This window comes from Mesorhizobium sp. C120A, from assembly GCF_030323105.1.
Lineage (GTDB): Bacteria > Pseudomonadota > Alphaproteobacteria > Rhizobiales > Rhizobiaceae > Mesorhizobium.
On record NZ_CP100476.1, the window covers coordinates 4,814,404 to 5,033,771 of the forward strand.

Here is a 219,368-nt window from a genome sequence, read left to right on the forward strand (position 1 = left end):
GACGCAAGGATCCTGCCGGAAGTGGTGATCTACGATCCAGAGCTGACCGTCGGCCTGCCGATAGCGATGAGCGTCGCGTCAGGACTCAACGCCATGGCGCACTCGGCCGAAGCGCTTTACGCGCAGGATCGCAATCCGATTTCCACCCTGATGGCGAAAGAAGGATTGCGCGCCATGAAGACTGCGCTGCCGGTGTTGACCAAGGAGCCTGGAAACATCGATGCACGCGGCGATGCGCTTTACGGCGCCTGGCTGTGCGGTACGGTGCTCGGCGCCGTCGGCATGGCGCTGCATCACAAGATCTGTCATACGCTCGGCGGCTCTTTCGACATGCCGCATGCCGAGACGCATGCGGTGATGTTGCCGCACACGATCGGCTTCAACGCCGTCGCGGTGCCCGACTTGTTGAAGCCGGTCGCCGACTTGTTTGGCGGCAGCGCGGGCGGCGGTCTCCACGATTTCGCCAAGGCGGTCGGCGCGCCCCTTACATTGAAAGAACTCGGCCTCATGCAGGCCGATCTCGACCGCGCCGCTGAGATCGCGACCAGGAACCCATACTGGAATCCGCGGCCTTTCGACCGCGCCGCAATCCGCGCCCTGTTGCAGGACGCGTGGGAGGGAAGGCGTCCGCAAAACTGACGGCAACAAGCAAGGAACTTACCCGCCGCGAATTCATCAGGATACCGCCACGACGGTGTGCTCGCGGCGGCCTCGCGGTGCCGGCGATCGCCTGCCCTTTCGCATATAGCCGACACGCATGAGTGGCTCCGCCTGATCGGCGCAGGCCGCTCACGGTTTGTGCGCGTGAAAAACTGCGCGGCTCGAAAAGCCCATTGACATCAGCCGTATTTTCGACGCAAACGTTATATTGTTACTGTTATTCAGTTACACAGCCCGCCTCTCCGGCGACATACATTTCAGACTGCAAGGAGACCACGGATGCGTCGCATTCCCTTTCTCGCCGCGCTGCTCGTCGCGGTGCCGCTTTTGACCGGCACGGCTGCCCGCGCCGAAGACAAGCTGACCATCGTGGCGGCCGAGAATTTCTATGGCGACCTTGCCCGCCAGATCGGCGGCAGCAACGTCACCGTCACCAGCATCCTGGCCAATCCCGATGACGATCCGCATCTGTTCGAGACCAGCCCGTCGACGGCGCGCACCATCGCCGACGCCAAGATCGTCATCTATAACGGCGCCGACTACGATCCGTGGATGGACAAGCTGCTGTCGGCCTCGACAGCCAAGGATCGCACGACCATCGTCGCCGCCGACCTGATCGGCAAGAAGTCGGGCGACAACCCGCATCTGTGGTACGACCCGGCGACGCTGCCGGCCATCGCCAAGGCGCTGAGCGCCGACCTTGCCAAGCGCGATCCGGCCAATGCCGTGTATTATGAGACGAACCTGAAGGCATTCCAGACCTCGCTCGAGGCCATTGACAAGGAAATCACCGACGTCAAGAACACCTATGCCGGCACCGAGGTGACGGCTACCGAGCCGGTCTTCGGCTACATGGCGGAAGCGCTCGGTCTCAAGATGCTGAACTACGATTTCCAGGTGGCCTTGATGAACGATGCGGAGCCGAGCGCCACGCAGGTGGCGGCGTTCGAAAACAGCCTGAAGGACGGCTCGGCCAAGATCCTGTTCTACAATTCGCAGGTGACCGACGAGGCAACGACAAGGCTGCTCGACATCGCCAAGCAGAACAAGGTCACGGTCATCGGCGTCACCGAGACGGAACCGGCGGGCCAGACGATCCAGACCTGGTTCGGCGGCCAGATCGACGCGGTCCAGAAGGCGCTCGCCGCCCGCACACAATGAATGTGACTGCGAATGAATGTGACTAAATGAACGCAATCGAATTCGACAAGGTCACGCTGACCTATGGGGGACGCCGGGTTTTATCCGACGTCTCCTTTTCTCTACCGCAAGGCGCCTTTGTCGGCCTGCTCGGCGCCAATGGCGCCGGCAAGACGACGATGCTGCGCGCCATTCTCGGCCTGATCAAACCGGCCGGCGGCGCCATTTCGGTGCTTGGCAAATCGCCGACGCGCGGCGACGCCGACATCGGCTATATGCCGCAGGCGCGGCGCGCGCTTGGCGATGTCGGCGTCAGCGGCCTCGACTTCGTGCTGAGTGCCGCCGGCGGGCATCGCTGGGGCTGGCCCGTCGCATCGGCTGCCGAGAAGGAGGCGGCGTGGAAGGCTCTTGAAGAGGTGGGCGCCGGCGACCTTGCGCGGCGGCCGCTGGGCGAGCTTTCCGGTGGCGAGCGCCAGCGCATCCTGATCGCTCAATCGTTGATCGGCAATCCGCAACTGCTTTTGCTCGACGAGCCGCTGATCAGCCTCGATGCAGGCCATCAGCGCGCGATCATCGACCTGGTGCATCAGATCGGCGAGCGGCTCGGCATTGCCGTGCTGTTCTGCTCGCACGAGATCAACCCGCTGCTGCGCGCCGTCGACCGCGTGCTCTATCTCGGCAACCGCAAGGCGGCGATCGGCTCCGTCGACGAGGTCATCAGCGGTCCGGTGCTGTCGAAACTCTACGGCACGCATATCAATGTGGTGCGGGTTGCCGGCCGCATCTTCGTCATGGCCGACGATGTAGAACTGGAGAGCGGGGCGCATGTCCACGATCTTTGACTATGAATTCATGCGCAACGCCTTCTATGCCTGCACCATCGTCGGCATCGTTTCGGGCGCGGTCGGCTATTTCCTCGTGCTCCGGGGCCAGACCTTCGCCGGTCATGCGCTCTCCCATGTCGGCTTTCCCGGCGCCACGGGCGCCGGCCTGATCGGGCTGTCTCCGTTTCTCGGCCTCACCGTGTTTACCGTCGCCGCCGGCATCGGCATCGGCCTGCTGGGGGAGCGCGCGCATCGCGACGTCGCCATCGGCATCGTTTTGACGCTGTCGCTCGGCCTGGGCTTGTTGTTTCTGCATTTCTACACCGCCTTCGCCTCGCAGGCGACCAACGTGCTGTTCGGCAATGTGCTGGGCATCAGCCTGCGCACCGTTATCGTGCTTGCGGTGCTGGCGGTGGCGATCCTTGTCGCGCTTTTGCTGATCGCGCGGCCGCTGCTGTTCGCCAGCCTGCAGCCGGAACTCGCCGAAGCGCGCGGCGTGCCGCTCACTCTTGTCTCGACCCTGTTCATGGTGCTGGTCGCCGTCGCCACGTCCGAGGCGGTGCAGATCGTCGGCGTGCTGCTCGTCTTCGCGCTGATGGTGGCGCCTGCAGCCACCGCGCTCAGGCTTACCAGCGGCGTCGGAGCCGGCGTGCTGACGTCCATCGCGCTTGCCGTGATCATCGCCTGGATCAGCCTGACGCTCGCCTTCCTGACCGACTGGCCGACGAGCTTCTGGATCACGGCGCTGGGCGCGGCGGCCTATGTCGTCAGCGGCATGGTCCGGCGCCCGTCGGTCCGAGAGACTCAGAGCGCCGACGCCGGCCCCTGAGGCTTGCCCTCCGGCAGGTCGATCGGGCCGGCTGGGGTGCAAAACTGACGTGAGGGAAATACACCCAAAAAAAGTCAGGTCTACAATCCGGCTCCTGAAACGTTTCAGCCGCGAAAGACAAATTCATCCAATCGCCTAGATCGCGACCTCTGTCGCGCCAAAGGTCCCCTCCGGAGCGGCCGGAACACCCGGAAAACCGCCATTTCAAGCGCATTTTGCAGCGGCGAATGGCTTGCGCGAGGCCGGCTGGAAAGCTGGCCGGGAGGCGCAAAAGGGACCTCCCGCGGCCATTGCGGGCGGCGTTGACAGACCGCGGTGCTGCATGCGTATAGCAAGCCATGGGTCACGCCATGGCCGTGGCGGTTGAGACGGGGCTGGGGGGTTTCGTAACAACAGCATTGACGGCCCGGCGCCGGACGGGCGGCATGCACTCTCGAAGTGCGCCGCTCGCTCTTGGCTGACGCGCCGGCGACCCGGCAGCAGTCCTGGCCTGCGTTCTCTCGACCAGGCTCCGCAGAACGCCATCGTCTCAGCTTTTCGATCCGCATCGGTTCGAAGCGAACGAGGTGACGCCCTCTTAACCGATATTCGCTTCGCTACGTCCCCCTCCCCCTGCTGGGCGAGGGGGACGCTGGCGATGAACCGCGCCGGCCGACGTGTATCGGCACCGATCAGGAACTGCCGACGACGCGATCAAGCAAGCCTGACGACGAGCCGATCAGGCGACCCTGGCGACGTCGATCAAGCAAGCTTGACGACGAAGTGCTTGGTTACCGGCTCGAGAATATGCCAGGTGCCCTTGAAATCGGCTTCGACCACGAACGCATCGCCCGGACCGACCTCGACAGGCGTGCCGCCATCGGGCGTGATGATGATGCGGCCGGCGATCATGTGCACGAACTCATAGTCGGTGTAGGTGGCGTGATAAGTGCCGGGCGAGGCCCGCCAGGTGCCCGACAGCACCTTGCCGTCGGCGGTGGTGTGCTGCACGGCGGTCTGCATGGTCGGCCGGCCCGCGACAACGATCCAGCCCGGTAAGTCGCCGCCCTCGGCATGCTCGACAGCGCCGAATTTGAAAATGGTGGTGTTGGTCATGGGAGGCTCCGTTTGAATTGCATGGCTGCCGGTTGGATAGCCGATGCGTGTGACGGGAGCAACGCAAGGGCCGACCCCGGATGTCGGAGATTTGGCGAAGGAGGCGGTGGCCGCGCGTGGAGCGCCTGCCTGCATTGCCGTCAGCGCCGCGCAGCCGTCCACGGCGCGCGCGGCCGGCTGTATTCTCTCCTTTGAGACAGTGACGCCGAAGGCCTGCGTGTTCGGCAACAAGGACGCCCGGCGCTCGATTGCGCTTTTCGGCGATTCGCATGCCGACCACTGGTCGACGCCGCTGATCGAGGCGGCCGAAAAGAACGACACCAAGGTCGTCACCTGGCTCAAATCCGGCTGCCGCGCCTCGCGGGTGACGGTATGGGCGACCAAGCTGAAGCGGAACTACACCGAATGCGATCAATGGCGCGCGCAATCGATCCGGCAGATCATCGCCGCGCGGCCGAACCTGGTGGTGATCTCGGAGATCGCGCTGGTCAGCCTCGACAAGATGTCAGCCGGCATGCAGGCGCCCGAAAGCCAGGAGGCCGACGGGCGCGCCGGCCTGCATGCGACGCTCACCGCGTTCAGCCAGGCCGGGCTGAAGGTTGCCGTCATCCGCGACGTGCCGTTCAACGACGATCATGTCGACACCTGCGTGGCGCGCGCGCTGTGGCGCGGCGAAAGGCCGTCGCTGTGCGACCAGAAGCGGGCCGACGCCGCCAATGACGGGGCGCGGCGAAAGAGCGCGACATCGTGCGCGCCGTGCCCGGCGGCAGCTACATCGACATGACCAGCCAGTTCTGCGACGCCAAGACTGCCACGTCTTCATCAACGGCAAGATCGCCTACCGCGACCAGCATCATTTGGCGACGCCGTTCGCGGAGACGCTGGAGCCGGCGGTGGAGAAGGCGCTGTTTTAGGGTGTGGTGGCGAAGGAGGGAGCGATCTGCCAGCGTTCCTGTCAGCTACCGGCGTTGTATCCGCGCCAAATCGTCAACTAACATCACGAAGATGCGCGTAGACATCCTTCAATTCATCCTTCGATAGTCCACTCTGAAGAGCAACTGACCGTAGTCGCCGCACAAGCTGCTTCTGCGGGAGAGATAATTTTGCTTCTTCACTTATTTGCGCGGTAGCGTCCGCAGCTCTTTCCGAGGCGAAGGATACGGTGGGGGCGTCATCCACCCTGAACTCCGATGTTGAGGGGTAGTCACGATTGGTGCCTTTGGTTACCCGATGCCCGGCCGCATCTGCCAGAGCGGCGGCCGCGAGCTCTGCTCGACGCACATTGTTGCGGGCGATCGATGCCGCGCGCGCCCGTCGCGCAATCTGCCGTGCAAGTGGCTCGAGTTGGGCTGTGAGGTTTGAGTAGTGGACGTTCTGCTCAAAGTTGTCCCGCCGGGCGTTGGGCAAAATGCGTGGATCAAGGACGTGCACTTCGCCGACTGCCCAGCTGTTGAAGCGCGTTTCCGGAAATATCTCTTCAAGTAAGTTCTCGCTGCCGACCTGGACGTTGCCTACGCGGGCGCGGATGCCGCCGATCTGCGACCGCACGGTTATCGAACCGAGGTAGCTGTGGTGTAGGAGCCAGCCGAGCCCAGCCACTCCTCCGTCGAGATCGGTAAGAGTCAGCAGCTCAAGCTCGCCGAGAGTGTCGGTGAGGGTGTCTGAAACCTTAAATGCGTCTGTGATAGGTCGAGCCAGCGGCACGCCGTTTGGCTCTAGTCTGATTTCTAGATTGCCGAGTCTCACTGGGGCTAGATGCGCCTCGATCTCCCTCCCCCAGCTAAATGTGGCATCGAACGGGACGGGCGCGATTTGGCTGAGATAGTCGGCCACGATGCTCGGGCTGAGCAAGGCGTCGCGCTTTGTACGGATCACGTCGCTGAGTTCGACCTCGAAGAAGCTGGTTGGCCAGCCATCACCATCGAGATGGCTTATGGTGACAACGCGTTGGATGACGCTGCCGATATCATCGCTCAGACGGACGTCGCGGAGAGCAGCCTTCAGGCGTTGACAATCCCAGCGCAACTCGAGCACCCCCTTGTCGCCAGCCGCTCGCGTCCTGAATGTCAAGTTCCGCCCGTACGCCAGCCCCGCCAGCCTTCCTACTCCTCGAAAACCCCTCGCCCGCGTCCCCCGCTTCGTGCTAGCGCCAATCGCTAGCAACCGCCCTGTTGCCTGCGCGATCGGGATACCCGCGCCATTGTCCCTGATACCGATGAGCCGCTTGCCGGAGTCGATTGTGATGTCAACTTTACCAGGAGCTTCTCTGGCAAGCACGCCCGCGGCGCGGGCATCGTCGATCGCATCCGCCGCGTTCTGAACATACTCGCGATAGATGGTCAGCGGGTCGACATACATTGCACTACTAAGTAACTCGAGCACATCCTTGCCTACAATGATCATTGATGGTGAAGGCGGCTGGGAAACCTTCGTTGCGCCGGGGTCAAGCGCGGAGAAGAGGGCAGAAGAAGCGACCTGTGATTTTCTGGACATTGTTGTTCCTCAGGCTGCTTCAAAGATGGTTTCTGAACGCGCGATTCCGATATCGTCGTCTTCCAAGCCCGCATCCTCAACACGATCCTCAAGCGGCATGGAACAGCTATCCGCCTCGATAGAGCGCTGCGCTTGCCAGATCTCGACCTCCGCCTGCTTGCTGATCGGCACGTAGAAACGCAGTGCCTCACGCATTATGGGATCGTTCGTGTCGGCCACCAGCGCATGGAAATGACTGGGATCGCTCGAGGAAACGAGATCGAGCAGCTCGTGCCGTTGTGAACTACTCAGGCGACCAACGGCGGACCGGTAGTCATCGAACTCGCCGCGCCCGCCACGATCCTCATACCACGTGCGGTTGAAGATAAAATGGTGAGGCCGTGCGAGGATTTCCTCGAACGCATCGAACGTGTCGCCAAAAGCGCGCTTAAAAAATTCCGGCTCGCCGCTCACAACGCCATGCGTTGCTTGGAGAATGATCTGCATTGAGCGCAGCTGATATCGCGTCCACTTTTCGCCGACGAAATTGCGATCCGGCCGATCAGTGGGCTGATAGCGCATCGGAAATGACCAGATGCGCACGCCAAGTTCCTCGTTGAACAGTACGTTGAGGCGCATGCGCTCGAACAGGTCGGCCGGTGTGTCGTGGAAGTTGTAGAGCATGTAGTTTGAGAGCTCGTGTAGTCCATACTCGTGCGCGATCCGAACGGCCTTTTCGTACGGGCCCTTGAGGCCGAGATGATCGAAAGCGATTCTCAGCGGTCGCAGACAAATCGTCGCGAGTTCGCGCAGGTACATTGGGTCTTTGGCGAGGATGCGCGCATCGACGCCCTGATTGAAGTCGACCCGGCGCTGGGAGGCGACCCGCTCGCCAGGGCGTTTAAGCCTCGCGCCAGCAGCAAAGCCCAGGTCACGGATCTCAGCGACTAGCTCCTTGAATCGCGGCGAGGCGACGACATTGTTGTCCATGAGCAGAAGATCACGCTTCTCGCCATGGCGATCGGCAATCGCGGTTATGATCGCAGAGAGCGAGGTCACATCGCGCTGCGCGCCTTCAAGCTTGGGCACGCCGCAAAAGTGGCATTTGCGGATGCAGCCTCGCGACGCATAGGCGAAGTACGCGTCCCGCACTGGGTATTCGTAGTCTGTCTGGTCAAGAATCGAATAGTCTGGGACGAGATCTTCGATCGGGATACCCGTTCGATCGTCTGAATAGAGTTCTTCGGCAAATTCGTCCAGTTCGAGCGCGATGGCTGGCGCCTCGCTGAGTAACCCTTTGATGAAGCGGACACCCGACCATCTCGGCTCGTTGCGGAAGCGCTCTGTCATAAGTGAAGCAGCGATACCGCCGACAAAAACCCGGTCGGCCCGGCCACCAGCTACCTCGAGCGCAAAATCAATCGTTGCCGCTATCTTCTTATATTCGAACGAAAAAAGTGTTGTTACGTAAATGCGATCCCAAGCAGTGTCTTTCAGAGACACGTCAATGCCTTTGCAGAAACGGACCTCGTCGCGCTTCCCATAAGGCCCGTGATAGGCCGCGAGCTTCATTAGCCCTAGAGGCGGATATTTATTCTTATACCCCGGCTCCAACAATAGAATCCGCCGACCTGCCATGGGAATCTCCAACCCGCCTTGTAGCCAGCCTAGCGTATTCTCTGCAAGAATGCGATCGTCGCCCTCGTTTATTTAAAAAAACTCAACATTCGTAAACTGGGATATCGCCGCGCATGCTCTTCCCACTGGTCAGTCCTTCGCTAGAGGAGTGCACCACCGCTATTTCTGAGGCCTTGCAGGACGATCACGGGCGCATATATCTCGACGCCAATGTACTTATCCATTGTTATGAAATGAGTTCGCGGGCGAGCGAGACGTTACTGCGAACGCTAGAACGCTATGGCAATCGAGTCGGCGTGCCTATTTGGGCAGCGCGGGAAACCTGGGACTATATTACGAAGCGCACTAATAAGCGTCCGCTTTATGCGCTATCTGAACGCATGCGGACGGATTTCACCCGTTTCCGCACAGAGACGACGCGATACATCGACAATAGCGCGCTCGGCGGTAGCAGCAAGGAGAACTATCAGAAGGAAGTCGTCGAGGCGTTCGGCGAAGCACTGACGCTGATCCAACGCGTTGCCCAGCACGAACCCAAGATCGATGAAACCACGGGCCGCTTGCTCCCGTTCATAGACGAGCGCCGAGTGCCTTCGAGGCTTACCGCCATCATTGAAGAGGTCTCGAGAACAGCTGCGGCGCGAATCGCCCACCGTGTCCCGCCCGGTTTTGCGGATGCGCCCCCGCCAAGCGTTGAGGAAGAAAACCACACGATCAAATCGAAAGGCAAGATAGTCAATCCGCATGGGGACATCATCATCTGGTTCGAAATCCTGGAAGACTGTCTCCGACACCAAGCGGAACATTTGGTGATTGTTACCCGTGACACTCGGAAGGAGGATTGGGTCTACTCACCCAAGAAAGTCCGCGACGATAAGGGCCGGCTCCAAGACAACAGAACTGGGATTACACTGGCGCTGCCACTCCTCGTCTATGAAGCGCAGCAGGCCTGTCCCTCGCTCAAAAGCGTTCACATCATATCGGTCGAGATGTTGGCAGCAATCTGGACGATGCAACGGTTTGACGTGTCGGATTTGGCCGCGGCATTGCAGGCTGATGAGGAAGAGCCAGCGCCTGACGACAATGCGCAGGACAGCGGCAGTGCACGTGGCGATGAGAGTGATGCGGCCTATACGGCAGAGTTTGGATCGGCTGACATGACGTACGAGCCTGATCCTGACGACGATCTCGACCAATTGATCGTGGACCTCAGTATCGATGGGTGGAAGGCGCAAAACCAAGCAGTGCGACGCCTCGAACCACAGCTAGGTTCGCTCAACCGCGCGCAACGCATTCAGGTGGGTCGCGAGCTGGTGTCGGCGGCAAATACCGGAGCAGTCGAGCCGGCGGAGGTCCTTGACCGCGTCTTGAGCAATAAGGGTCTAGGACGGCCGCTGCGGTCGGATCTGTTGATAGGCGCGCTAGCCGAGACCTACATCGCGGAAACTGGAGAACCAAAGAAACCGATTGCAACACGCGGCATCGCAGCTTCGCTATATCAAAGCCAGGGCGATGAAGAAGTAGCCGATGCCTATGATGCGGTCCTCAGTCGCCTTCGCGCGCTTAGACGTGAGTATTTGGCGCTGCCGCATGAAGACCCGCGCGAAATCAAGCTCGACATTGCGCTCCAAATGGGAGAACTGGTCAATGTTTCTGTCGGCGAATTCTTTCTGCTCGAACAAGATGCGCCGCCGGCGCGGGCGCTGCAGCGGAGCGGTAATGATGTCACCATGAGCATTGCTGAACTCGTTGACTTGCTAGCGGAGGAGTTCGTGGTGCCGGCGAGCGCCTTAGTCACCGACCTGTCCGCCACGACGAGTATTTCCGTGCCCGAACATCTCGGCTTTGTCGCATGGGGTCCGCAAACGGGGATGTATCTGCGATGACGCCGCTAAATAAAGCTCACCCCGCCGTACCGGCCGACCCAATCCAGGTCGGCTCGTTCTTTCTAGAAACGCTGACCACGGGGATGTACGAGGACCCATTCCACTCTATCCGCGAATATATACAGAATGGCTTCGACGCGATCCAAGATGCTGTCCGTGCAGGGAATCTCCCGGCGGAGGATGGCCGCGTCCTGATTAGCGTCAGCGGCTCCCAGCGCACGCCATCACTTGCTGTGCGAGATAATGGCGCTGGCATTTCTTCTGCCCGCGCCTATACCACGCTCGTTTCCCTCGGTGCTAGTCGTAAGACGCCGACACTCCATGCCGGCTTTCGCGGTATTGGCCGCCTCGCCGGTATCGCATACTGCACGACGCTTCGTTTTACCACCTCGGCTAAGGGAGAGGCGACTGCGACGGTAGTCGAATACGACTGCGGCCACATTCGTGGCTATTTTTCTCCGGGTGCCGAACCTGTGGACGTACGGGAGGTGATGCGTTCCTCGGTGAAGACTAAGGTCATCGGCGCCAACGAGATGGACCACTTCACCGAAGTGGAGATGCTTGGGCTGGTCAATCTTGGCAAAGAGTTTGTCGATCTCGTCAAGCTTCAGCCATATCTACGCGAAGTATGCCCCGTCGAATATGGAGATAACTTCGACTTTGCCGACCGCATACGAAATTTGGCGAACGGGTTCGGTGACGCGCTGCCAACGATCCATGTCGAGACAAAGGTCAAGCGCGAGCGCAAGCCGATCGTTAAACCATACAAGAATACCTATCCCACCTCCCGAAAGAACATCTTTTCTAGGCTTCACAATATCGAGACATTCACCTCGCGAGAGCATGGCTGGTACGGTTGGGTCGGCGTATCCAACTTCCCTGGCGAAATCGTCGATAGCACAGCGGCTGGAATAAGATTTCGTATCAAGAACATTCAGGTCGGTGACGCAGAGATCATTGAGAGTCTGGCGGGAGAACTAACCCCTACTGGATCGGAACGGCGCCTCCAACCGTGGGCCGTCGGCGAGATATTTGTTACCAACGCACAGGTCGTCCCCAACGCCCGCCGCGATGGTTTCGAGGACAGTGCGGCATGGCGCCTCGTTCGAGGAGACATTAAGGATCAGGTCGTTAGGCGGGTGATCAAGCTTGTGCGTAGCGCATCGACGACACGATCGGCGATGAGATTCCTGACCGAAATGCTACGAATACTAACCAACCAGGCCCAAGCGGCAACCTTGGACCAGCCCGAAAAGGCCAGGATCGAGGCTCTGATCAAAAGGCAACTGCAAACGCTCGGTTCGCCCGAGAAGCTCATAGGTGCCGATCCGAAGGAAGTCAGTACGCTGACATCTAAATTCAAAGAACTGGCTGAGCAGATGGCCAAACGAACTATTCCGGTTCCGGGCCCCGTTGCAGAGGAAGCCGACGGCGATGAAGGAGTGGAAGGCGATGAAGATAGCGACAGTGATGACGAACCCGAGGACAGTTCCGAAGATGGCGATGAAGGTGAAAACGAGGGCGAGGCGCCACGCCACACACGCGCCGATGTGATTCTCGCCGCCTTGAGTACAGAGCTCGCCGAGGAACAGGCCGCGAGGCTCACGGCCAAGATTGTACATGATCTCGAAAAGCAAGGCCTTTGATGGCCTTGGCGCTGGCCGAGGGAAGTATCGCTCATTCACTGCCAGCATTGACAAATGGACGCAGGGACGCTAGATCAAAACGAGAACGGAGTTCCATCGATGCACCTGCACCATGATGAGATCACTACGTCTCGATCAACTTCGACCGGTGGCTGGCGAGTTGCCGTAGATCGTGCTTGGCGCTCAGAGTCGATGCGCCGGCGCTTCGAAAAAGAGAGCGGCCTATCTCCCGTTGACGAGACCTTAGAAGCACAGGTGAACTCGGGTGAGGTCGACGTCTACTACAAGCAATTTGTTGTTTGGGCGACTCGTACGCTTGATCTGAACGATCAATTGCCAGCCTTCATGCAGCGGGTGATCTCGGCGCAGCCCTAGGCTCGTTCAATTGCTGCCACATGTGCGTCAGCGAGCAGCGCCACTCCGTCCAATAGCTTCGATTTGTTGTTGACGCTCAGTGCCTCAATGAGCGTACGGATTTTTTCATTCCGTCGCTCATGCACCTTGGTAAGTGCACCTCTCGCATCATTCATGGCTGCGATCGCGCTGACCAAGTTTGCGGCACCACCCATCAAACCAACGCCTGAGACGACGTTACCTAAGAGGGGAACGGTGCCTGCGCCGTCAAGTGCAAGGTCTGTTGCGGCGCGGTAGAATTCGGATTTGGCCTCAGCCGCTTCCTTCGTCCAATATTTAGGTAGTTCTGCGAGGACCGCAGTCCGAAACGTTTTCGCCAAATCCGAGACGGTTGTGCCAATAGCCTCTGGATCAATCGACTCGAGAGCCTCTCGCTTGTCTATCTTCGACGCGGTATTCAAATAGGTCTCAATGACTTCGTCGTATTTTTGCTGAAAGCCCTGGTCACGAAGAGCCCCGCTGAGAAGGTGAGCGTGTTTGAAAGAGAGCGCATCGATGATCTGAGACGGAATTGCGGCGGATTGGATGGTGTCTAAAGCTGTGGCTAGGAAAAGCTTAAGAAAGATCGCCTCCTCAGTCAGTTCCGCCTGTTGCTGTCCCGCTTGAAGAACGTCCTCCATTTTGAAGTCGGAGAGTGGGTTAAGGTCAGTTCCGGTTTCGCAGCGAACTACGCTGGTACCAACCATGTGGTAGCAGGCTGTTGCGAAGCGCATGATGGGGTCGCCGGCACCGTTTTGCAATTTGGATGTATAGTCCCGCAGACTGCTGCTGGTCCCGAACTCTAAGTCTTGAATCGTTGACGCGATGGCATCTCTCTCATCATGGTTGAGACCATGGTCACGGTCGAGTTGCCGAGAGATAGTGGATGTGTCGCTGCGAAGCCCCGCCACGACCATGTCGCAGTAGCGCTGCCCCACATCAGCAAGTTCCCAAGGCAAAACTTGACGAGCAGCTGCATTCACCCGTGCGATATGCTCCTCAACCTGGGTTCGTCCGATACCAATCTTGGTAAAACGTTCCATGTCTTCGATATAATCGGCGAGGTCATTTTTATCCCTTCGAAAGGCTGGCACGATGGCCTCACCATCAAGCAGGTCGGGATGCTTATCGAAGAGCCGAATCGCCAAGGGCGAAACAAGATGGCCGCAGTTCAACGTCACAAGTCCCTTTGCGATGATCTTGATCTTAAGCGCACGCGCGGTAACGAGGACACTCCCCGATTCGTTGTTCGCGTCGTACAAAGACGGAGCCAAGTCCGTGGAATAAACTCGAGGACCGCGAAGATCCTCTACCTTGATTACCTTCCGCCGATCGAAGAAATTCGCCACGATTGCCCCCCTCGCTTGCTCGACGCAATTTGTTCAACGGTGAAGTCGATAGAATGATTATCAACTTTCATCGTCGTTGATGAATATCGTAAATAACACCACATCGAGGATATGCGAAGGGCGTGTCTAGGAGTCTTTCGATCTAGGGCTTCCCAACCCGAGTTTTTTCGGCGAGCTGCTTCAATTCTCACCTCCGCCTATGCCCAGCCGGACTATAGGCGCTGCGGCACCCCGCTTGCAAATCTCCCCCCAAATGCCATCTACATGACAGGCGCACCGCCGGTGCGCCTTAGCCACGGAGCTTTCCCTTGACGCAGCGAAGCGGCAGTGCGGACTTGCCGCTGCATGGCGGGCGGGTTCCGAAATGGCTGGGCGATCGCATGACGCGGCTGGGCGCTGTGTTGTGCGAGGCGATCATCCATCACTATGGCCGCGACGAGCTGTTGCGGCGGCTGGCGCATCCGTTCTGGTTCCAGTCTTTCGGCGCCGTCATGGGCATGGACTGGCACTCCTCGGGCATCACCACCTCGGTCGTCGGCGCGCTGAAGCGCGGGCTGAACCCGATGTCGCGCGAGCTCGGCATCCATGTCTGCGGCGGGCGCGGCGCGCATTCGCGCAAGACGCCGCAGGAGCTGACCGCGATCGGCGAGCGCGTCGGCATCGATGGTGCGGCGCTTGCCACCGCCAGCCGCCTGGTCGCCAAGGTGGACAGTGCGGCCGTGCAGGACGGTTTCGACCTCTATCTGCACGGCTTCATCGTCACCGACGACAGCCGCTGGGTGGTGGTGCAGCAAGGCATGAACGGCGACAGCCGCCAGGCGCGGCGCTATCACTGGCTGTCGGAAGGGCTGACAAGCTTCGTCGACCAGCCGCATGCGGCGATCGAGGGCGAGCGGCAGGGCGAGATCGTCAACCTCACCGACCATCGCGCCGAGCCGTCGCGGACCGGACAGCTCGATTTGTTGAAGACCATGAGCCCGGAGCGGATCCTTGACGAGCTTGCCCTGCTGGAGCCGCCGCCGAAAGCGGAGCCTGCGAAGCCCCCGGCGCAGCCGATGCTGCCCAATCTGGTGATGCCGGCACATCATGACGTGCGCGAGAGCGACATCGTCATGCACCGGCTGCACGGCAACATTTCCGCGGCAATAGAAAGCGGGCCGGCCGATTTTCCCGAACTGCTGCTGGTGCCCGGCGTCGGCGCGCGCACAGTGAGGGCGCTGGCCATGGTGGCGGAAGTGGTGCATGGCGCGCCTTGCCGCTTCTCCGATCCGGCGCGCTTTTCGCTTGCCCATGGCGGCAAGGACCGGCACCCCTTCCCGGTGCCGCTGAAAGTCTATGACGAGACGATCGCGGTGCTGAAATCGGCCGTCGGCAAGGCCAAGCTCGGCCGCGAGGAAGAGCTCGGCGCGCTGAAGCGGCTGGATGGCGAGTCGCGTCGGCTGGAGCGCTACGTCACCGGGCCGAGCCTGAAGGAAATCGTCGCCGGCGAGTTCGATCAGTCGCATCTGCTGGGAGGGCGCAGTGTGTTCGGGTGGGAGGGGGCGGCGGAAAGCGACGACGGTTCAGACAGGGGCCGCCAGTAGCGGCCTGTCCATCATGCAGAGATAGTGCGCGGCCCATAGAAACACGTGCTCGGCTTGTTTTGATAATGCTTGCAAAGACCCATTTCTCAAGTGATGCTCTGCCAGGGGAGGCTCGGCATGAAGACATTCGGATGGACGTTGGTTTTCGTGCTGCTGGCGATTGGCGGCGCGATCGCCCAAACGACGCCTGAGCCTGCCATACTGGCATATACACCGCCGATGCACTTCGTCGTTGTACGCAACAGCACGCCAGGATGCGAGCCGACATGCCCGGAATGGATTTCGGCGGAAGGTCACATCGTGGCCGGCACGCCAGCTTTGCTGAAGGCTTGCTGAAAAAACTCGGCCCCCGCAAATTGCCTTTGGCGTTGAATTCCCCGGGCGGCGAGACCGATGCGGCGATGACGCTTGGCCATATGATCCGCGCCAGCGGGCTCGACACGATGGTTGGCAAGACGGAGTTCTCCGAATGCGCGCCAGACACAAAAGCCTGCGGGCCGGGCGACCTCCGCTTCGGCGTCGCCAACCCCGTCGGCGCAGTCTGTTCGTCAGCTTGTACGATGGTTCTTGCGGGCGGCGTACGGCGCCTGGCAGACAGCCGCGCCTTTGTCGGCATTCACCGGATCATGCTGCCGACCGCCAAGAAAATCCACGGCAAGAAGACCATCGTCCTCGTTCCGATACCCAAATGGTATGAACGCAAGGTCGACAGCTATTTCACCGAGATGAAAGCAGGTTCGTGGATCGTATCGGCCATGCAAAAAATACCCGACGACAGCATACGATACCTCGTGACATACGAACTTTTGGACCTGAATCTGATAACCGAAACCGGTCACGGCGACACGCGCACCTCCATCGATATCTGCAAGACCACGCCGCCGGCGGGCAACTGCCGAACGGTCAGGCAATAGGAATAGCGGGCCACGTAGGTCGTCGAAGCGCCTGTTTCTCAACAGCAACCCTTCACTTTACGCGGCACCCTTCAACAAGTCTTCCGGCCGGCCCTCGACGAGCGCAGCAATATAGCTTTCCAGGCTGGTCGTGCCGCGCTCCGGGTTTTCCGGCTCCGCCGGCTTGTCCAGCGTGGCCCCGGTCATGCGGGTGTAGGACTCGGCCGCCGCTTTGGAGAAGCCGAGTTTTTCGTAGGTTTCTGTCCAGCGCTCGCGCGGCACCGTTACCACGCGCACGTTTTTGCGCAACGCCGCACTGAAGGCTGCGGCGACATCGGCGGCTGAGTAGCGCCGAGGACCCTCGATATAGTGCGTGCCGGTCTTGTCCGTCGGCTCCAGCAGACGTCTCGCCGCGGCCTCGCCGAGATCCTGCGGCGCCACCATCGGCAGCTCGAAATCCGCCGGGAAGAAGGAGGTGATGACGCCGTCGCGCCGCGCCGTCTCCAGGGCCTGATCCCAGTTGCTCATGTAATAGGCGGCGCGGTTGATGCTTGCCGGAATGGCCTGGGCCTTCAGCTTCTGCTCGAGGCCGTAAAGGACGGTGAGATCGCCGACACCCTCGCCGGCCTGCGCGCCGTAGGTCGATTCCGCCACCAGCTTTTCGAGGCCGGAGCCCTCCAGCGCCGCCGCAATGGCGCCAACCGTCTTGCGCTCCTCGGCGTCGGTGTCGGTCGATGGATCGGCCGGCGGGTTGAGCAGAAACGCCCGCTTGCCGCGCCGCAAGACTTCACGCAGCGCCTCGACATCGAGCACATCGGCAACCGCGGCCTCCGCGCCCTGTTCAACCAACCATGCGGCCTTCGACTCGTCGCGCGTCACCACCGTGACATCCTCGCCCTGCCGCAACAGCGCCATTGCCGCCGCCGAGCCGACATGGCCGGTACCTCCAAGAATGACATGCATGGTCTCGTCCTTCCCTTGCTGATTCATGCCGGATTAATGGCTGGGGCGGCGAAGGGTTCAAAAATCGGGGGACGATGCTGACAGGAGGTGACGCTGACTTTCCTCGCAATGCACGGCGCAGGGGTCGTTCGCATCTTGCAAAATTATGGAACGAGGTCGTGCCCAGCGAGTTATATTAGCGCAACCTTGAATAGGAGGCAGCTATGAGAAAGCTCCTGCTTGCTTCGGCTATCGCTATCACTGCGGCGGCGGCGATGATCGCCCCGGCGAATGCCGGCGGGCGCGTCGTGATCGGCATCGGCAACGGCTACTATGACGATGACTACAATGACAGCTATGGCGACTATTACGATCGCTACGCTCCTCGCCCCTACTACCAGTATGATGCCTACGACAACGGCTTCAGGTACCACAGGTATCACAGGCACCATCGCCATTGCCGTATAGAGTTGGTCAAGCATTGGCGCCATCATCACAGGATCGTCGAGGAAATTCGCGTTTGCGAACGGTGATCCGATAGGGTGAAACCGGTTCGGCCGGCATCTGCCGGCCGGCCGCTTCCTGCGCGGCTGCCGGCCTTATCGCGGCTTCCGCATCAGCATCATCCCGTAATCCACGGCCAAAAGGTCGAGCCCGACCTTCAACAGCTTCACCACCACATCTCGTCCCTCGCCGGTGCGTTCGGCGAGCGCCTTCACCGACTGGCCTTCGAGGCAGATTTTGCGAACCACCTCCGCCACTTCCCAGTGGGCCATGGCGGCGATGGCATGGGTGTGGGCGCGGCTGGCGTTGAGCACGCGGTCGGGGATGCCGCCATTGATGCGGCCGCCGTCAATGCGCTCTTCCCACGGCATCGGCCGCAGCCCGTCACGCGAGGCGCGCTCGAAATCGTCGCGAAACCGCTGGCCGGCCTCACGCTGCTGGCGGGTCAGCGAGGTGATGCCGACCAGCGGATCGACATTGCGCACCCGCACGATGCCGCCGGTCGCGGTGTAGCCGTCATTGGAGACCTCGTAGACGCGCCGCGCCTCTTCGGTGCCGACGCTCAACCGCTTGCGGCCGAAGCGATCGTCCTTCAGCGCGAAATCATGGCCGATCTCGCGGCGGATGCGCACCTGCTCGGCTTCGCCCGCAGGCAATTTCGGCGGTTTGGCTTTCTGCGCGGTTTTTTTGCTCATCGGGGGATCCTTGTGGGATTGGGTTGTTGAGCCGGAAGGTTGGCGTTCCTTCGCGCCCCCCTCTGCCCTGCCGGGCATCTCCCCCACGAGGGGGGAGATTGGCAGTTTCGGCGGCTGCGCCTCTGCAACGTTGGCAATTGGCGAAATCGGCGGCGATATCCGATCGCTCCCCTCGTGGGGGTTGAGGAGTGGTCCGCGAAGCGGACGGAAAGCCAATTGCTTGGCTTTCCGAGCGACGAACGTCCGGCAGGACAGAGGGGGCGCTGTCCCGCCGGCTTTCGATCATTGGTGGGGTCGTCCGGAGGCGAGGAACGGAGCCCAGCCGCTCACACCACCTCCGCCACAGGTCGGTGGAAACGCGTCTGATGATATTCGCAGTAGCTTTTCAGCGCCCTTGTGCGCAGGCCGCAGCACAGCATCTCGAGCCCCGGCCGACTGCCGGGAGCATCGTTGTCGGGGTCTTCCTCCAGCGTCAGGTCGAGCGGCGCGCGGCAGCGGTCGAACAGGCACTCGATGAAGCGCATGGCGGCGACATGCGGCTGACGCCCGAGCGAGGCAGGGCGCGGCGCCGGCACATTGAAGCGGTAGATTTCGCCGTCCACCACCAGCCGTCCTTCGCCCGGGATCGAGGGCGCCGGACGGGCTGGCAACAGAGGCCTGGCCGATGGCTGACGGCTCGGTTTGGCGGCCGGTTTGACCGGCGCGGCCTGCTTCGAAACTCCTACTTCCCTTACGAGCTTGCTTGGCTGCGCCGGCGGATTCCTCTTGGCGGTATTCTCGTTTGCCGCAGTCTTCCCCGTCGCATTCTTCCTCGGTCGGCCGCCGGACCTGCCGCCTCTTGGGTTGGCGAAGCCGATGGTCTTCAACGCGCTGTTGCGGTGGACGATGCCGATGATGGCATTGCGCGAGACCGGACTGCCGCGCAGCGCCGTGAAGCGGACGGCGATCCCTGTGGCCGACAGGCCATCCCCCAGCCAGACGGCGATCTCCTGCAATTCGGTCTCGGTATAGGCAGTCATGTCGGTATCCATTGATTGCGCGCGCAAAGGCGGAGCGCCGGCCCGAGGCCTACGGGAAAAAATCAGAGCGGATGGTCGGTGCGGTCAGCCGATACTGGCGGCCGGCAGCGCGCTGGCGAGATGCAGCAAGGCGGCTTCGGCGGCCGCTTTGGTGAGGGCGGAAACCGCCCTGCCCGTCAGCCGGTCGAACAGGATGACGGTGCCGTCTTCCGTGCGGATGCAGGAGATGCCCTGCCCGCCGGAGACAGCCCTTGGCGCACCGGCGGCGCCATGGGCCGAAGAGGTGGCCGGAGCCGGGAGAGGAGCGGCTCCGGCCGTTCCGGTCGATCGGGGGAACGACGGTTCGACCGGATCCGGGGCAAGAGCCCCGGTTTGCGTCCGGACCGGGGAGGAGGACAGCCCGGACGATGGGAGAAAGCTGAGGATGCCTGCGGAAACGCTTGCGGTTTGTTCGATCATGCGCTAAGCGTACGATATGTACGAAACGTACGCAAGCGAAATCGTACGTATTGGACGATAATTTTCAGGCAATTTGTACGATGCAGGAACCGAGGCACAGATTGCAGCAGGCACGGGCGGAGGCGGGTTATGCCTCGCCGAGCGACGCCGCGCGGGCATTGCGCGACATCAACAAGAACACGCTGATCAGTCACGAGAACGGCAACCGGCCGCTGTCGCGCAAGGCGGCGGAGAAATACGGCCGCCTGTTCGGCGTCGATCCCGGCTGGCTCTTGTTCAACGGCGACGGCGGCAGCCTTTCGGGTGGCCATTTCGGCTTTGACGAGTCGGGCCGGCAGATCCCGATGCCGTCGCTGGCCACCGTCGACGTGCCCATTGTCTCATGGATCAGCGCCGGCGAACTCGGCAGCCAGGACATGGTGGTCAATCTCAGCGACTATCCGACCATCCCCACCACCGATCTGGAGCAGGGCCAATGGATTGCGCTACGCGTCGACGGCCCGTCGATGAACAAGATCTCGCCACCGGATTCGATCATCTTCGTCAACCTCAGGGACAAGCGGCTGGTGACCAATGGCTGCTACGTCATTTCGGACGAATCCGGCCAGGCCACCTACAAGCGTTACCGCCCCAACGAGAACCCGCCCTTCCAGCCGGCCTCCTACATGGACATCCCGCCGCCGGCGCTGGAAGGCGCCATCACCATCATCGGCCGGGTGAAGCGCTCGATGATCGATATGTGAGGGAGAAGGCGGTGAGGCGTAATCTCCCCCCTCGAGGGGGAGATGGCCGGCAGGCCAGAGGGGGTCGCCGCGTGTAAGGCGCTGACGTCCTCTGTCCGCGATAGGAAGTCGCGTCAGGACGTACCGACCCCCTCTGTCGCCTTCGGCGACATCTCCCCCTCGAGGGGGGAGATTACGCGCCCAAAAACTCGTTCGTAAAATACCCCCCGAAATCCGGCTTCTCCTTCAGAACCTTGCCATCGCCATCGAGCAATATGCCGGCCCTGAAGAGGTAGGTTCCGATCGCCTCGATCTTGGCCTTGTCGATGGTGCCGATGACGCCGGCCTGGCTTCTGAGGAAGTGCCCGTCGACGAGCATCTTCAGCGAAGCGTGGATCAGCGCCGGGTCGGTCAGCGCGTCCTTGTTGGACGCGATCAGCAGGTCTCCAGCCTCCTGCGGGTGATCGCAGGCAAACTGGTAGCCGCGCCGCGTTGCCTCGACGAAGGCCGAGGCCGCCTTCGGGTTTGCCTGGAGATATGCATCACTGGAGGCGATCAAGGTGGTGTGCTCGTCGGGCACGCCGTAGTCGGCGTAGCGGAAGCTGCGCTGCCTCACGCCTTTCAGTTCGGCATCGACGCCTTCCCAGGTCGAGACCTCCAGCGTGAAGTCGACCGAGCCGTTGGCCAGCGCCTCATAGGCCGAGGTGCCGAGCGTCACGGTCTCGAAAACGCCCTTGCCACCATCGTGGCGGATGATGGTCGAGATCAGCGTGTTTTCCCAGGCGCTGCCGAAACCGCCATAGGTCAGGCCGTCAAGGTTTTTCGGGCCTTTGATCTCACTACGGTCCGCGTTGAAGACCAACTGTCCGGTCTCCTGCTGGACCACGGCGTAGACAGCCTTGAGATCGGCGCCGGCAGCCCGCTGGGTGAACAGGCCGACGCCGGCAATGCCGAAATCGGCGATGCGGTTGGCGACCAGCGTGCCGGCGCCGGTATCGCCATAGGGCAGGATCTCAACATCGAGCCCAGCCCCGCCGTAAAACCCTTTGTCGCGGGCAACGAACAGGCCGACATGGTTGGTGTTGACCGTCCAGTCGAGCGCGACGGTGATTTTTTGCGTAGCCGCATGAGCGCGAGAGGCAAGCGGCAGTCCGGCAGCCAGCGTCAGCAGCAAAGCCTGCCGGCGTGTGAATTCGGTCATGAAAAACTCCTTTGAGCGGTCTGCGGGAACGAGGGCCGGTCAGTCCCGGGATTGAGCAGCGTGTCGAGGATGTCGGCTTCGAGCGCGGCGGCCTGGCGCGCGGCATCGCTGCCGGTGGTGCGCGGGCGCGGCAGCGGCACGGCAATCTCGCCGATGATGCGGGCCGGCCGCGCCGACATCAGATAGATTCGATCGGAGAGGTAGACGGCTTCGCGCACGTCATGGGTGATCAGCAGCGCGGTCCAGCGGTGGCGCTGCCACATGCCTTCCAGCCAGCGCTGCATACCCGCGCGGGTCAGTGCATCCAGCGCGCCAAAGGGCTCGTCGAGCAGCAGCATGTCGCGCTGCTGCACCACGGTGCGCAAAAGGGCGGCGCGCTGGCGCATGCCGCCGGAAAGTTCCGCCGGCCAGGTGCGCTCAAAGCCGGCAAGGCCGAACTCGGCAAACAGCGGCGCGACGTGCTCGCGTGCCGCCTTGCGGCCAAGACCCTGAACTTCCAGCCCCAGCGTCACATTGTCGATGACGCGTCGCCACGGCATCAGCGCGTCGCGCTGCGGCATGAAGGCGAAGGGGCTGCCCTGCAATGGTGCGCCGTCGAAGCGCATGTCGCCCTCGCCTTTCAGCGCGCCGGTCAGCAACTGGAACAGCGTCGACTTGCCGGCGCCGGAAGGGCCGAGGATGGAGACGAACTCGCCGGCCGCGACATGAAGCGAAATGCCGGCGAGCACCTCAAGCGCGCCGAAGTTCTTCTTGATGTCCCGGAGTTCGAGCCGCGTCATTGACGGTTCTCTTCTGCAGCTTCAACCTTGCCGTCGCGGCTTTCGCTCCCTGCATTCTCCCAAGGCATGGCCAAGCGCTGGACGAGCACCGCAATGGCGAACAAGACAAGCGTGAGCGCGGCGCTGACGGCGACCGCGGCGAGCACCAGATCCGGGCGGAAATTATTTTTGGCATTCAGCATGTAGATGCCCAGCCCCTTCGCCGCCCCCGCATATTCGGCGAAGATCGCGCCGACCACGGCGTAGGTGATGGAGATGCGCAGCCCGGCGAAGAAATAGGGCAGCGCCGAAGGCAGGCGCGCCAGCCAGAAGATACGCCAGCGCCCTGCCCCCATGGCGGCGAGCATCTGCGAAATCTCCTTGCTGGTCGCAGCAAAACCTTCGACCAGCGCGACCATCATCGGGAAGAAGGTGACGAGCGCCACAAGCAGGATTTTTGGCATCAGCCCGAAGCCGAACCACAGCACGATGAGCGGCGCGATCGCGACCAGCGGCAAGGTCTGGCTGACGATCAGCAGCGGAAACAGCGCGCGGCGCAGCGGGGCCAAGAAATCGACCAGCGCCGAAAGCACGAAGGCAGCGACCAACGAGCAGGCGAAGCCGGCTGATGTGGCGCGGATGGTGGGCAGCGTGTTCTCGGCCAGGGCGGCGCGATGCTCCCAGGCCTGCTGCAGCACGCGCGACGGCGCCGGCAGCATGATGGGGGCAGCGCCGCCATAGCGGGCGTAGAGTTCCCAGGCCGCGAGGAGCAGGGCGAAGGCGCAGGCGGCGGGGATGGTCTTGGCGACGGCTGCGGCTAATCTCCCCCCTCGAGGGGGAGATGTCGCCGAAGGCGACAGAGGGGGTCGTCTCGCATAGAGCGCCCACGCCTTGCCTATGCGAAAAGGACGTCGGCGCTCCACGCGGTGGGACCCCCTCTGGCCTGCCGGCCATCTCCCGCTCAAGGGGGGAGATTCGTGGGCATCGCGGTCTTCGCCAATCGCCAATGGCTCCCCTCCTCTTTGTGCTGAGGGGTCAGAGGCATCTCCTCCACGCAATGGGTCAGATAAACCAGCCACGGCAACATCCTCGAGGAACGACGCTTGAGCCGCGGCTCAGACCCCGCTCGGGCTGTTCGCCGAAATCGTGATGTCGAGGGTGACGTGGCCGGCGCCGGGGCCGAAGCGGCAGAAGGCCTCGTTGAGCGTGGCAAACACCGCACCGGCATCGCCGCGCAGTTTGGTGCAGAAGTTCTTTGAGCGTTCAAAGACGCCGGACTGCTTCAGGAAATCGATGCAGCCATAGATCTCGTCCATATGGTCGCCTGTGCCCATCACATAGAGCGAGAACTGCGCCGCCACCGGCTGGCCGGTCGACGGCGTGGCCTGGACAGCGCGGATCGCGGCGATCTTGCGCTCGTCCAGCGGAATGGCGGGGCCGCCGGTCTCGTCGGAGCGGCAGATCGGATCGTCGGGCTCGCCCGGACAGCCGCGCGAGACCGCCGCCGAAAGCACGCAGTGCTTGCCGCTTCTGGCCGCCGCGACGAACAGGTCGCGCATGGCGGGAAACAGCACCTCGGGCGGCCCGACCATAAGCGTCGAGATGTCGTCGGTTTCGATCCGCAGCCGGTCGCGCCACGGATCGAGCGCGCCGAGCGCGCCAAGGATGACGCCGACGAAATCGTCGGTCATGGGATAAAGGGAAATCTGTGCGCCTGAAAACATCGCCCGCCTCGCTCCGCTGGTATTATCCAGATCAGCTTTAGGGTCCGAAGGCTTGCCGCCCTCATCTCAGCCCCGACCATACGGAGCACCCCTGTGGATGAGCGGGTTAAAGCATTGTTCGCGACATTGGGGAAGCCGTTTGTTGAAGGCACTGCGGCAAAGTGTTTTGGGCCAGACGGGCCGGGCGCCCGGGCGTTAACGGACGACTCGTCAGTTCGTTGCGTTATAAGGTTTCCACGAATTTCTTATAACTGCGTTGAAATTCAAGCTGATAAACGTAATTATAAGAAAACGGCAGAGACTCCGCGCAGCCCTTACGGTTTCTGGATCTCCTTATCCGCGACCCCATCCGGACTGCGCTCCTGCATCGCTCGGGCTTGCCTGTGCTGGTCCCCTCGCCCCAGCGCTACGCCATCCACAAGCTGATCGTCGCCTCGCGACTCGGGCCGAGCGCTGGGGCCAAGCGGGAGAAGGATCTCCATCAAGCGCGCCTGCTGACCCAAGCGCTCGAACCCACGCGTCGCCAGGACGACCTTGCCTTCGCCTTCATGGAAGCGTGGGACAAGGGCGAAAACTGGCGCGAGACGATCCGGCGCGGCCTGAACCTGTTCGACGCCGACACGAGGGAAACAGTCAACACCATCCTGGGAAAATCCCTCCGCGAAATTGGTGCGAGTCCTGAAGGATTCACGATGCGTGATTAGCTGAAGCGACCGCTGCTATATTCATTGTCATCGTCCCAACTGTACGAAATTGGCTTGACGCTCGTTCGTACATAAAGTACGATATCTCTTTTCGCAGAGAGGAATGTCCTTGAGCACAGCGAACCATGTTGCCTTCGCCGATCTCTCTCGTCCTTTGCTGTCACCCCCGTCATTGCCGCCGCCTTTGTTGCCGCCGCCTTTATTGCCGCCCCCTTTGTTGCCCTTGTCATTCGATCAGTGCGAACGCCTCGCCGGGGCCTGGCGAATGGCCAGCCAGGACATCGCCGACGACATCCGCTTCATCCGCCAATATCTGAAAGTCGTTGCCGAGAAGGACGAGAGGCTGTCGACCGGCACCCTTGTTCACAGCCGCGCCTATGTCGAGGCCTGCGCCGGCTGGCTGCCACAGACTGTAACGCGCTATCTGCGCCACCTGCGCCAGATCACTGAATGCGAACTGGCCATGACAGCTGCCGGGATTCGCTTTGCGCTGTCGAGTTATGCCTGGGAGGCATGAGGGCGGCTGTCGCCAAACACAAGGAATTGCGCTGCCCGTCGCAGGCGCAATTCGTCAGGTTGAGAGGCTCGGGCGCGCTGAACGGCGGGCGCCAAGGATGGCCCGGCCAGCGAATTCCGGCCTTGCTTTATTTCGACTGGCCTTATTTCTGGCCTTATTTCGATTTGGCTTTGCCGGACTTTGCGGCGGCAGGCTTCGCGGCCTTTGGCTTGGCGGCTGCCTTGGCGGGCTTGGCGTCAGCTTTCTTCGCCGCCTTTTTGGGCTTGGCGACCGCGCCATCGACTTCAGCCGTGGCCTGCTCCCAGTGTTCCTGATGCGCGCCTTCAGGCCGGCCGGCCTTTTCCCAGATCTCGTGCGCGCGCTGGCGAATGCGGTCCTGTTTGTCGTCCGTCACTTAAGCCTCCGTGGTTGGGTCCGATCGGTTGGTCCAGATTCCACGAAAACATTAGCCGAAAATTCGGCCGGCGTCTTGAGTGACGAGACATCTCAGCGCGGGTCGGAAATCACCGCAACGCCGAGCAGCGCCGCTTTCTTGACGATCAGCCCCGCGAGGTCGGCATCCGAACGATCGGTGCCGGTGCGCTCCCGCAGGAGCGCGATCGCTTCCTTCATCGATAACAGCGCCGTGTTGCGCTCGGCCAGCAACTTGTCGCAACACGCCGCAACATTGGCGGAGTTCGGGGTCTCGACATGCGGCAACATGGCAATTCTCCTTTCATCATGTTCGTCATTCGGCCCTGCCGCCCTTTTGGGAAGAACGACAGGGCCGTATCACCGATGAATGGTTAGGTTGTCGAGCGTTACTCGACCACCTCGACAATCCTGCGCGTGCTGGGGTCGACCAACACGGTATGGTTGTCGACGACGGCGTATCTGTACTGAACGTCGGGAACCTCCTGCAGCTCGACAGTGTCAGGCAAGGCAGTGCCGACATTCAATTCGACGCCGAGCAGATTGACCGAGGCAAGCGGATGTTTCTTTACGTACTGGTGCACGACCGTGCGCTGTTCCGGGGTGATGATCACCTGCTGCTGTGCCGGCTGCGTGACGATCACCTCGTCGGCGGCGGCAATGCCGATACCAGCGATCATGGCGAGCCCGGCGACGGCGGGAATAAGGATGGTTTTCATCTTCGTCTCCTGTCGTTGTTGGCGAGCTCCGCCGTGTTCCCGCATGAGGCGAAAACAGCGCAGATCGAGGTGGCGGGCTCCTGGAGGCAAACGCAGCCGGTACGGTCTTGTTCCGCAAGCGGAGACTAAATTGATCGGCTTCCCGGTCATGCCAGCAGAACCCGCACCCGCAAGATTCGCATTGAAGCACAATCCCTCAGGAGACCTTCGACATGGATGATGCACGGCTCCAATTCCGGTGGCGATTGCGGCCGGCGCCGGCATTGATCCGGTGACCGCGTCGCCCGGCCAAGACCGGAACCGACCGCCTTCGTGCCACGCCGTGAAGTTTCAAGCAAAGGTCATTGCTTCGGCGGCTGCGCAGGCACCTCGCCAGGCTTGATCACCGGCGTCTTGCCCTGATCCGGCGGCGGCTGCGTCATACCCTGGTCACCACTGGGCGGCGGCTGCAGCACGCCGCCGCAGGGACCGAGCGTGCTGGTCGATTCGCCGCCGCCATTGGCGACCGGCGGCTTCTGACCATCGTCCTGAGGCTGCGCCTGGCAAGGCGCGGCAGGGCCGTGCTGGTCGCTATTGTCCTGCGCGGCCGCCGGGTCGACCAGCGCCAAGAGCAGCACGCATGGGATGAGGGGGAAAGTCTTCATGGTCCAGCTCCTCTGGATTCATCTCCTTGGCAAAGCAGACTAGTCCTTGGCAAAGCAGACTGGCGGCAATTGGTTCCACTGAAGCTGGAGTGGTTGCTGGAACCTGGCAGCCGGAAGTGAGTTCCACCTTCTCGACGCTAAGCCGCCCAGAGGAGGCAATCATGGAACGAAACAGAAAACCCAATGACGAGGTCGAGGCGCCACCGAGCAAAAGCGATGCCCGCGACAGGATCGCCAATGATGAAGTGGAAGCGCCGACGCCGCGCCGGCAGGATTGGGATGCGCTGCGTGGCGCAACGGTCCTACCCGACGGAGCAGATGAGGAAAGCCTGCCGGACACCACCGGTGTCGAGAAGGAAGGCGAACTGCCCGAGGAGGATGACGACAACCCCTACCAGGACAGTGACGATGCCTTGCCCGACGACGCCGAGGAAGCCGCCATTGGTCACGACCTGGCGAGGCGCGGCGGCCCGTTCGACGACGTGTAAGGCAGCGACCGCGGACTTTCGAGAGGTTTCCCGGGACGTCCACGCCGTCACCAGTTGGACCAAGTATGAGCTGAAGGCGATGCCGGAGCATCGCGATATTTCGAAGGATCCGGCTGGCCGGATCCTTCGTTTAAGGCGCCTTGGCGGTTTGGCTTAGCCCTTGTGGTCAAGGGCTGGACGGCGACAATCTCGGCACCTTCGACAGCCGAGAAGCAGCCGAGAAGCACGAACGCGAAGCCCAATATTTCAAGCGCCGTCGAGGCCGCTCGCCTGAAATCTTCAAAGTGCGCAAGAAATCCCCGCCGCGGGCGGTGCAGACACGCTCCGGTATCGCGGCGCTGCGAACCGGGCCATCGACCGCCGGCACTTGAGTGCCGACGGGCTCTGACCTTCAATTCGACCCGGGATCGCCGAGCGCCTCGGTGACGAAGGACGCCGCGATCAGGTCGTCGGCGTCGAGGCGTAGGGAGCCTTCGACACCTCCCATGATGGCTGCGACCTTCTGGAAGGTCTGCATCTCGTGTTCAGTAACGCTGGCGTCTCGCATCCTGGCTTTCAGATCGGCGATGCGTCGGCCCAGTGAGGCCGACGTTCCGATTTCTCTTTTCGACATGGTGGCCTGCTCCTCCCCCAACCCATGCTGTGGACGTACTCAAGTCTGCCTATATATAAGGCAGCGCGAATACAGTCGCCGCAACGCGCGATATCTGGGAAGGTTCCGGCGCCAAATAGTCACGAAATAATACGTGGTGGGACTCGGGTATGTTAAACGCCGACGCGGCGATAGACACCGCAGCCAGCGGCTGCGGCCATCGGCCTGGCCAACCCGTGTCGCGGGTCGCGAATGCGGGTCGGACTTTGATCGCCGCGCGCGAACAGTCAGCGAGAGGCCGGAACCACGCCGGACACCGAGCGCGCCGTTTCGGGCGAAAACACCACGAAAGCAAAAACCAGAACGGCAGCGGCGATAATGAGCGAGCCGCCGGCGACGATCGGTTCAAGCGCCGGGTTTCCCTGCAGCATCACATACAGCGCCGGCAGCATGATCACCAAGCCGAGAGTGTAGAGCCCGTAGTGGATCATGGCGACGCGACGCGCCGCCTTTTGCGGATTGAGCGCGTAGTAGCCGCCGAAGATGGCGCTCGTCACCCAACCGAGCAGATTGATATGCGCGTGCGCCGGAAAAGCGGCGTGGTCGCCCGAGATCGCCATCTGCAGGCCGGCCGCAATCCCCAACATCAGGAACAAGATGGCAGTTTTGAAAAAGAGTTCTGAAACCCTCGGCATGTCATTTCTCCCCCTATGCGGTCTGCGACCGCTTGCGACCTGGAGAATACACCCACGCGCAGAAATTTTCCACGCCCCGGTTATGGGGCCATGCCTGCACAGCTTTTTGCACGCTGTTCGACTTTTCTGGCTGCCACAACCCGGCGCCGCCGCGCTACGGCGTCAGCAAGATGTCGGCGCCCGCTCGCTCGTCGAACACCACCGCGCAGCCGCGCCCCAGCGCCACTGCCGACAGCGCGTTGGCCACCGTCTCGTCCGGCGATACGAAATCACCGGTCAGCACTCGCAACTCCTCCACCGCCCTGGCCATTGACACGCAGTGCCCGGCAACGCGATCGCTCGTGCAGGCGTCAACGACGCTGACGAGGTCGATCATCTCGAACTGGCCCATACCGGCCTCCACAAAAACAGCGTCCCGTCGCGGATATGAACGCTGAGGCGAGAGACAATGTTCCGCAGGTCCGATGCCCAGGCGGAGCACTCGACGGCCCGACCTGGAACGGACCGGCCGGCGGCAACCGCTTCGCTTGACAATAGGCCCTGTTTGTTCTCTATTTGTTCGGAAAAACGCCTCTCACAACAGACGCGGCTAATGCTGCAACGCCGCAAAGGGAACGGTCGGGATGGAACCCACCATCCTGCATGCGGATCTCGACGCCTTCTACGCCTCGGTCGAGCAGCTGCTCGACCCGGCGCTCAGGGGCAAGCCGATCGCCGTCGGCGGCGGCGTCGTGCTTGCCGCCTCCTACGAAGCCAGGGTTTTCGGCGTGCGCGGCGGCATGCCCGGACGACGCGCGCGCGAGCTTTGCCCCGGACTGATTTTCGTCGGCGGCCATTTCGCCGACTATCAGCGGCTGGGCGATGCCGCCATCAAGGTGCTCGACGATTTCACGCCGCTGGTCGAGCGGATTTCCATCGATGAAGCCTTTGCCGACGTCGCCGGCTGCACGCATCTGTTCGGGCCGCCGGCCGAGATCGCCGCCACGGTGCGTCGGCGCGTCCGGGCAGAGCTTGGCCTGCCGATCTCGATCGGCGTGGCGCGCACCAAGCATCTGGCCAAGATCGCCTCGCAGGTGGCCAAGCCCGACGGGCTGGTGGTGGTCGATCCGGACACCGAACTTGCCTTCCTGCATGATCTGCCGGTCGGGCTGATGTGGGGCGTCGGCCCGGCGACCAAGGCGCGGCTGGCCGAGATCGGCATCGAGACCATCGGCCAGTTGGCAAAGACGCATAGTGGGGCGCTGCGAAGGTTGCTCGGGCCCGCCGCCGGCGAAAAGCTGGCGTCGCTGGCATGGAACCGCGACCCGCGAAAGCTCGAAACCCACAGGCGGTCGCATTCCGCCGGCGCGCAGTCGGCGCTTGGCAGACGGCCGGCCGAAGCGCGTATCTTCGGACCCGTGCTGCTGCATCTGGCAGACCGGGTCGCCAGCCGGCTCAGGGCGAAATCACGGCCCGGGCGCACGGTGACGGTGCGCGTGCGTTTCGCCGATCTGCACGCCGTCACACGCTCGCTGACGCTCGATCAGCCGATTTCGGCAACCGCGATGCTGGCCGAAATCGCCGGGGAGCTGGTGCGCGGCGTGCTGGCCGCCAACCCTCGGGAGAAGACCATCTCGCTGCTGGCGATCTCGGTGTCGCAGCTGGAAGAAAGTGCCGAGCTGCAGCTGGAGCTGCCGCTCGGGCTTGCCGATGAAAAGCAGCGGCCCGGCAGCAGGCAAGGCCTGGCGCGCTTTGGCGCCGACCGCGCCATCGACAAGATCCGCCAGCGCTTTGGCAGAGAGGCTGTCGGCTATGGCGCCGTGGCGCTGGAAGCCCGGCGCTCGGTTCCCGATGCCTTCCGCGAACTGGCGGAGAAGGAACTGTGAGTGCGGCGCGACGGCAAGGCCAATGTTTAGGCTGGGCCAGTCCGCGCTGCATTGCCGCTCTGTTTGAGCAGGCCGACCAACCAGGCCAGACCCGCCGCAGTTTCGGACATTTTTCGCACCGCAACCCGGCCACGCCATGCACGCCCAAGAACAACGCTTTGTCGATGAAGGTGGACTTGCAGTTAGCGCATCGGCGCCAAGAAAAACCGGGATGGGACAGCGTGGCCGCGAAGGTTGACAGTGCCGATCCGTCTGGCATTATCGCGTAAGCTCGGAGGATCACTATGAAGAAAACCTATTCGAAGCCTGTTCTGGTCAAAAAAGGCAAGCTTTCGCAGGTTACGGCGCTCGCCAATGGAGCGGGTTCCGGCCCGATCGAGTGAGGTCGTTGAGTCCGACTGTCGCCTGATCTGGCGGCCCGCCTGACACTGGAGATGCGGCATGAAGAAGACCTATTCGAAGCCGGTGCTGGTCAAGAAGGGCAAGCTCTCGCAGGTTACAGCCGATAATGGTAACGGCTCCGGGCCGGTCACCATCTAACAGCCGATCATCCGGACGCCTCGTGCCGTCTGGCCGGGAACAGGGCTTTGGGTGCCCGACGTGGAGAGTGGAAATGAAGAAAACCTATCTGAAACCGGTGCTGGTCAAAAAAGGCAAGCTCTCGCAGGTCACCGCGAACGGTGCTTCCAATCCGCGATAAACCCTTTCACCCCGATTGATCGCGACACGCTTCAGCGCACAACCACCAGATCGTCGAGCACGAGCTGCCAATAGTGGCTCGTTGAAAAACGCACGCGCGTCACCGCCGCCAGCATCGGCGCATAGTGGACGGGCGCCAGTGCCGACAGGACGATCGTGTCGCTGGCGATCAGCCGGTCGCCAAGCCAGCTCTCGACCAGTGCGGTTTCGCCTTCGGACTTCAACCATGCCGCTGTCAGCATCACGGAATGGAACCCGAACGGTTTGTCGCTCGACAATTCGGCCGGGTGTCCGCTGCTCGTATAGCAGACATGGTCTCCCGAGATATTGCCGTTGACGTAGCCTTCGCTGCCTTCGGTATGATCGCGCGCCAGTGCGTTCAGGTTGAACCAGGTCAACCCGGCATAACCGGACGGCACCTTGCGCAGGCCGCGCGTCGTGACATCGTCGAAACCGATGGCCTGCAAGGACGCGGCGCTGTCGACAGCCGCGTTCTCGGGCGACAGCAGGCCGAGTTCGGTCGGGTAGGCCGACAAGGCCAGTCGTCGTTCCATGCCACCGCCGGTGATTTCGATCGCGTCGGCGTCATCGGGCAGATCGAGACGGAAGCCAGCCCCAGCACTTAGCGGATGCACTGCCACCTCTTGCCCTTTCGCCATCACCGAGATGCTCGCCGAAGCACCGTCCGCTACGCGGCCGCTGAGCCGGCGTATCGCAAACAGGCCGACCGGCTGCAGCATTGCTTCCGATACCAGCCCGGTGGGCGAGCCCGGCAGCGGCCGGAGGTGCTGCGACTGGACCTCGTTGGCGCTGCTCGCGCGCCAGCCGGGCGGAACCGACACGGTGAAGCGGTAGCTGCCCGGCACATGGATGGGCGCGGCGCGACGTTTCGTCGACGCCAGGAAATTGGCAAAGCCGCCGCGATTGCTCCGCGCCGCGGCGACGAAGCGGCCGTCGCCATCATGCAGTCTGACCATGATGCCGGCCATCGGGCGGTCGCCGAGCCCGTAGCGGCCGTCGCGATCGGCATCGAAATAGACAAAGGACGAATGATTGAGCTTGCCGTGGTTGCCCGACCAGTCGCGGCGCACGGCGTAGTCGTTGGCCGGATCTTCACGAAGCCGGGCTCTGCGACGAGACCGCGCCAGCCGCCAGGCGAGAGCCGCAACGACAGCGGCGAACCCGACAAGGAGTATTGCCTTGATCACGGACGGCTCAAGCAATGCTGTCGGCCCTGCTCATCTGGATCTCCTGCGCATACATCGATCCATATATCGATGCTGCAGGCGCTTGAGCAACCGGACACGGGACCGGCGGACCACGGCATCGGCGTCACATATCCATTTCAGGCAACTATTCCGGCGACGGTACCGGCGGCTTCGTCGTCAGCGCCGCGCCGAAGGCGGCGACGACGACTGCGGCAATGCCCGCGCATTGCAGCGGGCTCAGGATTTCGTGCAGGAACAGGAAGCCGGCCAGCGCGCCCAGCGCCGGCTCCAGACAAGTCAGCGTGCCGTAGAGCCTGGCCGGCATCCGGGTCAGCGCCACCATCTCCAGCCAGAACGGCAAGGCGCTGGAGAACAGCCCGACCAGCAGCGCGCTGACCAGGATCGCGGGTGCGATCAGGCCGGTACCCGCCTCGGCGAGGCCGAACGGCAGGCCGACGGCAGCGGCAATGACCAGCCCGTAAGCCGTGGTCTGGCTGCCAAGCTCCGCGCCGGCCTTTTGTGCAAAGACGATGTAGAGCGCCCAGCAGCCGCCGGCGGCCAGCGCCAGCATCACGCCGACCGGGTCGAGTGAACTGCCGGAGTGGATGAAGGGCGACAACAGCAATATGCCGGCAACGGCCAGCACCACCCAGACGAAGTCGGTGGCGCGCCGCGACGACAGCGTCGCCACGAGCAGCGGGCCGGAGAATTCGAGCGCCACCGCGACGCCGAGCGGAATTCTGGCGAGCGCTGCGTAAAACAAAAGGTTCAGCGCCGCGAGGTTGACGCCATAGGCGATGAGCCAGGGCAGCACGGCGCGCGACGGCCGCACCCGCCACGGCCTCAGCACCGCCGCCAGCATCAGCGCGCCCACGACCAGCCGCAGCGCCGTGGTGCCGTTGGCGCCAATCAGTGGAAACACGCCCTTGGCGAAGGTGGCGCCGATCTGGATCGACACCATTGCGCCAAGCAACGCGCCGATCGGCAAGGCCTTCGCTTCAGCTACGGCAATCGGCGTCGACGTCAATTCCAGTCCCCCCCGCGGTGCGCCGCAGCGTTGGCCCGAGATATGGATAATAGGCCTGGCTGTCGTGTGGCACGGGCAGACTGTTGATGGGGCAAGACGTGGAAGGCGAACGCCGACGTGTCCAGCCGATAGATGGGTAACACTTTGAACCGGATACATAGGTGACACTTCTCTCCCCCTATGCGTCCGCCGCAGCGCCAAGCGGATTGGTTGGCGCGGCGCTGCGGCGGACAAGCTTCATGTGCCGTGTGTCGATGATGCCGAGCGGGTGGGCATGGAATGAGAGTGTCCATTGTCCGTCTTCGGTCTCCAACGCAGCGACCGGTTCGCCCGCCAGCGCTTGCGAGACATATATGAAGCCGCCATTCCATCGGATCTCGCCATTGTGGCGCACGCGGCGGACCGAGGCCTCGGCCGGATAGACGGGCTCGGGTGGTGTCCTGGGCATGGCGCGCTGTGAGGACCGGTAGTGCTGGGCGGGCGTATCCATGCCCAGCGCCTCATGGGGACGTTCCTCATTGTAGCTGTGGCGGAAGGTCTCGAAGGCCTGGCCCTGTGCCGTTCGGTCGGCTTCCGGTGCCTCGGCCATCGGCAGCATGGTCAGGTGAAAGCGCTCGTGACGTCCGTTCTGCTGTGGCCTGCCGGGTGCGATCCGCTCCAGCGTGATGCCAAGCTTGATGAAGCGCACGAGGAACTCGGGAGCCGTGCGCCTGAGCCGTGCCACGATCTTCTTTGGACCCCAAAGCGGATGCAGCTCCTTGGCCGCCACAATCCGCTCAACCAGATCCTGAGCTGTCGCCCGGCCATGATTGAGCGGGGCTCGCGGCAGGTCGTGCAAACCCTCAGGCCCAAACGTCCGATAGCGTCCTAGCCATTTGTAGCCGTTCTTGCGTGAGATCCCGTAGGCCGCACAAAGCGCAACCATCGTCTCATCCCCAGAAAGACACTCCACAACAAACCGTAGCCGCTCGTCCATGATGCCAGTCTCTCGCCAAACCATCGCCGGTCCTCCGGCGGACAAGAAAACTGTCACCCATGCTATCGGTCCATTCTGTTACCTATCTATCCGGTTCGGACAGACGCATTTCCTCTCCCCCGTCGATCGGGGGAGAGGTGTCGAGCGAAGCTCGACGAAGTGGGGGTCGACCGTTCATCCGCCTGATTGCCTGCCTGCAGGCGTTTCGCCTCGCTTCCGTCGCTCCTGTCTTGCGGCGACCGTGGGTTTCATGAGCGCCTTCCCCCACTCCGTCGCGGCTTCGCGGCGCCACCCCTCCCCCTCCGGAGGGAGAGGAAAATGCCAGCTCGCATAAGCTTGCGCCCTTCCTCGGGGAGAGGAAAAGAAGCTAGCTCGCCAGCCCATACACCAGGCTCACACGTCCATCCGAAAGCGCCTCGGCCTTGCGCAGTTCCAGTCTGTGCCGGGCGTGCACCATGCCGAACAGCGCCTTGCCGTCGCCGGCGAGCAGCGGGTAGACGATGAGCCGCATTTCGTCCACTAGCCCCGCCTGGATCAGGCTGGCGGTGATGCGGGCGCCGCCCATGAGATAGATGTTCTTGCCGGGCTCGCGCTTCAGCGCCGCGATGTCGTCGAGGCTGCGCAGGAAGCGCGTCGAGGCCCAGGCGGCCGAAGTCATGGTGTTCGACAGCACATAGTGCGGGGTTTTCGCGGCAAAGCGCGCCCATTCGAGTTCGGCCGGGTCGACCAGCCTGCCGGTCATCGGCAATGGCTGGTCCGGCTCGTTCTGTTGGATCGCGCTCCAGTAGCGCTCATAACCGGCATACATGACGCCGCCGAGCAGGCAGGCGTCGATCTCAGGCATCAGGCCGTATTCCTCCGACCAGTTGTCGACCCAGTCGGCAAAGCCTTCGGGGCCTTCGATCTTGCCGTCGATGGAGATCTTCATTCCGGTGATCAATTTACGCATGACTTCCTCCTTCGGGCTTGCGGGATGCAAGCACGTTGCCTGGTTTCATTTCCGCTGGCGCGCCGCGGTGTCTGGCGAAGGCGCGTGTTTCGCCGGCCCCTGCGCCGGCATCCGGCGCAAGGGATCGATGGTGCCCGGTTGGACCGGGCGATGCGTCAGGTCAGGTCAGGCCGGCAGGCGCCGGTCGTATTCCGCCACGATACGGCTAAAGCTGTCCCAGAACGGTTCGGGCTTCTCGGCCGCCACGCGGGCAACCAGGAGGTCGAGATGCACGTGCCAGCCTGCGGCATGCATCATCAGGCTCGAGCGGTCTGGCAGGCGGCGGTGGACCAGGGTGAGCAGAACGTCGTCGCCGCGCTGCGCCAATTCGAAGGTGACATTGCCGCTGCCGTTCCAGGTGATGGTGAGCTTGCGCGGCGGATCGCACTCGACAATCTGGTTGTGCATCCGCTGCTCGCCGCCACTGAAGCTGGCCGGCCTGTCGCCGGGCGGGTCGGTCAGTTCGTCATTGCGCCAGACCAGCTCGAAGGAAGAGCCTTCCTCCATCTCCATGTCGCCGGCCGCCAGCCATTTGCAGCGCAGATCGCTCTGCGTCAGATATTCCCAGACGCGCTCCCTGGTTCCGGGCAAAAGCCGTTCGATCCTCAAAGTGGCCGGCTGGATCAGCTGGGCGTAGCCGTCGAAGCTGTTCATCTGATTCATCGGTCGTCTCCCTTGGAAGGTGTTGGCCTGGGTGATTCCGGCTTGGATGGTTCTGGATTTGCCGGTGCCGGCATTGTCTGCGTTGTCGACGTTTTGCGCCCCGCCTCCTCGCGCAAAAGCTGTTCGAGGACATCGAGGCGGCTGTTCCAGAAACGCGCGTATTGGCCGAGCCACTGATAGGCGGTGGCCAGCGGGCGGGCCTCGAGGCGGCAGACATGGGTGCGGCCGCGCACTTCGCGCCGGATCAGCCCGGCATGCTCCAGCGCCTTGATGTGCTTGGAGGCGGCGGCCAGCGACATGGCAAAGGGTTGAGCCAACTCGCTCACCGTACGCTCGCCGCCGGCGAGGTGGTTAAGCATGTTCCGGCGCGTGGCGTCGCCAAGGGCGTGAAAAACCTGGTCCATCTGGGGCGCCTCTAATTCAACCATGTAGTTGAATATAGAGGCGAGATTTTAGATAGTCAACTAGTTGGTTGAATGTTTTGGGGAGAGGCGCTGGCCCCCTACCTCCCCCTTGTGGGGAGGTCGGACCGTAGGTCCGGGCGGGGGTGCTTGGCGCAGGCGAGCGCGAGGAGCGCAATCTCCCCCCTCGTGGGGGAGATGTCCGGCAGGACAGAGGGGGCGCGAAGGATCGCTACGTCTCAGCGAATCCAGATCTTCGGCAAAGCCGTTGCTACATGTAATTGACAGGCCAGCGGGACAGCGCCCCCCTCTGGCCTGCCGGCCATCTCCCCCACAAGGGGGAGATCAGCAGCTTCAATCTCACCCGGCCATGGCCAGCGGCACTGCGCTCTTGTTGGGGATCTGGATGTCGATCTCCAGCGTCGACATGGTCTCGCCGCGGTCCATCGAGACTTGCAGATAGTCCTGGTCGATCTGCACATGCTTGGCGATCACCGCCATGATCTCCTCGCGCAGGATGGAGACGAGATCGGGCTGGCTGCGGTTGCGGCGCTCATAGGCGAGAAGCACTTGCAGCCGTTCGCGCGCCACCGGCGCGCTGGTGCGCCGCTTGAAGATGTCGAGCAGGTTCATGCCGCCCTCCTTCCCAAAAGACGATCGAGGAAGCCCTTGCGCTCGAAGGGCACGATGACCGGCAGCTGTTCGCCCTCGAGGCGCTTGGCCGCGTCGATGTAAGCCTTGGCGGCGGCGTTCAGCGGCTCCGACAGCGTCACCGGCGAACCGAGGTTGGAGGCGCGCAGCACATCCTGGCTTTCCGGAATGATGCCCAGCAGCGGCACCGACAGGATTTCCAGCACATCGTCGATCGACAGCATTTCACCGCGCGCGGCGCGTCCCGCATCGTAGCGCGTGACCAGCACATGCTTGGCGATCTGCTCGCCCTCCTCGGCGCGCAAGGTGCGGGAATCGAGCAGGCCGATGATGCGGTCGGAATCGCGCACCGACGACACTTCCGGATTGGTGACGATGACCGCCTCGTCGGCAAAGCGCATGGCAAGCTGCGCGCCGCGCTCGATACCGGCCGGGCTGTCGCAGAAGACATAGTCGAACACCGAGCGCAGCTTGCCGATGACCTCGGCCACGCCCTCCTCGGTCAGCGCATCCTTGTCGCGCGTCTGCGAGGCCGGCAACAGGAACAAAGTCTCCACCCGCTTGTCGCGGATCAGCGCCTGCGACAGCTTTGCCGAGCCCTGGATGACGTTGACGAGGTCGAACACCACGCGGCGTTCGGCGCCCATGATCAAATCGAGGTTGCGCAGGCCGACATCGAAATCGACCAGCGCCACCTTCTTGCCGGTCTTGGCGACCGCCGCCCCCAGAGCCGCGGTAGAGGTCGTCTTGCCGACGCCCCCCTTGCCCGAGGTGACCACCACTACCTTGCCCATCAATAAAGCCTCCGTTGTTGTTCGTTATGTCGTTGTCGGGCGAGACGCACTAGCTGAAAGGGGCGATGCGCAGCATGCCGTTGTCGAGAAATGCCTGCACAGGCTTGCCCCGGACTGACGGGTCCATCTCCTCGGCCGTGCAATACCAGCCATCCACCGAGAGAAGTTCGGCTTCGTTCCTGCGGCAGAAGACACGCGCCGCCGTGTTGCCTTGAGCGCCTGCCGAAGCGCGGCCGCGCAGCGTGCCATAGACGTGGATCGAGCCGGTGGCGACGATCTCGGAGCCGGAGGCGACGGAGCCCAGCACGATGACGTCGCCATGCGGATGGAAGATCAGCTGGCCCGAACGGATCGGCGAGCGGATCATCAACGTGCCGGCGTCCGGGGCCTTGGTGTCTCGAGGCTGCGTCTTGGCATCGCTCGCCGGTTTCAGATCGCCCGTCTTCAAATCGCCGCCCTCTGCCTTGATGTCACCGGCCGCCTTCATGTCGCTTCCTGCAGTGGCGTCCTCCGCCCTGCCCGCCTTGCGGCTCGGCTGCAGCAGACCGTCGGTGGTCGCCTCCTTGGCGCCGACCAGCACCGGCGGCAGATGCGCGCCAAGCTCGGCGCCGCCGTCGAGTTCGATGGCATAGATGCGGATGCCGCGCTGGCCGAGCAGATCGACCAGCGCTTCGATGGCCACGACATCGGGCTTCAGCACGTTGAGATCGAGCACCACCGGGCGCCCGGCAAAATAGCCCGGCGAATTGCCGACCCAGCGATCGAGGCTCTCCAGCCAAACGTCCAAAGGCGCCTCCGGCGTCAGCGTGAAAGCCACGAAGGAGCGGGCGCGAAAGCGAAGGGACTTGGCCTCGAGGGGAGCGGCAAAGGTCACGGCGGGCGATTCCTTACTGAGAGGTAAACGCTAGGCCGGGCATGGTTAATGAAAGGTTAACGGAGGGGGTGGGATCCCTATTGGCCGCGGATGGATGTTGATGCGTCAGAAATAGCCATCTTTCAAACGCCTCTCTGTCGTAAATCAAAGACCGTCAAACAAAGCGCCATTCGGGTGAGCACAGACAGTTCAACCTCAAGGCGCACGTTGGCCGGCTTTTTCGAACTGCCACGAGCAGTTTAGAGAAGTCTTCAATAAGAGAGCTCTCGATGACTGCGTTTTGGAATTTTCTAACTTCGCTTCAAAGCCCGGCAACCACATTCCTTTTTGGATTGGTGGCGCTGATCATTGGTTCGCTTTTTAATTCGCAACTCAATCGGCGACGTGATGATCGCCTGCGAGCAGAAGAAGCCAAGGCAGTGGCTGCGGCGCTATACGGAGAGATTTTGCCATTAAGACAAGAAGTTGCCATTCTCGCGAAAGTAGTGGCAAAGACCTACTTTGCCGAGGGCACTCAACGTAACCCATCACTTAAGTTTGACGAGACGCTTCTGGAGCGGAATACACTTGCCGACCCTCTTCTCTATCGGTCCCTCGCCTCGAAGCTTGGCCTCCTTGAGCCGGAGCTTGTTCTAGCAATTACGAAGTTCCACGCAGAATATCAATCGGTCCGAAATTGGCTTCCAAAGCTCATCGAGAACGAAAAGCGGGGGTTCAGCTACAGCGTCCTATCGTTGTTGCATCCCGCCCACGAAGTGGTCTTAGGCATTAGTCCCGCACTACGACGCATTGAACAAATCGTTGGAATAACAACACCCGCTGCAGACCCCGAAATGAAGGATGCGATTGAGGCAATTGACATTGAGAGCGAAGCGTTTGCCGACGTAATTTCTTCTTAGTGCAACAACGGCAGCCTCTGCCCCCGAAACGGAACCCCGTAAGTAAAATTATTATTATTATCGCTCCAGCCCGGCCTATTATCGCTTGAACTGATATTATGCGCTATGCGAGTCGACCTCCCCTATCGGATTGTAGAGCCCGATGACTTCGCCCGCCGCTTTCAGATGCGCGCTGGCAGTCTCATGTGGCTTCTTGGTGCCGGAGCATCAGCATCCTCCGGAATCCCAACAGCAGGCGAAATGCTTTGGGAATTCAAACAAGCACTTTATGTGAGTCAGAGGAAAGTGTCGCCGAAGTTGGTTGAGGACCTGACAAATCCGGCTGTTCGGACATTAATTCAGAGCTACATAGCCTCATCCGGTAGATTCCCTACCGAAGGCGCGCCGGATGAATACGCTGCCGTATTTGAGGCCGCATGGCCCAGCGAAGCCGATCGACGCACATACATCGAGTCTAAAACTCGAGGCGCTAAGCCCTCTTACGGTCATCTCGCACTAGCAACGCTGCTTATGGCAGAACACTCCAAAATCGTCTGGACTACAAACTTCGACGACCTTGTTGATGACGCATGCGCGAAAGTCTTTGGTACCACATCGGCGCTCACCACAGTCGGATTGCATGCCCCCGACCTGGCACACGAAACTATCCAAGGGCAGCGATGGCCCGCTCAAATTAAATTGCATGGTGATTTTCGTTTTCGTCGTTTGAAGAACACCCCGGAGGAGCTTCGTCACCAAGACGCCCAACTCAGACGTGTTCTAATAGACGCCTGCAAATCATTTGGCTTGGTGGTGGCTGGTTATAGCGGGCGGGATGAATCAATCATGTCGGCGCTGACCGAAGCGTTGCACCAAGGCACGAGCTTCCCCGGAGGTTTGTTCTGGTTGCATCGTGGCGATTACCCACCTTTGCCAGCCGTAACGTCCCTGCTGGCGCAAGCTGGCGAAATAGGGATCGATGGCGGGCTGGTGAGCATCGAGAACTTTGACGAAACCACTCGCGATCTCGTGCGACTACTTAGAGGAATCGACACGACAACGCTCGATGCTGTTGCAGGCGAACGACGGCGGTGGACTGCCGCACAAGCGCCTGCCGGCAAGAAGGGTTGGCCCGTTATTCGACTTAATGCTCTCCCGATACCCGTTTTACCGTCTACGTGCCGTCGGATCGTATGCAACATTGAGGGCCATGCAGCCGTGCGAGCAGCAGTGGCGGCGGCAGAGGTGGATGTATTATGCACACGGACTAAAGCTGGTGTCCTGGCTTTCGGTGCAGATGCTGATCTGCGTGCCGCGTTCGCGCCTTTCGGAATCACTGATTTTGCTCTTCATACCATCGAACCGCAGCGTCTGCGGAATGAGACGGGCGAACGCGGACTTTTGCGCGATGCTCTCTCGCGTGCTCTTGCGAGAGAGGGTGGGCTTACGATTGACCATCGGCGAACAACCGATCTCTTGGCGCCCTCCGATCCCATGTCATCCACATGGGATGAGTTAAAATCCATCGTCGGCAAATTGTCGGGAGGAGTGGACAAGTTCCCCGGGCTCACTTGGCGGGAAGGTGTGGGCCTACGGATAGATTGGGCAGATGAACGGCCTTGGCTTCTGGTTGAACCGCGCATCGTGTTTTCCGGCCTTTCGGAGGACAACCGCTTTGGGGCGACGGATTTCGCCAGAGAGAGAACCGTGAAACGCTATAACGGCTCACTGAATGCGCTAGTCGGGTTCTGGGCTGCGCGGCTTGCTAAGGGCGGTACTCAACAGCGTGCATTGGGCATTGGCGCGGGTGTCGAAGCTATCTTCCAACTCTCAGATGCAACCGCCTTTTCGCGAAGGATAGGTCCATGAGCAGTGAGGTTGGTGCACATATCTGGCTGCCAGAACCCCTACTTCTGTTTCATCCTGACCGAGTTGGCGACACAGACATTCACCCGCTGCGTGGTTTGCTGCGGTTTGGCCCTTATTCTGCAGGTCTGGTACCCGATCCAATACGCGTAGCGACCATCGCACCTCATGGTGAGAGTCAGGCTGTTTACGATTTTATGAAGGAGCTAAACTCAGCATTCGATCCTCACGAGCGGAAGGATTACTTGCCGAGGTGGCCCGGGTTCAGCACCGTGTTCAACGTTCATATGCGCGGAGCTCTTGCTTCGTGCCATCTGCAACTCGATGCGAATGTCGACCACGATATGGAGAAATCGCCTAGGCCGCATCTTGTCATCGCCGACCGGCTTACTCGGGCGATCCAAGCATTGGACATGCGCCGCGCAGAGTTCGATGTACTTTTCATTTATATTCCAGCGCGTTGGCAAGCAGGCTATGTGGGCACAGCCGGAGATGATTTCGATCTGCACGACCATTTAAAGGCGATGACCGCGGCGCGTGGGTTGCCGATACAGCTTGTTCGCGAAGACAGGGCGCTTGCCTACCCTGACCGCGCGAGTGTGATGTGGCGTATCGGCTTGGCCCTATATGCGAAAGCAGGCGGCGTACCTTGGAAGCTAGCCGACACCGATTCCGAAACCGCGTTCATCGGCATATCGTATGCAGTGCGACCTGTCCTTTCCGACCGTCCTCGTTTCGTTACATGCTGTAGCCAGGTCTTTGATGCGGAAGGAGCCGGCCTTGAGTTCATCGCTTACGACGCCGACGAGGTAGAAATCCAGCGGGAGAATCCATTTATGTCGCGAACTGAAATGTTTCGCGTGATGACTCGCTCTCTCGACCTATATAGGCGCAGGCATGCTGGTCGAGTGCCGCGCCGGGTCATTGTCCACAAGTCGACAGAGTTCAAGTCCGATGAAATTGATGGATGCATGGAAGCACTCCATCTCTGCGAGTCAGTCGATCTGGTTCAAGTTGTTGAAGATATCGGTTGGCGTGGAATTCGTATTGATCCATCAGAAGGCAGTCCAAAAGGAAGGGCCGCTTCTTATCCCGTCGGGCGAGGTTCGCTCCTCAGCCTAGGTCCACGGGATGCACTCCTTTGGATGCGTGGTGCCGTCAGTGGAATTGCTCAGCGTCGGGATTATTTCCAAGGAGGCAAGAGCACGCCGCAGCCAATTAGGCTCGTTCGTCACGCTGGGCATGGACCTTGGGACGAAACCGCCCGCACCGCCTTGGCCCTCTCAAAAATGAACTGGAACAACGACGCTCTCTATGACCATTTGCCCGTTACAATGGGGTATGCGCAGGTTTTGGCGCGCGTTGTAAAACGCATGGATCGCTTGGGAAATGCTCCCTATCAATTCCGCTTCTTTATGTAGCTGAATCGGTTAGGAGAAGAATAGTCCAATCAAGAAACCAACTATCGTTGGCACCACAACCTTAAACCCCGCTCCAAGGGCGGAGCCGATAAGCAGGCGAATTGTCACACTGAAAATCTCCCTGACTCTTCCAGGTAGGACTGCTGGTTGAGGCTTGCCCTCATGGTATTTTGGTTGCGCGAGTCTTAACCATGATACCCGGAATCTCTCGCAGAACGTTGGATCGCCATCAATGCCAGAAACATAGGCGTAGGATACCCAATCCAAGAGATCGCGACGTAGCGTATTCTGCAATTCGAATGATGTGTAGTAACCAATCCGAAGTAAAATTGATGATTCTTCGGTACTACTTAGATCTCCCTTGGCAGGATACAGCATTACCGCGACAGCGCCGGTAGCCCCAAAGCTATAGACCAAAACCGATCCACTTTCCGAAGCGGTTTTTCCCTCATGGTTTAGCCGACCCAAGCCAAGAGGGCGATTCCCAAACTGGAATTGTAGTGTCGGAGGAGGAGCATTCCTTATTGGCTCACCATTGGAATTTTCGATATAGAACTTTTTATGAAATGCGGCGGTCCAATGCTTTAGTGATTGAAAGCGCGTGTTTTCCTGTACCATCGCTTGATAGATCGCTTCGTATTTCTCAAGAAAATCCTGGTATTCCAATCTGAAGTTTGTGTAACGATCCATCGAACGCTGAAAGGGATTTGCCGGCCCGTCTGCCATACGAAACCTCGAAACCGTAAATCTGGGAGCAACGCCGAAAAACAGGCGATCTCATTTTCCAAAACAATTAGCAGTTCAGCCACAAATATCCATAGAAATTAACCCTATTTAAAAATTTCAAAATACCCCCCGGTAAGAACGACTGCCCCTCATCTTCTCTTCAATGTCACTTGAAATACTGCACCTCCCGGTCATGCTTCTCCGCCGCTTCACGCGTATCGAACGTGTCGAGATTCCGCCTTTCTGGGCCTTCTCGTCCTTCTTGCGTAGATGGAGGCGAGTATCTCCCGTCCTTGAGTTTACGGAGGATTATCTCACTCTTCCCGATCAGGATGTCGCCCGCCGCTTCGCCTCAAGCCCCCGTGCGGCCTGCTCAACCGCCGCCCGGTCCGTGCCCAGCCTGTCGATCAGCTCCTGCGCCTCGTCGCCCGATATGCCGGTGCGCACGGCGAGTTCCTCGACGGTCAGGACGTCGGTGCTGGCGATCTCGCGCGGCAGGGCGTCGTCGGCGGTCAGCGGCAGCGCCGCCTCGCGGTCGATTTCGGCCTCGGCCCGGTGCCAGTGGTGTTCGGGGTCACCAGTGCCTTCGCGCTCCCAGATCTGGTAGGCGCGCTGCTGTATCTTGTGATGCCGGTCGTCTTCCATGGTGGTTCCTCCCCTGGGCTTTGAGGACGATCCGAACGACCCCAGAAATCGCGCGGTCGCAATCGTTCGCGGCGCCCTTCGCGCTGGCTACTCGCATTGCCGTCTCGGCCCGCCGGAATATGGCTGGTAGCTGTTGTCTTCCGGACGGTAGGAGCGATAGCGGCTGAAGCAGGAGGCGACATGGTCCGGTTCGCCGCCGGCGGCCGCGTAGGCGCCCGCGCCCTCGACATAGCTTGCCTCTCGCGGCGCGGCGCGGTCGGCGGCGAGATAGGGCGATACGCAGGTGCGCTGCTGTCCGCTATAGGACATGTAGCTGTTGTCCTCGGGATCGTAGGAGCGGTAGCGGCTGGCGCACCAGGCGAGATGCGGCGGCGGCAGTTCGGTCCGCGCGATGGCGCCGGTGACGGTGGGATCGGGCTGCTGCCTGGCCGGGTCCTGGGCTGGCTCCTTGGCGGCGATGTCGGCAGGCGCGGACTGCTCGGGCGGCACACGTTCGAAGTCCTGCGCCGTCTTGTCCACCGGCCGCGCTTTCCGGGTCCACAGCTCCGCCACGCTGACGGTCGGCCTTGCCTCCCGCGCTGGCTTGGCGGCAAGCAGCCAGGCCGCGAAAACCAGCCCGCTGCCGAACACCGCAAGGGTCAGCACGAAGCCGCCGACCAGTCCCAAAATCGCTTTCACTCGACACTCCTTGTGTCCCTGCCAATAAAATGCGGGACATCACGGCTTGTTCCAGAAAAGCAGGCGCGAGGGACCTAAGTCTGACCGACCGACAACCGGCAGCTCGCCGAGAACCGGGTGCGGCGCGATTTTTTTCCACGGTGAAAAATCAAGGGAGCGGTCGAGCAGCCATTGGGCCACGTCGCAGCCGCTATTCCGCCGCCTCGGCATAGTGCTGAGGGACATAGTTGAGGATCGGGCCGAGCCAGCGCTCGACATCGGCCAGCGGCATGGCTTTGCGGCGGGCATAGTCCTCGACCTGGTCGCGCTCGACTTTGGCGACGCCGAAATAATAGCTTTCGGGATGAGCGAGATAGATGCCGGAGACCGAGGAGCCCGGCCACATCGCATAGCTCTCGGTCAGGCTGACGCCGACATTGCGCTCGCCGTCGAGCAGCCGGAACAAGGTCGCCTTCTCGGTATGATCGGGCTGCGCGGGATAGCCGGGCGCCGGGCGGATGCCGCGATAGGGCTCGCCGACCAGTTCGTCGGGCGCCAGCGTCTCGTCTGATGCATAGCCCCAGAATTCCTTGCGCACCTTCTCGTGCATGCGCTCGGCGAACGCTTCGGCGAAACGATCGGCCAGCGCCTTGACCATGATCGAGGAATAATCGTCATTGGCGCGCTCGAAGCGCTCTGATATCGCCACCTCCTCGATCCCCGCGGTGACGATGAAGCCGCCGATATAGTCCGGCTTGCCGCTGTCGGCAGGCGCGACGAAATCCGACAGCGCGACATTGGCCTTGCCGTCGCGCTTGGTCAGTTGCTGGCGCAGCGTGAAGAAGGTTGCCAGTTCCTGCGAGCGTGCCTCATCCGTGAACAGCCTGATGTCGTCGCCGACGGCGTTCGCCGGCCAGAAGCCGATGACGGCGCGCGGCGCGAACCATTTTTCCGCGATGATCTTTTTCAGCATCGCCTGCGCATCCTCGAACAGCTGGCGCGCCGCCGGTCCCTGCTTCTCGTCATCGAGGATCTTGGGATAGCGCCCCTTCAGCTCCCAGGTCTGGAAGAACGGCGTCCAGTCGATGTAGCGCGAGAGCTCAGTCAGGTCCCAGTTCTCGAACACTTTCACGCCGGTGAAGGACGGCTTCGGCGGTTCATAGGCGGACCAGTCCACCTTGTGCGCATTGGCCCTGGCCATTGCCAGCGGCAGCCGCTGCTTGTCGGCCTCGGAGCGGGCATGCGCGTCGGCGACCTTTTTGTACTCGGCCCGCACTCTGTCGACATAGGCGCCCTTGGTCTCGTTCGACAGCAAGGACGAGACGACGCCGACCGCCCGGCTGGCGTCATTGACATAGACCGTCTGTCCCCTGGAGTAGCGGGGATGGATCTTCACCGCCGTGTGCACGCGGCTGGTTGTCGCGCCGCCGATCAAAAGCGGAATGTCGAAGCCTTCGCGCTCTATCTCGGCGGCCATGTGCACCATCTCGTCCAGCGACGGGGTGATCAGGCCGGACAGGCCGATGATGTCGACATTTTGGTCGCGAGCCGTCTGCAGGATCTTCGCCGCCGGCACCATGACGCCGAGATCGATGATCTCGTAATTGTTGCACGCCAGAACGACGCCGACGATGTTCTTGCCGATGTCGTGGACATCGCCCTTCACCGTCGCCATCAGGATTTTGCCGGCCGTCTGGCGCTCACCATTGTCGATGCCATTGGCGGCCTTCGCCAGTTTTTCCGCCTCCATGTGCGGCAGCAATCCGGCCACCGCCTGCTTCATCACGCGCGCCGACTTCACCACTTGCGGCAGAAACATCTTTCCAGCGCCGAACAGATCGCCGACGACATTCATGCCGGCCATCAGCGGGCCTTCGATGACATGCAGAGGCCGCTCGGCCGCAAGCCGCGCCTCTTCGGTGTCGGCGTCGATGAATTCGGTGATGCCGTTGACCAGCGCATGCGAAATCCGCCGCTCGACCGTCCAGTCGCGCCAGGCGAGATCGCGCTCCCTGGCTTCCTTGCCGGCCGTGCCCTTGAAACGCTCGGCGATCTCCAGCATGCGTTCGGTGGCGGTGCCGCCAGCCCTGGGCGCGCGGTTGAGCACGACGTCCTCGCACGCTTCGCGCAACTCCGGCTCGATCGTGTCGTAGACGGCCAGCTGGCCAGCATTGACGATGCCCATATCCATGCCGCGCTGGATGGCATGGTAGAGGAACACCGCGTGCATCGCCTCGCGCACCGGCTCGTTGCCGCGGAAGGAGAAGGACAGGTTCGAGACGCCGCCCGAGATATGCACATGCGGCAGCGTGGCGGTGATCTCGCCGGTGGCCTCGATGAAGTCGACGCCGTAATTGTCGTGCTCCTCGATGCCGGTGGCGACCGCGAAGACGTTGGGGTCGAAGACGATGTCTTCGGGCGGGAAACCGGCCTGTTCGGTGAGCAGCTTGTAGGCGCGGGTGCAGATCTCGACTTTGCGCGCCCTGGTGTCGGCCTGGCCGGCCTCGTCGAAGGCCATGACGACCACGGCCGCGCCATAGGCGCGCACCAGCTTCGCGTGGTGCAGGAACGCTTCCTCGCCTTCCTTCATCGAGATGGAATTGACCAGCGGCTTGCCCTGCACGCATTTAAGCCCGGCCGCGATAATCTCCCATTTCGAGGAGTCGACCATCACCGGGACACGGGCGATGTCGGGTTCGGCGGCGATCAAATTGAGGTACTCGACCATCGCCTTTTTCGAATCGATCAGGCCTTCATCCATGTTGATGTCGATGATCTGTGCGCCATTGGCGACCTGGTCGCGCGCCACGTCGAGCGCCGGGACATAGTCGCCCGCCGTGATCAGCTTTCGGAACCTGGCCGAGCCGGTGACGTTGGTGCGTTCGCCGACATTGACGAAGGGAATCTCGTCGGTCAGCGTGAACGGCTCCAGCCCCGACAGGCGCATCTTGCGCTCGATCTCGGGGATGGCGCGCGGCGGATACTTCTTGACAGCCTCGGCGATGGCGCGGATGTGGTCCGGCGTCGAGCCACAGCAGCCGCCGACGACGTTGACGAGCCCTTCCCGCGCAAAATCCTCGATCTGCGCGGCCATGAAGTCCGGGCTCTCGTCATAGCGGCCGAATTCATTGGGCAGGCCGGCATTCGGATAGGCGCAGACGAAGGTGTCGGCGGCGCCTGAAATTTCGGCCAGATGCGCGCGCATCGCATTGGCGCCGAGCGCGCAGTTGAGGCCGATGGTGAAGGGGCTCGCATGGCGCACCGAATGCCAGAAGGCGGTCGGCGTCTGGCCCGACAGGGTGCGGCCGGAGAGATCGGTGATGGTGCCGGAAATCATCACCGGCAGGTGCACGCCCTTTTCGATGAATATCTCGTTGCAGGCGAAGATTGCCGCCTTGGCGTTCAGCGTGTCGAAGATGGTTTCAATGAGAATGATGTCGGCGCCGCCGTCGATCAGGCCGCGCAGCTGCTCGCCATAGGCCAGGCGCAATTCGTCGAAGGTGACGGCGCGGTAGCCTGGATTGTTGACGTCGGGCGACATCGAGGCGGTGCGGTTCGTCGGCCCGAGCGCGCCGGCGACGAAGCGCCGCTTGCCGTCTTCCTGCTGTGCCCTCGCCGCTGCCCGACGCACCAGCCGCGCGCCGTCCCGGTTCAGCGCGTAGACGGCATCCTCCATGCCGTAGTCCGTTTGGGCGATCGAGGTCGAGGAGAAGGTGTTGGTCTCGAGGATATCGGCGCCAGCGATGGCGTATTGATAATGGATCTCCTTGATCGCCTTCGGCTGCGTCAGGATCAAGAGGTCGTTGTTGCCCTGCTGGTGGCAGGCGCAGCCCGCGAAAGCCTCGCCGCGGAAATGCTCCTCGTCGAAACCGAGACCCTGGATCTGCGTGCCCATGGCGCCGTCGAGAATGAGAATGCGCTCGCGCGCCGCCGCCGTCAGCGCCGCCAGCACTTCGGACCCATCGGGCCTGGCCGCGACGGGGCCGAACAATGCGTCCAGCGATGCAGAATTCTGCGACATTTTTTATCCTTGAGGCGACAACCATCACATAAGGATATCTTTATGTCAACATACGGAATGCAGGCGAACGCGTCGTGGCGATAGTTCGGTGCGATCGGTCATCCCGATCGACAATGTGACGGCGGCGATCATTGGCGCCGCTGCGCCGTGCCTACACCACCACGTCCCGATACAGCCTCACCTCGCCGTCCTGGCCGCGGATGCGCCAGTCCTGCCCGTCCCGGCCCTCGACATGGCATGGCCCGAGCGGCACCTTGCCACCGCCTTCCGGCAGGTCCAGCACATAGACCGGATTGCAGATGCCCGACAGGCGGGCGCGCAGCGCGCCGGCCAGCGCCTGTCCCTGCGCAATCGTGGTGCGCCTGTGCGCCATGCCGCGCGCGAGGTCGCCATGGTGCAGGTAATAGGGTTTGACGCCGAGCCGGTACATCAGTTCGCGGCAGAGTTCCTCCAGCACCTCGACCGTGTCGTTGACGCCCTTGAGCAGGACACTCTGGTTGAGCAGCACGAAGCCTGCCTGGCGCATGACGCGGCAGGCCAATTCGGTGGCCGGCGTGATCTCCCGCCCATGGTTGAAATGGGTGACGATTGTGACCATCAGCCGGCCCTGCAACGCGCCAACCAGCCCCGGCGTGATGCGCGCGGGCAGTACGACAGGCACGCGCGTGTGGATACGCAGCAGCCTCACATGCGCGATCGCCTCGATACGGGCGCGGATTTCGGCCAGCGCCTTGTCCGGCAGCGAAAGCGGATCGCCGCCGGTCAGGATCACTTCGCGGATTTCGGTATGGGCTTCGATATAGGCAAAGGCGTCTTCGAGCGCCTCGCGCGTGTAGCCGCGGCCGATCGAGGTCAGAGACTCCTTGCGGAAGCAGAAGCGGCAAGAGACCGCGCATTGGTAGGTCGCAAACAACAGCACGCGGTCGGCGTGGCGGTGCGTCAGTCGCGGCACCGGACTGAAGGCATGGTCGGCGATCGGATCGTCGAGCTCGCCTTCCGTTTCCGTCAGCTCATCCGGCGATGGAATGACCTGGGCGCGGATCGGGTCGGCGGGATCGTTCCAGTCGATCAGGTCGAGATAGGTTTTTGGGGCACGCACCTTGTGGCGCGTAGCCGCCTCCTGCGCCGCCGCGTGCTCGGCGGGTGACAGCGGCAGCGAGGCGAGATCGCGGACGTGGCGCACGCCCGCGCGGATGTCGTTTTGCCAGGCGGTGTCGGCATCGCGTCCTTCGTCGGCTGTGGCCGAGTCATGGAAAGTTGAGTCTGGGATCATTGGGGCCTCGGGGCAATTCTGGCGGTGCTATCGGCCGGATGGACGGTTCGGTCAACAGCAGTGGCTCGGCGCGGATTGTCGCTGCGCTGCGATCCTTCGCATCCCCCGACTATCGCCGTAATCGACCAGCGCAGCAATTTCAGGCAATCTCACCGATAAGGCGCTCCAAGGGGAGATGGGCGCCGCCTAGGGAGGATCGCCATGAGCAAAATGCCGCGTTATGAGGATGCCGTTCAGCGCTTTCGCATCGAAGATGAGATCGCCCGGCTGTATGGCAACCCTAGAACCGGCATCAATGCCTATGTCGAATGCTGCGGCCGCTACACCGGACAAAACCGGCTGGCGCTGCGCGCGATCTCGGCCGGCGGCGAGCTTCGCGAATTCAGCTTCGACGATCTCGCCGACATGTCCGGGCGCGCCGCCAATGTGCTCAAGGCCGCCGGCGTCGGTGCCGGCGATGTCGTCGCCGGCATGCTGCCGCGCGTCCCCGAACTGGTGGCGCTGATCCTCGGGACGTGGCGCATCGGCGCGGTCTACCAGCCGCTGTTCACCGCCTTCGGTCCGAAAGCCATCGAGCACCGCCTCGGCTATAGCGGCGCCAGGATCGTGGTGACCAACCCGGCCAATCGCGGCAAGCTCGACGAGGTCGAGACATCAGCGCAAATCGCCACCATCCTTGGCAATGGCGGTGAGCTACCTGCAGGCGACATCGATTTCCGCGCCGCGCTTGCCGCCGCCTCGCCCGAGTGCCAGCCGGTGATGCGCAAGGGCGACGACTTGTTCATGATGATGTCGACGTCGGGAACGACCGGCCTGCCCAAGGGCGTGCCGGTGCCGCTTCGCGCCCTGCTCGCCTTCGGCGCCTATATGCGCGACGCGATCGGCTTGCTGCCCGACGACATCTTCTGGAACATCGCGGACCCCGGCTGGGCCTACGGCCTCTATTACGCCATCACCGGCCCGTTGCAGCTCGGCATCGCCACGACCTTCTATGAAGGCGCCTTCAACGCCAAGAGCACTTACGACATCATCGAGCGGCTCGGCGTCACCAGCCTTGCCGGCTCGCCGACCGCCTATCGCCTGCTGATGGCGGAAGGCGCGGAAGCTGCGGCCCGTGTCAAAGGCAGACTGCGCGTGGTGAGCAGCGCCGGCGAGCCGCTCAACCCGGAAGTCATCCGCTGGTTCGACGCAAATCTCGCCGCGCCCATTCACGACCATTACGGCCAGACCGAGAACGGCATGATGGTCAACAACCATCATGGGCTCTCGCACGTCGTGCGCGTGGGCTCGGCCGGCTTCGCAATGCCCGGATATCGCATGGTGGTATTGGACGAGGCCGGCAACGAGCTCGGCCCCAACCAGCCCGGCATCCTCGCCGTCGACATCGCGAAGTCGCCGCTGCGCTGGTTCGACGGCTATCACCAAGCCGAGACGCCAGCGATCACGGGCGGCTACTACCGCACCGGCGACACGGTGGAGTACGAGCCGGACGGTTCGGTCTCCTTCATCGGCCGCGCCGACGATGTCATCACTTCGGCCGGCTATCGCATCGGCCCGTTCGACGTCGAAAGCGCGCTGATCGAGCATCCGGCGGTCAACGAGGCGGCTGTCGTCGGCGTGCCCGATCCGCAGCGCACCGAGATCGTCAAGGCCTTCGTCGTCCTGGCGCCGGCTTACAAGGGCAATTCGGAGCTCGCCGAAGAGCTGGCCCAGCACGTCAAGAAACGGCTGTCGGCGCACGCCTACCCGCGCGAGGTCGAGTTCATCACGGAACTGCCGAAGACCCCAAGCGGCAAGATCCAGCGCTTCCTGCTGAGGAAGGCGGAGGTGGAGAAGCGCAAGGCGTGATTAGGCGCCAATCTCCCCCCTCGAGGGGGAGATGTCGCCGAAGGCGACAGAGGGGGTCGTTGCGCGTGAAGCGCTAACGTCGTCTCGCGCTGCAAAAGGAGTCAGCGCTTCAAGCGCAACGACGCCTCTGGCCTGCCGGCCATCTCCTTCCTCAAGGGGCAGCTCCAACGCCGTCTTTTTTCAGCCCAATGTTGTCATGTATCCTTGGAATCGAACGTAGAGCAGGGTTTATATCATGCGGTGGGTCTGGACGTTTCTGTTTGCGCTGGTGAGCAGCGTGGCTTTCACGGCCTCGCCGGAGGACGACTATGTGGCCGCGCGTGACAAGGCGATTGCTGATATCGCGGCGCTGAACAGTGCGAACGCGGCAATCGAGACCATCGACGCTGAGAACGAGAAGGCGCTGGCCGACCTCCAGCAGCGTCTTGCCGGCATTATCGGGCCGCTGGCGGTCAAGGACTTTCCGCCAACCGGCACAATCAATATCGAAAGCCTCAGCGACTCCGATATCGGCTATGGCATGCTCGATGGGCTGCGATACACCAAGGGCGACGACGGCCCCAGCCTGGTGGCAACGACGCGAGGGCTGCTGGAGCGCTGGCTCCAGTCCAGAACCGCCGAGACCGACGAAAGTTTCAAACTGCCCGCCGGCATCGATGAGGCGCTTAAGCTGGATGCCTTCTATACCCAGGCGATCAACAGCGACGCCGCCTTCGAGGGAACGCTCGACTTTCCATTGAAGAAACCCGAAGGCGCCGACATCGCCTTCGCACGGCTCGGCGGCTGGACGCAGGACGTCGGGCCGATCTATGAGCAGGAAGTCATCGTTACGCTCGTCAAAGGCAACAGCGTGAGAATTATCGCAGCGCCGGCAGCCCCTGCCGTTCCGAAGATCGCCGCCTGCGACGCCGTGTGGGCTGCTGCGGACGCCGCCGCGCAGAAATTCCAGGAGGCCTACCAGGCATCGGACCTGAAGGACGAAAAAGCGTTCGAGTCCTCCAACGCCGCCTGGGACAAGGGCGACAGCGACTACCGGGCCTGCATGGCGCAGCGCCTGCCGGCTGACCCGGCTTTCCCGGCGCTGCTCGCCCAGGCGCAGGCGCTGGCCGATCAAATGGCTGGGAAGTAAGCCTCCCGCAAGGGCCCGCGCGGCAAGATCAGGCGGCTTGTTGCAATCTGAGGCGAATATGACTTCGCCGCTGGGTTGCAGAACGCTGCAACCTGGCGTCCTACTTTCGGACACTCATTCAGATTTCGGCTGGACCCTGGCAGCCAAAAGCTTACCGTTTGTTCTCGGATTCGTCTCGAAGCTCAAACTTAAGCTTTAGCTACTATGGTCGACCGAAGGACTACTGTCCTGGAAAGGTCTTCGGATCGAGTTGGCAGGTGCAATGCTCAATTCCGGCCGGTTGAAACGGGCCGTTTTTTCTTCCGCCAACTTGCCGGCGGCGATTGCCTTTGTCGTGCTTCTCGTCTGCGCCCTGGTTGCCGACCAGAGGAACAGAGAGGTCTCCGATCAGCTGGCGCGCGCCGACGTCCTGGCCAAGGTCAACATCATACGCGCCAAGCTCGAAGGCAACATAGGCGGCAATCTCCAGCTGGTTCAGGGTCTCGTTTCGACAATCGTTACCGAGCCCTATATGGGCCAGCAAAGATTTGCGGCACTCGCCCGTAATCTGTTCGAGCAAAAATCGCAGTTGCGCGATATTGCCGGCGCCCCCGACCTCGTCATCGCGCTGATGTATCCGCTGGAAGGCAATGAAAAAGCCATCGGGCTGGACTACCGCAAGAGCGATACGCAACGCATGGCCGCGCTTCGCGCCCGTGACCAGCGCGCGCTGGTGCTCGCCGGGCCGGTCAAACTGGCGCAAGGCGGACGTGGCTTCATCGGCCGTATCCCGGTCTTCGTGCCGACGGCGGGTGGCGGCGACCGTTTCTGGGGTATCGTCTCGGCCGTGATCGATGTCGATCGGCTCTACGCTGCCAGCGGACTGACCGACCCTGATCTGGATATCGATGTGGCGCTTATCGGCAAGGATGCGCTCGGCGGCGGCGGGGAACTGTTCTTCGGCGGCGATAATGTCGTGTCCGGCAATCCGGTGATGGCAGAGGTGCAATTGCCTTCAGGCTCCTGGCAAATTTCAGCCATACCGAAGGGCGGCTGGCCGACCGCTCCGAAAAATGAGTGGCTGTTGCGTCTGCTCATGGCGCTTGCCGGCGCGCTGGTGGTGCTGCCGATCCTCGTGGCAGGACGTCTTTTCGGTGAGCGGCAGAAAAGTGACGCCGAGTTGAGGCGCCTGTCCCGGCGGCTGGAGCTGGCGTTGGAAGCCTCTGCTATAGGCGTGTGGGAGCACGATACCGTCAGCAACGAACTCGTATGGGACGACCGCATCAACGAAATCTATGGCAAACCCGGCGGCGGCAAGACCCGTAGCTATGACGACTGGGCGCTGGCGATCCATCCCCAAGACTTCGAACGGGCTAAAGCAGATTTCGATTCGGCTGTTGCAACACAAGGCCCCTACTCTTCGCAGTATCGGCTCCTGCGGCCGGACGGCACCATTCGCCATGTGCGCACCCGCGCCAGTTTCTTCCGGGACATCGACGGCACGCCAAAAATGATCGGCGCCGAATGGGATGTGACAGGCGACGTGCTGCTCAACGAGAATCTCGTGCGTGAACGTCGCCTTTCAGAATCGAAAAATGCCGAACTGAACCTGGCCAAAGCCCGCATCGAGCATGTCGCGATGCATGATTCGCTGACCGGTCTGCCCAACCGTCGGTATCTGGACGAGATGCTTGCCGAAAACCGCGAAGCCGACGGCCGTGCGGCGTTGCTGCATCTCGACCTTGACCGGTTCAAGCAGATCAACGACACGCTCGGCCATGCAGCGGGCGATGCATTGCTGGTGCATGCTTCGAAAGTCATCAAGGCCAGCGTCGGCAGTGCCGATTTCGTTGCGCGCATCGGCGGCGACGAGTTTGTCGTGCTGAGCCATGGACGCGACGACAAGGAACTCGCCGCGCTGGCCGACCACATTATCGATGCGATGCGCCAGCCGGTCGACTATCTGGGTCACCAGTGCCGGTTCGGCGTCAGCATCGGCATTGCGGCCAATAGCGGCGTCGATGCAAGGCAGTTGCTTGTCAATGCCGATCTGGCGCTGTACCGGGCGAAAGGCCGCGGCCGCAACCGCTACGAGTTTTTCAACGAAGAGCTGCAGAGCGAGATCGTGCGGACCAAGCAGACCGCCGACGAGATTCTGGGCGGGCTCGAGCGGAACGAATTCATCGTCTACTATCAGCCGCAGTTCGACGCCAAGACGCTGGAGATCGTCGGCGTCGAGGCGCTGTCGCGTTGGGATCACCCGCAACGCGGCATGCTGACCCCCGACGCCTACATCAAGGTGGCTGAAGAACTCAATGTCGTGGCGCTTATCGACCGCACCGTCCTGGAGCAGGCGCTCGATAATTTCGAGCGTTGGTCGCGCAGCCACCTCAACATCCCGCGCGTCTCGGTCAACGTTTCCGCACGGCGCCTGGAAGACAGGGACCTGATCAAGGGTTTGCGCAAGCTTCCCATCAAGGAAGGGACCGTGTCGTTCGAACTGGTGGAGTCGATTTTCCTCGACGAAAACGACGAGCTGGTCAGCTGGAACATCGAACACATCAAGGGGCTCGGCATCGACGTCGAGATCGACGATTTCGGCACCGGGCATGCCTCGATCGTCTCGCTGTTGAAGTTGCGGCCCCGTCGCCTCAAGATCGACCGCCAGCTGGTTACCCCCATCACCAGCTCAACCGCACAGCGGCAGCTTGTGTCGTCCATCATCGACATCGGCAAGTCGCTCGGGATCGAAGTGATCGCCGAGGGCGTCGAGACGATGGAGCACGCGCGCATCCTGAAAGAGCTTGGCTGCGACATCCTGCAAGGCTTCCTGTTCGGCTACCCGATGGATGCCAAAGTCTTCAAGGCCTTCGCGCAGTCGCGCAAATGGCTGGCGGCGAGCTGACAAATCCTGGCTTTGCTGGACGCAAATGCGGACGCAGGACCTGCGTCAGATCCGCAGCCCCGGCGCCTCGTGCCCGGTCCTCTCCACATATTCGGTATAGCCGCCGCCATAGGTGTGGATGCCTTCTGGCGTCAGTTCCAGCACGCGGTTGGAGAGTGCGGCCAGGAAATGGCGGTCGTGCGAGACGAACAGCATGGTGCCTTCGTATTGCGACAGCGCCGTGATCAGCATCTCCTTTGTGGCGATGTCCAAATGGTTGGTCGGCTCGTCCAGCACCAGCAGGTTGGGCGGGTCGAACAGCATCAGCGCCATTACCAGGCGCGCCTTTTCGCCGCCCGACAGCACCCGGCATTTCTTCTCGATCTCGTCGCCGGAAAAGCCGAAGCAGCCGGCGAGTGCCCTGAGCGGCGCCTGGCCGGCTTGTGGAAACGCGTCCTCCAGCGTCTGGAACACGGTGCGTTCGCCCTCCAGCACCTCCATGGCGTGCTGGGCGAAATAGCCCATTTTCACACTCGGCCCCCGAGCAACTGTGCCGGCATCCGGGTCAGACGCGCCGGCCACCAGCTTCAGCAGCGTCGACTTGCCGGCGCCGTTGACGCCCATGATGCACCAGCGCTCGCGGCGGCGGACCTGGAAGTCCAGCCCCTCATAGATCGAGCGGCTGCCATAGCCCTTGTGGACGTTCTTCAGCGTCACGACATCTTCGCCGCAGCGCGGCGCCGGCTGAAAATCGAAATTCACGATCTGACGGCGCTTGGGCGGCTCGACACGATCGATCTTGTCGAGCTTCTTCACCCGGCTCTGCACCTGGGCGGCGTGTGACGCCCGCGCCTTGAAGCGCTCGATAAAAGCGATCTCCTTGGCCAGCATGGCCTGCTGGCGCTCGAACTGCGCCTGCTGCTGCTTGTCGGCGATCGCCCGCTGCTGCTGGTAGAATTCGTAATTGCCGGAATAGGCGGTGAGCGAACCGGCGTCGATCTCGACCACCTTGTTGACGATGCGGTTCATGAACTCGCGGTCGTGCGAGGTCATCAGCAGCGCGCCCTCATAACCTTTCAGGAACTGCTCCAGCCAGATCAGGCTTTCGAGATCGAGATGGTTGGACGGTTCGTCGAGCAGCATGACATCGGGCCGCATCAACAGGATGCGGGCCAGCGCCACGCGCATCTTCCAGCCGCCGGACAGTTTGCCGACATCGCCGTCCATCATTTCCTGGCTGAAGCCCAGGCCGTCCAGCACTTCGCGGGCGCGGCCATCGAGCGCATAGCCGTCGAGTTCCTCGAAACGGTGCTGCGCCTCGCCATATTTCTCGATGATCTCATCCATCCGGTCGGCCTGCTCGGGATCGGCCATGGCCGCCTCGAGTTCGGCCATTTCGGCCGCCACGTCGCTGACCGGCCCGGCGCCGTTCATCACTTCGGCCACAGCACTGTGGCCGGCCATGTCGCCGACATCCTGGCTGAAATAGCCGATGGTGACGCCGCGATCGACCTGCACCTGGCCCTCGTCGGGCTGCTCCTGGCCGGTAATCATGCGAAACAAAGTCGTCTTGCCGGCGCCGTTCGGACCGACAAGGCCGATCTTCTCGCCCTTCTGTAGCGAGGCCGAGGCCTCGATGAAGACAAGCTGGCGGCCGTTCTGTTTGCTGATGCTTTCAAGACGGATCATGCGACTGGAAGAACCTTGGAGGATTTTCCCCGGCCCTTACGCGATCGGCCGCGCCAGAGGAAGCGCCCATTTGACGCCGCGCGCAAAAGCCGCTGCGGTCCGCACCTCCAGAATGCAAAACAGCCCGCCGCGCGATTTTGCGCAACGGGCTGTTTTTGAACCAGCTTCTGTACTCAGTTCGGTGCGGGCACTTCCGCTTCTATTGACGGCACCTGCTGGGCGGCGAGCGAGGCGAGCTTGCCCCGTCTGACGAGTGTCGGCTTCTCATAGGATCGTTTCATAAATGCCCCTCTCTTACACAAGCGGAGACTGTTCCGCCGAACTCGCCATGTCAATAAGCAGCGGTAGTGAGGTGCTTTGGCTGTGTCCGACGAATTGTCACTTCGCGTCGTGGAAAATGATCCCCACTGTATGCCGCCTGCCGGAGCGCAGGCGGCTGACGCCGTGCCTGAGGTTGACGCGGTAATGGCCTTTCGTGCCTTGCACCGGGCGGTTGTGGACAGCAAAGATCACCGCATCGCCCCGGGTCAGCGGCACCACTTCGGCACGGCTTTGCATGCGCGGGCGCTGTTCGGTCAGGACGAATTCGCCGCCGGTGAAATCCTCGCCGGGCTGCGACAACAGGATCGCCACCTGCAGGGGAAAAGCGAGATCGCCATAGAGGTCCTGATGGAGGCAGTTGAAGTCGCCGGGGCCATATTGCAGGAGAAGCGGCGTCGGCCGCGTTTGGCCGCTTTCGTGGCAAAGCTGGAGGAAGGCGGCGTGGTCATCGGGATAGCGCCGTGCAACGCCCATGCGTTCGTTCCAGTCGTTGGCGACGCCGGCGAGCCTGGGATAGAGCGCGGTGCGCAGGCCACCGACCAGATCCGGCAGCGGATAGCGGAAATAGCGGTACTCGCCCTTGCCGAAGCCATGGCGGGCCATCACCACATGGCTGCGGAAATGGTCCTCATGCGGATAGAGACCGGCGATCTCGGTGCACTCCTCGGGTGAAAGCAGCGCCGGCATGACGGTGCTGCCGTGGCTGTTCAGTTCGCCGATCAGAGCACTCCAGTCCTGCGCTGCGATGCGCGCTTCGGCCGAATGGGCTGCGCGTTTGGTGCTTGTCGAATGGATGGTCATGGATGCCTCCTTTGATGTGATCAAAGTGGGGCGAACGGCGGGCGTGAACCACCCGATTCCTGCGGAGGTGAAGCGCGATCTTCCCCTTCGCCCCTGTGGGAGAAGGGAAAACGCGCTTCACCGCTTGCGATACACCTCCAGCTCCGGGTCGAGATCAACGCGCACCGCATTCGTGAACACGCAGGTCGCCACCATGATGCCGGCGAAGGCGACGAGGTTGACCAGCAGTGTGTCGTCGTAGCGAGCCTTGAGTGCCGCCCAGACATCGTCGGGAACGGCGTTGGTATCGGCAGCGACTGCCTTGCCGAATTCGATCAGCAAAGCTTCTTCAGCGCTGGGCTCGATCGCCTCGGGATCAAGACCGCTGTCGATCAGCGCGCGGCGGAAGAAGGTAAGCGGTATCTCGGCGCGGCATCTCTCGGAGATCGCCAGCGACAACAGCCAGACAGCGCGGTCGTCGAGTGCGGGCTTGAGCAGATCGCGCAGGGTGAACCATTCGGCATAGATGCGGTGGGCCGCCGGTGAATGCAGCAGGATGCGCTTCATGTTGGTCATGCGTCCGCGCAGGCCAAGCTCCCTGTCGTGCTCGGCGCGGATGTCATGCGATGCCGAGGCGTAGTCGATCGGCGGGATCATGGCCATGGGACGGTCCTTGGTTGGTGGCAGCGAGGCATTCTGCGAAGCCCTCACCCAAGCGTCGTATGCAATTGCGGCGCGGCGCGCAGCGTGTTGGACACCGTGCAGATCGCTTCGGCGTCCTCGACGATCCGCTGCTTGGTCGCAGCGTCGAGATCGCCTGAGATGTCGAGCCTGATGTTGAGCCTTTCGACGCGCGACGGCTCGTCCTTGGCCTTCTCGCCGCCGACCTCGGCGCGCACCTCGCCAAGCGCGGCGGCAACCCCGAGGCGGGAGGCGGCGATGCGCGCGCTCAGCACCATGCAGGCGGCGAGCGAGGCGTAGAGCAGGTCGAGCGGATTGAAGCCCGGCGCGCTGACGCCGGTGACGACATCGACTGCACCGCCGGTCGGAGTGGTGATGGAAGGCAAGCCGCCGGGCTGCAGCGTCGCCGTCGCGCCGGTGACGCGGGTTCTGACCTTCAACTCAGCCATCGCAAAAACCTTTCAGCCGGCAGCCCGGCAAAGATCAGGGGCACTGTGGCGCGCACACGAGTGCGATTTGCACACGCGTTGCGGTGCCGAACAACATGCATGTGATTAGACACTACCGGCAAACAGGTGCCTACTGCATTGTCCACGGGGATGCGGATAACCGAGGAGAGGCCCATGATTGCGCTCAATGTAAACGGCGAGGATCGCAGTGTCGACGTGCCGGACGATATGCCATTGCTGTGGGTGCTGCGCGATGTCATCGGCCTGACCGGCACGAAGTTCGGTTGCGGCATCGCCCAGTGCGGCGCCTGCACGGTGCAGCTTGACGGGCAACCGGTGCGATCCTGCGTGTTGCCGGTCGCGTCGGTTGGGTCGCGCCATGTCACCACCGTCGAGGCGATCGATGCGACGCCATCGGGCAAGAAAGTGCAACAGGCATGGCTCGACCTTGAAGTCATCCAGTGCGGCTATTGCCAGTCCGGCCAGATCATGTCGGCCTCGGCGCTGCTGGAGCGCAACCCCGACCCGAGCGACAGCGATATCGACGCCGCCATGTCCGGCAATATCTGCAGGTGCGGCACCTACACGCGAATAAGAGCGGCCATAAAACAGGCCGCGAAGGCCTGAGGGAGATAGCCAGCCATGAGCAAGCCGTCCTCCTCCCCCACCCAAAAATTCACCTCGCGCCGTGCCTTCCTGCAGGGCAGCGGCCTTCTGCTCGGCTTCACCATGCTGGGCGCCGGCACCAGGCCCGGTTTTGCCGCCGCCGAACCCGTCGAGGGCGACGTCACCGCCGCCTTTTCACCCGATGCTTTTATCCGCGTCGACAGCGACGGCAAGATCACTTTCATCCTGCCCAACATCGAAATGGGCCAAGGCACGCACACCGGCGAAGCGACGTTGATTGCCGAGGAACTGGAAGTCGGCCTGGACCAGGTGAAGGTCGTCGACGCGCCGCCCAACGACAAGCTGTACGCCACCGCTGCGCTTGGCGGCCAGGCAACGGGCGGCTCGACCTCGATGCGGGCAACCTGGGAATCGCTGCGCAAGGCAGGCGCCGTTGCCCGCACGATGCTGGTTGCGGCAGCAGCCGCGCAATGGGCGGTTCCGATTTCGGAATGCAGCGCCAAGCTTGGCGTGGTCACGCATCTGCCGACAGGCCGGCAGCTGGCCTATGGCGCGCTCGCCGACGCGGCCGGCAAGCAACCGGTGCCGAGCGACGTCAAGCTCAAGGACCCCAAGGATTTCCAGCTAATCGGCAAGTCGCTGCGCCGGGTCGACACGGCGGGCAAGGTCAATGGCGCAGTGGTCTACGGCATCGATGTGCGCGTGCCCGGCATGAAGGTGGCGACGGTCGCCGCCTGTCCGGCGATCGGCGGCAAGCTCGGCGATGTGGACGAGACGGCGGCACGCGCCGTCCCAGGCGTGCGCGATATCGTCAGGCTGGACAATGCGGTCGCCGTGATCGGCGATCATTTCTGGGCGGCCAAGAAAGGCCTCGAGGCCCTCACCATCACCTGGGACGAAGGCGCCAACGCCAGGCTTTCAAGCGCCGATATGATGAACACGCTGAAGGCTGCGTCCAAAAACAAGACACCGATCATGGCGCGCCAGGAAGGCGACGTCGCCGGCGCGCTGAAAGCCGCCGTCAAGACGGTCGAGGCGAGCTATGAGCTGCCGTTCCTGGCCCATGCGCCGATGGAGCCGGTCAACTGCGTCGTGCATGTGCGCGCCGATGAATGCGAGATCTGGCTCGGCACCCAGGTGCCCACCCAGGCGCAAGGCTGGGCGGCACAGGTCACGGGCTTTCCGCTCGACAAGATCATCGTGCACAATCACCTGATCGGCGGCGGCTTCGGCCGCCGGCTTGTCGCTGAATATGTCGGCCAGGCGGTGGCGATCGCCAAACAGGTGAGCTACCCGGTCAAAGTTATCTGGACGCGTGAAGAAGACATCCAGCACGATCTCTACCGGCCGACCTACTACGACCGGATATCAGCCGGTCTCGGCGCCGACGGCTTGCCAACCGTGTGGATCGACCATGTCGCCGGCGGTTCGGTGTTGGGTAATTACATCCCCGGCGGCTGGCCTCAGGACAAGCTTGACGACGATGCCGTCGAGGGCGCCGCCAAACCGCCCTATGATCTGCCGGTCATCCAGGTCGACTGGGTGCGCGAGGATCCGCCGGTGCCGATCACCTGGTGGCGCGGTGTCGGGCCGACGCACAATGTCTTCGTGGTCGAAAGTTTTATGGACGAACTCGCCTATGCGGTGGGCAGGGATCCGGTGGAGTATCGCCGGGCGCTGACCAAGAACCAGCCGCGGGCCGCAGGCGTGCTCGAGCTTGCGGCCGAAAAGTCGGGATGGGGCTCGCCGCTTCCGGCCGGCAGCGGCCGCGGCATTTCCCTGCACGATGCCTTCGGCAGCTTCATGGCCGCGGTGCTGGAGATCTCGGTTTCAGCGGCCGGCGAGATTACGCTGCAGCGCGCGGTGGTGGCCGTCGATTGCGGCATCGCCATCAACCCAAACACGGTCGAAGCCCAGATCGAAGGCGGGTTGATCTTCGGCCTGTCGGCGGCGCTCTACAGCGGCATCACTTTCAGCAATGGCCGCGTCGACCAGAGTAATTTTCACGACTACCGCATCCTGCGCAACAATGAGGCGCCGAAGATCGAGGTCTATCACGTCAAGAGCCTGGAATCGCCCGGCGGCATCGGCGAGACAGCAACGGTTTCGGCCGGGCCTGCCCTTGCCAACGCGATCTTTGCCGCGACGGGAAAACGCCTGCGCAGCCTGCCCATCGACCGCAACCAGCTGAAGAGCGACGGCGCCGACAAGACCAGCGTGTCGATGGTGCCGCCGCCCGCAGCACCCTTGCTGGCGGTGCTGGCGAACAGCAGGGAGCGCCCGGAGACCGGCATCGAAACCGAAGCCGAAGCGCTGTGAGGGCCAGGCCATGAGAAGCTTGGTCCGCATCCTCCTCGCTGTCGTGGTCGTCATCGCCGCCGGCGTTGCGATCTTCCTGTTCAAACCGGCGTCGCTGCCGGACGTCTCCATGGCGGCGGCGAAACTGCCGACCGGTCAGGCGCTGATCGATCGCGGCGAATATCTGACGCGCGCCGCCGATTGCGTCGCCTGCCACACAACCGGAGGCGGCCAGCCCTATGCCGGCGGCCTTGCCTTCAAGCTGCCGTTCGGCACCGTCTATTCCCCAAACATCACCGCCGACAAGGAAACCGGCATCGGCGACTGGAGCGACGCGGAGTTCGTGCGTGCCTTGCATCAGGGCATCGACAAGCAAGGCCGCAATCTCTATCCGGCCTTTTCCTATGCCTCCTATGCCAGGATGGCCACGGAAGATGCGCTGGCGATCAAGGCCTATCTGTTCAGCCTGCCGCCGGTGCACGCCGAGGCGCCGAAGAACGATCTGAGTTTTCCGTTCAACCAGCGTTATGTCCTGCGGTTCTGGAACCTGTTGTTCGTTCCCGACGGTCCGTTGCCACAAGACGAAAAGCAGAGCGCGGAATGGAACCGCGGCGCCTATCTCACCGAAGCGATGGCGCATTGCGGCGAATGCCACACGCCCCGCAACCTGTTCTATGGGCTCGACAACAGCAAGAAATTCGCCGGCGCCGAACTGCAGGGCTGGAAGGCCTACAACATCAGTTCGGACAAGACGACCGGCATCGGAAGCTGGAGCGAGGAGCAGCTGTCCAACTATCTCTTCAAGGGTCATGCGGAAGGGCGTGGTGCGGCCACCGGCAACATGGGCGAAGCCGTCGACTACAGCCTGCGCCATTTGACGCCGGAAGACATCAAGGCGATCGTCACTTACGTAAAAACCGTTCCGCCGCAAGTCAGCAGCGACAAGGCGATCGTCGAAGTCGAGCCGCCGGCAACACTGACGACGTCCATCGCCTACGCTCCGTCTGCCGATTCAGTGGCGCAAGGCGGGCTCGGCCTGAAGCTGTTCCAGGGCGCCTGCGCCAGCTGTCACGGATGGAATGGTGAAGGGTTGCAGACGCCCTACGCGGCACTGCGCGGCAGCCGCACGGTCAACGACCCCGACGGCACCAATCTGATCCAGGTCATCCTGAAAGGCGCGCATATGACGACGCCGCTGGGCAAGCAGGCCATGCCGGCTTTCGCCAACGCCTATTCGGATACCGAGATCGCAGCCCTCGGCAACTATGTGCTGGCGCATTTCGGCGGCAAGCAATCCGCCATCACGCCAGCCGACGTGGCCAAAGCGCGGGCGCAGTGAAGGACGGCGGTGGGGTCACCGGCAGCCGCGCAAAATGTGTTTCTGAATCTTGCCGGAGGCGGTGCGGGGCAACGCGTCGGTGAGCAGGAATTCCTTCGGCACCTTGTAGCGGGCGATGCGAGCCGCACAGTGCGCCGCGAGCGCCGCCGGATCGAGGACGCAGCCAGCCTTCAGCACGACGAAGGCGCGGCCGACCTCGCCCCAGCGCTCGTCGGCGATGCCGATGACAGCCGCTTCGGCAATGTCGGGATGAGCGAGCAACGCCATTTCGACCTCGGCCGGATAGACGTTCTCGCCGCCGGAAATGAACATGTCCTTGCGGCGATCGACCAGGGTGACGAAGCCGTCTTCGTCCCGGCGCGCTATGTCGCCAGTGCGGAACCAGCCATCCGATGTGAAGGCCTGTGCCGTCGCGTCAGGACGGTTCCAGTAGCCCGGCGTGACGTTGGGGCCGCTGAGCCAGATCTCGCCCGCCTCCCCGGCCGCGGCGTCGTGGCCATCTTCGTCGACGATGCGCAAGCACAATGATGGCGCCGGCAGGCCGGCAGAACCCGCCTTGCGGGCGATCTGGCCGGCCTCGACCGGCATGCCGAGCACGGTACCGGCCTCGGTCATGCCGAAGCCATCGACCATGCGCACGCCCTGCTCCAGCCACCAGAGGATGTCGGCGGCGGGATTGGGCGCGCCGCCGGTGAAGATGGCAGTCAGTGTGGTCCAGTTTGCCGGCGAGAACGCGGCATCTTCGCGCAGCATTTTGGCCATTTGCGGGACGCAGAAATAGTGGGTGACGCCGAGGTCGGGATCGGCCAGGCGGCGGTTGGTGAGGCCGGCCTCGAAGCCGGGCGAGATCAGCACGGTGCCGCCCTGCAGCAAGGGCGGACGCAGGCTGGTGATGAGGCCGATGACATGGAACATCGGCGCGTCGCAGAGGAAGACGCTTGAATTGCCGACGCGGCCCAGCACGCCGAAATTGACCGCGGTGGCGAAGGCGTTGGCCTCGGTGATGATCACCCCCTTCGGCCGGCCGGACGTGCCCGAGGTGTAGAGGATGATCGATGGATGATCGGCCGGCGGCAAAGGCCGGCGCGGCGCCGGCGCTTGCGCGTCCACCGCCGCGGCGAAGGCAGCGATCTCGACCGGCACGCAGCCCTCGGGCGGCGCCAATTCAAACGCGGTGTCGTGCAGCAGCAGCGCGGGATCGCAATCGGCTAGGATTGCCTGTTGCTCAGGTGCAGCGAGGCGCCAGTTCGCCGGCACGAAGACGGCGCCGAGCCGCATGGCGGCCTGCTGCAGGATCAGGAGATCGACACTGTTGCGGGCGGCGGTGGCGATGCGCTGCCCCGGCTCGATGCCGTAGCCGCTCTCAAGGACGGCGACAGCGCGCTGGATGGCTTCGTCGAACCTGCCGTAGGTCCAGCGCCGCCCGGAAGCGAGGTCGACGCATGCAAGACGCTCTGGCTGCGTCTCGGCATGCAAGGCCACGGGATCGGGCGTCGTCCAGGCCGGCATCTGCATCTCCTCCCAGATCGGATATTGGCTGATCACCTCGCCTTGTCATAGGCGCCGAGGCCGGGCTTGTAGCTCTTTTCGTCGATGAACTGGCGGATGCCTTCCTTGCGGCCGTCATTGTCGTAGGAATTGGCCGCCTCCTGCGCGCGCACCAGATAGTCCTCGGCATTGTCGTAGGTCATCTCGGCGACGCGGCGGATGGCGTCCTTGGTCGCCTTCAGCGCCACCGGGTTTTTCTTCAGCAGGATGTTCGCCACCTCGGTAACTCGTGGCTTCAACTCCGCCAGCGGCAGGCTTTCGTTGACCAGCTTCCAGGCCGCCGCCTTCCTGCCGTCGATGAGTTCGCCGGTCAGCGCGTGGTACATGGCGTCGCGCATCGACAGCAGGTCGACCACCACCTTGGTGGCGCCGCCGCCGGGCAGGATGCCCCAGTTGATCTCCGACAGCGCGAATTGCGCCTCGTCGGCGGCGAAAGCGAGGTCGCAGGCAAACAGCGGGCCATAGCCGCCGCCAAAGCACCAGCCATTGACCATGGCGATGGTCGGCTTGCGGTACCAGCGCAGCCGCCGCCACCAGCCATAGGCCTCGCCTTGAGCCTTGCGGACGGCGCCCAGCCCCTTGGCCTCGGTCTCGCGAAAATACTCCTTGAGATCCATGCCCGCCGACCAGGCATTGCCTTCGCCCGACAGCACCAGCACGCCGACATCGTCGCGGTATTCGAGCTGGTCCAGCACTTCCATCATGCGCCGATTGAGCGCCGGGTTCATGCAATTGCGTTTTTCAGGGCGATTGAAGCGCACCCAGGCGATGCCGTCCTCGATGTCGAAGGCAACGGTGTCTTGGGTCATGGCAATTCCCCTCCTGCTTGCGTTCCTGTGTGACGAGGCAAGAGTTGCGCTCCTCCCCGACATGTCATCAATAGCTATGTGACATAGCCTTCATAATTGCTATGTCGCATAGTATTTTCTCCTTGACAAGAGCCTTGATCGCGGTGATCGCTTGCAGCATGAACGAGACGGCAGATCGCACCGCATCCGGCAAGGCGAGCAGGGTCGCGCCCGAAGACAGGCTCGACGCGCAGATCGGCTACAATCTGCGGCGCGCTTCGGCGCTGGCGCTCAATGATTTCGCGGTCGAGCTGGCCGATGCGGCGCTGCGCCCGGTCACCTATGGCATGCTGGCGCTGATCGACGAAAGGCCTGGCATTCGGGCCGCCGAGCTTTGCCGCCTGCTCGGCATGAAGAGCGCGAACATGGCGCCGCTGTTGGCCGAACTCGAAGAGCGCGGCCTGGTCGAGCGCGACGACCATGCGCAGGACAGACGCGTGCAGGTGCTGGCTTTGACCAAGGCGGCCAAAGCCGCCATGCCGGCATGGCGCCGGCAGGTGCGCCGGCACGAGGACCGGCTCCTGGAGCGGCTGACGAAAAAAGAGCGGGCAACGCTGCTGCGCCTGCTGCGGCTGATCTGGACCGAGGAAGAGTAAGTTCTCCGGCAAGCGTGTCACTGGCCATTGACGTCCCGCCACTGAACTCGCGGAAGATCGGTTTCGAACAATATGATAGGGGCGCCTCCTGCCGAACTGATTCAGGCCGGGTCGCATCCACCTGTCAGGAGCCTTCGGCGGACCGGTACCGATTTTGGCAGCCCTGAGCTAGGCTCGCACCATCCGCAACAGGATCGCGAGAACCATGATCGTCCAGACCTGCATCAACGGCGCGCGTCCCGCCGATTTTCATCCCACGCTGCCGCTCGACGCCGAGGCCATGGCGCGCGATGGTGCGGCCTCTGTTGCCGCGGGTGCGGCCGAGCTGCACATCCATGCCCGCGGCGCGGACCGCCGCGAGAGCCTTGCGCCTGCGGCGATGGACCCGACGATCGCGGCGCTGCGCCGCGCCTGCCCCGGCACGCTGATCGGCGTCTCCACCGGTGCCTGGATCGAGAACGACGATACCAGCACGCTGGTCGCCATCGCCGGCTGGCGCGAATTGCCGGACTATGCCTCGGTCAATCTCAGCGAGGCGGCAGCCCCCATCGTCATGGAGAGCCTGCGCCAGCGCGGCATCGGCATCGAGGCGGGTCTGGCGTCGGTCGCCGACGCCGAGCGGCTGGTCGGCCTCGACCATGGCGGGCGCGTGCTGCGCGTGCTGATCGAGATTTCCGAGCAGACGCTAGACGAGGCTTTTGCGGTCGCCGACGGCATCGAACAGGTCCTGGAGCGCGCCGGCATTCGCCGTGCCATCCTGCTGCATGGCGAGAACGCGACGGTGTGGCCGTTCGTGCGCCGTGCCGCGGATCGCGACTGGTCGACGCGCGTCGGGCTGGAGGATGGGAAGCATCTGCCGGATGGCACGGTTGCGGCCGGCAATGCCGCGCTGACGGCGGCAGCGGTGGCGATCTTCCAGACCGGGCGATAGCGCATACAAGCAGCGCGCCAAGGCATCGCCGAGACGATGGCGATCGCAAGGCCCGGGCCGCGAAAGTCGGTGAAAGCTATTCAAATTTTATGTATTATTAAACCGGCAGTTAATCGTCGCATCAACGATCTCATCCGTGTTAATATTCTCCGGCATCGGGGACATTTTTTAATGAACGTCATTCCGGATAATGATCACGCTGCGCCGCGTTGGATTCAACAATATACATCGATACAGACCCTGCGGGGGCTAGCAGCCCTAATGGTTGTTATCTATCATCTTCCGGCCGCACTAGGCGTGCTCGATTTGCCTATTCCCATTCTAAACAGCGGCGTCGACCTGTTTTTCGTCATCAGCGGTTTCGTCATGGTTCTCTCGACGGAGAACAGACATCGCGACCACCGTGCTTTTTTGATGCAGCGGTTCACGCGCGTCGTTCCGTTCTATTGGGTCAGACCTTCCTCATGGTCGCCGCACTTTGGCTGTTTGCCGGTCGTGGAGTGTCCTTTGAGCAGATTACCAATAGCCTGCTTTTCGTGCCCTATCTCGATACGGCCACAGGCTATGTCCAGCCAGTGCTTGGCGTGGGTTGGACGCTCAATCTGGAAATCCTGTTTTACATTCTGTTCGCGGCGACTATGGGTTTTGGTGCGCTGACGCAAATGGCCACCATTGGCGTTGTCTTTGCAATCGCCGTAGCCGCACGCATTATCTTCAAACCCGCCGCCGACACTGTGCTGTTTTTCTATACCACGCCAATCCTGTTTGAGTTCCTTGCCGGCATGGCTGTCGGCCATCTGGTCGGCAGACTGGTGCGTTTGCCCGCTTTCCTGGGTGCCTCGGCTGTCGGGTTCGCTATTGTGTCCACACTGGTGATGGTACTTGGCTTCAACTTGCCGCGAACCCTTGCTCAAGGTATCCCGGCGCTGATCCTTGTCGCGGGTTGCATCAGCCTGGAGAGCTACTTCCGACTTTTTGCTCCTCGCGTGCTGGCAAGGCTGGGAGATGCTTCCTACTCTCTCTATCTGACCCATCCTATCGTGCTGCTCGCGATCGCTCCTGTCGTTGCAACCGCCAATGTGTCACCATGGCTTGCAAGCATAGCTATTGTCACCGCTTGCATCGCCGTGTCCCTGGCGAGTTATAGTTTTATCGAAAGGCCGCTTTTGGCCATGTCGCGAATGAGCCTCTCCGCTTATCAGGTGAAGGCGTGAGTTGCGGCTACGCCGCAGCTCGGTCGGCCTGCCATTCGGGTGCGTTGCTCACTACGACCTACCGTCGCGTTCAAGCGACCACGGCCGCGGCAAGATCGTCTTCGAACTCCGTCACCTAGTGCTGTCGCGCACATCCTCGACTGCCCCAAAATGTGCAGCGGTTTTGGGACGACATGCATCCTGTCTTGCCTGAACGCACACGGGAACTGGCACAGAGGGATGACATAGCTCTTGCTGCTGTTAAAAATTTCCCATAAGGTATTTTTCATATCCGAAAGAAAATCCCATCGTTTCTTTCCCTTTATGAAAGCCTTGCCTTTTGCGTGAGCATCTCGATCAAACCGATCGACGGCTGGTAAAGCTGTTGTCGCAAGATGCCCAGCCCGGCATCAACCGGCTCGCCGAGACGATGGCGATCTCGGTGCCGACGGTGCGCTCAAGGTTGCGCAATCTGCTCGACCGCAACCTCTTGAAGATCGTCGGGCTGCTCAATCTGACCGAACGCCCCGAGTTGATCTCGGCCATTGTCGGCATCAACGCTCAGGGACGTGGCCGCGCCCGGGAACTGGCGCAGCGCATTGCCGAACTGCCTTTCGTCAACTCGGCCTCGGTGGTTACCGGGCGCTTCGACATCATCGTCGACGTGACCGTCGCCGGCGATGTCGCCGACCTCTACCGCATCACCAGCGAGCTGATTCCGGGCGCCGGCATTCCCGGGGAAGTCGTGCGCAGCGAAACCTTCGTCGTCATGGCTTCATGCAACAAATGGGTCAGCCTTCCCGAAGGCTGCTGGTCGGAAGAAACACCGTCACGCAAGGAGCCGGCATGAGAATAGCTGTTCTCGGCGGCCTCGGCCTGCAGGGACGGGCGGCCATCGCCGATCTCGTCGCCAGCGCCGGTGTCGAGGAAGTCGTCTGCGTCGATACGTCGGCTGACGGCCCTGCCCGGCTTGCCGGGCTGACCGACCTTTCCCGCGTGCGTTTCGTCATGCCCGAGGGCGCGATCGGTCCGGCGCTTGCCACCGTGCTGGCGGATGTCGACGCCGCCATCGATCTGTTGCCGCAGCCATTGATGCGCGAGGCGGTGCAGGCCGCGATCGCAACGCGCACGCCGCTGGTCACTACCAATTACGGCAAGGCGATTGCCGATCTGGCGCCGGAGGCTGAACAGGCCGGCGTTTCGATCATGACCGAATGTGGGCTCGATCCCGGCATCGACCTCGTGCTCTATGCGCGCGCCGCAAAGCAGTTCTCTACGATCTCCTCGATCGATTCCTATTGCGGCGGCATCCCCGAACCGAAGGCGATGGCGAAGCCGCTTTGCTACAAGGTAAGCTGGAATTTCGACATGGTTCTGGTCAGCCAGAACCGCGACAGCGTGATGATCGAGCATGGCAAGCGCGTCGAAGTGCCGGCCGGCCGACAGCACGACAATGCCTTCATCCACGAGATCGAGGTCGCGGGCCTCGGCCGGCTGGAAGCTTTCCCCAATGGCGACGCTCTGCACTATGTCGAGATGCTGGCAGCCGCCAAGGGATTGCAACGCTCGGGCCGCTATACGCTGCGCTGGCCGGGATGGTCGGCGTTCTGGGCGCCGCTGAAGGAACTCGGCTTCCTCTCCGAAGACAAGGTGCCCGGCACCGGCGCCAGCCCACGCGAATTTCTCGGCCGTCTGCTCGGCCCGCAACTGCAATATGGCGCCGACGAGAAGGACCTTTGCGTGATGCGCAATGTCTTTTCCGGTCTCGAAGGCGGCCGCCGCAAGACGGTGACGTCGGACCTGATCATCGAACGCGACCTGGCATCAGGCCTGTTCGGCATGAGCCTTGGCGTCGGCTATCCCGCCAGCATCGTGGCGCAGATGCTGGCGCGGCGCGAGATCGCCACACCAGGGCTTTTGAACCCGCTGCTGCATGTGCCGGACGGGCCGTTCTTCGACGAGCTGGCCAGGCGTGGCATCAAGGTTGCCGAGACGGTGGCCTGGGACTGAGGATTTTCGAACGGTGGCTGCCGCCGGCAAACGGTGCCGCCGCTCAAAAAACACCCAAAAGGGTGGAATAACAAAGTGGAACAACAACGATAACAGGAGGAATGCCAAATGAAGATTGCCAAGCTTTTCATCGCCGGACTTGCGCTTGCGGGCCTGACCGCTGCTGCCAGTGCCGGAACGCTCGACGAGATCACCAAGCGCGGCGAACTGCGCGTCGCGGTACAGACGCAAGGACCTCCCTTCTCGCTGGTCGGCGCGGCCGGCGAGCGCACCGGCAGTTCGGTCGAACTCGCCGAACTGATGGCCAAGGAAATGGGCGTCAAGATCACCTTCCTCGACTATGATTGGGACGGGCTGATCCCGGCGCTGCTTTCGGGCAAGGCCGACCTGCTCGTCGCCGACATGACGCCGACGCTGGCGCGCGGCATGAAGGTCGCCTTCACCACACCTTACATGTATACGGGCAGCACCGTCTTCACCAAGGCCGACAGCAAGTTCAAGACAACCGAGGACTGCAAGGCCAAGGGCACCAAGATCGCCGTGCTGTTGGGCGCCACCGGCGAAAAGGAAGCCAAGAACGCCTTCCCGGATGCCGACATCAAGAGCTACAAGGGCGGCGGCCCGCTGCTGCTCGACGCAGTCAACAACGGCCAGGCCGATTGCGGCGTCAACGACGTCTCGGCGGTCAAGGGTCAGTCGACAGCCTATCCCGCCGGCACCTTCACCATCATGCCGGACCTGTTGTCGAAGGAGCCGCTTGCCTTCGCCACCCGCTACGACGAGCCGGACCTGTTGATCTGGATGAACCTGTTCCTCAACCAGGTCAGCATCGACGGCCGCCTGCAGAAGAACCTCGACTACTGGGTTAATTCCGACGCCTGGAAGAAGGATCACTAAGCAGAGGTAAGCAGGGAGTAGTGAGTAGGAAGTAGTGAATGGTGAATGGTGAATGGTGAATGGCCATTCCGGACGCTACTCACTACTCACTACTCACTACTCACTACTCACTACTCACTACTCACTACTGCCCATTCACCATTCACCATTCACCGCCATGCTCGAAAATTTCAGCTTCCGCACCATCATCGAATATCTGCCTTTGTTCGGGCAGGGTCTGATCACGACCGTGTGGCTGTCGGCGCTGTCCTTTGCGGGCGCGCTGGCCGTCGGCATCGTGCTCGCCGCCATGAACCTGCAGCGCGGCCAGCTGTTTCGCGTGCTGGCCAAGGGCTATATCGATGCCGTGCGCGCCACGCCGTTGCTGGCGCAGCTCTACTTCCTCTATTTCGGCCTGCCGCGTCTCGGCTTCGTCCTGCCCGAGCTGGTCGTCGGCATCATCGCTCTGTCGCTGAACAGCGGCGCCTATGTCGCGGAAATCATCCGCGCCGGCATCCTGTCGATCCCGCGCGGCCAGGTCGAGGCCGGCGTCGCCTCGGGGATGACCTATGTCCAGCGCATGCGCCTGGTCATCCTGCCGCAAGCCTTCAAGGTGACGATCCCGCCGCTGCTCGGCCAGGCGATCGTGCTGGTCAAGGATTCCGCGCTTTTGTCGCTGATCTCGGTTTCCGAACTGACGCGCGCCGGCCAGTTGCTGGCGTCCGACCGCTTCATGCCGGCGGAAGGTTTCATCACCATCGCCGCCTTCTATCTGCTGCTCTATTACGGCCTCAAAGGACTGGCGGGGCTGTCCAGTCGCTGGCTCGGTCTGCAGCCGGCAAGGAGCAGCACATGATCTGGCAACAGCTGCAAAGCCTGGCCGGCAGCTACCCCCTCGCCTTGCGCGGCCTTGGCATGACCGTGATGCTGTCGGCGATCAGCCTGGTGCTGGGCACGCTGCTTGGCTTCGGCCTCGGCATATTGCGCACCGGCGGCAACCGGCTGATCTCGAGCGTGATCGGGGCCTGGGTCGACCTGATCCGCGGCACGCCGTTCCTGGTGCAGATCTTTCTGATCTTCTTCATCCTGCCGGAATTCGGCATCGAGCTCGATGCCTTCACCGCCGGCATCATCGCGCTCACCAACCTCGCCGCGTGCTTCATCTGCGAGATCGTCGCCGCCGGCATCCGCTCGGTGCCGACCGGCCAGGTTGAGGCAGCTCTGGCGTCCGGCCTGTCGCGCTGGCAACGCATGCGCCAGGTGGTGCTGCCGCAGGCGATGCGCATCGTGCTGCCGCCGCTGGTCGGGCAATATGTACTGTTGATCAAGGATTCTTCCGTCGTCTCGGCGATCGGGCTGACCGACCTCACCCGCGTCGGCTGGCTGGTGGTGCAGCGTGTGCCCAACGGCCTGCTGGTCTTCTTCCTGGTCGGCGTCGGCTATTTCGTCGTCTGCTATCCGCTGATCATGCTCGCCCGCCGGCTGGAGCGCCGCATGGGCGCGGCGCATGGCGAGGTGCAGCTGTGACATCGAACCCAAAGGGCTGACCGCCATGACCAATCCAAGCCCGACCAAGACAAACCTGACCAAAACGGGCATGATCGACTTTCGCGGCGTCAACAAATGGTTCGGCTCGCTCAATGTGCTGAAGGACATCACGCTCAGCGTCGAGCCGCGCGAAGTGGTCGTCGTCTGCGGCCCAAGTGGTTCGGGCAAGTCGACGCTGATCCGCTGCATCAACGGCCTGGAAGCGATCAAGGATGGCGACCTCGTCGTCGACGGCCAGCGCCTCGGCGACCCCGCCACCAACATGACGCAGCTGCGCACCGAGATCGGCTTCGTCTTCCAGTCGTTCAACCTCTACCCGCACAAGACGGCGCTGGAAAACGTCACGCTGGCGCCGATCCATGTGCGCAAGATCCCCCGCGCCGAGGCCGAGCAGGCCGGGCGCGACTTGCTGGCCAAGGTCGGCCTCGCCGACAAGGTCAACGCCTACCCGTCACAGCTGTCCGGCGGCCAGCAGCAGCGTGTGGCCATCGCGCGCTGCCTCGGCATGCGCCCCAAGATCATGCTGTTTGACGAACCGACCTCGGCGCTCGATCCCGAGATGATTTCCGAAGTGCTCGACGTCATGGTCGCGGTGGCCGAGGAAGGCATGACCATGATGGTGGTAACGCACGAAATGGGCTTTGCCCGCAAGGTGGCGCAGCGCGTGGTGTTCATGGACGCCGGCGCCATCGTCGAAAGCGGCACGCCGGAGGCGTTTTTCTCCGACCCGAAGACCGACCGCAGCCGGGCTTTTCTAAGCAAGATTCTAAGGCATTAGAGTTTAGCCAAAGCCGGTCGTCCGAAAGGCCGCGGGGCAGGAACTGTCGACGCATAGCGCCAAACAACGAGCCGCCGGTAGAGTGGATCGGCTACGTTTAGGTCTCCGGCTACGCCTCTGGGACCTTCCACGTGCCGTCCATAACCTCAGCGCGTGGTCGATAGAGCCGTACCATCCAGTTCCAGCCGGGCCACCATCGGCTGTACGGTCAAGCCACCGGCGCCGCGCCGCGCCGCTCGAGCGCGGTCCTGCGGATGATTTCCGCGATTTCCGGGCTACTGCTGCACAGCATCTGGAAATCCGCCGCGTGCAGCGACAGGAGTGAGACAGAAGTCGCGGCAGTGACGGTCGCCATACGCGGTTCGCCGCTGATCAGCGCCATCTCGCCGAAGAAGGCGCCAGGGCCAAGCTCCACCGGGTTGGGCGTCGCGACGCTGACGCGGCCCTCCACGACGAAGAACATCCGATCACCGGTCTCGCCACTGCGGCAGATCACGGCGCCCGCCGGCACCGTGCGAGGCCTTAACGCGCGCACGATCTCGACCAGCGTGGCCGGGCCAAGCTTCTGAAACAACGGAACGCCGGCAATCAATTGCCAATTGCGGACGAAATCCTCGCGACGGACTTCTTGATAAAAGCCGGAGGCAAGAATGCCGGCCCAGAGCCCGAAGATGCCGATGCCACACATCATGACAGCCCCGGCAAGGACGCGGCCGGCGAAGCTTTGCGGAATGTCGTCGCCATAGCCGGTAGTGGACAGCGTGACCACCGCCCACCACATTGTCTCGGGGATGCTGCCGAACTTTTCCGGTTGGACGTCGCGCTCGATGACATAGGCCGCGAGTGCGACACCGAACAGAACCAGGCCGAAGACCGTGGTGACGCCGACCAGGTTGCGCGCTTCGTTGGCCAGAACCCTGCCAAGCAGCGGGAAGAAGGTCGAGTCGCGCAGCGGCTTCAGCAGCCAGACAGCACAGTAGAGGCTCCGGTCGGGCGTGCCGTCGAGCAGAAATGCGGCGACTGGAACCAAAACCGCGAGCACATCGATCGCGATTGCCGGCGTCCTGTCCCTGAGGTCTCCCGCCCAGCGCTTGAGCAGGGTCTCGGCCATCTGCAGAAGATAGGCGGCCCAAATGACAGCGAGCACGGCAGCCAGAGCCAGTCTGCTTCGTCCGGACATGTTCGGCATCGTGAGCGCAGCCACCGCCAGAAGCCCAGGCGCAGCGAGCACCGCATTTAGCGGTGCGTAGATTCTCAGAAAAGGCAGTACCGACATTCTATCCCACCAGCGGCCACTGTGCTCCAGAATAGAGGCCTTCCGGGCAAGCGCAAAGGGTGCTTTGCGATCGCAAGATCAGGTCACGCCAATGGCTTTCGGGCGCCGCTATCGGCGCTCCACGGTCGCACCGCAGGCGACGGATCAGCTCGGGAGCCGCCACATTCGCACGCGACCCGCACCGCGCAATTCCGTTTCCTCGAGTGGGTCGCAAGCAAATTTCGGTCCAAGCAGTTGGCAAGTTGCATCGGAAATACGGATTTCATCGGGCTCCGCGGACGTTTGAATACGTGAGGCGAGATTAACGGTCTCACCCCACAGGTCATAGGCGAACCGCCTCTTGCCTATGACGCCGGCGACGATCGGTCCTGAGTGAATTCCAATTCTCAGCCTTATCGGTTCTCCTGCGAAGCGTTCCCGCTTGACCGCTTTGCGCAGCTCAATCGCATAGCGCGTGAGGGCCTTTGCATGATCGGATCGCGCCGTGGGCAGGCCGGCGACCACCATCACACAATCGCCAATTGTTTTGATTTTTTCGCAGCCGTATCGCTCAGAGAGCCGATCCGCCGCCTTGAAGAAGTAGTTTAAAATAGCGAGCGTCGTCACCGCTCCGACGCTGCGCGCTCTTTCGGTAAAGCCGACGATGTCGGCAAAAAGCACACTCACCTCCGCGTGGTTGTCGGCAATTTTCTTTTGCGCTTTCAACCGCTCCGCGATGGATGCCGGAAGAATGTTGAGGAGCAGGGTTTCGGCGCGCTGGTATTCACGCGCCAATCCCTCCTGGCTCTTTCTCAGTGCCTCGTTCGTCGATTGCAATTTTTCGTTGAGTTGACGCTCCCTCTCTTGCAGGAGCGTCATTTCATAGGCCTTCTGTTGAAGCCGCTGCCTGTTGTCTCGTTCGGCAGTGGCGTCCAGAAAAAGCAGCCACACGCACGCATTGTCAGCAAAAAAATGAAGGTCGGCGACACGCCCGCCGGGCAGTTCGATCATGTCCATGCGAAACGGAAGCTCCGGGCAAGGCAGCAAACCTTCCATGAATTCAAGCTGCCCCGCAACAGGCTTGCCGATGCGAAGCGATGACAGCCCGTAATGTTCAACATTACCGCCCTTGGCAGCTATGCAAAGCTCAGCGTCGATTTTCAGATAAGCGACAGCGTGCCCGTCGAAGAAGAAATTGAAAAACCAATTTCTGACTTCTTTTGGCAATTCATGCATGGTCTATTTGGTGACCATCAAGGCAAGTTGACGAAAGGCGTCATCGACCTGCTCGCCCGAAAGCGCACTTGTTAGATAGATTTGCCATCCACGTTGCCTCAACTCGTTGATCTCACCATCCGATATCGCCCACCGATCGGCCAGATCGGACTTGTTGAACAGCAATACGAACGGCATGGCGCCGAATTCGGCCTCGACCCGTTCGCGCAGCGTGAGTGCCACGGCAAGAGTAGCAGCGCGGGTTCCATCGACGACTAGCACGAGCCCGGTTGCACCTCGAACATAGCTGACGCGGAATGAGCCGATATCGTCCTCGCCGGCCAAATCCCACAAAATCAGATCCACGGTTTTGTCCGGGAGCGCGACGCTTTTCTTGTCGATTTTCACTCCGACGGTGGTCAAGTAGGTTTCTGAGAAGATGCTCTGCACAAACCTGCGGACCAGACTCGTCTTTCCGACGGCGAAGCCGCCCAGCATGCAGATCTTTTTTTGCAACATGTTGGGCTCCGCTAGTCCAGGTTTACCGTAATCGAAACCCGGCGATTGGTGGAGCTACCGGTTAGACTGTTTTCAGGTACAGCCGGCTCAAAAGTGCCCGCGCCCCGAACCAGCAGCAGTTCGGGAGCAACGCCGCGCTTGTTGAGAAGCGCACGAACTGTCTCGGCGCGGGCGGCGCTGATCGACGCGTTGGCCGTCTCACGGCCCGTGGTGTCCGAATGCCCGGTCAACATGAACCTCGCCGTTACGCCGGAATTGCGGGCACTCTGGGCGAATTCCTTTATTTGATCCGCCAACCTGTCGAGAACCGGCGTCTGCTCCGGTCCCGGCACAACCTTGCCGGAAGAGAAGAAAATATCGGTCGTCTGGATCGCCTGCCTCAAATGATTAAGTTCTGCGAGGTTCAGCTCACGCAGCTGCGAGACATCCAGAACCACTCCGTCCGCCGAAAGTTGTTCAGCGGCGGCCCGCGCGCGGTTGATCCAGCCGGCAGGAGCCTCACCCACGGCCACGATGCGACCCTGGATGATCGAGAGCTGAACGGTTTTCGGCGGGGACAGCGCCGCCGTCAGCCGCTTCACCACAAACTTCGGATCAAGGCTCTGATAGAATTGCCACTGTGCATGAACGCGGGCAGGATCAACGTCCGTTCCAGACAGCAGGGCTTGCGGGTCGGCGGCAAGCGGGTCTCTCAAGCCGGAAATGTAGAAATGTCCGCCCCTCGCGCTTTGTTGGGCGACGATGATTCCCGATTGGGCCTCAAGTCGCGACACATAATACTGCCAGTGCTCCGCCGCGCGTGCTTCGGGGCTCACGTCACGAACCTTGGAGATGTCGAATTCGGGTCCGCCTGCCGAAAGCTGCCGGGCCGCCGCGCGCGCGCGATCGATCCAGGTGTCGGGAGCCTCGCCCTCGGCAACGATGCGATCATCGACAATCGAAAGTCGTACTGTATCCGGCGGATACAGCGACGCCGTCAGCCGCTTCAACACGAACTCCGGCTCAAGACTCTGATAGAATTGCCACTGCGCATGAACCCGGGCGGGATCGACCTCTGTTCCCGACAACAGCGATTGCGGATCGGCGCCAAGCGGGTCTCGCAGGCCGGCGATATAGAATTGGCCGTCGCGTATCTTTTGGTCTGCAACGATGATGCCCGGCTGGGTCTCCAGTCGCGACACATAAGCCTGCCAGCGCTCCGCCTCGCGCACTTGGGGACTTACGTCACGAACCCCCGAGATATCGAAGACCGGCCCGCCTGCCGAAAGCTGCTGGGCCGCCGCGCGCGCCCGGCTGATCCAGGTGTCGGGAGCCTCACCCTCGGCGACGATGCGGCCATCGACGATCGAAAGTCGCACTGAATCCGGCGGAGCCAGCGACGCCGTCAGCCGCTTCAGCACGAACTCCGGCTCAAGGCTCTGATAGAATTGCCATTGCGAATGAACCACGGCCGGATCGACTCCCGTGCCTGACAACAGCGACTGCGGGTCGACGGCAAGCGGGTCCCTCAGGCCGGCAATATAGAACTGGCCATCGCGTACCTGCTGTTCGGCAACGATGATGCCCGGCTGGGCCTCCACTCGCGACACGTAAGCCTGCCAGCGCGACACGTAAGCCTGCCAGCGCTGCGCTGATTGCCAGGAAAGAAAGTACCAAACGCCTGCCAGACTCAAGAGCAACAGGGCAACCGCCGCCACCAGCCACGGAAATCCGTCGTTTGATTCCTCTTGCTTGAGCTCGACGCAGGTCTGCAACTGCGCCTCTACGGATGCCAACTGCGAACCGTCGCCGTCGAACTGCTCTAAAGCCTCTGAGGATTGCTCATGGATGCGAAGCAACACATCGCGAACGATTTCATGCAATTCCTCCGGCGGATTTCCCCGGATCACCGAAACCAGTGTCGCAAACGGTCCAACTTCCGACCAGAGACGAAGCTCGCCGAAACGGATTGTGTCCAGGCCGCTCTGCTCTTTCTCGTTAAATGAGTCTTTTACAAAATCCTGAATCGCACTGAGCATCGAAGAAATGAGCTGAGGATCTTCGCTCGTCGCATTGTCGGCAGTTACATGCGCTATCAAAAGGCCGGAATTCCGATGAATGAGAAAGGCATGTTCCACACGGTAGACAAGGGAATGCTTCAGAACAACTGCCGAGAAGCTTGCCCCTGTTCTCCAGGCTTCAAGTCTCCACTTGAGCCCGTGCCAGGTGAATATGTGCCTTAGAGTTTCATTCAGCGACTGAAAGGTCTGGTCGATCTTTTCGCCGATCGACTTGCGAATTGCCGGCAGAAACACCGGGTACAATATGTCCGTCAGCGTGCGCGGGCTCTTCTGGATCGACCGTTGCACAGCCCGTTCGACAGCTGGCGCAAGCGCCTCGCCGAGTTGCGCGTAAGGCGCTCGTCCGGCAGCACTGGGAAGAACGTCGCCCACGGCCGCCGCAAGCTGCTCGGGTTCGTCGAGCAGATGCGTAACGCGTGAAAGCTCCGAGATTTCGCGGCTGACCAGCAACTGCCGCAGCGTTTCCATGCGCGGATCGGCGGTTGGAACCGCCTCGAACTGCGCACGGTAGTCCGGATCAACGTTCCGGGCAATTTCGATCAAAAGACGAGCCAGAGCCTCGCGATCAATCTCTGTATCGTTCGAGGCTGTTCTTTGCGGAAGGTTGAATGGGTCGACGGTGGACGTCAAGGTCCCATCAACTCACTTTCCAGCTGCGGTCCGAGTTGCTCTTGCTCCCGACGGGATCCTGATTGAGACATTTTGCAACCTCGACAAACAGGCCAGCCAAAAGATTTCGGTCGGTCTTGACGTTGCTGAGGTCGGCAAACATCTTCTCGATCAGCATCTGAACGCCTTCATTCTTCTGCTTGATTTCCTCACGCAGCAAATGATCGTTTCGATTTATCCGGTCCGAAACGTCGCGCTCGAGCGCGCTCAACTGATCCGACAACGTGCGCACCTGCTTTTCAAGAGCCTGGTTTTGCTCGCGAAGATTCCGGTCGATCTCCTTGTCGGCATCGGCTCGTGAATCTTTTTCGCTCCGCAATTGCCCTGCAAGCGAATCGATCTGCTTCTTTGCATTCGACTCGTACATTTCGAGATTGCGCTTGGCCTCGGACTCGACATCCTTGAAGCGCTGCAACACCCGTTCTTCAAGCTTGGAAAAACGGCGGTCATAGTCCTGCATCTGGTTGCCGAACAGCAGGTCACGGATCTTGTCGACACCGACGGCGTCGCCGGCGGTTCCGTTTTCGCGAGCCTGAACTCCCATGAAGTTCAGCCCGTTTCCTTCTGTGTTACCTATCAGATTTACGTCCGCCTTCTTTTCTGAAGAAGCGGAATTCGAAGATTCCTTAGCCATCCATATACCCCCATTGAACACATGCCGTCAGGTAAGCATGTCAGCAATCGGGCCGCAAGCCGGATTCGTCTTGACTTATGCCTATTCATGGGGCAGCCGAGCGCGATGGCTAACGGCCCGGCAATGGCAATCAGGGGCGATGCCCTCTTGAAGGCGCGGAGCGTGCGGACGGTTCCGGGTATCCAAAAAGCGGCCTTCAGTCGAACGTCGCCAGCGGCTCGGCATTGATCTCGACCCACTCACAGCGCCGGCTTTCGTGGTAAAAAGACTGAAATGGCGGCGGGAACGACGGGTCGGCGAAGGCGCCGACGGGAATGGCGATCACGCCGGGTTGCGTGTCGATGCGATAGTGGACGGCGGCGCCGCACTCCGGACAGAAATTGTAGATGACGCGGCCGCCCTCGTCGCCGGTGCGCGTGAACTGCTTCGCCCGCCCCTCGATCGATACATCAGCTTGCGCAAACCGGACATTGTAGCTGAAGGCGCTGCCGGTGCGGCGCTTGCAGTCGAGGCAGTGGCAGACCGAGATGCGCACCGGCTCGCCCGAACAGACGGCTGAAAGCTGGCCGCAGAGACATTGCGCGCGGCGCGAGACCATAGTTTCTTCCTCCCCTTCACATCACTGCGTATCGGCGCTGGCCCTCAGTTCCGTCCGCTTCTGTTCCGAAACCATGGCCAGATCCAGCACCTTCTGCAGTTCGGCGGCATGGTGGAATGAAGGCTCGGCCTGCACGCCGCTGCGAACCGCATCGACGAAGCGCTGGTAATTGGTCGGCACCGTGCCGGCGTCGAGCACCTGCCATTTGCCGTTCTCGATATCCTCGCCGACACACGCCTTCAACTCCGAGCCCTCGAGATTGTGCACGACTTCGATGCCGCCCTTGTCGCCATAGATGCGCAGGCGCAATTCGTTGATGTGGCCGGTCGCCCAGCGGCTGGCGTGAACGACGCCAAAGGCGCCGTTGGAGAAATCCAGCGTCATGGCGAAGCTGTCATTGGCGTCGAGGTCGTATTCGCCGATGCGGTTGCCCGGCGCCTTGTCGAAGGCGCGCAGCCGGCAGAACACGTGGTCTGTGTCGAGCGCTGCGCCATAACTGGCGAAATCGAGGATGTGGATGCCGACATCGCCGAGCACGCCATTGGAGCCGTGGCCGCGCGACAGCCGCCACAGCCATTTCGGGTCGGTGCGCCAGTCGCCCCAGAATTTCGACACCAGCCAGCTCTGCAGATAGGAGGCCTCGACATGGCGGACGGTGCCGATGTCGCCGGCCAGCACCATCTGGCGCGCCTTCTGCAGGGGAGCGACGTTGCGATAGGTAAGGTTGACCATGTTGACGATGCCGGCCGCTTCGGCGGCGTCAGCCATCTCGTTCGCCTTGCCGAAGTTTTCGGCGAGCGGCTTTTCGCACAGCACCGGCTTGCCGGCCGCGATCAGCGCCATGGTCGTCGGATGGTGGATACGGTCAGGCGTGACGTTGGCCACCGCATCGAAGCCGCCCCAGTCGAGCGCTGCCTCCAGCGATGTGAAGCGCTTCGGGATCTTGAAGCCGTCGGCGAATTCACCGACTCGCTTTTCGTCGACATCGACAGCGCCGATGATCTCGACGCCGTCGATGGCACCAAAGCGGCGGGCATGCTCCTGCGCCATCCAGCCGGTACCCAGTATCAAAAGCCGCATTTTTGCACTCCGAGCGAATTGGTTCGATTCAATGATATGAGCCGAATGTGGTCTAAGCGTCCTTTTTACGCAACTCCAGACGGAAAGCCGCTGCGCCTTTTCCTGGGTTTGTTTTAGCGGAAGCCAGCCTCGCCCGAGGCATGCAGCTTGCCGCCGCGCTCGACAATCGGCTCCAGCGCCTTGTCTACCGGCACGTTCGGCGCGTCGAGGATGGCTGGCTTCGTGCCTTGCGGGTTGTGCGCCCACTTCACCGCGTTGCGCAGCACCTTGTGCACAGTGGCGTCGTGATAGGTCGGATAGGTCTCGTGGCCCGGGCGGAAGTAGAAGACGTTGCCGGCGCCGCGCCGGTAGGTCAGCCCGGAGCGGAACACCTCGCCGCCCTGGAACCAGGAGATGAAGACCGTCTCCAGCGGCTCCGGCACGGCGAACTGCTCGCCATACATTTCTTCATTCTCGAGCTCGAAATATTCGCCGATACCTTCGGCGATAGGGTGGCTGGGACTGGTCACCCAGAGCCGCTCGCGCTCGCCCGCCTCGCGCCATTTCAGCGTGCAGGGCGTGCCCATCAACCGCTTGAAGATTTTCGAGAAATGGCCGGAATGGAGAACGATCAGCCCCATGCCTTCCCAGACCCGGAGGGCGACGCGCTCGACGACCTCGTCGGCAACGGCGCCATGGTCCTTGTGGCCCCACCAGACCAGCACGTCGGTCTCGGCCAGACGATCGGCCGGCAGGCCGTGCTCGGGCTGTTCGAGCGTGGCGGTCGATGCGGAGATCGCCTTGTCGGCATTCAGCGCCTTGGCGATGGTCGTGTGCATGCCCTCGGGATAGAGGGCGGCGACCACCTCGTTGGTCCGCTCATGGATGTTCTCGCCCCAAACGACAGCGCGTATTGTCATGATGTCCTCGTGGTGAATCTGGAGCCGACCGCCGCAGTCAGTCATAGTCTGACCGGAGGGCAGAAGGGAATAGGCAGTGGGGACCAGGCAATAGGGGCAGAAACAGGGAACAAGGCAGATGAGGCTTCCAGCCTCTACTGCCTACTGCCTACTGCCTACTGCTTAAGCTCCCCGCCCATCCTGAGCGACCTGCGTCAGCGGCTTGCTGAGGCGCGGCACGACGACGAGGCGCTTGATCTTGCCCTTCTTGTAGGCGGCAAGGAAGCGGGCGTAGTCCTTGAAGACGACGCAGCCATTGGATTCCGCACGGCCGCCGCGCAGCATGTAGGTGTGGGCGAGCAGGCCGTCGCGGCCATATTTGTTGCCGCCGCTGACCGGGGTGAGACGGAGCGCCTCGACGCCATGGAAGCGGGATTCGCGCAACCTCAGATCATAGGTGTCGGGTGGCGTCGGGCCGACATTCTTCTTGTGGACGAAGCGCGGCTGGTCAACCATCGAGCCCAGTCCCGAATGGGCCTCGAGCCGCGAGCCGTCCGGCATGTAGACGGTCTTGGCCGAGATGTCGTAAACGGCGACGCCGCCGCCCATTCCCGGCGTGGCGAACAGATCCTTGAAGGCCCGGCCGACACCGCCAGCCGGGACATCCGGTTTGGCATAGGCCAGCATCTCGCCGGCCTGAGCCTTGGTCCGCCTGCCCGGCTTGGTGCGGATGGTCTCGGTGCCTGGCACGCCCGGCAGTGCGGCGACCTCTTGGGAATTGCGTGGCGAGCGCGGCGACACAATGCCCGCCGACTGGGGTGCCGCGGTCTCGGTCGCCCTGTCGGTCCGCGGCTTGGCCGCTTGCGCCTTGGGCTTGCTGGGCGCCTCGGCAGGCTGAGCGGTTTCGGCGCGCGGACGCCGACCCGGCAATGCAATGTTGTCGGGCAGATCGTCCTGCGGCGGCAGCGAGGCGACCTGAACCTCGGCCTGCTCAGGATCTTGCCCTCCGACGATTGCCGCGACGGCCGGCGGCGGCGCCAGCATGTCTGCGCCCTGATCCGGCAAGGTGTTGGCCAGCGCCAGCGCCAGGCGCGACGAGCGCTCGACCTCAGCCACTTCCGGCCCAAAGCGCTCCGAGGCCGGGCCATGCTGATCGGGCAGGCGGACTTCGGCGAAACGGGCGGCGGCTGGAAGACTGGCAAGCATGAAGGGCGCATTCGAGGCCTTGGCGAAGGCGGCAGCCAGCTTTTGCGGCGACAGCTTTGCCTTGGCAACCACGCCGTCGAAGCGCATGCCGCGCGAAGTGGCGAGTGCGACGCTGGTGTTCGGCGCAATGTTTGAGGCGACACTGTTCGGGGCCACAGCGTGCGTGATCGGCTTCAGCCGCGCCATCTTGCCGTCATGCGCGAAGCTGGCGGCGGCATGCGCGCAGCCGGCGTCGCATTGGCTGAGCAGAGAGGCCTGTAATTTTTGCGCCGAAAGCCGCGGCGCCCACGAATTGGCAAGGCTGCGGCGCGAATCGGCAAGCGTGATCGTGCGCGGCAGAAGCAGGCTTTGCGGCAAGGTGTTGGAAGCGGCGGTGAGCGAGGTTCCCAGCGAATAGAGGCCGGCCATGGTCACCACCGACCATAGCGCAAGGGCCGCGCCGACAGCCGGCACCACCACCCAGCGCTGGCCGGATCTCTTCGAAGTCAAATCCCGTTCAGGATTGTCGCCCCGGTCTTTCAAACGCAAAAACGCCATACAACCACTCTCAATCGGCATGCAGGCTTGCGACCCTCGCATCCGTGACATCCACAGTTCGCTGGTGCCCCCTGCACCTTTCGCGTCTGTTGCCGATTGAATCAAAAGATGGACAAAGTTGGTTAACCAATCCCTCCATCAGCCACCGATTATGCGGCGCCTGATACGAAAAAAGAGCCCTCCATGGTCTGCGCCACGGTAGAATGCTCTCCCTCACCCCCGCCTTGCTGCCCGTTTTTGCGATCCAAGTCAAGGAAACGCTGCGTCAGCTTGCTGCAAGCCTGTGCTGATTGCCCGCTGATCGGCCTTCTCAATCAGTTGACCTTCCGGTGGCTGGAAGGTCTATCTGCTCAGAGACGGAGACCTCCGGCGACGGAAATTTACCGATGAGAACCGGCATCACGACCGAAGAATCCGACTGCAGGTCGAACCCCTGCTGCGGCTGGCTGAGCACGGATGGATGGGGCAAGGACATGGCGCCGTGAGATGGACTGTGAAAGCGGCGCTGCTGTGGCTGGTCTGTGCCCTTACGATGGGCGCCTCCGTCGGCAGCGGGCCGATCGTCGCGGCCCGCCAGGCGTCGATGAAGGAGATGGCGGCGGCTGCGAAAACCATTGCCGGCATGTTCGACCGCAGGCAACCCTATGACGCCGCAGCCTTCAAGGCGGCAGCGGACACGCTGCGCGCTCGCACCGGCCCTGCCCTGATTGCCGAATTTCCGAGCGGCTCGCTTGGACCGCCTTCGCAGGCCAGGCTGGAGATCGATCAGTCACGGGCGGAATTCGAGGCCCTGGCAAATCATATCGGAACGCTGGCCGACGCTCTGGCCGCCAAGGCCGAAAGCGCGCCGGCCGTCATCACCGATGACATGCGCATGGGCACCGGCCTGGCGATGGGCGGCGGCAGCCTGCTCGGCAAGCGCTCGATTCCAGAGGAAGCCGATCCGACCAAACTGCCGGCGGAGCATATCCTGCATCTCATCCTGCAGGATTGCTCGACCTGTCATTCGAAATTCCGGCAAAAGGTACAGTGAAGCGACATTATCCGGCGGAGCATTTCCTTGCTGGCCTGCGCCACAGCCACTTTGCATACAAGTAAATTCGTTTGTGCTAATATATCGAGGATCGTGCATATCCATGCATGACGAGCATCGGGAGGATGCAATGAAAACCATGAATCGCAGGTCTGCAATTGCCCTCGGTCTGACGACCGCCGCGGTAGCGCCTTTGTTCACCTTGGCGGCATCGGCAAAAATCAAGAAATACGGCCCGAAAGAGGGCAAGGAGATTGCGCCCGGTGTCAGGGTGGTGGAGGTCGGCACCGGCAATGCAGACATTCCCGCCTACAAGAGCATCGCAATTATCGACGTTGTGTTTCAGCCCGGAGCACATGCTCCTCAAACCGTGATGGACAACGACATGGTGTGCACCATTACCTCAGGTGCATTCACGATCAAGAAAGCGGACAAGGAATTCAAGCTCAAGACGGGTGATATGTACACCTGCTCCAAGGGCAAGACCGATGAAGCGACGAATACAAGCAAGGAGGTCGGCGTGCATCGCATCGCCGTATTGATACCCGCATAGCAGATGGAATTCCGGCCGGACCACGCCGTCGCGAGTCCGGCCGGCCATACGAGGCGATCTCGTTCCGTCGTCAGCGCGGCCATCTCACGCCAGCCACTCCCTGATCGCCGAGCGGGCGGGAACGGCGCGCATGTGGTCTTCGCGCTATGGCTTTGTTTGAGCATGATCTTTTGGGAAAGCTGGCTTGGTTTTCAAATCATCGGCTAGGTCGAATGGCTGATCAACCAGCGCATCCACGTGGCCAATACGAAGATCGAAAACCACAGGAGTTTTGCCGGCCACCAGGCGGTGTTCGAGGCGATCGAGCGCCACGACCCGGAAGCGGCCGGCCAGGCGATGCGCGCGCATCTGGAAAACGCCCGGCGCAAGTTCAATTCAGGGTCGGGAAGACTGGGCTAGCCAGTTGACGCGGCAGCGCTCTGGCGCAAAGCAAAAAGCCCGCCGTTCAAAGCCGGCGGGCTCCCTTCAATCATACAGCGCGATCCGGTCGTCGATAACCAGGACGACCGAATTTCGGCCTCAGCGGCTGGTTGCGCTCAGGGGGCGGGCTTCGACGGGTTTGAAGCGACCAGCGATCCGAGTTTGCCGGCTTTGGCCAGACTCGGCTTTTCGTAAGTTTTCTTCACAGAATCCCTCCTCTAACGGCATCAATTTCCTCTGCCGGGCCTGTTTTGTCAAATCTGACAGCAGTCCGTCACAGGTCCCGGCGGCAATTCGTGCCCTTACGCCGGCTCGCGCTTGAGCGCCTGCGCCATGCAGTGAATGCCGCCGCCGGTCTTGGAAATCTCGCTCATGTCGACGGCAGCAACCTCGAAGCCGCGTGCCTTGAGCTGGCCGATCAGCGACTGGCTCGACGTCGGCGCGATGACCCTGTCCTTGCCCAGCGACATGAAGTTGCAGCCGAGCGCCATCGTGTCCTGGAAGGGCACGTCGATGATCTCGTGGCCCTTGCCCTTCAGCCAGTCGACAATGCCGGGCTCGGTGCAGGCGAGGCACACCGCGGTGAGCTTTTCAGCGATCGGCACCACCATCAGGTCGATATGGACATAGTATTCGTCGATGAAGGCGAGGCGCGTTTCCCAGCCTTCCTTTTCGAACCAGTCCTGCACCTGCCGGGCGCCCTCTTCCTGCGTGCGGGCGCCGCCGCAGCCGATCAGCACCACGCCCTCCTCGATGACGTTGAAGTCGCCGCCTTCGAAGGTGCCAGCCGTGACCATGTCGTAGATGGGGATGCCGAGCTTTTCATAGGTGCGGATGGCGGCATAGTTCTCGCCGCGCCGCCACCAATTGGCCATGGCGGTGATGAAGGCGCCGTAGGGCGTCATGACGCTGGAGTCTCTGGAATAGACCTGCATCGGCAGTTCCGGCGTCGGCTCGTGCCAGTGGATGTTGACGCCGAAATGCTCGTAGGCGGCGACGAGGTCCTTGTGCTGCGCCTGCGCGATCTGGACGTTGCAGGGCGCTTCGCGCAAATGCTTGCGCGACAGCGAGCTGGTCGAGAGGTGGCGCAGGAAGTTTGGCGAGCCGAGCAACACGTCTGTCAGCACGTCGGTCTCGTTGGCAAAGCCCCATGACGTCAGCGGCTTGGTGCCGCCGGCGGGATTGCGGCGCTGCAGCGAGAACGGTTCGGCGACGATGCGGTCATGGACGGTCATAAGGTTCTCCTCGATTTGACTATGCAGCTTGATTGGATTGGCTGCTCGGAATCCACCAATCGCGTCCGCGCGCGGTGGTGACATATTCCGGCCAGCGGAAATTGATCGGCGGGTCATAGTCGCAAAGCGGCGCGATCCAGTTGGAGCCACCAATGCCGCCGCCGGTGCGGGTGACGAATTCGTCCATGGCCGCATCGCGCGCGGCCTTGTCCTCGAGCAGGCGGAGGGCTGCAAGAGCAACCGTCTTGGCGGCGCAGATGACCATCGGGTCGATGGTGGCCGAGATACCGCCCAGCGCGTTCATCGCCCAGGATGGATAGGCATGGCCATTCGCGGAGCGCAGCGCCGGGCGGGCGACATAGAAGCGTGCGGTCGGCGTGTGCCACGACATGTCGGTGTAGTCGTCGGAGGTCGAGTTGATCTGCGACGGAGGCAAATCGCGGCGCAGGATTGCCTCGGCCTCTTGCGGCGAAATCAGCCGCTCCATCTCGTCGATGAAAGGGTTTTCGGTCGCGGTGCCGCCGGCATTGACCTGGACCTCGCGACCGATCGCTTTCGCCGCCTCGTCCCAGCTCGGCGCGCCGACGGTGGACAGCGCCTCATAGGCAATCCCCGCCATGACGTGATTGGCGAGGCCCGGCCGCGACTTCGTCACCCAATGGCGCTCGTAGCGACAGCCGCTGATCGCCGCGGCCGCGGCCGCATTACGGTCGAGCACCGCGGTGACCTGCTCTGCCATGGCAATGGTCGGCACGCGGATCATGTACTGGATCTCGGCCAGCCCCGCCGGCAGATTGTCGGCGGTCGCCTGCCCGGCGGTGAGGATCGCCTCGCTGATCGACCAGCCGCCCTGGTGGGGTAGCATGGAATCGCGCAGCGCCTTGGAGGCCATGTACATCGCCATCAGCGCGTCATTGGCACCGGGCGCCCGCACCGCCGAATGCGCCTGCGGGATCGGCGCGCCATCGCTTGCGCGAACCCAGTTTTCGGGTTCGTCGCAGACAAAACGGTAGATCATCGCGTAGGCCGCGCCGCAATGCGTGTCCCAACGCGCCGTGTTGCAGAGCGGCAGCATATAGAAGGGATGGAACGAGATCATGCCGGCAAGGCCGTCATAATAGCCTTTGGCTGCATGGATCGGCTTCGAGCCCCTGACCTTCTCGGCCGGCTCGCCGGTGAAGCGCAGCGTCCCCTTGATGCCGTGGCGTTGCATTGCCGCCTTGGTGGCGAGAAGTCCGCCGAGGCCGGCAATGCCAAGCCCGGAATGCGGATCGGTGTGGCCGCCGGCCTCGCTGCCGAGGCCCGGCCGCGATCGCTTCACCGTTGCCGCGTCCTGGCAGTTGCCGGGCACCGCGTCGTATTCGCCGTACATGCCGATGGTCGGCCCCGGGCCATTCGTCCAGTGGGCGCAAAAGGCGGTCGGCATGCCGGCCGACCCTTCCTCGACCGAAAAGCCCTCATGCTTCAGCCGCGCGACATACCAGGCCGCCGACTGGTATTCGCGCCAGGCTGTTTCGCCGAAATCGAAAATGGTGCGCGTCCACGCCGACAGCGACGGCTGGATGCTATCGAGACAGGCAAGCGCGGTGGCTTGCGCCGAGGTCGTCACCGGTTTCTCCATGCGGCCCAAGAAAGCAGTGAAGCGGCATTGCAAAAAGTGATATGTTTTTCCGGTTCATGCAAATTCGGTTCACCTGAGGCCTCTTGCGAATACCTTCCACACAGGCGTTGCGCGCCCTCGACAGTTTTGCCCGTCACGGCAGCGTCTGGCGCGCAGCCGATGAACTGCATTTGACCCGCAGCGCCGTCAGCCATCAGTTGCGGCTGCTCGAACGCGACCTCGGCTTCGACCTGCTGGAGCGCATCGGCAAGGGCGTGGCGCTGACACCGCGCGGCCAGCGCTATGCCGCCGATGTGAGAAAGGCGCTGACGGTGCTCGGCGATGCGGTGACGCGCCAGGCCGGCACGGGCGTCGGCGGCTCGTTCGCCGTTTCCTGCACGCCGGGCTTCGCCTCTCTGTTTTTATGCACGCATATCGGCGAGTTCCGGCAAATGTATCCGGACGTGGCGCTGTCGATCCTGACGCCCAGGCGGCTGGACGATGTCAGCAATCCGGACGCCGATGCCTTCATTGCCTTTGGCGTCGGCAACTGGCCGAACCGCTCGGTGGAGTTGCTGTGCGAAATCTCGTTCACGCCACTTTGCAGCCCGACACTGCTCAACAAGGTCGGCGGCTTTTCAAAACCGGCCGACGTGCTGCGCGCCAATCTCCTGCATCTCGGCGACACCGAGGACTGGGCGCGCTGGCTGGCGCTGTCCAAGGTGGAAAACCCCGACACCGAAGGCGGCATCTTCTTCTCGGACATGAACCTCGTTTTTTCCGCGGCGATCGCCGGCCAGGGCATCGCCATGGGCGACGAGCTGACCAGCCGCCGGGCGCTGAGCGAAGGCCGTCTGGTGCGCCCCTTCGATATCGCGATCCCCTCGCCGCGCTCGTATTTCCTGGTGTCGGAACATGCCAAGGCCAGCCACCCGGTGCTGGAAGCATTCAATGGGTGGTTGAGGTCGAAGCTGTCGGAGAACCGGATCAGCCCGTACTAGCCTCCCATCCGTGAATCAAATTTGCCGATCAGGCGAAAACTATTCGGTTGCGGTGAGCCGGGGCCCTGCCCTACGCTCAAGCTACGACCAAGGAAGAGGCAGGATGCAGCAACCCGGCCGGGCCGCAGAGATCAAGGCAATCGGGATCGGCAAGAGCTTCGGCTCGTTCCGGGCGCTGGACGACCTGACGCTCAATATCGGCCGTGGCGAGTTTTTGACGCTGCTCGGCCCCTCCGGCTCGGGCAAGACCACCTTCCTGATGATCCTGGCAGGCTTCGTGCAACCGACCGCCGGCAAGCTTTTCAGCGACGGTTTCGACATCACCGATCGGCCGGCAGAGCAGCGCGCCGCCGGCATGGTGTTCCAAGGCTATGCGCTGTTTCCGCATATGTCGGTCGAGGCCAACATCGCCTTCCCGCTCAAGGTGCGCAAGAAATCGGCCTCCGAGATCAAACGCCGCGTCGCCGAGATGATCGAGCGCGTCGGGCTGAAGGGCCATGAGACGAAACTGCCGGCGCAGCTTTCCGGCGGCCAGCAGCAGCGCGTGGCGTTGGCCCGTGCTTTGGTGTTCGAACCCGGCGTGCTGCTCCTCGACGAGCCGTTCTCAGCGCTCGACAAGAGCCTGCGCGGCCAGATGCAGGCCGAGATGAAGCGGCTGCATCAGGAGACCGGCACCACCTTCGTCTTCGTTACCCACGACCAGAGCGAGGCGCTGGCGCTGTCGTCGCGCGTCGCCATCTTCAACCATGGCAAATTGCTGCAGGTCGGTGCACCGGACGAGGTGTATGACCGGCCGGCCAATCGTTTCGTCGCTGAGTTCCTGGGCGAGATCAACATGCTGCCGCTCAAGGGCGTGAAGCGCGCCGACAATGGCGCGACCGCGCTCTGCGAAGACCGCGCGATCACGCTGCGCGGCAATGCCGAGGCGGTGAACGGCAACGCCATATTGGCGATCCGGCCCGAACATATGTCGATCGCGCGCGAAGCCGTCACCGGCGAGAATGGCATCGCCGCCACCGCCATCGGCTCGACTTATCTGGGTGCAGCGACCAAGCTAGATCTGACGACGCGCCAGGGCGCCAAGGTGACCGTCTCGGTGCCGAACGAGGTCGCGGCGGCGGCGCTGAGCAAAGGCAATTCCGTCTGGCTGACCTGGCCGGCGGAAAAGGGTTTCCTCCTTCCGGACGGAGGATGACGACGAGAACGGCGAAGTCTTCCAGCAAAGAATCTGGAGCGCGCCATAACCACCGGAACCAACAACGAAAAAGGGGAACTAAAATGACAGACCAAAGCAAAAAACAAGCCATGGACGCGCTATCCGCCCGGGCTGTGCGCGGCGAGATTTCGCGCCGGCAATTCACCCAGCTTGCAGCCTTCGTGCTGGCCGGCACGCCGATGCTGCTGCGCTCGACCGGCGCGTTTGCGCAGGCCAAGGAACTGGTGCTGGTCAACTGGGGTGGCGATGCCCTCACCGCTTATGACGCCGCCTATGGCCAGGCCTTCACCAAGGACACCGGCATCGCCGTCAAAATGGACGGTTCGGGCCCGACCGAAGGCGCGATTGCCGCACAGTTCAAGAGCGGCGCGCCGACCTGGGATCTCGTCGACGTCGACCCATTCTCGGCCATCACGCTCGGCGCGCAGGGTGCGCTCGAGCCGATCGACTACGCCATCGTCGACAAGAAGAAGATGCGTGAAGGCTTCGGCTGGGAATACGCGGCCTCGACCTATTTCTTCTCCTACGTCATCGCCTATGACTCGGAGAAATACGGCAAGGACGCGCCGACCGGCATGGCCGACTTCTTCGACGTGAAGAAGTTTCCGGGCAAGCGCTCGCTCTACAAATGGGGCGTGTCTAGCTGGGAAGCCGCACTTCTCGCAGACGGCATCGCGCCGGCCTCGCTCTACCCGCTCGACCTGAAGCGCGCGCATGACAAGATCGCCGCCTTCAAGGAAAACGTCGTGGCCTATTGGGGCGGCGGCGCCGAGAGCCAGAGCGTGCTGCTCAACGGCGAAGCCTCGATGGCGATCGTGTGGTCGACCCGCGCCTCGCTGATCGAGCAGGACTCGGGCGGCAAGATCAAGTTCATCTGGGACCAAGGCCTGATTTCGCCCGGCGCGCTGGCCGTGCTCAAGGGCAACCCCGGCGGCAAGGACGCAGCGATGAAGTTCATCGCCAGCGCCCAGGATCCGGAGAAGCAACTGGTGATGTTCGACAAGCTTGGACAAGGCCCGGCCAATCCGGCCGCCGACGCGCTGATCCCCGCCGACAAGAAGCGCATCAACCCGGTCGATCCCGAAAACATGAAGAAGCAGATCGCGCTCGACATGGATTGGTACGCCAAGAATTACGGGGCAGCACTCGACGAATACACCAAGATCATCTCGGCCTGACCAGGCCGGGCACGAGCTTCGATGAGAGGCACCCTCTCCGACAGGATGGGCGCGGCGGTGCTGATGGCGCCGCTGCTCCTGTTCCTTGTGCTGGCCTACGCCTGGCCGTTCCTCGGCGTCGTCAAGTGGAGCGTCACCTTGCCGACACCGGGGCTCGGCCAGTATGGCGCGCTCGCCACCGATGCCCTGGTGCAGTCTGTGTTCATCCGCACGCTGCGCATCGCGCTGATCGTCACCGTGGTTTCCGTGGCGGCGGCATACGCCATCACCATGGTTTGGGTGCGCGGCAGCCCGGCACAGCGCATGATCGCTGAATTCTGCATTCTCGTCCCCTTCTGGATCTCGGTGCTGACCCGCGCCTTCGGCTGGGTGGCGCTTTTGTCCAACCGCGGCCTGATCAACACCTGGCTGCAATCGATCGGCTTCATCTCCGAGCCGCTGGCGCTGGTGCGCAACGAGTTCGGCGTCATCGTCGGTATGACGCATTTTTTGATCCCATTCGCGGTGTTCCCGCTGGCCTCCGCCATGCGCAGCCTCGACGAGCGCGTGCTGCTCGCGGCGCGCGGGCTCGGCTCCAGCCGCATGCGCACCTTCTGGACCGTGTTCGTGCCGATGACGCGCTCCGGCATCATCGGTTCGGCGATGATCGTGTTCGTCTTCTCGCTCGGCTTCTTCGTCACGCCGGCGATCCTCGGCGGCGGCCGCAGCGTGATGATCGCCGAGCTGATCTATCTCCGCATCTTCCAGAGTCCCGACTGGGGACTGGGTGCGGCGATCAGCGTCGTGCTGGTGCTGTTCGTCGGCGCGCTCATGGCGCTGCTGTTCCGCTATGTCAGACCGAAGCAACTGATCTGATGCCGACCTATCGCCCCGGTCCCGTCTCGCTGATCCTCGCCGTGCTGGTGGCGCTATTCCTGCTGCTGCCGCTATTGGCGGTCATCCCGGTGTCGCTGACGCCAAGCCGCATGCTGGCTATGCCGACGGGCGAGCTGTCGCTGCGCCACTACCGCGCGCTGATCGAGGATCCGCGCTGGCTCGACGCCATCCTGCTGTCGATCCGCATCGGCATCGTCAGCAGCGTCATCTCCACCGTGCTGGCGCTGTGCTTCAGCCTTGGCGTCTGGATGTTCCAGCCGCGCTTCACGGCCACCCTTGTCGGCTTCGTGCTGTTGCCGATGGTGGTGCCGCCGGTGGTCTCGGCGATCACGCTCTACTTCCTGCTGACGTCGATCTCGGGCATGAGCTCGTTCTTCGGCTACGACACCTGGCTTGGCGTCGCCATGGCGCATTCGGTGATGACGGTGCCTTTCGCCACGGTGCTGATCCTGGTCTCGCTCAGCCAGCTCGACCGCCGCATCGACCTTGCCGCGCGCGGCCTTGGCGCCAGCGTGTGGGAGCGCGCCACGCGCATCATCATGCCCAACATCAAGTTCGGCATCGTCACCGCCGCGCTGCTGTCCTTCGTGCTGTCCTGGGAAGAGATCGGCGTCACGCTGTTCATCACCTCGGTCAACGCCATCACGCTGCCGCGGCTGATGTGGATGGGCCTGCGCGACAACATCGACCCGGCGATCGCCGCGCTCTCGGTGATCCTGATCATCATCACCGTGCTGGTGCTGGCGGTGCGGACTGTGGTGGTTAAGATGCGCGACGGGCACTGAGCCAAGGTGGCCAACAACAATCGGCGATCGCCAAGCCGCTGTGTGAAGGGCGTTACGGACGGTGAGCGCCGGGTACATTACGCAGCGTCATGGGAAACCTGCCGCTGGTGACATTTGCCTTCGTGTCGGTGCTCGGAATGGCGGTTCCGGGACCGGACGTCGTGCTCGCCATCACCAACGGCTCCCGCTACGGTTTTCGGCGCGCGTTTCTCGGCATGGCCGGCGTCGTACTGTCTGATTTCGTTCTTATCAGCATCGTCGCGCTGGGCTTCGGCGCTCTTCTGCTGGCTTCGGAATTCTATCTCTCGGCTCTCAGGATGTTCGGCGCGGGCTATCTGCTTTTCGTCGCCATCGGTACCCTGCGCACCGCATCCCGACCTTCGTTCAACCCTAACCTTCCCGAAACACGCCATTCAGCCAAGGCACTCATTGGGCGCTGCTTCCTGGTGGCGGTCACAAATCCGGCGGCCTGGCTGCTTTTCCCCGCGATCCTGCCGCATTTTGTCCGCGTGGATGAGCCTATCGCGATCCAGTATGGCATCCTGGCCATTATCGCCGCGCTTGCCGATGTGTTTGTGCTGACGTTTTACGCAGCCCTTGGCGCGCGGGCTGCAAGGCTTCTGGCTGGGCCAAACGCCGTGTGGATCGACCGGTTGTACGGTATCGCCCTGCTTGGTCTTTCGAGCACTTTGATCCTGCAATCCCTCGGCCATCTGAGATAGTCGACACAGGAACACACAGGCCCGGATTTTAGCAATCGGCCCGCAGTCAGCTTGCGAAGAATCTCGACAGCCTTGCAGCCGTGTCTTCGGGGTGCTCTTCCGGGAAGAAATGCCCACCCTTGACCGAGCCGCCTCCGACGTTATCAGCCCATTGCCGCCAGATCGCCAACGGGCCGCCCTCCTCCGCATACCAGTTCTCCAACCCGCCCTCGCCGCTCCAGAGCGCAAGCAGCGGGCATCTGATGCGACGGCCGTCAGCCTGGTCCTGCGCGTCGTGCTCGCGGTCGATGCCGGCGGCGGCGCGATATTCCTCGCAGATGGCGTGGGCATGGGCGGGATCACGCAGCGCCTCGATATAGGCGGCCCTGACCTCAGCGGGAAAAGCATCTGGAGCCGAGCCCCAGCCGGCGATCGCATTGTCGACAACTGCGTCGGGTGCTGCGGACAACAGGCGCTCCGGCAGCGGTTCCGGCTGGGCGAGCAGGCTCCACGGCCAGAAGGCCAGCGCCAACCTGGCATCGGCCCGATCCCAGGCGGAGGCCGTGGGGACGATGTCGAGAACGGCGACTTTCGACACGGTTTCGGGATGGTCGAGCGCCAGCCGGTAGGCGACGCGACCGCCACGGTCGTGGCCGGCAACCATGAAACGGTCGAAACCGAGAACGTCCATAACCTGCACCATGTCGCGCGCCATCGCTCGTTTGGAATAGGCGGCATGATTGGCTCCGGAAGCCGGACAGCCGCTTTGTCCGTAGCCTCTCAGATCGGCGGCAACCACGCTGAAGTGCGGCGCCAATGCCACGGCGATGTCCCGCCACATAACATGCGTTTCGGGAAAGCCATGCAGGAGCAGCAGCGGCGGCCCTGAGCCACCGGCCCTGACGAAGATCGATGTCTCCTCCATTTGAACGGTCCTGGCGTCAAAGCCCGCAAACATCAGCTGCCGCCAACCATTCCGTGGCTGGAACGGATTCGCAGCACCTGGACACCCTTCGGCAATTCGATCAGGAACTCCTTGTCGCGGTCGAGATGGTGGATGCTTTGCGGATCGCCGCCGGTAAAGGCGGCCATCGCCTCGACGCTCTCCCAATAGGAGATGGTGATGAATTCCGAATGCGTCGGCGTGTCCTCGCGAAAAGTCTGCACGCCCAGCGCTTTCTCGATCAGCGGCTTGATACCGACCTCGTAATTGTAGCGCTCATAGGCGTCGGCCCTGCCGGGCGAGGTCCTGCCGCGCCAGATGCGCGCAATGGTCGGGGTTTTCGGTGCCATCAGCAACAAACGCCTGAACGCGAGCCGCGTTCCGAACATCTCGACTGGTGGCAGCCGGATCGCGGTCCGAACCTGCGAGCAGAGGCCGGCCAAGTTGACTAGCTGTCGCGGTCAATGCACAAGGAGCCATGGTCTGAGGGCGGGACGGTGACGCATCGGTCTGCAAAACCGACGTAGTGGGTTCAATTCCCACTCAGGCCTCCACACTATCTCTTTGAAGTTGTTGGCGATCCCGACAGGATTCGAACCTGTGACCATCGGCTTAGAAGGCCGGTGCTCTATCCAGCTGAGCTACGGGACCGCTGGCCGGCATTTGATATCTTGGCCGGCTGGTGTCTATGTGCCAGGCGCTGACCGCCGGTCAATGCGTCCAGGGTATCCTGCGGTCATAGCGGAAATTTTCCGCATAGGAAATCTGCCGGCGCTTGGTCTCTTTCGGCTCCTCGACACGGAAGGCCAGCCCCTGCTTTTCGGCATAGGCCACCGCTTCTTCCCTGGTGTCGAAGGTCAGCCTGATCTGGCTCAGCATGTCGCCCGATGTGGTGTAGCCCATCAGCGGGTCGATCTTCTTGCGTTGGGCGGGATCGAATTCCAGCACCCAATGGCCGGTCTTGGCCTTGCCGGACTGCATCGCGGTTTTGGCTGGGCTGAAAATTCGCGCGGACATGGGCACCTCGTAGCTGCGTTGGCGGTAGCGCCGCCTTATTTCAGTCAATACTGTGCAACACTGCCGACGGCAAGGCCGAAGCGGCCTGCAACCAGGCCGCTTCGGCAGCGGCATCGGCCCGATACACTGGCGTAGCATCAAAAGTCATGGTCATGATGGCGACACAAAGAGGCATGGACGCAGGGATTTTGCACGCCGAGGCCGACAGCCAAGCGATTTTCGACGGCGCGATCGTGATCGGCGCCGGGGCAGCCGGCTTGACCGCAGCCCATGCGCTGCTCAAGACCGGCGTGCCTGTGATGGTGTTGGAAAAGGAAGCCCGGCTGGCCGAGCCATGGCACGGGCGGCACGAGCGACTGCATCTCAACACGCATCGCGACCTTTCGGCGCTGCCGGGCGTTTCCTTTCCTGCCGGCACCCCTGCCTTTCCGCACCGAAACACCATCATCGGCCATTTGAACGAATTCCACGCCATGCACCGGCTGCCGGTCGAGTTCGGCATCGCGGTCGAGGAGATTGGCTTCGAGGGCGACCACTGGCTTGTGCGGACCAGTGCCGGGCCGCGGCTGGCGCGCCATGTCGTCATCGCCACCGGGCGCGACCGGCAGCCCTTCATCCCGGCCTGGAAAGGCATGAAGGCCTTTGCCGGACGCATCATCCATTCGGCCGCATTCGGTAACGCCAAGGCCTATGCGGGCAAGAAAGTGCTGGTCGTCGGCGCCGGCAATTCCGGCTTCGACGTGCTCAATCACCTGGTGGCAGCCGACGCGGGACAGATCTGGCTGTCGGCGCGCAACGGTCCGGCACTGCTGCCCAAGCGCCTCGGCCAGATCGCCGTCCACCGATTTTCGCCGATCCTGGCGCGGCTGCCGTTCAAGCTCGCCGATGCGGTGATGGCGGCGACGCAGCGATGGGCCTTCGGCGACCTCACGGCCTACGGCCTGCCGCCGACGCCTTCGGGCGGCGCAAGCCGGCTGGCGTCGGATTATACCGCCATCGCCACCGATGACGGCGCCGTCGATGCCATCAAGGACCGCAGGATCATCGTGCTGCCAACCGTGCGGGAATTTACCGGCGACACGGTCGTTTTCGACGATGGCGCGACGATCCAGCCCGATATCGTCATCGCCGCGACCGGCTACCGCACCGGGCTCGAGGCCATGCTGGGCAAGCTCGGCGTGCTCGACCAAAAGGGCGTGCCGCTGTTCAACGGCGCCGACAGCGACCCGAAACTGCCGGGCCTGTGGTTCACCGGCATGCGGCCAAGCATCCGTGGCTGCTTCGCCAATGCTCGCATCCAGGCCAAGGCGATCGCAGCCAGGATTGCGCGGGAGCGCATACCGCCAAGCCCCGTTTGATGTTTTAGGGGTTGCGCGACAGGGTCCGGAACCGTATACGCCGCAGGGCCTCGGAGTGTAGCGCAGCCTGGTAGCGCATCTGGTTTGGGAAAAGTGGCGCTTGGCGCGATTTCCCTCGGCGTTTCAACACCTTGACATACGGACGCACCTATCCCGTGGCACTTTCCGTGGGACTTCCTGTCGTCCGCCCTTCCTGAGCAGCTATAAATAAGGAGAATGGAGATGTTTGAGCGGCGCCCGAAGAAATGGCCTTGGCGTGATTTCCTAACCGAGGAAGAGCGGAATACACTGCGGCTCGCGGACGGCGCCAAACTGCGATGGCAGCAATTAAACCTGGAACGGGCAGCGATCACCAACCGGGCAATCCAGCGGGCCAAGTATGCATCTCGCCCCGCCCTTGCATCACCCCCTGTAGGAGGTTGGATGGACCCCGCAATCGAAAAGACGACGCTAGGCGCGATTATCGGCATAGGCCTTCAGATGCCAGATGGAGAGCCTGTGCGCATGGTTGATACCGCCAAGGTCTGCTGGGTGGTTTGGCCGGCATGTGTCGATGATCAGGCTGCGGTCTATCTCAATGAGGCTGAAGCGCTCTACGATCTCGATAACCAGCTTGCGCGCCCATGAGCAGATTTCCGGGCGATGTCAGCCTGATCCTCTGGCTTGCTCTCGTCGGCTTCATCCTCGTATCTGCTGTAGAGGTGTCGAGGTGGGTGTTAGGGATTTTCTGAGGTGGTGGGGATCACATCATATTGCTTTGGCGGGGGAAATGATGGGGCTCTCACATCAACTTGTGCGTCACCCCATTTCGATGTGTCGCTTCCCTCACCCCGGATAGTCAGCCTTGACCACTATCCTGGCCGTCATTTCACCCGGTCAAACAGGATAGGCTTCCACCTGTAGGCTGCCGCGGTGCCTATGAGGTTCTGAAGCTCGACGTCTGGCGCGCTGGTGCGGACTATCTGCCGGACGCGCCTTATGGCCTCAGCGATCGACACATGGCCTGGCTGGGCGTCTACGGCTTGGGAGATGGCATCCTGAAGCGTTGGCATGATGCCAAGGATAGCGCATGGCTTGGGAGCGGGAAAGATCAGCCGCCGCGCAGCGCGCGCCAGATGTCGGCCCAGAAGTATGTGACCGCTGAAGCAATGGCGCCCGCCGCGATGCCGGTTACACCAAGAGCGCCGAGCCCCATCAGCTTCCAGCGCGTCACCTCGGCCGTCACCTCCTTGACGCTCGCCATGTCATCATTGAGCTTGCTGACAGCCGCTTCGGTGGCGGTGACACGGTCGACGAGTTCGTCGGTCTTGGCGTAGATCTTTGATCGGCTGGCCGCGGCGCGGTGTTCCGATTGCTCGTAGCTTAGCGCTGCCCGGGAATCGCTTTCCTTGATGTCGCGACGGATCTCGGTGATGTCGCGCTGCATGTTCTGGGTGGCTTCCAGAAGCCCGCCGATCATCATTTCCAAGCTCTTTGACCCCGATGTCGGCATGTGTGCGCCCTATATCCCGTTGTCGAATTCGGCCTTGTCGCCGGCGAGGATGACGCAGGCGCCCTTGCCGTCGCCGAGCAGCACGGTGAAGGTACCTGCATCCGAGAGCGTCACCTGCACCTTGGCGCCGTCCTGGTTGGTGGCGGTCATCACCGGGAACTCGTGGTAGCGCTCGGCCAATTGCTTGAGCAGCAGTTCCAGCGGGCCGCAGGAGAGCTGCGCCGCGGCAGCCGGCCGGATGGTCAGCGCCAGGATCATTCCCATGCAGAGGGCCAGCAGGATGGCACCAACGATCAACCAGCGGCGAACGACCGGCTCGGCGAGGTTCTGAAGTCCTTCCATGCCCATCACTTCAGCGCCTTCGCGGTCGTGTCATAGTGGCTTGCGCAGCGCCCAACGCGCGCATTTGCCTTGTCGAGTTGCCGACGCTCGGCTTTGAGGACGGAACGCACCTCGTCGCCGACTGCGATTGGTGCATGCGGCTCCCGCGCACGGCAGTCATCCGGGAGTGGCGGCAACGTCACGCGCGCCGCGGCAATGCCCTTGTCCGTTGCCGCCTTCTTCAGGGCTGCGCTAGTGGAGCAGCCAGTCGACGTCAGACTGATCAAGATTCCAAGCCCTGCCAGCAGCAGCAACCTTGGCTTCGAATTCTGCCCTGTCCTTGGCGAGTTGCGCGTCATCAGCGGCGTCCTTTGCCCGAGCGTTCTTGAGAATTTCCTGGTAGGAGGCGATCACGATCTGGCCAGCGGCGACCTGACGCTGGACTTCGGTCAGCTTCGCCTCGGCCGCGATTGCCCGGTCTTCCTGCACATAGCCTCGTCTGGCGTCAGCGCGCTCCAAGGGGACGATTGCGAGGTAAGCGAAGGCGACACCCGCCGCAGCACCGGCAGCGAGGCGTAGCGCCCCGCCTACGCCACCAAGGAGGTAGTAAAGGATCGACATCATTCGCCTCCCGGCGTTTGCTTCGGCTGCACCAGCACGACCGTCTGATTATCCGCCGGTGGCGGCGGTGTTGGTTCCTGCGGAGGATCCGAATAGGGACGGGCAGTGCGCGTCGTCCAGATAGCGGCGATGTCCTGAGCTGTCGCGAAACCGGTGTAGCCGGTCACCAGCACCATGACGATCAGTTGCCAGCCCCATGCGATGGTTTCGTTGAGCCTGGTGTCCTGGGCGTCGATGAGCAGGAAGAGCTGGTAGCAAGCCCAGACCAGCACCGTGTAGATGATGATCCTGCGCCACTTCCACGACGGCTCCCCGGTCTGCAAGGCCATTGGTCAGTCCTCGACCAAATGCGATTGCTTGGCCCAGTCGCGCCACGGGTGCAGTTCGTAGTGGCCGCCGTCCCAGTCGTCGCCCGGATTGACGCCGTCCATGTGCCAGTCAAGCCCGCAACGCACGCCGATCTTCATCTCGAGCGCGATGCCCTTGCCCTTGTTGGTGGCAGGGTCGTAGAAGCCGATCGTGTTGTAGAGCGCGACGAAGGCGGCGCGGTTCTTCCAGTCGTAGGGCGCAGGGAAGAGGTCGACTGCAATCGACGGCGCGTAGTTGTGCGCGCTCTGGCCGAATTTCGCCTTGGAATGCCCGGTCAGGAAAGCCTTGGTCTGGGCGGCGCGGCCCCTCGTGCTGTCGAGCACACGGAAATCGATCCGCTTGATGGCTTCATTGAGTATCGCCTGCATCTTAGGGTGCGCCTTGGCGACCGATGCGGCGGATGCTGAGCTGAAACTTGGCATGACTGGGCAGCCTCTTTGATTTAGCGCTGCGAATGCTTATAGTCTGGGCTCCATGGTGATTTCGTCTTTCGGCGCCGAGAGCGTCAACATCCCGCTCGGTATAGTTGTTGTCGGCGTGGCGATTACACTCGCCAGCGGCACGATCTCGGGGATGCGCCTGCACCGCTGGCTGTTCTATCGGACAATATGGGGGCGGCGCCTGCCGACAGACGCAGGCGCATGGATCGGCCTGGCGACGGCAATCCTATTTCTTGCGGGTGGCCCGCTGCAATTCCTTCACATGTTCGACCAGCACGTCCCGCTTGTCGAGCAGCGCCTGCATGCCGGAATCGAATGCCTTCTGCGAGATGAGCCCACGATCCCGCTGCCGGGCGAGCGTTCGAGCTTCTGCCCGTAGGGCTTGCTCGACATCCTTCATATCCTTGTATTGCCAGAATATGCCGGTCTCGACGTCCTGCGGCTTCAGTTTGACGCCGAAGGAGGAAGACACCGCCTCCGGCAGGCTGTAAGGCCGGCCCTTCGCATCGGTGGCGCCCTTCGCGGCGTTCTCGATCTTGGTCCAGTACCAGGAGTTCGGCACCCATGCCGCCGACGGCAGCCACGATTTCCAGAGATAATCTCCGACCTTGCTGGACTTGTCGAACCAGGTATCGGTCAGGTCGTTGGTGATCGGGTCTCCGGTGAAGCCGCTCTTGTTGAGTGCGAGCTCGAAGGCCAGCATCAGCGGGCCGCCGAATTGCAGCGGCGCCGGAATGGGCAAGGCAGACGAGCCCTGGTTGGTGTCGAATATATCGCCGGTCGGGATCCAGCGCCGCACATCGAGGAAGACCGGCAGGCCATCCTTGTTGCGCCAGGGCATCCGCATCATGCGGGGCGTTTGGAGCCATGTGTTGCCCTGCTCTTCATCGCGCAGGCTGGCGCGTTCCTTGTCCTCATCGGCATCATCGTCCCATGCATAGGCCAGCGCATTGAGCGCATAGGCGACCATGGCGTATTTGGCGATTTTCCATGGCCGGGTTGCCATCGCTCGAGCAATCAGCGGCACGGCGCGATAGGTGTAGGAGATGAACGGAAAGAGCGAATTGCGCGCCGCATTCACCCACGGGGCGCGGATGTCATAGTCGAAGAACTGCTCGCGTGCCGCCAGCGCCGCATGCTCAGCACTTTCGCCGCGGGCGACGCCGGCCCGATAGCTCGCCAGCCGGAACACGTCGTCCTCGATCCGGTAGAGGTCGATCATCTTGCGATCGGCGGTCTTTGCCAGGCTCCACAGGCGGTCGGCGAACTTGCCCAGGATGCCGGCGCGGGCGAGGAACGAGTTCTGCACGCCGTCCTGCCCCTGCTTTTCCATCTCTTCGAGGATCGGCTTCAGAACGTTGTCGCGGATTTCCTGCGTCATCATGTCGGCGCCGAAGACGCCGTGCTCGTTGGCGTCCTTCCAGTGCTGGTCCTTCTTGATGAAGGAGCGAAGGCCGGCCTGCAGGTCCTGCATGCGGACGTCGTTCATATCCATCAGCATCAGGTTGGACATGACGTTGTTCATGTGCGTGACTGGCGAACGGGCGGTCTTGTTGAGCTTCCACTGCGACAACAGCATGCGCCAGGTCGACGGCCGGTTCATGATGTCGATCTCGTTGAGATCGCGCCAGATTTCGGACCTGACCCATTTGCCGGACAGCGCGCCCCAGCGCTTCTTGCCGCCGGTGTTGGAGATGGTGGTGTCCGGCACCTTGACCCATGCCGTCTCGCGATCGTTCACGAGCCGGCTGCGCTGGTCGGCTTCAACCCATTTGGCGGCCGGCTCGCTGGCTGTCGCCCAATCCTCGTTCTCGGCGATGTCCTTGTAGAACCGTCCGACGGCGAGGTCGTGCGCCATGTGGATGTAGGTCTTGCCGATTGTGTAGCGGGCATCGAGGATTTCGCCCATCTTGGAGCGCTCGGCCTGGCTGTAGTCGCGCCACAGCGTCACCTTGCCCTTGCCGATCTGGCGGGCTTCCCAGACGCCATTGTCGCGCCATTCCTTGCCGGCGTATTTCGAAGGCAGGTCCTGATCGGACGGCAGATAGACGCGGCTGGTGACCTTGCCGCCATCCTCCGCAGCCGACACCTTGTCGAGAACGCGGTACTTCTCGCCCTTCGCGACATTGCCGCCATTGAGCCGTGCGGCGTCGACCTCCCAGAACAGGCCCCTGCCCTTGAGCGTGTCGCCAAGTATCTTCTTGCGCTTGCTGCCCATGATCTGGCTGACGAGCTTTTGCAGGTTGTTCTGCTCGGCCTCGTGCTTGGAATAGACGCGGTGAAGATAAGTGCCCCGGTTGCGCTCGAAGCTCTCGGCGCTGACGAGGCCCAGCGCTACCGCCTCCTGCCCCAGTTCGTCGATCGCCTGCCGGATCGGCTCGGCAAGCTGGCTCATGTCCTTGTCGGTCACTGCCTCGCCGGTGAGGATGGCTTGGAGCACACGCGCCTCGTTCGGGCCGACGTTCTGATCGGCCAGCGTCTTCAGCACCTCGGCGCCGCGCATGGTGATGGCGCGCTCGTCCATGTGGCGCTGGCGGTCGCGCTCGATGTATTCAGGGGAGAGACCATAGCGATCGACCAGCCCGGCGCGCGCGGCCTCCACCGGGCCGGCCAGCCAGCCAAAGCGGCCTTCCGGGTCGATCTTGGCGGTGGTGATGATCTTGGCCGCCTTGTCGGTCACATACAGACCGGGTTTCCACCGGCCCTTTGCGTCGACGCCGCCGAGGAGCTGGAATGGCAGGCGCAGCGCCCTGTCGAGCGGCTGGCCACGGGCAATCATGCCCTGCATGGTCTTCTGCCGGTCTTCTGCGGTCTTTGGCTCCGAGCGCAGTTTGAAGCGTTCCTCGACGTTGACGCGGGTGTCGTCATAGATGACGTAGTTGAAGGTGCCATCGCCGGCCGCGCGCGACTGGCCGTCAAGGTAGCGATGGCCGGGAATGTCGGCAGCGCGGAGTGATTCCGACGCCGCTTTGTCGCTACCGAGCGCTAGCTTGAGAGCGCCGTAAAACTCCTGCGCGGTGATCGTATCCCAGTCCTTGCCGGCGAAAATGTCGTCAAGCCGCTCGGATCGGAACTTCTTGATCGCGCTGGAGAATAGGCCGGTCTTCGGCGATGACATCGATCGTATGGCCGTCTTGACTGCGTCCGGCTGCTCACTGAGCGGCTTATCCCAAACCATCAACTCGCTGTCTTCTGGCAGGTCGACCTTGAACAGCTTCCCGCTGCTCGCGATGGCATCGCGCAGCCCTTGCGATGGATCGTGATCATCCAGATGGCGATAGGCGGCGGAGATAGCCTGTGAGGGGTAGTCGAAGCCAAGCCAGTCATCGGCATCGAGAGCCTTCAGAACGCGGTCCTGATAGGGCGTGAAATGCCCGGAGCCTACCAAATCCAGCACATCGGAAAAATCGCCGTCGTCAGGCAACGCCTCGCGGAAATCGCGGACGATCTGGTTGTAGGACAGACCCTTGCGATAATGCTCGGCGATCTCCTTCTTTCCAGCGAAATAGAGGCCCCAGCCGAACGACTGATTGCCCTCGCCGGTGCCGATCTTGTCGAGGGAGAACTGATCGAACTCATGCGGCGTGCCGTGCCACGCCGACTGGAACAGCGGCTGGCCGCCGGCACCGACGGGGTTGGCGTCCGCATCACCGGATCGGTTGCCCACCTCGCCGCTGGCCACCTGCGCAAACACATCCTCGGCCGAACGGAAATCCTTGCCGAAGGCGCGGCCGATCGCCTGGATGATGCCCCTGATCTTCTTGAACGCCTTGGCTATAATGCCGTCCATCGAACGGCCGGCGCGCCAATCGGCATAAGCGTGGGCAACGCCTTCCTCGACATGCACCCATTCGGGGAACTGGCCATAGGTGTCGGCGATCTCGTACCTGTCGACCCATTCCTTCCGCGACTTGCGCTCAAGGATCGCCCATTCGTCCTTGGTGAAGGCGCCGACATCGCGCAGCGCATGGATCGCCTCATGGTCCAGCACGGAGTCTGGATTGTCTGCGTCGAGCGATATGCTGATCAGCTTGCGGAAGTAGGAGCCGTCGGCGGCGTGCATCTTGCCTTCGACCATGAGGCCGAGGTTCTCGCTGATGCGAAGGCCGATGTCCTTCAGGCCGAGCCGGTCGAGTTCGGCGCGGAGGCGCTTGCCGACGTCCTGCGCCTGTGTGCGGAAGGTGTCGGTTGGTGTGAGTTTGAAAAGCTCGTCCTGTCGCTCGGAGCGCGCCTGCGTGTCGAAGAGTTCGCCGGCGTCCTTCTGCGGAGCCTTCGGCTTCAACCGCTCGTCGGCGCCGCGCTGGGCTTGCTCGGCCTGCGAAATCTTCTCCGCACCAGGGATCACGGTCTGCGGCTTACCTTCCGCTCCCGGTTCCTCTGCCTGCGCTGGAGCGGTCTCAGCCTTCTCGAAGTGACGCTTGAGGACTGAGGTGGCGCTATAGCGCGCGTTCGCCGTGTTCTGCCGCTGCCACGCGTTGCTCGACGGGCTCCAACGCCAGCCAGACTTCTTAAGTTCTTCGGCAATCTCTCGGCTCGGCCGATCATCGAAGATGATTTGCACTCGCTCAGCGTCACGATTATCGACCACCGTGGCGCCTTGGTATTCCGCTACGGTCTCAATACCCGTCGGCTTGGCCTCTGGGGCCTTCTCCTCACGCTCGGCAATCTGCCAAACCGAGTTATTCTCGGAGAAGATCGGCTTGCTGAACTTCTCCTGCTCGGCGCGCACGTATGCGAGTGCCTGCTTTGCGAGAGTGACTTCGCCGCGATCGGCTCGTACCTCGATCCTGCGCTTGATGCCGTCTGTGAAGGTCCTGCGATCTGCGGACTTATTCTTGCCGGAATCGACCTCGCCGATTACCCGGATATTGAAATCGAGATCGCGCTTAAGACTGACCCACTCGTCGCTCTGCGACTGCTCTTCGGTGCGAGCGTGAGCCAGTTTTTTGCGGATAGATGCCTGAGCCTTCGCCTGCCAGTCTAGGAATTCGGTGACGCGCCTGGCTTCCGCGTCCATCGCCTTGCGATTGCGATCAACAGGGAAGCGCGCCGGACCGGTGACCATTGGGCTGGCGGTACGCGACTTGGCCGACCACACCATGTTTTGTCGGGTGACATAGCCCTCGCGGTAGCGAGCGAGATCATCGTCGAGGATGGCGCGTTGCTCCGGAGTCTCTGCTCGGGCAGATAGTTCCTTGCGAAGCTCGGCCATGTGCTCTTCGAAGGCGCGGATATCCTGATCGGCGCGCCTCTCCGGCGTCATGCTCATGTTGCGGTAGGCGTTGATGCCGTTCTGGCGGACGAGTTCTGCTGAGGGCTTTACGCCTTCTTGCCGGTCTGCATCTTGTTCAGCGCTTCCAGATTGCTCGCGCTGCGGCGCAGCCTCGCGCGCTGCTCCTTCGACAGGTTCTTTCCGGTCACGGCCCTGATCTTGTGGGCCTTCGCGATCTTCTCCCGCTGCTCTGGCGTCCAGCGGGGCTTTGATGTCGAACGGGATGTCGTCAAGGCTTGGCTCTCCTTGCCCTTTAAAGTCGTGCGTGTCGTCCTCGGTGTCAACTGTCTCGCGCTCAAGAATGTCGACGATGGCCTCATCCGCTGCCATGCCGTTCGCCATCCGGTCCAGAATTTTGGACGTCAGGTCTTCGTCAAGCGTCAGCCCGTAGTCTTTGGCGGCGGCCTCGACCTCTTCCTGCTGGCGATCAACCTTCTCCGGCGCGGCCGCGGTGCCTTGCTCGCCGCTGGCGTATTGCCGATTGCCGCGGCGCGTCTCCGCGATCAGATCCAGCAAATCCGCTACTGTCGATTTCTCGGAAGCGGTGTCGCGGTCGCCATACTTTGCGTCGAAGAAGCCTTCCTGCGCCGCCGCCTCGCGAGCCCTGTCGAGCGGCATGCCCTTCTCGCGCATGAGCTTGCCGGCACCAGGCACGAAGACCTTGTGCGCGTCGATGGCGCGGAGCTCGCCCTTGAAATCCTGGATGCCGCCAGACCGGGCAAGGAACTGGATGATGTCGGTCGGCGCCGGCGCGGCGCGCTGCTTGATGTTGATTGCCTTCGGCGCAGTCTTTCCACCAGTTTGGCGCTGTTCCAGCCTCGAAAGGACCTCCGCCCACGGTGCGCCATTCGGCGCGTGCGTCTCACCATTGGCGATTTCGCTGCGGACATTGCTGATTGCAGCATTGACGGCCGATTGGTCTCCGGTCTGGTCCATATAGCCATCCGCGAGACTGTCGCGGACTTCCTCGTCGATCAAATCGCGCATCTGGTCGGCAGGCGTGCTGATCTCGCCATCCAGAACTCTTTGCTGCGATCCAAACGCCTTGGTCGTGTCGCCATTGGCAAGCCAGCCCTTGAACTCGCCGAGCGTGGTCGGCGTTATCGCGCCAGCGCCCTTCCAGCCCTTCTGGTAATTCGCGTGGTAGCCGGCATCGGCTTCGGCCTGCGTGGCGAAGCCCATCATCACCTTGTGCTCGTCCAGTTTGCCGCTCTTGGGGTCAACCTGGTCGACGACGAAAACCGGCGCAGCATCCGCCATCTCCGGCGGCGTGCCGGGCTTTATGAAGACGTCGATGTGATCTTTGTCTTTGCCGACGGTCCCTTTGATGTAGCCGTAGTGAGACTGCATCTCTTGCGTCCACGGCTTGCCGTTCGGATCGACGCCGCTGCGGGTGGATCCCTGCGGGTTCTCGATCGACACATCGAGGCCGCCGACGGTCGTATGCCCCTTGGCGTAATTGCCCGCCTCCTTCATCGCCTGCGTCGGCTCGGCAAGATCGTTCTGCGGTGACGTGGCGGCGAAATGCGCGGCATCGTCGATCGCGCTTATCCCGTCGATGAACTCGCGATCGGACAGCGCGCGGGCAGGCGTGGCCGCTGACGCGCTCGGGCCCTCGGCCGCTGTCACTGAGCCGTCGATGGTGTGTTCGAGCGCTGGGCGCCCTCGCTGGCTGGCTGGCTGGCCGAATTCGCCCGCAATGTCGGCGACGCGCTTCTCCGCGTCCCGCTGCTGCGCCGGCGTGATGATCTGGCCGTCCAGCGGGGCGACATCCTCTGCGGTGGTCGGCTGCTTCCTGCCGCCTGCCAACGCCTCCTCGAAAATCTTCTTGCCGTCGTCGATGAGGTTATTCGGCAGCGGCGAAGCGCGATCCTCCGCAGTCAGGCGCGGGCTATTCGGCCGGTCAATATCGGTGGCCGCAGACGGGGGAGGAGCACCGCCTGCGGCCGTATCTGCTGACGAGGGAGGAGGTTCGCCTGCAGATTCCTGTCCGAAGAGCGTGTCGGCCGAAGCCGCGCCCTGCGGGACGTTTGGTCCTTTGAGCGGTGCGCCCTGTGCGCCCGCACCCTCGTTCTTGTAGGTATGCGGCTCGACGACCTTCATGCCGGCGCCGACGATGGCGCCTATGGCACCGGCCTGCAGAACGCCCTCGCTGATATCCTGATCGGGATTGTAGACATAAGAGGCGATCAGGTTCTGGGCGACCTGCTGGAGCATTTCCTGCCCGCCCTCGGCCGCTGCCTGGGCCAACACCTTGCCGATGGCGCTTGCCATCTTGCCATAGAGCGGCAACGGGATGCGTTCGAACAGCGTCTCGATCGGCAGTTGCTCGGTGAGGCCGGGCAGCCCGCCCAGCTTCACTGCTTCGAGGATTTGCTCCTTGGTCGCGCCGTGCGCGATGGCATCATCGATCTGCTGGCCGGAAGAGGCAGCGGAGCCCAGCACAAGGCCGGTCCCTCCGCGCGACAACAGGAAGGGCACAGTTGAGCCAAGCCCTTCCGAGATCGCCCGCGTCCATGTGCCTTCGTAATCCTTGGCGGCCTTGAACTGCTCGTCGGACCATTTCTGCGTGGCGGCGCCGGCCTTGAACAGCGGCGCATCGGCGAGGCCTGTTTCGGGCCGGTTATAGAATTTGTCCTGCGCCTCGTGCAGCGCCAGGGCATAGGCGGTAGCATCGTCGGGATTGTCGAACTTGCCGAGAAACTTGCCCTTCTCGCCCCAGTATTTGATGGCTTCCTGGTTCGACAGGACCTTGCCCTCTTCCGACACGGTCGGGATCAGCACCTCTTGCCCGGCGTCGTTCTCATAGGACATCGAGCGGACAGTGCTGATCGTGCCATCGTCGTTCTTCACGATCGGCCGCTTGGCGAGGTCGATGTTGCCAGGCTCGATCAACCCCTTGAAGTCGCCGGTCGGGCCGGGGCTCGGCGCCGCCTCACCAGTGTAGGGGTCGGCCGCCGTGGCGATCACGCGCTGCTGGCTTTCGCGCAGGCCCTTGCGCTCTTCCGGGCTGGCGTTGAGATAGACCTCGCCCTGGGTGCCGAGCAGTTCGTCGCCGAAGTCGGCAGGGACGGGCTTGCCGGCGTCGATCAGGTCCATTGCCCGCATGCGCGCCTTGGCGTCGTCGATGCGGGATTGCAGCATGGCCGAGTTCTGGCCGGCCGCGCCCTTGATCTCCGAGGCGACGGTGCTTACCGCACCAGCGGCGACGGCTTTGCCGACCTCCGGGATGAACGAGCCGCCGTCTTTCGGCTTGGCTTCCGCCGCTGGCGCGCCGCCAAGGAATTCGTCGTCGTTCAGAAGGGCACCGCCGCCCGCAGCGCTCCCGCCGAGGAACTCGTCGTCGGAAAGCATCTTCACTGGATCAGTTCCCAGCCCTGACCTGTCCACTTGGCGATCTTGCCGTTCGGCGCTTTGTAGACCTTGCCGACGACGCGCTTGGCAGGATCGGACGGGATCACGTCGCCCGGGCCTTCGGCGCCACCGGCCTGCCCTGCCCCGCCACCGGAATCATCCTCGGTGTTGAGATAGGTGAGCGTCTTCTCGGTCGCCTCGCGCGCCTGCTTTTCGAGTTCGACCGGATCGGGCTGGCCCAGCGCGCCCTTGGTCAGGGCGTCCAGCCATGCCTTGTAGATCGATGCGCGCGACTTGTCGGGATCGTTGCGGGCCGAGCGGACCATCTTCCATGCTTCCGCCGGGTTTGCCGCGACGTTCTGCTGGATGAGCCATTCGGCGGTCGACACCTCGGCCGGCTTGTCCGACGCCTTGCCCGACACGGCCTTGATGGGCTTGCCCTTGTCGTCGAGGAGCGGCTTTGCACTGGAACCGGTGCGCGAATAGGAGTTACCCTGATCGTCGGTGATGAGGTCGCCGGACGCATCGCGGGTCTTGCCTGCCTCAGTGCTTTGGAACTCGCGCTGCTTCTGGTTCTCTTCACTGCCATAAGCGCGCGTCTTGTCCGCTTGGCCCGCCTCGAAGTTGCGGCCGATCTCGGCCTCTTTCGAACGGAAATCACGATCCTCGGCAAGCCGCTTGTCCTGCCGCTGCGCTTCGAGTTCCTTCATGCGCTCTTCACGCTCGGACTTGATCTCGTCGAGCTTGGCGTCGCTCCATCCCGACATGGCGCCGCCCAGGATCATCGCAAAGCCCGGCATTATACGCTCCCGTGAGTGTAGGCGAACGAGCCATGGAGTTCTCGTGCCGCAGCCGTGTATGTCGCGTGCGCCTCTTCTTCGGTGTCGTAGGTGCCAAGATAGTGACGAACGCCATCGGCCACTACCTCCGCGCCCCACCTGCCGGACCGCTTGCGATTGACACCTTTCAGCCTACCGATCTTTGAAAAACCGGGGCGGTTAAACATGTTCTGATTGTTCGACGCTGGTCGCAGATTAGAGATACGGTTGTCGAGTTTGTCGCAGTTGGCGTGGTCTATCTGGCCGGCTGGGAATTCGCCGGTCATGTATAGCCACGCAAGCCGGTGTGCCTTGTGCAGGCGGCGATCAATGCGGATGGTGCCGTAGCCGTCAAAGTCCGGTGTTCTGCCGGCAACGGCGCCGGCCTTGACGCTCTTGCCGGGACTGACAAGCCAAGTGAACACGCCAGTCTGGGGGTCGTAGTGCAGTAGCTCGCGCAGCCGCTCAGCCGTAATGGTGCCGGCCATTATTCCATCTCCTCCTGCGGAGCCATGCCGCCCTGCACCGGCCCATTGTCATTGGCCGGTGGTTCCTCGACGCCGCCTTCTGCCTGGTTCTCGGCAGGGTTTTCCGCTTCGCCGCCCCGCGACTGCTGATCCATCGCATCGAGTTCGCGAAACACCGGCTCGAGCGCGCCCTTGGCGTCCATGTCGTGAAGCTGCTGCAGCGCCTGTTTGGCCGATGCCTCGTCGACGACGCCTGCCTGGCGAAGCTGCTGCATGGCCGTATCGACGGAGAGGAAGTAGGCGGCCTCGAGCCCATCGCGATCTTCTGCGTAATTGCTGATGCCGGCCTTGTCGCTGATCTCGGCGAGTTGGCCGAATATCTCGGTTCCGCCATGAAACAGCACGTCGGGCGAAAGCTCGGCGCCGGAATCGGTGGCGGCCTTGTAGACGCGGGTGATGATCATTGCCGTGGCGTGGGCAAGTCCCTGCGCCGAACCGGTGGCGCCGGAATGCTCCTTGCCTTGGCCTTCACCACCGCCGCCGCGCAGCATCTCGACCACTTGCGGGAACATCTTCTGATTGTAGATGAGTTCCATGCCGCGGCCGACGAACTGGTTGTACTGGGCCTGCTCTTCAGGGGTGGCATCCTGCGCGGCGCCGGCGTCTGGCTGGGCATCCTGCGGCGCGCCGGCATCGGCTTGCGAGGGGTCACCACCGGGCGGAGCCGTCTGCGCAGCATCGTCCTGAGCCATGCCAGGATCGTCCGTCATTGGCTTTTCCATCTGCTGCACCCATATTGATTGGGGAAGTCATGCCACACCGGCGCTGACAAAACCGTGCAGGAGGAAATTCCGATGACGAGGATTGGCGTGGCGCTACTGGCGCTGATGTGGATGCTGGCAACGGTTTATGCCGGCGAGGTCGCCGGCAAGTTCGACGGGAAAGAGGTCGCCACCGAATGGTACCAGGCGCACCTCGACTGCCGCCTTCCTGTAGACGGGCAGACCAATCAGCAGGCCGATGAGGAATGTGCCCGGCGCGATGAACTGACACAATCCCTGCGGACCCATGACTTCTGCTTCGACGCGAACGAGCAAGAATGGGCCAAGTGCACGGCTGATCAGGAATAGCCGCTCGTATTGTAATCCCAACGCTGCCCTGGCGTCGGCCGCACTGTCGGGTCGACGAACTTGATATACTTGTCTTCGAAGCTTTCGGTTTGTTTCGGCACCGTCGTCTTGTCCTTGACGACCTGACCGCCGCCGGTGCCGGGGCGATTGGCGCCGCTGTCCGGACCCGCGCCCGCACCCTTCCCGGTCACGAACGAGTCGACAATGTGCTCGCCGAGCGTGCTGTTGCCGGTGAGCGCCAAGCCGCCGTTGATCACGCCAGCCGCCATGCCGATACCCGGGAGCGAGCCCAGCCCCAAATCGATGGCGCCGGCGGCAATCTTTTCGCCAAGAGAGCGTGGTCGACCGGGGAATTGGCCAGACACGGGCGCAGTCGTGGGTTTGCCGGAAACGACGGAGACGGGATCCGGTCTGGTGTTCGGGCGAGCATTTGGGACAGGGGTACTGACCGGTGTTTCGGCAGGCAGGCCGCTCGGATCGTAGCCGCGATACGTGCCTGGCGCCAAACTGCTCGGATCGTTCTGCTGCGCCGGACGTCCGCTCGGCGTGGCGGTGCTCTTGGATGTCGGGCTTGCAGACACACCGCCCATGTAGGTGCTTGAAAACCTGTCGACGCCTGTGGTCGACGTCACCGAATATCCGGTATTACCTTCGACGCCCGAGATCGCGCGGGCCATGGCATCCCGCTGGGCAGCGGTAAGTGATGACATTGGAGTGTCCTTGGACACGCCGATTTTCCCGGCAACTGTGGCCGCATAGGACGCTGTGTTATTCTCATTTGGCGGCGCGTAGGAGCCAATCGCGCCTTCGATCGTCTTGTTCGCATACCGCGACGTGCCGAGAAGCGCACCAATGGCCTTTAAACCATCTTCCTTGCTGGAGAACACGGCGAATCGGCCATCGGTCCCGACGGCGCCGGCTTTCTTGGCGAAGTCGCCAGCTTCGATATTTCCTGGGTTGTTGTTTCGCGAAGCTCGATCGCCCTTGCGCGTTTCGACCTGCCCATTGTTGAGCTCGACCGACGTCCAACCTGGGCCGGCAGCGACAACCCCTTTTACCTCTTTGCCCCAATCGGCCATGTCGTTCATCGACTTGGTTTCAGAGGCGCGCGCCTGAGCTGCCGTGGCGCCATGCTTGGCGGGAGTCCCGCCATACCCCGCACCGGTGGTGGTGGTGTTGCTAGACGACATGGGTCCAGCACCGCTGGCACGATTGCCGGACGCATTCACGCCGCCGCTGCTGACGGTATTACCGGAATTGTTGGAGGTTGGACCGCCAAGGCCAGAGTTCGTGCCGGAGGGGGAACCGCTGCCGCCGCCGAGAGATGAGTTCATGCCGCCAGGCGAGTTTGGACCTCCGTACCCGCCGCCGGTCGTACTCCGGTTGCCAGACGCCCCAGGGCCAGCACCACTGGCGCGATTGCCTGCGCTATTTAGCCCGCCGGCCATACCTCCGCCGATGCCGCCGCCGGCGCCACCGCCATTCGCGTTGCCGTTGCCGCCCATCCCGCCCGGCGAAGAGCCGGAACTTCGATTGCCCGAATTGTTGGACGAAGGGCCGCCAAGACCACCATTATTGCCGCTGCTCGACGGGGAACTGCCTGGCGATGACCTGCTGCCGGTGTTGCCTGAATTGTTCGAGCTAGGACCGCCCAAGCCGCCTTTGCTACCGCTGCTCGAGGGCGAGTTGCTGCCTTTGCTCGACGACGACGAACCGCTGTTGCCAGAGTTGTTGGAGTTGGGCCCACCGAGCCCACCGTTACTCCCGCTGGCAGAGGGGGAATCGCTGCTCCTTTGGCTGCCGACCATGGACTAGCTCCCCTGCTTGACGATGCGGCCGAGCTCCGGATCGTAGACGAAATTGAAGTCGCGGCTGTACGCCTGCGCCGGCGTCGGCCGCTGAATGCCGTCACCTGGGCCAGCGCCAGCACCATTGGGCAGAGAGGCCGGGTCGACGTTGTAACTGTCGCGGATGCGGTTTTCCTTGCCGAGCAGGTAGTTGCGGTCCTTCTGCCGCTCCTTGGCTTCCTGCTCCATCTTCTCGTATTCCATCAGCCCCTTGCCGATGCCGCCGATCAGCCCGGCCCCGGTCTCGCTGGTGAGGAAACTGCCGGCCTTGGACAGGAAGCTCGGCGCCATCGCGGCGCCTCCCGCGGCACTTGCGCCCGCCGCCATGCCTCCGCCGAGTGCGGTCGCCCCTCCCGCCATCTGGGAACCGAAGTCGACCAGGCCGCCCAGCCCCTTGGTCATGACGTTCATGGCGCCATTGAGCAGGCTGCCGAGAATGCCGCCGCCTCCGCCGAGGCCGCTGAGGAGCGACCCAGCCCCGCCGCCGAGAAGGCTCGATCCGGCCGATGCTGCCGTGCCGATGATCGCGCCGACGCCGCCGACCGCACTTCCGATGGCTGTCGATACGCCCTTCACAACGCTGCTGAAAACCTTGCCGATGCTCGATACGACGCCGCTCATGTCGCTGCCCTTTCAAATTCAAGTCGATGGATTGTGCCATAAGGCTTCATGCCGAGCCGCTCGAACAGCCTGGCTGTCCGCTCCGGGTCCTCGATCACCGCAGTCGCACCGCAGCGCACCTCGATGCAGGCAGGCGAGCGCTTCGCCCACTGGATCATGTTCTTGGCCAACTGCCCGGCCTCGTGCGGTTGAGCGAAGCCATTGGCGACGAAGAGAACGTCGGTCGCCATCAGGCGGTCGCCGATGACGTACACGCGCGCCAGCGTCGCCAGCATCAGCCCGCAAATCTGCCCGCCGTTCTCGATGACCTGGATCCAGCATCCATTTTCGGTTTGGTGGTCATGCCGGTGGATCGCCATTAAAAGCAGCTTCTTGGTGTGCATCACGTCGACCTGCACGACGCCTGCCTTGGCATAGTGCGAGCGCCCGTAGCATTCGACGAGCAGAAGCAGGATCGCAGGGATGTCGACTGCGTTGGCGTTGCGGATCACGGTCTCACCAGTTCAAGTCGATCGCATACATCTGCTCGACGAAATTGAGCTGCTTGTCGCGCATGGTTTTTGCGGCGGTCAATTGCGCCGTCCGCTGCGTTTTGTCGAGATTTGGGTTCGACATGATCGTCTGATATGCGCTTTGGTACATCGTCTCCATCTGCGTGAGAAACTGCGCGGCCGCGTTTCGATCACTGCTCTTTAGCTGCCAACTCTGAACCTTCTCCTGGCTTGCCCGGTCGAGTGCGCCTTCGCCTGTCCTGAAGGTGATGTCCTTCTGCTGCAGGTCCTTCTGATTGGCGATGTCCTTGGTCTGCATCCCCTCGACGGAAGCGCGCTGCAGCCCGGATTCCGAAGCCTGAAATGCCTGGTTGGATTCCTGGCTGGCGATCGGCACCGCCTGGCGCAGCACCGCGTCCTGCGCGGCGCCGGCATACATCGAGGAGTTGAGCATGCCGCGCGAGTTCATCACCTTCGCGGCCTCGGTCCGCGCCATCTGGTTGAGGGCCGAGTCCTGCGAAGCGATGTTCTTGACGCGGTTTTGGACGTCATCCGCGCCATATGCTGGGGCTGGCGTCGCCGGCGGGGTAAGCAGATCAGTCATGGCAGGCCCTTCGCGATGTTGGGCAGAAGATATTGCCAACCGCCGAAAAGTCCGTGCGCGAGGGGGATTGTAGAAATTCCGGGCGCACCTCATATTTATGGGATGCTGCGCGCTCTTGCCCTGGTCTTCTTCTGTCTGGCGACGATAGGCTCTGCTGTGGCAGGGATCAAAGACCCGACATGGAACCCGCCTGCCCGGTTCGACCATGCCTATTCAGGGAAGTTAACCGTTCGCTATCTGCCGCAGAAGCAGGTCGTGGCCGCCTGTGCAAAGCTGTTTGCGAAGTACAAGGTCGCCGCGAAGTCCTCGCTCGTCCAGCGTGGTTGTTCGGCGATCACCAGCGACACATCATGCACCGTCATCGTGGTCGACAAGACCTATGCGCTTGCCACTCCGCAGGCCGTACTCCGCCACGAAATCGGCCATTGCAACGGCTGGCCGGCTAGCCATTCAGACTAGGACTTGGCGAAGGAGGCGACGACGGCAGCGTTGATGCCGTTGCTCGCTGTGCTGCTCCAAGGCGAAACACTGATCGACCTGGCCGCTTGCAGTGCCATGTTGTAATCCCAGCCGCGGCTGCGTCGCTTGCTGTTGGCGTCGGTGGAATCAGACCCCTGCTCGGTCAGGTTTGTCCATGAGATTTCGTTTGCAGCACCGCGTGCGGCGAACCCGATCAGAAGACCTTTGGTCGGTATGTTCACGGACATCGGCATCCCGGAACTGCTGGACGCATCAGAGGCATAAGCCGCCGAAAGATTGTAGGTGATTGTCCGTAGGGCAATGATGCTCGTGGTCAAGCCGCCCCATGAAACGGCAACCGTGCCGTTCGCTCCGGTCGGCTGCGCGACGAACATGGCCGCGCCGACCGCCGGGCCCGCTCCTGTGCCAGTGCTGGCGGCGTTGATGCGGGTAGCGGCCACTCCCCCGATTGTCGCCGCAGGGAACAAGCCAGGGCTTGAAACGGAACTGCTGTGCGCCGCCAAAATCACGACCCATCGTCCGGGCACATCCACCCCAAAATCAACCGCGGCATGAGAGGTCGCAACGGTGGTGCGGCTATCGGTCTCCGTGACGATGGATTTGCTGGCGAAATCGGTCGGGATTACCAACGACCCGGTTGGCTTCCCGGCCAAAGCTCGCCAGTTCGCATTCGGGATCGTCACCGGATAGCTATCGCCGAGCTCGGTCAGGATCTCGGCAATGGTTGGTGTAGCGCCGAGCGTCATCCCGTCACCGTCAGCGTGCCGTTGATGGTGACGGCGCCGGTCGCGTTGTCGATTTGCACGGCATCTTCGGCGTAGACCGACGCGCCAGTATAGCGCTGGATGGCGAATGAGCCGGCAACACCTGCATTATAGACCATACCCCAGCGTATCTGGCTGGAGGAGTTCAGGTACAAATGACCGCTCCAGTTGCCAGAATGCCCAACGAGCCTGACACCGCGAAACCCGCCCGCATCGATAATCGTGATGTAATCCGAAAAAGATGCCCCGACCCCGGATATGTTGCCGGTGTCGTCGATGGTAATCAGGGAATTCTGCAGCACCCCGCCCGTTGCGCCGTTATAGCGGGCAATGGCATTGTCGGTCGCGCCAGCCGGGCCGGTGACGGCGCCAGTTATACCGGCTGCCGTCAGCGTGCCGGATACGGTCAAGTTGCCGGCGATGGTGGCGCTTCCGGCGACAGCCAGACTTCCTGCCGCCGTGACGGTGCCGTCCTTGCCAACCTTGAACTTGTCAGTGCCGCCGACCTGCAACAGCAGCAGCAGCGACGCCACGGCCGATGCCGTGTCGGTGACGTTCATCTTGATGGCGTTGAACGTCGTGCCGCCCGAGTTCCATGTGACGAACTGGTTGTTTACATTCTGGTCGGCCATGGTCGGGTGCCCCTATAGTCAAACGCCTATGCGTCTTTGGTCTCTGTCGGCGGCGCTTCCAACTTCGCGATGCGAGCCAGCGCCTCCTCCAAGCGAACCTGCCCCTGCTCAACCTCTGCCTGTGCGCGCGCCAACTCCTCGGTGAGAGACCTGACGTGAATGGCGAGAACGCGCTGCGTGATGAGGTCGAGTTGGTTTATTCCGTCCATTGTTGGGCTCCTCGTGTCGGACTGGCCTTTGTTTAACACGCACGATCTGCCGATTTGCTTCTTGCTGCGGAGTTATCCGAGGATGGTGTCTCTGACGCGAACCGAGCCGACTGCCTTGGCGCGCTCGGCAGCCAATTCGACCGTTAGCTGAGCGTTTTTCTCGGCCGTTGCCTCAGCTACGGCCTTGACCCCTTCGGCCAACGAGAGCGCCTCGTCGCGCTCTTGTTCCGCCTCCCTTGATTTTCGCCGCTCGGCATCGAGTTCCGCCAGCAGCTCGGCGTTGATTTCCATCATTATGTCGGGGATGTCCCATCCTGCCTTTATCGCCTGTTCCGATGTCATGATCGGCATTGGCTGATAAGCGCGCCCGAGCGGATCCGCCCCCTCTACACCAAGGATGACGTGCCATGCCGTTGGCTGGGGGTCACCCTCGCGGCGCCCGCGAAAGAGGAACTCTTCAACATAGTGGGTTGCATCTTTCGTCATGGAGTTCTTCCTTTTTAGGAAACAATCACGCCATCCGGCCAGCGCCAATTCGTGCCGTCGCTGACGGCCAAACGCTTGTTGACCGTGCCATTCGATACGTAGATCAGTTGCCCGGCTACCGCAGCGCTTGGAACTGTGGCGACTGTGTAGGAGCGTAGATTTAGATGCGAGTTGGCATCGACGACGACCTGGGCATTGGCGCGATGCGAGATTGCGCCGGCATTGTTGGCGCGTAGTATCTCTACCGAACTTGCCGCTCCATCTGGCGTGATGCCGAGAAGCCACCGGCCGGGCATGTCTCCGGTGCCTGGCGTGGCGTCGACCTCGAACCGCATGAAGCCTGCGGGCGGATAATTCGTCCCGTCGTCGCCGTAGGCTTGGATTGTCAAGAGCGTATCGCCGCTGGAAACAACGCCGTGGGTGCCGGCTGTCGTGCCACGAGACTTGACGCCAGCGAGCGTGGCGCCGCCTGTTGATGCCGCCCACCGGTAGGCTGCGATCTGAGCGTCGGTCGAAAGACCGTGCGCCTGAATAACGGGGGACTGGTTGCTGGTCGCGCCAACGGCAATCGAGGCCACATGCCCCATGAGGAATTGCCCCAGAGCCGTGAATCTTCCCTTGATCGTGGTCGCCGTCCCACCGGAATTGGTCCGCACATTGAGTGCTGCCGGCGTGCTGTTCAATGCTTGAGAGCCATCCGCGACCGCTTGAAGGCTGGTCGCGTCCAGGAACGTCACCCCATCTGAAATGGCCGAGATGTAGGAGCCGATCCCGCCACCATCTGCAATCAGGCCATGAGTGCCGATTGCCGAGCTTTTGGCGCGGCAGAGATAGAACTGGGTGCCGGGCGTGTCTGTGTTCTGCCAACGGAAAAGCGCTGCGCTCGAGGTGTCGGTGTCGACGCCGTGGACCTGCAGGCGTGGGATCGAGCCGACGGAGTTCATCGCAAGCCCGGTGCCGTTGCCGAGCACCAGCCGCCCAGACGGATCGAAGACGCCGGTCCGCACTCCAGCATTTGCGATGCCGATCGTGTCGGCGGCCGGCGAGTAGAACCCGGTGTTGCTATCACCGGCGAAGGCAAGCCCCGGCGCAGTCACCGTGCCGGCAGATACAAGGAGCGGGCCGGTCATCGTGCCGCCGCTGAGCGCCAGAAGTTCTTTCTGCCTGGCGATGACCTTCAGCAGTTCCGCGCGCCAGAACGACATCTATCGCACCAGGCCGCGCGGGCTGAAATTGAGCGTCGACGAGGGGAATGTGTGCCGGCGCTTGTCGGCGGCCGACGTGACCAGCGTCACCGCGACATTGCGGCCGAAGCCGTAGAGGTAGCGCGTGAGCTCACCCTGCACGGATTGCGTCCAGTCGATGCTGGCGTAAGCGTCGGTCGAGACGATCGGCGTTCCGCCCTCCACCGCCTCGTTGCGCGGGTCGCCGCGCTCGTCGGATCGGGAATAGTCGATGTCGAACTTGACGCCGATGGTGAGTGCATCCTCGCACAACACGTCGGCGGTGAACTTGTGAAAGACCTTGTTTTGCGTCGCCGACTGCAGATTGTTGAAGGCGAGCCGCAGATAGGTGTCGATCACCGCACCGTCGAAGGACGTGCCCTTGTCGAGTTCGTAGACATAGCCGTCCGTCCCGCCGCCAAACAGTCGGTCGCCAAGGCCGGAACTGATTTCGCCAACGCACGAAGAGTAGAGCGTTATCGGCAGCTTGAAGGGCAGCGTCTCTGGGTACTTCCGCCCGATGTAGAGCACGACGCCGGAGCCATCGTTCCAATAGAGGCGATATTGATCCTTGGCGGTAACCACGAGCGAGGTGTTCGGCGTGACGCTGGCCAGCCGCTTTTGCTTGAACAGCGGCTCGAGCAGTTGCGTCACTGTCCCCGTCTTGAAGTCGCCATAGGCGGCACTCGACGACAGGCGGCGCAAGCCTCCATCATCCAGGTAGATCGGGCTTTCGCCGAAGACCTGCGGCGATCGAAGCACGGCGCCGGCCGCGGCTGTGACAGTTAGCTTCTGGAAATCGTCGACGCTGTTGCCGGCGATGTATTCGATGAGGCCTCGGCCGAAGCATACCAGTGCGGTCGACGCGGACAGCATTCCGGTCATGGAATCGCCGAAAGCAAAGGTGCCTGCACCAGCGGCCGTGCGGTAATCCAGCGGTACACCTGGCCCTGAGAACACAACCGCGCCCACTGAATAGCCGAGAAAAAGGTGGTTGCGGTATTCATCGATATAGGCCGGATTGTCGACCGCCGTCGATCCAACGATGATGCGGTCGCTGGCGGACGTGAGCACCTTGTCGGGAGGGCCGCCGGCCGTGAGCAGATAGGAATCAATGCTCCCGGTATCGATGCCCGTCCTGATCGGCGCAAGCGTCGTGCCGTCCCATTCGAAGGCGGTGCCTACGCCGTTGACGAAGTAAAGCCGCAACGCCGTGGCCGCGCCGTAGAAATTGTGGGTGACGAACTCATAAGTGCCGCCTGGCTGAAGCCCGATCGCCACCTGCGCGGCTGTCGCCTTGGCGCTTCCTGGAACCGCGGTGATGAACTCGGCCGCCGAGAAAGTACCGGTAACGCCGCTGAGTACGAGGAACCCAGCGGCGCTACCGTCCCAGGCGCCAGAAGTGACAACGACCCTTTTGATCGTCGCCGTGGCGCCCGAAGTTCCACCCGTCACTGTCGTTCCTTCCGTGAAGGCCGCAGTGCCGAGCGTGAAATCGAGGGTTGAACCGAATGTCTGCTGCACCCAGCCGACGTCCGTCGACTTGAACATGGCGCCGGTGCCGTCATTCTGGTCGCGGAAGGCCAGCAAGGCGCTGTTGTAGACGGTCGTCCCCCGCACAGGGCCTGTGCCCGGCACGGCCGCGATGGCCGCCCGGCGCGCAGCGATGTCGTCGAGGCTTATGCCGTCGGATGGAGATGGCTTGCCGCTGAAGCGCTCATAGCCGCCAGTCGATGTGTAGCCGTTGACGTCCGGCTCATAGTTGCGCGCGGAGATCACGCGGCCGGGCGGCATCGTGACCTGCGGCGTGATCAGATCCAGGCCGCCCTGCAGAAGGATGGTCTGTGTCGTCTGCATCAGGCAAGCGGTCCCGCGAAAGTCATCTGAGGAAGCTGCCGCGCCTCGAGCCGGCAGAAGTCGCTGTTCTCCCGCATCTTCCACAAAGGCAGCATCTGCATGCCCTCGTCGTGCAGTTGCAGGAACTGGGTCGCGACGGACGAGATCACGTCATGGAAATCGGTCGGCATCTCCGGCACGTCGGCGTCGACCGTCAGCGCCTGCACGCTCTTGCGGTAGGGCCCGACGATGACATAGGTGGCGAGGTCCGGCACGGGCGACAGGCAGAGCTTGTTGGCCGGATCGATCGAGAACATGGACGGCTTGCCGTTGGCCGCACTGGTGTTGACGCGCTGGGCATAGAACTCGTCCCACGGCACGAACTTCAGCGGCCCGATGTCGCTGAGACCGATGGTCGTGTCGTAGAGCCGAAATCGGTTTTCGCCCAATCCGCAGCATATCCACTCGGCAAAGCGATCGATCGTGGCCGATGCGATGGTGTCGGTGGCGACCGTGCCGGCATAGCGCTGGGTGCCGATGCCGGCGGTAAGCGAGAACTCCGACTGCATCCAGCGCCACGCGACATGCGCGTTCTGGATCGAGCGCCATGCCATGTTGGTCCAGCGCACGACCTTGGCCTTGCGTCCGACCTGACCGACAACGGAGGCGATTGCGCCCTCGTCGAACGTTGCCGAGTCGGACGCGACCTGTTTGCAGAGATCGAGGAAGTTCAACTCAGGCTGCCTTCTCGATCAGCGGCGGGTCCTCATGAAGGACCGAGAACGGATACTCGTGCACCTCGGAGGGCGGGAGGATCAGCGTGCCGTTGCCGTCGGTCTCGTAGACGAACTTCTTGGCGTTATCGAGCGCGTGCATGTATTCCCACGGGATCGTCTGCGGCGCCTGGCGCGGGATCCACAACTGCCGGCCGTTCACCGCCACAGGCACTGGCTCGGTGCCGCCGGCCTTGTCCTGGTTGGGGATTATGATCGTCGCCATGCGGCGCGCGTTGGTGGGCGCCGGCGGGTTGATGCGCGCGATCGGCGCCTCATCATCCTCGACCTCGATGAAATCCTTGTCGTAGAGGACGGCGCGCATCTTCTCTTCGATCTTGCCCTTGCCGAGCCGGTAGTCGACGCCTTCGAGGCCGAGCACTGTCTCGGCGTAGTCGGCGAGCTGCTTTGCCGACGCATCGGCGATCAAAATCTTCTGCATGGTTCAGGTTCCTCGTTTGGTGTGGATCAGGCGAACTTGATGCCCGAGCGCTCGATAAAGGCGAGTTCCGCTGCGGAGACCTTGACCGGCTCGCCCTTGGGCAGGCGACGCATGGCGCCGTCGGCGTGGATGGGGATCGTGCCCTTGCCTTCGATGGTGATGGTGCCAGGCTTGCGCGCAGGCTTGGCGGTCGCTGGCTTCTTGGCGGCCTTGGGAGCCGGCACTGCACTGCCCTTGGCGGACTTGGCCGCGGCTTGGTCGGCGGGCTTGCTCGTGCCGCCTACGCTCTTGAACGTGGTGGTGGTCATCTGTCGATCCTCGTCGTTGAAAACAGAAAAGGCGGGAGCACCTGGCCCCCGCCTTGTTTCGTCAGCGGTTCTGTTCGACCGCGATGTAGTCGAGCGTCATGATCTTCTGCGTCGCCGAGCGATTGCTGATCACGATGATCGGGGTCAGGCCGACGGTCGCCGTCAAGGCGTTGGCGATGTAGCCGATCAAGGCGCCGTTGATGTAGCCGGTGACACCGCCTGCGGCATCGAGTTCGACCCGCAGCGTCTGGTAGGTCGCCGCCACAGGTGCATTGTTGCTGTTGACCACCGTGGCGTCGACGTCGGCCTTGACACCTGACAGGTGCCATTTGGCATTGGTCGCGGCGGTGTCGAACACAAACCCGGCGGCGTCGGTCGCGTCACTGGCCGGCGTGGTGCCGGAAAGCGAAGTCGGACACTCAACCGTTGTCGAGATCGTGTCCGAGAAGCCCACGAACATGTAGCAGTTCGTGATGACGTCGACCTGCAGCCGCGCCTCAAATATGCAGCCGCCCTGGTTGGCCTTCCAGTTGAGCTGGTCGAAGGTCAGCGACGTTCCGTTGGCGGCGTTGGTGCCGCTGTCCGACGCCGACTTCATCGTCACCGTGCCGTTCATCGCGCCGGCGACGGTTGTCGCTGCCGCGTTGCCGGTGCCAGCGCCTGCCGTCGATGACAGCCTTGCCTCGATCGCGGCGGCAAGGAAGTCGTCGTAGAAGAAGCTGCGCGCCCTGAGATCGACGAGGTTGAACTCGCCCTCGAAGTCGCCATCGAACAGCGCGCGAAGGGCCTCGTCGAGGTCCTTGCTGCCAGTCTTGGACCGGATGGACGTTACGCGCCTCCGGGCCTGTTCCAATGTGAGAGCCATTTCTGAGCCCCTTTCCTATCTCTGGGGGTTAATGGCTCAGTCGCCCTGGTAGGCGACCCAGCGCAGGCACTTGGCCGCTTCGGCAATGACCGAGCCGATGGTGAAGCCAGAGCCGGACGAGCCAGCGGTGCCTTCAAGGCGCGAGATTGCCGAGGTGGTGGTGGCGCCGGCCGCCGCTGTCGTGACCGCGATGTTGTGCACCACGTTGACGGTGACCGTGGCATCGTCGATGCCGGACGCCGCCTGGGTGGTGAGGTCGTAGACGTTCTCCGACTGGAAGGTGCCGACGAGCGAGCCCTCCTGCACGGTGAAGAAGCCCGCCGCGGTGCCGGCCGCAAAGGTGCCGGATGCGATCAGGACTTCCTCGACGACCGCCGTGGCGCCCGATGTCGCGCCCTTGATCTTGTCGCCGGCCGAGATGACGTTGGTGCCACCCGACGAGAACGGGATGACCCACTGCAGGAAGGCGGACGTGATGATGTCGCCGTCCGTCATATTGTAGAGTTCCACCAGCCTCGGCACGAAGCCGAGCGGGACATTGAGTGCTGCGCCGAGACCGACGACCGTCCCGAATTTTACGTGACCACCATGCATTGGATGGCTCCTTCATGAACTGCGCCCGTTGCGGGCTGGCTAAGGTTTCAAGGGCGGAGATCACTCCCCGCCCGGCAAGTCAGAGCGCTTAGCCCAAGTTGGTGGCGGCCACCTCGACACGGGTCATCCAGGTCTGGTTGAGGATGAGACCGGCGTGATAGGTCTTCCAGCCGACATAGCCGCGCTGCCCGAGCGGATCGTCCTTGGTCTTCTGACCGACAGGGATGATCGAGGGCGACACCGCCCCTTGCCCGCGAAGCGCGACATGGCCCCAGGCGTCCTGACCGAAGATGATGATCGGGTAGACGTCTGCGGATGTGCCGGTCGTCGAGACCATGGTGCCGGATGCGCCAGCCTTGGCGCCACCGCCGTCGGCGAAGGAGCTCAGGTCGGCCGAGGTGATGAAGCGGATTTCCTCGACGGAGCCGAACTCGTTCTCGGAGATCGGGCTGCGCTGGCCGTATTCGGCGACAGGCGTGAAGCCGGCCAGGTTGCGGATGTCCGATTCCACATCGGTGTGGCAGACCGCGACGAAGGCGGCTTCAACCGGCCGCGTGGCGAAGTCCGAGGAGCCCGAGAGCACCTTGGTGATCTTCATCGCCTTCTGGCCCTTGAGGTAGCGGACGGCGCCACGGAACTTGTTCAGCGAGACCGGGGTGTTGACGTCGGTGCGCTGGGTGCCGTTGGCGTAGAACACGCTGGTTCCGGCGCGCACAATGGCGTAGTTGAGCGCCTCGATGGTGCGTCCGATGTTCTCGCCGCACTGGATCGTGGCGTCGTTCAAGACGGGATCCTCGTGCATGTCCTCGATCTTGTCGGTGATCTCGACGACCATGCCGTACTGCCGCAGCGAGGCGGTGACGTCTTCATAGGCGAAGGCGACGGCGGTCGGGGTCACACCCTCGACGAGGGGGATGTTGACGGCCGCGAACACGCGCGGACGGCGGAACTTGATGGTGTCCGACTTGTTCTTCGGCATCTGCTTGGGCAGGCCGAGCTTTTCGAGCACCATGATTGGCTTGGCCCAGCGCAACATCTCCTTTTCGGCATAGACGTTTGTGCGCTGGGAAATGCCTGGGGAACTGTAACCGGTCGTCGTCATTTGGGCGGTCCTATTGGAACCGCTCAGTCACCCCTCACACACGGCGTCTCAGCCTGTCGTCCGCGTTGTCATCACCGAATGCGCTCCAGATTAACTGGGGGTCGCCGTCTTTCGGTATGCCCGTCACCCTTGGCGGTCCGCCTGGGCTTTTGGGGGAACGTGAACCGTCTAGCTGCGCCGCGCGCTTGGCACTGAGCTCCTGTGTCTGCCCGTTGCCGGGCTGCGGGTCAGGCGCAGCAGTGTCAGCCTTGAAAGCATCGAACACTTCGATGGCAGCCTTGGCGTCAAAAATGTGCTCGTTGTTGGTCTCGAACACGGTCTTGACGAACTTTACCGGGCGGTCCGGGGACTGGATCCATTCAGCGAACTGCTTCGCCTTCGGACCTTTGACGTACTCGGTTTCCCACCCTGGATGCGCTGCTTCCAAAACGTCTAGCTGCGTCCGGATGTGCCTGCTGACTTCGTCTTGTTGGACCGAGTTCTGCTCGGCCGTGAACTTGTCGAAGGCTTCAAGCCTCTTTTCGATTGGAGCGAGCGTGTCTTTAAGAGGCTTCGCGATCTCCGGGTAATCGGCGAGGCTCTCGTCGAGCGTGTCGCCTACGGTCTTTGAGGCGGGCGTATCCGCTACCCTGGCTGCGGAGGCCTTCAAATCCTCGAACTGCTTGCGCATGCGGCCGGCGTGCAATCTCTCATTGTTCGCGGCCTTGCGCAGTGCAGTCATCTCGGCGTCGTGCGCTGCCCGGAGTTCGGGCGGGGCGTCTGCCCAGATGTCTTTTGCGGGAGCGGGAGGGGAGGTCTTGTCGCCTGCCGGCGCCTTGCCTACCGTGTCCTGCTCTCCAACGGGAGCATCCTTACTCGCATCGGCTTGCGAATTTGCGAATTCGTTGGAAACCTTTTCGCCGTTGGTCGTTTCCGGCTTCTTCGGAGCGCCGTCGTCGGCGAACTCGGCCCAGATTTTCGCGGCCTCGTCCTGCTCCACCTGTTCGGCGGAAGGTGCCGGCGCCTGTTCCTCGGCCGGCGGCGTCTTCAGTTCATCGCTTTCGGCGGCCTTGACGGCTGCCCCTTGGTCTTCAGTGCTCATCTGCTGGCTTCCTCGTTTAGATTCCAGAGCGGTCCGTGCGCTTCGAATAGTCGCCGGACGGCTCGACATTGATCGGCGCGCTCAATGCCAGGACGGCACGGTAGGCGATGATCTCGCCGCGGGCGGCGTCGTATTCGTGCGGCTGGCGGCCGGGCTGCAGGACGATCTCGGTCTGCACCTCGATGTGCTTCTCGCAGAACTTGCGGACCGCGCTCCATGTCTCGCTGGCGATGTCGATTTTCATTCCGGCAGGCCTTCGAGCATGTGCCGGATCATCTCTTCCGCCTGTTCACCGTCGAAGAGGTTGGTGCCGGACTGATCGCGCCTCATGATCTTGCTGTCCACGACGTACATCGGCACGTTGGTGATGCCGTTGTCAGGGTTGAAGGTCGCCGGGATCTTCCATGTCAGGAAGCGGCTCACCATGTGCTTGATCTGCTCTTCGGTCATTGCATTGAAACCTTCGTGGCTGGGGTAACGCCTTGCTCTCCGGCCAACCCTTCGCGACCTTCGCGAATGTCGAACACGCGAAAACCCACGCCCTCCTTGCCGTAGACAATCACCGCTGCGGTCTTGGGGTCTGGCGTATCCTCGCCATGGTCATCGATCAGCGCGACGATCGGGAATATCTGACCGTCATGCGTGACCTGCATCTTGTCGATCTCGACGTCGATGATGATTTCCATCATAGCGAACCCCCGCCGTGCTGCTCCTGCGCAGGCTGGCTTGCCGTGACCGCTGCCTCGACAGCCAGCTTCCGCTCGGCGCTGTCGGTGTCCATCTTCTTCATGGCGAGCTTGACCTGATTGTCCTTGTCGCCCTTGTCCATCATTGCCCGGAGCTTCTCCATGTCCATGTTCTGCGCGCTGGCGAGCGTCATCATGGCGGTGTCGCGGGCGTAGTTGGCGGCCTTCAGCCTGTAGTCGCCTTCCATGTTGGCGAGTTCGATGTCGGCCTTGATGCGATCCATCTGGATGTCGCGCTTGATCTGCTGCAATTCCATGGAATTGTCGGGCGACGAACCGGCCTTGGCGTCCTGCTCGGCCTGCTTGGCGGCGATCGCCAGCACGGCGTCGATCTGCTCGTCGGACAGCATCACCTCGTCGGCCGGGATCATGTGCGCCTGGAATATCTTCCTCAACAGGTCGCGGTTCTTCAGCATCGGGCCGTAGACCGGGTGGCCGCCGAAGTTCATCGCGATCGCCATCAGGCTTTGCGCCTGCATCTCACGCACCAGAAGCACCGACGATCCCATCGCCTTGACGTCGTAGTCGCCCTTGATCTCTTCCTTCGGGCTGAACTGCATGTTCCAGTCGTAGAGGCGGCGAAGGTCCGGCACCGTCACATCGTCGTCGAAATTCTTGATGCCGTCCCGGAACACGACGTTGGCGTTGTTGAGGCTCAGCACGGTGGTGCCGAACGGGGTGTTCTTGGGCATGGCGCCCATCTCGCCCTGCGCAATCTGCGGCATGGTCGAGACCACGTCGGTCAGCCGCTCGGCCAGGATGATGATGTTGGCCAGTTCGGCCTGGTTGTTCTGGATCTGGAATATCTGGAAAGGGGGATTTTCCTTGGTGATGCCCTTGGTCGAATACCAAATCTTGCGCGGCCTGATCTTCCAGTCGCCGTCGGCGGGCTCGATCGTCGACTTGTCGACCACCACCTGCGGCCCCGACGAGATGCCGGCATTGTCCATCATCGTGCGCCATGCGGCGTTGAAGGCGGATTGCAGGTCGCGCAGGATCGCCGGCATGCCGTAGCCGAACACGCTGGACTCGTCCTTCACCAGGTTGAAGACCGAATACATGCACTCGCCCGAATCGTAGGGATAAAGCGCGAACTTCAGCACTTCGCTGTCGCAGAACCACACGCAGGCGTTCACCTGGGTCAGCGGATCGACATCGGCGGCAAGCTGGTAGGCAACCTCGTTGTTGGTCGCCAGCGCCAGCATGCGCATCTGCTCGGGCTCGAGCGGCCCGTTATATTCCCACACATGGTAGACCGGGCCGGAGACGTCCTGCGCCTCGCTGCGGATGTTGCGAAGCTGGGAGATGTAGGCTGGCGCATTGGAGATCGGCTTCGTCATCAGCAGCCGGCGCAGCGCGTCGACGTCGAAGTTCTTCAGCCTTTGCAGTTCCCGCATCTTCTTCGGGTTCATCAGGTGACGTTCGTAAACGCCGTTGCCGTCCTCGATCTTGGCGACATCCATATCGGGGAAGAAGCCCCACGGGTCGACGAGGCGAAAGCCGGGCTGGTCGCCCTCGGCCATATCGAGATAGTGCGGCCCGTCGACCTTGGGCTGCTTGGTGGTTTCGTCGACAATTGGCTTGCCGTCCTGGCCCTGGACCGGCTTCTGCTTCCAGCCGCGGCGAACACGATCACCGGTGACCGGCCCCTTGGTCACGCCAGTGCCGATCTTCATGGCCCAATCGATCTGGTCGCGCTTGATCGCCTGGTAGCCGCATTCGGTAAGCTGGTCGTCCATGGTCTCGGCCATCAGTTCCGAGCGGCGACGGCCTTCCTCAAGCACGGCGTTGAGCTTGCCCCATGCTTCCTTGGCTGCGTTGGCCTGCTGCGTCAGGGCGTCCGCCTTCTGCTGGGCGGCCGGGTCCGGCTGTTGCGGCGGCTGGCCTTGCGGGCCTTGCGCCTGCTGTGGCTGCGTGGCCTGCTGCTGCGCCTGCAATGCCTGCTGCTCGAGGTCGCGCGCCTGGCCGGCAGCGGCCTCGGCGGCTTCCGTCATCCTGGGCACCGGCGTCGGCTGGATGCCCCAGTTCTTCTCGTCGGTCGGAAACAGCAGGTCCTTGAAGCGGGCGCCCATGGCATTGGTCTTGGGCCGCGTCAGGTTGATGAACAGGCGCGAGCGCTCTTCGGAGATCAGGACCTTCTCCGTCTCGCTGTCATAGCGCGAATGGTACTGCTCGAGGTCTTCGATCCAGCGGTTCTCGATCGCCTGCCGCAGGCCGACGCGGCGTCTGGCTTCCGCTTCAAGCTCGCTGACCACGGACTTCATGGCCTGGGCGAGCTTGTCGCCCTTCATCATAGCCGCCCGCTCGTCGTCGAACTGGGTGGTGTTGGTCGGCTGCTGATCTGCCTGCGCGGGCTGCGACTGGTAGGCGAAAGGCTGAACCATCTACATCCCTGCCCGGCTGTCGGCTGCACGAAAGGCGGTCGAAGTCGGCCCGGCCGATGGCAGCGAGGCGACCTTTTCCCACGTCATCCAGAGGTAGCGCGTGGTGTCCATGAGGTGGTCGTTCTTCTTCACGACGGCTCCGTGCTCGTCGCGACGGTATACGCGATACTCCATCTTGAAATGCTGAAGCGTCTTGAAAATCTTGAGCCGGCCGACGGCGAGCGCCTGCCAGACCTGCTCGAGCCCGGTGCTGACCTCATTGATGGCGGAGATCAGTTTCAGATTACAGGTGTCGCCCATGTATTCGCTGATCAGCTTCTCGCCGTCTCGCTGGGCGCGGCCCCGGGCGGCAGGATCGATGCAGCCGCGTATCCAGTCGCCGCGCGCCCTGATTGCCGCGGCATGGATGATCGGCAGTTGCTGGCCCTGGTAGTGCTCGGCATAGAGATAGATGACGCCAGTCGATGGGTCCTGCGCGCCCCAGATGGCGGCGGTGCGATTCCAGCCGACGTCCAGCGCATAGCCGCGCTTCCAGAACTTGCCGATCGGGAACGGGTCGACCTCGATATCCGAGAGCGGAATGGGATAGATCGCGCCTGCGCCCATGGATGGCTCTCCCTTGGTGCGGGCATCGCGCAGCCATGGCGGCGTGGCGGCGAGCAGTTCGGCCTGCGCCTTCGGGTCGATGTGCGGAACATCGGACCAGCCCGCCTGCACCACATATTTGGACGAGGAGATTTCAGGCACTTAACCCAGCCTTGGGTCGCTGCTTGCCGCGACGCGGGATACCGCCGGCGGCCGCTACGATCTGCCTGACGCGCTCTCTTGTGATGCCGTAGGCCGAAGCAATCTCGACGTGGCTATCGCCGTTGTTGTGGCGGATCAGGATTGCAGAACGACGGTCAGCACGCTCCATAGCCCCGATGCTCTGGCACTTGCTGTCGTCGCCTCGCCATTCACCGCCGCTGTCGCGGCCTGCATAGCCGATGAGCCTCTTCACTGCTTCACTCCTCGTGTGAAGACGCGACACTGGCACGGCGCATCTGAAAAACGTGTGCCTCAAAGAAAAAGCCCGCCATCTGGATGATGACGGGCGTTATTTTCAGACCTGATTTATACGTCAGCCCAGATCGTATCGGAGTCGCCCGGTGTCTTCGAGCGCGGTGCGGATGTCGATCGAGCGCAAGCGGTCATTCAGGTTTGCATCGCCGGCCGGTAGGGCATGCTCATCGGCGAGCGCTGCCTGGTAGCGGATTTCGATGATGGGCGGCAGCACCGGCGCGGAGAAGGCGCTGGCATAGGAGAACGTGCTGAAGCTGGAGATCGAACTGAACGTCGACGTGATCAGCAGCATGCACGCGGCAATCGAGAGGACGGCCCAACTGGGCCAGTACCGATATTTCATGAAAACCTCCTTCGAAGGGTTTGTCGTGTGGACGACCATTGATGACAGGTTGCTGCTGAAAAAACTGTGCCTACGCCAGCAAGGCTTCGATTGCGGGCCTGAACGCCTGCGCCCAAAGCTGATGTCCGGCGTCGTTGAAGTGCACGATGTCGATCCAGTAGGTCGACGACCAGGCTTGAAACTGCGGGATGGCATCGATGTCGACCAGCACGGCGCCGGTCTTCAGCGATCCATAGTTCGCCTTGAGCCATGTGTTGTAGTCGATCCGGGCCTGGTTCTGCGGCGCGGTCGAGGTGTCGCGCAGCGGGCAGGTCGCGAAGATCACCTTTTGGCTGGCATGCAGTCCGGCCGCCCATGTTTGACGATCGGCTATGGCCTGAGCGGCGGTGCGATTGGCGGTGAAGTCGTTGATTGCGGATGCCCCGTCAACGACGATGTTCCTGGTGTAGGTGGCATCGTAGAGCGCATTGACGCGGCTTGCGACATTGGTCGCCATGGTGTTGAGCGTCTGCCCGCCAATACCCATGTTGACGCCGTGGGAGGCCTTGCTGAGGGAGGCCATGATCCGCTTGACCCACGACTGGTTGAGCGTGTGGCCGCTGCCCTCGGTGCGGCTGTCACCATCAAAGATGATCAGGTTGCTGGCGACCGTCTGGACGCCACACTGGGCATAGAGCGCCGCCTCGACCAGGAGGCAGTCGGCGTCAGACAGCGTGGCGTTATAGACCAGGGCGGCAATAAGGTCGAACTCACCGTCGAAACTGGCAGTGCTGAAGTGCTTGCCGAAAGCGATGCCGGTTTCAGTGCCTGCGGTCGGCGCCGTGGTGACCAACTGCGTGTCGCCGTTGACGGCGAACTGCTTGCCGGTAGGCCCACCGCGCCAGCGCAGCACATGCTGCTGAACGCGTGGCATCTTGCGGGTGGAACTGAACGGGCTGGTGTTGTTCCCCTTCACGCCGACGTTGGTGGATTGCGTGAACAGCGAAAGCGTGGTTGCGCCCGGAGGCTGGACAACGAAGTAATTGTCGTTGAACGACTGGTTCGGCGCCAAGAGCAGGAACATCGTGAACGCGGACTTCTCCGTCACCGGCCCTGTGGCACAGGCCATGCTCACGGACTTGACGATACCGGCCAGCGGACAGCTATCGAAATGCACCACAGGACATCTGTTGACCGTCAGCGGGCTGGCTGATGGCTGGCTGGCCTTGGTTGCTTGGGTGATGTGGTTGGCATTGCCGGTCTGGTCGTAGAGCGTCTTCCAGTTGTGCGTGCCGATGCCGATGCCGGAGACGTCGGCGAACTTCGTGCCGAAGGCCACGTCAGCCTCGACATCATCGGAGATGCGCTGCGTGCGCCCGGCAGCGCCCCCATAGGCCGCAATCATCTTGGCTGTGCCCCATGCGGCGGTCGGCGCGGCTGAAACGGTGGGCAGGGATGTCGCAACGGGCGAGGCCAGCGCCCCGCCTCTGGATTGCTGCGCCCCAGCTTCGAGGGATATCCAGGTCATCTAAGCCCCGTTGATCGCGGCGATCTTAATTGCCTGGTTTGGCTGCACGCCATAGAAGCGCGTCTCGCCGGCGGACATATGGCCGGCTGTGGTGACGGCTGTCGGGTTGGTGCCGAACTTGACGTGCGCCGCGGCATCGACATGGATCATCACGAAGGTCGTCGATGCGTTGAGCACGGAAGACTGCGTCGAGGCGACGGGATTGGCGATCACCTGCTCGGCGGCGGCGGGCTCGAAGCCTGCCAGCACGATCTTGCCCGACAGGTCCGCGCCAAGCCTGGCATATTCGGTGATGAAGACGTTGGCCATGCTCAGGGCTCCTGGATAAGGATGAACCCGTCTAACATGGCAGCGCTGGCGAATGTCTGAAGCGCTACCGGCGCGGCTTGGCTTCCGGTTCCATGACAAGTTGGATCATCGGCACGTCCGGCTCGTCGTCGATCGTCAGGCGTACAGGGAGGCCGAGCAATTCGTTACGTCGACCATGCAAGCGCTGGGTGGAGACCACGGCGACCGTCAGGAAATCGGACGAAGCCATGAAATCGCGCCATGCCTCCATCCGAATAACCCACATGCTGGTGCGCTCGTCGAGTTTGCTGCTCCGGCTGTTCGCGCACGCGGTGCGCCGCAAGAGATGCGCCTCTTCCATGAATGACAGCTTGAACATATCGGGGGTGAGTTTCGTCATCTCAATCTCCAAATCCCGGCATGAACTGCATCGTCGTCTCCGACAGCCCCTCAAGCGGGGTGTAGGTCAGCATCGTAATCCCACCGGTGGTGGCCGTGCGGATCAGGCATTCGCCGTAGACGTCGAGCGGCGGCTCTTCATCCAGCCAGATGACGTGCTTGGCCGTACCTTCGAATGCGCCACGCCCCTGCTCGTAAGCCTTGAGGCCAACCCGCGACCAGGATCCAGACACATGCTTGACCAGAACCGTGTCGACCAGATCGTCGACGCCGCGCTTCCAGGTTATTCTGCCCGTCAGGTGCGACGGGATCAATCCTTTTCCGTCGAACCCCTTGCGGCCGTCGTCGGTGTCGTAGCTGACATTACCGAGGAGCGCCCGCTGGTTCACGTCGCGCGTGCTTTCGTTCTTCTTCCCGCAGGCCCAGGCGCTGACGGGTCCGTCAAAAACCCTGCCGTTCCACCATGGCGGATACAGCCCGGTCAGGTGGGCGGTTAACTCATAGGCCGCAAGCGTGGTCTTGCCGATGCGGTTGCCGGCGATGAAGGCACGCTCTCTGTAGGTCGCGCCGGCTTTGACGAACTCCATGTGCCTTGGATATCTGTCGCGGGAAAAGATCACCTGCCCGTCCGGCCCGGCCGTATCGCGATCCGGGAAGAGATCGAAGAACTGGCGCCGGCTGGCACGTCGGTTCAGCGCCGCCAGCAATGCGGCGAAGCGCTCCTGCCTGTCACGCGGCAGCAAGGCGATGTCTGCGGCGTCTATGTCCTGCAGGAGATCGGCTGCTGTGAGGGCAGGAGCGGCGTTCATTGGGCGCTGCCCTCAGAACGGGATTTCATTGTCGCTCACCTCTGCCGGGTCAGGCTTGACCAATTTGACAGTTTCTGGCGGGGTGATCTCTGCAATCACAGCGTCGACGGTCGCCAGCACGAAGAAGACCGAGCCGGGAGACATACGGCTTAGACGCTCGGCCTCTTTCCTAGCCAGTGCCTTGGATGGATGCTTGTAGATTGGCCCGCGGCCATTCTGGTTCCAGACCATCCAGAACTTTGCAATTGGTTCAGCCATTGTCCTTTTCCTCCTTCTTCGCCGGCAGCGCGATTGGCGGCGTTCCCTTGACGGCCCGCGCCTCGTTGATCATCGACGCCACCTCAAATCGCAGCTCGTCGTCGGTTAGCTGGTTGAAGGTGCCCGACAGGTTGACGTTGAGATTGCGGGTGGGCGCCTCGAGCCCGAACAGCTTGGCTTTGGCCATCGCGCCGCTGATTACCGATGCTGACTGCTCGGTCTTGTGCGCCAGGACGATGCCCTGATCGATCTCGGCCGCCAGCGATTCCCTTGTGACCAGCTTCTTTTCAGCCAGTTCCTCCAACAATTCGCTGATACGGGCTTGCACCTGCGCTTTTCTTCTCAGCCTCGAAGCATCGCCATCGTGCGCCTTATAGCCCGCCTCGACATATGCCTTGTACGCTGGCAGCCCGTCGACGAGCGCCTGCGCGAACGCTTCATGCCTTGGATTTTTCAGTGCAGGCATCAGACGAACATCCCCACCTGCTCGTCGTATCGCTCGCGTGTCTTGACCGACCGACGATAGTCTTCGAATGGCACCTTGCGCCAGATCATCGGCGAATTTGCCCAGCGTGCCACATCGCGCAGAAGTTGTTCATTCCAATCGAAGCGGGGATAAGGACGGCGTTCCAGCGCGTTGAGCTTCATGAATGGCTGGACGTGAGGTTCGCCGCCCCATGCTATAACCTCCCGGATCCGCTGCATGCAGGCTGCCATTGGCTCGTTGCCGATCAGGACATAGACACGCTTCTGGCGCGGTGAGACCGCCGCAAGCATACGCATGACGCGCTCGACAAAGGGCCGCTCGGCCATGTCGTCGTAGGCGAAGCGCCATGGACCGCGATTGATCGCCTTCCAGCGGGCGTAGACATCATCGTCGAAGGTGCGCGGCTCAAACCCGCTGTTGGCGTCGAGCAGCGGCACGCCGGCCGCTTGGTAGCGCGATACGATGTGATCCTGGTAGTCGGCCGGCAGCGCGGAAAGATTATTGTCGCAAAGCACCGGCCGCACCGGGAAATCCGGGAGGAGCGTGAACTCCTTACCTTCCATCTTCGGCACGATGCAGAACCAGCACCCGACTGGACAGCCGCGACTGGCGATCGTCGCCATCGGGTTGTGATGCACCACGGCATCGTCGATCGAGCCGCCGATCTCAGCGACGTCGGCGAGGAAATGCTTGCGGGTGAAGACGCCCGGGCCGCCAACGCGGACATTGAGCCCGGCAGCGCGATGCCAGCAAGCGCGCTGATAGGCATCGTTTAGCCGCCATGTGAAGGCGACCGAGAGAAAGGCGGTGTCACCCTCTACCCATTCCGCGAGGCCGCCAGACCAGCGCCCCAGATCGTAACCGTCTGCGCGCATGATTTACTGGCCTCCTGCGTGTATGTACACCTTGATTGTTGTGCATACAGAATGGTACATATCGATATCGACTGTGCATACAAAATGAGAGGTACGGCAGATGGATCGCGTTGAAGAGCCTACCGACGACGAAGAGTTCTCCTTTGCGCCCACGCCGTCGCCTGAAGAGGCACGAGCGAGGCTTGCAGCGCTGCGCGGGAAATCGCTGGACGCGCCGAGCCGGCTGGTGACGGAGGAGGCTGCGGCGGCGGTGGAGCCTCTGCCGACGAAGCTGGTCGCCGCCGATGCGCCGTCTGCGCCCCCTGATCTCGCTGCCACTGTCGCGGCTTTGGTGGCCGAGTCCCTGAAGCAGATGGGCAGGCCAGCAGCAGAGCGGAAGAAGGCTGCGAAGGCCGACAAGCCATTGTTCAAGGTGGTGAAGGTCCGCATCACCACGCGCATCGATGCAGACGTGCTGGCAGCCTTCAAGGCCACAGGGCCGGGATACCAGACGCTCATGAACGATGTGCTGCGCGCGAACATGCCTACTGGCGCTCCAGCAGCCTGAGATTGATGCGTTGCACGGCGCCGATCAGGGTGGCGACATTCTCGCCTGGCTCCATGAGCGTTGCAGTGCCGCCGTCTGCGGTCACAAAAGCGATCGCCACGCCGGTGCACCCTTCCTTGTCGGCATAGGCCAGCGCCCTTTGCAGTTGAGCCTTGACGCCCTCGGTGGCCTTGCGCTCCGACGTGACGAGCGTGATCGGATCAGCCATTGGTCTCCTCCGCGCAAATCTCGGCAATCGCGTCGGCCACCGCACGGGCGGCCCGCGCTTTCAAAGATGCCGTGTGCGCTGGCTGCCAATCACATGCGCCGGCTGCCTTGGCCTGCTCGGCTTTCAATGCTGCGGCTTCGGCGGCGGTGGCGACGCGACAGGCGGTGGCCAGCAAATCCGCTACGCTGATATCAACGGATTGCATTGGCTGTCTCCTTGGGCAGTGCCGTGCTGATGGTGAAGGTGCGGAGCCTGATGACCGCCTCGGGCAGGTCAGCGGGGGCGCCGGCATAATTCACGAACATCTCCGCGCCCCACGGCTCGCCGGCATAGATGTCTCTTACCGCCACAGCGACCAACTTTCCGTGCTCCCAGACTTCAAACCCCGATGGCAGGACGATCTGGCGGGTCATTTCGCCAGCATGTCCATGATCGTCGTGGCGTCCCGGTTGAACATGAGGCCGATCTGCACGTTGGTTGCAGCCGGCCACGCCTTCTTCACCGCGCGCACCGCTTCCAGCCTGGCTGCCGCGATGTCGCGAAACCGCCGCGGCCCGATGATCTCGGCCACGGTCAGTTTGTGCTTGCGGGCGATCGCGAGAATGATCTCCTGCGATTCCGTGAGCGGGATGACGATGGGCCCGACTGGCTTGCGCGCAGGTCTGACCACAATCGGCCGGCGCCGCACCTCGCTGATCGTTTCCGAGGGGAAGCACACCACGCCGCGCTGCCTGATGCCGCGCTCGGTCGCTGATGATGCAAAGAGGCGCATGGGGAACTCCTTCACAGCGAGATTGTCGAGCAATGGATGCGGAAGCTGGCCGACCTGCCCCTGCCCTTGCCGTTGAAACTATCCCGGACGAAGAGGGCCAGGCCCCCGACAACGGCGCTTTGCCGCTCCATGCAGCGGATTTCGACGTCACCATCTGCGCACCGATGCCATGTGGTGACGAATGGTGCGTCCGGATGCTGCTTCAGAAGGGCGGCCAGGCACTCCTTCGAGAACATCGGCGGCACGTTGACCGTCGGGATAAGCGGCGGGTTGATGCCGGCGCTGCCGAAATCGAGCGTGTATTGCTCTTTCAGGAATTCATCGGTGAAGTATTTCATTGGTCACATCCCATTGAGGAAAGACATCTCTTCCTGGTCGATCTCGGTCTGCGGCTCGACGGATTCCAGCAGCGTGAACTTGGCGTTGAAATCGAGCGTCTCGCGGATATTGGTTGGCCCAAAACGCACCTTCAGCGCGCCGATCTCGGCGATGTCCTTGCCATCCACGCGGACGGCGGAAGGGAACACCCTCTCGATGGTGGTCTGGTCGCTTTTGGAGGAGGCGATCGCATTGCGCTCGTCGAGGAATTTCTTGAAGCGATAGAGGTACACGACAGAGTCGTAGGACTCCTTGGTGCCCTCGCCGCCAAACAGGTCCGATGCGATCGGGCGGGGATTATCCCGCTGCATGCCGGATGTGTTTCGCTGGTTGAGCATGAGCCAGGCGCAACCGATCGATGTCGCGGTGGCCTTCAGGATGCCGTTGATGACGCCGGCCTTGGTGCCAGGGTCAGAGCGCTCGGTGTTGCGCTCGGGCGTGATGCGCTTGATGTGGTCGGTCACGATCAGCGTCGGCCGCTCGCCGGCCTTTTGGCGCTTGAAGGAGCGGGCATAGCTCGCGAGTTGCGGCGCGCCCTCCATTGAGCACTTGACGACCTCGAACGGCTGCTCGTCGATCCAGTCGGCGAAAGCCTTGGCGTCCACCCATTCCGACTGGCTGAGGTCGCCGAAGCGCTGCCGTCTGGCCTCGATGCGATGACGCTGTGCCACCATCTGCCGCACGATCTGCTCGGCCGACTGGTCATAGGACTGGAACTGCACCGCGCAGCCGGCGGCCAGCGCATGATAGACGAGTTGCACCGTGAGGCTGGTCTTGCCCTCGCCAGAGCTCGACAGCAGGCCGTAATAGTTGCCGATCTCGAAGGACGGCTCGGAGATGACGCGCTGGATTTCCTTCAGCCCGATCGGGATGCCGATGACAGAGCCGCGCTCCTTGTTCTCTTCCATGTTGTTGAGGTAGCGAGCGCCGGCGCCGCGGCGGCTGTTGTCCGGCTTGATGCGCATGCCGCGCAACTGGGCGAACTTGTCCTCGATATCCGTGCGCTCGCCGATGACGTCGACGCCGGGCGGCGGATCATAGGCGAACTGGACGTAGTTGACCGCGGCGAAAATCGCCTCTCGGGCAAGCCATGCCTCATGCACGGCTATGCCGGAATCGCGCGCGGTCATGGTTCCGACCGCGGCCGAGGCCAGCGTGACGAGATACTGCCACACCGTCATGTCGCCGATCTTGGCGTTGGTCGGCAAGAACGGCTTGACCGTGATCGGCGTGGCTGGCTTGCCCATGTGGATCAGTTCTCTGCAGACCATGTAAATGCGCTGGTGCAGCGGCTCGTAGAAATGATCCTCCTCGAGAAAGGGCGCCACGCGGTCAAAGGTGCGGTTGTCGACGAAGATGGCACCCAGCAAGGTCTGCTCCGCCTCAATGTTGTTGGGGAGTTCCCCCAGCACATCGCGGAGTTTGTTGATGAGGTTGTCACTCACGCGGCCCTCCGCAGACCGGCGGTATGCGCCATGGAAATAAGCAGATCGCGGAAGGGCTCCGGCGTGCCGATCCGGGGCGCGCTGTCCTTGCCCCCCCCTCTGGCCCCAACCTCGCCGAGCCGCTGGGCGCGCTTCAAGCCCATTCGCGCCACAACAGCGGGATCGAGATTCGCGCGCCGGAAGCCCCATCGCAGAGAAGGCAGCGCCTGCGGATCGATGCGACATACGTAGAGAAGTGTCGGCTTGCGGGCATAATGTCCGTACTGGCCTTGCTCAACGCAACACGTCCAGCCGCCTTCATAGTCGGCAATGATCCAGCCGCCAGCCCTGTCGGGCATATGCAGGCCGAAGTACGGCCATGCCGCCGATTCCCAAGGATGTTCCAGAACACCGCCCCACTGGCGCACAGCGGCCAGCGCCGCGGCAAAGCAACCACCGTCGTCGCCTTTGACCTTGCGTTCGCCGGTGCGCTTGATGTGTATCGGGGAGCCTGCCCATAGCTTTCCCCACCGCTGGCAGGGAGGATGGGCGACGACAGGGTGTGGCCCGGCATAGGCGCGCGCGTCCCGCTGCTCGTCCCACGGATCGACGCCAGGCAGCCCGTAGTAGCTGCCGTTGGTCTCGACGTAGAGCGCAGCGATCATGCCGCCCTCTGGCGCTGCTGCAGCATTTTGAATTCCTGGCAGCCGGCGGTGTAGATCGCGATCAGCGCCGCGTCCCGGCTATCGATGTTGGGAGAGGTGATGCGCATGGCATCGCAGAAAGCCTTCGCCCGCTTCTTCGGGGCGCCCTCGCCGGTGAACGCGCCGTGAATGGCTTTTGGGATGATGGCTTGCCATGTGCGCGGCTGGAACTGAGCGCAGTGGATGTTCCAAGCTAAGGTCAGCGCTGTTGCCGCACCAGCGATCTGGCCAGCAACCGAAAGCGTCTTCGGATTGATCGACGAGTCCTCGCCCTGGCCATCCTCAATCACACCGGTCAGCATGTCCCGCTTTGGCTGGCGATGATATTTCGGCGCGAACATAAAAGGCGCCTCGATTCCTACGAATGCCGGCTTGTACTGCCGCAGCAACGGCACCAATTCGGCGCGCAGGTAGAAGATTTTATCGAACGCAGTTACCTCGCCGCCGCTTGGCAGTTTCAGGGATCCCGATTCGATGGCCGAGAGCGGTTTGTCCGTATTGTAGAACGCGTATCCGAACGATTTTGCCGGGTCAAAACCACCGATGATCATTTGAACCACCCCCAACTTTTGCGGCTGCGAATGACTGATATTGTGCTTGAGGTGACGCCGAAGAGGTCGCCGATCTCACGGTGCAGGAGACCTCCGCCTAGAGAGCGAATGCTGCGAACATCGGCCTCAGTTAATTTGGCATTTCCGTGCTGCTCACCCCGGGCGATTGTGCCGTGGTCAAGTTTGTCAGCGGCGTTCTCGATCGGAGTTTTCCACGAAAGGTGCCATTGGTTCACGCAGCCATCTCCTCCGCATCCGCAGGAGTGAGCCGCCTCGTGGTCTGGAGACGGTGCCGGGCCGTGCACTTCCTCGCAGACGAGACGAGAGACTAGGCGAACGCAGCCGCCAGCGCCTATCACTGCGTAGCCGGTACTGATCCTGGCAAACGGCCAGATGAGGCAGTTCGCCCGATCTTGGTAAGGCAGCACGACTTGCCGGTAGAAGCGCTCGGGAGAGCCCACCGTGCTGCCGCGAGGAGTGCCGCCGGCAAGCGGATCGCCGTGCCGTTTCCAGCGATTATAGTGAGCCGCGCACCATTGCCTTCTCTCGACCTGCTTGTCACAGCCCGATATGGCGCAGTCGACCCTCGTCGGAGGGCCTAGAACTATCCTGCTCATGCTGCCTCCAAAGCCGCAATGGCTTCATTGCGAAAGCGCTCGCGGGTCAGTTCGGGCGCGGCCAGCCAGCGGCGTGCGGCGGCTTCCGCTGGTGTTTCCATAAACGGTCGGCCATCGAGATCGGTGGCGGGGCGGCCGTTGCCGTCGCGCATCTGGCGCGTCGGATATCCGCCGCAGATGAATTGGGTGTAGATCGCGAACGCCGCGCGCTCGACGGTGGCGGGGTGCAGGCTCATGCGGCTGCCTCGAACAGTCCGAGTTGCTCTTTCGCGGTCGGCGGCGTGTCGGCGTCAGTCTGTGGGAATTTCCGACAAGCTGCTTTCCAGCTTATCCAGCGGATTGGCACCTGATGCGCAGGCCGCTTGCCTGGCTCGAAGATGAACCAGCAGAAGCACATGCCGGCGTTCGACAGTTTCGGCCCGACATAGCCGTGCCTATGCATCATGGGCAGTCTTTCGGAGATCAAGTGGACGCGGCGCAAGCCGACTTGCTTCCACCAGTTCATGCGGCCTTCGCTCTCCAGGAAGGCCAGCCGGCACAGCAGCGCGACATAGGGCGACATCGCCACGGCGCGCTCGACAAACTGCTCGATGATTCCGAAAGGCGGATTGGTGACGATGCCGAAGTCCGGGTGCGAGCGTCGAAGGCTGGCGCCGTACTGCGCGGCGAGGTCGCTGGTGAAGTCGACGGAGGACTCGCTGTCGGGGCAGCCCCAATCGTTGATGTCGGTGGCCGCGACCTTGAAGCCGCGATTGCGCAGGGGCAGCACCAGGGCACCATTGCCGGCGGCTGGCTCCCACAACACCTTGGGCAGGCGCTTACCCTCCGCAACCAGCAGCGGCGGCAGCGCGGCATAGGGGGACGCATAGAAGTCGACGCCACGCACCTCTTTCGAGGCTGTTTTGTTTCCAGTGAGGAGGCTCATCTGACCGCCGCCAGATCGATGATCTTGGCGCCCGATGGTTGGGCGCTCTCGATCGCCGCCATCACCACGTCCTCGCCGGCCGTGAGGCGGCACGCTCCACCCCAAACAGTTCCGATTTCGATGCCATAGGGGGCGATGCTCTTGCGGAGCTTCGACAAAAGGGTGTCGATTATCTTTACTTCGGGCATGTCACGGTCCGGACGGCGGAAATACAAAGCGGCATGGAGCGATTCCTTGTTTCGTGGCTTGCCGTCGGACAGCATGATCAGGAGCTGCGCCAATTGCTCTGGAAGTCTGAATGCCGCCTGGACGTTTGCCGTCCGATCGAGATTGAGCACGGACACCAAGCTCTCGACCTGACCATCGAGTTGATCGATCCGGCCTATTGCTTTCTTGAGCAGCACCAAAATCTCCTTCTTCGAAGGATCGCCGGATCGCGCGACAAGTCGCTCTAGTATGGCCAGTGTTTCGTGGTGCATCTGTGCTCGATCGGCCGATCACGCCGCCCTAGTTGAACATGGCTCGGGCTTGGGCGAGCGTCTCCCGCTCGGCGTTCGTGAGTTCTTCCTCCGGCTTGTCGGCCTCGGGAGATTTGGCCTTTGCCGGCTTCGGCGGCTTGGGAGCAACCGGGGCCGCAGCCTGTGTCGTCTGCGCTTTCTCCGCCGCCTTCGCCTCGTCCGGCGTCTCGCCCTCGATCGGCTGGCCGGCGGCGCTGGCGTTCTTCTTCGGTCGGCCGCGCGTCTTGATCAGTTCCGTCTTGCCCTTCTGGCGGCTCTGCTCGGCCCTCTCCATCGCCGGGCCGATGTTCTGGTTGAAGGTCGCCTGACCGCGGTCGAAGCCTCTGAGCCATGCCTGATCGTCATCACCGCCCTTGGCAAACCCGCTCTCGCGCGGCTTGTTGGCGAGGCCGGCGAGTTCGCCCTGCTTCTCGCGCCGCTCGACGGCCGGCATCCGGTCGCGGAACATGTCGGGTTCGAACGACGGCACAAGGCCCAGCCATTCCAGGATTTCGCCGTGCCGGATGTAGCTGTCCGTGATCTTCGACTTGTCCTCGGCCTCTATGGCCTGAATAGCCTTGTCGAGGTCGTCGAGCGCGTAGCCGTCGGCCTGGGCGATCTTGCCGTCGAGCTTCTTGCTCTCCTGGGCTTCCTTGATGTCGCCGTTCCAGCCAATGCGCTTGCGAAGGTGGTGGAAGAAGAGCGATTTCCGCTCGTTCTCGGCTTTGATGTTGTCGCCTGCTTCTGCCGTTTTTGTCATGGGATTCCTCGTGAGGGTTGATTGGCTGGGTGTTCCGATTTGGCCTACCGACTATCGACCGCTTGGCGGCCGCCCTGACCGACGACGGGGGTAATGCCGCCGTTTTTTGCACGACCTGTCATCGAAACTTGGTGTACTTGGACGCCAGCCGGCGACCATTGGATTAGCGGGTCAGAGTGAATTGTGGATTTCATCAAACGGAACCCGGCTTCGGGAAAAAGCAGAACCGATGCTGGCCTTCGTTGGACAGGCAGATGTGGTAGGAATTGTCGAGCGGCTGGCGCCTGGCGCTGTAGGGGATGATCTCGGAATAGCCGTGCGTCTTCAGCCTGGGATGCGCGCCGGCCGGAAGGTTGATGTGGTAGCCATCCGGCTGCTCGGTGACATAGCTGTCATCGATCGGCGCACAGTCGCCATTGGGTGATGTCGCGGCGCTATTGCAGCACTCTGGCGGGTAGCTCGCGCTCATGCCGGGGACCTGGTGCGGCCAGCTTTCCCCGATCGAGATGGCGAGCGCGCCGAGCACTATGGTGACCGTGGCGAGGCCGACGGCGCACGAGGCTTGGAAGGAAACGATTGGCTGGCGTGTCATGCTGGCCACGCCTTCCATGCCATATGAAGGCAGTAGCCGGCCACATAAAGCACGCCGACACAAACGAAGATGGCCGATGCCCAGAACGCCGCGGCTTTCCAAGGGGGAAGCTTTTCGGCGGCTGGCTCGTATGGCTCGCCTGCTTGGGACAGGCGGATCGCGTGCTCGTCGAGCGCTTTCATTTAGGCTGCCCTTTCCTCGCCTTGCGCAAATTTCCCTTGGAAGTATCGCTCGATGCGCAGCACCTCTAGGTGACGAGCCGTAGCCCGCCCCTCGGCGTTCATCGTTCGCGCGTATTCGTTGCTCAGGACGCGATAGGTGTCGCCGTCGACGCTGGGCGCCATGGCATACCAAATCTTCCGGCATTTCTCAGGTGACAGGCCGAAACGCTCCGCGACCCGATTGCGCGCCTCCTCGGGCGTATCCCCGACGCCGTGCCATTCTCGCGTGACCAGACCGTTGAGGTAGAACCGGCTTTCGACAGTTATGTCGTCGCAGAATTCATCCTCGGGTTTGACGAGATGACTCTTCGTCTGCTTCGGCCCTTTTTCGTCGGCTGGACCAGGCAGCGCTTTAGTTTTCGCCACATATGCCATGACTTCATCGGTCGGCAGAAACCACTCGCCGCCCGCGACGCGGGACGCAAAGAGTTCGCGGTGGATGCGATGCTCCACCTCGGCGCCGCCGGCGCATGAGGCGAGAAGTTCAATCCCTCCCGGCGTCGCCGTCGACAGCGAACGAACGCGAGATGCGACGTTGCCCGACGAGCCGATCTTGATCAGGCCGGACGGGTCATCTTTCCTCCTGACGAAGTAGACGCTCATCTACGCTGCCCTCTTCGCTTTGCCCTGCGCAGCCGCCAGGCGAGCCTGCAGAGCGCGAATTTCGTCTTGAATAGCTGCCACATCGTCATTCGGTGTTACCGCCTGGGCTATCTCTGCCTCTTGGATCAGTCGTGCGGCCTGAGCGCCGCAGTGATCAATAAATGCAGCCTTGATCCTCGCGAATAGGGCTACATCACAGGTTTTGGCCTTACGCTTGCGGAAATGATCGAGCGTCCAGAAGCCGATTCCGTACCTGGCTTCCAGCTTCGTCATGGCCCGCTCCGCCGCGCCGGGGCCATCGCCTTCCCGGTGGATCATCAGACGGACGTATTCACTCGCAACAGCGGCACTCATGGGTTCAAAATTCCCTTGATTTGGGGACTTCATGCTTTTGATCCTTCGCTAGATTCACTGCATGAACAGCGAGCAACGAAAGGATTGGAACTGGCGCGAAACAGAGCGCCTTGAGGATGCTGCCGCTCGTTTGCTTGCAGGCTGGTACGAGCGGGAAAAACAAAAAACACTTGCCGGTGGTGGACTTGGCACCGGCACAAATCACATGCAGGGCGACCAGCCCGACGACGAGAGCAAGGCCGGCAAGGACGAGGTAGCCGAGCGTCTCGGGTGCGTCATCAGGCTCGCGGATCATGCGGCCCTCCGGCGGGATTCCGGCGCCTGGTACGCGAGGCGCGCGTGCGATCGGCAGTAGGAGCCCTGCTCCATCGGATGACCGCAGAAGCCAAAGTCTTCCTTGAGCGGATCGCCGACCGGAAAACGGCATTGGTTCGGTCTGAGATCGACCAGCGCCACCATCAGCGGAACGACAGCGACGGCAGGTGTCGAATGTTTGAACTCAGGATCGTGGGTGCGGGATTCGCGCTTGTTGGCGATGTTGCCGGCGTTGAGCTTGACCGGCTTGGCCTTGGGCGCCTTCGGTTCGGTGCGCGGCTTCCCGCCGCCTTTGCCGTCGAGCTTGGCGCCGATGATCTTGGCGCGCTTTTTGACAGAGGAGGCGCTGCGAACCAACACTTTCGCGATGTCTGTGCTCGATTTGCTGGATGCAGCCATGGCGCGAATTGTCTGGTCTTCGGATGCAACGAAGCGGACGCGCCTTTCGCATGGGACCTGTTTTTGCCCCTTGAACTTCATGCCCTTGCGGTGGGCGCGTCCGCAAACGGAGGAGCGTGGCCGACCGAGACGCTTACCAATCATGGAAGCCGAGTCGCCCTCGTTGATCAGCTTGGCGAGCGTGGCGTCTTCGTCGGCCGTCCAGTTGGCGATGACCCTCGTGCTCATGACGCCGCCCCCGACCGAACTTGATGTGAGGACCGATGGCCGATGAAGGACAACAGCCCCTGAGTGAACCTGTGGTAATCCTCGATGCATTCGCCACCGGCGTCGACGTCGAGGTGATCAACGGCGACCTCCGGCTCATTGCATGGGTCGACCATGGTGACGAACGTCGAATTGTCGGACGCTTGGTCCTGCCAGACGGCGTGGCGCGAGCCTTGATCCGCGATCTGCGCAAGGCGCTCGCCAGCAGCAGTAACTAAGCGGTAACCATAAGGACCGCTAATTGTGAGATCGGCGATATGTCTGCTTGCGTACAAATCCTGAGCGCCAACTAATGGATCAGGGACGCGGGAGACACGACCATGGGAATTCTGCTTGTAGAGCCGGCAATCATTTCCGACATTTTCGTTTCTGGACTGGCCGATGCCGAAGACCTTGGCGACGGCAACATCAGGTTCACCTATTTCACCAAGCAGAAGTCCTTCATGGACTATGCCAACGTCACCGAGCATGTGATCGTGGCGCGGATCGTGATCCCGTTCAGCGCGCTCTTTCCAGCCCGACAGTTGACCGGCAAGCGCTTGGGTATTTGCTGCGAGATGAGACACGCGAGGCTGGCGCACTAGGGTCATGCCGCCACCTCGACCGGCTCGATGTGATACTGGAACCAGAAGTCGCCGCCGCCATCGAGATATTGGTGCTTTTGCACGCAGCGGCGCCGACACCACTTCAGCCAGACAAGGCGCTGGTCATAGGTGCGGATCGGCAGCCAGGCGAAATGGTCGTGCCATGGGCCGATGGCGTCGCCGAAGAACGGTGTCGGATTTGGCTCGGCGCGCATCTAGATCGCCTCCGCTGCCGGCGCGGCGTGGAAGCAAACCGCCCCAAGAGGTACGGTCTCGCATCTGGCGCAAAGCCACTTGATGGCCAATGGCCGAGCGAGGTCGGTTTGATGCGCGAAGACGTCACGCATGTTGCAGGTCTCGCAGGGCTTCGGCTCAACCATCTGCAGGCTCATGGCTACCTTGAGGGACTTCCGCGCCCAGTGCGTCATGGTCGCAACCGACGTCATCGCGACGCCTCCTCGAGTTCGCCATACAGGTCAGGGCGAAGCTCGACGCGGCTGATTCCAGTCACCTTCTCGACGGTCCGCACATGGTCGCTCGGCACACGATCCCATTGCGACACAGCGCTATGAGTGATCCGGCACGCCTTGGCGACTTCCGTCAGCCTGCCGCGTCCGCCGTTGATCCATGCCGTCAGCTTTTCCATGGGAGCGACGTTAGCGTAACTAACGGCGGCTGTCTACAACTTTCGTTAGTTTGGCTGGCTTGCCCGAAAAAAGGCAACGGAAGAAAATGCAAGGATGGCTAAACAGGTCAGAAAACCCAGCAAACCGCGCCGGCCAGTCCAGCACTATGTCAAGGAATGGCGGACCTACCGCGAACTGACGCAAGACCAGCTTGCCGAGCGAGTGGGCAAGACGCGCGGGCTAATTTCGCAAATCGAGAGCGGCACGACTGAACTGACGGAGGGAATGATTTACGCCCTGGCTGATGCTTTCCGCCACACTCCCGGAGATGTTTTCCGGGTCAACCCGCTCAAGGAAGGCCTTGTCGTGGACATCACCGACGCTTTGCGAGGTGCGCCATCCGACGTGCAGGCTGAGGCCCTTGGCTTTGTTCGCGGGATTGTCGGCGGTCGTAAGCAATAATCCTCTCCCGGTTAGCGCTCTCTCAGGGTAAGGCACTGCCCTTGATGACAGGCACCACCTCACCTCCTAAGCCTCTTCCTTCCTTTTAAAACCTCTCTGATTATCTCCTCTTATAATAATCTTACGTCTACGCGCGCGCTCGCGTCATGCGCTCGTTCCTTCTATATGCGCCGTTTCGTCTGTGCATACGTTCATGTGCATACGTATGCACATAATTGTCACGCTATTCGCGATCTGTATGCACAATTTCGTGCACACAGACGCCGCGCCGCCGAACGCGGGCGTTGTGCCGACCTTCCCTCATCCCAAAAATAAATGTTAGCCTGGCTAGCGGTATGGGGTTTACATCGTTCTGGCTTGTGTTAGTGTGACTAACGGAAACGCCACGAGGTTTCGACCGATGAACACCACCGCACCGAAGACCGATGTCGAGCAAGTTGAAGAGAAAGCGCAAGCCTGGATCATCGCTTCGTTCAGCGATCCGCGCGGCGACTGGCAGAGCCGGTTCACAGTCGAGAATATGGAAACCGCCTACTGCGCCGGCTTCTCTGCTGGCTTGGAGCATGCCCGCAAGATGCTCATGGCCGGTGACGCCGCACAGGTGCCGACATGACCGTCATCGCTTTCCCCACCTACACCATCACCGACTACACCCGCGAGTTTGCTCGCTCTGCCGGCGGCTATCGTGGCGACAGCCCGGCAATGCTGCATGCGATGGAGGCTATCCGCCAGCACGGCATCCGCCGCGCCCGTGACGGTCACTTCGAGCGCAAGGCTGTCATCGACGAGATGAAGGCCAACCCTGAGATGTTCTTCAACGCCATCCGGCCGAACCTGTGCACCGCAGAGGCGATCGAGGCCGCGAACCGCGTCATCTTCGGCTTCCGCAATCTGCCGACCTGGCAGCGGGAGCGCCGCCTCGCCGACGTCCAGCGCGCCCAGAAGATGCGGGTCTATGCGCGGTTCTTCCGGCGCTTCGGCAAGCGGCTTTGGATCAGGAGTGCCGCGTGATGGATCGCCCCATCGTCACCTCGCACATCTTCCCGCCGATTCCGATCCGCGACTACGACTGGTGCGCTTACTTCGATGACGTCGGCGCCGACTGCAGCCCGCACGGCTGGGGCCGAACCGAGGCCGAAGCCAAGCAAGACCTTCTCGATAACTACGGAGATGAGGAATGACCACGTTTCGCAAGGGTGATGTCGTCACCATCGTCGGCACGATCGACAGCGGCTACCAGACCGACGGCAAGATCAAAGTTCGCATTGAGCCATACAGCGACGTCTATGCCAACGTGGCCGACCTCAAGATGGTTCGCCCGATCATCGAAGTCGGCGACATGGTCACCTATCCCGCCGAAGGCTACAGGGCCGGCAAGATACTGGCGATCCTCAACGGCTGGTGCTGGGTGAATGTCGAGAATGGCTTGGGCGGTAGCGAGCTCTTCAGTTGGCCGCTGTCCTGTCTCAACCGCGCCGATCCTGAGCCGGAGATTGAGGCCGCGCCCGTTTCGGATGCCGCGTGATGTGCAACGCCTGCGGATTCTACTGCTGCGGATCGGATGAGTTCGGCGGATGCGGCTGCGACGGCTGCCCTGAGCCTGAGTGCTGGTCGGACGACGAAGACTTCTTCGGCGACATCCACGATCCCGACATGGACTGCGCCTGCGCGCGGCCATCCTCCTTCCAATGCGAACAGGTGCTCTGATGAAAACCGACGACGACACCTTCGAATCCATCGGCACTGTCGCCGAGCGCGTGGTGCGCAACACCAAGGTCTCGGCCGCCGTGCCGCGCTGGGCATGGCATACCGCCGCTCTGCACAATCCGAAGGCCATCGGCAAGACGCTCCTCGTCCACAGCACGCCTGAAGAAGGATGGTTCCGCGTCAAGGGCAAGGAAGGTCCATGGGAGCCTGTAACTTTATGGGTTGAAGGCGATCAGTGGTTTGCCCTGCGCGGCATCGAGCCGGATCGCAGGACGGTCCATGCCGACGATGTCTGGACGTGGTGCGCCAGGTATCCGATCAGCTTCGAGGAATATGAGCGCGTCGCCGAGCAGGGCCATGAATGGTCCGACGTCGACAGCGTCGTCCAGTCCCAGCGCCGCGGGCCGCCTAAGCCCGGCGACAATGCCGGCGACCGTTCCGAATCCGAAATGCTGGCCGACGACATCAAGGCCGCGCTCGACCAGTTGCGCCAGTACAAGGCGATCGCCGACGACGAGCAGGCCGGCAAGGCGCAGTCGCTGCGCTCGCGGCTGCTCGAACTGCACCGGGCTGCCGACAAGATCCGCGAGAAGCTGGTGCGGCCGCACCTCGACGCGCAGAAGGAGATCAATGGCGAATGGCAGCCGCTGGTCAAGGACGCCAAGGGTGGCGCCGACACACTGCGCAAGACGCTCGAGGGCTACGAGACGAAGAAGCTGCAGGCGCGCCGCGCGGCAGAGGAAGCGACACGCAGGGCCGAAGAGGACGCAGCCAACCGTGAGGCCGAGATGTCCTTCGTGGCTGGCGAGCCCGAGCCGGAAGTAACCGCGCCTGCGGCAGCACCGGCGACCACTGCGGCCGCGCCCGATCAAATCCGCGGCGCCTACGGCAAGGCGGCAAGCGTCAAGGCTGTCACCGAAGTCGTCGAGATCACCGACATCGACGCGCTGTTCGGCTTCCTGAAAACCCACCGGGAGCTCGTCGACAAGATGTTCGACCTCGCCAAGCGCGCGCACGGCGCTGGGCATTCGGTGCCGGGCGTGCGGATCGAGGAAAGGGCATCGGTCAGATGAAATACCTGATCCTGGACACCGAGACATCGGATCTTCCCGACTACTCCGCACCGGCCGACGATCCGGCCCAGCCTTACCTGGCCGAGTTCGCTGGGTACTGCGTGGAGGAGATCGCCGACACGGGCGAGTTCATCGTCGGCGACCCTTACGAATTTCTCGTTAAGCCGGATGGCTGGGAGATGAAGCCCGGCGCCACGGCCATAAATGGCCTGACCACGCAGTTCCTGACCGAGAATGGCAAAGACATCGGTGAACTGCTGCATTGGTACACGCTGACCGTTCAGGCCGGCTACACCGTCGCCGCCTATAATTCTCGTCACGATTGTAAGGTGTTGCGCGGTGCGCTGCGCAGGGCCGGCATGGACGATCTCTTTGCGCAGACGGCGAACACTTGCCTCATGCGCGCATGCCAGAAGCGCGAGGCCGGCGTCATCAAGGCCAGCGGCAAGGGCGGATGGCCGTCGCTGGCTGATGCCTGCCGGTCCTTCGATCTGCCTGTCGAGACAGGTACGCACCGCGCCATCACCGGGGCGCATGGCGCGCTCGGTGTGTTTCTTACCCTCCACAAGCGCGGCCTGCTGCTGCCTGGGGATGTCCACTACGCCAAAGAGAAGCCGCAGCCTGACCGACAGGCAGCCCTGCCCGGAATGGATTTTTAGGAGATCGACATGTCGCAGACCGCCACCGCCGAACAGACGCAGCAGGAATGGATTCCCGAGATCGAGCGCAGCGACATCGCCGTGCGCCTTCCGGTCAACCAGCAGTTCGTGAAGGATATCGGGATCAGCGGCTCGCAGTGGCGAGTCCTTTGCGACCAGATTTTCCCGTCCGCCAAGAGTGTGCAGGCCATTGCGATGGCGCTGGCCTACTGCCGCGTCCGCAAACTCGATATCTACAAACGGCCGGTGCATATCGTGCCCATGTGGTCGTCCGCAAAGGGCGAGATGGTCGAGACGGTCTGGCCAGGCATATCCGAGTTGCGCACGACGGCCGCCAGGACGGGCGAATACGCCGGCATTGACGAAGTGATCTACGGCCCGGAGGTGACTCACACCTTCAAGGGCAAGCTCGATCAGTGGGTGACGCCTGAAGGCGGTGGCAAGAAGGTCAAGAAGGAGGTCGATGTCGAAAAGGCCATCACCTATCCGAAATGGGCCAGCGTCGTCGTCTACCGGATGGTCAAGGGCGTTCGCTGCGCCTTCAACACCAAGGTCTTCTGGCTTGAAGCCTACGCGACGATGGGCAAGAGCGACATCCCGAACGAGATGTGGGAATCGCGCCCATTCGGGCAACTGGACAAATGCGTCGAGGCCGCCGCGCTGCGCAAGGCGTTCCCCGAAGAGATCGGCAACGACTACACGGCCGAGGAGATGCACGGCAAAGCACTGCCGACCGATGTTGCAAGCGTCGAGGTGCCGAAGGCTACACCGCCCACGCCGCCGCGGCCGGCAGCCACACCGCCGCGCCCCGCCAGCACGCAACCCAAGCCGAACGGCGCGCAACCTAAGCCCGCCAACGACCAGCGGAGCGAGCTCGCCGGCAAGCAAGTCGAAGACGCCAACATCGATGACGAGATCCCGGACTTCGATCCCGAAACGGGCGCAGTCGAAGGCGATGTCGTCGAGAGCGAGCCTGTAGCGCCGTCCGACATGCTTACTGCCCTCGACGATGAACTGGCGACGGCCAGCGACGAGGCGACCGTCATGGAAATCTGGGGCGTCCACGATCTCCCTGCGCGTCTGTTCCAGGCTCCGAACGGCGATGAGTTTATCTCGATCGCCAAGGCCGTCCGCGACAGACACCTCAAGCGTGTGAGGAAGTGATGACCAAGCGCTCGACCAAGATGAAGAAGCCAAGCGACGAGCAGCCGGCGCTGCACATGGTTATCGAGAAGGGGCACCTTGTGCCGGCATCCCCCTTCGATTTCGAACGGCTCGACTCGTACCGCAATGGCAGCAAGATGCTGGTCTGGATGTCGACCGACGGCGACCGCCCTCTGGTGCGCCGCTGGTGGGCGACGATCGGCAACTACATCAAGCACACCAACCTGCCGTGGGGCGATCGGGAAACGGCTTCTGCCGCGATCAAGCTCGCCCTGGCGATGGTTGTCCCCTTCAAGATGCCGTCCGGCCAATGGAGCCAGTACCCCCGCTCGTTGAATGATCTCGACGACACGGAACTGGACGGCGCCATCCGGCAGATGGAGCAATTGCTTTTCGACCTGACCGGGACCGACGTCGAAACCCTGCGCCGCGAAGCGGGCAGCTTCGGCGACGAGCCGTTCGAACCCACCCAGCCCGCGAACGATGCGGGCGAAGAGACCCTTGCTGACGCCTCTCCCCCGGAGGTCGCCAACGAGGAAGGCACCAGCGCCGAGCCGCACGACGTCCCCCGTCTGCCGGCGCTGGTGCCACCGATTCTACAGGCGAGGAACTAACGGTCACCACCATGATCGAACTGCCAGACGATGCCTCCGCCGAGGACGTTGCGAGCGCATTCGCCGGCATCATCGATCAGGCCAAACCAGAACCTACAGAGCAGCGAGCAAACGTCCTGTCTCAGCGTGAGGGTCAAAGCTCTTCGGAGCCTCCCGAGCAACAGCGCGACACCTTGGGCGTGACGGCGGGAGAGACCGCACCCAATTCGACACACGCAAGCGAACCCGCTGAAGCGGCGGACCCGGAGGCCGGCAGCATTGAAGCACAGGCAGAACCTGATGCGCCGCCGGCCTCCGAACTCTCTGCCGAGGAGCGCGTCTGGCTCAAGCAAGGCGCGCGCATGATGCTGGCCTGCCAACCGTCGAAGGATCCGGAATCACTCCGCGTCCTGTACGGGCAATTGAAAATCATCCGAGACCTCGCCCCGAAGGACGTCACCAACGCCTGCCTGTCTGGGATGGAGATCATCCGCTTGCACGTCATGGGCGTCTGCAAGGGGCAGCACAAACTCGACGTGGACCTGGTTGCCAAGGCGGCGCTGTGTTCGGTCGCGGACGTGACGCCGGAGCCGGTCAAGGTGAGGGAGTCCTGATGCCCCGCACCGTCTCCGAATGGATCGGCAAGACCGACGATAGCGTGGCGCCGCGGCTGTGCCAGTTGCGGATCCTCGATCGCCAGGACAACAGGTGCGCCCTCACCGGCCATGTGTTCGTGCCCGGCGACAAGATCGAGTTCGACCACATCACCGCGCTATGGCTCGGCGGCAAGAACCGTGAGAGCAACCTCCAGGCCGTCCTCGGCGTCGCGCACAAGCGCAAGACCAAGGTCGAGGCGAAGGTGCGCGCCAAGGTCAACGCGAACCGCGCCAAGCACCTTCTCGGCAAGAAGTCGAAGTCTTTCCAGAAACCGGCCGGCGTCCGCTTCGATTGGAAGCAGGGTCGATACGTGAAGGAATCCGCCCCATGAAGCTTCCCGCCACGGATAGAGCGACACTGGAAATCCCCTATGCGGATGAAGTCGTCGCGCAGACATATACGGCCATAGACGCGCTCATAGCCAAGCATCCTGACAAGGCAGCCCAGGCGTTCGACAAGCCCGTTCTGCAAGGCTGGTTCGCAGGCAAAATCATGAAGCAGTTCGGCGGCTACGGAGACTTTGCGGGCATCTGCCAAATGGTCGCCGAGCGCCTTTCCCTCGCAGGAGATAAACAGCCATGACCATATCAAATGAGCCGCTGACGCTTGTCCAATTCGGCGAGGACAAAATCGTTATAGGCCCTGGCTATGCTGACGCCAAACCAGCCCTGTTTATCGCCGCCAAGGAGCACGGAGGACACGTCGCCGGCGGCAGTGTAGCCACGGCTCCATTGCAAGGCGAGATCGTCCTGACGTTTCCGACTGACAGCCAAGCCGCAGCCGCCTATGCCGCGCTGCGTCTCCCCACCCCTCTCAAGGTAGGAAGTGGAGAACTGGATGCGGCGGGGGTGGAAGCCGCGAGCGACCTTCGCAACCTCAGAGATCGTAGCGATAGATACGTGTTCACCCAATGGCTCGCGGGCGCTTATGGTGCAGTGCCCGACGAACAAAATGAGCGTTTATGGCAGGCGTGGCACCAAGGCCGCGCCCCACTTCTGGACGCCCTCGCTGCTCCAGTCGATCACCCTGAAGTGGTGGGAGTGCCTGTGGCGTATGCGAGCCAAGGGCAAATGGATGCCTTGGAGGACCGGCCCGATGATCCGGGCGGTGTGTATATCCCGCTGCGCAAGACGCCAATCGGCATGTTTCAGCTGCCCCTCTTCGCCGCCCTCCTCCCCTCAGATAGCCCTGCCCTTGAGGCGGGGGTGGCGTGGGGTGATAGCGGGCCGATACCCGGTCAGTCGTTCGGCGACGAGTTCGATGCGCAGCCTCAACCGGCCTCACCGGTAGCAGCGGCACCGAGCAAGGAGCCGGTAGCGTGGCAGGAAACGCCGCCCGATATTGTCCAAGCTGCTCGCATGGCGGCAGATACGGTTGGCGTCACGCCCTATTCGGTCATGCGGGTTCATGTCGAGCATGCTGTTCGATACGCATTGCTGGTCGAACGCGCCTCCCCCGCTGTCGCACCGGTAGCGAGCGTGCCAACCGACGCACAGATCAAGCATATGGTTGACCGGTTCCTGATGTGGCGTCTTCCGGAGAACTTCCGACCAGATGCGGGCATTAGCTTCAAGGCTGACTTCAACGAGAACACGGCTTGGCCAATGAAGCATAAGCCGGTCGGCACGAACCTTTTCGACGCCGCGCAGGCCGATGCTATGGTGCGGAACATGGTGGAAGGGATGCCGTCTTCTCATCACCCAATGAAACTGTACTTCAACAAGGATACCTTGAAACGGCAGATCGAAACAGACGGCGAGGAAGGCGAGATTGGAGCAGGCTATGAACTGTTCGCCGCTCCTGTCGCACCGGTAGCGCTCTCGAAGGACACCTCACGTTTCAACACGCTTTCGTCAGCCGATGACGAGACCATTCGTGGATCCAGAGCCACGGCCAAGAGCGACACACTGTGCTCGGCGGCGAAAAGACTGATCATCCAAGCGATGCAGTTGAAAGACTTTGGCCACACCAGTGCCCTCGGCGACTTCTGGACGAATGCCAGGAAGACCGCACTTCTAGAAGAGTGCGCCGAAAAAGCCGCCCGTGCTGTTCTCGCCCTCGTCACTCCCGGCAAGGCGCTGGCTGCGGCGGAGCGAGAGGCGGCATGGCGCTGGAAAGACGGAGACGACCGCTGGCAATGCACTGCTGACGAAGACCGCGCGTCCTATGCGTTCCGCGTCGAGGGCTACGAACTTGAGCCGCTCTATCTCGCCCTCACCGCTCCAGTCGATCACCCTGAAGTGGTGGGGGACTTCCAATCACGGGTGCAGCCTTGGATGATGGCTTGCTTTGGAGCGGAAATATCTGGCGACAAGGTGGAGCGTGGCGACCGGCTGCTCGAAGAAGTGCTGGAGCTTTTGCAGTCCAACGATTATGATCCGGCTCGTGTTGTGGCGCTTCGTGACTATGTGTGGTCACGCCCCGCTGGCGAGCCCTTCCAAGAGGTTGGTGGCGTCCAGGTTACGCTCGCCGCCTACTGCCTCGCCCACGGCCTCAACATGCATGAGGCTGGCGAAACAGAGCTAGCACGCATCTGGACCAAAGTCGACAAAATCCGGGCCAAACAAGCCGCCAAGCCAGTCGGCTCCGCGCTTCCCATCGCCCTCCTCCCCTCAGATAGCCCTGCCCTTGAGGCGGGGGTGGCGGAAGCGCGCCGCATTCTATCCGACATGGCTAGTATGAATTTCGGTGTATCCGGCAGGTCAAACAAGGCCATCAACGAGTGGTTCAACGAAAAGGCCATCGCCGCGCTCGCCGCTCTCTCCATCCCTGCAACGGAGGATGGCAAATGAAGGAAGCTGCTGAACTGATCGCGCGGTTGCGGCGGGATATTGTCAGGTTGCGCGAAGAGGCGACGTTGGACGACAGGGCATCATCTACATCAAGCAACCCTGACGCTGCGCCGGTGTTTGCCGCATGGGCTGCGGCCAAAGGACAGCGCGCGGATGACATCGAAAGCCTCATAGGCCACATTGAAACCCTGGCGGCCCGCGTTGCCGAAGCCCGGAGCATCATCGAAGTCTTCGCGCCGCTATGTGACGAAGGCAGCCGCGCTCATCGGTTTCTGGAGGCATCCCGATGACTATTCACATCCCTGGGGGAAGCGGGGAGCGCTCTCCCTACGCCAGCCTCTTTGGCTTCTTCAATGAAAGGAATGCGCTGTGAGCACCATTGAAACCGCGATGAAGGCAGGCTTGGAGGCACCTTTCGAGGTTGTTTCAAAGCACGGCCACGGCACCGCGACAATCGAGGGGTTTAGTAAAAACGACCCGCTGGGCGTTGGCGGTGGCATATTCCCAGACATGCCGGTTGCTTACTTCGCAGGCGGCGGCTGGTGCCTGCTCTCCGACCTATTCGCGCACTGGGAATTGCCGGAGGACCGGCCATGACCTCACTCCCCGCGCAACTTCCCCTGTTCTCTCGCTGCGAAAGGAAAACGCCATGAGCGTCGATCCGACATTGGCTGAAACGAAGGCCATTCGTGCCCTCCGCAGGCTGGCAAAGACTTGGCCGAAAAGCTTGTGGCTGTTCTCGGCTAGCGGGTCACTGTGCGTCATGCGTGCCGATGAAGGCGGCGGCCACATCCACACCAAGGATGGCGGCATCGACCCGGATTACATCTTGGCCGACATCGATATCCCAAACGACGGGGGTGACTGGTGACCCTACCCTTCGCGATACACCTTCGCCTCCTTCGCTGCTTCAATGAACGCAGCGCGCGCTTCTTCAACAGTCGAGCTTGGCGTGTCTGCAATCGCTCCGTAGCAGATCGGATAGGCCGCCTCGATAGCCGGGCTCAGTCCTTTGTCGCGCACCCAGGATTGCATTTCTTCAAGCGCGCGTTCCACGTCGCCTATATGGGCGGTGCCGCGAGACCAGAGGATGGCGACGGGCGCGGAGAAGCTGTGGAATCCGGACATTGGCGGCGCTTTTCGTTGCTGCGATATGCGGCTTATGGTATTGTTTTGCAAAGGATTTTGCAATGAGCAATACCCGGCACCGCTCGCAGATTTTTCTGCTGCGCCCTACAAAGGAGCAGGCGGAATACTTCGCGCGCGCCGCCGGCATAGCTCGCCTCGCTTACAATTGGGCGCTGGAGGAGTGGAAGCGCCAAGCTATGGAATGGTGGACCAGCGGGAAACAAGCGCCGTTCCCGACAGCCTTCGGCCTCCAGAGGCAATTCAATGCGATAAAGCGCGACCGCTGGCCGTGGATCACAGATGTCGCAGCTATCGTTCCAGAGCGGGCGATATTTGCGGTAGGCCAGGCTTATGAGTCCTTCAAGGCCGAGCAGGCCAAATATCCTCGGTTCAAGGCCAAGGGCGTATCTAGGGACAGCTTTCTCGGTGCCGGCAAATCAAGGGAATGCACGATTGTCGCTAACCGAGTCCGCTTACCAAAGCTGGGATGGGTACGCCTGAGCCGCGAGGCGCGGTGGCCTGACGCCAGGATAATGAATGCGGCGGTCAGCCGCCGCGATGGTCGCTGGTACGCGTCCATCAGTTTTGAATTGCCCGCCACAGAGACGCTGACGCGCCCGAACTTAGCGGCCGGCGTTGATCTAGGCATCAAGCAGCCAATCAAGGTTTTCTGCGGGGGCGTGGCGACCGATCTTGGCGGGGATCTTCTGCAACGGCTTAACGTCGAACGCCGGAAGTTGCGTCGGGCGAACAAGACAATGCACCGCAGGGTAAAAGGATCAGGTCGGCGTCGGCGAGCCCAAGCCAAGGTGGCCCGCGTTCATAAGCGGATGGCCGATATCCGGCTGAACTTCCAGCACAAGGCCACCTCAGTTATCGCCGGGATGGCCTCGCGCATCGGCGTCGAGATGCTGAATGTTAAGGGCATGCTGCGCAACCGCAGTCTCGCCAGACACATTGCCGACGTTGGCTTCTACGAGATCAAACGCCAGATCGGCTACAAAGCGGAAGCCTTGATCGAGGCAGATCGTTTCTACCCTTCCAGCAAGACGTGTTCTTGCTGCGGCAGCGTGAAAGAGAAACTCGCGCTGTCCGACCGCTCCTTCGACTGTGAAGGCTGCGGCTTTACGTGCGACCGCGACGAGAATGCGGCGCGCAACCTTGAACGAATGGCGGCGGATAGAGCCGTGCCAGCGCGTGGAGATGGGAGTTCCGTTCGTCGGCGAAAGCTGACGCTGCGTAGCCTGTCGATGAAGCGTGAAACAGAAAGCGACGGGCCATGAAACCCTGGTTCGACGCCGAAAAGTACTATTCTCAACAAAGGACCGTGACTGAGAGGAACGCAAAATAATGACAGCGCTCCTATCCCCGGAAGCCGCAGCGCGGGAACTGTGCATATCCGAGAAACAGCTCCGCGCACTCACTTGCGCCGGCCGGATTCGGTACGTCAATATCGGTCTTGGCGAGAAGAGAGAAGCCCGGCGGTACGACCCGGCCGACCTGGAAGCATTCAGAGAGGCTCGCAAATGTCAGTCTACAAGCGCCCCGGCCAATCGGAATACTCGTTCGACTTCCGTTATCGACGCCAGCGATTTTCAGGCCCGACTGGATGCACGTCGAGACGCGAAGCTGAAAAGGTCGAGGCCGACGAGCTCGCGCGCGTAAAGGGGCTGCAGTTCGATGCCAGCAAGCCGCTGGCTTTCAAAGCCGCCGCAGCTCAGTACTGGAATGAGGTTGGCCAGTTCCACCGCAACCACGTCGACACGTTGCGGGCTCTGGAATGGCTTCAGGACCACATAGGCGCCGGGACCATGATATCCACCATCAATGACGCCACAGTCGCCAAGGCGGTAGCCAAGAGGCGCGGCGAGGACGTTTCGGCGGCAACCGTCAACCGGAGCGTTTGCGAGCCCCTACGGGCTCTCCTGCGGCGCGCCAGGCGCACATGGAAGCAGACGGTCGAGGATATCGAGTGGAAGGACCATTTCCTGAAGGAACCGCAGGAGCGGGTCAGGGAAGCCACGGCAGACGAGGAAAGCAAGCTGCTGGCGGCAATCCGTGGCGACTATGCGCCGGCGCTCAGGTTCGCCCTGCTGTCAGGCTGCAGGCGCGCGGAGATCGTCGGGCTGCAATGGAAGGATGTGGATTTCTTCAATCGGGAATTTCGCGTCACCGGCAAGGGCGACAAGACGCGCACGGTCCCGATGACCAAGGCAATCTATGCCCTGCTCTGGGATCTGAAGGATCACCACAAGATGGCGGTGTTCACCTATGTGGTGAAGCGGCCGCGCGCGGGAATGGTCAAGGGAACTCGTGAGCCGATCACGATGGAAGGCTTCAAGACCGAATGGCGCTGGACTAAGGGCCGGGCAAAGGTCAAGGACTACCGATTCCACGACAACCGGCACACCGCCGCCACGCGCCTGGTGCGCGCCACGGGCAACCTGAAGGCTGCTCAGAAGCTCTTGGGCCATACCGAGCTTGCCACGACCTCGCGCTATTCCCACCTGACCAAGGACGATCTGCGGGCAGCCATGGAGGCGAGCGATGCAGCGCAAGCGGTCGAGACGAAAGCCGCGCCGGCAACGGTGGAGAACAAGAAATGAACAGCCGTGGCACTTTCCGTGGGACTTTTGGTGCCACTAAGCGCCACTGTATGCCTTACGTTCCGCTATTGCCTTTCGCGGCGAGCCCCGGTAGAAGCCGCAAACCCAAGCAGTGCTTGGTTCGGAGTGTAGCGCAGCCTGGTAGCGCATCTGGTTTGGGACCAGAGGGTCGGGAGTTCGAATCTCTCCACTCCGACCATTTTTTCCCACAAAGCCAGTCCTTGCCCAAGGTATCACTCCCAAGGTCGCCAATGGCTGCCTCGCCGGTAGCGCATGGCGGCACGCATTGCCCAAGCAGCAGCCGCTCGCCGATCGGACCCTACATTGGAACACCAGTTCGCTCCCAGAGTTGTGTATGTTCAACCCAAGGAGCAAACAATGAAAACCCTTCTCATCGCCTCGATGATCGCGTTCGCCGGAACGGCGGCTTTGATCGCACCGGCGCAAGCCGCCAGTCTGACTATCCAGTCCGATGACGACGATCAATATTCGTCCGACGATGGCGATATACAGATTCTTCGCCATCACCAGCGCCACAAAGACTATGGCGACGACTACAGCGACAACCAGGATGGCCAATGGCGGCGCCACCATCGCCATCACCGCTGCCATATCGAACTGGTCAGGCACTGGCGCCATCACCACAGGGTCGTCGAAGAGGTCAGGGTCTGCGGCTGATCCGATCGCTTTAGACCTGCTACGGCCGAGTTTGGCGACCGGAGCACCAATCTGACCTAAAGCGCGTCTCATTTGAACGGACTCACGCGACGCGCTTGAGGTCTTGTTTGATGCATGTTTGATGCATGCGGTTCTCTCAAAACCGGGGCCACTTGAGCGACATGCATCAGGCGCCCGTGTCATCGAACAGCATCCCTTCGGCGGGTTTGGCTGAAAATCGACGCAGGGATAATCCCCTCGCTTCCACCTCTATCGCCGGTCTAAAAGCGCGTCGCGCTGAAACGTATCCAGGCGACGCGCTTTGATTTTTGTTTTGATGCATGTCGTTCTCTCAAAACCGGGACCACTTTTGAGCGACATGCATTAGACTCCGGGCAAGGGGAGATTCTGGATGCTTGGTCTCGAGGCATGGCTTTCGCTGATTGGCCCTGCCTACTTCGCTTACATCCGCATCACGGTTCCGTTCGTCGTCGTCTGGGCCATTATCTGTGCAGCCCTGTGGATCTGGAACAACCGGCCGAGCAAGAGGCAAGGCCGTCCCCGGTCGTGGCCCGCCAGCGTGCTGTTCTTTGTCGTCGTCGTCGCGTGCTACGTGGCAGCGCATACGGTGGTCTATCTGCTGGTCCGGTATCTGGCGGCGTTGTGGCTATAGGGCACCCTCCCGGACACTCCGGTGACTGCTCTACGAAGGTAAGCTCGCCGGGCGAGAACCCCAATCATCACTCCCGGCGAGCCTACAACCCGATCAGGAACGCGACCAGGACCGGGGTCAGCCGGCAAGTTCCCAGGTGCAAGACGGATGCCAGATAATGTTTCCCGAAATGGGACAGCGGCCCTCATGCGGCGGTGGGCACGGAGAGATCGAGTGTATTCATTCGAACACGCTGTCGTCGCTGTAGAGGAAATCCTGCCGAAACGCATGTTCGCAGCTCGCGCTCTGGTCGGGCTGCCGTACCTGATTACGGCTGCCAAGGATCGATGACAGGCACGCCGGCCGCATGGAATGGCGCCGTGTCACGCGAGGCGAGATGAAAGCCGTTTGCGGAGGCGATTGCCGCGATGTAGCCGTCGGGCACAGGAAACCCCTTGCCGGCTGCCCTCGCCTTCACTGCAAGTCGGGCATAGTGCCGGGCCGCCTCGGTATCGAAAGGCAGGATGCGGCGCTCAAACACGGCGCACACACCGGCGAAGGTTTCAGCGAGCGCAGCCTTGCGACGACCCGCCGGCATGGCCTCGATGCCGAACAGCACTTCGGCGAGCGTCACACTGGAGAGGTAAAGCGTTTCCTCGGCCTGGTCATCAAGCCAGGCCAACACAGCTTGATGCGGTTCGGGCTTCATGGCCTCCGAAACGACATTGGTATCGAGGAGGATCATTCGAACCCCAGCGGTTCGGCCGGCGCCTTGTCGCGAGCCTGCTCCAGGACCTCCACGTCTTCATTGGTCAGCCCGGCGCGTCGGGCAATGTCTGCCAGAACGGAGCCGAGTTTCACACGGCCGTCCGGCCGCACCGCGTTTTCTAGAATGTCGCGTATCTCGGCCTCGGTGCTGCGACCGTGCAAGGCCGCCCGTACACGCAGAGCTCGGTGGGTCGCTTCCGGAAGATTTCGGACGGTCACTGCAGGCATTGATATCGCTCCGATGTCATTGATTGAAAGTATCATATTGTTTCAGGTGATGCCACCATCCATGTTTTGAAAACGTCGCACGGGCGGGATCGACAATCGCCGTCCAAGGAATTGCAGCAGGATCTAAACCTCGAACTCGCCCTGCCCTTCGTCCATTGCGCTGACGGTTTCGGCGGCGAGCGCCCTGGTGATCGGCGTCTTGCGCTCGAGCGCGGTGCGGTCGAGGCGTTCGACCACGCGCATGGCCGTGGCCAGCGAACGCTCGATGCGGCGCACCAGATATTGCACGACATGCGGCTCGACCTCGACCTGGCGGTCGGCGAAGAGTTTGGTGATGACACCGGCCAGAAGCAAATCGTCCGGCTCATGGATCTCGACGGTTGCCGCCGCCTTCAGCCGCGAGGCAAGATCGGGCAACGTCACCCTCCAGGCGGCGGGGAAGCGCCGCGCCGTCAACAGCAAGGTGGCCCCGGCGCCGCGCACTTCATTGATGAGATGGAACAGGCCCGCCTCGTCGATGGCTGTCTTGTCGACATCGTCGATCAGCGCGGGCCTGCCGCCAAGCCCGGTGATGGCATTGCCGATGCGCTGGGCATCGACCGCCACAGCGTTGGCCCGCGCCTGCCAGATCGAGCCCAGATGTGTCTTCCCGGAACCGGCCGGGCCGGCGAGCACGATCACCGGCGACGGCCAGTCCGGCCAGCGGTCGACAAGGGCTGCCGCCTCGCGGTTGGTGGCCGACACCACCAACTCGTCGCGCGAATAGCCGGTGCCATGCCCAAGGTCTAGCGGCAGCTGGCGCGGCGGTTCGGTCTTTTGATCCGCCACGTTCAGCCGCGCGGCGAGCGGTGGCCGCCGCCGCGATCGGCAGGCAGCGGCGGGACTGGCTCGGTGGAGTGTCCCTTGTAGAGCGGCGATTCGAGATAGCGGGCAATGGCAAAGCGCACCAGCACGGCAACCGCCGCCGAAGCAGGAACGGCGATCAAAAGGCCGACGAAGCCGAACAGGGCGCCGAAAGCGAACAGCGCAAACATCAGCCAGACCGGGTGCAGGCCGACGCTTTTTCCGACCAATCTGGGCTGCAGGATGTTGCCTTCGATGAACTGGCCGATGAAGAACACCACGGCGACAGCAACGATCATGGTCCAGTCCGGCCAGAACTGGACGAAGGCGACGCCGACGGCCAGGACCAGTCCGGTCAGCGAGCCGACATAAGGGATAAACGAGATCAGCCCGGCGAAGAGGCCGATGAGGATGGCGAAATTCAGCCCGGTCAGCGTCAGGCCGGTGGCATACATGCCGCCGAGCACCAGGCACAGCGTGCCCTGGCCGCGCACGAAGCCGGCGGTCGCGGTGTTGATGTCCCTGGAGATCGCCCTGACCGTCCCGACATAATCACGCGGCACCCAGCTGTCGACGACCGCCACCATGCGATCCCAGTCGAGCAGCATGTAGAAAGCGACAACCGGAGTGACCACGAACAGGCTGACCACCGACACCAGAGCAACGCCGGAACTCCAGATCGAGGTGAAGACGGTGCTCAGCAGGCCGAAACCGGAAGTGAGCAGCGAATTCAGCCCGTCGCGCAGGCCATTGGCATTGACGCCGAATTTCTGCTCCAGCCATTTCGGATCGAAGCTGGTGATCAGCGACTGCAGCCGGGTCAGATATTCCGGCAGCTTGCTGGCGAAATCGGCCATCTGCGTGGCCAGTACCGGAACCAGGATGACGAAGGCCAGCACCAAAAGGACGATGAAGGCAATCAGGATGACCACCGTCGCCATCAGCCGGGAGAGGCCGAGGCGTTGCAGCCGGTCGGCGACCGGGTCGAGAAAATAGGCCAGCACCATGCCGGCAACGAACGGCAACAGGATGCTGGAAAAAATGTAGAGGAACAGCGCCAGGAAGATTGCCGTGCCCAGCCAGAAGAAAATCTGGCGGCGAAACGCCAGGGACGCAGCCGCCTCTGCCAGCGCGGCAGTCGCGGCATTCTTGTCAACTACCCGGGGTGGAGCCTTCGCCATAGCCGCTCATATGCCTCAGCCAAGCCACGAGATAGGCCGCGGCCGAAGCCACGGTCAAGACCCCGGACAGCAATATGAGCGCAGGCCTGAGCGGGTCGAGGTGGAGGCCAAGGGCAAGTTCGCCCAGCACCACGGCGCCAGCACGATCTGGGCGGCGGTGTTGGCCTTCGACACATAGAGCGGCTTCATCTCGACCGGATGCGCCATGACCGTGGACAAAAGCACGGCGCAGATGATCAGCGCATCGCGTGACACCATGGTCACCACCAGCCACAGCGGCAATTGCCCGATGAAGCCCATGACCACGAACACCGAGACCAGAAGCACCTTGTCGGCCATCGGATCGAGATAGGCGCCGAGTTCGAATGCTGGTTGAAGCGGCGGGCGATGAAGCCGTCGACGCCATCGGAAATGCCTGCAACGAGAAAGCCGGCAAAGGCCCAGTCCCAGCGCATGTTCAGCATCGCCAGTACGACGGCCGGAACCAGCACGAAGCGCAGGATGGTGATGAGGTTGGGAATGGTCAAAGGCATGTCCCGCCATGCTTGTTCTGCAGATAGATGATGGAGTTGGATTGTGGGTGCAAGGACCAGCGGTGAAGGGGCGACTGTCCACGTATTTATCTTGGGCAAAAGCCCGGTATCCTGTCGTCATCCTTGCCCCCCGAAACCATTCATGCGAAGAGCCGCCGAGGGAAACAGGGATGCGCCGACGATGAGCAAGGGCGACCGGGCCAAGCGCAAGAACGGGCTCACCTATGCCGAGGCGGGCGTCGACATCGATGCCGGCAACCTCATGGTCGAGAAGATCAAGCCGCTGGTGCGCGCGACGCGCCGGCCGGGCGCCGATGGCGAGATCGGCGGTTTTGGCGGCCTGTTCGACCTCAAGGCGGCGGGTTTCACGGATCCGGTGCTGGTTGCCGCCAATGACGGCGTCGGCACCAAGCTGAAGATCGCCATCGATGCCGGCAAGCACGACACGATCGGCATCGACCTCGTCGCCATGTGCGTCAACGACATCGTCGTGCAGGGCGCCGAGCCACTGTTCTTCCTCGACTATTTCGCCACCGGCAAGCTCGACCCCGACCAGGGGGCGGCAATCGTCGGCGGCATAGCAATCGGCTGCCGACAGGCCGGCTGCGCGCTGATCGGCGGCGAGACGGCCGAAATGCCCGGCATGTATCACGACAAGGATTACGACCTGGCCGGTTTCGCCGTCGGTGCTGCCGAACGCGGCCAGTTGCTGCCGACCGACGATATCGTCGAAGGCGACGTGCTGCTTGGCCTGGCTTCCTCGGGCCTGCATTCGAATGGCTTTTCGCTGGTGCGCCGCATCGTTGGCGTCAGCGGTCTTGCCTGGGGCGATCCGGCGCCGTTCAACGATGAGGCGACGCTGGCAGAGGCGCTGCTCGAGCCGACCCGCATCTATGTGAAGTCGGTCCTCAAAGCGATCCGTGGCACGCACGGCATCAAGGCGCTGGCCCACATCACCGGCGGCGGTTTCCCCGAAAACATCCCGCGCGTCCTGCCAAAGGACTTTTCCGCAGAGCTCGATCTCAATGCCATCGATGTGCCGCAGGTGTTTTCCTGGCTGGCGAAGACTGGCGGCGTGGCGCCGGAGGAGATGATGCGCACCTTCAACTGCGGTATCGGCATGATCCTCGTCGTCGCCTCCGGCCAGGCCGCACAGGTCGCAGCCGTGCTGCAGGAGGCCGGCGAGACGGTGACGCCGATCGGCCGCATCGTGCCGCGCCGCGACGCCGGCGTTATCTATCGGGGCTCGATCGGCCTATGAGCAGGAAACGCACGGTTGTTTTGATCTCGGGACGCGGCTCGAACATGACGGCGCTGATCGCGGCGGCGAGCGACCCGGCCTATCCCGCCGAGATCGTTGGCGTCATTTCCGACCGGGCCAACGCCGCCGGCCTCGGCATCGCGGCCGCGCGCGGTATCCCGACCAAGGTCATCGTGCGCGCCGACCATGCCAGCAAGGAAGCCCATGATGCGGCGATCGACGCCGCGCTGATTGCGTTCAATGCCGAGATCGTGGCGCTGGCCGGCTATCTGCGCATTCTCTCCCGCGGCCTGGTCGAGAAGTGGCAAGGGCGCATGCTCAACATCCACCCTGCCCTGCTGCCGGCCTTCAAAGGGCTCGATACGCATGCGCGCGCCCTGCGCGCCGGCATTCGCATTCATGGCTGCACGGTGCATTTCGTCACATCAGAGATGGATGACGGCCCGATCATCGCGCAGGCAGCGGTGCCGGTGATGGTCGGCGACAACGAAGACACGCTGGCCGCCAGAGTGCTGAAGGCCGAGCACCGGCTTTATGCGCTGGCACTCGGGCTGGTCGCCGACGGCAAGGCGCACATGGAAGGCGGCCGCACCGTGCTGGCGCATTTCGCCGACGATGCCGAAAACGGAACTTCCGTGGTGATGGCGCCCGACCCGCTGCGCGAAGAACGCGATCTCGAACATCTGGCGCGGATCACGCCGTAGGCCGACATGGCGACACCGAGACAATTGCTCCTGCTGCGCCACGCCAAGTCGAGCTGGGACGACCCGGCGCTTGCTGATTTCGACCGGCCGCTCGGGCCGCGCGGGCTGAAGACGGCGCCGCTGATGGGGCGCGAACTGGCCCGGCGCAGTTGGCTGCCTGACCTGGCGCTGGTGTCGCCGGCGCTGCGTACGCGCGAGACATGGCGGCTGGTCTCGGCGGAACTGTCGGCGAGCGTAACGGTGGAGTTCGCCGAGGCGCTTTTCGAAGCCACGGCTGGCGACATTCTGGCCGAGCTGCAGCAGGCAGTCGCATCGGCTAGCTGTCTCCTGGTGCTCGGCCATAATCCCGGCCTGGAGGACTTTGCCCGCCGGCTCGCCGGTCCGCGATCGGGTGTGGCTGCTCTCAGGAAACTTGAAGAGAAATTCCCGACCGGCGCCCTTGCCCGCTTTGTCATCGACGGCGACTGGGCGGATCTCGGCTTCGGCGCGGCCCGGTTGACGCATTGCATCAAGCCGAAGGATCTAAGCTAGACCAAGCTGCCTAACGGGCTAGCCGCAGGTGACAGCCGCAAACCGTGTTTTGAAAAGACCACGGTCAAACAAGGAGATAGGACCAATTGCTGGCGGATTGATTCAAGATCTTTGCGGCCCCGAGTCGATTGCATAAAAACAAGAGCGGTGGGCCGGGCCCACCGCTCTTTGTGGTCGTAGATTTCTCAGAAATCAACGACCCCAGATGCCCTGGCCGGATTCCGGCTGGTTCGAGTCGCCCTTGATCGTGAAATCGCCGAGGCTGGCCGGCTTGCGGATCGAGGCGGTATAATTGTGATCGATGTTGCCGGCGGGCGCTGTTACAGCAGGCTGGTTGACGCTGTCGGAGCCGTAGTGGTCGCTGCCTGCGAAAGCGGTGCCGGTGGCAAGGAGGATGGCAGCAGCGGTAAGTGCGATCTTGGTCATTTCAGGTAATCCAGATTTTTCAGTTCTGTCCGTCAAGTGGCGTGCCTTGGGAGGAATTCGCGTCGCTCGGACCACCCCGAAATGGGTGTGCGTTGCTGCCATTGCCAATCACAAAAATGTGCGAACCGAACCGTTCGGTTCGGTCTAGGAAGGCGCGAAATGGCGTAGTTGTTGCTATATTCTATTCTCTATACGGCTCCGACCTCGCAACGCCCCTCGTTGCGTTACGCTTGCATCTCAAAAGGTCGTGAAGCCCAGTACGTCGCGCATGTCGTATTCGCGGGGCGGCCGGACGGCGACCCAGCGTGCTGCCGCAATGGCGCCGCGCGCGAACATCGAGCGATCGGCGGCCGAATGGGAAAGCGTGAGCGTCTCGCCCTCGGCCAGCAAGCTCACGCTGTGCTCGCCGACGATGCTGCCGCCGCGCAGCACGGCAAAGCCGATCTCGCCGGCAGGGCGTGGACCTGTAACGCCGTCGCGGATGCGTTTCGCCACATCGTCCAGCCTGACGCCATGTCCGCGAGCGGCCGCCTCGCCCAGTATCAGCGCCGTGCCCGACGGTGCGTCGACCTTCATGCGGTGATGCGCTTCCAGGATTTCGATGTCGGTGTCGGGACCAAGTGCTCGCGCCGCCTGCTCGACCAGCCCGGTCAGCATGCTGAGCCCCAGCGAGTAGCTGCCTGAGCGAACGATGGCGACGGACTTCGAAGCAGCAGCGATGGCGGCGAGATCGGCCGGCTCGAAGCCGGTCGAGCCGATGACCAGCGCAGGGCCGCCGCGGGCCGCGCAAGTCTTCGCCAATTCGATGGAGGCCGCAGGCGTGGTGAAATCGATGACGACATCCGCAAGCGCCAGTGCTTCGTCGCGCTCGACCAGCCCCTCGCCGGCGCTGCCCGGCCTGTGAAAGCGGGCGACGAGCGCCAGCCTGGGATCGGTCTCGACGGCCAGCGCCATCTCCCTGCCCATGCGGCCGAGCGCACCGGCTATGGCTATTTTCAATGGATGCGGCATGGCGGCTTTCACTGGAAATGCGAGTCGCAACAATGATCTACCATGCCGCCCTGCCAGATTGATTCAGCCGGCGCCATGCGTCTTGAGCATCATGCCGGCGATCTCCTTGACCAGCTTGGCGGCAACCAGCGCGGTGAGATTGGAGACGTCCTGGCTTGCATTGTATTCGACGACATCGGCGCCGACGATGGGCTGGTCGATCCGCTGGATCAGGTTGATCACTTGCCGGGTTGTAAGACCACCGGGTTCGCGGTGCGACACGCCGGGCGCACAAGCCGGGTCGAGGCCGTCGAGATCGACCGAGAGATAGACCGGCGTCTTGAGATCGAGCTGCAGATCCTCGCTGAAATGCCGCGCCTCGATCATTTCGACGCCGAAGCGCTTGAGCTGGTCACGAAGCTCATCATTGAGGGTGCGCAGGCCGATCTGGATCAGCCGGTCAGCCAGCCCCTCCTCCAGGATGCGCGCGAAGGACGAGGTGTGGGACCGCCTGTTGCCCTGATAGGCATCGTAGATGTCGGGATGGGCGTCGATCTGGACGATCGTTAGCCTGGCATGGCGGCGGCGCACGGCACGCAGCACCGGCCAGGCGATGGCATGATCGCCGCCGAGGCTGATCAACGGGTGGCCGGCATCCAGCGCGCGGCCGACCTCGGCCTCGATTCGCTCCCACGGATCGCCGGCGCCTGAAAAGTCGATGTCGGCGTGGTCGACGAAATTGTCCGCCACATCGAAGCCGGTTTCGCTCCTCGAGCTGTGCGCGTCGCTTTTGAGTTCGCGCCGGATCAGGGCCGGCGCTGCAGCCGCGCCCTTGAGATAGGACGAGTTCTCGTCATGTGGTATTCCCAGAAGCGAAACCCTGGTCATCGGCGTGCGATCTCCGGCAACAGGCAATCTCCCTAAACCCGGCATCTGGCTGGCGATAGCAGTGCCGCTTGGGCCAGTTGCGAAGGCGACCAGGCGTCACTTCCCGATCGCGCCGCCCAGCCTTTGCCTGACGATCGCGGCGTGGAAATTCGTGCCGTGCAACAGCCCGTCATCGTTGAAGTCGTAGCTGGAATTGTGCAGCGGGGCCGAGGCCTCGCCATTGCCGAGGAAGACGAAACAGCCCGGTACGTGGTCGAGGAAGCGGGCGAAATCCTCCGAGGCGGTCATCGGCTCCGCCGCGATGCTGGCGGCGCCATCGGCCAGCACGCGCCTTGCGGCGACAAAGGCCGCGTCCACCAGGTCGGCATCGTTCTGCAGCGGCACGAATTCCCTGCTATAGGTCACGTCGGCGGTGACATTGTAGGCAGCGGCGGTGCCTGCCGCGATGACCCGCATCTGGCGCTCGATCTCGGCGCTGACCTCGGGACGAAAACTGCGGGCGTCACCGAGGATGCGGGCGAGGCCGGGCAATGCGTTGCGGGTGCCGTCGGTGATCAGCTCGGTCACCGAAACCACCGAAATGTCGGCGGGACTCAGCCGGCGCGAGACGATGGTTTGCAGATTGGTGACCAGCGCGCAGGCGGCGACCAGTGTTTCATTGCCCGAATGTGGCCGCGCCGCATGGCCGCCGATCCCCTTGAGCACGATCTCGAAATTGTCCTCCGCCGACATGAACGGGCCGGCACGGGTCTCGAAATGCCCGACGGGCAGGCCAGGCATGTTGTGCAGGCCAAAGATCTCGTCGAAGGGAAAGCGCCGCAGCAGCCCGTCGTCCAGCATCGCCAGCGCCCCCCTGCCCCACTCCTCGGCCGGCTGGAAAACGAAACGCACGGTGCCGTCGAAACCGCCCTCGGCGGCGAGCAGCTTTGCCGCGCCGAGCAGCATGGTGGTGTGGCCGTCATGGCCGCAAGCATGCATGACGCCGGGGTTCTGCGAGCGATAGGCTGTCGCGGACTGCTCGGTGATGCGCAGCGCATCCATGTCGGCCCTGAGCGCAATCGCCCGGTTGCCGCTGCCGCGCTTCAACGTGCCGACGATGCCGGTGCCGCCGACCCCCTCTGCAACGTCGTCCAGCCCGAATTCGCGCAGCTTCGCGGCGACAAAGCCAGCGGTGCGCTTTTCCTCGAAACCGAACTCGGGGTGCGCGTGCAAATCGCGCCGCCAGCCCGTCATCTCCCGCTTCAGCGCATCACGATCGAGTTCAGCCATTTTTCTCCCCGACCTCTTTTGCAAGCTCACTGGCGACATCAAGCAGGATGTTGGCGCCGGCGACAAGCTCGGCATCTTCAGTGTGTTCGCGCGAATTGTGGCTGATGCCACCGGCGCTCGGCACGAAGATCATTGCCGCCGGCGCGAGGCGGGCCATCATCTGCGCGTCATGGCCGGCGCCCGATGTCATGCGCCTGACGCCGAGACCGCGGTTCTTCGCGGCCGCCTCGATCAGTTCGACGATGCCGATGTCGAACAGCACCGGTTCGAAGCGGGCGAGCCGCTCGACCGAGATCGATACGTTCTCCGAAACCTCAAGCTCCTCGAGATAGGCAGCAAGGGCCGCCTCATGCGCCTGCAGGCGCTGTTCGTCGGGATCGCGCAGGTCGATGGTGAAGACGGCGCGCGCGGGAATGACGTTGATGGCGTTGGGTTCGAAGCGCATCGTGCCGACCGTGGCCACGGTTGGCCCATTTGAAGCCCTGGCCCGATCGTGCAGGAAGGTGATGATGCGGGCGGCGGCGTGGCCGGCGTCGCTGCGCATCGACATCGGCGTGGTGCCGGCATGGTTGGCGGCGCCGTCGATGGTGATGCGCTGCCAGGAAATGCCTTGCAAATTCTCGACCGCGCCGATCGGCACGCCTTCACGCTCCAGCACCGGCCCTTGCTCGATATGAAGTTCGAGATAGGCATGCGGCTTGAGGAAGCCGGGTTCGCGGTCGCCGGCATAGCCGATGCGGGCGAGCTCCTGGCCGAGCACGCTGCCATCCGTGCCGATGGCGGCCAGCACGGCCTCGGCGCTGACGCCACCGGCATGGCATAGCGAGCCCATCATGTCAGGCGTGTAGCGCACGCCTTCCTCATTGGTGAAAGCGGCGACCGCGACCGGGCGCGACGGCGAAAAGCCCGAAGCCTGCAGCGTCTCGATCACCTCCAGCCCGGCCAGCACGCCGTAGCAGCCATCATAGATGCCGGCATCGATAACGGTGTCGATATGCGAACCGATGAGCAGCGGCGCCTGCCCGGCATTGTCGGGGCTTTGCCAGATGCCGAAGATATTACCGACCCGGTCGATGGCGACTTCCAGCCCGGCCTGCCTGAGCCAGCCGACAAAGAGGTCACGGCCCTGTCTGTCTGTGTCGGAGGCGGCGAGCCGGATCAGCCTATCCTCACTGTCGCGGCCAACGGCGCCGAGTTCCCGGATGCGGCCAAGCAGACGCTGTGCATCGATCCCGATCATGGCTATGCCTCGGCCTTCAGCTTGCCGGCCAGCACATCGGCGGGGCTCTGCCCGACCAGCTCGGTATAGCGATGCGGGTCTGTGGCGCCTTCGGTGTTGATCAGCAGCACGCGGGATTTGTCGTCGAGCCCGAGCGCGGCCTTGTGGTCGGCCACCGCCCGGATCAGCCCGGCCAGACCGACGCCGCCGCTTTCGCCGGCGACGATCACTGGATCATTGCCAGCCGGCCGTGCCAGCCGCCGCATCACCGCGACCGCCTCCTCCTCATCCACTGTCATGAAGGCATCGGCAACCCGCGCCAGAACGCGCCAGGCAACTTGCGAGGCCTCGTAGCATTCGAGCATCGCCATCACCGTCGGCTGATCGTGTGCGACCTTGACCACGTGGCCCGCCCGGGCGGCTGCGACAACGCAGGCGGCGCGGGCCGGCTCGACGACGATGAAGGTCGGCCTGGCGTCACCGAGCACGATGGCGAGATGGCCGGCCAGGGCGGCGGCAATACCGCCGACACCGGCCTGCACGAAGACATGGGTCGGCGGCTGCGGCAACTGGCCCAACGCTTCGCGCACGATCGCCGTATAGCCCTGCATGACCAGACCGGGGATGCGCTCGTAGCCCGGCCAGGAGGTGTCGGACACCACGGTCCAGCCTTGCTCCGCTGAAACCTCGGCGGCCTGCCTGACCGAGTCGTCATAATTGCCGTCGACGCGGATCATCTCGGCGCCATAGCGGGCTATTGCTGCAATGCGCGCCTCGCTGACGCCGGCGTGAACGAAGATTGCCGCTTTCGCGCCAACCAACTGTGCACCTTGCGCGACCGAGCGGCCATGATTGCCGTCGGTGGCGCAGGCAACCGTCATGCCGGCAGCGACCGCCCGGACGTCGAACCGGTTGAGATCGGCCACGTCAACGGGCCGATGAAGCGATCGGCTCGCCTCCTCCAGCACCAGTCGAAAAACGGCATAGGCGCCGCCGAGCGCCTTGAAACTGCCGAGACCGAGGCGAAAGCCTTCATCCTTGATGTGGACGGCGCCGAGGCCGAGTTCGCCGGCCAGCGTCGGCAATGCATGCAACGGAGTTGCGAGGTGATTGTCGCGATGGGCAAGAAAGCGCTCGACCGTATCGGCACCGGCATTCCCCAGCGTTTCGGCATCGACCGGATCGAGCGGCCGGCGGTGCAAGGCATTGCTGTTGAGCAGGAACACGGGTGGCCTCCTTTGGGTGTGACGAAATCATATTGCAGCCGAGGCGCAAATAGCGCTGTTATTGGCGCTTCGAAATGCAAGTTTGTTTCGCCAGGATAGCGCTTTGCCTCGATCGCCTTCGCTCGACAGTTTCGACCTCGCCATCCTTGCCATCCTGCAGCGGGACAACACGACGCCGCAGCGGCTGATCGGCGAAGCCGTCAACCTGTCGGCGCCGGCGGTGCAGCGGCGCATCAAGCGCATGGAACAGTCCGGCGTCATTGCGGGCAATGTCGCCGTGGTCGACCCGGCGGCGGTCGGCCATCCCATCACCATCTTCGTCGAAGTGGAACTGGAGAGCGAACGCTCGGACCTGATCGACGCGGCCAAGCGGCAATTCTCGGCAGAGCCCGAAGTGCAGCAATGCTACTACGTCACCGGCGAGGCCGACTTCATCCTAGTCATCACCGCGGCCGACATGGGCGCCTATGAAGCGCTGACGCGCAGACTGTTCTTCGACAGCAAGAATGTCCGAAAATTCCGCACCTTCGTTGCCATGGACCGTGTCAAGGTGGGGCTGACGGTGCCTCTGCCGGGATAGCCAGTCACTTCTATGCAATTCCGGACGGAAACCGCTCACACTTTTCCTGGAATTGCTTCAGCCCGCCGGCCGCAGCCAGACCTTGTTGTCGTGGAAGGCCGCACCGCCATAGGGCGCTGGTGCGTCGGCGCCGGTGAGCACATTGATGCCTTCGCCACGCTCATGGGCGCTGTTTGGCCAGATGCCCTCGGCGATCACCACGCCGCGCTTGATGCCATCGAACAGCTTTGCGTGCAGCACCACCTCGCCGCGCCGGTTGCCGACCTCGATACGGTCGCCGTCGTCCAAGCCAAGCGCGGCAGCGTCGTCCGGATGCAACAGGAGTTCCGGCCGGCCTTCCTTGGCTCTCGACACCGGTGTCTCGGCGAATGTCGAATTGAGAAAATTGCGCGCCGGTGATGTCGTCAGCCGGAACGGATGCTCGGCATTCGCGACCTCGATCAGGTCGACATGGTCGGGGAATTCGGGGAGTTCCGCCACCGGCCCGAACAGGCCCATGCTTTTCGGCGGCCGGTTGGGCGCCGCCTGCCCGCTCCAGTTGGCGCGGAAGTGAAATTTCTTGTCGGCATGGCCGAAACCATCGATGAAATGCGCCGCCTCGAAATCCGGCTGCAGGTCGACCCATTTGTCTTCCTTGAGGCTGGCGAAGGAGCCCAGCCCGCGCTTGCCGAGGATGATGTCGATATGCTGCTGCTCGGTCAGGCCAAAGCCCGGCCGGTCGGAGACGCCGAGACGCTGCGCCAATTGCTCGATGACGAAGTGGTTGGTGCGCGGCCCTTCCGGCGGTTCGATCAGCTTGGGACCGAGCGTGATGTGCTGGTTGCCACCGCCCTTGTAGACGTCATCATGCTCGAGGAACATCGTTGCCGGTAGCACGACATCGGCAAGCTTTGCCGTGTCGGTCATGAACTGTTCGTGCACGCAGGTGAACAGGTCATCACGGAGAAAACCATGTTTCACCAGCCGCTGCTCGGGTGCGACATTCACCGGGTTGGTGTTCTGGATCAGCATCGCCGTCACCGGCGGGCCACCGTAAAGCGCGTCCGCTGCGCCGGTCAGCACCGGACCGATGCGCGACTGGTCGAGATGGCGAATATTGGGATCGCGCATCGCGGTGCCTTCCAGCACATCCTGGTTGAGCTTGAAGATGCCGGAATTGGAATGGAAGGCGCCGCCACCCTCATATTGCCAGGCGCCGGTGACGGCGGCGATGCAGGATGCCGCGTGCATGTTGACCGCGCCGTTGCGCTGGCGGGCAAAGCCATAGCCGAGGCGGAAATAGGTTTTCCTCGTCGTGCCGACGAGGCGTGCGAAAGCCTCGATCTCAGTGACGGCAAGACCGGTGATGGCGGACGCCCATTCCGGCGTGCGCGTCTCCAGATGCGCTTCCAGCCCCTTCGGATCGTCGGTGTATCTTTCGAGATAGGCGCGGTCGGCCATGCCTTCCCTGAACAGCACATGCATGACCGCGCAAGCCAGCGCGCCATCGGTGCCGGGCTTCAGCACAAGGCCCATATCGGCCTGCTTCATCGTCGCGTTCTCGTAGACGTCGATAACGACGACCCTGGCGCCACGCTCCTTCCGCGCCTTGATGGCGTGGGTCATGACATTGACCTGCGTGACCACGGCATTGGTGCCCCAGATCACCACGCAGTCGGACTTCGCCATCTCGCGCGGATCGGGACCGCGCAAGGCGCCCGCTCCCATCATCCAGCCGGTCCAGGCCAGATTGGTGCAGATCGAGCCGAAGAAGCCGGAGTATTTTTTCGCATGGCGCAGCCGGTCGATGCCGTCGCGCTGCACTAGCCCCATCGTGCCGGCATAGAAATAAGGCCAGACGGTCTCGGAGCCGTATTTTTTCTCGGCCGCGATGAATTTCTCGGCGACGAGGTCGAGTGCCGCTTCCCAGCTGGATTCCTTCCAGACGCCGGCGCCCTTGGCCCCGGCGCGAACAAGCGGCTTCAGCAGCCGGTCGGGATGGTGGACACGGTCGGCATAGCGCGCGACCTTGGCGCAGACCACACCAGCCGTATACGTATTGGACTTGGCGCCATGGACACGGCCGATGCGGTTGCCATCGAGCAGTTCGACCTCGAGCGCGCAGGTCGAAGGGCAATCATGCGGACAGGTGGAGTGGCCGATTCTGAGCTTGGCGTGCTGGTTCATGCGGGGTTTTTAGCGGGTTTCGCGGGCGGCGTGTAGGGCCAGAAGTGGCGCACCGCTTTGCCTCTGCGAGCAATGCCCCTTGCCTTCTCCCCTGGGGAAGAAGGCAAGGACACTGCCAAGCCGATCGCCACCCAAGACTGGGCCGGTCAGCTATCTGCCTCAGGAGGCTTCTGCCTGGGGCACGCCTTCCAGGCAGAGCCATTTGTGCTTCCTGTTGGGCCAATGAAGAATTGCCGGAGGCAGAAATTCCAGGTCCTCCAGACAGCCGACAGATACCGACAGCGCTTCCGTCAGGCCTTCGGCACGCATGAAGACGATCGATCCGCATGTGGTGCAAAATGTCTGCTCCAGCCATTGCCCTGACGAGCCGTTTCGTCGCCAGGATTTCGTCTCGCCTTTTCGGTCGACTATGGCGGAGTCGTCATAAATGGCTCGGTATGAGAACGCTGCGCCCGTGCATCTCTGGCATTCCAGGCAGCTGCAGGCATAGACGCGCCGAGGCTCCCCGGCGAGCACCAGTTCCACCCCGCGACACGAGCAGGTCGCCCGTCGCCTGGTCTTGCCATCACGCATTCGCAGGCTCCCTGCCATGATGCGGCGAACTATTTCCGAACAGGGGCGAGAGAGATGCAAAATCATCATCTGCGCGCCCGCCAGAAAGCGCCTGCTGGAAAATTGCGTCCATGGCGCGCGGCATGGCAGCGTCGAGACCTCGTTCCTGGCATGCTTCGAGCAGATGCCGGAAGGCGCTGTAGTGGGCGCCCAATGACGCGAGCGTTGCGTCGTCGCCGGCAAAACGGCGCGCCTTCGTCCGGTCAACCACATCGAACAAGGCGGCATCGACAACCGGCTTGAATGCAGTCAGATGGCTCCTGAACGTCTCCAGATCGAGACCTTCGGCCTCGGCGACAGCCATGCCCTGGAGCGCGCCAAAGAGCCCGCCCCACATCTGCGTGAGCAGCGCGGTATCAAGCGCGGAGGCCTGGCCCGGCACCTCGCCGACATAACTTGTGCCGCCGCCAAGCGCAAAGAGCAGGGTCTTGTTCGTTTCGTAGACGGCGCGGGAGCCTGAATAAAGCAATGCTGTGTCGGGTTTGCCGATAAAATCCGGGGTCGCCAGGATCGCCCCGTCCAGATAGCTGGCGCCATGCGCTTCTATCCAGCGCGCTTCCTCCCGTGCCAAGCGCGCTGAGCCGGAGGTGAGTTGCACGATGGCTTTGCCGGCCAGTGCCGAAGCAACACTGCGCTGCTTGAGCAGCGCATCGCTAGCGGCATAATCCAGAACATTTATGATCACGACATCGGCCGACCGGATTCCATCCTCGACTGAAGAGGCTACCCTCGCACCAAGAATACCTAGGGGCTGGCACCTGGCCGCAGTACGATTCCACACCGATGTTGGATAATTTCGGTCGAGCAACGTTCGAACAATGGACGAGCCCATGCGGCCCGCGCCGAGCACGCAGACATTGGATTTCATGACGATTTCTCCGATAGCGATAGCTGGTTTGTCTTTGGCGCGCTAATCTGAAGATATATATTCTTCCTGCGTTGAGAAGTACGCACCTTGAGGTAAGTTATTGGAATCATGTCAGGAGTAGTCACATGAGGAGCAAGGAAACAGACAGCTGCGGCTTTGCTGCCGCGATGCAGGCAATCGGCGGAAAGTGGAAAACCTCGTTGTTGTGGGAATTGCACCTGCGGCCTCACCGCTTCGCCGAATTGCACCGGCGGTTGTCGGGGATCAGTGAGAAGATGCTCGCGCAACAATTGCGACAGATGGAGGCCGACGGGCTTGTCAGCCGACGCGCCTATGACCAGGTACCGCCGCGCGTGGAATATTCGGTGACGCCACTGGGCTTCAGCCTGAACGATGCCGTGACCGCAATGTCGGCATGGGGGAAGCGGCACGAGACGTGGAAAGTTCAGCGGAAAGCCGCCTGAAAGCAGGAGCTCGTTTGGTGATCCGCGCGAGCCAAATTACGGTCCGCTTCTCGACGCCGAAGACGGCAATAAACACCGGGCCGCGTCGCCCGGGTGCGTAAGAGAAGCCGTAGCAAGAGCCTCGGTGCCGAAGGCTTTTCAGCCCCCTGTTGGATCCCCCGCTGCTTTGCAGCGTCCCGGCGTTCGCTGGCCTTTCATCATGCGACTGGGCGCAACCGGCCGCTTTACTCCGCCGTGCCCTCTTCATACTCCGCCGACATGGTCAGCCACTTTTCCTCGTGACCGGCAAGCTGCTGTGCCAGTTGCGAGCGCTCCTTGGCCAGCCGGGTCGCCGTCGATGGATCCTTCTCGTAGACGGCCGGATTGGCGAGTTCGTCCTCGATCAGGTCGATGCGCTTGCGGATGCGGTCCATCAGCGCTTCGGTGGCGCGGATTTCCTTTGCCAGCGGCTCGAAGGCGGCGCGGCGCGCCGCGGCATCGCGGCGGCGATCGGCCTTGGATGCCTTCTCGGCCTCGCGCTTGCCGCGGCGGTCACCCGACACGCCGGTGACCAGCGTCTTGTAGTCCTCCAGGTCGCCGTCATACGGGTTGACCGCACCATCCTTGACCAGCCACAGCCGGTCGGCCGTCGCTTCCAGCAGATGGCGGTCATGCGAGATCAGGATGACGGCGCCGGGAAATTCGTTCAGCGCATGGATCAGCGACTCGCGGCTGTCGATGTCGAGATGGTTGGTCGGCTCGTCGAGGATGAACAGGTTCGGCCCTTCAAAGGCCGACAGGCCCATCAGCAGGCGCGCCTTCTCGCCGCCGGACAGGTCCTTGGCGGCGGTGTTCATCTTCTCGGTGGTGAGACCGAACTGGGCGACGCGGCCACGTACCTTGGATTCCGGCGCCTCCGGCACCAGCCGGCGGACATGCTCGTAGGCGTTTTCATCAGGCCTGAGATCGTCGAGCTGATGCTGCGCGAAGATAGCCACTTTCAGGCCCGGCGCCACCGTCATGGTGCCGCTCTCCTGCTTCAACCGGCCCGACAGAAGCTTTGCGAAGGTCGACTTGCCGTTGCCGTTGGCGCCGAGCAGCGCGATGCGGTCGTCGGCATCGATGCGCAGCGTCATCTTCTTCAGGATCGGCTGGCCCTCGGTGTAGCCGACATTGACGTTGTTCAAGGCAATGATCGGCGACGCCACCGTTTTCACCGGTTCGGGGAAAGAGAACGGCCGCACCGTGTCGTTCACGATCGCGGCAATCGGCTTCATCTTCTCCAGCGCCTTGATGCGCGACTGCGCCTGTCTCGCCTTCGAAGCCTTGGCGCGGAAGCGTTCGACGAAGGACTCCATGTGTTTGCGCGCGGCTTCCTGCTTGACGCGGCCCTTCTCCTGCAATTCCTTCTGCTCGGTGTACTGGCGCTCGAACTGGTCGTAGCCGCCGCGCCAGAAGGTCAGCTTCTTCTGGTCGAGATGAACGATGGAATTGACGGCGCGGTTGAGCAGGTCGCGATCGTGCGAGATCAGAAGCACCGTGTGCGGATATTTCGACACGTAGTTTTCCAGCCACAGCGTGCCTTCGAGATCGAGATAGTTGGTCGGCTCGTCAAGCAGCAGAAGGTCGGGCTCGGCAAACAGCACGGCGGCAAGCGCGACGCGCATGCGCCAGCCGCCGGAGAAGGACGAGGCCGGGCGGCGCTGCGCGGCGTCGTCGAAGCCAAGGCCGGCGAGGATGGTGGCCGCGCGGGATTCCGCCGAATGCGCATCGATATCCGCCAGCCGCATATGGATGTCGGCAATGCGGTGCGCGTCGGTGGCGGTCTTTTCCTCCTCGAGCAATGCGGTGCGCTCGAGGTCGGCCTTGAGCACGATTTCGATCAGCGGCTCCTCGGTGCCGGGCGCTTCCTGCGCCACCTGGCCGATGCGGGTGTTCTTGGGCAGGCTTATCGAGCCGGTCTCGGAGGGAAAGTCGCCGGTGATGGCCTTGAACAGCGTCGTCTTGCCGGTGCCGTTGCGGCCGACGAGGCCGGCCTTGGTGCCGGCCGGCAAGGTCAGCGAGGCATGATCGAGAAGCAAGCGTCCGGCCATGCGGAGCGAAAGATCGTTGATGATAAGCATGCCGGGGCTTTTGCACGGGAGGGCGGCGCTTCGCAAGGGCCTGGGCGCTGGCGGGGGCATAAGGCATGAAGACGGCGCGCCTTAAGCGCGCCGTCCATTGCAAACAGCAGACTGACTTTTCAGAGGCTGCCTGGTTCAGGCTTTGGGTTTGCGCTTCGTCACCTTGGCCGCGGCGGCCGGAACGGCCGGCTTGCGGCCGAGGCCCGAGGACTTGGCCAGTGCCGAACGGGTCGCGGAGTAGTTCGGCGCCACCATCGGATAGTCCGACGGCAAGCCCCATTTGCCACGATATTCCTCCGGGCTGAGACCATGGTCGGTCATCAGGTGGCGTTTCAGCGACTTGAATTTCTTGCCATCTTCCAGACAGACGATGTGGTCGGGAAACACCGACCGCTTCGGATTGACAGCGGGGTTCAGCGCGGGGCTTTCCACGGCGGCAATGCTGCCCAGCTTGCGCACCGATGCGCTGACGCTGGCGATCAGATCCGGCAGGCCGGACGCAGGGAGAGGATTGTTGCCGACATAGGCCGAGACGATGTCAGCAGTCAGTTCAATAGCGGTCTTGCTGTCGATGGTGTGCAATTCTGTTTCTCCCGCCGGTCATGAAGTTGCCGGCTTTTTTTAAGACTTCTCTTGATGTATCGACCTAGCTGCACCCCCCAACGGGTCGCTAAGTCTCAATAAACGATCAAGAATCGGAACAGGAGGATGTTTCCACAACAGGTTGCAACGTTGCAAATTAGAAAATCTAATACTTGGAAACGGCCGACTTCGCGCCAGCAGATTTCAACTGCACGGACCCGGCAGGTTTGGAGTCGGCCAGTATCTCCAGAATGCGCTTCCAGCGGGCGCACCGGCCGAAATCTTTTTGCTCTATCGCCTTTTCGGCCTTCATGGCGGCGTAGAGCGGCGCCTCGGCGCCGAACTCCTTGAGCAGCCAGAATGCTTCCTGTCTGGCGAGGCGTTCATCGTCGTCAAGCATGTTCAGCCTCCGAGCGTTCTATGCCCACCGCAATACAGCTGCCGATGACGAGGACCGCACCGGCTATCGCGGTCAGCGTCAGCCTTTCGCCCGACAGCGTCAGCAGCAGCGTCGATGCGATCGGCGTCAGATAGGCGATGACCGCAACCTTGCCGCCGCCTTCAAGCTTCAAGGCGCGCGACCAGAAATAATATCCCAGCCCCATCGGGCCGGCGCCGAGATAGAGGCCAAGCAGGAGGTGCTCGCTGGATGGCCAGGCTGCGCCGTCGTGAATACACCATAGCAAGGTCAGGCCGACGCCGACCAATGCCGAAGGCAAAAGCAAACGCTCCGACGGTGTGGCCAGGCGGGCGACCGCAATCGAATAGAAGGCCATGCACAGCGCCGAGCCGAAGGCAGCGAGATAGCCGACGATGCTGCCCTGGAGAAAAGGCTGGCCGCGACCACCCGAGATCACCAGCGCCACGCCGACAAAGCCGAACACGGCAGTCAAACCCAGCAGCACGGGGCGTTGCCGCTTGCCCAGCACGATGACCGCCGCCGCGACCATCAGCGGCCAGGTGTAGGCGACGAGATTGGCCTCGATCACCGGCATGGAGGCAAAGGCGATGTATTGCAGCACCATGGTGCCGACCAGGCCAATAAAGCCGACCGCGACCGGCGCCAGGGTGCCGTCAGCACCCTTGGCAAAGGCTGCGTCTTGCGTGTCCCCCTTCCGGCTCGCCAGATGGATGACGGCGAACACCAGAGCCGCTCCACAAAACTGCAGCAACTGCACGAGCGACACCGGATGGCTGGCCAGCAGGGATTTGCCGACCAGCGCGTTGGTCGACCACAGGGCGACCGCGCCGGCGGCGAAGACCAGGGCCGACGGCGAGCCCGATCCACCCCGGAATCGCCGAGACGGTGCCTTGTCCTTATCGCCGACCATGATGTTACCGACGGCCAAACAGGCGTCCACTTCTATGCTCTGGCTACCATGATTCCCTTGATCCGCCCGGGACCGGCGCATCGGTCGCCGCCGCAACCGGACGCTCTTCCTCGAAGCGGCGATAGGCCGGCAGCTGGTTCGTCCAGACGTCTTCGGCCAGTTCGTTGACCCATTCGCGATCGTGATCATTGTCGGCTGCGAGATAGAACATGCGATTGTCGTCGACGTAGGGCTTGGCCACAGAGCGCTGGTTGAGGACCAGCGTGACGCGTGAGCCGAGCTGGATCGGCGCGGTGCGGTGCAGCACACCGAGAAACTGACCGAGTGTGGCGTAGTTCATCTTGTGGTCGATGCGCATGACCTGGTTGCGCGGAATCTCGCGGCCGGATTCAAGGATGGCGCGGCCGGTCTCGGAATCGTCGCAGTAGATTTCGAGATGGCCGCCGACCAGCGGATTGCTGATCGACAGCGGAATGAGTTCGGTGACCGGGACACCGTCGCAATGCCAATCGACGGCGCCGTCCTTGGGATTCATGAAAGTGACGGTCGAGCCGACGATCGACAGCGGATAGGGCTCGAGCTTGGTGCCCATCATGTCGGACAGACGTTCCAGGCGCAGCTTGTCATGCAGCAGTTCCTTGATCTCCGGGATGAAACGGTCGGCGCCGGTGATGAAGGTCAGATCGAGGTGCTTGTGCACGGCGTGGCTGGCCTTGAGCTTCAACGCCGCCTCTTCGATCGCCGCCAGCAGCGCCGGGTCGTAGCCATGCAGATACTGCGCAACGCCGAAACCCGACACTTTCCAGGCCGTCTCATGACCGATAATGGCTTCTCGGCTCATCGCGTAGCGCAGTTCAGGTATGGTATGGGCGTTCATTCTACTTCTCCAGGATGGGGGCATCACTTGGTAAACTGTCGATTAATTTCCCCACCCCTGTAAAATTAGGAATGCTGGTGCTAGTGTAAGCCCAGCTTAAGGTCGAAACGCGTGCGTCTGCTCAGTCAGGTCAACCTCAATTCGCTGAAGATTGTCGAAAGTGCCGCCCGGCACCGTAACTTCACGCGCGCCGGCGAAGAGCAGTTTATTACTGCTTCCGCCGTCAGCCAGCGCGTCAAAAGCCTCGAGGAACAGCTGCGCTTCAAGATCTTCCAGCGCGGCGGCAATGCGGTGTCGCTGACGCCCGAGGGCGAGACCTATGTGTCGCGCGTTCGCGAGGCGCTGGAGCGCATCGTGGCGGCCAGCATGGAGGCGACCGGACAGTCGCAGGCACATGTGCTGAAGATTTCGGTGCTGCCGACGTTCGCGGCGCGCTGGCTGTTTGCCCGCCTGCCGCTGTTCCAGCGGCAATATCCCGAAATCGAAATGCGGGTCTCGACCTCCTACGCCACCAATGAGTTCGCCACCTCCGAGTTCGACCTCGAGATCCGCTATGGCGACGGCAGCTTTCCCGACCTCAAGGCAGACCTGCTGTTCAAGGAGGATTTGACGCCGGTGTGCAGCAGGAAGCTGTTCCACGAGGTTCTCGGCGACAGGCCGCCGTCAAAGGTGACGCCCGACGACCTCAGGCATTTCACGCTGCTGCATTCCGACACCTGCACGCAGAACTGGCAGTCGTGGCTGGGTTTTGCCGGCGCGAGTTCCGTGCTCGGCGAGACCAAGAGCATCTATTTCGATTCCTGCATGATGTCCTATGAGGCGGCCAATGCCGGCATGGGCTTTGCAGTCGCCAACCGCGCCTATATGGCGAGCGAGATCCGCGCAGATAGGCTGGTGGCGCCGTTTGCCGTGCATCACCCCAACACCGCCGGCTGGTATTTCGTCTGCCCGGTCACCGCGCCCTACACGCGCAAGGTGGAACTGTTCAAGCAGTGGATAATGGCCGAGGCGGCGCTGACGCAGTGCCAGTTGGACGCCGGGATTGCCGGCGGCCCGGTGCTGCGGCAGGCGATGGCCTGAGGTCGGATTCTTTCCGCGGCCTTGCGGGATTTGCGGCCGTTTCAGCTGGTTTTGCGCAGACGGCACGAGCAGAACCGGCACGAAAACTGCCACCTCATGACGCAGGCGAGAGACTCAGCTATCTTCGGTTGTTGCGGCGGACCTGATATCCGCCTGGCCGGCGCTATCAGCTCACCTCCCAAGCGGCGCCGGCCTTCTTCTCCTGAAAGCCATTTCTCGTCTCCCGCCGGAAAACGATCATTGCGCCGGCTGATCGCCGCTGGCCGCCGGCTTTGGCGCCGAATCCGTCTGCGGAGTTTGATCGAGCACCGGGGCTTTGGTTGGCTGGATGTCGCCGTCGCAGGCGGCGAGCGCCAAGCTGGCGGCTAGCAGAATCAGAAGCCTCTTCATGGCGACCTCCTAGGTCTGCCCTCTCCTTCGTAAGGCAACGAGGTGGTTCGGCTTTGGTTGCACGCTCGCAAACGACGCCGCGTCGGCTGGAACCAAACGGCGGCTCTGAGGTTGGTTGCCCAAAGGAGATCGCGCCATGATCCGTCTGCTCATTACCGGCCTTTTCGCTTACGCGACCTATCGCATCGCCAAGGAGATCATCAAGGACGTGCCCGACAATTTCGATCCGTTGCCGGTGCCTGGCGACGAACGCGCCGCCTTGCGGCGCCAGTCGGCGGCAACGGGTGTCGCGCCACGGCGGTAAGGGCGACTTCCGCCCGTTGCGAACAAAGCGGAAACGATGCTTGATAGGCGATGACCATCGCCATCAATGATTCGTCCTTGCAGCCCGCCTATCTGGCGAAGCTCAACGCCGAGCAGCGGCTCGCCGTCGAACATGGCGACGGCCAGATCGCCGGGCCGCTGCTGGTGATCGCCGGCGCCGGCTCCGGCAAGACCAACACGCTCGCCCACAGGGTTGCGCATCTGATCGTCAAGGGGGCTGATCCCAGACGCATTCTGCTTATGACATTCTCGCGCCGCGCCGCCACCGAAATGGCTAGGCGGGTCGAACGCATCGCCGGCGAGGTGCTGGGCCGAGACGCGTCCGTCATCGCCGATGCGCTGGCCTGGGCCGGCACGTTTCACGGCATCGGCGCCAGGCTGCTGCGTGACTATGCGCTGACGATCGGCCTCGACCCCGCCTTTACCATCCATGACCGCGAGGATTCCGCCGACCTAATGATTCTTGCCCGGCATGAGCTTGGATTCTCGAAGACCGAAAGCCGGTTTCCGACCAAGGGCACCTGCCTGGCGATTTATTCGCGCGCAGTAAACGCGCAAGCGCCGCTCGGCGAGGTGCTGGGTTCGGCCTTTCCCTGGTGTGCCGGCTGGACCGAACAACTGAAGGCGCTGTTCGCCCGATATGTCGAAGCCAAGCAGGCGCAGAACGTGCTCGATTACGACGACCTCCTGCTCTACTGGGCGCAGATGGCCGCCGAGCCGGAGATCGCGGCGCATCTCGGCTCGCGTTTCGACTATGTGCTGGTCGACGAATACCAGGACACCAACCGGCTGCAGGCCTCGATCCTTTCGGCGCTGAAGCCGGACGGCGCCGGACTGACGGTGGTGGGCGACGACGCGCAGTCGATCTATTCGTTTCGCGCCGCGGACGTGCGCAACATCCTCGATTTCCCGCAACAATTCGCGCGAGCCGCCGATGTCATCATGCTGGAGCGCAACTACCGCTCGACCGAGACCATTTTGGCGGCAGCCAATGCGGTCATCTCGGAGGCATCGGAGCGCTTCACCAAGAAGCTCTGGTCGGAGCGCAAATCCTCGCAAAGGCCGAAACTGGTCAGCGTGCGCGACGAGGCGGAGCAGGCGAACTATGTCTGCCAGGCCATCCTTGCCGAGCGCGAGGCCGGCACGGTGCTGAAATCGCAGGCGGTGCTGTTTCGCGCCTCGCACCACAGCGGCCCGCTGGAGATCGAATTGACGCGCCGCAACATCCCCTTCGTCAAGTTCGGCGGGCTGAAATTCCTCGACGCCGCCCATGTCAAGGATGTGCTTTCGGTGCTGCGTTTTGCCGAGAACCCGCGCGACCGCGTCGCCGGCTTCCGCGTGCTGCAGCTCCTGCCCGGCATCGGCCCTTCGGCGGCGAGCACCATCGTCGAGACCATGGCGACATCGCTCGATGAGGAAATGGGGCTGGCCCGCTACCGGCCGCCGCAACGCGCGGCTGAGGACTGGCCAGCCTTCGTTGCGCTTTATTCCGGCCTGCGCGCCCGGTCGGGGAAATGGCCGGCCGATCTCGAACAGGTCAGGCTGTGGTACGAGCCGCATCTCGAGCGCATGCACGAGGATGCGACGACGCGGCGGGCCGACCTCATGCAGCTCGAGCAGATCGGTTCAGGCTATGCTTCGCGCGAGCGCTTCCTGACCGAGCTGACGCTGGATCCACCGGATGCGACCAGCGACCAGGCCGGGCCGCCGCACCGCGACGAGGACTATCTGATCCTGTCGACCATTCATTCGGCCAAGGGCCAGGAATGGAAGAACGTCTTCGTGCTCAACACCGTCGATGGCTGCATCCCGGCCGATCTCGGCGTCGGCACCAAGGAAGACATCGAGGAGGAGCGCCGGCTGCTTTACGTCGCGATGACGCGGGCCAAGGACGGCCTGCATCTGGTGACGCCGCAGCGCTTCTTCACCCACGGCCAGGCAGCGCGCGGCGACCGTCACGTCTATGCCTCGCGAACCCGTTTCATCCCGGCCTCGATCCTCGGCGCCTTCGAGCAGACCTCTTGGGCGAGCGTCCACGCCAAGGACGATCCGCGCCACAGACCTGAAGTCCGCGTCGACCTCGGCGCCCGCATGCGCGGCATGTGGAAATAGCCGCAACCGCGAATGCCGGCAGGGAGCGACCTCAAGAGCAAATCGTCCTGTCATGGCATCTCTCAGGGAACCTCGGGCCGCCAGCCGCGTTTTCTGGCGTCCAACCCGCGATCGGAGGGCGGCGGCCGCCGCCCTTCCGCCCATCCAGAGAGGCCAGAATGCACGACGCGATGTTCTTCACCCCGGTTGCCGTTAGCGTTGGCGCCGGCCACAAACGCATGCTCGCCTCGCTGTTCGAGATGCATGATTTCCTGACCGAATTTCCGCCGTCACGCCGGCGCCTGAGCTATGGCGCGGCCGTGAGGGCTTGCGAGGCGGCGCGCGCCGGCGAAATCTCGACCGAGGCCGCACGCGATGCCCTGATCACCTTTGCAGTCACGGCAGGCATCCTCTGGCCCGCGGTCCAGCCGGCCGTCTCGGTCAAGCCGGTCGCACATGGTTATGGCGGCTACGCCGTCTGAGACGGCCGGGACCGGGCCTGCCCAGCAAAAAGATCACTCGGACTTGCCGGCAGACGTCGGCGAGGCCTGTGCCAGCCTTGCCGACGGGGCGGTCTGTTCGGTGTTGCCGACAAAGAGTTGATCGCCGACAAAGGGATAGGCAAGCTGCCGATGATAGAGCGAGGGAACCGGGTCATCGGTGCCGTATTCTGCGGCATCCTGTCGGGCATGAACAATGTGCCTCCCAGCATGTCGAGCAAAGGGCAGCTGCCCGGCGAAATTCTTGTCCCAGGCTTCGCGCTCATTGGCACGATGCCAGTGATGAAATCGCGGTGACGCCAGCAGCCATTTCAAAGGCCGTTGCGGCCGAAGATCGGCTCGCCAGAGATTAATGCCAAGGGATGAACGAATCGCGGCTGGCCACGGATTGCTGCCATTTGCCGGCAGGGGCCGCATGCCTGGCCAAACCAAGTCTCAGGTTTGGCGAATCGCCAACCGTTCCGACAGCGCAGGCAGCGGCACTGCGGCGACTGGAGAGCTTGCCGCCATCTGCCCGGATCGCGGCGGCCTTTTGAACAGCCCGCCTGCCCACCGCGTGGACGGGCGCTCGATCCATCGATAGCTTGCCCAGCTTACCATCAGGACACAAACGCCTGTGGTAACGATGTAGGAGAGGACACCCGCTGAATGGCTCAACCAGGCACCGAACAACAGCGACACTGCGATCATGGTCGGCCAATGCCACATATAGGTCGAGTATGAAATATCGCCCAGAAATGTGACCCACTTGGCTGGGCGCGAGCCGGCGCCCTCCAATGACAGCGCGCCCCATACGATCAGCGACGCAGCCGTTCCATAGATGGCGAGGCGAAGCAGGCCGGTCGTGGTCCCGAGCATCGGCCCAGCGTAATAACCGGCTACAGCCACAATGACACAGCCCAGAACTATGCAGACTCTCGGAAATGGCAGCGATCGGCGGCTCGCGACATAACCGATCAGCAATCCCGGCAGGAACTCCACTGTGATAGGGGCGGCAAAATACAATCCATGACCCCAGCCGCGCTCTGCTGCAGTCACAGCCACAATATGGGCTACGCCCCAGACAGCGATCACCGCTCCCGACCTTCGACCGAACAGCATGGCCAAACCCGCGACAAGGTAAAATTGAATTTCGAAGCAAAGCGTCCAACTGACCGGATGCAGAAAATTCGTCGTCACCAAGCCGAGGGTTTTCGGCGTCAATTGTGAAAAATCGACGGGATAGAGACCCCCGCTGCTGAGCAGCACGACGATTGTCGCGCCGAGGGAAAGCCAATAGATCGGATAGATCCTGACAAAGCGCCGCATAAGGAATTGCAGGGAATAAAAAGGGTGACCCGCGTTCTGCTGCTGCAGGAGACCTGCGATGATTACGCCACTGACGACGAAAAAAATGTCGACCCCGAACGCTCCGAAATGCAAGAAAAAGTTGTAGGCCGTAGCTCCCCATTGGTTCTTGCCAAATGATGAGACCGTACAAATATGCAAAAAAACAACTAAAGTTGCAGCGATCCCTCTTAACGCTTGTATTGAAAGTGATTTCGAGCGAAGATTCATATCTCACCCAGAAAAAACGATATTTTCTTTGGCATATTGCGGGCATTTCTTGATTAACCTATCATCTCTCTTAAGATTGTCGATTCACTCCTTTCATCGCTCCACAGGCTGATGTCAAAAGCCCGGAAGCTAACTGTTTCCGCGAGTTTAGACAGTGCGAGAGCCACGAACTGTTCCTGGCATTCGGGCCGGCCGACCGGCAAAGCAAGGTGCCGTGGCACTTAGCTGCTCCGCACGGCTACTTCCGCAAAAAACGATATTTTTAGGTTAGCAGGCGAAATTTCGTGATGAATTGGAATCAATGAGCAGATTCGACATCTCGCCCTGCAATCGTAAAATATGATTTTTCTATAAGCATGACACGATATCTGTAAGATTCTTATATTTCTAAGATGATATCGCGGTTCTACTAAAAGTAGGAAACAAAACATGCCGATAACTTTGAATGCATATTGTGGAATGAAGCTCTGACGGCTAACCTACTTGGCAGAGTGGGAAGTGATGCGCTATTTTTTGCAAAAAGCATGTCACGGGGCTAAGTTAAGAAATAATATCAGCATACAGATGGGTGAAATCTTGGTGAATACACGAGATGTATTGTCGAACAGGCCGAGTCACCGGTGGAATAAACCCAACATTGGCGCTCTGTTCGCGACGGTTGGACAATTCGGTATCCAGCAGTTTTTTGACTTCCGCAAAAATCCCGCCGTCGAGAAGGTCAATGCACCATCTTCCAAAGCGCTGATTGACGAAACGCTCACAAAAGAGAAAGCAAGCCAGCTTCCCAAGCTTATGTGCGCACTCGACGTTCCTTCGAGCCGCTCATTTCACGTCGGCAAGGGGCTTGCGCTGTACCTGCAGGGCTGGGCTTTCTGTCCCGGCAACGCGATCAGACGGCTCTATGTCCTGGACGGAACCAGGCAGCATGAAATCAAGAACCATTCCTGGGCTCGGCCCGATGTCGTGCACTGCTTCTATCCCGCGCAGGATTCAACTGGCGGCAGCCTGTTCTCCGAATTCACCACCATATTGCCGATCGAGGAGATTGCGGAACCGGAGACCCGCGAACTGCGACTTCTTGCCGAGCTTAAATCCGGAGACATGATCGAGCAGTCTCTTGCCGCCTTCAGGCTCCAACCTGGGACCAACCGGCGACCGGTGAAGGTGAAATGGCCGGCCACTGGTCCCAAGATTGCCATCTGCATGGCGGCATACAATCCGCCACAGGAACTTCTGGAGCAACAGATCGCGTCAATCATCGGTCAAGACCACAAGAACTGGATCTGCATCATCACTGATGACAGCTCAAATTCCTCTTCCCGTCGCGATATTCTTGATTTGGTAGAGAATGATAAACGATTTATTTACGTTAGAAACAGGGAACGGAAGGGTTTCTACAAGAATTTCGAAGAGTGCCTTTCGCTGGTACCGGTCGGTGCAGAGTTCGTCGCGCTGGCAGATCAGGATGATCGTTGGCGTGCGGACAAACTAACCAAGCTCGTCCAGGCTTTGCCGGAGAACAAGAAACTCGCATTCAGCGACTGTCGTATCGTGGCCGCCGATGAGGTCGTCTCCGACACGTATTGGAGCCATCGCAAAAACGAATATACGGATTTTCTTTCGCTATTCCTCGGCAATAGCGTGAGTGGCGCCGCCAGCCTATTTCGCAGCGACATTCTCGACCGGATACTGCCGTTTCCGCAAAGGCTGGTGGATGCCTACCACGATCAGTGGATTGCACTTACTGCCCAGGTTGCGGGCGGGATTTCCTACACCCACGAGCCTCTGTACGATTATCATCAGCATGGAGCCAACGTGGTGGGGCAAGTCGTCGTGCCCTACGCCGGCGTTTCCCATTCAATAGGGTTTCTCCTGAAAGGCGTCGGAAACAAGCGTGCCTTGGTTGAGGCAGGTCGAGCTTTGCTGCACCAGGCACGCAGAGATTTTGTGGGGACGCTGGAAAAGGCCATATTCGCCGAGACGCTTCGGTTGCGAAACCCCGGGATGCCGGGAAGGCTGGGCAAGATAGTCAACCGCATGTCGCGCCTGACCACCAGCTTGGCCGAAGTGATCCTTCTGAGGTTTTCAGCCGCGCTACGGCGCCGTTCGACATTGAACGTCGAAGGACAGATGATGAACGCGGCCTTAGGTGTCAGGGCAAGAAATCTTGCCTATCGGTTGAAGAAAGCCAAATATTTGCAGTATGTCCGCAAGATCGCCACGGGATCCGACGCTCTGCCAAAAGCTGCGGCCTCCGGAGGGATACCGAGCGTCGCGGATACAAATGCCAGCTGGATTATTCACAATATCCAGCCGTTGACGCTGCGGGTGTCGAAGCGCGAGCCAAAGCGCGTCAACATCCTCCTGGCAACGATCGATTTCAAATATATTTTCGGAGGCTATATCGGCATGTTCAGCCTGGCGCTGCGCCTGCGTCGGGAAGGTTTTCTCGTCCGGATCGTGACGTTGGAACATACGGAACTGGACATGGCGCTCGCTCGCGAGCGCATCAAAGGTTATCCCGGCGTCGAACAATTGTTTGACGAGATCGAAATCGAACATCGGTATGATCGCGATGACGAATTGTTCGTTAATCCCAATGATCGCTTCATTGCCACCAATGGCTGGGCGGCCCATGTCGCGCACCACGCCAGCCGGAAACTGGGACAGGACCGTTTCATGTTCATGGTCCAGGAATATGAACCCTATTTCCTACCCATGAACACGATTGCCGCACTGTTCCAGCAATCCTACCGCTTCCCGCAGTTCCAGCTTTTCTCGACACCCTTGCTGCGCGACTTTTTCAAGCTGAACAAGATCGGCGTGTTCTCGCAACCGGGTGCGAAGGAAAACCACGCTGTGTTCCGCAACGCCATCCAAAAATTCAAACCGTCGATAGACGACATGCGCGATCGCGAGCGGCGGATTCTTTTCTACGCCCGCCCGGAAGCACATGCCGCGCGCAATATGTTCGAACTCGGCATAATGGCGCTTGCCGAGCTGGCCCGTTCCCCGGGTTTCGACGCAGACAAGTGGAAGTGCTACGGGATGGGCTCGATCGGCGGCGCCAGCAAGATCAGGCTGGCGAAAAATGTGGTCATGGAGATGCTGCCGAAGACCGATTTGCAGACCTATACCGAACGGCTACCGCACCATGATGTCGGCCTCTCGCTGATGCTGACGCCGCATCCCAGCCTGGTGCCGCTGGAAATGGCTTCGGCCGGTATGTGGACCGTGACCAACACGTTCGAGAACAAGACGGCTAAGAGCCTGCGGGATATCTCGACCAACCTGATCGCTGTGGAGCCGACGCTGGAGGGCGTTGTCGCCGGGCTCAAGGACGCCATCTCGCGCGTCGATCAATACGATAAGCGGCTGCAAGGCTCGCGCTTCGATTGGCCGACCGACTGGAACGACGCCTTCTCCCAGGCGACGATGAAAAAGATCGTCGACTTTCTGTCTGATGCGCCGATCCTTCCCGTCGCGATCCATTCGCCTCGAAAAGGGACGCACAGCATTCGGGCGCCGGCGTTTAAAGCGCGTCGCCTAGCCGCGGGCTCGGCCCGCGGGTAGTAAGGGTTTGAAGAACAAAATCTTGTTAGGGCGCGACCGGCCCGTCAAGGTTTTTTCATGATCATGACCGATTGCCCAAGAGAAGCTCCACCCCATGGCGCTTTCGGGCCATCGACGAACTCCTTGATCGACAGGTTGGCGTGTCCGGCCCACACTTCCCACTGGTTACGCTCGATGAATGTGTTGAGGTAGTACACCCCCAGCGATCCTTCAAAGACCGGCCATTGAGTGGGCTCAGCCAGTTCAAGAAACGATATGACCGCCGTGCCACCCGGCTTCAGCGCGCGGGATACTTCCAAAAGATACGTATAGCATTCTGTCTGCAATAGATGCGTGAAAACGCTGAAGGCGTACACCACGTCAAATTCACCATCGCCGCACGGAAAGCTCAATTGCCGGTGCAGTCTATATTCGAAGTGCTTGGGTGTTTTGGTTTTCGCGTAGTCGAGCATGGATTGGACGATATCGGTTCCCAGATAGCGGCTGATATTAACCCTCTTGGCCAGGGCGTGAGCCACTCTTCCGCTGCCACAGCCAAAGTCGAACACGGCATCTCCATCTCGAATGCCGGCATAGGCCAGAACATCCGCGGCAATCTTGCCGATGCCTTCGTAGTTGCCTCCAACAGCGAGGCTCATCGCCTCGTCAAGCGGGTATTTCGCCAGAAGATCGGCAACGTGGCGCTCATAGTTCTCAACAAAATGATATTCAGCCATGGCTCTTCGTCTTTGTTTTTGGATTGAGCGACAAAAGCAACTTCCAGTCGTCGTTGCCTCTAGGCGGATTTTTGCACGATGTATTGGTCCTGGTATTTCCACCATGCGCCGGCTTCGTAGGATATCAACCGCGATCCCGGCAGCCGGCCGATCTGAAAGCCGACATATTGCGGATGAACGGTCGAACTGCCGTAATCCTGCTTGTCAAGGTCAATTTGTTCCGATTCAGCCTCGAATGCGATGCCATCAGGGCCAGGTGTCGGGATATGCGGATTGATGGCGCGGGCGGATTCGCCGATGGTCGTGAAGATCAGATAACCGCCTGGCGCCAGCAGCGAGTAGAGCGCCGAAAGCCATCTGCCAAAAGTGCGATCCGGAAGATGGGAAAAAAGCGAAATTACGGCGATGACATCGAACTGTCCGGGGATATCGAGGTGCTCAGGATCTTTCGACGACAGGAAGGCCGGGCATCCGAAATGTTTTCTCACGAACTCCACCGCTTCAGGATGGATATCACTGACCGTCAGGTCGCATAATTTCCGTAGATGGCGGGTGACCCGCCCATAGCCGGCGGCGAATTCGAGAACCCTCGGATTGCTCGAATCGGCGCCGAGGCTCCCGATTGTCCGCATCAGTTGTTCCGCGTCAGCCAGGCCGCCCTTGAAGTAGAATTGCAGACCGGTTTCGGCGTTCAATTTCAGGAAATGCGCCAACATCAGATCTTCGGAGTGAAGCGCTGGGCTTACCCCATAGGCCTCCGCAAATCGCTTCGCCGTCGCTTCGAATTCTCCAACAGCTAAGGTTGCCATGTCACCCTTTCCGCTATTCTGTTTCACGAGTGTTTGCTGGCTTCATTTGGCCGCCTCATCATGAGCGGCGCGCCAGCCAAACTCTACATCCCTGAGGGTCGTTTGCTGGCCGGAATCGCCTGGGTCGATACGAATGGAACGCCCAGCCAGATAGTCGGGAAGAACCAGCGCAATCGTGTGGTCGCCAACGTCGAGCGGCACTTGAATCGAGCGACCAGCCACAAAAGCTCCGTCCTGGCCGGAGTGGGGTGAAAAAAAGATTTCGAATGTATCGGGGACTTTCAATGTCAACCGCAGTCGTATGCAGGGGATCTTTCCAACGCCGCCAGAGACGGGCACGGTGGCGACCATTTGGGGATCGGGGGCGGTGGTGAGATAACCGTTTGCGTCCGCAGCCATAGCTTGGAGCCTCGGCGAACCGGATGCGGGTGCAAAATCCCTGCATTCCCTGGCCGCCAGTTCATCACGTGCGACGAGGGCCTTGCCCAGCGTGTTCGGCCAAGAAAGAGGAAAGTTCAACACAGAATTGACGACCGCTCGCTCGACGCGGCTTACCACCAAGCGGTCGCTGGCCTGCACCGCTTTGGTGATCTCTTGGGGATCGGCATCGAAATTCAATTCGGCGCCGTGCCGGAACGGGTCCGTCAACCCGATTACTTTATTGTAGAACGAATCGTGCAAAACGAGGGTGGACTTCGCCTGGTCGAATTCTGCGACTGAAGCCAGTGCCTTTTTTTCCGCAGGAATGTCGATCTCGCTTTCCGGGTAGCCATTGCCAACCAGCAGCATTGTCGTTTCCATATCGGCTGGAGGCTGGGCCAATTTTCCGGTTAGTGCAGGTGGCGACATCGCCCTGGTGTCCCGAAACATCGCCGCGAGCAATTGGCGGAAGGCTATGGCCGCACCAAAGTTGGTCCAGTGGGTGTCCGCCTTGCCATACAGAATGTTGCCGGCGGGATTGCCCTTTTCGCTCCGCAGCGCGGTAAGGTGATCGACGATCTGGGGCGCCTCGACCCTAATCGCCGATCGCAAAAGTTCGGCACTTTGCTGTTTGCAGCCCCAGATCTTTTTGAAATGAGGGTCCAGAAATTCCGGATAAAGTGTGGATTTATCGGGCGCTATTGCAAAATACATATCAATTCCCGAGGCCTTGGCGACATCAAGCATGGCGCCAATGCGGGACACGGCCATTTCCACATCATATTGCTTTTGACATTCCCCCCCGAACCAGTCGTCCTTCCAGAACAGCCAGCCGTCCTTTCCGCTGGCTACATTGTTATGGTCATACTGGCGCACAATTCTCAGCAAGGCGGTGTTTCGAACGGTAATGGCCGTTTTCTTCAGTTGCGAGCGTTCAAGAAGAGCTGAAGCCAGTTGATCGAACGCACCGCTCGAACTGGTGGACAGAGCTTCTACCGGCGGAAATGCGGTGAACGGTATTCGGCCATAAGGTTCAACGGCGCCGCGAACAGCCAGCACCAACAGCGGCGACGCGATGATGACCACGAAGGCTGCGGTGACTATTGCGCTGCATATTTTTTTGGCTGTTTTCATCAGAATTGGAAATACAGGAACGGAGTGTAGCCACCGCTCAGCGCCAACACCTGACATACCATCAGGGCAACAACCGTGTAGCAGGCGCCGGCGACATACAGCTTATCGCCTCTGGTCTCGCTTGTCAGCAACTGGCCGAACGAAAGCCGGCCGGGCAAAACGTAAATTGCCGCACCGGCCACAAGGGCGATCAGGCTGGTCGTGGCTATCGGCGCAGCCGCATCGAGGCTGAATGCACCAGCGGCGACGGGCGAAGCCATCGCCTTCCACAAAGACATTGCCTGTTCAAGCGACGTCGCGCGGAACAGCGGCCAGCTCAGCGTCACGACCGGCAGGAAATAGGCATATCGCAGCCACCCCTTCTCCAGCACTTTCGGCCAGGTGCCGGTGGCCACGCGCTCGACCAGGATGAAAAGCCCGTGGAACATACCCCAGCAGAAAAACGTCCAGGAGGCGCCATGCCAGAGGCCGGTTACCGCGAAGACGATCAACAGGTTTCGATAGGTCGCGATCCTGCCATGCCGGCTTCCCCCCAGCGGGATGTAGAGATAGTCGCGAAACCAGCTTGAAAGCGAGATGTGCCAGCGTCGCCAGAATTCGGTGATCGAACGGCTGGCGTAGGGTCTCTCAAAATTTTCCGCAAAGCGGATGCCGAACATGCGGGCAAGCCCGATGGCCATGTCGGAATAGCCGGAGAAGTCGAAATACAACTGGATGCCGTAGGTCGCGGCCGCCAGCCATGCCGTGGCAAAACCTATGGTGTCGTGGGGTGCGGCGAAAATGGCATCGGGGATCGGCGCAATACCATCGGCTATGATCACCTTTTTCATGAGGCCGTGTGCGAAGCGGGTGGCCCCAGTGGAGAAGTTCTCGAGAGATATTCTCGGCGCTCGAAAATCATCCACGACGTCCCGGAACCGCACAATCGGGCCGGCAATCAGGTGCGGAAAAAATGTGAAGTACGTACTGAAGAGCACGACATTGCGCTCTGCAGGAATTTCACGACGGTAGACGTCGATCAGGTAAGACAATGCCTGAAAGGTAAAAAAGGATATGCCGATCGGGAGGATTATGCCGGCGAATGTCGCCGACAGATTGCTGCCTGAAGTGAGGTCAAGGTTCACCGCTATGAAATCGAGATATTTGAAGAACACGAGAATGCCGACCAGCAGCACGATTGCCGCCCCGACAACTGCATTTCTCAATCTCGCGCTTTTGCAAAGGTCGACAGCCAGCGCGCCGAAATAGGCGAAGACTACATCCGCGATGAGTATGATTACATAGGACCCTGACGACCAGTAGTAGAATGCTAGGCTCAGAACGAGCAGGCTTGGCCGAAAGGCAGAGGGCTTGGCAAAAAGAGCTATGGCAAGTGCGATAGGCAGGAAGAAGAAAAGAAAATTACTTGCCGAAAATACCATCCTGCCTCCAACCACGCCCACGCTCGGTGACCACCTCAGCTCTAAGAGCCAAATTTGCCACCTAAGACCTCACCATCTATATCGAATATAACGCGCATGGATGGCCAGAACACAAAAACAAGTCCCAACAGCGAAAATATCGACAAAAAGGTATAAGCGTTCGGTAATTCTCTCTGAATCATCCCCTGCTTCAGATAGTAGACGCCTCGCCTGATCTGTAAATGCTTATCTCTATGCACAGGTTGTTGATAACGCGCCCAAGCCGCTAGAGCGTTTCATCGTTTAGGGAAACGGCGAAACACTCTATCTCTTGTTCTGACGCAATTCCGAAAGAAAGCGCTAAGCGCTTTCCTGGGAACACACACTTTTCTTGGAATTGCCCTAAGGCGCTACGCCGAGCTGTCGGCGCACCGGTCCCAGCCCTCAATGCAACGTCGGATCACCGGCGAGCAGGCCGCGCGGCCCGGTCGTTTCGAAACTGACCTGGTCGCGGCCGTTGGACTTGGCCTTGTAGAGGTGCCGGTCGGCCGTCAGGAACATGTCGGCATAGGTGGTGGGTCCGCTGAAGGCGACGCCGCCTATGCTTACCGAGAGCGGACAGGGCCGCCCATCCGGGGCAAACTCGACCTCGCGGATGCGCCGCCGGATCCCCTCGGCAACCAGCCAAGACTGCGACGGGTCGGCGCCGGGCAGGAAGATGGCGAACTCCTCGCCGCCGATGCGTCCGACGATGTCGGCGCCGCGCAGCTGGGCCTTGATCGTCTGCGCGATCAGCTTGAGGGCCTGATCGCCGCAATCGTGGCCCAATCGATCGTTGATGGTCTTGAAATGATCGGCGTCGACGATCAGCAGGGCGCCGGCATCGACGACGGCCTGGCTGCGCGCCTGTTCGAGATAGGCCTCGACCAGCATTGAAAACGCGCCGCGGTTGAACACCGCGGTCAGGCTGTCAGTTGCCGCGACAATGCTCAGATTCTTCTGGGCGATCGCCAGCTGGCGCATCTTGTACATCAGGAAAGAGAAGAACGATCCACCCAGCACAAGCGGCAGTAGCAGGTCGGTGAGCTGCGCCCAGCGCAATGCTTCGGGCGACAGCGACGGAAAATTGTAGGAATCGACAAGGAAGGCCGCCGCGATACAGATCGCCGTGCCGACAACCGTGACTGCTATGACCCTGCCCCAGCTGGTGGGCGACAGATCGACCCGCATGCCATTTCTCCCACTGTGTTCGCCATTTTGCAGCGGGAACACAAATGAAACCCTAAAATCTTACCTGCAATTCGAATGTGGTTAACCAGAACAATTCCAGGAAAGTGTGAGCAGCTTTCCCGGGAGAAGCGCGTGGGCGCTTTCCCTGAGAATTACCAAGACAAAGGGATAGCGCGTTTCACCGTTTCCGTTAAACGATAAAAAACTCCGGCAATCGAAAGGCGCGATCGGTTGCCTTGTGAGTGGCGACAAAAAGCCCGCCACTTGCGCGGCGGGCTTTCCGACTGGCCGGAGGCTTCTCGTCAGCGCATGTCCCTCGGGAAGTCTGGGCCATGCGGTAGGAGAGTGCCGTAAAGCCTCACGGCTGGCTCGACACTCCCGGCGAAACCTGTCTCAGCGACGCGAGATCATAAGGCATAGCTGCCGCAGATCGCTGTCGTAGGTGCCCTCGCTGGCGAGCACATCGACGCAGCGCTTCTTCATACGTGTCAGCTGGCTGTTCGACATGCTAGCGACGATACCGGGTGTCCCAGGGGTGCCTGGTGTTCCAGGAGTTCCTGGAGTGCCGGGGGTACCGGGCGTGCCCGGCGTTCCGCCAATGCCGACGCCGACACCGACGTTGATGCCGCTGCCGACGTTGACGCCGACACCGGCATTGATACCTCCGCTGCCGCCGACCGTGGCCCCAACACCGGCATTGATGCCACCGGCTCCGCCGACCGTCGCGCCAGCGCCAGCCTTAATGCCGCTGCTACCGCCGACTGAGGCGCCGAGGCCTGCTGTAACGCCGCTATTGCCGCCGACCGTTGCGCCAGCACCCGCCTTGATACCGCCGCTGCCGCCAACCGAGGCGCCGGCACCGGCCTTGACCCCGCCGCTGCCGCCGATCGAAGCGCCAACACCGGCATTGATGCCGCCAGCACCGCCGATAGATGCGCCGACACCGACGCCAATTCCGCCGCCTGCATTCGCGGGAGCGGCAAAAATGACGATAATTGCACCCGCCGCCAGTGTTCTAGCGATTTTTTGAGTGATATTAACCATGACACTCTCCTTGTTGCCGTTCTGCTTTGTGCATTGCAACATGCCAGCAAACCAAAGCAGACATATGCTTATGCACTCACAGCTACGCACGAGTCTTCCTTATAGTTTCTTTATTTTTTCCAAGAATAAGGATTGTAGTTCTCAAGGCGTGCACTGGTCTGCTAAAAAAAAATATGTTTTTGCTTCAATATTTAAACTTTGTTTAATTCTCTCGACAGAAATTCCACCGGAGTTGGAGCGGGTTGTGGCTGCGGCGGCCTGGAGCCGAAGGCCCACAAAAGGCGGGCCACTGACAGCCCAGCCATCTGGCCCAGTCACCGGGCAGCGTTGTGCCGACAGGGTCCTCAAACCCGGCTTGGATCCAGAGCTGGTGCCGGGCATCGACGGCCGCGCAAATGCACCGGTTAACGCTCCCGTGCGTTTAAACGGGAAGCGCGGTCAGGAGATCAGGCGTAGGCGCGGCCTTCGTCGGTGCGTTGGAAAAACGCCAGGTCGAGCTGCACCGAAGGCCGGCCGAGAATGGTCAGGATGGTATGCGCCTGGCCGCGGTGATGGGTCTGGTGGTTGAAGACGTGTCCCAGCGCCGGCGCCAGCCGCTGCGAGACGGTGCGCATGTCGGAAACGGTCATGTAGGAGAAGCGGCCGGACAAAGCCTTTTCGGTCAAACCGCCGACCCAGTCGACGATCCGCCTGTCCTCGGCCTCACGCGCCAGCTTTAGACCAGGCAATGCGCGGTGCAGGATGGCGTCGAGCTTTGCCGGCGCGTCGCCCTCGCCGGTGAAGCGTTTCATCCAGATGCGGTCGGTGGCCAGCAGATGGTTGAGCGTGCCCATCATCGAGCCGAAAAATGCGCCGACATCGCGGTTGAACTCTTCTTCGTCAAGTGCGGCGACGGCATCGTAGATGCGGCCATTGGCCCATTGATTGTAGGCCGCGAACATCATGAAATGCTGTTTCATCTTTTTCCCGCCGACGAGTTCCGCTTCAGCCGCAGGCGCCTAATTAGACCGCGAGGACGCAGCCGCCAATGACCATTCTGTTCTATGAACTCGTCGGACACGACGCGACCCGTCCGCTCAACCGGCATTGCTGGAAGGAGGCGGCGGCAGCAGCTTAGGGAATAGGCAGTAGGCAATAGGGTCTGAGCGCTGTACTGCCTACTGCCTACTGCCTGCTGCCTGCTGCCTACTGCCTACTGCCTATTCCCCACACAAGTCTCCTGATCGCCATGCCACCACCCCCCGATTTCACCGATGATTTTCGCGCCGGGCTGGTCACGCTGCTGCGCTGGCGCCGGGATGTGCGGCGCTTCGAGCGGACGGCTTTGCCCGAGGATACGCTGGAGCGGCTGCTGGAGCTTGCCAGCGTCGCGCCGTCCGTCGGTCTCAGCCAGCCGTGGCGCTTCGTGGTGGTCGAGAGCGCCGAGCGGCGGGGCGCGGTGAGAGACTGTTTCGAGTGCTGCAATGCCGAGGCGCTGGCATGCTTTTCGGGCGAGCGCGCCGCTCTCTATGCCCGGCTGAAGCTCGCCGGTCTCAATGAAGCGCCCTGCCAGTTCGCGGTTTTCGCCGACCGCACGACGCAACAGGGCCACGGGCTCGGCCGCATGACCATGCCGGCGACCATCGACTATTCGGCCGTCATGGCGGTGCACACACTGTGGCTGGCGGCGCGGGCGGAAGGCATCGGCATGGGCTGGGTGTCGATCCTCGACGCCGCCGAGATGGCCGCAATCCTGGACACCCCGCCTGAGTGGACGCTGATCGGCTATTTCTGCCTCGGCTATCCCAGCGAGGAGCATGAGATGCCGACGCTGGAGCGCGAGGGCTGGGAGCGCCGGCGGCCGCCCGTTGTTATCAGGCGGTAGTGATACTGACAGTCACTTCGCGCCCTCTTTGCCGACCAGCTTGACGCAGATCGGGTCGCCCTTCGGCATCAGCGTGCATTGCCATTCGGGGCCGAAGCCGAAGTTCGTATCTGTGCGGAGTCCCGGAAAGAGCAGCATAACAAGGCCCACGGCAGCAAAAATGCCGATAATCAATAGGCTCCCTTTTATGTCGCCCGGCCTGAGGTGGTGGTAGGGCCAGCGCGTCCCGTCAAACATGGTCCGATGTCTTTCCATTCCGCTGGTTTCCCTTCGAAACCGTGCGTGCCTGCGCAATCGCCATTTTCCCGCAAAGCCTTGCCTTTGACCACAGCGTTGCGAACGGCCATGCGGGCGGTCGCGGTCGAATAACGCTGCCGGGGCGCCTCCCCTTGGCAATGGGCCGGGCGGCTTGTATAGAGCCCGCCACTCCACATTCCGATCTCAAGACTTTCCATCTCAAGACAAGGACGACCCCATGGCGCTCGAACGCACCTTTTCCATGATCAAGCCGGACGCGACCCGGCGCAATCTTACCGGCGCCATCACCAAGATGCTGGAAGAGGCCGGCCTGCGCGTCGTCGCCTCACGTCGCGTGTGGATGAGCCGCCGCGAGGCCGAAGGCTTTTACGCCGTCCACAAGGATCGTCCGTTCTTCGGCGAACTGGTGGAATTCATGTCGTCGGCGCCGACCATCGTGCAAGTTCTGGAAGGCGAAAACGCCATTGCCAGGAACCGCGAAGTTATGGGCGCGACCAACCCCGCCAACGCCGCCGAAGGCACCATCCGCAAGGTCCACGCGCTGTCGATCGGCGAGAATTCCGTGCACGGCTCCGACGCGCCGGAAACCGCCGCGCAGGAGATCAAGTACTGGTTCTCCGACACCGAGATCGTCGGCTGAGCCGACGCGAACCAATGTATGCAAGAGGCCGGCACTTCGCCGGCCTTTTTCTTTGGTCAGGTCCCGGCTTCGGCTTCATGCCGCTTTCAACGGATGAGCGGCGTGTCCCAGAGGTCGCCGAGCAGCGTTTTCAGCTCCGTGAAACGCTTCTCGCCCAGTTCCTCGGCCCATTCCCGTTCGACGTCGAGCAGGATGTCGGCCATCTTCTGGTATGCGGCGCGCCCGCGGTCGGTGAAGTGGACGACGGTCCCGCCGCTCTCATCGGGTGCCGCCGAGCGAGTGATATAACCCATCGCTTCCAGCGTCTTCAGCAGTTGATTCATGGCCTGCTTGCTCATCGCGGCGCGCTCGGCGAGCGCGCTCGGCCGAAGGCCATCCGGGCCGGGATATTGGATCACCGCCATATGCGGCGGGCTGAGGTCCTCGAAACCCGACGCCCTGAGATCCCTGATCAGCTTGCGGTGAATGGCCATGGCCGGAACGCGCAGCAGCGCACCGATCAGCGGTGGCTTCTTTGGCGGTGCTTCCGCGGATAATGGCATTGACACTCTGGTAAATTGAGTTTACTCATTTCGGTAAATTCAATTTACCACGTGGGAGGATGAAATGCTAGACAGAGCTAGCCAGATCAGCGTCAATCCGGCCGACGAGACAATCAGCCATGGCGGCCTTGCCGTGCGCTTCCTGCTTACCGGCGACCAGTCGAACGGCAGCATCGCCGCCTTCGAACTGACGGTCGCCGGCTCGCAGCGCCTGCCCGCCCCGGCGCACAGCCACGATCACTATGAAGAGACGATGTACGGGATCGAAGGCGTGCTGATGCTGACCGTCGACGGACACCGGCACGATATCGGGCCGGGCCAGGCGCTGTGCATTCCGCGCGGCGCGGTCCATCGCTTCGACAACGACATCGCCGCGACAGCCAAGGTGCTGTGCGTGGTGACACCGGCGGCGATCGGCCCGGAATATTTTCGCGAGGCCTTCGCCATCTTCAGCACTGGCGGCCCGCCAGACCGCACCAGGCTGATGGACCTGATGCGCCGGTTCGGCCTGACGCCGGCGCCCCCGCCGCCGCCGCAGTCTTGATCTTAACTCGCTGCGTTAAATCGCAAAATGTCACGGCCGTCCTTGTCGGCGATGATCAGCTTGCCGCCATCGACACGGTATGACGCCGCCTTGGCGAGCGCCTCGAACAGCGCCTTTTCCTCGGCCATCACCTCCGGCGCGCAGGCTTTGTAGGTCGAGCCGATGTCGCTGATGACGATGGTCTCGCCATCGACCTTGGCGGTGGCGAAATAGGCGTTGCACGGGCCGCTGCCGCCGGCCTTGCCGGCTTCGCTGACCCGGAACGTCGCCTGCGGCTCCGAAATCACGCCGATACCGTCGATATACTCGACCAGCCAGCTCTGGCCGAACAGCGAGGCCGAGGTCGGCTTGTCGCTCGGCGCCACCATTTTCAGCACAATGGCCTGCGGCGCGTCGCTGAGCGGATCGACCTGATAGCGCGAGTCCGTAACGAACAGCAGCTTGTCGTCGGCGGTGATGCGCGCCTGTAGCGCATAGGTCATGTTGGGCCGGATCACCGTTGGATCGAAGCTGATCTCGAACTTGATCGGCACCTGGCCGGCCGGCGCTACCTTGCGCTCGCCGACAATGGCGGCCGGCGCATCGGCCAGCGATACATCGGCAAGTTGAATCGACAGCACGGCGTTGGGCGGCAGCGCGATGCGCTCGCGATACATCACCTCGCCCTTCAGGGTTTTCTCGGCGGCGACGGAAGGCTCGGGAACGGCCAGAACGCCGATAACCAGCGGCACAAAACCGAAGACGAAGAATTCGGCGATCCTGTCCAGCATGCCCTTGCTCCCTTTTTGCCGATGCGATTTGGCCAAGGGAATGCGGTCAATACATGGCTGCGCCGAGATTTATTCGGGCCGCGCCTTCCAGCGCGCCGCAGCCTGGTCGTCGGCGTCCTTGGCCTCGACCCAGCCGCCATCGGTGCCGTCCACGCGGTGCTCCTTCTTCCAGAAGGGTGCACGCGATTTCAGGAAATCCATCAGGAAATTGGCCGCTTCGAACGCCGCCTGCCGGTGCGAGGACGCCGCCACCACCAGCACGATGTTTTCGCCCGGTGCGATCTTGCCGTGGCGATGGATGACGGTCAGCCCTTGCAGCGGCCAGCGCTGAAGTGCCTCGCGGGCGATGCGGGTGATTTCGGCCTCGGCCATGCCGGGATAGTGCTCGAGTTCCAGGGCCGACAGCTGGCCCTGCTCGTCGCGGCAAAGTCCTGAGAAGGACACCACGGCGCCGATGTCGGCGCGACCCTCGGTCAGTTTCGCGATCTCGGCGGCAACGTCGAAATCGTCGCGCTGGATGCGCACCGTCGGCGCGCCGGACATGGTGTCAGCCCCCGGTCATCGGCGGAAACAGCGCGATCTCGCGCGCGCCGGCTATCTTCTCGCGATGCTCGACATGTTCCTGGTTGATGGCGACGCGGATCACATCAGGATATTGCAGCGCGTGCTCATATTCCTCGCCACGCGATTTCAGCCAGCGCAGGAGGTCGGCCACCGTCTCGATACCGGCGGGCAGTTCGACATCCTCTTCCGGCTTGCCGATCCGTTCGCGCACCCAGGCGAAATAGATGAGCCTGGTCGACATCTCACTCGTCCATGATGTGCTTGAGGCCGGCGCGGAAATAGTCGTAGCCGGTGTAGAGCGTGACGAGGGCTGCGATCCACAGCAGCACCAGTCCGGTCTGCGTGGTCAGCGGGAAGATCTTGTCGCCGGCAGGCCCAGCCAGCAGGAAGGCGATGGCGACCATCTGGATGGCGGTCTTCCATTTGGCGAGCTGCGTCACCGGCACCGAGACTTTCAATGCCGCCAAATATTCGCGCAGTCCCGAAACCAGGATTTCGCGGCACAGGATGATGATTGCCGCCCACAACGACCAGCCTGCGATGCCGGCATGGCGGTCGGTGTCGGCGGCGAGCAGCAGCAGGCAGGTGGCGACCAGCAGTTTATCGGCGATCGGATCCAGCATCTTGCCGATGTTGGACGTCTGCTGCCAGGCGCGCGCCAGATAGCCGTCGAGATAGTCGGTGATCGAAGCCAGCAGGAAGATGATCAACGCCGACCAGCGGGCGAAGTCGCTCGATTTCAGATGCCCCTCGAGAAAAAAGCACAGCACCACCAGCGGCACCGCGACGATGCGGGCATAGGTAAGCATGTTGGGCAGGTTGAACGCGCGCTTGGCCATATCTCAGGGACTCTTTCTGCCTGCGTACTCAAATCAGAACCGGATGTAGGGGGTCAACAGGCGAGATTCGATTGGCCAGACGAAAATAGCGCGCGATTGCCGGGATTCGAGTGGCCTGCGAGAAAAGAACGGCTGCTGCCATTTGATCGGGACAGCGGCGTCACCGGCGCTCAGCTCTCATGGAAATGATTGTAGACGAGCTTGGCGACCTGCTCTGAAATACCGTCGACCTTGACCAGATCCTCGACTGCCGCGCGGCTGACCGCCTTGGCAGTGCCGAAGGCCAGCAGCAGCGCGCGCTTGCGGCCGGGACCGATGCCGGCGATCTCGTCGAGCGGGCTCTTGACCAATTCCTTCTTGCGCCGCGCGCGGTGCGAACCGATGGCGAAGCGATGGACCTCGTCGCGCAGCCGCTGGACGAAATAGAGCACGGGATCCCGCACGGGGAGCGAAAACGAGTCCCTGCCTCTGACGAAAAAACGCTCGCGGCCGGCATCGCGGTCTTGGCCCTTGGCGATGCCGATGGCCGCCACGCGATCCTCGATGCCGAGGTCGGCGAGGATCTTGCGCACCGCGCTCATCTGGCCCTGGCCGCCATCGATCAGGATGACGTCCGGCCAGGCCGGGAAGCTGCCGGAGATGTCTTCCTCGATGTCGTCGCCTGCTCCACCGGCTGCCGCGTCGTCGGGAACGACATCGCCATGTTCCTTCAGCAGCCGCGAAAAGCGCCGTTCCATCACCTCGCGCATCATGCCGAAATCGTCACCGGGCGTGATCTCGGTCGAGCGGATGTTGAATTTGCGGTACTGGTTCTTCACAAACCCTTCCGGCCCGGCGACGACCATGGCGCCAACGGCGTTGGTGCCCATAATGTGCGAATTGTCGTAGACCTCGATGCGCACCGGCGGCTTCGGCAGGCCGAAGGTCTCGGCAAAGCCGGCGAGCAGCCGGCCTTGCGTGGAGGTTTCGGCCAGGCGGCGGCCGAGCGCCTCGCGGGCATTCTGCAGCGCGTTGTCGGTCAAATCCTTCTTCTCGCCGCGCTGCGGCACCGAGATCGACACTTTACGGCCGGCGCGGGTGGACAGCGCTTCGGCCAACAGTTCCTGATCCTGGACGCCTCGCGACAGAAGGATGTTCCGTGGCGTCGGCTTGTCGTCATAGAACTGCGCCAGGAACGAGCCCAGCACTTCCGCCCCCTCCAGTGCCGGATCGGCCTTGGGGAAATAGGCGCGGTTGCCCCAGTTCTGGCCGGTGCGGAAGAAAAACACCTGGATACAGACCTGGCCGCCCTCCTGATGGATGGCAAAGACATCGGCCTCGTCGACCGTGGCCGGGTTGATGCCCTGATGGCTCTGCACATGGGACAGTGCAGCCAACCGGTCGCGATAAATGGCGGCGCGCTCGAAATCGAGCTCCTGCGAGGCCTGCTGCATGGCGGCAGAGATTTCGGTCTTCACCTTCTGGCTGCGGCCCGACAGAAAATCCTTCGCCTCGCTGACCAGCTCGGCATAGTCGCTATGCGAGATCTCCCCGGTACATGGACCGGCACAGCGCTTGATCTGGTAGAGCAGGCACGGCCGGGTGCGGTTTTCGTAAAAGGAGTTGGTGCAGCTCCTGAGCAGGAAGGCGCGCTGCAGCGAATTGATGGTGCGCCCGACCGCGCCGGCCGACGCAAAAGGTCCGAAATAGTCGCCCTTGCGCGAGCGCGCACCGCGATGCTTGTAGATGCCGGGCGAGACGTGATCGCCGGTCAACAGGATGTAAGGGAACGACTTGTCGTCCCGCATCAGCACATTGAAACGCGGCCGCAAGCGCTTGATGAGATTGGCCTCGAGCAGCAGCGCTTCGATTTCGGTGCGGGTGACGACGAACTCCATCGTCGATGTCTCGCGCACCATGCGGCCGATGCGGGCGGTGTGGAACCGGCCTTGCGCGTAGTTGGTCACCCGCTTCTTCAGGCTGCGCGCCTTGCCGACATAAAGCACGTCGCCGGCAGCGTTCATCATGCGGTAGACGCCGGGCGCATTGGGCAGCCGCTTGACCAATGTCTGGATGACCTCCGCGCCGACCATGCCGTCGGCGTCGCCGGCATGCGGCGCCCAGTCTATCGCTGTGAAGGCGACATCGGGCCCGGTGGCCTCGGGCTCGACGATCTCCTCGACCGCTTCATCCTCAAGCTCGATGTCAGGCGGCATATCGTCGGCGGCGCCGGCGCGCGTCTTGTGTTTCTGGTCTGCGGGACTCATTCCACCATGCCTGTCACATCCGGCGTCTGCCATGCAAGATGCTGGCCGCCGTCGAGCGCGATCATCTGGCCGGTCACCGAGCGCGCCTCCCAGAGATAGCGGATGGTGGCGCCGAATTCGGCCAATTGCGGGCCGCGCTTCAGAATCAGGCCATCGACCTGCTTTTGGAAATCATCATCGTCCTGGCGCGCATTCTTCAGCGCCGGACCGGGACCGATGGCGTTGACGCGGATGCGCGGACCGAGCGCCTGTGCCAGCATTTCGGTCTGCGTCCACAGGGCCGACTTCGAGAGCGCATAGGAGAAATAGCGCGGCGTCGGCCGCCAGACGCGCTGGTCGATGATGTTGACGATCAGCCCCTCCTGCCCTTGCGGCAAGGCGCGGGCGAAGTTTTGCGCCAACAGCGCCGGCGTCTTCACATGGATGGCGAAGTGAAGGTCCCATGCCGCCCAGTCGAAGTCCTCGACGCTATCGTCGACGAACAGCGACGCATTGTTGACAAGAAGCGTGACCGGGCCGAGCGCTGCCGCGGCGCGGCCGACGAGATCGCCAACCGCATCCATGTCGGTCAGATCGGCGGCTACCACGCCGGCGCGGCCGCCTCCGTCCCTGATGCTCGCAGCCAGCGCGTCGGCCTCGGCGGTCGAGCGGTTGGCGTGGATGGCGACGGCAAAACCGTGCGCGGCCAGATCCTCGACGATCGCCTTGCCGATCCGCTTCGCCCCGCCCGTCACCAGCGCCGTTCCGGCGGCTTCGATCATCTGTCAATCCTCAATCTGCGCCTCAATTCGGCTAGCGGCACATTGTGACGCGTCCAGGGGTTAAATGCCGTTTCCACCTGGGGCAGGAATGTGGCGAAACGGCTTTTTCGCCGCCGGCACCGCCCCGGATTCGGGTCGGCAGGACCGCAATATAGGACGCTGAACCCGTTGCACCAAGCCGAGTGCAGTGCAGCATCGCCTGCGTACTGACATTTCGCTGTTGCGAAGATGCAACGTCAAGCTTCGGCCTCATTCGTGCCGGGGAATGACCCATTTTCAGGTTCGCTGCCGCCGCATTTTGACACGACATTCGGAACCGTTGAGTGCCAGATCCGTTTCACCCCCCGGACGGGTTGATGGCGCTCAGGACAAACAAGCCTACGTGTCTTGTGGCTTAAGGAGTAAACAACAATGCAAACCAATCTCAAATTCGCGCCGCTCGCGGTTGCGCTCGGGCTCTTCGCCCTCAGCGGTACCGCTTTTGCTGCCGATGTCGTCTCGGAAGAGCCCCCGGCGCCGGCCCCGATCGCCGAGCTCCCCGTCGCTTCCTGGGCCGGCCCGTATGCCGGTCTCAGCGCCGGCTACGGCTTCAGCGGTCATGCCAAAGTCCATGACGGCGGCCCGGACATCAAGACCAAGGGCTTTGTCGGCGGCGTTTTCGGCGGCTACCAGTGGCAGCAGGAAAACTTCGTGTACGGTGCTGAAGCCGATCTCGGCTACAATGGCGTCAAGGGTGACAGCGGCGGCGTCAATTCCAAGGGCGGCTTCGAAGGCTCGCTGCGCGCCCGTCTGGGTTACGCCGTGACCCCGGAAATCCTGCTCTACGGCACCGGCGGCGGCGCCCTGAAGAACCAGAAGGTCTCGGTCCCCGGCGACAGCGACAGCAACACCATGCTCGGCTGGACGGCCGGCGTCGGCACCGACATCAAGATCACCGACAATGTATTCGGCCGTGTCGAGTACCGCTACACCGACTTCGGTTCCAAGAGCTTCGACAGTGTCGGCACCAAGGTCAAAGAGAGCGACAACCGCGTCACCTTCGGCGTCGGTATGAAGTTCTAACTGTCGTTCAAGCCACGACACAAGAAAGCCGGGCCTCGCGCCCGGCTTTTTTTGTTTCGCCCGTCAGGCCGGCACAGCCACCTTCAGCCCCGGAAACTTCTCATCGAAACGCGCTGCCCAGCGGGTCAGGCGGCCGCGGCCCTTTTCCCATTTGCCGGCGAAGCGCAGAGAGAGGTAGCCGAGGCATGCACGCAACGCCAGCTGGCCAAGCGTGATCTTCTTCGGCAGCTTCGGCGGATTGGCGTTGAGGAAATCGAGTGCGGCGGTGATCTTGGTCCACTGGCGATCGAGCCAGGGTTGATAGACCATCTCCTCCAGACGCGTGCGCCGCTCATAGACCATCGACAGCGCGCAGTCGCATATGCCGTCGGCCAGCGCCTCCAGCACTTCGGCCTCGAGGCGCTTGTCGGCATTGCGCGGCAACAACAGGCTCTTCGAAGCGCGGTTGAGATGCTGAGTGATCGCGCGGCTGTCGTGGATCGAGCGGCCGTCGTCGAGCACCAGCACCGGAATCTTGCCGAGGGGATTGGCTGACATCAGTTCAGCAGGCTTGTCCTCGGTCTTGACCAGCACCAGCTCGACGGCAATGCCGGCATGGAGTGCTGCCATGCGCACCTTGGAACTGTAGGGGGATGAGGACGCGTAGAGCAGCTTCGGCATGATCGGTTCCCTGTTTTCGGACGGCCAGTGCATGTCGCTCAACAATGCGGCTCCGGTCTTGAGAACGACGCGCGTAAAACAAAGGTCTAGAGCGCGTCGCCTGAACCCCATCGGATGCGACCGCCTTAGTGTTGGCCGATCTTCCCTGAGGGAGCAACTGCCAGAAGGGCAAAACCAGGCGGCCAATCCGCCGACAATGAAATCGCCAATGCATGTCTCACAGAAGTGGCGTCAATTTCGAGAGAACGACATGCATCAAAACAAGACCTAAATCACCGCAAAAAAGCTCCCGGGAATCTGCCAATCGGCAAAGTTCCCGGGAGCTTTGAGATGGTCCGCTGTTACTTCTTCTTGGCGGCTGGCTTTTTGGCCGGTGCAGCCTTCTTCACAGCTGCCGTCGACTTGGCGGCGGCGGCCTTCATCGGAGCCTTGGCGGCGGGTTTTGCCGCTGCCTTGGCTGCCGGCTTCTTGGCGGCGGGCTTGGCTGCTGCCTTCGCAGCAGGCTTCGCCACAGCCTTGGCGGCCGGCTTCTTGGCGGCGGGTTTCGCTGCTGCCTTGGCGGCGGGTTTTGCTACTGCCTTAGCTGCCGGCTTTGCCGCTGCCTTGGCGGCCGGCTTTGCCGCTGCCTTCGGTGCTGCCTTCTTTACTGCTGCAGGTTTCGCGGCGGCTTTCGGTGCCGCTTTCTTTGCCGGCGCTTTCGCCGCCGGCGCCTTCGTCGTGGTCTTTGCCATGCGATGCCCCTTGCGTTTGTGCCGATGGCCGTGAGTGACCCGGCGAGCTAATGCATATCTGACTCGTGCGTATCTAGCCAGCGAAGCATTACATAGAATTTCGCAAATTAAGTTTCGGTTACGCTGAGAGCATTATCGCAATGATCGGCACAGAAATCGCCAAAGAATCTTCCCGCTTCGCAGCGAACTGTTGCGAGAGAAATCTCTGATATCGAGACTCACACGATCTTCTCGTCAAGCTCACATTCTCTTGCAACGCCGTCGATCTCACGCGGTCATCGGCGACCTATCGGATGGCAACAATCATCGCACCGCAGAGGCTGATCTTGCTTCATCCCCACGGTTGCAGGAACAGCACTAAACTAAACGCGAGCTTTTTACTCGTATATCGAAAGTGGTTGGATGGAAGCCAGGAAAGACAGTACTTGAAGGGACAGCCTGTTGTGTTGGACGTTTCCCAGACGAGAAGGGAGATCGCCAGCTTCGGCGCAAGAGATGCCCAACGGAAATGGGAAACGAAAGATCGGGGAATCCTCCTCCCGGGAAGCCGCGGTCCCTTGGAAGCCAACGGGTGCGGGCCCCTAAGCGCCAACCCGTTCGCGCACCTGCAGCCGGCGCGAAGGCTCGGCGTGGTGGAGGTGGACGGCAAACGTATCCCACGGCGGCGCAATGCCGATCTGCATCAGGATCCGCCCGATCTCGCCGCGGTGATAGCCGCCATGCGTGACGACATGTGTCAGCATTTCCTGGCGTGACATCATCGCCCTGTCGCCGTCGGTGAAGGTGAAAGGCACAGGCTCTGACATGAGCTTTGGCGAGACGGCTTCGATATAGTCGAGATACCAACGATCCACCGCAGCGACATCAGCGCTCAATTCATCGAGTGCCGGTGTGTCCTCGGTGTTGTCGGACGCATAGCCATGACGCGTGCCGGAAAGATGCGCGGCGAATATCTTCGATACGACAAGGTTGTGGTTGATGAGACGGGTCGCCGTGTGGCGCTGATCGATATGCTCCTGCTGGTCGAGGCCCGCAAGCTTCTCCAGCAATTCACCATTCGCCCAGGCTTGATAAACGAAGAGGCTGCGGAGCAAATCCAGCGCGTCCATGGTCTATATCCTTTGCAAAAAATGTGAGTATGTTATCTATATTCTTGGCTGCTGGAGCAGACATGTCTACTCGCATTGCAAAGCCGCGCTCACGCATGCGCAAGCAGCCGCGCCAGGCGCGTTCGAGAGCGACGGTCGAGGCGCTCATCGAAGCCGGTGCTCATGTTCTGAGCGCGCTCGGCTGGGCCGGCTTCACCACCAACAAGGTGGCCGATGCGGCCGGCGTCAGCATCGGCTCGCTCTATCAATATTTTCCCGACAAGCTGTCGCTGGTCGAAGCAATTCGCCGGCGACATTTCGATCAGGTGCTGTCGGTGATCGCCGAATCAACAGAAGGCGACAAGCCGCTCAAGCGATTCGCGCAGGAGCTGGTGCGCGGCATGATCGATGCGCACAGCATCCATCCGACGCTGCATCAGGTGCTGCTCGACGAGGCGCCGGGCGATCGCGGCTCACGCGCCGCCCATGCCTCGTTCCAATCGCGCTATCTCGATCACTACACGGCGGCGGTGGCGCAATATCGCAGGCGCAGAAAGGACAATGAGACCGTGGCCCGGGTGCTGTCCTCAGCGGTCGAGGGCGTCATCCACAATGCCGCGCGGCGAGACATGCTCGACGCGCCGGAGCTGCAGAAGCAGTTGGTCGAGCTGATCTGCGCTTACGTGTCTGGTGGGAAGGCGGTGTGAGGCAGCGGCAGCAGTTCGGAGATTGGCGAAACCGGAGCGACATCAGATCTCCCCCTTGCGGGAGATGGCAGGTTCAACGGCGGTTCTTATCCGACCTTAGCGCAGGACGCGGCAGCGGCCGTTGTAGACCATCCAGCGGTCGAAGCCCGAGACGCAGAATTCGACATTGTCGCCGATCGAGGCAAAACCCTGGCCTTCCTCGATCAAGTACCAGATGGTGCGGGCGCGGCCATCGGAAAGGCTGACGGTGGCGCCGCAATAGCGGCGGCCGATCGGCCATTCTTCGCTGGCCGGGAGATAGCGATGCTGGTGGATGCGCTGGAAATCTGTGATCGAAACATCCGGCAGATGCGGCACGTGATGCACCTGGTAGGAGAAGCGGCTGGAGATCTTGCTTAGCACCCAGGCCTCGCCGCAAACGCCGCTGTCCTCGTCGGAATAGACGGAAAGGTCGGCGGCCTGTGCTGGCTGGCCGAGGGGTGCGGCCAGCGGCGTGCAAAGCGAAATCAGGGCAGCAAGAGCGGATTTGGCAAAGCGAGTCATGGCAGCCTCTCAAAGGTCGACTGCGCCCACTTTGCGGATTCGGCGGCGCGCGGTCAAGCGGTCGCCCTGACGATGGTTTCCCGCTCCGCAACCGGTTTTGCCGGTGCGAAGCTGCGAAACCACGTCCTGACCTTCGAAAAAGCTCGCCTTGCCCATTAGGAAAAGCGGCCTGCCCATGGCCGGCGGGCCGCCGAAACCCGGTTCAGCCTTGCTTGGCGTCGCCCTGCGGTATGGCGGCCGGGTCCATCCACATCGCTTCCCAGACGTGGCCGTCAGGATCGGCCAGGCTGCGATTGTACATGAAGCCATAATCCTGCTGGGCGTTGATGTCGGCGGCGCCGCCATTTTTCGCCGCCGCCTCGTTCATCGCATCGACCGCCGCGCGGCTGTCGCAGGACACGGCAAGCATGACCTCGCTCGAGGTGGCCGGCGGGATGGGGCGATCGGTGAACTGACGCCATTTGGCGTGGGTGAGCAGCATGACGTTGATCGTTTCGCTCAGCACCATGCAGGCTGCGGTGTCGTCGGTGAAGTGCGGGTTGTTGTCGAAGCCGAGGGCTTTGTAGAAGGCCATCGACGCAGCGAGATCGGCGACGGGCAGGTTGACGAAGATCATGCGGGGCATAGGGTCTCCTTGACAGTACACACTTGAAACCGGACCGGCGTTTCGCCGGACCATCCTCCGATGCCTTCTCTCAACGCACCGGTTTTGCTTTGCCGCGCACCCTCTCGGTCTGCGCCTTCTGCATCGCTTCGACCTCTTGATAAGCCGAGCAAAAACTGCATCTCGGCCGCCGAGCAATGCGGCGCCCGCCTCGAGGATCGGATGGTAGCAGCGCCGGACGAGTTCCTCGGTCTTCTTGCCCGCCGCGACCATGACCTTGCGCCTGTCATCGGATCCGGCTGACGGCTGACGAAGCCGCGCTTTTCCAGCCGGTCGATCAACGTCGTGACCGCCGCCGGCGTGAGATTTGTCTCCCTCGCTACGAGGTTTGCCGGCCCCGCCGGCCGTGATTGATCGCACCGAGACAGCGGCGCTCGGCAGCGCTCAGCACATAGATTTCGGCGACGGTCCCATCGAACGTTTCGACGGCATCCTGCCAGCGCGACATCGCGAAGCCTATCGCGTTGACTAGTTCCTCTTCTGTCGATCTTGGCATTCGATTCGAAATCTAATAATTAGATATCTATCTATCTGATTCTGGGATTAGCGTCAACGCCGAGCCGATTAGATGTGCATCTCCATGGTTTCGGTTCGTTGAACACAGCTGAGCATTCGCGGATGGCGCCACCGTCAAAACCTCTAGCGACTTTGTGTCTTTGCCGCGGGCGTCGCCCGCTGCGAAGCGTCGCTACTCCCCGGCCAGCCATTCCAGCGACCAGTGCGCCGGCTTTTCGACCGCCAGCAATCTGTGCAGGACCGGCAGCACGATGCGCAGTTCGCGCTCCAGCGTGAAGGGCGGGTTGACCACCACCATGCCGCTGCCGTCGAGGCTTGGTTCACGCGATGCCGGCCGGATCTCGAACTCGATGTCGAGCAGTTTTGGGACGCCGGATTGCTTGAGCGCCTTGCGGAAGGCGATGATCGCTTTGCGATCCTTGATCGGATACCACAGCGCGTAGATGCCACCCGGCCAGCGCCTGTGCGCTTTCTGCATGCCGTCGACCAGGCGGTCGAATTCGCCGGCTTCCTCGAACGGCGGATCGATCAGCACCAGGCCGCGCTTTTCCTTTGGCGGCAGATGCGCGCCAAGCGCCAGCCAGCCGTCGAGTTCGATCACCCTTGTCTGGAAATCGCCGGCAAACAGCGTCTTCAGCCTGGCGGCATCTGCGCCGTGCAGTTCGATCGCCGACAACCGGTCCTGCTTTCGCATGAGGTGCCTGGCGATCAATGGCGAGCCCGGATATTTCTTCACCCCGCCATCGGGATTGAGCGAACGCACCGCTTCAAGATAGGGGGCAAGCAGCGCAGCCGCCGATTTTTCGATCGGGGCGTGGATGAGGCGGCCGATGCCGCCTTGCCATTCGCCGGTCTTTTGCGCTTCCGCCGACGAAAGATCGTAGCGGCCAATGCCGGCATGAGTGTCGACGACACGGAACGCCTTGTCCTTCTGCTTCAGATAGTCGAGCAGAAGGCTGAGCACGACATGCTTGACGACGTCGGCGAAATTGCCGGCGTGATAGGCGTGACGGTAGTTCATGCCGCGCTCATGTCGAGGAGCCTCTGCCCCAACGCGGCGGTGGCGGCTTCGAGTTCGGGTTCTCCGGCCGGCGACCGCCGAAAGCCAGAGTAAGCAGGAAGCCGATCAGGCCGACGGCCATCAGTCCATAGCCAACCGGCCGTGCGCGTTGATCGATCTCACCGGCGCCGGAGCGCAGTATCAGATCCACTGCGCGTATCGGGATATCGTCGGCGTCGCCCGGGCCGGCGGTGAAGAGATAGGCGCCGGGACTGACGGTTTCGATCACGCCGGCCTCGTCGCGAAAGATCTTGTCGGGCAGTTGCGGGCTGACCTGGCGCGGATTGTCGGCGTGGTTGAATTGCAGCGTCGAGGCAAGCACCGTGCGCCCGGCTGTGGCGGCAGTCAGCGTCAGCACGGTGCGCTGCTGCGAGACAATGCGCTCGGCCTTTGCCGTCAGGTCGACCAGCACTCTGACCGGCGCGTCGCCAGCTTTCAGCGTCACCGTCACAGGCCTAAACCGTCCTTGGTCGTAGACGCGCCAGGTGCCGATCTCGTGGCCGGAGAAATTGCTCATGGCCCAGGGATACACGAAGCCAATGGCGGCGCCGGCAAGCAGTATCAGGACAAACAGAAAGCGCATTGAGGAGATCCGGGTGTTCGACAGATTGCCAATAACGCCCTGAAGGCCAAAAAGCGATGGCTGACGCAGCGGAGCCACCTTTGTGGAGTCCGTTGGCGGCACGCAAGCCATGTGGCACTTATGGCGAATGAAGCCTTCCGCAGAAGCATTGACTCGTCTTTTCCAACCGATGCCGGTGGCTCATGCCCAATAGCACCGTGCTGATCACCGGTGCCCGCGCGCCGGTGGCGCTGCACCTGGCGCGGCTGCTGCATGGCGCCGGTTGCCGGGTGATCCTGGCCGACAGCCCGGCCCGGCCGATCGCCGCAGCGAGCACGGCCTGCGCCGCCTACAATCGCCTGCCGCCGCCGCGCTTTGCCGCCGACGCCTATGCCAAGGCGGTGGAAGCGCTTGTCCGCGCGGAAGGCATCGAACTCGTTATCCCGACCTGCGAGGAAGTCTTTTATCTCGGTCGTCTCTGGCAGCACCGCGCCATGCCGGCCCGCCTCTTCGCACCCGAGATGGCGATGCTCGCCCGCGTTCACGACAAGCATGCCTTCATCCGGCTGGCGCAGAGCCTTGGGCTCGACGTGCCGGAAACGATACTGCTGCAAAGCGAGGCCGATCTCGACGGCGTTCGTGGCCAATCGCGCGAATTGGTGTTCAAACCTGTGTGGTCACGTTTTGCCCGTGACGTACTGCTGCGGCCATCGCCGGACGAACTCGACGCCGTCCGCCCCTCGCCCGCCGCTCCTTGGGTGGCGCAGCGCTACGTCGCCGGTGAAGAGATCAGCGCCTATGCGGTGGCGATCGAGGGTGAACTCAAAGCGCTGGCGCTCTACCGTTCGCTCTATCGCGCCGGCAAGGGCGCCGGCATCTGTTTCGAGCCGGTCGAGGATATCGCGGCGCGGCGCTTCGTCGAAACCTTCGTCGCCGGCGCCGGCTGGACCGGCCAGATATCCTTCGACCTGATGCGCGAGAACAACGGCAGGGTGCTGCCACTGGAGTGCAATCCGCGCGCCGTGAGCGGCCTGCACTTCTTTCGCGATCCGCGGCGCTTCGCCGACGCGGTTCTGGAGGATGGCGCCGAGGTGAAGCCCGACGTGACGGCGCCGCAGACGGTGAGGCTTGCGATGTGGATCTACGGGATGCCGGCGGCACTGCGCTCCGGTGGTCTCGGCAGCTTTCGCCAGGCGATGCACGATGCCGATGAGCTGCTCGACTGGCCGGGCGACCCCGCGCCGAAGCGGGCGCAGTGGCGCACGCTGGCCGAGATCGCCGGCACAGCACTGCGCCAGCGCATCAGCCTTCAGGCTGCGTCGACGCGCGATATCGAGTGGAATGGGCCGGAGCAGGACTAGTCGAGTTGAAGCGGAACTTCCCGTTTTCAGCTGAGTGCGTAAGTCCTGCTAAGGTTGCCTAAACGGGATTAACTGGCTTTGCGGATAATTGCAGGCCAAGCGCCTTGGTTACGCCCAGCAATGTACTGAGGCGCGGATCGCCCTTTTCGCTCAGCGCCTTGTAGAGTGCCTCTCGGGTCACGCCGGCGTCCTTCGCTATGCTTGTCATGCCGCGGGCGCGCGCGACAATGCCGAGGGCGTGCGCAATATAAGTCGCGTCCCCGGTCTCGAACGCATCAGCGAGCAGTTCGGCTTGAGACTCAGCATCATCAAGATATTCGGCGGCGTCGAATGGTGTGGTTCTGAGGGTCATATCAAACTTCCTTTGCCATTTTCCTGGCTTTCCGATGTCCCTGTCCTGCGAGCCTTTGTCACCGCCGCA

249 protein-coding genes, 3 tRNA genes, 3 pseudogenes and 1 riboswitch (2 of these 256 only partly in view) are annotated in these 219,368 nt (G+C 62.2%); of the genes and pseudogenes, 93 read left to right on the forward strand and 162 right to left on the reverse strand.

Translation table 11 applies throughout. From position 1 onward, the window contains the following. From NL532_RS23475 to NL532_RS23490, 4 genes are all read left to right on the forward strand, one after another. Positions 1-639, forward strand: the 3' portion of a protein-coding gene (locus NL532_RS23475) for a maleylacetate reductase (protein ID WP_023828790.1). Its footprint begins 423 nt before the window's first position; the window shows 639 of its 1,062 coding nt (coding positions 424-1,062); its start codon lies beyond the left edge, outside the window; it ends in the stop codon at positions 637-639. 300 nt (positions 640-939) lie between these two features. Then, positions 940-1,821, forward strand: a complete 882-nt coding sequence (locus tag NL532_RS23480) for a metal ABC transporter solute-binding protein, Zn/Mn family (RefSeq protein ID WP_023712495.1) — start codon at positions 940-942, stop codon at positions 1,819-1,821. A 26-nt stretch (positions 1,822-1,847) separates the two neighbouring features. Next, positions 1,848-2,642 carry a metal ABC transporter ATP-binding protein gene (locus NL532_RS23485; protein WP_023828791.1) on the forward strand — a complete coding sequence of 265 codons (795 nt, stop codon included), beginning with the start codon at positions 1,848-1,850 and terminating at the stop codon, positions 2,640-2,642. Further along, complete coding sequence (locus tag NL532_RS23490) at positions 2,626-3,453, forward strand: metal ABC transporter permease (RefSeq protein ID WP_023685454.1); 828 nt, start codon at positions 2,626-2,628, stop codon at positions 3,451-3,453. The genes NL532_RS23485 and NL532_RS23490 overlap by 17 nt, the downstream gene beginning before the upstream one ends. A 741-nt stretch (positions 3,454-4,194) precedes the next feature. Here the strand turns inward: NL532_RS23490 and NL532_RS23495 are convergent. Continuing rightward, complete coding sequence (locus NL532_RS23495) at positions 4,195-4,548, reverse strand: cupin domain-containing protein (protein WP_023685453.1); 354 nt, start codon at positions 4,546-4,548, stop codon at positions 4,195-4,197. 43 nt (positions 4,549-4,591) lie between these two features. On the opposite strand from NL532_RS23495, the gene NL532_RS23500 reads away from it, so the two are divergent. Then, on the forward strand, positions 4,592-5,332 hold the full coding sequence (locus NL532_RS23500; protein WP_023828792.1) for an SGNH hydrolase domain-containing protein: 741 nt from the start codon (positions 4,592-4,594) through the stop codon (positions 5,330-5,332). A 203-nt stretch (positions 5,333-5,535) separates the two neighbouring features. On the opposite strand, the gene NL532_RS23505 is transcribed toward NL532_RS23500, so the two are convergent. Together NL532_RS23505 and NL532_RS23510 are read right to left on the reverse strand one after the other, a co-directional pair. Next, entirely contained in the window at positions 5,536-7,041 is a 1,506-nt protein-coding gene (locus NL532_RS23505) for an ATP-binding protein (protein WP_081730947.1), read from the reverse strand. A 9-nt stretch (positions 7,042-7,050) separates the two neighbouring features. Continuing rightward, complete coding sequence (locus NL532_RS23510; protein WP_023828794.1) at positions 7,051-8,658, reverse strand: radical SAM protein; 1,608 nt, start codon at positions 8,656-8,658, stop codon at positions 7,051-7,053. A 113-nt stretch (positions 8,659-8,771) separates the two neighbouring features. Between NL532_RS23510 and NL532_RS23515 the strand changes: the two genes are divergently transcribed. The 3 genes from NL532_RS23515 (at position 8,772) to NL532_RS23525 (ending at position 12,565) form a co-directional block, all read left to right on the forward strand. Then, positions 8,772-10,544: a PIN-like domain-containing protein gene (locus tag NL532_RS23515; RefSeq protein ID WP_023828795.1), complete on the forward strand. Its 1,773-nt coding sequence runs from the start codon at positions 8,772-8,774 to the stop codon at positions 10,542-10,544. After that, positions 10,541-12,190: an ATP-binding protein gene (locus NL532_RS23520; RefSeq protein WP_023828796.1), complete on the forward strand. Its 1,650-nt coding sequence runs from the start codon at positions 10,541-10,543 to the stop codon at positions 12,188-12,190. Before NL532_RS23515 ends, NL532_RS23520 begins: the two co-directional genes overlap by 4 nt. Positions 12,191-12,289: 99 nt before the next feature. Next, a complete protein-coding gene (locus NL532_RS23525) occupies positions 12,290-12,565 on the forward strand; it encodes a hypothetical protein (protein ID WP_155923788.1) in 276 nt (91 codons plus the stop codon). On the opposite strand, the gene NL532_RS23530 is transcribed toward NL532_RS23525, so the two are convergent. Further along, the gene (locus tag NL532_RS23530) at positions 12,562-13,932 is read right to left on the reverse strand and encodes a hypothetical protein (RefSeq protein WP_023828798.1); all 1,371 of its coding nucleotides are present in this window, start codon (positions 13,930-13,932) and stop codon (positions 12,562-12,564) included. The two genes, NL532_RS23525 and NL532_RS23530, sit on opposite strands and share 4 nt — an antisense overlap. 308 nt (positions 13,933-14,240) lie before the next feature. Between NL532_RS23530 and NL532_RS23535 the strand changes: the two genes are divergently transcribed. Both NL532_RS23535 and NL532_RS23540 read left to right on the forward strand, forming a co-directional pair. Continuing rightward, positions 14,241-15,515, forward strand: a complete 1,275-nt coding sequence (locus NL532_RS23535; protein WP_023828799.1) for a DUF763 domain-containing protein — start codon at positions 14,241-14,243, stop codon at positions 15,513-15,515. Positions 15,516-15,781: 266 nt separating this feature from the next. After that, positions 15,782-16,429 (forward strand): COG3904 family protein, encoded by a 648-nt coding sequence (locus tag NL532_RS23540; protein WP_155923789.1) that lies wholly within the window; start codon positions 15,782-15,784, stop codon positions 16,427-16,429. 57 nt (positions 16,430-16,486) lie between these two features. Here the strand turns inward: NL532_RS23540 and NL532_RS23545 are convergent, their stop codons facing one another. Continuing rightward, entirely contained in the window at positions 16,487-17,371 is an 885-nt protein-coding gene (locus NL532_RS23545) for an NmrA family NAD(P)-binding protein (protein WP_023730350.1), read from the reverse strand. Positions 17,372-17,574: 203 nt separating this feature from the next. On the opposite strand from NL532_RS23545, the gene NL532_RS23550 reads away from it, so the two are divergent. Continuing rightward, positions 17,575-17,883: a hypothetical protein gene (locus NL532_RS23550; RefSeq protein WP_023693854.1), complete on the forward strand. Its 309-nt coding sequence runs from the start codon at positions 17,575-17,577 to the stop codon at positions 17,881-17,883. A gap of 66 nt (positions 17,884-17,949) precedes the next feature. On the opposite strand, the gene NL532_RS23555 is transcribed toward NL532_RS23550, so the two are convergent. The 3 genes from NL532_RS23555 to NL532_RS23565 all read right to left on the reverse strand — a co-directional run bounded on the left by NL532_RS23555 (position 17,950) and on the right by NL532_RS23565 (position 20,027). After that, positions 17,950-18,549 carry a DUF6456 domain-containing protein gene (locus tag NL532_RS23555; protein ID WP_023828802.1) on the reverse strand — a complete coding sequence of 200 codons (600 nt, stop codon included), beginning with the start codon at positions 18,547-18,549 and terminating at the stop codon, positions 17,950-17,952. A 326-nt stretch (positions 18,550-18,875) separates the two neighbouring features. Continuing rightward, positions 18,876-19,568: a GcrA cell cycle regulator gene (locus NL532_RS23560; protein ID WP_023828803.1), complete on the reverse strand. Its 693-nt coding sequence runs from the start codon at positions 19,566-19,568 to the stop codon at positions 18,876-18,878. 84 nt (positions 19,569-19,652) lie between these two features. Then, positions 19,653-20,027 (reverse strand): hypothetical protein, encoded by a 375-nt coding sequence (locus NL532_RS23565; RefSeq protein ID WP_023828804.1) that lies wholly within the window; start codon positions 20,025-20,027, stop codon positions 19,653-19,655. Between the two features lie 80 nt (positions 20,028-20,107). On the opposite strand from NL532_RS23565, the gene NL532_RS23570 reads away from it, so the two are divergent. Beyond that, the gene (locus NL532_RS23570) at positions 20,108-20,770 is read left to right on the forward strand and encodes a LexA family transcriptional regulator (RefSeq protein ID WP_023689008.1); all 663 of its coding nucleotides are present in this window, start codon (positions 20,108-20,110) and stop codon (positions 20,768-20,770) included. A 172-nt stretch (positions 20,771-20,942) separates the two neighbouring features. On the opposite strand, the gene NL532_RS23575 is transcribed toward NL532_RS23570, so the two are convergent. The 4 genes from NL532_RS23575 to NL532_RS23590 all read right to left on the reverse strand — a co-directional run bounded on the left by NL532_RS23575 (position 20,943) and on the right by NL532_RS23590 (position 24,432). Beyond that, positions 20,943-21,950: an ABC transporter substrate-binding protein gene (locus tag NL532_RS23575; protein ID WP_023828805.1), complete on the reverse strand. Its 1,008-nt coding sequence runs from the start codon at positions 21,948-21,950 to the stop codon at positions 20,943-20,945. Beyond that, a complete protein-coding gene (locus NL532_RS23580; protein ID WP_023828806.1) occupies positions 21,947-22,729 on the reverse strand; it encodes an ABC transporter ATP-binding protein in 783 nt (260 codons plus the stop codon). Before NL532_RS23580 ends, NL532_RS23575 begins: the two co-directional genes overlap by 4 nt. After that, the gene (locus NL532_RS23585; RefSeq protein ID WP_286488153.1) at positions 22,726-23,568 is read right to left on the reverse strand and encodes an ABC transporter permease; all 843 of its coding nucleotides are present in this window, start codon (positions 23,566-23,568) and stop codon (positions 22,726-22,728) included. The genes NL532_RS23580 and NL532_RS23585 overlap by 4 nt, the downstream gene beginning before the upstream one ends. 255 nt (positions 23,569-23,823) lie before the next feature. Then, positions 23,824-24,432 carry a YkoF family thiamine/hydroxymethylpyrimidine-binding protein gene (locus NL532_RS23590; RefSeq protein WP_023730345.1) on the reverse strand — a complete coding sequence of 203 codons (609 nt, stop codon included), beginning with the start codon at positions 24,430-24,432 and terminating at the stop codon, positions 23,824-23,826. Then, positions 24,423-24,535: riboswitch (TPP riboswitch) on the reverse strand. Its footprint overlaps the gene before it by 10 nt. A gap of 211 nt (positions 24,536-24,746) precedes the next feature. Between NL532_RS23590 and NL532_RS23595 the strand changes: the two are divergent. Next, positions 24,747-25,136 (forward strand): annotated as a pseudogene (locus NL532_RS23595) (GSU2403 family nucleotidyltransferase fold protein); the annotation flags it as partial. Between the two features lie 265 nt (positions 25,137-25,401). Then, positions 25,402-25,653 carry a hypothetical protein gene (locus NL532_RS23600; protein ID WP_023684826.1) on the forward strand — a complete coding sequence of 84 codons (252 nt, stop codon included), beginning with the start codon at positions 25,402-25,404 and terminating at the stop codon, positions 25,651-25,653. Between the two features lie 154 nt (positions 25,654-25,807). Here NL532_RS23600 and NL532_RS23605 read toward each other — a convergent pair whose 3' ends face one another. The 4 genes from NL532_RS23605 to NL532_RS23620 all read right to left on the reverse strand — a co-directional run bounded on the left by NL532_RS23605 (position 25,808) and on the right by NL532_RS23620 (position 27,427). Continuing rightward, positions 25,808-26,047, reverse strand: coding sequence for a DUF2934 domain-containing protein (locus NL532_RS23605; RefSeq protein WP_023684825.1), 240 nt, complete (start codon positions 26,045-26,047; stop codon positions 25,808-25,810). A 92-nt stretch (positions 26,048-26,139) separates the two neighbouring features. Next, positions 26,140-26,355: a hypothetical protein gene (locus tag NL532_RS23610; protein ID WP_023670360.1), complete on the reverse strand. Its 216-nt coding sequence runs from the start codon at positions 26,353-26,355 to the stop codon at positions 26,140-26,142. A 98-nt stretch (positions 26,356-26,453) separates the two neighbouring features. Further along, entirely contained in the window at positions 26,454-26,783 is a 330-nt protein-coding gene (locus tag NL532_RS23615) for a DUF1236 domain-containing protein (RefSeq protein ID WP_023670359.1), read from the reverse strand. A gap of 341 nt (positions 26,784-27,124) precedes the next feature. Next, complete coding sequence (locus tag NL532_RS23620) at positions 27,125-27,427, reverse strand: hypothetical protein (RefSeq protein ID WP_023730342.1); 303 nt, start codon at positions 27,425-27,427, stop codon at positions 27,125-27,127. A 161-nt stretch (positions 27,428-27,588) separates the two neighbouring features. On the opposite strand from NL532_RS23620, the gene NL532_RS23625 reads away from it, so the two are divergent. Beyond that, a complete protein-coding gene (locus NL532_RS23625) occupies positions 27,589-27,915 on the forward strand; it encodes a hypothetical protein (protein ID WP_023754653.1) in 327 nt (108 codons plus the stop codon). Positions 27,916-28,055: 140 nt separating this feature from the next. Further along, positions 28,056-28,286 (forward strand): hypothetical protein, encoded by a 231-nt coding sequence (locus NL532_RS23630; RefSeq protein ID WP_023702926.1) that lies wholly within the window; start codon positions 28,056-28,058, stop codon positions 28,284-28,286. Positions 28,287-28,306: 20 nt separating this feature from the next. Here the strand turns inward: NL532_RS23630 and NL532_RS23635 are convergent, their stop codons facing one another. The 3 genes from NL532_RS23635 to NL532_RS23645 form a co-directional block, all read right to left on the reverse strand. Continuing rightward, positions 28,307-28,528 carry a hypothetical protein gene (locus NL532_RS23635; protein ID WP_023693867.1) on the reverse strand — a complete coding sequence of 74 codons (222 nt, stop codon included), beginning with the start codon at positions 28,526-28,528 and terminating at the stop codon, positions 28,307-28,309. A 266-nt stretch (positions 28,529-28,794) separates the two neighbouring features. After that, on the reverse strand, positions 28,795-29,202 hold the full coding sequence (locus NL532_RS23640) for a heme-copper oxidase family protein (protein ID WP_023693868.1): 408 nt from the start codon (positions 29,200-29,202) through the stop codon (positions 28,795-28,797). Positions 29,203-29,356: 154 nt separating this feature from the next. Continuing rightward, on the reverse strand, positions 29,357-29,593 hold the full coding sequence (locus tag NL532_RS23645) for a hypothetical protein (protein ID WP_023689015.1): 237 nt from the start codon (positions 29,591-29,593) through the stop codon (positions 29,357-29,359). A 232-nt stretch (positions 29,594-29,825) separates the two neighbouring features. Here NL532_RS23645 and dinB point away from each other — a divergent pair, with 232 nt between their 5' ends. From dinB to NL532_RS23660, 3 genes are all read left to right on the forward strand, one after another. Next, on the forward strand, positions 29,826-31,067 hold the full coding sequence (gene dinB, locus NL532_RS23650; protein ID WP_023828809.1) for a DNA polymerase IV: 1,242 nt from the start codon (positions 29,826-29,828) through the stop codon (positions 31,065-31,067). 284 nt (positions 31,068-31,351) lie between these two features. Continuing rightward, positions 31,352-31,450, forward strand: a complete 99-nt coding sequence (locus NL532_RS23655) for a hypothetical protein (protein ID WP_023670351.1) — start codon at positions 31,352-31,354, stop codon at positions 31,448-31,450. Between the two features lie 58 nt (positions 31,451-31,508). After that, entirely contained in the window at positions 31,509-31,607 is a 99-nt protein-coding gene (locus NL532_RS23660; protein ID WP_023670350.1) for a hypothetical protein, read from the forward strand. 191 nt (positions 31,608-31,798) lie between these two features. Here NL532_RS23660 and NL532_RS23665 read toward each other — a convergent pair whose 3' ends face one another. The 9 genes from NL532_RS23665 to minC all read right to left on the reverse strand — a co-directional run bounded on the left by NL532_RS23665 (position 31,799) and on the right by minC (position 39,348). Continuing rightward, the gene (locus NL532_RS23665; protein ID WP_023828810.1) at positions 31,799-32,974 is read right to left on the reverse strand and encodes a hypothetical protein; all 1,176 of its coding nucleotides are present in this window, start codon (positions 32,972-32,974) and stop codon (positions 31,799-31,801) included. 145 nt (positions 32,975-33,119) lie between these two features. After that, positions 33,120-34,001, reverse strand: a complete 882-nt coding sequence (locus tag NL532_RS23670) for an EamA family transporter (protein WP_023749550.1) — start codon at positions 33,999-34,001, stop codon at positions 33,120-33,122. Positions 34,002-34,179: 178 nt separating this feature from the next. Further along, positions 34,180-35,001, reverse strand: a complete 822-nt coding sequence (locus tag NL532_RS23675; RefSeq protein WP_286487484.1) for an integrase core domain-containing protein — start codon at positions 34,999-35,001, stop codon at positions 34,180-34,182. A gap of 343 nt (positions 35,002-35,344) precedes the next feature. Further along, positions 35,345-35,926, reverse strand: coding sequence for a dihydrofolate reductase family protein (locus NL532_RS23680; protein WP_031202995.1), 582 nt, complete (start codon positions 35,924-35,926; stop codon positions 35,345-35,347). 165 nt (positions 35,927-36,091) lie between these two features. Continuing rightward, positions 36,092-36,628, reverse strand: coding sequence for an SRPBCC family protein (locus NL532_RS23685; RefSeq protein WP_023743860.1), 537 nt, complete (start codon positions 36,626-36,628; stop codon positions 36,092-36,094). Beyond that, entirely contained in the window at positions 36,625-37,056 is a 432-nt protein-coding gene (locus tag NL532_RS23690) for an ArsR/SmtB family transcription factor (protein ID WP_023828904.1), read from the reverse strand. Before NL532_RS23690 ends, NL532_RS23685 begins: the two co-directional genes overlap by 4 nt. 333 nt (positions 37,057-37,389) lie before the next feature. Continuing rightward, on the reverse strand, positions 37,390-37,662 hold the full coding sequence (gene minE / locus NL532_RS23695) for a cell division topological specificity factor MinE (RefSeq protein ID WP_023684809.1): 273 nt from the start codon (positions 37,660-37,662) through the stop codon (positions 37,390-37,392). Then, on the reverse strand, positions 37,659-38,474 hold the full coding sequence (minD, locus tag NL532_RS23700; RefSeq protein ID WP_023670342.1) for a septum site-determining protein MinD: 816 nt from the start codon (positions 38,472-38,474) through the stop codon (positions 37,659-37,661). Before minD ends, minE begins: the two co-directional genes overlap by 4 nt. 49 nt (positions 38,475-38,523) lie before the next feature. After that, the gene (gene minC / locus NL532_RS23705) at positions 38,524-39,348 is read right to left on the reverse strand and encodes a septum site-determining protein MinC (protein ID WP_023828905.1); all 825 of its coding nucleotides are present in this window, start codon (positions 39,346-39,348) and stop codon (positions 38,524-38,526) included. Between the two features lie 269 nt (positions 39,349-39,617). On the opposite strand from minC, the gene NL532_RS23710 reads away from it, so the two are divergent. From NL532_RS23710 to NL532_RS23720, 3 genes are all read left to right on the forward strand, one after another. Further along, positions 39,618-40,247 (forward strand): hypothetical protein, encoded by a 630-nt coding sequence (locus NL532_RS23710; protein ID WP_031245190.1) that lies wholly within the window; start codon positions 39,618-39,620, stop codon positions 40,245-40,247. Positions 40,248-40,352: 105 nt separating this feature from the next. After that, positions 40,353-42,095, forward strand: a complete 1,743-nt coding sequence (locus tag NL532_RS23715) for an SIR2 family protein (protein ID WP_081730962.1) — start codon at positions 40,353-40,355, stop codon at positions 42,093-42,095. After that, entirely contained in the window at positions 42,092-43,513 is a 1,422-nt protein-coding gene (locus NL532_RS23720; RefSeq protein ID WP_023828907.1) for an argonaute/piwi family protein, read from the forward strand. The genes NL532_RS23715 and NL532_RS23720 overlap by 4 nt, the downstream gene beginning before the upstream one ends. A 9-nt stretch (positions 43,514-43,522) precedes the next feature. Here the strand turns inward: NL532_RS23720 and NL532_RS23725 are convergent, their stop codons facing one another. From NL532_RS23725 to NL532_RS23745, 5 genes are all read right to left on the reverse strand, one after another. Continuing rightward, positions 43,523-44,239 carry a hypothetical protein gene (locus tag NL532_RS23725; RefSeq protein ID WP_155923800.1) on the reverse strand — a complete coding sequence of 239 codons (717 nt, stop codon included), beginning with the start codon at positions 44,237-44,239 and terminating at the stop codon, positions 43,523-43,525. 327 nt (positions 44,240-44,566) lie between these two features. Further along, the gene (locus tag NL532_RS23730; protein WP_023828908.1) at positions 44,567-44,884 is read right to left on the reverse strand and encodes a DUF2934 domain-containing protein; all 318 of its coding nucleotides are present in this window, start codon (positions 44,882-44,884) and stop codon (positions 44,567-44,569) included. An 87-nt stretch (positions 44,885-44,971) separates the two neighbouring features. Beyond that, on the reverse strand, positions 44,972-45,562 hold the full coding sequence (locus NL532_RS23735) for a BA14K family protein (protein ID WP_023749873.1): 591 nt from the start codon (positions 45,560-45,562) through the stop codon (positions 44,972-44,974). Between the two features lie 190 nt (positions 45,563-45,752). Next, positions 45,753-49,562 (reverse strand): methionine synthase, encoded by a 3,810-nt coding sequence (metH, locus tag NL532_RS23740; protein ID WP_023828909.1) that lies wholly within the window; start codon positions 49,560-49,562, stop codon positions 45,753-45,755. Between the two features lie 151 nt (positions 49,563-49,713). Then, positions 49,714-50,835 carry a KamA family radical SAM protein gene (locus NL532_RS23745; RefSeq protein ID WP_031199563.1) on the reverse strand — a complete coding sequence of 374 codons (1,122 nt, stop codon included), beginning with the start codon at positions 50,833-50,835 and terminating at the stop codon, positions 49,714-49,716. 201 nt (positions 50,836-51,036) lie between these two features. Here NL532_RS23745 and NL532_RS23750 point away from each other — a divergent pair, with 201 nt between their 5' ends. From NL532_RS23750 to NL532_RS23760, 3 genes are all read left to right on the forward strand, one after another. After that, a complete protein-coding gene (locus NL532_RS23750) occupies positions 51,037-52,683 on the forward strand; it encodes an acyl-CoA synthetase (protein ID WP_023828910.1) in 1,647 nt (548 codons plus the stop codon). A 235-nt stretch (positions 52,684-52,918) separates the two neighbouring features. Further along, entirely contained in the window at positions 52,919-53,812 is an 894-nt protein-coding gene (locus NL532_RS23755; RefSeq protein ID WP_023827697.1) for a hypothetical protein, read from the forward strand. 262 nt (positions 53,813-54,074) lie between these two features. Continuing rightward, on the forward strand, positions 54,075-56,696 hold the full coding sequence (locus NL532_RS23760; RefSeq protein WP_081730963.1) for a bifunctional diguanylate cyclase/phosphodiesterase: 2,622 nt from the start codon (positions 54,075-54,077) through the stop codon (positions 56,694-56,696). A 45-nt stretch (positions 56,697-56,741) separates the two neighbouring features. On the opposite strand, the gene NL532_RS23765 is transcribed toward NL532_RS23760, so the two are convergent. The 4 genes from NL532_RS23765 to NL532_RS23780 all read right to left on the reverse strand — a co-directional run bounded on the left by NL532_RS23765 (position 56,742) and on the right by NL532_RS23780 (position 60,595). Beyond that, a complete protein-coding gene (locus tag NL532_RS23765; protein ID WP_023754667.1) occupies positions 56,742-58,364 on the reverse strand; it encodes an ABC-F family ATP-binding cassette domain-containing protein in 1,623 nt (540 codons plus the stop codon). 378 nt (positions 58,365-58,742) lie between these two features. Then, on the reverse strand, positions 58,743-59,486 hold the full coding sequence (locus tag NL532_RS23770; RefSeq protein ID WP_023754668.1) for a 2OG-Fe(II) oxygenase: 744 nt from the start codon (positions 59,484-59,486) through the stop codon (positions 58,743-58,745). Between the two features lie 117 nt (positions 59,487-59,603). Further along, the gene (locus NL532_RS23775) at positions 59,604-60,128 is read right to left on the reverse strand and encodes a carboxymuconolactone decarboxylase family protein (protein ID WP_023754669.1); all 525 of its coding nucleotides are present in this window, start codon (positions 60,126-60,128) and stop codon (positions 59,604-59,606) included. A 44-nt stretch (positions 60,129-60,172) separates the two neighbouring features. Then, complete coding sequence (locus NL532_RS23780; RefSeq protein WP_023754670.1) at positions 60,173-60,595, reverse strand: OsmC family protein; 423 nt, start codon at positions 60,593-60,595, stop codon at positions 60,173-60,175. 174 nt (positions 60,596-60,769) lie between these two features. On the opposite strand from NL532_RS23780, the gene NL532_RS23785 reads away from it, so the two are divergent. The 3 genes from NL532_RS23785 to NL532_RS23795 are packed head-to-tail and all read left to right on the forward strand — an operon-like array spanning position 60,770 to position 64,859. Further along, the gene (locus NL532_RS23785) at positions 60,770-61,222 is read left to right on the forward strand and encodes a (2Fe-2S)-binding protein (protein WP_031197152.1); all 453 of its coding nucleotides are present in this window, start codon (positions 60,770-60,772) and stop codon (positions 61,220-61,222) included. A gap of 15 nt (positions 61,223-61,237) precedes the next feature. Then, positions 61,238-63,541, forward strand: coding sequence for a xanthine dehydrogenase family protein molybdopterin-binding subunit (locus NL532_RS23790; RefSeq protein ID WP_023754671.1), 2,304 nt, complete (start codon positions 61,238-61,240; stop codon positions 63,539-63,541). 10 nt (positions 63,542-63,551) lie between these two features. Beyond that, positions 63,552-64,859, forward strand: a complete 1,308-nt coding sequence (locus NL532_RS23795) for a c-type cytochrome (protein WP_023754672.1) — start codon at positions 63,552-63,554, stop codon at positions 64,857-64,859. A 15-nt stretch (positions 64,860-64,874) separates the two neighbouring features. Here NL532_RS23795 and NL532_RS23800 read toward each other — a convergent pair whose 3' ends face one another. Continuing rightward, positions 64,875-66,404 (reverse strand): AMP-binding protein, encoded by a 1,530-nt coding sequence (locus NL532_RS23800; protein WP_023754673.1) that lies wholly within the window; start codon positions 66,402-66,404, stop codon positions 64,875-64,877. Next, positions 66,401-67,216 carry a p-hydroxycinnamoyl CoA hydratase/lyase gene (locus NL532_RS23805; protein WP_023754674.1) on the reverse strand — a complete coding sequence of 272 codons (816 nt, stop codon included), beginning with the start codon at positions 67,214-67,216 and terminating at the stop codon, positions 66,401-66,403. Before NL532_RS23805 ends, NL532_RS23800 begins: the two co-directional genes overlap by 4 nt. Positions 67,217-67,374: 158 nt before the next feature. Between NL532_RS23805 and NL532_RS23810 the strand changes: the two genes are divergently transcribed. The 10 genes and pseudogenes from NL532_RS23810 to NL532_RS23850 all read left to right on the forward strand — a co-directional run bounded on the left by NL532_RS23810 (position 67,375) and on the right by NL532_RS23850 (position 75,187). Further along, positions 67,375-67,851 carry a MarR family winged helix-turn-helix transcriptional regulator gene (locus NL532_RS23810; protein WP_050588144.1) on the forward strand — a complete coding sequence of 159 codons (477 nt, stop codon included), beginning with the start codon at positions 67,375-67,377 and terminating at the stop codon, positions 67,849-67,851. A gap of 205 nt (positions 67,852-68,056) precedes the next feature. After that, entirely contained in the window at positions 68,057-68,782 is a 726-nt protein-coding gene (locus NL532_RS23815) for a 3-keto-5-aminohexanoate cleavage protein (RefSeq protein WP_286487485.1), read from the forward strand. A gap of 171 nt (positions 68,783-68,953) precedes the next feature. Then, positions 68,954-69,223, forward strand: a pseudogene (locus tag NL532_RS32265) (acyltransferase family protein); the annotation flags it as partial. Positions 69,224-69,246: 23 nt separating this feature from the next. Beyond that, positions 69,247-69,996, forward strand: a complete 750-nt coding sequence (locus NL532_RS23820; protein WP_023834740.1) for an acyltransferase family protein — start codon at positions 69,247-69,249, stop codon at positions 69,994-69,996. A gap of 319 nt (positions 69,997-70,315) precedes the next feature. Beyond that, positions 70,316-70,825 carry an Lrp/AsnC family transcriptional regulator gene (locus NL532_RS23825; RefSeq protein WP_023670324.1) on the forward strand — a complete coding sequence of 170 codons (510 nt, stop codon included), beginning with the start codon at positions 70,316-70,318 and terminating at the stop codon, positions 70,823-70,825. Further along, the gene (locus tag NL532_RS23830; protein ID WP_023828911.1) at positions 70,822-71,985 is read left to right on the forward strand and encodes a saccharopine dehydrogenase family protein; all 1,164 of its coding nucleotides are present in this window, start codon (positions 70,822-70,824) and stop codon (positions 71,983-71,985) included. Before NL532_RS23825 ends, NL532_RS23830 begins: the two co-directional genes overlap by 4 nt. Positions 71,986-72,093: 108 nt before the next feature. Beyond that, positions 72,094-72,882, forward strand: coding sequence for an ABC transporter substrate-binding protein (locus tag NL532_RS23835; protein ID WP_023684789.1), 789 nt, complete (start codon positions 72,094-72,096; stop codon positions 72,880-72,882). Positions 72,883-73,039: 157 nt separating this feature from the next. Further along, on the forward strand, positions 73,040-73,717 hold the full coding sequence (locus tag NL532_RS23840; protein ID WP_023693902.1) for an amino acid ABC transporter permease: 678 nt from the start codon (positions 73,040-73,042) through the stop codon (positions 73,715-73,717). Continuing rightward, positions 73,714-74,388 carry an amino acid ABC transporter permease gene (locus NL532_RS23845; RefSeq protein WP_023684787.1) on the forward strand — a complete coding sequence of 225 codons (675 nt, stop codon included), beginning with the start codon at positions 73,714-73,716 and terminating at the stop codon, positions 74,386-74,388. Before NL532_RS23840 ends, NL532_RS23845 begins: the two co-directional genes overlap by 4 nt. A 70-nt stretch (positions 74,389-74,458) precedes the next feature. Then, positions 74,459-75,187: an amino acid ABC transporter ATP-binding protein gene (locus NL532_RS23850; protein ID WP_023670319.1), complete on the forward strand. Its 729-nt coding sequence runs from the start codon at positions 74,459-74,461 to the stop codon at positions 75,185-75,187. A 208-nt stretch (positions 75,188-75,395) separates the two neighbouring features. Here NL532_RS23850 and NL532_RS23855 read toward each other — a convergent pair whose 3' ends face one another. The 9 genes from NL532_RS23855 to NL532_RS23895 form a co-directional block, all read right to left on the reverse strand. Beyond that, entirely contained in the window at positions 75,396-76,463 is a 1,068-nt protein-coding gene (locus NL532_RS23855) for a cyclic nucleotide-gated potassium channel (RefSeq protein ID WP_023684786.1), read from the reverse strand. 144 nt (positions 76,464-76,607) lie between these two features. Further along, complete coding sequence (locus NL532_RS23860) at positions 76,608-77,678, reverse strand: adenylate/guanylate cyclase domain-containing protein (RefSeq protein ID WP_023824100.1); 1,071 nt, start codon at positions 77,676-77,678, stop codon at positions 76,608-76,610. A 3-nt stretch (positions 77,679-77,681) separates the two neighbouring features. Next, positions 77,682-78,176: a Rab family GTPase gene (locus NL532_RS23865; protein ID WP_023670316.1), complete on the reverse strand. Its 495-nt coding sequence runs from the start codon at positions 78,174-78,176 to the stop codon at positions 77,682-77,684. A gap of 11 nt (positions 78,177-78,187) precedes the next feature. Then, positions 78,188-80,866, reverse strand: coding sequence for an OmpA family protein (locus tag NL532_RS23870; protein ID WP_031203011.1), 2,679 nt, complete (start codon positions 80,864-80,866; stop codon positions 78,188-78,190). 7 nt (positions 80,867-80,873) lie between these two features. Continuing rightward, a complete protein-coding gene (locus tag NL532_RS23875) occupies positions 80,874-81,539 on the reverse strand; it encodes a hypothetical protein (RefSeq protein ID WP_023670314.1) in 666 nt (221 codons plus the stop codon). 196 nt (positions 81,540-81,735) lie between these two features. After that, entirely contained in the window at positions 81,736-82,137 is a 402-nt protein-coding gene (locus NL532_RS23880) for a GFA family protein (RefSeq protein WP_023689042.1), read from the reverse strand. 21 nt (positions 82,138-82,158) lie between these two features. Beyond that, a complete protein-coding gene (locus tag NL532_RS23885) occupies positions 82,159-83,217 on the reverse strand; it encodes a Gfo/Idh/MocA family protein (protein ID WP_023828913.1) in 1,059 nt (352 codons plus the stop codon). Between the two features lie 113 nt (positions 83,218-83,330). Next, positions 83,331-84,116, reverse strand: a complete 786-nt coding sequence (locus tag NL532_RS23890; protein WP_023828914.1) for a ThuA domain-containing protein — start codon at positions 84,114-84,116, stop codon at positions 83,331-83,333. 162 nt (positions 84,117-84,278) lie between these two features. After that, complete coding sequence (locus NL532_RS23895) at positions 84,279-85,790, reverse strand: DUF2778 domain-containing protein (protein ID WP_032900078.1); 1,512 nt, start codon at positions 85,788-85,790, stop codon at positions 84,279-84,281. A 529-nt stretch (positions 85,791-86,319) separates the two neighbouring features. Between NL532_RS23895 and NL532_RS23900 the strand changes: the two genes are divergently transcribed. From NL532_RS23900 to NL532_RS23910, 3 genes are all read left to right on the forward strand, one after another. Continuing rightward, positions 86,320-86,871, forward strand: coding sequence for a cytochrome c (locus NL532_RS23900; protein ID WP_031199434.1), 552 nt, complete (start codon positions 86,320-86,322; stop codon positions 86,869-86,871). Between the two features lie 130 nt (positions 86,872-87,001). Next, positions 87,002-87,424: a hypothetical protein gene (locus NL532_RS23905; protein ID WP_023684778.1), complete on the forward strand. Its 423-nt coding sequence runs from the start codon at positions 87,002-87,004 to the stop codon at positions 87,422-87,424. Positions 87,425-87,661: 237 nt separating this feature from the next. After that, the gene (locus NL532_RS23910) at positions 87,662-87,823 is read left to right on the forward strand and encodes an FCD domain-containing protein (RefSeq protein ID WP_023828916.1); all 162 of its coding nucleotides are present in this window, start codon (positions 87,662-87,664) and stop codon (positions 87,821-87,823) included. Between the two features lie 323 nt (positions 87,824-88,146). Here NL532_RS23910 and NL532_RS23915 read toward each other — a convergent pair whose 3' ends face one another. Together NL532_RS23915 and NL532_RS23920 are read right to left on the reverse strand one after the other, a co-directional pair. Next, positions 88,147-89,079 (reverse strand): dimethylarginine dimethylaminohydrolase family protein, encoded by a 933-nt coding sequence (locus tag NL532_RS23915; RefSeq protein WP_023693913.1) that lies wholly within the window; start codon positions 89,077-89,079, stop codon positions 88,147-88,149. A gap of 19 nt (positions 89,080-89,098) precedes the next feature. Continuing rightward, complete coding sequence (locus NL532_RS23920; RefSeq protein WP_031203015.1) at positions 89,099-90,700, reverse strand: zinc-binding metallopeptidase family protein; 1,602 nt, start codon at positions 90,698-90,700, stop codon at positions 89,099-89,101. An 83-nt stretch (positions 90,701-90,783) separates the two neighbouring features. Here NL532_RS23920 and NL532_RS23925 point away from each other — a divergent pair, with 83 nt between their 5' ends. The 6 genes from NL532_RS23925 to NL532_RS23950 all read left to right on the forward strand — a co-directional run bounded on the left by NL532_RS23925 (position 90,784) and on the right by NL532_RS23950 (position 96,457). Continuing rightward, on the forward strand, positions 90,784-91,680 hold the full coding sequence (locus NL532_RS23925) for a LysR substrate-binding domain-containing protein (protein ID WP_023684774.1): 897 nt from the start codon (positions 90,784-90,786) through the stop codon (positions 91,678-91,680). Positions 91,681-91,783: 103 nt separating this feature from the next. Then, complete coding sequence (locus NL532_RS23930) at positions 91,784-92,875, forward strand: ABC transporter ATP-binding protein (RefSeq protein WP_023828918.1); 1,092 nt, start codon at positions 91,784-91,786, stop codon at positions 92,873-92,875. A gap of 83 nt (positions 92,876-92,958) precedes the next feature. Then, positions 92,959-94,074 carry an ABC transporter substrate-binding protein gene (locus NL532_RS23935; protein ID WP_023828919.1) on the forward strand — a complete coding sequence of 372 codons (1,116 nt, stop codon included), beginning with the start codon at positions 92,959-92,961 and terminating at the stop codon, positions 94,072-94,074. Between the two features lie 21 nt (positions 94,075-94,095). Further along, positions 94,096-94,929, forward strand: coding sequence for an ABC transporter permease (locus tag NL532_RS23940; protein ID WP_023828920.1), 834 nt, complete (start codon positions 94,096-94,098; stop codon positions 94,927-94,929). After that, entirely contained in the window at positions 94,929-95,735 is an 807-nt protein-coding gene (locus tag NL532_RS23945) for an ABC transporter permease (RefSeq protein WP_023828921.1), read from the forward strand. The genes NL532_RS23940 and NL532_RS23945 overlap by 1 nt, the downstream gene beginning before the upstream one ends. A 137-nt stretch (positions 95,736-95,872) precedes the next feature. Further along, on the forward strand, positions 95,873-96,457 hold the full coding sequence (locus NL532_RS23950) for a LysE family translocator (protein WP_280790699.1): 585 nt from the start codon (positions 95,873-95,875) through the stop codon (positions 96,455-96,457). Between the two features lie 46 nt (positions 96,458-96,503). On the opposite strand, the gene NL532_RS23955 is transcribed toward NL532_RS23950, so the two are convergent. Beyond that, complete coding sequence (locus NL532_RS23955) at positions 96,504-97,394, reverse strand: alpha/beta fold hydrolase (RefSeq protein WP_023828922.1); 891 nt, start codon at positions 97,392-97,394, stop codon at positions 96,504-96,506. Beyond that, positions 97,394-97,729 carry an antibiotic biosynthesis monooxygenase family protein gene (locus tag NL532_RS23960; RefSeq protein WP_023828923.1) on the reverse strand — a complete coding sequence of 112 codons (336 nt, stop codon included), beginning with the start codon at positions 97,727-97,729 and terminating at the stop codon, positions 97,394-97,396. The genes NL532_RS23955 and NL532_RS23960 overlap by 1 nt, the downstream gene beginning before the upstream one ends. 130 nt (positions 97,730-97,859) lie before the next feature. On the opposite strand from NL532_RS23960, the gene NL532_RS23965 reads away from it, so the two are divergent. Further along, positions 97,860-97,933: transfer RNA gene (locus NL532_RS23965), tRNA-Cys, on the forward strand. Positions 97,934-97,953: 20 nt separating this feature from the next. Here the strand turns inward: NL532_RS23965 and NL532_RS23970 are convergent. Both NL532_RS23970 and NL532_RS23975 read right to left on the reverse strand, forming a co-directional pair. Continuing rightward, a tRNA-Arg gene (locus tag NL532_RS23970) sits at positions 97,954-98,030 on the reverse strand. Positions 98,031-98,090: 60 nt separating this feature from the next. Further along, on the reverse strand, positions 98,091-98,396 hold the full coding sequence (locus NL532_RS23975) for an ETC complex I subunit (protein ID WP_023670294.1): 306 nt from the start codon (positions 98,394-98,396) through the stop codon (positions 98,091-98,093). 173 nt (positions 98,397-98,569) lie between these two features. On the opposite strand from NL532_RS23975, the gene NL532_RS23980 reads away from it, so the two are divergent. Both NL532_RS23980 and NL532_RS23985 read left to right on the forward strand, forming a co-directional pair. After that, positions 98,570-99,754, forward strand: a complete 1,185-nt coding sequence (locus tag NL532_RS23980) for a flavin-containing monooxygenase (RefSeq protein WP_023695547.1) — start codon at positions 98,570-98,572, stop codon at positions 99,752-99,754. Positions 99,755-99,976: 222 nt separating this feature from the next. Further along, the gene (locus NL532_RS23985; RefSeq protein ID WP_031203017.1) at positions 99,977-100,381 is read left to right on the forward strand and encodes a hypothetical protein; all 405 of its coding nucleotides are present in this window, start codon (positions 99,977-99,979) and stop codon (positions 100,379-100,381) included. A gap of 463 nt (positions 100,382-100,844) precedes the next feature. On the opposite strand, the gene NL532_RS23990 is transcribed toward NL532_RS23985, so the two are convergent. The 9 genes from NL532_RS23990 to NL532_RS24035 all read right to left on the reverse strand — a co-directional run bounded on the left by NL532_RS23990 (position 100,845) and on the right by NL532_RS24035 (position 113,678). Then, a complete protein-coding gene (locus NL532_RS23990; RefSeq protein WP_245270254.1) occupies positions 100,845-101,216 on the reverse strand; it encodes a DUF1515 family protein in 372 nt (123 codons plus the stop codon). 39 nt (positions 101,217-101,255) lie between these two features. Then, a complete protein-coding gene (locus NL532_RS23995; RefSeq protein ID WP_155923801.1) occupies positions 101,256-101,588 on the reverse strand; it encodes a hypothetical protein in 333 nt (110 codons plus the stop codon). A gap of 231 nt (positions 101,589-101,819) precedes the next feature. Then, on the reverse strand, positions 101,820-102,188 hold the full coding sequence (locus NL532_RS24005) for a hypothetical protein (protein ID WP_031203021.1): 369 nt from the start codon (positions 102,186-102,188) through the stop codon (positions 101,820-101,822). Beyond that, complete coding sequence (locus tag NL532_RS24010) at positions 102,188-102,517, reverse strand: hypothetical protein (RefSeq protein WP_023828931.1); 330 nt, start codon at positions 102,515-102,517, stop codon at positions 102,188-102,190. Before NL532_RS24010 ends, NL532_RS24005 begins: the two co-directional genes overlap by 1 nt. A gap of 3 nt (positions 102,518-102,520) precedes the next feature. Continuing rightward, the gene (locus NL532_RS24015) at positions 102,521-102,979 is read right to left on the reverse strand and encodes a M15 family metallopeptidase domain-containing protein (RefSeq protein ID WP_023828932.1); all 459 of its coding nucleotides are present in this window, start codon (positions 102,977-102,979) and stop codon (positions 102,521-102,523) included. 244 nt (positions 102,980-103,223) lie between these two features. After that, a complete protein-coding gene (locus NL532_RS24020) occupies positions 103,224-111,623 on the reverse strand; it encodes a pyrophosphatase-like OB fold-containing protein (protein ID WP_245270256.1) in 8,400 nt (2,799 codons plus the stop codon). Between the two features lie 2 nt (positions 111,624-111,625). After that, positions 111,626-112,423: a hypothetical protein gene (locus tag NL532_RS24025; protein ID WP_023828934.1), complete on the reverse strand. Its 798-nt coding sequence runs from the start codon at positions 112,421-112,423 to the stop codon at positions 111,626-111,628. Then, positions 112,423-112,929 (reverse strand): HNH endonuclease, encoded by a 507-nt coding sequence (locus NL532_RS24030; protein ID WP_023828935.1) that lies wholly within the window; start codon positions 112,927-112,929, stop codon positions 112,423-112,425. Before NL532_RS24030 ends, NL532_RS24025 begins: the two co-directional genes overlap by 1 nt. Next, positions 112,929-113,678, reverse strand: a complete 750-nt coding sequence (locus NL532_RS24035) for a hypothetical protein (RefSeq protein ID WP_031203026.1) — start codon at positions 113,676-113,678, stop codon at positions 112,929-112,931. The genes NL532_RS24030 and NL532_RS24035 overlap by 1 nt, the downstream gene beginning before the upstream one ends. A gap of 84 nt (positions 113,679-113,762) precedes the next feature. On the opposite strand from NL532_RS24035, the gene NL532_RS24040 reads away from it, so the two are divergent. Then, positions 113,763-114,038, forward strand: coding sequence for a hypothetical protein (locus tag NL532_RS24040; protein ID WP_031203027.1), 276 nt, complete (start codon positions 113,763-113,765; stop codon positions 114,036-114,038). On the opposite strand, the gene NL532_RS24045 is transcribed toward NL532_RS24040, so the two are convergent. Then, positions 114,029-115,372 carry a hypothetical protein gene (locus NL532_RS24045; protein ID WP_155923802.1) on the reverse strand — a complete coding sequence of 448 codons (1,344 nt, stop codon included), beginning with the start codon at positions 115,370-115,372 and terminating at the stop codon, positions 114,029-114,031. The two genes, NL532_RS24040 and NL532_RS24045, sit on opposite strands and share 10 nt — an antisense overlap. A gap of 199 nt (positions 115,373-115,571) precedes the next feature. Between NL532_RS24045 and NL532_RS24050 the strand changes: the two genes are divergently transcribed. Further along, positions 115,572-115,853: a hypothetical protein gene (locus tag NL532_RS24050; protein ID WP_155923803.1), complete on the forward strand. Its 282-nt coding sequence runs from the start codon at positions 115,572-115,574 to the stop codon at positions 115,851-115,853. On the opposite strand, the gene NL532_RS24055 is transcribed toward NL532_RS24050, so the two are convergent. Genes NL532_RS24055 through NL532_RS24065 form a run of 3 tightly spaced genes read right to left on the reverse strand, consistent with a single transcriptional unit; the run spans position 115,850 to position 117,601 of the window. Further along, complete coding sequence (locus tag NL532_RS24055; protein WP_023828940.1) at positions 115,850-116,506, reverse strand: hypothetical protein; 657 nt, start codon at positions 116,504-116,506, stop codon at positions 115,850-115,852. The genes NL532_RS24050 and NL532_RS24055 overlap by 4 nt on opposite strands. Beyond that, positions 116,503-116,997, reverse strand: coding sequence for a hypothetical protein (locus tag NL532_RS24060; RefSeq protein WP_023828941.1), 495 nt, complete (start codon positions 116,995-116,997; stop codon positions 116,503-116,505). Before NL532_RS24060 ends, NL532_RS24055 begins: the two co-directional genes overlap by 4 nt. Before the next feature lie 4 nt (positions 116,998-117,001). After that, a complete protein-coding gene (locus NL532_RS24065) occupies positions 117,002-117,601 on the reverse strand; it encodes a hypothetical protein (RefSeq protein WP_023828942.1) in 600 nt (199 codons plus the stop codon). A gap of 102 nt (positions 117,602-117,703) precedes the next feature. On the opposite strand from NL532_RS24065, the gene NL532_RS24070 reads away from it, so the two are divergent. Beyond that, on the forward strand, positions 117,704-118,060 hold the full coding sequence (locus NL532_RS24070; RefSeq protein WP_023828943.1) for a hypothetical protein: 357 nt from the start codon (positions 117,704-117,706) through the stop codon (positions 118,058-118,060). Here NL532_RS24070 and NL532_RS24075 read toward each other — a convergent pair. The 27 genes from NL532_RS24075 to NL532_RS24205 form a co-directional block, all read right to left on the reverse strand. Continuing rightward, positions 118,057-118,827, reverse strand: a complete 771-nt coding sequence (locus tag NL532_RS24075) for a hypothetical protein (protein ID WP_023828944.1) — start codon at positions 118,825-118,827, stop codon at positions 118,057-118,059. The genes NL532_RS24070 and NL532_RS24075 overlap by 4 nt on opposite strands. Continuing rightward, complete coding sequence (locus NL532_RS24080) at positions 118,824-119,477, reverse strand: hypothetical protein (RefSeq protein ID WP_023828945.1); 654 nt, start codon at positions 119,475-119,477, stop codon at positions 118,824-118,826. The genes NL532_RS24075 and NL532_RS24080 overlap by 4 nt, the downstream gene beginning before the upstream one ends. A 26-nt stretch (positions 119,478-119,503) precedes the next feature. Then, a complete protein-coding gene (locus tag NL532_RS24085; protein WP_023828946.1) occupies positions 119,504-119,686 on the reverse strand; it encodes a hypothetical protein in 183 nt (60 codons plus the stop codon). Positions 119,687-119,758: 72 nt separating this feature from the next. Continuing rightward, positions 119,759-120,172: a hypothetical protein gene (locus NL532_RS24090; RefSeq protein ID WP_023828947.1), complete on the reverse strand. Its 414-nt coding sequence runs from the start codon at positions 120,170-120,172 to the stop codon at positions 119,759-119,761. 14 nt (positions 120,173-120,186) lie between these two features. Then, entirely contained in the window at positions 120,187-121,377 is a 1,191-nt protein-coding gene (locus tag NL532_RS24095; RefSeq protein WP_023828948.1) for a hypothetical protein, read from the reverse strand. Beyond that, on the reverse strand, positions 121,378-123,252 hold the full coding sequence (locus tag NL532_RS24100; protein WP_023828949.1) for a hypothetical protein: 1,875 nt from the start codon (positions 123,250-123,252) through the stop codon (positions 121,378-121,380). Further along, complete coding sequence (locus NL532_RS24105; RefSeq protein ID WP_023828950.1) at positions 123,252-123,965, reverse strand: phage adaptor protein; 714 nt, start codon at positions 123,963-123,965, stop codon at positions 123,252-123,254. The genes NL532_RS24100 and NL532_RS24105 overlap by 1 nt, the downstream gene beginning before the upstream one ends. Before the next feature lies 1 nt (position 123,966). Beyond that, a complete protein-coding gene (locus NL532_RS24110; protein WP_023828951.1) occupies positions 123,967-124,446 on the reverse strand; it encodes a hypothetical protein in 480 nt (159 codons plus the stop codon). A 26-nt stretch (positions 124,447-124,472) separates the two neighbouring features. Continuing rightward, complete coding sequence (locus NL532_RS24115; protein ID WP_023828952.1) at positions 124,473-124,754, reverse strand: hypothetical protein; 282 nt, start codon at positions 124,752-124,754, stop codon at positions 124,473-124,475. A gap of 61 nt (positions 124,755-124,815) precedes the next feature. Then, positions 124,816-125,619, reverse strand: coding sequence for a hypothetical protein (locus NL532_RS24120; protein WP_031203032.1), 804 nt, complete (start codon positions 125,617-125,619; stop codon positions 124,816-124,818). A gap of 36 nt (positions 125,620-125,655) precedes the next feature. Next, entirely contained in the window at positions 125,656-126,213 is a 558-nt protein-coding gene (locus NL532_RS24125) for a hypothetical protein (RefSeq protein WP_023828954.1), read from the reverse strand. Positions 126,214-126,301: 88 nt separating this feature from the next. Beyond that, positions 126,302-127,315: a N4-gp56 family major capsid protein gene (locus NL532_RS24130; protein ID WP_023828955.1), complete on the reverse strand. Its 1,014-nt coding sequence runs from the start codon at positions 127,313-127,315 to the stop codon at positions 126,302-126,304. Positions 127,316-127,349: 34 nt separating this feature from the next. After that, positions 127,350-128,396, reverse strand: coding sequence for a hypothetical protein (locus tag NL532_RS24135; protein ID WP_023828956.1), 1,047 nt, complete (start codon positions 128,394-128,396; stop codon positions 127,350-127,352). Positions 128,397-128,412: 16 nt separating this feature from the next. Then, the gene (locus NL532_RS24140; RefSeq protein WP_023828957.1) at positions 128,413-128,640 is read right to left on the reverse strand and encodes a hypothetical protein; all 228 of its coding nucleotides are present in this window, start codon (positions 128,638-128,640) and stop codon (positions 128,413-128,415) included. Next, complete coding sequence (locus NL532_RS24145) at positions 128,637-128,846, reverse strand: hypothetical protein (RefSeq protein WP_023828958.1); 210 nt, start codon at positions 128,844-128,846, stop codon at positions 128,637-128,639. Before NL532_RS24145 ends, NL532_RS24140 begins: the two co-directional genes overlap by 4 nt. Then, positions 128,843-129,082: a hypothetical protein gene (locus NL532_RS24150; RefSeq protein ID WP_031203035.1), complete on the reverse strand. Its 240-nt coding sequence runs from the start codon at positions 129,080-129,082 to the stop codon at positions 128,843-128,845. Before NL532_RS24150 ends, NL532_RS24145 begins: the two co-directional genes overlap by 4 nt. Further along, a complete protein-coding gene (locus NL532_RS24155; protein ID WP_023828960.1) occupies positions 129,082-131,526 on the reverse strand; it encodes a hypothetical protein in 2,445 nt (814 codons plus the stop codon). The genes NL532_RS24150 and NL532_RS24155 overlap by 1 nt, the downstream gene beginning before the upstream one ends. Further along, complete coding sequence (locus NL532_RS24160; protein WP_155923804.1) at positions 131,527-132,273, reverse strand: phage terminase large subunit family protein; 747 nt, start codon at positions 132,271-132,273, stop codon at positions 131,527-131,529. Next, positions 132,266-132,526 carry a sigma factor-like helix-turn-helix DNA-binding protein gene (locus NL532_RS24165; protein ID WP_031203039.1) on the reverse strand — a complete coding sequence of 87 codons (261 nt, stop codon included), beginning with the start codon at positions 132,524-132,526 and terminating at the stop codon, positions 132,266-132,268. Before NL532_RS24165 ends, NL532_RS24160 begins: the two co-directional genes overlap by 8 nt. A 120-nt stretch (positions 132,527-132,646) precedes the next feature. After that, positions 132,647-132,931: a hypothetical protein gene (locus NL532_RS24170; RefSeq protein WP_155923805.1), complete on the reverse strand. Its 285-nt coding sequence runs from the start codon at positions 132,929-132,931 to the stop codon at positions 132,647-132,649. Between the two features lie 70 nt (positions 132,932-133,001). Beyond that, complete coding sequence (locus tag NL532_RS24175; protein ID WP_023828964.1) at positions 133,002-134,438, reverse strand: SGNH/GDSL hydrolase family protein; 1,437 nt, start codon at positions 134,436-134,438, stop codon at positions 133,002-133,004. Further along, entirely contained in the window at positions 134,439-134,747 is a 309-nt protein-coding gene (locus tag NL532_RS24180) for a hypothetical protein (protein ID WP_023828965.1), read from the reverse strand. 64 nt (positions 134,748-134,811) lie between these two features. After that, positions 134,812-135,126, reverse strand: coding sequence for a hypothetical protein (locus NL532_RS24185; protein WP_031203041.1), 315 nt, complete (start codon positions 135,124-135,126; stop codon positions 134,812-134,814). A 1-nt stretch (position 135,127) separates the two neighbouring features. Next, a complete protein-coding gene (locus NL532_RS24190) occupies positions 135,128-135,934 on the reverse strand; it encodes a terminase large subunit domain-containing protein (RefSeq protein ID WP_023828967.1) in 807 nt (268 codons plus the stop codon). A gap of 12 nt (positions 135,935-135,946) precedes the next feature. Continuing rightward, positions 135,947-136,192 carry a hypothetical protein gene (locus NL532_RS24195; protein ID WP_023828968.1) on the reverse strand — a complete coding sequence of 82 codons (246 nt, stop codon included), beginning with the start codon at positions 136,190-136,192 and terminating at the stop codon, positions 135,947-135,949. Then, positions 136,185-136,658: a terminase small subunit gene (locus NL532_RS24200; protein WP_023828969.1), complete on the reverse strand. Its 474-nt coding sequence runs from the start codon at positions 136,656-136,658 to the stop codon at positions 136,185-136,187. The genes NL532_RS24195 and NL532_RS24200 overlap by 8 nt, the downstream gene beginning before the upstream one ends. After that, entirely contained in the window at positions 136,658-137,554 is an 897-nt protein-coding gene (locus NL532_RS24205; RefSeq protein WP_023828970.1) for a radical SAM protein, read from the reverse strand. Before NL532_RS24205 ends, NL532_RS24200 begins: the two co-directional genes overlap by 1 nt. 100 nt (positions 137,555-137,654) lie before the next feature. Here NL532_RS24205 and NL532_RS24210 point away from each other — a divergent pair, with 100 nt between their 5' ends. Further along, complete coding sequence (locus NL532_RS24210) at positions 137,655-138,101, forward strand: BrnA antitoxin family protein (RefSeq protein ID WP_023828971.1); 447 nt, start codon at positions 137,655-137,657, stop codon at positions 138,099-138,101. Here NL532_RS24210 and NL532_RS24215 read toward each other — a convergent pair. From NL532_RS24215 to NL532_RS24305, 19 genes are all read right to left on the reverse strand, one after another. After that, positions 138,079-138,309 (reverse strand): hypothetical protein, encoded by a 231-nt coding sequence (locus NL532_RS24215; protein ID WP_023828972.1) that lies wholly within the window; start codon positions 138,307-138,309, stop codon positions 138,079-138,081. The two genes, NL532_RS24210 and NL532_RS24215, sit on opposite strands and share 23 nt — an antisense overlap. After that, the gene (locus NL532_RS24220) at positions 138,302-138,514 is read right to left on the reverse strand and encodes a hypothetical protein (protein ID WP_031203049.1); all 213 of its coding nucleotides are present in this window, start codon (positions 138,512-138,514) and stop codon (positions 138,302-138,304) included. The genes NL532_RS24215 and NL532_RS24220 overlap by 8 nt, the downstream gene beginning before the upstream one ends. Next, entirely contained in the window at positions 138,501-138,722 is a 222-nt protein-coding gene (locus NL532_RS24225) for an SET domain-containing protein (RefSeq protein ID WP_023828974.1), read from the reverse strand. The genes NL532_RS24220 and NL532_RS24225 overlap by 14 nt, the downstream gene beginning before the upstream one ends. Then, positions 138,719-139,114, reverse strand: a complete 396-nt coding sequence (locus NL532_RS24230) for a helix-turn-helix domain-containing protein (RefSeq protein WP_155923806.1) — start codon at positions 139,112-139,114, stop codon at positions 138,719-138,721. Before NL532_RS24230 ends, NL532_RS24225 begins: the two co-directional genes overlap by 4 nt. Further along, complete coding sequence (locus tag NL532_RS24235; protein WP_023828976.1) at positions 139,093-139,419, reverse strand: hypothetical protein; 327 nt, start codon at positions 139,417-139,419, stop codon at positions 139,093-139,095. The genes NL532_RS24230 and NL532_RS24235 overlap by 22 nt, the downstream gene beginning before the upstream one ends. Positions 139,420-139,422: 3 nt before the next feature. Further along, a complete protein-coding gene (locus NL532_RS24240) occupies positions 139,423-140,904 on the reverse strand; it encodes a replicative DNA helicase (protein ID WP_155923807.1) in 1,482 nt (493 codons plus the stop codon). Beyond that, entirely contained in the window at positions 140,901-141,548 is a 648-nt protein-coding gene (locus tag NL532_RS24245; RefSeq protein WP_050590948.1) for a hypothetical protein, read from the reverse strand. The genes NL532_RS24240 and NL532_RS24245 overlap by 4 nt, the downstream gene beginning before the upstream one ends. After that, positions 141,545-142,138 (reverse strand): hypothetical protein, encoded by a 594-nt coding sequence (locus NL532_RS24250; RefSeq protein ID WP_031203053.1) that lies wholly within the window; start codon positions 142,136-142,138, stop codon positions 141,545-141,547. The genes NL532_RS24245 and NL532_RS24250 overlap by 4 nt, the downstream gene beginning before the upstream one ends. Next, entirely contained in the window at positions 142,135-142,374 is a 240-nt protein-coding gene (locus NL532_RS24255; protein ID WP_155923808.1) for a hypothetical protein, read from the reverse strand. Before NL532_RS24255 ends, NL532_RS24250 begins: the two co-directional genes overlap by 4 nt. 377 nt (positions 142,375-142,751) lie before the next feature. Beyond that, complete coding sequence (locus tag NL532_RS24260) at positions 142,752-142,991, reverse strand: hypothetical protein (protein WP_023828980.1); 240 nt, start codon at positions 142,989-142,991, stop codon at positions 142,752-142,754. After that, positions 142,988-143,680 carry a hypothetical protein gene (locus NL532_RS24265; RefSeq protein WP_023828981.1) on the reverse strand — a complete coding sequence of 231 codons (693 nt, stop codon included), beginning with the start codon at positions 143,678-143,680 and terminating at the stop codon, positions 142,988-142,990. Before NL532_RS24265 ends, NL532_RS24260 begins: the two co-directional genes overlap by 4 nt. Then, positions 143,677-144,084 (reverse strand): hypothetical protein, encoded by a 408-nt coding sequence (locus NL532_RS24270; RefSeq protein ID WP_155923809.1) that lies wholly within the window; start codon positions 144,082-144,084, stop codon positions 143,677-143,679. Before NL532_RS24270 ends, NL532_RS24265 begins: the two co-directional genes overlap by 4 nt. A 103-nt stretch (positions 144,085-144,187) precedes the next feature. After that, positions 144,188-144,937, reverse strand: a complete 750-nt coding sequence (locus tag NL532_RS24275; protein WP_023828983.1) for a hypothetical protein — start codon at positions 144,935-144,937, stop codon at positions 144,188-144,190. 193 nt (positions 144,938-145,130) lie between these two features. Further along, positions 145,131-145,529: a hypothetical protein gene (locus NL532_RS24280; RefSeq protein ID WP_032900074.1), complete on the reverse strand. Its 399-nt coding sequence runs from the start codon at positions 145,527-145,529 to the stop codon at positions 145,131-145,133. Beyond that, positions 145,526-145,711, reverse strand: a complete 186-nt coding sequence (locus tag NL532_RS24285; RefSeq protein ID WP_023828985.1) for a hypothetical protein — start codon at positions 145,709-145,711, stop codon at positions 145,526-145,528. Before NL532_RS24285 ends, NL532_RS24280 begins: the two co-directional genes overlap by 4 nt. After that, positions 145,712-146,353, reverse strand: coding sequence for a GIY-YIG nuclease family protein (locus tag NL532_RS24290; RefSeq protein ID WP_023828986.1), 642 nt, complete (start codon positions 146,351-146,353; stop codon positions 145,712-145,714). Next, positions 146,354-146,740 carry a hypothetical protein gene (locus NL532_RS24295; protein ID WP_155923810.1) on the reverse strand — a complete coding sequence of 129 codons (387 nt, stop codon included), beginning with the start codon at positions 146,738-146,740 and terminating at the stop codon, positions 146,354-146,356. Beyond that, positions 146,712-147,002 (reverse strand): hypothetical protein, encoded by a 291-nt coding sequence (locus NL532_RS24300; protein WP_023828988.1) that lies wholly within the window; start codon positions 147,000-147,002, stop codon positions 146,712-146,714. Before NL532_RS24300 ends, NL532_RS24295 begins: the two co-directional genes overlap by 29 nt. Next, on the reverse strand, positions 146,999-147,739 hold the full coding sequence (locus NL532_RS24305) for a GcrA family cell cycle regulator (protein ID WP_081730966.1): 741 nt from the start codon (positions 147,737-147,739) through the stop codon (positions 146,999-147,001). Before NL532_RS24305 ends, NL532_RS24300 begins: the two co-directional genes overlap by 4 nt. Between NL532_RS24305 and NL532_RS24310 the strand changes: the two genes are divergently transcribed. Then, positions 147,685-147,906 (forward strand): hypothetical protein, encoded by a 222-nt coding sequence (locus NL532_RS24310; protein ID WP_031203060.1) that lies wholly within the window; start codon positions 147,685-147,687, stop codon positions 147,904-147,906. The two genes, NL532_RS24305 and NL532_RS24310, sit on opposite strands and share 55 nt — an antisense overlap. A gap of 102 nt (positions 147,907-148,008) precedes the next feature. Continuing rightward, positions 148,009-148,272: a hypothetical protein gene (locus tag NL532_RS24315; protein ID WP_023828991.1), complete on the forward strand. Its 264-nt coding sequence runs from the start codon at positions 148,009-148,011 to the stop codon at positions 148,270-148,272. 2 nt (positions 148,273-148,274) lie between these two features. On the opposite strand, the gene NL532_RS24320 is transcribed toward NL532_RS24315, so the two are convergent. Both NL532_RS24320 and NL532_RS24325 read right to left on the reverse strand, forming a co-directional pair. Further along, positions 148,275-148,487, reverse strand: a complete 213-nt coding sequence (locus NL532_RS24320; RefSeq protein ID WP_023828992.1) for a hypothetical protein — start codon at positions 148,485-148,487, stop codon at positions 148,275-148,277. 227 nt (positions 148,488-148,714) lie between these two features. Further along, entirely contained in the window at positions 148,715-148,918 is a 204-nt protein-coding gene (locus NL532_RS24325) for a transcriptional regulator (RefSeq protein ID WP_023828994.1), read from the reverse strand. Between the two features lie 94 nt (positions 148,919-149,012). Between NL532_RS24325 and NL532_RS24330 the strand changes: the two genes are divergently transcribed. The 16 genes from NL532_RS24330 to NL532_RS24405 all read left to right on the forward strand — a co-directional run bounded on the left by NL532_RS24330 (position 149,013) and on the right by NL532_RS24405 (position 158,876). Next, positions 149,013-149,360, forward strand: coding sequence for a helix-turn-helix domain-containing protein (locus NL532_RS24330; protein ID WP_023828995.1), 348 nt, complete (start codon positions 149,013-149,015; stop codon positions 149,358-149,360). 400 nt (positions 149,361-149,760) lie between these two features. Next, on the forward strand, positions 149,761-149,973 hold the full coding sequence (locus tag NL532_RS24335; RefSeq protein WP_023828996.1) for a hypothetical protein: 213 nt from the start codon (positions 149,761-149,763) through the stop codon (positions 149,971-149,973). After that, positions 149,970-150,371 (forward strand): hypothetical protein, encoded by a 402-nt coding sequence (locus NL532_RS24340; protein WP_023828997.1) that lies wholly within the window; start codon positions 149,970-149,972, stop codon positions 150,369-150,371. Before NL532_RS24335 ends, NL532_RS24340 begins: the two co-directional genes overlap by 4 nt. Continuing rightward, complete coding sequence (locus NL532_RS24345; protein ID WP_155923811.1) at positions 150,368-150,541, forward strand: hypothetical protein; 174 nt, start codon at positions 150,368-150,370, stop codon at positions 150,539-150,541. Before NL532_RS24340 ends, NL532_RS24345 begins: the two co-directional genes overlap by 4 nt. Continuing rightward, the gene (locus NL532_RS24350) at positions 150,538-150,885 is read left to right on the forward strand and encodes a hypothetical protein (RefSeq protein ID WP_023828999.1); all 348 of its coding nucleotides are present in this window, start codon (positions 150,538-150,540) and stop codon (positions 150,883-150,885) included. The genes NL532_RS24345 and NL532_RS24350 overlap by 4 nt, the downstream gene beginning before the upstream one ends. Positions 150,886-151,066: 181 nt before the next feature. Then, positions 151,067-152,140 carry a hypothetical protein gene (locus tag NL532_RS24355; protein WP_023829001.1) on the forward strand — a complete coding sequence of 358 codons (1,074 nt, stop codon included), beginning with the start codon at positions 151,067-151,069 and terminating at the stop codon, positions 152,138-152,140. Continuing rightward, positions 152,137-152,799: a 3'-5' exonuclease gene (locus NL532_RS24360; RefSeq protein WP_023829002.1), complete on the forward strand. Its 663-nt coding sequence runs from the start codon at positions 152,137-152,139 to the stop codon at positions 152,797-152,799. The genes NL532_RS24355 and NL532_RS24360 overlap by 4 nt, the downstream gene beginning before the upstream one ends. 9 nt (positions 152,800-152,808) lie before the next feature. Continuing rightward, positions 152,809-153,963 carry a phage recombination protein Bet gene (bet, locus tag NL532_RS24365; RefSeq protein WP_050590950.1) on the forward strand — a complete coding sequence of 385 codons (1,155 nt, stop codon included), beginning with the start codon at positions 152,809-152,811 and terminating at the stop codon, positions 153,961-153,963. Then, on the forward strand, positions 153,963-154,577 hold the full coding sequence (locus NL532_RS24370; RefSeq protein WP_286487487.1) for a hypothetical protein: 615 nt from the start codon (positions 153,963-153,965) through the stop codon (positions 154,575-154,577). Before bet ends, NL532_RS24370 begins: the two co-directional genes overlap by 1 nt. Before the next feature lie 11 nt (positions 154,578-154,588). After that, positions 154,589-155,170 carry a hypothetical protein gene (locus NL532_RS24375; protein ID WP_023829005.1) on the forward strand — a complete coding sequence of 194 codons (582 nt, stop codon included), beginning with the start codon at positions 154,589-154,591 and terminating at the stop codon, positions 155,168-155,170. Continuing rightward, positions 155,170-155,544 carry an HNH endonuclease gene (locus NL532_RS24380; protein WP_023829006.1) on the forward strand — a complete coding sequence of 125 codons (375 nt, stop codon included), beginning with the start codon at positions 155,170-155,172 and terminating at the stop codon, positions 155,542-155,544. Before NL532_RS24375 ends, NL532_RS24380 begins: the two co-directional genes overlap by 1 nt. Then, on the forward strand, positions 155,541-155,795 hold the full coding sequence (locus NL532_RS24385) for a hypothetical protein (RefSeq protein ID WP_023829007.1): 255 nt from the start codon (positions 155,541-155,543) through the stop codon (positions 155,793-155,795). The genes NL532_RS24380 and NL532_RS24385 overlap by 4 nt, the downstream gene beginning before the upstream one ends. Next, on the forward strand, positions 155,792-158,005 hold the full coding sequence (locus NL532_RS24390) for a hypothetical protein (protein ID WP_023829008.1): 2,214 nt from the start codon (positions 155,792-155,794) through the stop codon (positions 158,003-158,005). Before NL532_RS24385 ends, NL532_RS24390 begins: the two co-directional genes overlap by 4 nt. Further along, on the forward strand, positions 158,002-158,295 hold the full coding sequence (locus NL532_RS24395) for a hypothetical protein (protein WP_023829009.1): 294 nt from the start codon (positions 158,002-158,004) through the stop codon (positions 158,293-158,295). The genes NL532_RS24390 and NL532_RS24395 overlap by 4 nt, the downstream gene beginning before the upstream one ends. 79 nt (positions 158,296-158,374) lie before the next feature. After that, the gene (locus NL532_RS24400; RefSeq protein ID WP_155923812.1) at positions 158,375-158,602 is read left to right on the forward strand and encodes a hypothetical protein; all 228 of its coding nucleotides are present in this window, start codon (positions 158,375-158,377) and stop codon (positions 158,600-158,602) included. 52 nt (positions 158,603-158,654) lie between these two features. Continuing rightward, entirely contained in the window at positions 158,655-158,876 is a 222-nt protein-coding gene (locus NL532_RS24405; protein ID WP_023829011.1) for a hypothetical protein, read from the forward strand. Positions 158,877-158,878: 2 nt separating this feature from the next. Here NL532_RS24405 and NL532_RS24410 read toward each other — a convergent pair whose 3' ends face one another. Beyond that, entirely contained in the window at positions 158,879-159,133 is a 255-nt protein-coding gene (locus NL532_RS24410; RefSeq protein ID WP_023829012.1) for a DUF982 domain-containing protein, read from the reverse strand. 62 nt (positions 159,134-159,195) lie between these two features. Between NL532_RS24410 and NL532_RS24415 the strand changes: the two genes are divergently transcribed. From NL532_RS24415 to NL532_RS24435, 5 genes are all read left to right on the forward strand, one after another. After that, positions 159,196-160,416 carry an RNA-guided endonuclease InsQ/TnpB family protein gene (locus tag NL532_RS24415; RefSeq protein WP_023829013.1) on the forward strand — a complete coding sequence of 407 codons (1,221 nt, stop codon included), beginning with the start codon at positions 159,196-159,198 and terminating at the stop codon, positions 160,414-160,416. Between the two features lie 243 nt (positions 160,417-160,659). Further along, a complete protein-coding gene (locus tag NL532_RS24420; protein ID WP_050590953.1) occupies positions 160,660-161,739 on the forward strand; it encodes a tyrosine-type recombinase/integrase in 1,080 nt (359 codons plus the stop codon). A 122-nt stretch (positions 161,740-161,861) separates the two neighbouring features. Next, positions 161,862-161,938, forward strand: a tRNA-Pro gene (locus NL532_RS24425). 179 nt (positions 161,939-162,117) lie between these two features. Continuing rightward, positions 162,118-162,417 (forward strand): hypothetical protein, encoded by a 300-nt coding sequence (locus tag NL532_RS24430; RefSeq protein WP_023829015.1) that lies wholly within the window; start codon positions 162,118-162,120, stop codon positions 162,415-162,417. A 391-nt stretch (positions 162,418-162,808) separates the two neighbouring features. Further along, positions 162,809-163,069 (forward strand): hypothetical protein, encoded by a 261-nt coding sequence (locus tag NL532_RS24435; protein ID WP_023689056.1) that lies wholly within the window; start codon positions 162,809-162,811, stop codon positions 163,067-163,069. 307 nt (positions 163,070-163,376) lie between these two features. Here the strand turns inward: NL532_RS24435 and NL532_RS24440 are convergent, their stop codons facing one another. From NL532_RS24440 to NL532_RS24460, 5 genes and pseudogenes are all read right to left on the reverse strand, one after another. Further along, entirely contained in the window at positions 163,377-163,793 is a 417-nt protein-coding gene (locus NL532_RS24440) for a type II toxin-antitoxin system VapC family toxin (protein WP_023689057.1), read from the reverse strand. Next, positions 163,790-164,044, reverse strand: a complete 255-nt coding sequence (locus NL532_RS24445; protein WP_023670289.1) for a FitA-like ribbon-helix-helix domain-containing protein — start codon at positions 164,042-164,044, stop codon at positions 163,790-163,792. The genes NL532_RS24440 and NL532_RS24445 overlap by 4 nt, the downstream gene beginning before the upstream one ends. Positions 164,045-164,167: 123 nt before the next feature. Continuing rightward, positions 164,168-164,872, reverse strand: coding sequence for a DnaA regulatory inactivator HdaA (hdaA, locus tag NL532_RS24450; RefSeq protein WP_023689058.1), 705 nt, complete (start codon positions 164,870-164,872; stop codon positions 164,168-164,170). Between the two features lie 2 nt (positions 164,873-164,874). Then, entirely contained in the window at positions 164,875-166,068 is a 1,194-nt protein-coding gene (locus NL532_RS24455) for an AI-2E family transporter (protein WP_023684761.1), read from the reverse strand. Then, positions 166,040-166,595 (reverse strand): annotated as a pseudogene (locus tag NL532_RS24460) (CDP-alcohol phosphatidyltransferase family protein). The gene NL532_RS24455 and the pseudogene NL532_RS24460 overlap by 29 nt, the downstream one beginning before the upstream one ends. Positions 166,596-166,782: 187 nt before the next feature. Between NL532_RS24460 and purM the strand changes: the two are divergent. From purM to NL532_RS24475, 3 genes are read left to right on the forward strand one after another with little or no spacing between them, the layout of a single operon-like run. After that, on the forward strand, positions 166,783-167,862 hold the full coding sequence (gene purM / locus NL532_RS24465) for a phosphoribosylformylglycinamidine cyclo-ligase (RefSeq protein WP_023689059.1): 1,080 nt from the start codon (positions 166,783-166,785) through the stop codon (positions 167,860-167,862). Beyond that, positions 167,859-168,566: a phosphoribosylglycinamide formyltransferase gene (purN, locus tag NL532_RS24470; protein ID WP_023689060.1), complete on the forward strand. Its 708-nt coding sequence runs from the start codon at positions 167,859-167,861 to the stop codon at positions 168,564-168,566. Before purM ends, purN begins: the two co-directional genes overlap by 4 nt. Before the next feature lie 6 nt (positions 168,567-168,572). After that, entirely contained in the window at positions 168,573-169,097 is a 525-nt protein-coding gene (locus NL532_RS24475; RefSeq protein WP_023705321.1) for a SixA phosphatase family protein, read from the forward strand. Positions 169,098-169,289: 192 nt separating this feature from the next. Here NL532_RS24475 and NL532_RS24480 read toward each other — a convergent pair whose 3' ends face one another. From NL532_RS24480 to NL532_RS24505, 6 genes are all read right to left on the reverse strand, one after another. After that, positions 169,290-169,523: a DUF680 domain-containing protein gene (locus NL532_RS24480; protein WP_023689062.1), complete on the reverse strand. Its 234-nt coding sequence runs from the start codon at positions 169,521-169,523 to the stop codon at positions 169,290-169,292. Between the two features lie 237 nt (positions 169,524-169,760). Further along, a complete protein-coding gene (gene dapB / locus NL532_RS24485) occupies positions 169,761-170,534 on the reverse strand; it encodes a 4-hydroxy-tetrahydrodipicolinate reductase (RefSeq protein ID WP_023829016.1) in 774 nt (257 codons plus the stop codon). 63 nt (positions 170,535-170,597) lie between these two features. Next, positions 170,598-171,401 carry an agmatinase gene (gene speB, locus NL532_RS24490; RefSeq protein ID WP_023829017.1) on the reverse strand — a complete coding sequence of 268 codons (804 nt, stop codon included), beginning with the start codon at positions 171,399-171,401 and terminating at the stop codon, positions 170,598-170,600. A gap of 96 nt (positions 171,402-171,497) precedes the next feature. Beyond that, the gene (locus tag NL532_RS24495; protein ID WP_023829018.1) at positions 171,498-172,670 is read right to left on the reverse strand and encodes an amidohydrolase; all 1,173 of its coding nucleotides are present in this window, start codon (positions 172,668-172,670) and stop codon (positions 171,498-171,500) included. Further along, complete coding sequence (locus tag NL532_RS24500; protein WP_031196559.1) at positions 172,663-173,910, reverse strand: Zn-dependent hydrolase; 1,248 nt, start codon at positions 173,908-173,910, stop codon at positions 172,663-172,665. Before NL532_RS24500 ends, NL532_RS24495 begins: the two co-directional genes overlap by 8 nt. A 2-nt stretch (positions 173,911-173,912) precedes the next feature. Further along, complete coding sequence (locus NL532_RS24505; protein ID WP_023752542.1) at positions 173,913-175,115, reverse strand: diaminopropionate ammonia-lyase; 1,203 nt, start codon at positions 175,113-175,115, stop codon at positions 173,913-173,915. 103 nt (positions 175,116-175,218) lie between these two features. Here NL532_RS24505 and NL532_RS24510 point away from each other — a divergent pair, with 103 nt between their 5' ends. Further along, positions 175,219-175,695 (forward strand): Lrp/AsnC family transcriptional regulator, encoded by a 477-nt coding sequence (locus NL532_RS24510; RefSeq protein ID WP_023689068.1) that lies wholly within the window; start codon positions 175,219-175,221, stop codon positions 175,693-175,695. 57 nt (positions 175,696-175,752) lie between these two features. On the opposite strand, the gene NL532_RS24515 is transcribed toward NL532_RS24510, so the two are convergent. The 3 genes from NL532_RS24515 to NL532_RS24525 form a co-directional block, all read right to left on the reverse strand. Next, the gene (locus NL532_RS24515) at positions 175,753-177,861 is read right to left on the reverse strand and encodes a molybdopterin-containing oxidoreductase family protein (RefSeq protein WP_023752541.1); all 2,109 of its coding nucleotides are present in this window, start codon (positions 177,859-177,861) and stop codon (positions 175,753-175,755) included. A gap of 159 nt (positions 177,862-178,020) precedes the next feature. Further along, positions 178,021-178,434 (reverse strand): GFA family protein, encoded by a 414-nt coding sequence (locus NL532_RS24520; protein WP_023689070.1) that lies wholly within the window; start codon positions 178,432-178,434, stop codon positions 178,021-178,023. After that, positions 178,427-179,341 carry an NAD(P)-dependent oxidoreductase gene (locus NL532_RS24525; protein ID WP_081730967.1) on the reverse strand — a complete coding sequence of 305 codons (915 nt, stop codon included), beginning with the start codon at positions 179,339-179,341 and terminating at the stop codon, positions 178,427-178,429. The genes NL532_RS24520 and NL532_RS24525 overlap by 8 nt, the downstream gene beginning before the upstream one ends. 125 nt (positions 179,342-179,466) lie before the next feature. Between NL532_RS24525 and NL532_RS24530 the strand changes: the two genes are divergently transcribed. Then, positions 179,467-179,805 (forward strand): winged helix-turn-helix transcriptional regulator, encoded by a 339-nt coding sequence (locus NL532_RS24530; RefSeq protein ID WP_023689072.1) that lies wholly within the window; start codon positions 179,467-179,469, stop codon positions 179,803-179,805. Between the two features lie 224 nt (positions 179,806-180,029). On the opposite strand, the gene NL532_RS24535 is transcribed toward NL532_RS24530, so the two are convergent. From NL532_RS24535 to NL532_RS24555, 5 genes are all read right to left on the reverse strand, one after another. Beyond that, positions 180,030-181,907, reverse strand: a complete 1,878-nt coding sequence (locus NL532_RS24535) for an ABC-F family ATP-binding cassette domain-containing protein (RefSeq protein ID WP_023829019.1) — start codon at positions 181,905-181,907, stop codon at positions 180,030-180,032. Between the two features lie 135 nt (positions 181,908-182,042). Next, positions 182,043-182,489 (reverse strand): Ros/MucR family transcriptional regulator, encoded by a 447-nt coding sequence (locus NL532_RS24540; protein WP_023670270.1) that lies wholly within the window; start codon positions 182,487-182,489, stop codon positions 182,043-182,045. 166 nt (positions 182,490-182,655) lie between these two features. Continuing rightward, the gene (locus NL532_RS24545; RefSeq protein ID WP_023733893.1) at positions 182,656-182,889 is read right to left on the reverse strand and encodes a hypothetical protein; all 234 of its coding nucleotides are present in this window, start codon (positions 182,887-182,889) and stop codon (positions 182,656-182,658) included. Next, positions 182,882-183,838, reverse strand: a complete 957-nt coding sequence (locus NL532_RS24550; RefSeq protein ID WP_245259943.1) for a DMT family transporter — start codon at positions 183,836-183,838, stop codon at positions 182,882-182,884. The genes NL532_RS24545 and NL532_RS24550 overlap by 8 nt, the downstream gene beginning before the upstream one ends. 25 nt (positions 183,839-183,863) lie before the next feature. Continuing rightward, on the reverse strand, positions 183,864-184,697 hold the full coding sequence (locus NL532_RS24555) for a hypothetical protein (RefSeq protein WP_023684748.1): 834 nt from the start codon (positions 184,695-184,697) through the stop codon (positions 183,864-183,866). A 111-nt stretch (positions 184,698-184,808) separates the two neighbouring features. Between NL532_RS24555 and NL532_RS24560 the strand changes: the two genes are divergently transcribed. Next, positions 184,809-185,777, forward strand: coding sequence for a LysR substrate-binding domain-containing protein (locus NL532_RS24560; RefSeq protein WP_023733891.1), 969 nt, complete (start codon positions 184,809-184,811; stop codon positions 185,775-185,777). A 237-nt stretch (positions 185,778-186,014) separates the two neighbouring features. On the opposite strand, the gene NL532_RS24565 is transcribed toward NL532_RS24560, so the two are convergent. After that, the gene (locus tag NL532_RS24565) at positions 186,015-186,167 is read right to left on the reverse strand and encodes a hypothetical protein (RefSeq protein ID WP_023693936.1); all 153 of its coding nucleotides are present in this window, start codon (positions 186,165-186,167) and stop codon (positions 186,015-186,017) included. 136 nt (positions 186,168-186,303) lie between these two features. On the opposite strand from NL532_RS24565, the gene NL532_RS24570 reads away from it, so the two are divergent. From NL532_RS24570 to NL532_RS24580, 3 genes are all read left to right on the forward strand, one after another. Next, positions 186,304-186,471 (forward strand): hypothetical protein, encoded by a 168-nt coding sequence (locus NL532_RS24570; protein ID WP_023684745.1) that lies wholly within the window; start codon positions 186,304-186,306, stop codon positions 186,469-186,471. A gap of 50 nt (positions 186,472-186,521) precedes the next feature. Further along, a complete protein-coding gene (locus NL532_RS24575) occupies positions 186,522-188,603 on the forward strand; it encodes an ATP-dependent helicase (protein ID WP_023829020.1) in 2,082 nt (693 codons plus the stop codon). A 158-nt stretch (positions 188,604-188,761) separates the two neighbouring features. Continuing rightward, positions 188,762-189,064, forward strand: coding sequence for a DUF982 domain-containing protein (locus NL532_RS24580; protein WP_023670262.1), 303 nt, complete (start codon positions 188,762-188,764; stop codon positions 189,062-189,064). A gap of 33 nt (positions 189,065-189,097) precedes the next feature. Here the strand turns inward: NL532_RS24580 and NL532_RS24585 are convergent, their stop codons facing one another. Continuing rightward, a complete protein-coding gene (locus NL532_RS24585) occupies positions 189,098-189,499 on the reverse strand; it encodes a sterol desaturase family protein (protein WP_196813848.1) in 402 nt (133 codons plus the stop codon). Positions 189,500-189,517: 18 nt separating this feature from the next. Beyond that, positions 189,518-190,639, reverse strand: a complete 1,122-nt coding sequence (locus tag NL532_RS24590; RefSeq protein WP_081730968.1) for an acyltransferase family protein — start codon at positions 190,637-190,639, stop codon at positions 189,518-189,520. Between the two features lie 483 nt (positions 190,640-191,122). Between NL532_RS24590 and NL532_RS24595 the strand changes: the two genes are divergently transcribed. Next, positions 191,123-194,212: a rhamnosyltransferase WsaF family glycosyltransferase gene (locus tag NL532_RS24595; protein ID WP_155922482.1), complete on the forward strand. Its 3,090-nt coding sequence runs from the start codon at positions 191,123-191,125 to the stop codon at positions 194,210-194,212. A 44-nt stretch (positions 194,213-194,256) separates the two neighbouring features. On the opposite strand, the gene NL532_RS24600 is transcribed toward NL532_RS24595, so the two are convergent. The 7 genes from NL532_RS24600 to NL532_RS24630 form a co-directional block, all read right to left on the reverse strand. Continuing rightward, positions 194,257-194,928 (reverse strand): class I SAM-dependent methyltransferase, encoded by a 672-nt coding sequence (locus NL532_RS24600; protein ID WP_023754709.1) that lies wholly within the window; start codon positions 194,926-194,928, stop codon positions 194,257-194,259. 59 nt (positions 194,929-194,987) lie between these two features. Further along, positions 194,988-195,737, reverse strand: coding sequence for a class I SAM-dependent methyltransferase (locus NL532_RS24605; protein ID WP_031203073.1), 750 nt, complete (start codon positions 195,735-195,737; stop codon positions 194,988-194,990). Between the two features lie 42 nt (positions 195,738-195,779). Beyond that, positions 195,780-197,291: an alginate O-acetyltransferase AlgX-related protein gene (locus tag NL532_RS24610; RefSeq protein WP_023829021.1), complete on the reverse strand. Its 1,512-nt coding sequence runs from the start codon at positions 197,289-197,291 to the stop codon at positions 195,780-195,782. Next, the gene (locus NL532_RS24615; protein ID WP_023829022.1) at positions 197,291-198,712 is read right to left on the reverse strand and encodes an MBOAT family O-acyltransferase; all 1,422 of its coding nucleotides are present in this window, start codon (positions 198,710-198,712) and stop codon (positions 197,291-197,293) included. Before NL532_RS24615 ends, NL532_RS24610 begins: the two co-directional genes overlap by 1 nt. A 423-nt stretch (positions 198,713-199,135) precedes the next feature. Further along, positions 199,136-199,921, reverse strand: coding sequence for a GGDEF domain-containing protein (locus NL532_RS24620; protein ID WP_023754713.1), 786 nt, complete (start codon positions 199,919-199,921; stop codon positions 199,136-199,138). Between the two features lie 393 nt (positions 199,922-200,314). Next, positions 200,315-200,965: a hypothetical protein gene (locus tag NL532_RS24625; protein ID WP_023689083.1), complete on the reverse strand. Its 651-nt coding sequence runs from the start codon at positions 200,963-200,965 to the stop codon at positions 200,315-200,317. A gap of 446 nt (positions 200,966-201,411) precedes the next feature. Beyond that, entirely contained in the window at positions 201,412-201,924 is a 513-nt protein-coding gene (locus tag NL532_RS24630) for a DinB family protein (RefSeq protein ID WP_023673440.1), read from the reverse strand. A gap of 269 nt (positions 201,925-202,193) precedes the next feature. Between NL532_RS24630 and bluB the strand changes: the two genes are divergently transcribed. After that, positions 202,194-202,829, forward strand: a complete 636-nt coding sequence (gene bluB, locus NL532_RS24635; RefSeq protein WP_023754714.1) for a 5,6-dimethylbenzimidazole synthase — start codon at positions 202,194-202,196, stop codon at positions 202,827-202,829. A gap of 12 nt (positions 202,830-202,841) precedes the next feature. Here the strand turns inward: bluB and NL532_RS24640 are convergent, their stop codons facing one another. Then, positions 202,842-203,066: a hypothetical protein gene (locus tag NL532_RS24640; RefSeq protein ID WP_023754715.1), complete on the reverse strand. Its 225-nt coding sequence runs from the start codon at positions 203,064-203,066 to the stop codon at positions 202,842-202,844. Between the two features lie 238 nt (positions 203,067-203,304). Here NL532_RS24640 and ndk point away from each other — a divergent pair, with 238 nt between their 5' ends. Then, positions 203,305-203,727, forward strand: a complete 423-nt coding sequence (gene ndk, locus NL532_RS24645; protein ID WP_023705335.1) for a nucleoside-diphosphate kinase — start codon at positions 203,305-203,307, stop codon at positions 203,725-203,727. Between the two features lie 86 nt (positions 203,728-203,813). Here ndk and NL532_RS24650 read toward each other — a convergent pair whose 3' ends face one another. Continuing rightward, positions 203,814-204,269: a MarR family winged helix-turn-helix transcriptional regulator gene (locus tag NL532_RS24650; protein ID WP_023673444.1), complete on the reverse strand. Its 456-nt coding sequence runs from the start codon at positions 204,267-204,269 to the stop codon at positions 203,814-203,816. Positions 204,270-204,333: 64 nt separating this feature from the next. Between NL532_RS24650 and NL532_RS24655 the strand changes: the two genes are divergently transcribed. Beyond that, positions 204,334-204,813, forward strand: a complete 480-nt coding sequence (locus tag NL532_RS24655) for a cupin domain-containing protein (RefSeq protein ID WP_023733884.1) — start codon at positions 204,334-204,336, stop codon at positions 204,811-204,813. A 2-nt stretch (positions 204,814-204,815) separates the two neighbouring features. On the opposite strand, the gene NL532_RS24660 is transcribed toward NL532_RS24655, so the two are convergent. The 6 genes from NL532_RS24660 to NL532_RS24685 all read right to left on the reverse strand — a co-directional run bounded on the left by NL532_RS24660 (position 204,816) and on the right by NL532_RS24685 (position 209,993). Continuing rightward, positions 204,816-205,583, reverse strand: a complete 768-nt coding sequence (locus tag NL532_RS24660; RefSeq protein WP_023733883.1) for a YbaY family lipoprotein — start codon at positions 205,581-205,583, stop codon at positions 204,816-204,818. A 69-nt stretch (positions 205,584-205,652) separates the two neighbouring features. Beyond that, entirely contained in the window at positions 205,653-206,126 is a 474-nt protein-coding gene (locus NL532_RS24665; RefSeq protein WP_023733882.1) for a molybdenum cofactor biosynthesis protein MoaE, read from the reverse strand. 4 nt (positions 206,127-206,130) lie between these two features. Beyond that, a complete protein-coding gene (gene moaD, locus NL532_RS24670; protein ID WP_023689089.1) occupies positions 206,131-206,388 on the reverse strand; it encodes a molybdopterin converting factor subunit 1 in 258 nt (85 codons plus the stop codon). A gap of 1 nt (position 206,389) precedes the next feature. Continuing rightward, positions 206,390-206,986 carry a CDP-diacylglycerol--glycerol-3-phosphate 3-phosphatidyltransferase gene (pgsA, locus tag NL532_RS24675; RefSeq protein WP_023673449.1) on the reverse strand — a complete coding sequence of 199 codons (597 nt, stop codon included), beginning with the start codon at positions 206,984-206,986 and terminating at the stop codon, positions 206,390-206,392. A 170-nt stretch (positions 206,987-207,156) separates the two neighbouring features. Continuing rightward, complete coding sequence (uvrC, locus tag NL532_RS24680; protein ID WP_023689090.1) at positions 207,157-209,232, reverse strand: excinuclease ABC subunit UvrC; 2,076 nt, start codon at positions 209,230-209,232, stop codon at positions 207,157-207,159. Beyond that, positions 209,229-209,993: an SDR family oxidoreductase gene (locus NL532_RS24685; RefSeq protein ID WP_023684725.1), complete on the reverse strand. Its 765-nt coding sequence runs from the start codon at positions 209,991-209,993 to the stop codon at positions 209,229-209,231. The genes uvrC and NL532_RS24685 overlap by 4 nt, the downstream gene beginning before the upstream one ends. A gap of 411 nt (positions 209,994-210,404) precedes the next feature. On the opposite strand from NL532_RS24685, the gene NL532_RS24690 reads away from it, so the two are divergent. Next, positions 210,405-211,055 carry an outer membrane protein gene (locus tag NL532_RS24690; RefSeq protein ID WP_023684724.1) on the forward strand — a complete coding sequence of 217 codons (651 nt, stop codon included), beginning with the start codon at positions 210,405-210,407 and terminating at the stop codon, positions 211,053-211,055. A gap of 63 nt (positions 211,056-211,118) precedes the next feature. Here NL532_RS24690 and NL532_RS24695 read toward each other — a convergent pair whose 3' ends face one another. The 3 genes from NL532_RS24695 to NL532_RS24705 form a co-directional block, all read right to left on the reverse strand. Next, positions 211,119-211,715: a glutathione S-transferase family protein gene (locus NL532_RS24695; RefSeq protein WP_023829023.1), complete on the reverse strand. Its 597-nt coding sequence runs from the start codon at positions 211,713-211,715 to the stop codon at positions 211,119-211,121. A gap of 341 nt (positions 211,716-212,056) precedes the next feature. Continuing rightward, on the reverse strand, positions 212,057-212,446 hold the full coding sequence (locus tag NL532_RS24700; protein ID WP_023673454.1) for a hypothetical protein: 390 nt from the start codon (positions 212,444-212,446) through the stop codon (positions 212,057-212,059). A gap of 581 nt (positions 212,447-213,027) precedes the next feature. Continuing rightward, positions 213,028-213,555, reverse strand: coding sequence for a DinB family protein (locus NL532_RS24705; protein ID WP_023829024.1), 528 nt, complete (start codon positions 213,553-213,555; stop codon positions 213,028-213,030). A gap of 62 nt (positions 213,556-213,617) precedes the next feature. Between NL532_RS24705 and NL532_RS24710 the strand changes: the two genes are divergently transcribed. Continuing rightward, complete coding sequence (locus NL532_RS24710; RefSeq protein ID WP_031203075.1) at positions 213,618-214,241, forward strand: TetR family transcriptional regulator; 624 nt, start codon at positions 213,618-213,620, stop codon at positions 214,239-214,241. 96 nt (positions 214,242-214,337) lie between these two features. Here NL532_RS24710 and NL532_RS24715 read toward each other — a convergent pair whose 3' ends face one another. The 5 genes from NL532_RS24715 to NL532_RS24735 form a co-directional block, all read right to left on the reverse strand. After that, the gene (locus tag NL532_RS24715) at positions 214,338-214,784 is read right to left on the reverse strand and encodes a hypothetical protein (RefSeq protein WP_023673457.1); all 447 of its coding nucleotides are present in this window, start codon (positions 214,782-214,784) and stop codon (positions 214,338-214,340) included. 202 nt (positions 214,785-214,986) lie between these two features. Then, entirely contained in the window at positions 214,987-215,409 is a 423-nt protein-coding gene (locus NL532_RS24720) for a VOC family protein (RefSeq protein WP_023684718.1), read from the reverse strand. Then, positions 215,397-215,936 carry a MarR family transcriptional regulator gene (locus NL532_RS32435; protein WP_081730971.1) on the reverse strand — a complete coding sequence of 180 codons (540 nt, stop codon included), beginning with the start codon at positions 215,934-215,936 and terminating at the stop codon, positions 215,397-215,399. The genes NL532_RS24720 and NL532_RS32435 overlap by 13 nt, the downstream gene beginning before the upstream one ends. A gap of 200 nt (positions 215,937-216,136) precedes the next feature. Then, the gene (locus NL532_RS24730; RefSeq protein ID WP_023684716.1) at positions 216,137-216,985 is read right to left on the reverse strand and encodes a 23S rRNA (adenine(2030)-N(6))-methyltransferase RlmJ; all 849 of its coding nucleotides are present in this window, start codon (positions 216,983-216,985) and stop codon (positions 216,137-216,139) included. Positions 216,986-216,992: 7 nt separating this feature from the next. Further along, on the reverse strand, positions 216,993-217,607 hold the full coding sequence (locus NL532_RS24735; RefSeq protein ID WP_023684715.1) for a hypothetical protein: 615 nt from the start codon (positions 217,605-217,607) through the stop codon (positions 216,993-216,995). A 182-nt stretch (positions 217,608-217,789) separates the two neighbouring features. On the opposite strand from NL532_RS24735, the gene NL532_RS24740 reads away from it, so the two are divergent. After that, positions 217,790-218,947 (forward strand): ATP-grasp domain-containing protein, encoded by a 1,158-nt coding sequence (locus NL532_RS24740; RefSeq protein WP_031203077.1) that lies wholly within the window; start codon positions 217,790-217,792, stop codon positions 218,945-218,947. Between the two features lie 58 nt (positions 218,948-219,005). On the opposite strand, the gene NL532_RS32270 is transcribed toward NL532_RS24740, so the two are convergent. Next, positions 219,006-219,368 carry the 3' portion of an addiction module antidote protein gene (locus NL532_RS32270; protein WP_196813849.1) on the reverse strand. 219 nt of this gene lie beyond the right edge of the window, so 363 of the gene's 582 nt are visible here — the last part of the coding sequence; the start codon falls outside the window, past its right edge; the stop codon is at positions 219,006-219,008.

Coding starts and splice junctions, on each gene's coding strand:
- NL532_RS23480 (WP_023712495.1), top strand. CDS start 940: ATGCGTCGCATTCCCTTTCTCGCCGCGCTGCTCGTCGCGGTGCCGCTT.
- NL532_RS23485 (WP_023828791.1), top strand. CDS start 1,848: ATGAACGCAATCGAATTCGACAAGGTCACGCTGACCTATGGGGGACGC.
- NL532_RS23490 (WP_023685454.1), top strand. CDS start 2,626: ATGTCCACGATCTTTGACTATGAATTCATGCGCAACGCCTTCTATGCC.
- NL532_RS23495 (WP_023685453.1), bottom strand. CDS start 4,548: ATGACCAACACCACCATTTTCAAATTCGGCGCTGTCGAGCATGCCGAG.
- NL532_RS23500 (WP_023828792.1), top strand. CDS start 4,592: ATGCGTGTGACGGGAGCAACGCAAGGGCCGACCCCGGATGTCGGAGAT.
- NL532_RS23505 (WP_081730947.1), bottom strand. CDS start 7,041: ATGTCCAGAAAATCACAGGTCGCTTCTTCTGCCCTCTTCTCCGCGCTT.
- NL532_RS23510 (WP_023828794.1), bottom strand. CDS start 8,658: ATGGCAGGTCGGCGGATTCTATTGTTGGAGCCGGGGTATAAGAATAAA.
- NL532_RS23515 (WP_023828795.1), top strand. CDS start 8,772: ATGCTCTTCCCACTGGTCAGTCCTTCGCTAGAGGAGTGCACCACCGCT.
- NL532_RS23520 (WP_023828796.1), top strand. CDS start 10,541: ATGACGCCGCTAAATAAAGCTCACCCCGCCGTACCGGCCGACCCAATC.
- NL532_RS23525 (WP_155923788.1), top strand. CDS start 12,290: ATGCACCTGCACCATGATGAGATCACTACGTCTCGATCAACTTCGACC.
- NL532_RS23540 (WP_155923789.1), top strand. CDS start 15,782: ATGCCCGGAATGGATTTCGGCGGAAGGTCACATCGTGGCCGGCACGCC.
- NL532_RS23545 (WP_023730350.1), bottom strand. CDS start 17,371: ATGCATGTCATTCTTGGAGGTACCGGCCATGTCGGCTCGGCGGCGGCA.
- NL532_RS23550 (WP_023693854.1), top strand. CDS start 17,575: ATGAGAAAGCTCCTGCTTGCTTCGGCTATCGCTATCACTGCGGCGGCG.
- NL532_RS23555 (WP_023828802.1), bottom strand. CDS start 18,549: ATGAGCAAAAAAACCGCGCAGAAAGCCAAACCGCCGAAATTGCCTGCG.
- NL532_RS23560 (WP_023828803.1), bottom strand. CDS start 19,568: ATGACTGCCTATACCGAGACCGAATTGCAGGAGATCGCCGTCTGGCTG.
- NL532_RS23565 (WP_023828804.1), bottom strand. CDS start 20,027: ATGATCGAACAAACCGCAAGCGTTTCCGCAGGCATCCTCAGCTTTCTC.
- NL532_RS23570 (WP_023689008.1), top strand. CDS start 20,108: ATGCAGGAACCGAGGCACAGATTGCAGCAGGCACGGGCGGAGGCGGGT.
- NL532_RS23575 (WP_023828805.1), bottom strand. CDS start 21,950: ATGACCGAATTCACACGCCGGCAGGCTTTGCTGCTGACGCTGGCTGCC.
- NL532_RS23580 (WP_023828806.1), bottom strand. CDS start 22,729: ATGACGCGGCTCGAACTCCGGGACATCAAGAAGAACTTCGGCGCGCTT.
- NL532_RS23590 (WP_023730345.1), bottom strand. CDS start 24,432: ATGTTTTCAGGCGCACAGATTTCCCTTTATCCCATGACCGACGATTTC.
- NL532_RS23600 (WP_023684826.1), top strand. CDS start 25,402: ATGGCCAGCCAGGACATCGCCGACGACATCCGCTTCATCCGCCAATAT.
- NL532_RS23610 (WP_023670360.1), bottom strand. CDS start 26,355: ATGTTGCCGCATGTCGAGACCCCGAACTCCGCCAATGTTGCGGCGTGT.
- NL532_RS23615 (WP_023670359.1), bottom strand. CDS start 26,783: ATGAAAACCATCCTTATTCCCGCCGTCGCCGGGCTCGCCATGATCGCT.
- NL532_RS23620 (WP_023730342.1), bottom strand. CDS start 27,427: ATGAAGACTTTCCCCCTCATCCCATGCGTGCTGCTCTTGGCGCTGGTC.
- NL532_RS23625 (WP_023754653.1), top strand. CDS start 27,589: ATGGAACGAAACAGAAAACCCAATGACGAGGTCGAGGCGCCACCGAGC.
- NL532_RS23635 (WP_023693867.1), bottom strand. CDS start 28,528: ATGTCGAAAAGAGAAATCGGAACGTCGGCCTCACTGGGCCGACGCATC.
- NL532_RS23640 (WP_023693868.1), bottom strand. CDS start 29,202: ATGCCGAGGGTTTCAGAACTCTTTTTCAAAACTGCCATCTTGTTCCTG.
- NL532_RS23645 (WP_023689015.1), bottom strand. CDS start 29,593: ATGGGCCAGTTCGAGATGATCGACCTCGTCAGCGTCGTTGACGCCTGC.
- dinB (WP_023828809.1), top strand. CDS start 29,826: ATGGAACCCACCATCCTGCATGCGGATCTCGACGCCTTCTACGCCTCG.
- NL532_RS23655 (WP_023670351.1), top strand. CDS start 31,352: ATGAAGAAAACCTATTCGAAGCCTGTTCTGGTCAAAAAAGGCAAGCTT.
- NL532_RS23660 (WP_023670350.1), top strand. CDS start 31,509: ATGAAGAAGACCTATTCGAAGCCGGTGCTGGTCAAGAAGGGCAAGCTC.
- NL532_RS23675 (WP_286487484.1), bottom strand. CDS start 35,001: ATGGTTTGGCGAGAGACTGGCATCATGGACGAGCGGCTACGGTTTGTT.
- NL532_RS23680 (WP_031202995.1), bottom strand. CDS start 35,926: ATGCGTAAATTGATCACCGGAATGAAGATCTCCATCGACGGCAAGATC.
- NL532_RS23685 (WP_023743860.1), bottom strand. CDS start 36,628: ATGAATCAGATGAACAGCTTCGACGGCTACGCCCAGCTGATCCAGCCG.
- NL532_RS23690 (WP_023828904.1), bottom strand. CDS start 37,056: ATGGTTGAATTAGAGGCGCCCCAGATGGACCAGGTTTTTCACGCCCTT.
- minE (WP_023684809.1), bottom strand. CDS start 37,662: ATGAACCTGCTCGACATCTTCAAGCGGCGCACCAGCGCGCCGGTGGCG.
- minD (WP_023670342.1), bottom strand. CDS start 38,474: ATGGGCAAGGTAGTGGTGGTCACCTCGGGCAAGGGGGGCGTCGGCAAG.
- NL532_RS23710 (WP_031245190.1), top strand. CDS start 39,618: ATGACTGCGTTTTGGAATTTTCTAACTTCGCTTCAAAGCCCGGCAACC.
- NL532_RS23715 (WP_081730962.1), top strand. CDS start 40,353: ATGCGAGTCGACCTCCCCTATCGGATTGTAGAGCCCGATGACTTCGCC.
- NL532_RS23720 (WP_023828907.1), top strand. CDS start 42,092: ATGAGCAGTGAGGTTGGTGCACATATCTGGCTGCCAGAACCCCTACTT.
- NL532_RS23725 (WP_155923800.1), bottom strand. CDS start 44,239: ATGGCAGACGGGCCGGCAAATCCCTTTCAGCGTTCGATGGATCGTTAC.
- NL532_RS23730 (WP_023828908.1), bottom strand. CDS start 44,884: ATGGAAGACGACCGGCATCACAAGATACAGCAGCGCGCCTACCAGATC.
- metH (WP_023828909.1), bottom strand. CDS start 49,562: ATGTCGCAGAATTCTGCATCGCTGGACGCATTGTTCGGCCCCGTCGCG.
- NL532_RS23745 (WP_031199563.1), bottom strand. CDS start 50,835: ATGATCCCAGACTCAACTTTCCATGACTCGGCCACAGCCGACGAAGGA.
- NL532_RS23750 (WP_023828910.1), top strand. CDS start 51,037: ATGAGCAAAATGCCGCGTTATGAGGATGCCGTTCAGCGCTTTCGCATC.
- NL532_RS23755 (WP_023827697.1), top strand. CDS start 52,919: ATGCGGTGGGTCTGGACGTTTCTGTTTGCGCTGGTGAGCAGCGTGGCT.
- NL532_RS23760 (WP_081730963.1), top strand. CDS start 54,075: ATGCTCAATTCCGGCCGGTTGAAACGGGCCGTTTTTTCTTCCGCCAAC.
- NL532_RS23765 (WP_023754667.1), bottom strand. CDS start 58,364: ATGATCCGTCTTGAAAGCATCAGCAAACAGAACGGCCGCCAGCTTGTC.
- NL532_RS23770 (WP_023754668.1), bottom strand. CDS start 59,486: ATGACCATCCATTCGACAAGCACCAAACGCGCAGCCCATTCGGCCGAA.
- NL532_RS23775 (WP_023754669.1), bottom strand. CDS start 60,128: ATGGCCATGATCCCGCCGATCGACTACGCCTCGGCATCGCATGACATC.
- NL532_RS23780 (WP_023754670.1), bottom strand. CDS start 60,595: ATGGCTGAGTTGAAGGTCAGAACCCGCGTCACCGGCGCGACGGCGACG.
- NL532_RS23785 (WP_031197152.1), top strand. CDS start 60,770: ATGATTGCGCTCAATGTAAACGGCGAGGATCGCAGTGTCGACGTGCCG.
- NL532_RS23790 (WP_023754671.1), top strand. CDS start 61,238: ATGAGCAAGCCGTCCTCCTCCCCCACCCAAAAATTCACCTCGCGCCGT.
- NL532_RS23795 (WP_023754672.1), top strand. CDS start 63,552: ATGAGAAGCTTGGTCCGCATCCTCCTCGCTGTCGTGGTCGTCATCGCC.
- NL532_RS23805 (WP_023754674.1), bottom strand. CDS start 67,216: ATGACCCAAGACACCGTTGCCTTCGACATCGAGGACGGCATCGCCTGG.
- NL532_RS23810 (WP_050588144.1), top strand. CDS start 67,375: ATGAACGAGACGGCAGATCGCACCGCATCCGGCAAGGCGAGCAGGGTC.
- NL532_RS23815 (WP_286487485.1), top strand. CDS start 68,057: ATGATCGTCCAGACCTGCATCAACGGCGCGCGTCCCGCCGATTTTCAT.
- NL532_RS23820 (WP_023834740.1), top strand. CDS start 69,247: ATGGTCGCCGCACTTTGGCTGTTTGCCGGTCGTGGAGTGTCCTTTGAG.
- NL532_RS23830 (WP_023828911.1), top strand. CDS start 70,822: ATGAGAATAGCTGTTCTCGGCGGCCTCGGCCTGCAGGGACGGGCGGCC.
- NL532_RS23835 (WP_023684789.1), top strand. CDS start 72,094: ATGAAGATTGCCAAGCTTTTCATCGCCGGACTTGCGCTTGCGGGCCTG.
- NL532_RS23840 (WP_023693902.1), top strand. CDS start 73,040: ATGCTCGAAAATTTCAGCTTCCGCACCATCATCGAATATCTGCCTTTG.
- NL532_RS23845 (WP_023684787.1), top strand. CDS start 73,714: ATGATCTGGCAACAGCTGCAAAGCCTGGCCGGCAGCTACCCCCTCGCC.
- NL532_RS23850 (WP_023670319.1), top strand. CDS start 74,459: ATGATCGACTTTCGCGGCGTCAACAAATGGTTCGGCTCGCTCAATGTG.
- NL532_RS23855 (WP_023684786.1), bottom strand. CDS start 76,463: ATGTCGGTACTGCCTTTTCTGAGAATCTACGCACCGCTAAATGCGGTG.
- NL532_RS23860 (WP_023824100.1), bottom strand. CDS start 77,678: ATGCATGAATTGCCAAAAGAAGTCAGAAATTGGTTTTTCAATTTCTTC.
- NL532_RS23865 (WP_023670316.1), bottom strand. CDS start 78,176: ATGTTGCAAAAAAAGATCTGCATGCTGGGCGGCTTCGCCGTCGGAAAG.
- NL532_RS23875 (WP_023670314.1), bottom strand. CDS start 81,539: ATGGCTAAGGAATCTTCGAATTCCGCTTCTTCAGAAAAGAAGGCGGAC.
- NL532_RS23880 (WP_023689042.1), bottom strand. CDS start 82,137: ATGGTCTCGCGCCGCGCGCAATGTCTCTGCGGCCAGCTTTCAGCCGTC.
- NL532_RS23885 (WP_023828913.1), bottom strand. CDS start 83,217: ATGCGGCTTTTGATACTGGGTACCGGCTGGATGGCGCAGGAGCATGCC.
- NL532_RS23890 (WP_023828914.1), bottom strand. CDS start 84,116: ATGACAATACGCGCTGTCGTTTGGGGCGAGAACATCCATGAGCGGACC.
- NL532_RS23905 (WP_023684778.1), top strand. CDS start 87,002: ATGAAAACCATGAATCGCAGGTCTGCAATTGCCCTCGGTCTGACGACC.
- NL532_RS23915 (WP_023693913.1), bottom strand. CDS start 89,079: ATGACCGTCCATGACCGCATCGTCGCCGAACCGTTCTCGCTGCAGCGC.
- NL532_RS23920 (WP_031203015.1), bottom strand. CDS start 90,700: ATGGAGAAACCGGTGACGACCTCGGCGCAAGCCACCGCGCTTGCCTGT.
- NL532_RS23930 (WP_023828918.1), top strand. CDS start 91,784: ATGCAGCAACCCGGCCGGGCCGCAGAGATCAAGGCAATCGGGATCGGC.
- NL532_RS23935 (WP_023828919.1), top strand. CDS start 92,959: ATGACAGACCAAAGCAAAAAACAAGCCATGGACGCGCTATCCGCCCGG.
- NL532_RS23940 (WP_023828920.1), top strand. CDS start 94,096: ATGAGAGGCACCCTCTCCGACAGGATGGGCGCGGCGGTGCTGATGGCG.
- NL532_RS23945 (WP_023828921.1), top strand. CDS start 94,929: ATGCCGACCTATCGCCCCGGTCCCGTCTCGCTGATCCTCGCCGTGCTG.
- NL532_RS23950 (WP_280790699.1), top strand. CDS start 95,873: ATGGCGGTTCCGGGACCGGACGTCGTGCTCGCCATCACCAACGGCTCC.
- NL532_RS23955 (WP_023828922.1), bottom strand. CDS start 97,394: ATGTTTGCGGGCTTTGACGCCAGGACCGTTCAAATGGAGGAGACATCG.
- NL532_RS23960 (WP_023828923.1), bottom strand. CDS start 97,729: ATGGCACCGAAAACCCCGACCATTGCGCGCATCTGGCGCGGCAGGACC.
- NL532_RS23975 (WP_023670294.1), bottom strand. CDS start 98,396: ATGTCCGCGCGAATTTTCAGCCCAGCCAAAACCGCGATGCAGTCCGGC.
- NL532_RS23980 (WP_023695547.1), top strand. CDS start 98,570: ATGGACGCAGGGATTTTGCACGCCGAGGCCGACAGCCAAGCGATTTTC.
- NL532_RS23985 (WP_031203017.1), top strand. CDS start 99,977: ATGTTTGAGCGGCGCCCGAAGAAATGGCCTTGGCGTGATTTCCTAACC.
- NL532_RS23990 (WP_245270254.1), bottom strand. CDS start 101,216: ATGATGATCGGCGGGCTTCTGGAAGCCACCCAGAACATGCAGCGCGAC.
- NL532_RS23995 (WP_155923801.1), bottom strand. CDS start 101,588: ATGGAAGGACTTCAGAACCTCGCCGAGCCGGTCGTTCGCCGCTGGTTG.
- NL532_RS24005 (WP_031203021.1), bottom strand. CDS start 102,188: ATGTCGATCCTTTACTACCTCCTTGGTGGCGTAGGCGGGGCGCTACGC.
- NL532_RS24010 (WP_023828931.1), bottom strand. CDS start 102,517: ATGGCCTTGCAGACCGGGGAGCCGTCGTGGAAGTGGCGCAGGATCATC.
- NL532_RS24015 (WP_023828932.1), bottom strand. CDS start 102,979: ATGCCAAGTTTCAGCTCAGCATCCGCCGCATCGGTCGCCAAGGCGCAC.
- NL532_RS24020 (WP_245270256.1), bottom strand. CDS start 111,623: ATGCTTTCCGACGACGAGTTCCTCGGCGGGAGCGCTGCGGGCGGCGGT.
- NL532_RS24025 (WP_023828934.1), bottom strand. CDS start 112,423: ATGCCGGGCTTTGCGATGATCCTGGGCGGCGCCATGTCGGGATGGAGC.
- NL532_RS24030 (WP_023828935.1), bottom strand. CDS start 112,929: ATGGCCGGCACCATTACGGCTGAGCGGCTGCGCGAGCTACTGCACTAC.
- NL532_RS24035 (WP_031203026.1), bottom strand. CDS start 113,678: ATGACGGACGATCCTGGCATGGCTCAGGACGATGCTGCGCAGACGGCT.
- NL532_RS24040 (WP_031203027.1), top strand. CDS start 113,763: ATGACGAGGATTGGCGTGGCGCTACTGGCGCTGATGTGGATGCTGGCA.
- NL532_RS24045 (WP_155923802.1), bottom strand. CDS start 115,372: ATGAACTCATCTCTCGGCGGCGGCAGCGGTTCCCCCTCCGGCACGAAC.
- NL532_RS24055 (WP_023828940.1), bottom strand. CDS start 116,506: ATGAGCGGCGTCGTATCGAGCATCGGCAAGGTTTTCAGCAGCGTTGTG.
- NL532_RS24065 (WP_023828942.1), bottom strand. CDS start 117,601: ATGACTGATCTGCTTACCCCGCCGGCGACGCCAGCCCCAGCATATGGC.
- NL532_RS24070 (WP_023828943.1), top strand. CDS start 117,704: ATGCTGCGCGCTCTTGCCCTGGTCTTCTTCTGTCTGGCGACGATAGGC.
- NL532_RS24075 (WP_023828944.1), bottom strand. CDS start 118,827: ATGACGCTCGGCGCTACACCAACCATTGCCGAGATCCTGACCGAGCTC.
- NL532_RS24080 (WP_023828945.1), bottom strand. CDS start 119,477: ATGGCCGACCAGAATGTAAACAACCAGTTCGTCACATGGAACTCGGGC.
- NL532_RS24085 (WP_023828946.1), bottom strand. CDS start 119,686: ATGGACGGAATAAACCAACTCGACCTCATCACGCAGCGCGTTCTCGCC.
- NL532_RS24090 (WP_023828947.1), bottom strand. CDS start 120,172: ATGACGAAAGATGCAACCCACTATGTTGAAGAGTTCCTCTTTCGCGGG.
- NL532_RS24095 (WP_023828948.1), bottom strand. CDS start 121,377: ATGTCGTTCTGGCGCGCGGAACTGCTGAAGGTCATCGCCAGGCAGAAA.
- NL532_RS24100 (WP_023828949.1), bottom strand. CDS start 123,252: ATGCAGACGACACAGACCATCCTTCTGCAGGGCGGCCTGGATCTGATC.
- NL532_RS24110 (WP_023828951.1), bottom strand. CDS start 124,446: ATGCAGAAGATTTTGATCGCCGATGCGTCGGCAAAGCAGCTCGCCGAC.
- NL532_RS24115 (WP_023828952.1), bottom strand. CDS start 124,754: ATGACCACCACCACGTTCAAGAGCGTAGGCGGCACGAGCAAGCCCGCC.
- NL532_RS24120 (WP_031203032.1), bottom strand. CDS start 125,619: ATGGCTCTCACATTGGAACAGGCCCGGAGGCGCGTAACGTCCATCCGG.
- NL532_RS24125 (WP_023828954.1), bottom strand. CDS start 126,213: ATGCATGGTGGTCACGTAAAATTCGGGACGGTCGTCGGTCTCGGCGCA.
- NL532_RS24130 (WP_023828955.1), bottom strand. CDS start 127,315: ATGACGACGACCGGTTACAGTTCCCCAGGCATTTCCCAGCGCACAAAC.
- NL532_RS24135 (WP_023828956.1), bottom strand. CDS start 128,396: ATGAGCACTGAAGACCAAGGGGCAGCCGTCAAGGCCGCCGAAAGCGAT.
- NL532_RS24140 (WP_023828957.1), bottom strand. CDS start 128,640: ATGAAAATCGACATCGCCAGCGAGACATGGAGCGCGGTCCGCAAGTTC.
- NL532_RS24145 (WP_023828958.1), bottom strand. CDS start 128,846: ATGACCGAAGAGCAGATCAAGCACATGGTGAGCCGCTTCCTGACATGG.
- NL532_RS24150 (WP_031203035.1), bottom strand. CDS start 129,082: ATGGAAATCATCATCGACGTCGAGATCGACAAGATGCAGGTCACGCAT.
- NL532_RS24155 (WP_023828960.1), bottom strand. CDS start 131,526: ATGGTTCAGCCTTTCGCCTACCAGTCGCAGCCCGCGCAGGCAGATCAG.
- NL532_RS24170 (WP_155923805.1), bottom strand. CDS start 132,931: ATGAAATATCGGTACTGGCCCAGTTGGGCCGTCCTCTCGATTGCCGCG.
- NL532_RS24175 (WP_023828964.1), bottom strand. CDS start 134,438: ATGACCTGGATATCCCTCGAAGCTGGGGCGCAGCAATCCAGAGGCGGG.
- NL532_RS24180 (WP_023828965.1), bottom strand. CDS start 134,747: ATGGCCAACGTCTTCATCACCGAATATGCCAGGCTTGGCGCGGACCTG.
- NL532_RS24185 (WP_031203041.1), bottom strand. CDS start 135,126: ATGACGAAACTCACCCCCGATATGTTCAAGCTGTCATTCATGGAAGAG.
- NL532_RS24190 (WP_023828967.1), bottom strand. CDS start 135,934: ATGAACGCCGCTCCTGCCCTCACAGCAGCCGATCTCCTGCAGGACATA.
- NL532_RS24195 (WP_023828968.1), bottom strand. CDS start 136,192: ATGGCTGAACCAATTGCAAAGTTCTGGATGGTCTGGAACCAGAATGGC.
- NL532_RS24200 (WP_023828969.1), bottom strand. CDS start 136,658: ATGCCTGCACTGAAAAATCCAAGGCATGAAGCGTTCGCGCAGGCGCTC.
- NL532_RS24205 (WP_023828970.1), bottom strand. CDS start 137,554: ATGCGCGCAGACGGTTACGATCTGGGGCGCTGGTCTGGCGGCCTCGCG.
- NL532_RS24210 (WP_023828971.1), top strand. CDS start 137,655: ATGGATCGCGTTGAAGAGCCTACCGACGACGAAGAGTTCTCCTTTGCG.
- NL532_RS24215 (WP_023828972.1), bottom strand. CDS start 138,309: ATGGCTGATCCGATCACGCTCGTCACGTCGGAGCGCAAGGCCACCGAG.
- NL532_RS24220 (WP_031203049.1), bottom strand. CDS start 138,514: ATGCAATCCGTTGATATCAGCGTAGCGGATTTGCTGGCCACCGCCTGT.
- NL532_RS24225 (WP_023828974.1), bottom strand. CDS start 138,722: ATGACCCGCCAGATCGTCCTGCCATCGGGGTTTGAAGTCTGGGAGCAC.
- NL532_RS24235 (WP_023828976.1), bottom strand. CDS start 139,419: ATGAAATACTTCACCGATGAATTCCTGAAAGAGCAATACACGCTCGAT.
- NL532_RS24245 (WP_050590948.1), bottom strand. CDS start 141,548: ATGATCGCTGCGCTCTACGTCGAGACCAACGGCAGCTACTACGGGCTG.
- NL532_RS24250 (WP_031203053.1), bottom strand. CDS start 142,138: ATGATCATCGGTGGTTTTGACCCGGCAAAATCGTTCGGATACGCGTTC.
- NL532_RS24260 (WP_023828980.1), bottom strand. CDS start 142,991: ATGAGCCTGCACCCCGCCACCGTCGAGCGCGCGGCGTTCGCGATCTAC.
- NL532_RS24265 (WP_023828981.1), bottom strand. CDS start 143,680: ATGAGCCTCCTCACTGGAAACAAAACAGCCTCGAAAGAGGTGCGTGGC.
- NL532_RS24275 (WP_023828983.1), bottom strand. CDS start 144,937: ATGACAAAAACGGCAGAAGCAGGCGACAACATCAAAGCCGAGAACGAG.
- NL532_RS24280 (WP_032900074.1), bottom strand. CDS start 145,529: ATGACACGCCAGCCAATCGTTTCCTTCCAAGCCTCGTGCGCCGTCGGC.
- NL532_RS24285 (WP_023828985.1), bottom strand. CDS start 145,711: ATGAAAGCGCTCGACGAGCACGCGATCCGCCTGTCCCAAGCAGGCGAG.
- NL532_RS24290 (WP_023828986.1), bottom strand. CDS start 146,353: ATGAGCGTCTACTTCGTCAGGAGGAAAGATGACCCGTCCGGCCTGATC.
- NL532_RS24295 (WP_155923810.1), bottom strand. CDS start 146,740: ATGAAGTCCCCAAATCAAGGGAATTTTGAACCCATGAGTGCCGCTGTT.
- NL532_RS24300 (WP_023828988.1), bottom strand. CDS start 147,002: ATGATCCGCGAGCCTGATGACGCACCCGAGACGCTCGGCTACCTCGTC.
- NL532_RS24310 (WP_031203060.1), top strand. CDS start 147,685: ATGGCCGATGAAGGACAACAGCCCCTGAGTGAACCTGTGGTAATCCTC.
- NL532_RS24305 (WP_081730966.1), bottom strand. CDS start 147,739: ATGCATCGAGGATTACCACAGGTTCACTCAGGGGCTGTTGTCCTTCAT.
- NL532_RS24315 (WP_023828991.1), top strand. CDS start 148,009: ATGGGAATTCTGCTTGTAGAGCCGGCAATCATTTCCGACATTTTCGTT.
- NL532_RS24320 (WP_023828992.1), bottom strand. CDS start 148,487: ATGCGCGCCGAGCCAAATCCGACACCGTTCTTCGGCGACGCCATCGGC.
- NL532_RS24325 (WP_023828994.1), bottom strand. CDS start 148,918: ATGGAAAAGCTGACGGCATGGATCAACGGCGGACGCGGCAGGCTGACG.
- NL532_RS24330 (WP_023828995.1), top strand. CDS start 149,013: ATGGCTAAACAGGTCAGAAAACCCAGCAAACCGCGCCGGCCAGTCCAG.
- NL532_RS24335 (WP_023828996.1), top strand. CDS start 149,761: ATGAACACCACCGCACCGAAGACCGATGTCGAGCAAGTTGAAGAGAAA.
- NL532_RS24340 (WP_023828997.1), top strand. CDS start 149,970: ATGACCGTCATCGCTTTCCCCACCTACACCATCACCGACTACACCCGC.
- NL532_RS24350 (WP_023828999.1), top strand. CDS start 150,538: ATGACCACGTTTCGCAAGGGTGATGTCGTCACCATCGTCGGCACGATC.
- NL532_RS24355 (WP_023829001.1), top strand. CDS start 151,067: ATGAAAACCGACGACGACACCTTCGAATCCATCGGCACTGTCGCCGAG.
- NL532_RS24360 (WP_023829002.1), top strand. CDS start 152,137: ATGAAATACCTGATCCTGGACACCGAGACATCGGATCTTCCCGACTAC.
- bet (WP_050590950.1), top strand. CDS start 152,809: ATGTCGCAGACCGCCACCGCCGAACAGACGCAGCAGGAATGGATTCCC.
- NL532_RS24370 (WP_286487487.1), top strand. CDS start 153,963: ATGACCAAGCGCTCGACCAAGATGAAGAAGCCAAGCGACGAGCAGCCG.
- NL532_RS24375 (WP_023829005.1), top strand. CDS start 154,589: ATGATCGAACTGCCAGACGATGCCTCCGCCGAGGACGTTGCGAGCGCA.
- NL532_RS24380 (WP_023829006.1), top strand. CDS start 155,170: ATGCCCCGCACCGTCTCCGAATGGATCGGCAAGACCGACGATAGCGTG.
- NL532_RS24385 (WP_023829007.1), top strand. CDS start 155,541: ATGAAGCTTCCCGCCACGGATAGAGCGACACTGGAAATCCCCTATGCG.
- NL532_RS24390 (WP_023829008.1), top strand. CDS start 155,792: ATGACCATATCAAATGAGCCGCTGACGCTTGTCCAATTCGGCGAGGAC.
- NL532_RS24395 (WP_023829009.1), top strand. CDS start 158,002: ATGAAGGAAGCTGCTGAACTGATCGCGCGGTTGCGGCGGGATATTGTC.
- NL532_RS24405 (WP_023829011.1), top strand. CDS start 158,655: ATGAGCGTCGATCCGACATTGGCTGAAACGAAGGCCATTCGTGCCCTC.
- NL532_RS24410 (WP_023829012.1), bottom strand. CDS start 159,133: ATGTCCGGATTCCACAGCTTCTCCGCGCCCGTCGCCATCCTCTGGTCT.
- NL532_RS24415 (WP_023829013.1), top strand. CDS start 159,196: ATGAGCAATACCCGGCACCGCTCGCAGATTTTTCTGCTGCGCCCTACA.
- NL532_RS24420 (WP_050590953.1), top strand. CDS start 160,660: ATGTCAGTCTACAAGCGCCCCGGCCAATCGGAATACTCGTTCGACTTC.
- NL532_RS24430 (WP_023829015.1), top strand. CDS start 162,118: ATGAAAACCCTTCTCATCGCCTCGATGATCGCGTTCGCCGGAACGGCG.
- NL532_RS24435 (WP_023689056.1), top strand. CDS start 162,809: ATGCTTGGTCTCGAGGCATGGCTTTCGCTGATTGGCCCTGCCTACTTC.
- NL532_RS24440 (WP_023689057.1), bottom strand. CDS start 163,793: ATGATCCTCCTCGATACCAATGTCGTTTCGGAGGCCATGAAGCCCGAA.
- NL532_RS24445 (WP_023670289.1), bottom strand. CDS start 164,044: ATGCCTGCAGTGACCGTCCGAAATCTTCCGGAAGCGACCCACCGAGCT.
- NL532_RS24455 (WP_023684761.1), bottom strand. CDS start 166,068: ATGGCGAAGGCTCCACCCCGGGTAGTTGACAAGAATGCCGCGACTGCC.
- purM (WP_023689059.1), top strand. CDS start 166,783: ATGAGCAAGGGCGACCGGGCCAAGCGCAAGAACGGGCTCACCTATGCC.
- purN (WP_023689060.1), top strand. CDS start 167,859: ATGAGCAGGAAACGCACGGTTGTTTTGATCTCGGGACGCGGCTCGAAC.
- NL532_RS24475 (WP_023705321.1), top strand. CDS start 168,573: ATGGCGACACCGAGACAATTGCTCCTGCTGCGCCACGCCAAGTCGAGC.
- NL532_RS24480 (WP_023689062.1), bottom strand. CDS start 169,523: ATGACCAAGATCGCACTTACCGCTGCTGCCATCCTCCTTGCCACCGGC.
- dapB (WP_023829016.1), bottom strand. CDS start 170,534: ATGCCGCATCCATTGAAAATAGCCATAGCCGGTGCGCTCGGCCGCATG.
- speB (WP_023829017.1), bottom strand. CDS start 171,401: ATGACCAGGGTTTCGCTTCTGGGAATACCACATGACGAGAACTCGTCC.
- NL532_RS24495 (WP_023829018.1), bottom strand. CDS start 172,670: ATGGCTGAACTCGATCGTGATGCGCTGAAGCGGGAGATGACGGGCTGG.
- NL532_RS24500 (WP_031196559.1), bottom strand. CDS start 173,910: ATGATCGGGATCGATGCACAGCGTCTGCTTGGCCGCATCCGGGAACTC.
- NL532_RS24515 (WP_023752541.1), bottom strand. CDS start 177,861: ATGAACCAGCACGCCAAGCTCAGAATCGGCCACTCCACCTGTCCGCAT.
- NL532_RS24520 (WP_023689070.1), bottom strand. CDS start 178,434: ATGCGTGATGGCAAGACCAGGCGACGGGCGACCTGCTCGTGTCGCGGG.
- NL532_RS24525 (WP_081730967.1), bottom strand. CDS start 179,341: ATGAAATCCAATGTCTGCGTGCTCGGCGCGGGCCGCATGGGCTCGTCC.
- NL532_RS24530 (WP_023689072.1), top strand. CDS start 179,467: ATGAGGAGCAAGGAAACAGACAGCTGCGGCTTTGCTGCCGCGATGCAG.
- NL532_RS24535 (WP_023829019.1), bottom strand. CDS start 181,907: ATGCTTATCATCAACGATCTTTCGCTCCGCATGGCCGGACGCTTGCTT.
- NL532_RS24545 (WP_023733893.1), bottom strand. CDS start 182,889: ATGCTTGACGACGATGAACGCCTCGCCAGACAGGAAGCATTCTGGCTG.
- NL532_RS24555 (WP_023684748.1), bottom strand. CDS start 184,697: ATGAACGCCCATACCATACCTGAACTGCGCTACGCGATGAGCCGAGAA.
- NL532_RS24565 (WP_023693936.1), bottom strand. CDS start 186,167: ATGAAGAGGCTTCTGATTCTGCTAGCCGCCAGCTTGGCGCTCGCCGCC.
- NL532_RS24570 (WP_023684745.1), top strand. CDS start 186,304: ATGATCCGTCTGCTCATTACCGGCCTTTTCGCTTACGCGACCTATCGC.
- NL532_RS24575 (WP_023829020.1), top strand. CDS start 186,522: ATGACCATCGCCATCAATGATTCGTCCTTGCAGCCCGCCTATCTGGCG.
- NL532_RS24580 (WP_023670262.1), top strand. CDS start 188,762: ATGCACGACGCGATGTTCTTCACCCCGGTTGCCGTTAGCGTTGGCGCC.
- NL532_RS24585 (WP_196813848.1), bottom strand. CDS start 189,499: ATGCGGCCCCTGCCGGCAAATGGCAGCAATCCGTGGCCAGCCGCGATT.
- NL532_RS24590 (WP_081730968.1), bottom strand. CDS start 190,639: ATGAATCTTCGCTCGAAATCACTTTCAATACAAGCGTTAAGAGGGATC.
- NL532_RS24600 (WP_023754709.1), bottom strand. CDS start 194,928: ATGGCTGAATATCATTTTGTTGAGAACTATGAGCGCCACGTTGCCGAT.
- NL532_RS24605 (WP_031203073.1), bottom strand. CDS start 195,737: ATGGCAACCTTAGCTGTTGGAGAATTCGAAGCGACGGCGAAGCGATTT.
- NL532_RS24610 (WP_023829021.1), bottom strand. CDS start 197,291: ATGAAAACAGCCAAAAAAATATGCAGCGCAATAGTCACCGCAGCCTTC.
- NL532_RS24615 (WP_023829022.1), bottom strand. CDS start 198,712: ATGGTATTTTCGGCAAGTAATTTTCTTTTCTTCTTCCTGCCTATCGCA.
- NL532_RS24620 (WP_023754713.1), bottom strand. CDS start 199,921: ATGCGGGTCGATCTGTCGCCCACCAGCTGGGGCAGGGTCATAGCAGTC.
- NL532_RS24625 (WP_023689083.1), bottom strand. CDS start 200,965: ATGGTTAATATCACTCAAAAAATCGCTAGAACACTGGCGGCGGGTGCA.
- NL532_RS24630 (WP_023673440.1), bottom strand. CDS start 201,924: ATGAAACAGCATTTCATGATGTTCGCGGCCTACAATCAATGGGCCAAT.
- bluB (WP_023754714.1), top strand. CDS start 202,194: ATGCCACCACCCCCCGATTTCACCGATGATTTTCGCGCCGGGCTGGTC.
- NL532_RS24640 (WP_023754715.1), bottom strand. CDS start 203,066: ATGTTTGACGGGACGCGCTGGCCCTACCACCACCTCAGGCCGGGCGAC.
- ndk (WP_023705335.1), top strand. CDS start 203,305: ATGGCGCTCGAACGCACCTTTTCCATGATCAAGCCGGACGCGACCCGG.
- NL532_RS24650 (WP_023673444.1), bottom strand. CDS start 204,269: ATGCCATTATCCGCGGAAGCACCGCCAAAGAAGCCACCGCTGATCGGT.
- NL532_RS24655 (WP_023733884.1), top strand. CDS start 204,334: ATGCTAGACAGAGCTAGCCAGATCAGCGTCAATCCGGCCGACGAGACA.
- NL532_RS24660 (WP_023733883.1), bottom strand. CDS start 205,583: ATGCTGGACAGGATCGCCGAATTCTTCGTCTTCGGTTTTGTGCCGCTG.
- NL532_RS24665 (WP_023733882.1), bottom strand. CDS start 206,126: ATGTCCGGCGCGCCGACGGTGCGCATCCAGCGCGACGATTTCGACGTT.
- moaD (WP_023689089.1), bottom strand. CDS start 206,388: ATGTCGACCAGGCTCATCTATTTCGCCTGGGTGCGCGAACGGATCGGC.
- pgsA (WP_023673449.1), bottom strand. CDS start 206,986: ATGGCCAAGCGCGCGTTCAACCTGCCCAACATGCTTACCTATGCCCGC.
- uvrC (WP_023689090.1), bottom strand. CDS start 209,232: ATGAGTCCCGCAGACCAGAAACACAAGACGCGCGCCGGCGCCGCCGAC.
- NL532_RS24685 (WP_023684725.1), bottom strand. CDS start 209,993: ATGATCGAAGCCGCCGGAACGGCGCTGGTGACGGGCGGGGCGAAGCGG.
- NL532_RS24690 (WP_023684724.1), top strand. CDS start 210,405: ATGCAAACCAATCTCAAATTCGCGCCGCTCGCGGTTGCGCTCGGGCTC.
- NL532_RS24695 (WP_023829023.1), bottom strand. CDS start 211,715: ATGCCGAAGCTGCTCTACGCGTCCTCATCCCCCTACAGTTCCAAGGTG.
- NL532_RS24700 (WP_023673454.1), bottom strand. CDS start 212,446: ATGGCAAAGACCACGACGAAGGCGCCGGCGGCGAAAGCGCCGGCAAAG.
- NL532_RS24705 (WP_023829024.1), bottom strand. CDS start 213,555: ATGGACGCGCTGGATTTGCTCCGCAGCCTCTTCGTTTATCAAGCCTGG.
- NL532_RS24710 (WP_031203075.1), top strand. CDS start 213,618: ATGTCTACTCGCATTGCAAAGCCGCGCTCACGCATGCGCAAGCAGCCG.
- NL532_RS24715 (WP_023673457.1), bottom strand. CDS start 214,784: ATGACTCGCTTTGCCAAATCCGCTCTTGCTGCCCTGATTTCGCTTTGC.
- NL532_RS24720 (WP_023684718.1), bottom strand. CDS start 215,409: ATGCCCCGCATGATCTTCGTCAACCTGCCCGTCGCCGATCTCGCTGCG.
- NL532_RS24730 (WP_023684716.1), bottom strand. CDS start 216,985: ATGAACTACCGTCACGCCTATCACGCCGGCAATTTCGCCGACGTCGTC.
- NL532_RS24735 (WP_023684715.1), bottom strand. CDS start 217,607: ATGCGCTTTCTGTTTGTCCTGATACTGCTTGCCGGCGCCGCCATTGGC.
- NL532_RS24740 (WP_031203077.1), top strand. CDS start 217,790: ATGCCCAATAGCACCGTGCTGATCACCGGTGCCCGCGCGCCGGTGGCG.